The organism is Chryseobacterium sp. 1B4 (assembly GCF_036631475.1).
Lineage (GTDB): Bacteria > Bacteroidota > Bacteroidia > Flavobacteriales > Weeksellaceae > Chryseobacterium.
On record NZ_JAPNUF010000008.1, the window covers coordinates 113,394 to 344,079 of the forward strand.

The window sequence follows — 230,686 nt, forward strand, 5'->3', positions numbered from 1 at the left end:
TAAACCAGTTGTTGTTATGGATAGAAGTGGCATCATAAGGTCCTGCAGATCCTATGAATTCAGGTTTTTGGGTATATATAAACCTCAGGAAAGCCATCGATTCTTTGGGTGTATATGGAAAACTGCTCAATGCAGCTGTAGGGGTTATCACTCCGTTATCATTGGTAGGCATGTGTGCCGTGTATCCTGTACTTCCATCCTCATTTCTTGTGTAACCGGCTGTCAGTCCCCAATAGTTAGGCCCGTAGCCTTTCCACTGTTTAGGATTCTCAACACAGTATTTATAGTCGATAAGGGTTTGATTTTTATTGACCTCAAAGTAATTTTTCACAAGTTTATCAGATAATCCTGTCGGATCAAGCCCGATATATGAATATTGTGCCCAGAAAAGCGGGCCGCCGTATTCTTCGGCATAGTTATGTTTTACATACAGAGGTAATCCGTATTTTGTTTTGTCTGTAAGATAGGTTCCGTTTCTGGTCCAGCCTTTATAGTAAGTTTCGGCATCAATGGAATAGGTAGGTGAAGATGCTGCTAAGATATAGGTGATCAGACATTCATTATATCCTTCAAGAGGAAAGTTCATTTCCCATTGGTATTCCGGTGACCAGTGCCAGTAAAGGACTTTCTCTCCTCCTTTGGTATACCAGTTCCACTGGATTCCTTTCCACAGCTCGTCACATTTTGCTGCAAGGGCTTTTTCTTCTGCATTTCCGTTTTTAAAATATTCACGGACCATCAGTATTCCTGAAGTCAGGAATGCCGTTTCTACAAGATCACCGCCATTATCTTTTTTACCGAAAGGAACTGTTTTCCCGGTTTCCCCGTTAATCCAATGTGACCAGGCTCCTTTATGACGGTCTGCCTTGGCCAGAAAATCCATGATATGGGTAAGCCTTTTCACAGCCTCCTTTCTTGGAACAAATCCCCTTTCCACTCCTACCAGAATAGTTGCCAGGCCGAATCCTGAGCCTCCTGTCGTGATCACGTGCTTATCGTTATCCGGATAAATATTGTCTTCATGGTAACGTTCTCTTCCCAGCATTGAGTTGGGTTCTGCATAGTCCCAGAAGTACTTTAAAGCATCTTTCTGTACTCTGTCCATCAGTTGTTCATCCGTGATATTGCTTTTTACGACTTCAGGTTTTCCAGCTTCCTGCTTAGCGACAGGAGTGTTTTTACAGGAATACACAAAGAATAAAGAGGTAATAGCCATTGATAATACGTTCCTTTTCATGAGATCTCTTTTTATAGGGTTTCTAACTAAAAGAAGAGGAGAACTTTCATTCTCCTCTAAAGTTTTATTGATTAAATTTAATAGCCGGGGTTTTGTGCTGACAATCCACCTGCTTCCATTATAAAGTCTTGTGGTAGTGGGAATAGTTCATGTTTTCCAACGATGAATTTTTTACCACCATCAGCTGCCATAGCCGCTTGTGCTTGTCCGGTTCTTACCAGATCAAACCATCTGTCATGTTCGAAAGCAAGTTCCAGTCTTCTTTGTTTCCAGATATCCAATCTTACGTCTGCCTGAGAAGAAGCAGGAGTATTTCCGATATTAGCTCTGTTTCTTACCTGGTTCAGGAAAGGAATAGCTGCGGATGTTTGTCCTAATTCGTTCAATGCCTCAGCTTTGATTAATAATACTTCAGCATATCTCAGGTAACGAATGTTGACGTCTGTTGAAGCCTGATCTCTATAATTGGACGAATAAGCCTTATAATTATAAAATTTATTTTCTGTATTTGGACCCACATAATATCCATCATATAAAGTCATATCTCTATGGATAATCGTAGCATCTCTTCTGGAATCTGTTGCAGAGTACGCATCATACAAACCTTGGGTTGGCGTAGCAAATCCCCAGCCCCAGCCTGTAGTACCTCTGGCTCCCTGAACCTGACTGTACTGTTGAATTGCTCTTCCCGCCGTTCCTCCAGTACCATTGATTTCAAATATAGACTCAGCATTATTTTCTCCAGAAACCTTATAGATATCCTGGAAATTAGGTGTTAATGAGTAACCTGTAACCAAATTAGTTTCATCTACAGCCAATTGCCATTTCTTCTGATATAAGTACACTTTAGCTAAAAGCGCATGGGCAGCACCAACAGATGCTCTCCCTATATTACCTGCCCCATAGGCTGATTTATTGGGAAGAACAGCTATGGCATCTTTAAGATCCTGTTCAATGAAGGCATAAATTTCTTCCTTACTTTTTCTGGTAAGTGTCATTTGTTTATCAGCCTCAACTCCTGTTACGGGAACATGATCTACTAACGGAACCCCACCAAAAGATCTCACCAGTGTAAAGTACATAAATGCTCTTAAAAACTTTGCCTCTCCTGTTAATCTCTGACGTAATTGTGGGTCTGCTTTATCTAATTGAGGAAGATATTTCAATGCCTGATTACATCTGTTAATACCCTGATAATTGGATGCAAACAACTCTTTGAATGATGGAGTTGCTGCGTTAAAATTCAATGCATCAAGAATATCCTTATCAGAACCTGAATCACTTGGGCTTGAACCTTTGTCGGCATCATCTGAAACAATAGACGTGACACCAATCCAGGCAAAAGTACTCATATTCCAATCTAAGAACTTAGCATATATAGCGGTTACCAAGCTGTTAGCCCCTTCATTATTATTATATATTTCACCCAAAGCAGCTTCGGGAATTTTTTCTGTAGGAGACACATCAATAAAGTCATTGCTGCAACTCTGGTTAACAGCTCCTAAAATTAAAAATGCAGCTGCTATGATATATTTCTTATTCATTTTTTAAAAATTTAGGTTAACACCAAATACAAAAGACCTCAATGTAGGATAAGCATCCAGCTCTATCCCAGCACGTTTATAAGGATCTCCTTCTACTGTAGGATCTGTAGGATTATATCCTGATAATTCTGAAGAATATCCTGAATACTTCTGAAATACAATTGGATTAATCGCACTCACATAAAGTTTAATAGATCTCATATAATCCGTTACATTTTTAAATGTATACCCTACGGAAATATTATTAATTCTGAAATAATCCCCACTTTCCAAATAGAAATTAGAAGCTACAGGAATATTTGAAGGATTTACAGGGTTTGCTGCATTAGTGTTTGTAGGAGTCCAGAAATCATTCGCTACAGATGCTTCAACATTTTCTCCGCCATTTCTTTGCGCTTTCTTACCGTTGTATACTTTAAATCCAAAAGCTCCATAACCGCTCAGTGCAAAATCCCAATTTTTATAAGACATTGAAAAATTAACCCCCAGTGTTGATTTTGGTATATAAGAATCGAAGAAGCGTCTGTCTCCTCCATCCATAATACCATTACCATTCAGGTCTTTAAATTTCAAATCACCTTTCTCATCATAACCATCCGTCTCATACAAATAAAAACTTCCCAAAGCATAACCTATTGCTGAAGCATTAAATAGTTTGGTATCTACTCCGTTGCCTAGGTTTCCTCCCACAATCTGAGAAACCGGTTTTGAGGTATCAATTCTGGCAAGTTTATTTTTATTGTAAGAATAATTAGCGCCTATTGAATAGCTGAAATCTTCACCTATTTTATCTGACCAGTTTAAACTCACCTCAGCCCCCTTATTAACAACGCTTCCCATATGTGAATAATTCACATCAGAAATACCTGTTGCAAGATAAGGTACCACTCCTAGAATAAGGTTATTGGTTTTTCTGTTATAAACATCAAAGCTACCAGATAACCTTTTATCCAAAATTGCAAAATCTAATCCCAAAGAAGTTTCTTCAGTTACTTCCCATCCTAAATCCGGATCATATCCCTGATTTACAGTCACTCCGTTACTTACAGCTGATGTCCCGAATCCGTAATTGTATGTTGCTCCGGATGAAAGTGGTAAATAATTTAACGGTACTTTTTGGTTACCTAATTTACCCCAACCTCCTCTCAATTTTAGAAGATCAAAGAACCCATCCTGCATAAAACTTTCTTCAGAGATGATCCACCCAGCTCCAAATGATGGAAATGTCCCCCATCTGTGTCCCTCAGCAAACTGAGATGATCCATCTCTTCTGATTGTTCCGCTTAATAAATAACGGTTCATAAATTTATACTGAAGTCTTCCGAAATAAGAAATTGTAGTGTTTCTGTTCCCTTTTATAGATTCAATAGCTTTGGTTGTATTATCACTAAATAAATTACCATAGTAATCTACACCATCCAGATTCCAGTAGTCTTGTGAAACAGGCACATTCTTTCTATTGATTACTAAAGTTTCAAGACCGTTTGCTACTGAAGCTTCTGTTCCAGCTACAATTTCAATATCATGGTTTCCTACTTTCTTGGTATATGTTAAATAGTTATTAAGTACCCAATTATAATAGTTTTGATTTTTATTGGTTAATCTTGTCAGAGGAAGAGAAGCATCATAGCCGCTTTCAACCCTTGCAGGATCACTATCTAACCAGAATGCTTTGGAGTTTACAAAGTTGTAGTATTTATAATTGTTGTATTCACCGCTAAACTGAGAGGTAAACTTTAAATCTTTATAAATATCAATGTCTAGTTTTAAGCCACCCTGTAATAAAAAGTTCTTACCTTTTTGATTATCGTAAGCAAGCTGCATAACAGGATTTCCAACATTATTAAAACGTCCTCCCACATAACTGATATTGCCATTGGCATCATAAATAGGTTGCCCATACTTTCCATTCGGATAATATACAGGAACTAACGGCGATTGCTTATATGCATTGGTAAAAGCACCGTATGATTTAGGTGTATCATTCGTAAAGGTAGCACTTAAGGTTTGAGCTAATCTAATACCTTTTGTAATTCTGAACTCATTATTCGTTCTTACTGTAGTCCTGTTATAATTCGTTCCTTTAAGGATAGATTGCTCATCATAATTGCTTAAACTTAAAAAGTATTTTGCAGCTTCCGAAGACCCGGAAATAGATAAGTTATGTTGGTTGTAAATCCCGGTTCTTGTAATTTCTTTAAACCAGTCTGTATTGTATGGTTGATTAGGATTTAAATATTTACTTGTCTTACCTGCATTATTATAGTTTGCAAATTCAGATCCGTTAGCCATTTTGATGGTTTTTAAAGGACTTCTGAAGCCAACCAAACCGTCATAAGAAACACTTAATTTCCCTCTACCTGACTTTGTTGTAATGATGATTACCCCATTAGCTGCTCTGTTACCATAGATGGCTAATGCTGCAGCATCTTTTAACACATCATAGGTTAGAATATCATTAGAGTTGATATTATTGATGTTATCAGTATACATTCCATCAACTACATATAAGGGAGTTCTTCCACCTAACACTGTACCAAGTCCTCTGATCATTACTGTCGGTGTTGACCCCGGCGCATCAGAAGCAATAACCTGTACTCCGGCTGCTTTACCCTGAATCGCTTGAGATGCATTCAATACTTTGGTTCTGGTTACTTCCTCAGCGCTGATGGAACTGATAGCTGTGGTATTATCCACCTTTTTACGGCTACCATATCCAATCATAACGACTTCGTCAATTTTCTGGACTTTAGCCGAATCTGGTGTAACCTGCGCATTCACGTTCATCCCGAAGTACAGAACAGCAATGAGACATGAATACTTTAAATTACTTTGTTTCATATAGTTTCAATTTTATTCAAATAAATTCAATTTCGTACCTGTCTAAGTGGAGTTATTTAAAATCTCAAAAAAAGACATTAGCCAAAAATATAAAAAATATCCAACAATGTTAAATTATCTTAAACATTTAAAAATTGATCTGTTTTATTAAACAAAAAATGACAAATAGTTAAATTTTATAATTTTATATTTAAAATTACTATCTTTTATTCATCATATCTCTAAAGGATAACTCATCTTTTTTTGACACAATATTCACCAAAATAGGTACTCAATTTAATATTTTGTTAAATAGAGAATAGTAATTACCTTTGGTGCGCTTTTTGACAAAAGCATTTAGAAATAGATAATAAAAAAGATAATGAAAAAATATATCATTGCAGCCGCTCTTATTATCGGGACCGGTGTTGTTATTACCACCAGTGTTCAATCATGCACAACATTGGCCACATCCGATATGGGGCTGTCTATAATTAAAAGAATCCTGCTTAATGGTATTGATAAAGGAATGGGAATCTACAGTAATAAAGAAGCATTTCTGCAGAATAATATGGTAGATAAAGCCCTTCCTAAAGAATTGAGAGACATCAATACCACCCTGGAGAAGATTGCCCCTTCCCTGGTGGCAAAAGAAAGAGATTATATTGCTCAGGCAGCGGCTTATACCGTTACTACTTCAAAACCTATTTTGCAGGATGCTGTAAACAGTCTGAATGCTCAGGATGTAACGAGAATTATGCAGGGAACTACGGCTACTCAGATTCTGAAAGAAAAAACATCCCAGCAGCTTATTGCAGCTATTGCCCCTAAAGTAGATGAAAAACTGAATGAGTATGGAGTTGTAAAAACCATCAATACAGCATTATCAGGAAGTAATTTTCTGGGCAGTCTTTTAGGCGGAAATAATAACACGGTGAATTCAGGAGGATTGAGTAAGCTCGCTTCTGAACAACTGGTAAACGGACTATTCAATATCATCGAAGATTATGAGCACCAGAACTCCAAATCCCTGCTTGGGCCATTTGGAAAATAGGTAAATTTTCGTTATATTTATATTATATTAACAATTGCAGATGGATATATTACAAGGAAATCAACACGCAAGCCCTGAAGATTTTTACAAGTCTTTGAGGGAAAAGCTGGAAGATCATCATGATTTTCCGGAGGATTATTTATTTAAATTTATTATTCCTACAGACCAGGCAAAACTTACTGAAATTTACAGAGTTTTTGATGGAATTAAATTTACACTGGGAAACCGCGAAAGCAAAAATGGAAAATACACAGCCTGCAACATTAATGCATTTGTTTTAGATGCCAATCAGGTTGTGAATATTTATAAAGAAGTAGCAAAAATAGAAGGCGTTATTCTATTGTAAAAACAAGCCGTTTCATAGTAATGAAGCGGTTTTTTATTACCCAAAGCATACAAACAAAATATGATGAATATCCAACTGATCCTGTTTACTGTTATTTTAGGGACATCTGCAACAAGCTGCATCCACAAAAATAACAGCGAAAACAACACAACAAATATTACCAACACTGTGCAACAGCAAAAGATTGAGAAGATTCAATTAGTAGAAAGAACAAGAGGGTTCAGCAGAAGCATTACCGTTACTCCTTTATCAAAAGAGGTCAATATCAACGAAGAGATCTCTAATACCAAAATAGCTCCTGCGGAATGGAAAACGGTTTCCCAATTGGCTGGAATTATTGACTTATCCAGGGTATCAGAACTGAAATCTCCTACTACAGGCAGACATTCTGATCAGGCGATGATAGCATCCATGATCATTACTTCAGATGGAAAAGAATATACTTCTTCGGACTTTGATTCCGGACGCCCTCCAAAAGAATTAGAAGCTTTATATAATGCGGTAAACGGGCCCAAGACGGAGCCCAATAAATAAAAAATCCGCTCTTTAAAAGAGCGGATTTTTCTATTTATTAAATTGATTATTTTTCAATAAAGAACTTTACATTTTCAATAGGTCTTCCCAGCATTGCTACTGAACCTTTTACCAGAATAGGCCTCTGTATCAGAGATGGATTTTCAGAAAGAATCTTTATCCATTCTTCTTCCGAATAATTTTTATCGGCATAGTTTTCAATATAGAGCTTATCTGTTTTACGGATGATATGAAAAACACTTTGATTAAGCTTTTTCAGTACTGTTTTAATTTCAAGCACACTTAAAGGATCTTCAAGAATATTGATGATCTCGAAAGGCACGCCGTTTTCATCAAGATACTCTAATACAGCATTTGACTTTGAACAGTTTCCGTTATGTAAAACTTTAACTACCATGATATAATTATTCAAAAAATAAATTTGACCTAAACAAATTTAAAAAGAATTACGCTGAGTCTCTCTTAATGTACTGATAAAAATATGTTAAAACAACCCGTGCAGTTCTGCCTCAATTTTCTCCAGAATGAATCCGAAATCTTCCGGTTTTTCAACGAAATCAAGATCATCCACCTCAACGATAAGAAGCTTCCCTTCTGTGTAATTGGAAATCCATTTTTCATATTTCTGATTCAGTTTTGAAAGGTATTCAATACTGATAGATGCTTCATATTCACGGCCTCTTTTGTAGATTTTTTTAACCAGGTTGGGAACATCTGACTTTAAATAGATCAAAAGGTCCGGAGCTGACACAAAAGACTTCATCAGATCAAAAACCGATGAATAGTTATTGAAGTCCCTGTCTGAAAGAAGATTCATATCATTCAGGTTTTCAGCAAAAATATGGGCATCTTCATAGATCGTACGGTCCTGAATAATATTTTTCCCGCTTTCTCTGATCTCTTTTACCTGACGGAATCTGCTTCCCAGGAAATACACCTGTAGTGCAAAACTCCACTTGCTCATGTCTGAATAAAAATCTTCCAGATAAGGATTGTGATCTACATCTTCAAATTGTGCATCCCATCCGTAATGCTTCGAAAGCATCGTTGTCAAAGTTGTTTTTCCTGCTCCGATGTTTCCTGTAACTGCAATATGCATAATATTCTTTTTCCTTGTATTTACTGATTAATTGATAAGTTTTTCGATAACCTCAGTCTGAACTTCGGAAGTGTCTTCAATCAATTTCTGTAAGGTATTGTCTGAAGGCTTCTCTGCCGTATTTTCATCTGGCTTTTCTACGGGTTTTTCCGTAGGCTGCTGCTGAGATTCCGGCTGAGCTTCCAGCTGTTTTTGCTGTTTGGCTTTCTTTACTTTTTCAAGGCTGTAAAGATAGAGTTTGTTCCCTTTGATTGCAAAATAAGAGAGTATGTTTTTATCCACAATTTGCGCATCCGGATCTTCGAAAATAGTCATCATTCCTTTTTCAGGAACGTATTGTGAGATGAAATTACCGGCGACAACCATGATGAGATCGTTCTCTCTCCGAAATCGTTTTCCGTTTTCCAAAGGAGCTTCGAAAAGTTTTTCAAACTTAAGGCTGTAAATTCGGATATGTTTTCTCGTTAAAATATAGACCTTATTTTCATAGACCAGCATATCCATCAGATCTTCAAAGCTGATGTCAAAAGGATAAGAATTAATGGTTGTATCATTCCTGAAATTGTACTGTATTAAACGCTTTGTACTGTCATCCAGAAGCCACAGCTGCTGAAGATCTTCGGCATAAGCCATTCTGATGAACCCGAATTTCTGTTTAAAATCCAGTCGTTGAATCTCATTCATATTCTGATCCACAAATTTCATTTCCTGGGCATTTTCAGAAAACAGCGGCACATTCAGCGGGTTTTGTACAGTCTGCACTTTGTATGGAACGGTAAGCATCATTTTTCCGATCTGCTTTCCTAAAGAATCATATTTGGTAAAACTGAAATCTTTGTTTTTATAGATATACAGATTTCCGTAGTCGTCGGCAAGCAGATCCTTTGCTTCCTTTAATTTCAAAGTATCCAAAGGAAGAATATTCTGCGCCGAAGCCGTACAGAAAAGGAAAATCAATATCAGATATAGTAATCTCAAAATTCTTTTTTACTAAAGATAGCGTTCCCTTAGGAACGCTACCAATTTACATACTTTATTTTATTCAAATGAAAATTATTACTAAACTTTCTTATTTAATAACAACTTCGTAAATCTTTGTCCAATTCTTACCGGTCACCAGCATATTATCCCCTTTGAAAGCGATTCCGTTCAGGACATCATCACTTCCTTTGGTGTTCTGTTTTGCAATTTCTGTGAAATCAAAAGTTCCCACCACTTCTCCGTTTGCCGGGTTGATTTTTAAAATAATGGGCTTCTGCCAGACATTCGCATAGATAAAGCCGTTGTGATATTCCAGTTCGTTTAATTGATCATATGCCTGCGAACTTCCGGCCACAGCAATATACTTGATTAGCTTGGACGGATCATTAACATCAAGGAAATATAAAAGTTTACTGCCATCAGAAGCAATAAGGTTTTTCCCATCGTATGTCAACCCCCAGCCTTCACCCAGCACATTTGGATAGGCAAATTCCGAAAGCAGCTTTAAAGAGCTTTTATCATAGATATAGCCTTTTTTACTCTGCCATGTCAGCTGATATACTTTATCCCCCACAATGGTGCTTCCTTCAGAAAAGTCTTCCTGAGCCTGTTTTGTGGAAGCAAGCGGAGTTGTTGTTCCTAACGTGTACTTTAAAATCTGGGAAGATCCGTTCTGCCCGTCACTTTCATAGATGGTATTTCCTTCAATCTGGAATCCCTGTACAAAGTTTTTAGGATCATGAGGATATTCCGCTACAATCTGATAAGAGATATTTTTTTCAGGATTTTTTGCAAATACATTAATGGTTGCATCCTGATTCAGGACTTCGCCTCCTTTTGTTTTAATATTGAACGTTACAGCATTATCACCTAATGTAAAAAATTTAGGATCAATGGTAAGGTTTGTTGTTTCTTTATCTCCAAAGCTGATGGTTACGCTTTCTGCATTTTCTGTTACCTCTTTCGGAAGCTCAAGCTTATCTCCGAAATGGTATCCCTTCGCTTCCATTGAAGTATTATAAGTGTTTAATGTATTAAGAATCTCTTTATCCTTATTACAAGACGCCAATAATAAAATCGCTGCGAAACCCGCTATTATATTTTTTTCATTGAATTTCTAAATATTTCTCCAAAAATAGCAAATTTTATTCCGTATTGCCAATATTATCTGCTGCTTCACCAAATTGTAATATATAACCGTTGTTATCATAGATCGCAAATTCTCTCATTCCCCATTCAAACGTTTCAATCTCATAGCAGATTTTGGCTTTTGTTTTAAGGTCTTCCCAAAGATCATTTACATTATTCACATTGAAATAGAATGAGCCTGAAAAACCGATTGCAGCAGCAGCTTCATGCTGATTGGGCTGAGAAAGCATCAGGTATATTTCATCTTTTTGAAGGGAAGCCCACTGCCAGGCATCATCCCTTCCCATAAGCGTAAAACCGAGGACACGCATATAGAATCCTATGGTTTCATCAATATTTTCCGTCCATAAAACAGGCCTTAGTGCGGTAAACTGTGTCATGATTTCTGCGGTTCAAAAGTATTTCTGTGGATTTTCATATTCAAAGAGACCCATGTTTCCTTATCAATCGTTGCTTCACTTTTAACACCCGGGTCAAAAACAAAGCCTACTTTCCGGTAACATTCAATAGCTCCGGTATTCCAGTCGTAGACGTTGAGTTCTGCTGTCTCCCTATCAAAATGGCTGAAGCCATATCTCAGAAGTTCATACATTACTTTTTTGCCATACCCTTTTCCTCTGTTGTTCTCGTCCCAGATCAAAATCCTTCCCAGCAGAAAAGTCTTCTCTTTTAAAAATATCTGGGCATGCCCGATTGTATTTCCGGCCTGGTCTGTAATGTTAAATAAAGTTCTGTTTTCATCAGACAAATCCTTTTCCAGCTGTTGTACTGTAAGAGGAAAACGGTATACAGGTCCGGCAAACTGAAGAAGCATTCTTTCGTCTTTTATCTTTGAAATCAGTAGTGGAGCATCCTCTATCGTAAAAGGGTGTAATGTGACCATTTTTTATTTTTCTAAATATTCTTTTAAACTCTGTCCCAAAATCGTATTCCAGCCTTCTGTAAAGTTTTGCCTTGAAAAATTTTCTCCTAAATCCCTGAAATTGTCAATATTTTCGTGAGTCAGCTTTACAAGGGTTTGCCCGTCTTCAGGCTGCAGCTCCCAGGTTACCACTGTTTTCTGATCTGAAAAATCAGGATAAGCCCAGGAATGTTTTAATTTATGATTGGGAATGACTTCTAAAATCTCACCCTGATGGTGATACTTATTGGCTCCTCCAGGCTCAAAGAAATTGAATTTCTTACCTGTTTCCAAAACAAAATCCCGGATATCAAAATACCAGGATTTCATTTCATTTTTATCGGTCAATGCTTTCCAGACTTTTTCAACCGGAGCATTTATTTTATACTGAACTGTGATGGGTGTGCTCATATTATAAATTTAATATGTTTAAATGTACACATTTTGTAATATCCAACCACAAAAGCCACAAAAGTTTTTAAAATAATCAAGCTGTTTTAAAGTTTAAGATTCTACTCTTGAGAAGCACCCTTAAGCCTTGAAAATCAATAGATTTTCATTTTGTGATCTCTCCACCATTCGGGCTTATTCCAGTCTATATTCTTTTATGACTTTTGTGGCTTATCTTTAATTACCCATGGGAAAAACCGGTGATCTTGGCTTCATCAAAATCCAGCTGCATTTCAATACTTCTCATCACATGATCATCAAATATTTTTTCTCTTTTCATCCGGTGCAATTCGTTTCTCTGCGCCTGGATGATCTGCCGTAAGACATCTTTATTTTCATTGATTGCCGACACATAATCTCCTGTGGAAGCCATACATTGGGCTTTATCTGCCATCAGCATCATTTCATTTTCCAGCTTATGCTTCTGGTGGCGAACCAAGCTGTTGGTAACCGTTAGCTCAGAAAAGTCATTATCCAGTTTGTGTAATGCTGTTTCTTTCAGTTTACGCATAAGAATAACTTCCTGTTTTTCTTCCGGCAATTCACTTCCGGCATCCTGAATGTTCAACAGCTTCAAGATCGGGCTAAGCAATAATCCCTGTCCTACCAGAGTAATCAATATAATAACAAAAGTTACAAATAGAATAATATTTCTGTGCGGGAATGCTTCTCCGTTTGGCAGGAAAGCTGGAATTGACAAAGCCGCAGCCAGTGAAACCACACCTCTCATTGCAGCAAAACTGATAATGAACGGTTCCCGCCAATCCGGCTTAGGAACTTTTAACCTTAATTCTTTGGAGCAGATTCTTGGAAAATACATCAGTGCATAGCTGTACAGGATTCTTGTTCCGATAATAGCACCTCCAATGACTACACTGTAGAAAATACCTTCAGAAATGGTATATTCTTTCATTCCCTCTACTACAATAGGAAGTTCAAGACCAATCAAAATAAAGATGATGGTATTCATCAGGAATATGAGTACACTCCATACATTCCCGGACTGAATCCTTGAAGTATGGCTTAAATAACAGTGTGAGTTATAAGACATCAATAATCCTCCTGCAACAACAGAAAGCACCCCTGAAAAATGGAAATGCTCTGCACCCACATACATAATGTAAGGTACAATCAGGGTAATAATGGTATCTATATTGGAATTGGTCGGGATAACTTTTAACAAAGCACCAAACAGGAAACCTACCGCCACTCCTACTGCAATTCCACCGATTGCCATCGTAAAGAAATCCTGAACGGCATCCCTCCAGATAAACTGTCCGGAAATAACGGCTGCCAGAGCAAACTTAAATACAATTAAACTGGATGCATCATTGATAAGACTCTCCCCTTCCAGAATATTAGTGATTTTCTTTGGAATTTTCATATGCTTAAGAACCGAAGTGGCAGCAACAGCATCCGGCGGAGAATTCACTCCTCCCAGCAAGAAGCCCATTGCCACGGTAAGTCCGGGAATAATGGAAGACGAAAGGTAAGCGACCACTATTGAGGTTAAAAATACCAACCCGAAAGCCATGGAAAAAATCTGTTTTCTCCACTTATGAAAATCCTGCCATGAGGTAAACCAGGCTGCCTCAAACAAAATAGGCGGCAGGAAAATAAGAAAAACAAGGTCAGGCTCTATTTCAATGCGTGGCATTCCCGGCACAAAGCTTATCAATAATCCTGCAATCACAAGAAAAATAGGGTAAGCTACTTTTAATTTCTGGCCGATCATTACCAATATCATCACAGACAGCAGGACTGCAATGGATATTATAACATAGCTGTGAATCATTTTGAGTTAGTTTTTTTAAGTATTATTTTTATTTTTGGTATCAATATTTATTATTACCAAACCTGATAGGTTTAGATATATCCGAAGTCTGTCATTAATCAATATCTAAGATCATAAAAAGGCCAATCTAAAGCACGATATTATTCTTCGGAGTAATAGCAGGCGGAAGATCAATTCATCCAGCATATCTCTCATATCGATTTCAATGGTACGGCTGATCTGGGTGATGGGAACGTCATTGGGACTTCCTTCAAAGGGATTAACCGAAGCTTCCCCACACTGTCCAGGGTATGAAAACACCATGTCACCAATAAAGAAAACGGAATATTAAACCATAAAGTCCATCCTTCCACCATGGTTCCATCACCCAGTTTATCAAATTCCTTCAATAAACCGAAAGGCACAAAAACAATGAATAAAAGCAAAAGATAAGTGGTGATGGAAGAGAAATTTCTGGGATATGGAAAGTTTTTAATTCTTTCAGCTTTCCCCTGATTATCAGTGAATTTTACCAGTTGTTGGTTGATCTGCGTCCATTGAAAATCATTGACTGCCCCTTTTTCATAAGCTTCTGACAAAGCCTTGCTCTGGCTGGCCATTAATTGTGTAGCCCTGTTCTTTTTGCTCAAAATATACTGAAGCTCGGGCCCAGAAAGGTATTTTTTCAGTTCCTCATCCAGTTTGGAGAGTCTTTCCGGAATATCATATTTCTTAGCATATTCATCAAACTGATCTGTGCCCATGTTTTCCCATGCTCTGGGCTCACGAAGCTGAAATCTCAATGCAGTAAGCCATGCATAATGACGAAAAAACATTTCTTTTACCTTATCCGGATCTTTGGAAAGCAGCGCATCTCTCAGCATATACCCAAAGCTACGGCTGTCATTAATAATGGCTCCATAGATCTGTCTTGCTTCCCAGAGTCTGCTGTAGCTGGCATTGTTTTTAAATCCAACGATAAAGGCAACCGCTGTTCCCATAATGGCAATCGGCTGCCATGGAACGGAAAGAAACTTCCAGCCCAGAAAGTACAGGACTGTAGGGATTGCTGACAACACAATCAGAGCGTAAATACTCCTTCTGGTCCAGATAATGAACTCCCGGGCTCCGAATCTTTTTCCTGAATGCATAAGTGTTTATTTTTGTGTTTAATTTTTTATTTCAAATAATAGTTTTCATCAGGGCATTCAGCAGCAGCTTCATTAGTTTTTAGTAAACGGAATATTATTGTAAAAACCAATCTGAATCTGTCCCCGGTTTCGGTTCTCCTGGATCTGATTCATATACCCTGCTTCAATCCTCATATTTTTGTTGATGACATATCCTAACGCTCCATAAACTCTGTTCCTGTCGAAAACGGGATTGTTGAAATGCAGGAATATTTCGTTATATACTGAAGCATACAGCGTTTTTGGCAGCATTTCCTTTTGAGTAATCGGAATATTGACTCCCAGCATATAACGGAATCTCATCCTGAAATCATCTTCCAGAAAACGTTCTTCCAAACGGTAACGGTGCTGAAGATAGAAACGCCCAAATTTCTGTTTGGTAATATACTGCTGGAAAATCCTGTGCTCAATATTCTCCTTTTTCCCGCCGTTTACATAGGGCCGGCTAAGAATGAAGCCATATCCCAATAAAACATTGTTATTATTTTCTGTAGATCATACCCGATTCCTGTACGGATAAGTAATTGTTCAAGGTCTCCAACAGCATCGAAATTACGGTACTGAATTTCATTATGCCAGTTCAGCTTCTCACTGATCTTATTATTTCCGAAATACATGTACCATGCCCCCAGATCACTCTTTTGAGCAAATGTCAATACGGATCCGAAACCTAATACTGTGAATGCCAGCTTCGTAAAAACCTTTCTCATATTTATCAATTACTATTATCTATCGTTTTTAACAAAATTAATATTTTAAATCAATAATAGCAAACAATATTTAATGCCAGGACAGAAAGAGGCTTTCTTTTGTATCTGATTTATATAAGAAGCAGGTGGGATTTTTGCCAGAATATCACTTACGATACAACTTTTTCAACAGCAGATTTCATCCTTTTGCATTTTTCTGACTTTTACAATGCAAGTTTTTAAAATTTTAGAAACGTAAAAACTCAATGAATCAAAAAATATAAAAGGATGCTGGATTTTAGTGGACTCATTCTATAAATGCTTATTCGAAGCGGTCTTTTAAGTAGTTCATATCTGCAATTTTACTTTCTATGGCATATACCACCAATCCTGCAGTATTTTTTGGCTCCGGTTTTCAACAAAAGACTGTTGCGGTGCCCCTCAACGGTTCTGGAGCTTATAAAAAGCAGGTCTGCAATTTCGGCAGTGTTGTATTGTTTACAGATCAGTTCCAATACTTCTTTTTCTCTTTTGGAAATATGATTGGCATCAAAAATACTGGAAACTTTCTTTTTAGGTTCTGTAAGATTCTGATGTAATGCTTCCATTACTTCATTATTATAAAAAAAACCTTTACTATATACTTCCCGGATTGCAGTAAGTAATTCGGCGGGGCTTGAGTTTTTTTAAGAAAGGAACAAGCTCCCGACTGTATCATATTGACGATAAATGCTTTTGTATTATAGCTGGTTAATGCAATGATTTTGATCTGAGGATATTTGATATGAATTTGTTTGGTAGCCTCTACCCCGTTTATTTCCGGCATATTAAGATCCATCAGAATAATATCCGGCAGTTCCTGAAGGGTTATAAGCGCATCAAGCAGCTCTTTCCCGTTACTGAATTCGCCCACCAGTTCTATGTCTTTTTCCCTTTGTATCAGCAATGAAATCCCCTGACGAAACAGTGCTTCATCGTCTACAATTGTTACACGAATGATATCTTTTTCCATCTCATCAATATTTAAAATGTAAATTCTACAGTGGTTCCTTTATTGTTTTCACTTTCAATTTTCAGTGTTCCATTGATCAGCTCTACACGGCTTCTGATATTTCGCAGGCCCAGTCCCCCTTTCAGGGTATTTTCATCAGGATTAAATCCTTTGCCGTCATCTTTATAAATACATGTATTTTTTCCGTTTTTTCCCAAAAATTCTATATCAATATGGGTACTTTCACCATGTTTTATAGAATTATTGATAAGCTCCTGAAGTATTCTAAAGATATGTAAATTTTTTACATCTTCCGCTTTTGCAAAATACAAACTGCTGGAATAGGTAACCTGCAGTTTTTTGGACAGGTTAATTTCTGAACACAATGCATCTATGGCAGCATGCAGTCCAAATTTTTCTAAAATGGGAGGAAGCAGATCGTGAGAAATCTGTCTGGCACTTTCGGCAGTTTTATTGACCAGATGTATAATTTTATTTTTCAGGTCATTATACTCTTCCCTGGGAAGATTATCAAAATCCAAAAGATGGATATTTAAAGAAACCACACTCAGTTTTGAACTGATGTCATCATGCAGATCCTGAGCTATCCTCAGTCTCTCCTTTTCCTGAGCACTGATAATAGCATGGGTAAGGTCTTTCTCATACCTGAGTTCCAGTTCTTTTTTCTGAATAAGATTTCTTGTTATTTTCTTGTTTGAAAAATAATAAAATATGATCAGCGTAACGGCCAGTAAAGTAAATGCCAGAAAGGTATAAACGATAGTGGAAATAATTGTATTTTCATTCATTTTGTAAAATCATAACAGTAATTACACATTTTTTCTACGGGAAGAAAGATATTCTGCCAGAATAAAAATCTGGTACACAATAAACATAACAACATTGAAAACCCATATCTCTTTATGCAGCTTCCTGTTCATCACCGTATACAGGTTTCCGGACAAAAATATAACCGTACTGCTTATGAGATACAGCAAAAGTCCCAGGCTTATATAATTATATTTCTTCGGAGTATCCAATATATTATACAAATGAAATAATGCCAGAATTATAATAGAATAAGAAGTGACAAAAATTTCAAACAGATTAAAAACATAATATTTTTCCGGATCTATCATATACTGTATGATGAGAATAACAGGAATGGTAATTAAAAGAATACGTGTTGCTTTTTTCTGATACTTTTCCGTTAAAATCTCATGAAAGAACAATCCCAGCAGCAAAAACTGACCTATCAGATAATAATGTGAGAAAAACAGATTATTGATCTTCTGGGAATTCAGTACATAGAATACGATTTCACAAATTAATATCCAGGCCAGATAACTGATGAAAAATGTATAGGCTTTTCCGGAACCGGAAAAACCTATACCGTATACTGCCAGATTAATCAGCAGAATGCCTTTTCCAATTAATGACAATATTTCAATCCAATGATCCAAGATCTTCGGTTTTCAGGTTACAGATTCCACCATTTCTCAGCAGAACATACACTCGGGCAGGGTGTGGTCATGTCATATACATAAAATCCGTCCTCATAATTGACAATATCGTTCCCATAAGCATCCACTCCTACCATTAAAAATTTAAACTCTCCCTGATCAGTGATCGCGTTATATCCGCGATATTGTTCAAAGCCTTTATCCTTGTTGAAAATATCATTTACATCTTGTACAGGAATAATATGCGCTTTTATTGACATTCCGTCAATATCATTTCTACTCTGCCAGTTGCTGATCCATGTTTTAGCATCATCCAATGATACTGCATGCTTAGGTAATTCCATAGTTTTCTCGTTTTAAATTATATAATAGGTTTTTAAAAAAGTTCCTGTAATTGCACACTACAAGTTATGAAAAAACCAACCATACCGTGAAATAAATTTATTTTCCATAACATAATCTCTATTTTTCAAAATTATAACAATAGCAATGAACAAAACTGCGTATTTCTACGCGTTTTTAAATCCGGTATTTACTACGCTGTAACGGCTGTATCTTTCATCGTTACTTTGTGGTATCCTTTACAGGAAAATTCAAACAGAATCCAACAGGACAGGAGGTCTTTCACTTTCTTCATCCCTTAAAAATCTATACCATGAAAAAAATTATCTCTTTTGCCATTTTTGTTTTCTTAAGCACGATTGCACTGATCAATGCACAGACAACAACGGTAACTTTTGAAAATTCATCTGGCGGCAGTACCAGTTTTATCAGCAATGGATATACTTTCAATATTATTTCACAGGCCGGAACTTTCAGAATTCAGGGCAATTATCCAAACACCGGCTGGAACGGAACAGCCAATGACAATGTCTACATTGACAATACCGGAACAACGAATATCAGCTCTCCTTCATTCAGTCTTAAGAGCAGTTCTTCATTCACAGTATCAAAATTTTGGGTATTTTTAAGCAATATTGCTTTAAACCAGTCTACCTCATCAGGAACCCTTATCATCACAGGAAAATTAGGAGGGATTCCAAAGTTACCACCACCAAAACATCCGGTTTTAATACAACATTCAATGCCACTACGGGAACGACAGGCATCAGCAATGGGTTTACTCTGATTGACCTTGCCACTCTGAATAATCAGAATAACAGCAATACTGTAATTGATGAGATCCAGCTGCAATCCACCGGAGGATATGTTTATATGTGCCTGGATGCATTTACATGGTCAAAAATTTCCACTTTGGGAACCTCAGAAAACACGATCCAAGACAAAGGGAATATTTATCCTAATCCAACTTCGGGTATCTTCCATATTGATCATGTGAATAAAAATGATAAAATTTCTTTGTATGACCAGTCCGGAAAACTCATAAAGTCTGCAGAAGCGACAAACGATGAAAATATGTTTGATATTACCGAACTGCCTCAGGGAATCTATCTCATCAAAACAGAAACGGCCAGCTATAAAATCATCAAAAAGGACTAAGAAGTTTAAGCCTTTGCCAGTAAATAAAAAAACCGACAGTTAGCTGCCGGTTTTTATTATTTTGAATTCAAATGATTAAGGATGCTGCTGCATTTTCGCAGGATCGTCATAGTTTACCATCCAGTTAATCCCGAATTTATCAGTAAACATTCCGAAATAAGCTCCCCAGAACGTATCTGCCATAGGCATTGTTACCTGTCCTCCTGCAGAAAGGCCACCGAATAATTTGTCTGCCTCTTCTTTAGACTCTGCATTTACAGAAATAGAAAAGTTATTTCCTGCCTTGAAACTGGAAGACCATTCTCCGCCGGTATCACTTCCCATCAAAATCGTTTCCTTAGAGATCGGAAGCGAAACGTGCATGATCTTGTTTTTATCTTCTTCCGGGGTTTCTTTTCCCTCCATTGGAGGCATTTCTCCAAAAGTTCCGATGTAAGGATATTCTCCTCCGAACACAGATTTGTAGAAATCAAATGCTTCTCTGCAATTGCCGTTGAATGTTAAATAAACGTTTACTGTTGCCATGATTGTTTTTTATAAGTTAAGTTTGTTTTAAGTCATCTTTGTATAATGATCCTGATCTACCTGTGCTGATCTATTAAAATCATATTGCCATCCGGATCTTTCAGGTAGATATGTTCAGGTCCTGAGGTTGTTTCGTCTGCTTCTCTGCCGATTTCCACTCCACTTTCTTTTAATCTTTTCTGAATTTCGCGTACATCATCAAAAGAATCAAGATTTTGTGCATTTTCATCCCATCCCGGATTGAAAGTAAGCATATTCCCGTCGAACATGGCCTGGAAAAGCCCTATCAGTGTGGAACCGTTTTTCATGATCAGGTAGTTCTGTTCTTCCGTTCCTGCCATTGTTGTAAAACCCAGCTTCTCATAGAAGTCTTTGGATTTCTGAAGATCCTTTACGCTTAAGCTGATTGAAAATGCGCCTAGTTTCATAGTGTTAGTGAGTTTTTAAGATAAGACCTGAGGTCTGAGGTATTTTTAAGTCCGGTATAAGATGATGAGGGGCTGTTACTGATTTTTCAGATGGGTTTTAAATTCAAGGGTTCCGTCATAACTTTTCCAGTCTCCTGTAAGCTCAATGTACTGCCCTTCAATTTTCTCTGTTTTCTTGTTCCATTTAAAATTATAGGTAAATTTCCCTTTGAAAAGGCCGGAATGCTTTCCTTTATTCTCTTCTGCCAGCTCATATTCGCCATATACTGTTCCCTGCTTCCTGGAATCTTTATATTTTGAAATGGTAATTTTACCTTCAAATTTTGTATAATTGGTATCTACAAGAGAATACCCTGAAACGAAATATTCCTGATCATTTTTTTATTCTGTTCAGAGATATTGATCTTTAGTTTCAGTTCCTGACCCTTGTTTCCGATAGTGCCTAGATAAGGTTTACTATTATTCAGCCATGCATTGGAAATATCCGGCATCTGGCCCATTACAAAATTGGCAGCCAGAACAAAAAGTAATAAAAGTTTTTTCATGTAATGTTGTGTTTATACTCCAAACTGTGCCAGGTGATGGTTCAGATGCTTGGCAAACATATTGTTCCATTCCTGAGCATTTAATTTTCCAAAAGAGAAAGACTCTTTCCCATCGAAAGCCTCTGCTCCCAATTGCTGTGTCTTCTGAATAAAACCTATCAGTCTTGTTTTTTCTTCATGAAAATTTTTTCTGGTGGTAATCAAAAACTGGGGTGCTGTAGGAGAATCTCTTGGATAGGCTTTTTCCCCTACCACTTTAGGTTTTACAAAAGTCTTCAATATAAATTTTGCAATAGCCCCAGGTTTTTTGTGTTTTTCCGGTTCGTATACCATTTCGTAGGTTATACAACAGTGTGCCAGCATCTGATCCACCGTCATTTTCCCCCACAAACCATGGGTATCTTCCACCAACCTGTTGATTCTATCTATATAGTTTTGAGCATCTTTTGCATCAAATACATTTTCCATATAATTTCTATTTTACAACAGACAAATATATCAGTTTTTTTGTTTGATTTTATAGCCGGTTGAAAAAAGGAGAAATTGGCGTATAGGATTCGAGGTATAGGGTTACGGGTTGCTGGCTCTAGTTGATGGGTTGCGAGTTGTTGGTTGCAGGTTAGGGATAAAGGGTGAGGTGTTATACGGTTAAGCTATAAGGTACGTGTTCCGGGTTTCGATGTTGCGGAATTTTGAGGTTTGCGAAGGTGGAGTCTGGATGATGCAGGCTATTCTTTGAATTTATTTTTTGTGTTATTGTTTTGAATAATTTAATCTTAGTATTCTTAACCACTAACCAGCAACCAGCAACTAAAAAACTACTCACTATCCTCCGGAGAACTATTCTCTACCGCAATTTCCTGTGGAGCAGCTTTTTTGAATATAAACCAAAGCTTGATCTTTAAAGCAATCCAGCCAATAACAGCATATATTACTAAAAGAATACTTAAATGTTTCAGGTAAGGAAAAGTAAGTTCTACCGATCCCTTTTGAATCAATAAGATTTTAAAGGCCTGTAAAAAGGGAGTCAGCGGAATAATATTCGCGATAAACTGAACAAAGGCAGGCATCGCATTCAGAGGCCAGGTAAAGCCACTGATAATGAACGCCGGTGAAGCGATAACCATCAGGATCTGTGTTGCTTTCAATGCATCCGGAATCAGAATACTGATAAAGACACCCAGAAATGAAACGGATCCCACAAAAACAGCTGTAAGAAGAATAAAATTGAGTATCCCTTCCGGCATCGGAACCCTGAAGATCATATGCATAAAGTAATAAATACCTACAATAAGAACAGAGAACACCCAGATTGGTATTACCTTAATCAGCATGGTCGGGAAAGCCCATCTTTTCATTTTCAGGTATTCCTTTACAAAAGAGCCTCTTTCAAATTCTGCGGCAAAACTTACGGCCATAGCCAACAGAATTACCTGCTGTAAAACCACTGCAAGCATAGCCGGCCACATGAAAATAAGGTAGTTTCCGGTAGTATTGAATAGCGTAATGTAATTGGCTTTGAAAGGTTCATATTGTGTAGCAGCCTTTGCAGCGGGCATTCCCGCCTTTTGGAGGGCTTTGATGGAAGCTCCGGCTGAGAATGTTCCAATGGTCAGCTGAAGTGCTTTGGATGCAAAATTGGCTGTTAAAACATTCCCGGTATTGATATAAACATTAAGTTCAGGATACTTTTTCTGCAGCATATCTCCTTCAAATCTGGAAGGAATAATTACCACTGCTGCCGCCTCATGTCTGATCACTTCGTCTTTGATACTGAGAGGCTCCTGCAGGTATCTGAAAACCTTAATGCTTTTATTGTCTTCGAGCATTTCCGTCAATTGGTTTGACAAAGGGGTATTATCTCTGTCGACAACCAATACAGGTGTATTTTCAACTTTTCCGCTTTTGTAGACAAACCCCAGCAAGGTTGCATAGAACACCGGTGCCAGAAAAAACACCGTCCTTAAGGTAGAATTGCCGATAAAAAGTTTAAACTCGCGTTTTAAAAGACGGAAAAATTCTTTCATCTGTATATTTTTATAGGTTGGAAACGTAATGGAATTCGCTGAAATTCTATCCGTTCTGTTTCATTTATTTAAGGATTACATTGGCATTAACCAGAATATTTTTAGCTTTATTCATATCCTTAGGTTTTACTTTGATCTCGTAGATCGCATCCTGCAGCTGATAATCCGGATAGGCAGTAGTAATATCCGCATACTTTGTCAGCTGTTTGATATACACGATGGTTCCTGTCAGGTTTTCTTTATTGTACACCACCTGCATTGTTACTTCCTGCCCTTTTTTATATTTTGAAATGGCACTTTCCGGAATGGTAAATCTGAAATATGTACTTTCCGGAATATATCCGTTGAATAATGCAAACCCTGCCGTTGCAAGCTCACCGGTGTTTAAGCTGATGGTTTCTATTTCCATATCGTTGGTCGCAATGATATATCTCTCTGAATATGCGACATTGGCTTCCTGTAAAGCTCCTTTTGCCTGTGAAGCCTGTCCTGCCGCCATCTCCACTTTTTCGAAGCGGGTTCCTCTTTTTACGTCATCCAATTCAGCCACTACAGCATCATACTGAGCTTTCGCCCCCTGTAATTTGGCATAGATTTCGTCATGGGCTTGCGGAGACATTAAGCTGTCACGGAACATATTATTGGCTCTTTTATAAGATTTCTGGGCAAATTCATATTGCTCTTTCAATCCTTTATATTTGGCCTGAAGCTGTTTCAGCTGATCGGCTGTTGCACCGTTTTTAGCCATTTGTTCCTGCGCGGTAGCAGCACTTACTGCTCCTTGTGCCTGCGCTATTTTTGCAGAAACTTCAGGGACATCAAGCTGTGCCAGGGTATCACCTTTTTTCACAGTCTGCCCTTCGGAAACATATATTTTTAAAATCCTTCCGGTGACTTTAGGGGCAAAAGAGATCACATCTTTCTTGGTTTTCCCTTCCGGTTCTTTGATCTTTTCGTTCTTTTTGTCACAGCTCCCCAATAAAATCAGAGCGGCGAAGAGTAGAGATATATTTTTATGCATGATTTAAATGGTTAAGGAATTAAATAAAATTTAGTGATATCCAGCTCCTGAGTAGACCTCATCAGTTCTATTCCCGCTCTTCTCTGGTTAAAAACAGCATTCTGGTATTCCAGTTCGGCAGCTTCAAGATCATTTTCTGCATCAATGAGCTGTGAAGATTTGCTCATTCCGTATCTGAATTCTTTTTCTGCCTGTACGAGTGCATTTTTTGCAAGCTCTTTTTCTTTGGCTTTCAGGGTAATCTGTGCGGAAGCAATATCATAATTGGTTTGGTTATTGGCCAGATTCAGTGTCAGTTTTTTCAGAGCATCTTCTTTCTGGTTTTGTAATACCTCTTTTCCGACTTTGGCTGTTTCTTCGGCATGTTTTCCTTCCTTACCGTCAAAAATTTCCCATTTAAAGCCTACTCCTGCTGTAATCAATGGAAATACATTAATATTATTGGGCCTCCAGTCCAGTTTTTTCCCTTCATATCCAAGCAATGGAACTGCCGGGATTATATTTTCTGAGGATTTTATTCTGTTCCCATACAATCCGATATAATAAGCAGAAGCCATCAGCTGTACTTTAGGAATCATCCAAGTCCTTTCGGCTTTTATCTTATAATCTGCAGCACTGATGCCATGTTCCAAAGCACGGATTTCTGCTCTCTGCTCTATTCCTTTTTCTGCAGCCAGCAGTTCTACCGGAGATAATACCGGATCGATCATTCTAAGCCTTTCCTTATTGATTCCGGTTAAAACATAAAGCTGGGTAAGAAGTAATTCTTTTTACCTTCATATTCTACCATTTTAGCATTTAAAGTAGCTTGTGCCAGCTCAATCTTCTTATGATCATAAGGAGTAATCAGACCGTAACCAAGAGCTTTGTCTGCAGTTTTCCTGTTGATATCCAGTCTTTTTTTACTTTCGTCCAGCACTTTTTTAGACTGATGAATCAGAGCCAGCTGATCATACGCTCTGGAAATAGTGGCAATAACTTCATCTTTTGTTTTCTCCAGAAGTATATCTTCAGACTTTTTCTTTTCTTCAACAGCTTTTTTCATGTATTTTACTTTTCCTCCCGAATACAGAAGCATTTTGGCATCTGCTTTGGCAATTCCTGAAAATCCTGATACATTGAAATTATTGTTGAAAGTCCCTTCCGGAATATTAATAAAGGGAGCGAGATTGAATTCCGGTGACGTAAGTCTTGCTGTTCCGTTGAGATAACCGGCCTGACCACTTAATTCCAGTGTTGGAAGAAAGATATCTTTCAATTTATGTTCATCCAGATCGGTAAGTTTGTTTTGGGTAATCTGCATTTTAAGGTTCGAATCCCGAACCATAGCACTATCCAGAAGTTCTTTAAAATCCGGCGCAGACTGTGCCCAGCCAAAAGCGGGGAAAGCAAAAAAACTAAACGTAAAAATCAATAAATTGTTTTTCATGGTTTATGTTTACAACAAATATAATGCAAAAAAGGTTAAATGCTTAAAGATAATTCTACAATGTAGTGAATTTAAAGTAAGTTTAAAATATGTTTAGGTTCAAAGCCCTACAAAATAAAGTTTTGACAGAAGCGTTTAAATGTTAATTAAATACTAAAAAAACTGAAAAAAAATTTTAACTCTACTTTTTCTGTATTTTTTTTACGGCACTTTTGCAGGAAACAAAGGAAGAAAAGAACGTTCTCCGGAAAATTAATTACTCTGAATATTGGGATCCGGATTCCTGCGGAATGATAAACTTGAAAAGGCTCTGAATTAGAAATCAGTAAAATTTGTTCAATAGGAACGGGCTTTAGCCCGTTTAATAAAAAACAAAATTCCAATTGGCTTCAGCCAAAACCTAAAACCATTGACAACAGAAAACACTATCATTTATGTTGGCCCTGAATATTGGGAGCCGGATTCCTCCGGAATGACAAGTGAATGGATAGGTTTATATAATAAATTACTTCATCTATAAAATCTGTGAAAAATAATATTCAATAGGAACGGCCTTTAGCCCGTTTAATAAAAGCAAATTCCAGTTGGCTTCAGCCAAAATCTAAAATCATTGACAGCAGAAAACACTATCATTTATGTTGGCCCTGAATATTGGGAGCCGGATTCCTGCGGAATGACAAGTTGGATGGATAGGTTTATATAATAAATTACTTCATCTATAAAATCTGTGAAAAACAACACTCAATAGGAACGGGCTTTAGCCCGTTTAATAAAAGCAAATTCCAGTTGGCTTCAGCCAAAACCTAAAATCATTGGCAGCAGAAACACTATCATTTATGTTGGCCCTGAATATTGGAAGCCGGATTCCTGCGGAATGACAAGTGGGATGGATAGGTTTATATAATAAATTACTTCATCTATAAAATCTGTGAAAAACAACACTCAATAGGAACGGGCTTAGCCCGTTTAATAAAAACAAATTCCAGTTGGCTTCAGCCAAAACCTAAAACCATTGGCAACAGAAACACTATCATTTATGTTGGCCCTGAATATTGGAAGCTGGATTCCTGCGGAATGACAAGTGAATGGATAGGTTTATATAATAAATTACTTCATCTATAAAATCTGTGAAAAATAACACTCAATAGGAACGGGCTTAGCCCGTTTAACAAAAACAAATTCCAGTTGGCTTCAGCCAAACCTAAAACCATTGGCAACAGAAAACACTATCATTTATGTTGACTCTGAATATTGGAAGCCGGATTCCTGCGGAATGACAAGTGGGATGGATAGGTTTATATAATAAATTACTTCATCTATAAAATCTGTGAAAAACAACATTCAATAGGAACGGGCTTTAGCCCGTTTAATAAAAGCAAATTCCAGTTAGCTTCAGCCAAAACCTAAAACCATTGGTAACAGAAAACACTATCATTTATGTTGACTCTGAATATTGGAAGCCGGATTCCTGCGGAATGACAGAAACAACGTTGAATTGCCACGAATACATCCTTCAAAGAAAACGAAAAACTCCTCACAGCATGTGGGGAGTTTTCTGTATCATTATAATACGCTGGTTTATTTTTGAACTGCTTTTTTCATCGCAGCATCCGGACGTAAAATTCTGTAACGAACTTCGATATCTTTCGGTACATAGAATACCAACGGCAGTTTACTGTTGTATCTTACAATTTCAGGCTTTAAAGTCACAAACTTTTTAGTCAGTTTTTTATCCGGGCAGGCCATCAGGGTACCTCCTGTTTCGCCATTAGATTCTACTTCATAATAGTTGTATCCCCACCCCTGAAGATCCTGGGTTTTCATTTCTCCCATCAGGAAGTAATTGTTACAGTCTAACATTTTTTCAGCCCCAACAAAAAGTTCAACTTTTAAATCCTTTTCGTTTTTTGCTACGGGAAGCTGAATATATACCTGCTTATATCCTTCTTTTGCCTTTGGGAACATTTCGATCTGTAGTTTTTCAAACTTTTCTGCTTTCTTTTGTGCAAAAGCATTTACCCCAGCCATCAATACCAATCCTGTAATTAAAGTTTTAGAAAATTTCATCTTTATAATTTTTTAATTTGTATTCATCTGATTTCAAAAACCATTCCAAAATTAAACATTTGTTTGATTTTTCGATTTAATTCTATCCTACCTAAAAATCGTTAAACAAAAAACTGCAGTAAAAATTACTACAGTTTTATGCTTATCAGTTACTCTGAAATTGTTACGTTGCTTCCTTTGGTGTGTGCATTCATCTGCGGTGCATAATAATTCTGCATCGTTGTTATTCCGTTGGAAAATTTTCCGGATGCATTGGCCACCACATCGTATTCAAAAACATATTTTCCTTTCGGCATGTATTGGATATAAAAATTGGTAGAAGCATCTTTGGTTGACTGATAATATCCAAGGTTATTCTTCCACTGATAACCGGATAATACATCTGTCGGTTCAAATCCTGCTGCGCGCATATCTTTGATGTGAATAAACTCCATTGCTCTGTCTGTATTCAGAATCATTCTTACCGTCACTTTATCTCCCACTTTCAATGGGGTTTCGGAAGAGATCTTCTGAAGTTCTTCGCCGTTTACCGTTTTTACTTTTTTATAGAGTTCTTTCGTTAAAGAGATATAATTTTCAGAAGATCTGATTTTATCAAGATCTTCGTAATACTGCCAGAACAATCCTCCCTGAACAATTCCGGGACCAGGTTTTGTAACCGTTACAGCTGCTAAATTTTTATCTATCGCTTCAGTTTTCACTGTTGATTTTACATAGCCTGTTGCCTGAGTCTGAGGAACCAACTCTTTTCCTCCCCAAACGATAGTCGCTTTATCGCTTTCTGCTCCGGTCCATGATTTTCCTGAATTCAAAATAGTAAAGATCACCTCTGCTGTTCCTCTTGAACTTCCCCATGAGTTGACTTCTTTCTGGGTTACGAGCCAGATCTTCATATCTTCAATAAAGTTTTGATCATTAGACTTTAACGTATTGAAAGCTTCAAGGGCGCCAGCATGGTTAACCACTTTAGAACCGAACCATCCCCAATCATTAAGGTTTTGTTTCCAGTAAACACCTTGCGTTTTGGTATCTGTGGAAGTTTCTTTAAGATAGGTCATTAACTTATCGGATACCTCTTTCAGACCATAGTCATTCATTAATAATGCAGCCCGGTGAAGCCCGAAGAAGGTAAAATCTGTGATCTTAGCTGTTTTGGCTTTTTGTTTTACCAGCGTTTTCAGGGCAGCACCTTTTCCTTTTAAAGGATATTGTTTTTCCCAATAGTTTCTGGTATCAAGATAGTCTATTGCCCAGTTGTTCCAGACATTTCCTTTTTTCACATCAAAATACCTGTTAACTTCATTATCTACATACTGAATCAGTTTAGCAACAAGAGCTTTTTGATCAGCCCTTTGATAATCTTTCACATTATCTTTAAGCCAGGAATTGATTTTCCCTAAGTTTTTAAGGATGTATAACGACGTTCCGTAAGAACTTGGATAACCAGGGTACCATGAGAATCCGCCATCCGGATTTTGCAGTTTTTTGAAGTCCTCCCAATCCTGATTGATCGAATTTTTCATCGTATTAACATCGAATAATAAAGCCACTTTCTGCATCTGCTCTCCTTCATTTTTGCTCTCCAGTACCCAAGGGGTTTCTTCCAGCAACAGCTGCTTCAGTTCCTGATTCTTCTCAAGGTTTGATTGTAATACTCCTTTGTTCTGATACTCTTCAAAAACCGTTTTCATTTTCGGATTAGCTTTGAATATTTCTGAAGCTAAAACATCAGCAAACCATTTATTAAAGATCACATCCGCAGAATTATTCTGATCATTTTTCAGACTCGGAAGAGCAAACATCATCTCCCAGATCGGATTGGTTGTCAGCTCCAATGTATTGGAAACATTAGACGCTGTTGTGGAGGTATTATTTTTAAGATTGTCCAGTACAAATGTTTTGGTTTCTCCTTCTTTCACAAAAACCGGAACGGCGTCTGTCACCAGCATTCTGTTCGGCAGTACAGCAATAGCCTGCTGCTCGCCGTCAGAATATTGCCCTGCTTTGGCAACCACTTTGAAAATAACGGAGGAAACATTGTCCGGAACTTTTAATTTCCATGTTAAAGCGCTGCTTCCGTTTTCATTTAAGCTGAAGTTTTGCACTCCTGAAGTGATTCCGAATTTCGAAGAAATATTTTCATTGGTAAAGGCATCAAGGATCTGTAATTCAGCCGAGCCATTTAACTTTTTATCCGTAAGGTTTGAAAGTTTCGACTGAAGGTTCAGTTCGTCACTTTCTCTCAGGAATCTAGGATAGTTGGGAGTCACTGAAAATTCTTTCTGTGTTACCACTTCTTTTTCCAGGGTAGCTGCTCTTGCATCTTTTGTATGGGCAAGAAACATGAGTTTCCATTTTGTCAGTGCTTCGGGGAGGTGAACTCGAAGTTGACATTTCCTTCGGCATCGGTTTTCAGATCCGGATAGAAAAATGCGGTTTCGTTCAGATTCTGGCGAACAGCTACTTTATCCAAAGCATCCTCTTTTCCTGCATCCATTTTCGGTGCATTTAAAGCTTCCGGAACTACATTCTGAACAACTTCAATTTTGTCTTCCGCGACAGCGGCTCTGGCAGTTTTAAACTTAGCTCCTGCAATTGGTGATGGCGGTGGTGCATAAGCCGGAGCTTTCACTCCTTCCTGAACTACTACTCCTGAAGCATACCCCTGCAATGAATATAAAAAGTCACCATCAAACCAGTTAAACTGAGGAACAGTTACATATTTATCCTCGAAATATCTCAGCCTTTTCTGATAGTTTTGCTGCTGCAGGTAATTGTTAATGCCATAAGAAGTGATAATCACAAATGGGGTATATAATTTCGTCCAACTAAAACTGTTTGCAGCAAACTGATCCAGAGACATATCATACATATTGGCCAATACCTCTGCGTTGATCTTTTCTTTATCATTTCCGGTTACTTTTACGGTCCATTTTTCTTTAACATTAGGCTCCAGTTTATCTCTGAAGGTTACCGTTTCAATCTTTAAAGGTTTGTCAGTGTCTTTGATCTTTAGGGAAACAGATTCTGTATTCACATCATTAAATGCTACCAGCTGAAACTGAAGGTTCAATGAAGAGACACTTTTATCTTTAGGAATTTCAGCAGTATATTCCAATATTCCTTTTTTCAGCTGATGAACTTCGGAAACGGTTTTTCCGGATCCATCCTGCACAAAAACATTCACCAGCGCATCAGGAACTGCTGAGAATACATACACTTTTGCTTTTTCTCCTCTTGACAATTCTTCTTTCGGAGCAATAACCGTAAGGAATGTTCTCTGGCTTGGCTTTAAAGCTGTTTTATCCCAAACACTAAAGTTCTGAGCACTTTTGATGGTATCTTTTCCTTCAATATTGAAAAGTTCCAGCAGGTAGTCTCCTGCTTCCAGCTTCCCTAAATCAAGCTGAGCATTATCTGCAGATGGCTGCTGTTGTTTTTCAAGTAATACTGTTTCCGTTTTCCAGTTTTTGATCTCATCATTTTTATCGAAAAGATCGTGCGGGAATTTACTGATGAACTCTTCTTTTGAATATTTCGGAAGATTCTGTACCTCAGATTTAAAATTATCCCTGAAAATCCTGTCCGGAGCGGTCAGTTTTGATAGCTTAACCTGATAGGATTTCTTAAGGTTCTGTTCATTATAATTTTTAGTTTCAACCTTTACTTTTACATTTTCATCCGCAAAAGTATTGCTGATATTTTCTGCCTGAATATAATGCGAAACCGATGCTACTTTCAGTTGGGTATCCGCGGTCTGCGTTTCACCATTGATATCTGTTACAGATGCATTGACAGCATAGTTATCAATCTGTATTCTTTCCAGTTTTTCATCTTTTTTAAGTTCCAGACGAATGACAAATTCCCCTTTTCATTGGTTTTTGTTTCTCCCAGAATTGAGTTTTCATTATCATCATTCTGTGGATACCAGCTGAAATATCTCCATCTGATATTCTGTTTTTTGATCTCGTAGTTCACCGTGGTATTGTTCAGCGGAACACCGGAGAACATCACTGCTTTTCCTTTCAGTTCTATGGTCTGGCCATATTGATACTCGTCCTTTACAGGTTCAAAGGTTACTTCAAACTTTGGTCTCTTGTATTCTTCCACCCTGAAATTTTTATATCCCTGGCTTTCTCCTTCAATTCTCAGGTAAAAATTACCGTTCAGTTTTCCTTTCGGAAGAATGAAACTTCCATGATAAGAACCAAACTCACCGGTCGTAAATTCCTGGGAAGAAATTTCCTCATTATTGGTATTCAGTAACGTTATTTTCTGTTTTAATCCGGAAAGAACAGCTTCCACTTCTTTATTCTGCCTGGTATTGATGACCTTGAAATAAACGGTCTGTCCGGGACGGTAAATCCCTCTGTCGATGAAGATCTGAGCCGTTGATCGGGTTTGTTTATTAGGGTTATAATCATCATCGTAGCCCCTTTTTCCGTACACCTGCATGATCTGGAAATCATTGGTCTTAGGCTGCTGAATCAGAAAAGTCCTGTAATAGTCTTTGCTTTCTGTGGAAGGAAACTTAAACACTCCGTTTGCATTGGTTGTTCCATCTATTTTATTTAATGTTTTATTGGAAACAAATTCATAAAACTTAAGTCCTTCATTGGCCACCGGCTTTCCATTTTCACTGTTTACCAGCTTCAGCTCATCAGAAAGAGGATTTCTGTCCGTTTTATTCTGATAAATAATCCTGTTTCCGGAAACCAGGAAATAAAAGTTTTGTCTTGAGTCTGTATCTTTCATATCAGCACCCGCAACCGTAAATTCTGCAACATACACCCCTGACGGAAGCGGCTTAAATTCCAGTGAAGTTGTATGGTTCTGATAATCCTTAGGGTCCGGAAGCTGGAATGTTTCTTTCCTTACGAGATGTTTTTTCAGCTTTCCGAAAGTATCGGAGTAAGAATTCTGAACATACTGAAGCAGTGAGGTGAAATCATCTTTTACTTCATAAATATTCAGGGTAAATTCTGATACATTCTGATATTGCGCCACCATATGAATCGGCAGGTTATTCTGGGTCTGGGATTCATATTTAATCGTCAGGTACGGATTCACAATCTGTGCTTCCTTACTTTTGATATTTTCGATAAAAGGAGATTTCGGATATTCACTTTTTGCCTGGGCAGCTATTGCAAGGGCTTCTTTAGGTTTCTTCTTGTTAACAAGTTCATCCATGATATTATCCATAATCATCACTTTATAATCTCCTTCCACATTAGTTTTTAAGAGATTCTGAAGCTGCTCAAGCCTGTCTTTGCAATGACTGAAATTACAGTTCTCTGTAATCTTTTCTTTCATAAAGTATAACTTTGGATTCCCGGTGTTCTGTGCAATCAGCTCGTCATAGATGGCATTGATCGCTGTACGGTTGGCTGTCAGTTCATTTTTTGTGAAAATATTGTTTTCAGATAAAAATTCTATTTTTTTAAGCGCATACCAATCGGACAGGGTCGGGAAATAAGCAATGTCACTTGTTCCGGAAAAGATATCCTTATATTTTTCCAGTGAAATCTTTTTCATTTCAGGTTTTTCCTGGTCAAGTTCCTGAAAACTTTTGGTAAGATAGTTTTTGTAATCAAGCTTACTCCAGGTTTCTATCTGCGAAACATCCTGAGAATTGATGTTGGTTCTTCCGTTTATTTTCCATACGTTTTGATTGTAATAGTCCATGAAGAAACCGTTCAGCAGGACTTTGTATACCAATTTACCCTCACCGCCCAGTTTTCCTTCGGTATCCTTAAGTTTTTTGAAAAATTGGGAAGCAGCATCATTCTGATCATCATCCACCGTTTGATTTACAATACTGAATTCCGCTTTCAGAGAACGGATCAGCTCAAAGGCATTATTTTCTTTCATGGCTTGTTTTTGTATGTCTAAAATAATGGGAAGATTAGATTTATACGCTCCTTTTGTACTGTTTTCAGCAATTTTTTTCCATTGGATATCGTAATACTTCTGTGCAGATACCATTGAAAAGCTCTGCATTACAAGCAAAAGCAGAAAAATCTTGGAAAATCTTTTCATATATATTAATTTTGATAAATGAACATCTTAAAAGTACTGAAAAAACTGTCATAGACAGCCAGATTTATGTCTCCCTTATGGGAACTCTTTTTGCAGTATTTTTCATGAAAGAGCAAAACACATTCCGTTTCCCTACCTTTGCACTTATTTTCATCACTTATTTCAGCGGTTACCTTTACACCAAATATCAATACACCAGACATTTCCTCAAAATACTGGTTCTGAATGCTGTAGCCGGAATTGTTTGTGCCTTTTTAATCATCCATAATCATAATGAGATAAGGCTTTTGAAATGGTTCATTATTGTTGTGCTGGGATTGCTTTATAACAGCTTTTTCTTGATGTTTATATCCGTAAAATTCCTTTACTGAAGGTTTTTTATGTAGGATTGGTATGGGCTCTGGTCAACTGCTGGCTTACGCTTCCGGAATTCAGCATTCCTATTTTCCTGATCAGTTTTTTCTTTATTACGGCACTTGTCCTTCCCTTTGACATCCGGGATATGAATAGTGATACAGTAAAAACCTTTCCTATGCTGATTGGGGTACAAAATACCAAATATATTGCTTATGCACTTGTCTTCATCAGCAGTATCATTTCAACTTTTTATCTGGAATCAGAATATGCGATTGCTTTTTTTATGGCGAGCATTGCAACTTATATTCTTATTTATTTCTCTGAAAATAAAAGGGATGACGCTTATTTTTCATTCGGGGTGGAAACTTGTTCTGCACTTCCTTTTTTATTTTTACTAATAATGAAGTATTTTTGACGAATGATTATCAAGAAGCTTTCCCTCTACAATTTCAAAAACCATACTGAGAAAAAATTTGAATTCTCCCCGCAGATCAATTGTTTTGTGGGTAATAACGGTGTGGGAAAGACCAATATTTTAGATGCTTTGCATTATTTATCCGTAGGAAAAAGCTTTTTAGGCAATACGGATCTCAACAATATTAAAAAGGAGGAAGATTTTTTCACCATTGATGCTGAAATTCAGAATGAGGACAGTGAAGACCTCATCAGAATTACCCAGCCTAAGGAAGCCAAAAAGGTGATTAAAAAAACGACAAAAGCTATGACAGGCTTGCAGATCATATCGGCTATCTTCCGAGCGTGATGATTTCTCCTTATGACTCCAATCTTATTTCGGATTCCGGGGAAAGCAGACGTAAATTTCTGGATTCTATGATTTCCCAGACAGATTCGGGGTATCTTTTTGACCTCATTCAGTATCAGAAGACCATTCAGCAGCGAAATGCCTTGCTCAAGTATTTTGCCAAGAACAGAACCTGGGACAAAGATTCGCTGGAAATCTATGATGATCCGATTATCAGATTCGGAACGAAAATATTTAATAAAAGAAAAGAGTTTGTAGAGCAGCTTAATCCTATTGTTCAGAATTTCTATAAGATCATTTCCGGTGGAAAAGAAACGGTATCTGTTATTTATGAATCTCATTTGCTGGAAAATCCTTTTGAAAACCTTTTAAAAGAAAGCCTAGAGAGAGACCGTATGCTTACTTATACTTCAAAAGGAATTCATAAAGATGATCTTCTTTTGAAATGGATCATGTATTAATCAAGAAAACAGGTTCCCAGGGGCAGCAGAAATCTTTTCTTATTTCTTTAAAACTTGCTCAGATGAGCCTTGTAAAAGAGCTCACGAAAAAGACTCCTATCCTTTTGCTTGATGATATCTTTGATAAACTTGACGACATCAGAGTTTCACAATTGATTGAACTGGTTAATCGTGAAAGTTTTGGTCAGATTTTCATCACAGATACTCACAGAGAACGTACGGAAAGTGTAGTAAAAAAGATCAATGAAGAAAGTATAATTTTTGAAGTTTAGTAAGAGTTTCGGGATGCGAGCTACGAGGTATTAAATGCAGGTAAATAAGTGTGGATGCAGATATGAAGTAAAAGACTAATATTCTTTATCATCGAATCATTTTTGTCTTAACTTAAGATCCTAAAACACAAATAATATGAGGTATAGAAATCTGGATATTTATGGGTCATAGAAAATGGGAATAAAAATAATCTACAGTAAAAAATAAATCCCCAAGCCAAAACCCCGAATCACGCATCCCGAAAACTCGAATCCCAACTATGAAGAAGAAAAAACGTGAATATCAATCCTCCGAACTGGTAAAATCTTTTGCCAGGATTTATGGTTTTGAACATAAACTTGTAGCTTTTGACATTAAAGACTTCCTTGAGGAGTATCTTGACGAAAGTCTTTTCAAAGAAATAAAAAGCGTCAATATAGAAAATGAATGTATTGTGATTAAGATCGACTCTCCTTTATTGAAACATGATTTTAAAATGCGCAAAAGCTTTTATCTCAAAAAGTTTCAGGATAAGTTTGGGGCGGATAAATTTAAAGATCTTCAAATACTTTAAGCTTACTTACTATATTTAAATAAAAAGTGCTATCCACTGACAGCACTCTGTTTTTATTAATGTTCTTCTGATTTATTGGAAATCGTACTGCTCATCAGATCATCAGCCTTTTTATCCAGTCCGGAACGCAATGGCAGGAAGAATTTTAACGGGTGCTTGATAAAATATCTGAAGATTTCTTTATAGATCTCACTGACCTGCCCGAAATTCATCTTTCTGGATCGGAATGCCAGGAACATGGATAAACTGAAGCTTACCAGGAAGTTGAAGAATCCAATTAAAAATACCGTTAAGAAAGATATCCAAAAGGTGTAGGAATCTACTGAAAAATCTTTTCCATACAACCCTAATGCAAAGTTACCGGCAGCAAAGGTAATATGTCTGATATCAAGATCCAGCCCGAAAAACATCCCTACCGGTGCTGTCGCCCCAAGGAAAACCCCGAACCAGAAATTGGAAATGATTCCCGGCCAGTTTTTAGCATAATATTTTGACAATCCTTTTGCAAATTTCTTCCCGAAAAAGCTTCTGATAGACAGATTTTTAGCAATCCTTTCCGGAATCTGGTAAAACACGGAATTGTTTCCGATATTTCCTGAAATAATCCCGGAAATAAAAAGATAAAATCCGGCAATACTCGCGTGTAAAATCGCTTTGGATTTAAATGGATCAAGATCTTTTAACAATTTATCAGATCTTTCTACTGCAAGATTCTGGGAGAAAAATACATCCAGCCCGTAAATGATGGCAAGTGCTATGGGAAAGGCCAGCAATACATTTCCTACAAAGGCAATAAACTGGCTTCGGAATAATTTGGAAACCAGATGGGCAAATTCGGTATTGTTTCTTTGGGCATTCCCTTCTTCAGACAGTACTTTTGTCATGGTAGCAGCCGTCATCGCAGGCTGTTTTGTTGCGAGCGTAAAGCCCATCAGATAAATCATCACGAATCCCATCGCATAATTCATCGAGTACAGGAAAGCATGGGAGAAATCACTTCCCGGGATATATCCATACAGCATTTTCAGAACGCACAGTGCTCCTACAATAATTCCTCCACCGCTAGCCTTGTAGAACATTGTCATATATTCTTTACGGGTAGAAGTGATATAGTGTGTTCCGGTTTCTGCGGTGTGATTGGTAATAAGATGGGAGATCAGCCTCGTGCTGTCATTGATCAGATCTGAAATATTATTTTTATGAGATTTATAGTTCAGAATATTAAAAACCAGCTGTTTAGATTTTATCAGAATATCCTCATCAGTATCAATTACCAGTAATTGTACGATCTCATAAATTCTTTCGGTCTGCTGGCGGATTTTCAGAAGAGATTGGTTAATCTTACCTGAAATTCCGTATTTGGCAGAATTCTTAAAAGCAATATTAACAAACTCAAGGCACTGTTCTGTATAAATTTTGATCTGCTTATATCTGCTGTCTTTGGAGTGCAGCTGTACATAGGGATCTTTTGCCAGGTCCTCAGCTAATGTCTCCAGTTCATTCTGCAGGGCCAGAAACGGATTATCGAGATTTCTGTACTGCGGAGCCATTCTCACCACCTCTACTTCCATGGCCATTCCTGTAACCCTCCAGGAAAGAATATTCATTGAGAAAATGAGTTCTTTTTTAACATTAGGACGAATAATAAAATCCGAAGCTCCTAAAATGGTTAAAAATTCATTCATCTCATTTTCAGGAAGATTATGCAGGTATTTCAGATCTTTTTTCGGTCGCAGACTGACGTTATCAATCATGTACCACACCGTTTTCTCGTTTTCAACAGGTGGTAAAACCTTATTCAGAATTCTTTTTTAAGTTCCGGAAAAAAGGCATTTTCTGAAAGAATATTAGCTTCTGTTAGAGAAAGATTGAAAGGACGCCCTTTAAAAATATTGTGAATATAATATTTAAAGTTCTCAGCAAAGTTGGGATTGCTTCTGAAAAAATTGAGCACATCAGTAAAGTCCGTCTCTTTTATGGCCTCTAAAAACTCTGCAAAAGGCTCTAAAGAGAGAGTTTCGTTCTTAAAAGAAAAATATTTTTTAAGAACTGACTCAAAATTTGTGCTGGAATTAAAGAATTTCATTAGTACAAAGATACTATTTCAAACTCACATTCCTCATCTGTCTCATGATCCAATTGTGTTTCTTTCTTAAATACGGCGATGGATTTTTAGGGTCATACTTCTTTGGATTAGGCAATACAGCGGCGATCCATGCTGCATCTGAGACACTTAAATCTTTGGAAGATTTTCCGAAATAATATTGAGCTGCTGCTTCCACTCCAAATACGCCCTGCCCCATTTCAATGGAATTCAGGTATCTTTCAAGGATGATGTCTTTAGTCCATACTTTTTCAATGATGAAAGTGTAAACAGCTTCCAGTCCTTTTCTTACCCAGCTTCTGCCCTGCCAGAGAAATACATTTTTTGCCGTTTGCTGGGAAATAGTGCTTCCTCCTCTTATTTTTTTGCCTTTCTCATTATATTTCATGGCTTTTTCGATCGCTGTATAATCGAAACCGTCATGATCAAAAAACTTCTGGTCTTCTGAAGCAATGACCGCTTTTTTCACATTGTTTCCCATTTCGTCATAGGAAATATAGTCCCTGTGCAGTTTTCCGTATTCAAAAAGTCCTCCTATCTGGGTAAGGGTAACCGGTGGATTAAAGAATCTGCCCCAGATGATAAAAACTACATTCAGTACAAGAATGATGAAGATAAGCTGTTTAATTTTTTTCCACATAATTTGATAAAAAGGAAAGGCAAAAATAAGCAAATACTGCGAGTTACTGCAATTCTTTCATATAAGTAAGCTGATAATCCGGTAAAAGTTCAGGATGAAAGATCTTAATATAGTCTTTGAGGATCAAATCTGCTCTTACGACACCGCTTTCAAAGAAATCATTTGCCTTCAGTTTTTCTTTTCCGGCAATGGTATAAATTTTCCCTTTATTGAATACATCCAGTTTCCCATAGAAAGGATTCATGCCCAGCATCTCCTTTTTCGAAGTGTGGCTTCCTGCATTTACCCAATACTGAACGCTTCCGGCTTTTGCATATACTTCTTCAAAACTCATTGTCAATGCTTTTTCGTCTTTATTATCTTTCAGGATATAACTGGCATTAGCATCTGAAATATAATGAGCTACGGAAGTATTTCCCCCGGAAGATACCAAACATCCCCATACATCTCATTGGCAAGTACAACAGGTTTTTCTTTTGTTTTTGACGCAAGCTGTTTCAGATCGTTGTAGTTTTTCTCTACTTCCTGATATTTAGCTTCCGCTTCTTTCTCTTTCCCTAAAAATTCTCCGAAAAGTTTAATATAGGCTGTTTTTTCCAAAGGTTTCTGTTCCATGTATTCATCCAGAAATATCACCTGAATACCGTTATTTTTTAAAAGTTCATAGGTATTGTCAAAACTGGCAATGTGATTGGTGAAAATAGCATCCGGTTTCATAGAGATGATTTTTTCCACATCATATTTCTGTTCACTTCCTACATTCTGGATTTTTCCTTCTTTAATCAGATTCTGAATTTTTTCTGAATAAATATACTCCGGGCTGGAAACACCTATGATTAAATTTTCTGCTCCAAGCTCTGAAATATAGCCAGCCATACTTGCATTCAGCAGGATTATTTTCCTGAAAGGTGTTTGATTTTGTTGAAAATTATAAGTAAAATTACCGGATTTCAGCTCCAGTATACCGTCATGTTCCTTAAATTGGGTACGAGCGGAGATATTTATCCAGTCTGCGGACGAAATTTTTGATTCTCTTTTACAAGCTGTTAGCGCTAAAACCGTAAATAAAAGTAAAATTCTTTGTTTCATCTTTCAAAGAACGGAAAAAAGTGTTATATTTGCAAACCTTTAAACAACAAGGTAACACAAGGCCTCGTGGCGCAACTGAATAGCGCATCTGATTACGGCTCAGAAGGTTACAGGTTTGAATCCTGTCGAGGTCACGAACAGCCAAATGGCGCCCACTGAAGACAGTTGGCGCCATTTTAATTACTTAGAATAATTTTTTTAAGTTATTATATATTTAAATATATCTGATAATGTCATTATGTGTAAAAATACACTTTTGTACAGATAAATAATATTTTTTCGATGGTACACTCAAGTATATTGTTGCCTTAGTTTTAACTTAAAAGCTTAAAGCAATTCTTCTATCTTAATCAAATTTTCCTAGAAAATGTATTTATTAAAAGTCAGACGTACCATTATAATTAAAAATGCAGAACAAAAAGATCTGCACTAAAATTTTAAAATTATCAAAAGAAAAATTTATAATTGAAAGTTTAGCTTTTAAATGTTTCCAGTGCCCAATCCTCAAAAAGTTTCTGACCAGCGGAGTAATGACCAGCGGGAACTAGAAGTGAATTAGTAACAACAAAATGCATATACTTATTTTCATTGTCTATAATCACTTTTTTGTCCTGACCTGTAATTTGAATATACTCAGAGACAAAAGTCCCCATTTTGCCACGTCTTGGTCCTGCAATTTCAATGGTGTTATTTTTAGGTTCTTCCAAAGAGAATTGTACTATGAATTCGGCAACATCATCAAGTGCAATTGGTTGATAGTCTAAGTTCGAAACAAAAACTTTATCCCCTTCTCCCTGAACTTGGATGATGGCTTCCACATGTTCGTGAAATTGTGTTGACCTAATTATAGTGTAAGGTATACCCGAGTTTTTAATAGTATCCTCTTGAAGTTTTTTTGCTCTGAGATAACCGATTTCCAATGCATCATCTGTTCCTACAATTGATAGAACGATATGATGCTTAATACTAGCATTCAATTCTGCTTTGACAAGATTCTTTCCCGCAGTCTCAAAAAATCGAAGTGCATTTTCTCCTTCGGGAGAAGATGAATTTGATAGATCGATTACTATTTCAGTTCCGGTCAATGCTTCCTGAAGCCCTTCACCAGTAATGACATCGACACCTTGTGATGGCGAACCTATTACTACTTTATGACCAAGTTTTTCCAATTTGTTAGTTACAAGCCTCCCTGTTAGACCTGTACCTCCTACTACTAAAATTTTCATATCTGATTTATTTAATATTGTAAAGTTTTTTAAAATAAGCTGCGCACTTGAACACCAAAGGGATTTTCAAACCAATATCTCCAATATCCATCGGTTCCTCTTTTAGCATAATCATTAGATGTTCCTCGCATACATATTTTTTCACCATTATTCGCAATACCTGCTATACTCCATTCCAAGATTAGTGATGCTAGATTACCATCTACATAAACATTCCCTGTTATAATTTTGATTGGCAAACAAAATTTAAAAAAGCAGCCCAATTCTCGCACAATCTCCAATCTTCCTCTCCGGGGCTCACCGTTATAACTAATAAAGATTGCATCCTCCTCATAGAAACGAAGCATAGTCTCCGTATTGAAAGAATTCATATGAGCAAGAAAAGAGTCGATTATTCCCTCGGGAGTTCTTGACAATGAGAATACTGAGCTTTCAACAAAATTCTGTCCAATCATAAAATCTAAATTTTCTTTAGAAGTAATTTTTTTGTCTTACAAAATTGAGCAATTGGCATATGCAACGCCACTCACAAATTAAGGTAAAAGGTGGACAAAATAAGGAACAATCTTAATGATCTAAGGTTTGGTCTGAGTTTTTAGCGTATTGCTTCCGATATTCACTTGGCGAACAACCTGCTTTTTTACTGAACAGTCTAATGAAATATTTTGTGTCTTGATATCCCAGCTGATAGGAAATTTCCTTGATGCTTATTTCCGTATAGTAGAGCAATCTTTGCGCTTCACTCATCACTTCCTTCTGTATATGTTCGGAAGCAGATAAACCAGTTACTTTTTTACTGTATCGCTTAGATGTCCAACAGTTATATTAAGCATTGCTGCAAATTCAGATGGACGCTTTATACTCCGGAAATGTAATTTTACAAGATTCCTGAATTCCTTCGTGAGACTTATACAACGTAGGCTAACACTTTCGGAATTAATGAATGATTGGCGTTTGTAGCATAAAACTGCCTGTTCAATAAAAGCTGAAAGCAATGGTTTTTCAACTTGCCTATAAGTGGTATCGTTCAGATCTTGTAATTTCATGATTGACTCAAAGATTGTTCTAAACCAATCCCGCTCATTATTAGAGAGAGCGATAATCAAGGTTTCCTCTAATAAATTATCTAAACTGGTTTGTGCCATTCTACCGATATGACGGCTTTCAAAAGACAAATAATAACCTGTTGCACTAAGAGTCTCTAGAATCTGATGAACTTGTCCAGGAGGAGAGATAAAAAGTGTCCCCACCGGCATTGTTAAATGCTTAAAATCAAATACAACTTCAAGCTTATCAGCCTCAATTAGCATGCAAGTATAATGGTCGTGCCTATGAGGTGAAAGTGCTTTATAATACCTGGTGTAGATACGTTCCAAATACCAACAGCAATCCCACTGCTGTAATCCATTCTATTTACTATAATTGAATCGTTTTTAGGCATAACAATTTCTTTGCACAACTAATTTAGTTTTTCTTTATTTAATAGTGTGTATTATTCAAGACTAAAAGTAAAGAAGCTAACTAAATGTGCAATTTTTTCAAAAACATCCATTTTTAACAGTTATCTAAAATTCCAACGTTGCAAACAACAGTATTGATAAATAAAAAAGAAATTAAGTATATCCTTGTCTTGATCGGTGGACCTTCAGTTTATGAATCAATGAATTATTTAAATTTCATTTGAATTGTTTAAATAAAAACAGGTAGTATGTAGTAACAAGCAACTTTTACTATTTCAAAAAATAACTGTTACCTTTACATCTTCTTTAAAACTAAAATAGTTATGCAAGGCAATACAGCGTACCGAAAGAAAATAATAAGATCCAGCTATGTCAAATTAATCGGGATATCTATTATCGTTAGTATTATGTGTTGTCTTATATCTTATACTTTAAAACATTTGACAGGTATCAGAAAAAATCACTCTTAAGCAAAGTAAAATAGCAGAAGGCCGTATCAGGACGTTTTTGGGGTTCGATGAAGCAAGGGTTCAGGAGGGCGATTTTGTAGTTACATTAACCGGAGCAGATGGAAAAGAAATTGTAAAACAGGCTGTACAAGATCCTTTACACCCTGTGATGGAAGTATATGACATCAAAGAAATAAAAAGGTTTAAGGCTTCCCTTCAGCGTGCAGAATTCAGCTTACGGTTTCCTTATTCTGAAAATGTCCGGTATGTAAAGATCGAAAAAAGAAAGGCCAGGATAAAAAATTACTGTTTACCCAAAAATTATAATTATGAAAACAATAATAGCATTTCTATTCATAAGCATACATTGCTTTTCGCAGACCTTTGAGGTAGTGCCCCTCTCAGGGGCAGGATCGGATAAGCGGATTAAAATTGCCATTTTAGGAGACGGATTTACCGCTGCAGAGCAAGACGATTTTATGACCTCTGCCCGGTCTTTGCTTGATACGCTTTTTAGCAGGAGTCCTTTTTCCGAATATAAAAATTATTTCAGCGCCTATGGTATCAAGGTCATCTCTGCAGAATCCGGAGTCAAGCATCCCGGCACAGCCAGTGGAGAAACCGTAACAACACCATGGGAACCTATTACAAATCCTGATAATTATCTGGGATCTACTTTTGACACGTATGACATTCACCGCTGTATGTACAGCTATAATTCAAACAAAATTGAACAGGTTTTGCTGGCCAATATCCCGGACTATGACATTCCGCTTATCATTGGTAATTCAACCGTTTACGGAGGATGTGGAGGATGGTTTGCCACAGCCTCCAGAAGCCCTTCTTCGGGAAAAATTGCTACCCATGAACTGGGCCATACTTTTGGAAAGCTGGAGGATGAGTACTGGACGATAACGGGGGAAAGCATCAACAAAACACAGAACTCTGACCCCGCCACCATAAAATGGAAAAACTGGATAGGAATACAGGGGATAGGCATCTACCCTTTTACGGAAGACCCCACCTGGTTCAGACCTCATGAGAATTGCCATATGAGGTCTCTTTACTATCCGTTCTGCTCTGTCTGTAAGGAAGGAATTATTGAAAAAATTCATACGCTGCTATCCCCTGTAGATTCCTATACCCCGTCCAACACCTCATCTCTGGACGCAACATCACCGGTTACCTTTACCGTTAACGAAATTCTTCCTGTTCCCAATACCCTGGTGAATTCCTGGAAACTTAACAATATTACACTGCCTTCCACCGGAAATACCCTTACGCTGAATCCTTCACAACTTAACGCTGCAAATAATACCCTGATATTTTCGGTAACGGATGGTACTTCTCTTGTGAATGTTGACGGTCATAATACGCTGCACGTTACCAATATTATATGGTCTCTGAATACGTCTACCCTGCATAGTATGGAAATCACCGCAGAAGAAAAAAGATACGAGCTCTATCCCAATCCTACGGAAGGAATATTCTACATTAAAGGCAGGCAAAATTTCAAAAAAGACGTAAAAGTTGAGGTTTATGATACATCCGGTAAACTGATGAATGCTCAGTTTATACAAAAAGACCCTTTAACATTAACGGTTAATATCAGGAATCTTCCTGCAGGAATGTATGTGATTAATGTAAAAGAAAATAAAGAATTAATGATCTCTCAAAAAATGATTAAAGAATAAACAAGTTTCTATTTTATTAAAATCAGATAATAAATTAAGACATTTTTACGATGCACTTCTTCCATTTCTTTATTTGATAAAAATGAGCTTTCCAATTCTTGTTAATCTGGCTCAACAGAACCAAATCAAAATCATCGATAAAAGTGCCTGAAGATACGCTCTTTAAAGCCACAAGACGGGGATGAAGATTTTTCAAATTTTGATCCCCTTTTTTTTCAAATTTCTGAAAAATCCTTAATCACATTGTGGTAAAAAGTCCGGATAAATGTTTTAAAAAGGTCAGCGGTTGCTCTTATTCTTTTCGTTTAAATGAGTTGGCGGATGTCCGAACAATTTTTTAAATGCAAAAGAGAAATGGGAAAAATTCTCAAAACCAAGATCGAGATAGATCTCAGAAGGCTTTTTGCCTTTTTTGTCGATAAGATAATACGCTTCTTCCAATCGTTTCTGTACAAGCCATTGCCTTGGAGTGGCATGAAATATTTTTTCAAAGTCACGTTTGAAGGCAGAGAGGCTCCTTCCCGTCAGATAGGCAAACCGCTCTATGCTCACATTGAACGTGTAATTGCGGTTCATAAACTCCTCAAGATCTATTTTTTCGGGACTGGCAAAATCAAAAAAAACGTTGGCAAGTTCAGGATTTACCTTAAGGAGTACCAGCAGCAGTTCGGTCCGCTTGACATCTAAAAACTGTTCTTCCATAATTCCATCTTCATTAAAATAAGGAATTATCGAATCCATAAAATTTTTAACCAGCTTATCTTTAGCCAACGGGATGATGGCACCTGCTGCTTTGGTATCTTCAGCAGTAAACTTGTACAAATCCTTAAAATTCTTTAGAAAATCCTGCCCGAACAAAATGAATATCTTTTTGAAAGGCTGATCTTCCGGCTGTTTGATATATTTAGCCAGGTGATTTCTTCTGCCTATACCGTAATCTCCGGAATGGATTTTATATTCCTTATGTCCATCATAAACAAGCATTGTGCCCGAGACCAGATACATAAAGCAATGGTCAGGGATAAACTGCTCCGTACCGGGTGAAGGACTCATATAACAGGAAGCAATACTTGATTCTTTCATATTATAAATGTAATAATTATTGCTTTGCCAGTTGCTGCATTAAAATAAGATTTTTGACATGCATGCCAGCTGGCATTTATATTTTTTATTTTTTTATTAGACCCAGCTCTAACATAGAATTTGCTGTAGCCATTACCGCTTCTTCACTAGAGCGGGGCGACCACTTTAGTAACTGCTTCGCTTTATCCCCACTCGTCTCTGCATATTTACCCAGCAGTGTAGCCAGCATCCGTAATGATTGATTGAATATCGCTGCTGTTCTGACGATCCAGTCAGGCATCTCCCTGGTAGGAACTTTCGCTGCCACATCGCCTAGATTTCTCTTCAATATGTTAGCAATATCCAGCATTGACAGCGCTTTACCCGTGGTAGCCAGAAACCTCTCACCACCGGCATCCGGATGGGTCATAGCGAGGAGATGCAGATCAGCAACGTCACGTACATCCACGTGGCAGCAATATACTTTTGGACATGCTCTGATCTCTCCTTCCAGCATTTTCTTCACTATCTGATTGGAATGGGAATAATCTGTACCCAGAACCGGCCCCATTACTGCCACAGGATTAACTGTTGAAAGTTCAAGACCACCTCCTTCATTACTGATAAACTCCCACGCCGTTTTTTCTGCAATTGTTTTTGATTTCTGATAAGGATGAAGATTGGCCTTAAGATTCGACCAGTCTTTTTCAGTATAAGGTGTTGTACGATTTATATTTCCCATCCCTACTGCTCCGTAAGCTGATGTCAGCACCACCCTCTTTACACGGGCTGCCCTCGCAGCTCTCAAAACCCTTAACACGCCTTCTTTTGCAGGGACGATCATTTCATCTTCATGTTTATAGTTAACAATAGGGGTTGGAGATGCTATATGAAGAACATAGGTGCACCCCTGCGCAGCCTTATCCCAATTGTTATCTTTTGAAAGGTCTGCCTCAATAAAGGAGAGGTCCTCAAATGAACTTATGCCTCCTTTTCTCAGCATATCCTTCACCTCATCCTGCCTGTTAAGAGAACGCAGCGTTGTTCTGACCTTGTACCCTTGCTCAAGTAATTTTATGATACAATGAACAGCGATGAAACCGGAGCCGCCCGTTACAAGGACTGCTGTTTTACTATTTAAATCTGTCATTTCTTTGGATTTATACTGCAAAGATCGCCTGAAAAAGCAATAGCATGTTTTGTTGGAAAGTCCAAGTTTATTGTGTTAGGAAGTCCAACTTAATATCATCAATTGCTTACACCCTCTTATTGTTTACATAAAATCCTGCAGTGCAGAAGTATTTCTTGCTGTTGCCGCCACTTTATCTCCTCTTTCCAAAAGGGCTTCTGCCCATAATTTTCCGAATCCTTTTGACGCTCCCGTGATAAAAACTATTTTATTCATTGTTTTAATTTTTTAGTGTTATGTAATGAAGCAAAGTTATCATCAAACCAAAGGAACAGATAGTCCATTTTAGCTGAAAAATAGCACAGAAAATACGTTAAAATATTTTCTGATTAATTAAAATGGCAGTTTGGCTTTAAAATCAGACTGTTTATCTTTAATTAATCATCAAAAAAGCTTTCAGAAAAATATTCTAAAAGCTTTTTAAAATATTGAAATAAGAACTATCGGTTTTAATTAATGAACAATTGTTTTCTTGCCTATATTTTTCGGGCTGTCTCCAAATTGCTTTTTAAAAGCAAACGAAAAATGCGAAAGGTCTTCAAAACCAAGTTCAAAATAAATCTCATTGGGTTTTTTATGCTCGTGCTCCAAAAGATAACGAGCTTCCTGAAGTCTGCGATGAGTGAGCCATTTCCCAGGCGGAGTACCAAAAATAGTCTTGAATTCTCTTTTAAAGGTAGATAAACTTCGTCCTGAAAGATATGCAAAACGCTCGAGACTGATATTAAATTTATAATTACTATTCATAAACAATTCCAAATCAGCTTTATGCGGACTGTTAAAATTGAAAAAAATATCTTTTAAGCTTGAATGATTTTTTAGCAAAATCATCAGCAATTCTTCACGTTTAACATCTACAAAAGTCTCTTCAATTTGTTCTTTTCCATTATAATAGGGTTCTAATGAATCGATATAACTTTTAATAAACTTATCTTCTTTTACAAACAAAAAAGAATCATTATTGTCGGTAACTTCGACCTGATAAGAATGTCGCTCCAAAAATTTCTTTAAAAAAGCCTCATCAAAAGCAATAATGACCTTTTCAAACTGCCCGTCTTCTTTATGTTTTGTATATCGTACGAAATGATTTTTTCTGGCAATACAATAATCGCCTTGTTTCATCGAGTAATATTTGTAACCGTCGTAAGCTACCATAGAACCTTTCAGTAAAAACAAAAAGAAATGCTCCGGAATAAATTGCTCTGGAGAAATTTCCGGACCCAAATGACAAGATTGTATATTATTAAATTTCATCTTATTTATTTTATTGGAATTACTCAGCGCTGATTTATTCCTTTCCTTTACATCGGTTTTATCTAAAAAAACTTAAATCAGTCAAAAGTGATTCACCTTTTTTTTCAGAAAAGACAAAGCAATACTTAGATAAATCCCATAACAAGTTTAGGAAATGAGTATCATCCCAAACAAAATTAAAAATTTTCATTCAGACTATCTGCGCTTGCCAAAAGTGCTTCTTCACGGCTTCTTGGATTCCAGTGGAGAATAGTTCTCGCTTTATTATTAGATATCTCCTTGTACAATTCTCTGCCAATGGGTTCAAGGTTTTTGATTGTTGATGTATATTGAGGTCTCTCTTTTTTGAATAACTCGGCAACATCATAAAAGCTCATTACACCTTCCGAAGTGGCAATAAAACGTTCTCCATCAGCCTGAGGATGAAGCATTGCTTTTATATGAATATCAGCAACATCTCTTACATCTACAACACCCATTGTAAAAGTTGGCGTGTACTCTAAATTTCCTTTAAGAATTCCAGAAACAGCAACATCTAGTGAAGCAGAAGTAATGCCTCCAATGACAGGACCAAAAATTCCAACAGGATTGATAACCGATAGTTCCAAACCATTTCCTTGTTTTTCGATAAACTCCCAGGCCGATTGTTCGGCAATCGTTTTAGATTTGATGTAGGCAAGAAGTTCTGCATTCGGATCTGTCCAGTCTTCTTCCGTAAAAATATGGTTTTCATTATTGATACTGTAACCAACAGCTGCAAAAGATGATGTGAGTACCACTCTTTTCACTCCTGCATCACGAGACGCTTTCAGTACACGAAGTGCGCCGTCTCTTGCCGGTATAATAAGTTCGTTTTCATCTTTCGGATCCTGAGCAGGAAAAGGTGATGCTACGTGAAGCACATAATCACAGTTTTTAACCGCTTCATCCCAATTTTTATCTTCGGTAAGATCTGCTTCGTAGAAAGAAAGATTAGAAAAATCTTCGATTCCGCCTTGTTGTAATGCCTTAATGATTACATCCTTTTTAGATAATGATCGAAGCGTAGTTTTCACATTAAAATCCTGATGTAATAACTGTAAAATGATATGAATTCCTAAAAATCCAGTTCCTCCTGTTACCAAAACGGTTTTGTTTGCCTGTATATTTTCCATTATTAAAATTTATTAAGCAAAGTTGAGAATTAATCGCAGTGATTATTTTGTTTAAAAGGTCAATTTTTATTTGTTCAAAAGGTCAGTTTTCTAACTTTAGGATTTTGTAATACTATCAAAAATAAACTTTAGCAAGAACATTGTTGCTTAAAGGAAGCCTCCGGATGTATTTTCGGAGGCTTCCTTTAAAACTAAATATTTATATTAAAACACTTCTTAAACAGCCTGTGCCAAAGGAAAATCAATAGGAATCTGAGTATCGGCAAACACATAATTGGTAAAGCTTCTTAACGCTACCAAAGCAGTCAGTTCAATCAAAGCTTTCTCGTTGTAACAATCTCTTCTTCCTCCGCAGTCATAAACAACGCATCATTGATCTCGTAACTGAAATATTTATACTGATGGATTTTGGCAGCAATCGAATTTTGTTTGATGAGAGCAGGATGGAAAACAAATGCATAACCGTCCCAGAAAGTCAGGCTATGGAAACGACCTGTCCCGATTCGCTAAAAAGCATGAGACCGTTTTCTGTATAATATTTATTGTTTCCGTAATTAATATCTCCGGTGAAATTCTTCTTTAATGATATCTTGAAAAGATTAACCTGAATTTCTTTGCTCGTTTTTGGGAAATTGGGGATTGCCTGTCTGCAGACTCTGCTGTCCATCAATGGATGCAGAGGAGCTGTTAGATTGAGATATTTATTATAGCCGGCTAAATCGCTGAAAGTTTTCATAGAAGCAAAATTGCGAAATTGGTCTTAAATTTTCGTTTGATTGTTTCCATATTTTTTGGTGCCGATGATCAAAGTTTCAAATAAAAAATCCCGGATTAACCGGGATTTTTATTCCTTATATTCAAATTTTATTTTATCTCTACAGGAACTGAGATTTTATCCCAGTCCATTGTAAATCCATTACTGTTTATTTTATAGACTAAAGTTTCCTGTGTTGCCGGTAAAGCTTTCGTTTTTACATCAACACGTAAAGCGTCTTTAGCCTGTTCGTATTTATAAGCTCCCCATTGTTTTGGTTCTTTGTTAAAAATTGCTGTCCAGGTTCCGCTTTGTTTAGGGATTAAGAAAAACTGTATTTACCGGCAGGCAGTTTTTTACCCTGAACGGTAATATCTTTATCTGTTTCGAAAGTAGTTGCTTCATTGGCTCCCGCACGCCAAACTTTATCATAAGCTTCCAGACCTCCCCAGATGGTACGTCCTTTTACAGAAGGGCTGCTATAGGCGATTGTAATAGTTGCATCATTAATTTTTCCCGTAGCTGTAGCCGGAGGGCTGGCAGGCTTTTTAGTGTCCTGTGCAAAGGCATTTACTGAAAGTGTCATGGTAGCAAAAAGTACAGTTGCAGATTTAAGAATCGTTTTCATAATATTTTATTTGTTTGTTTTTGTCATTGTTTGTTTACGAATTTACTGTTTTCTGCTTATAAAACAACAAACCAATTGCAGAAAATATAATGACCGCTGCTGCCCCGATTACGTTAAGCCAAAGAAAAGAAACGATATCGAACTGATACACGGCAATAACCGTAATTTCTGATAAAATGGCAGCAATAAATACATTCGCGCCGTTGACCTTTTTGTAGTAGAATGCGACCAGAAAAATCCCCAGTATCGGACCGTAGAAAAGAGAGCCCAATACATTAACCGCTTCAATAAGGGAACCCATCTGAGTAGCAAACATGGCCACGCCGATTGAGAAAATGCCCCAGGCTAAAGTGTGCAGGCGGCTATATTTTAATTCGGTTTTTTCATCAGGAATTTCATTGCTGAATATTAAATGTACATCTTTTAATGAGCAGGCGGCAAGGGAATTCAGCGCTGCCGAAATAGAACCCCAGCTGGCCAGGAAAATGACGGCAAACAGTAAACCGATCATCCCTGCAGGCAGGGTATTTTTCACGAAATACAGGAAAATGTAATTGGTATCCGTTTTCTCCGCATTATAGCTTGAATTATTGATCGCTTCCTCCACCCTGCCGTGCAATGCTTTTATCTGCGTTTGCGTATCTTTAAAATCCTGAATTGCTTTTTTGAGTTGAGGAGAATTATTTTCTTTCAGCTTTAGAATTTCTTTCGATTCTGCATTAAATTTTATTTGTAAATCACGATGTTCTTTTTCAAAAACAACAGCCTGTTCAGGTTGTTTTTCCTTTAAATACTGATAAGAGCGTTCATTAAAATAAATAGGAGCCGGTTTCAGAGAAAAGAAAGCGAAAAGCAAAGCACCGATCAGAAGAATAGCAAACTGCATAGGAATTTTAACCAGTCCGTTCAGCAGCAGGCCCATTTTTGCGTTGGTATTATCTTTCGCCGTGATATATCTTCCCACCTGGCTCTGGTCCGTACCGAAGTAAGAAAGTGCCAGAAAAAACCGCCAATCAATCCGCTCCAGATATTGTATTTATCTTTCCAGTCGAATTCTGTGGTGATAACATTGAGCTTTCCGGATTTCCCCGCCAGATAAAGCGCATCATTAAAACCAATTCCACCCGGCATATTCTGAATAAGCAGATACCCTGCAAAAGCCATGGTTCCCAGGATAATGAGGAACTGTAATTTCTGGGTGTGCGCAATCGCTTTTGCTCCGCCCACATAGGTATAAATCAACAGGATGCCTCCGGTTAAAACATTGGTTATATAAATATTCCAGTTTAAAACACTTGATAAGATGATACTCGGAGCGTAAATGCTGATTCCTGTTGACAAGCCTCTCGAAAAAAGAAATAGCAGTGAAGTGAGTACCCTGGTTTTCTTATCAAAACGGTTTTCCAGATACTCATAAGCTGTGTAGACATTCAGGCGCTGAAAAATAGGGATGAAAGTAATACAGATCACAATCATCGCCAAAGGCAGACCAAAATAATACTGCACGAAACGCATGCCGTCTGTATAAGCCTGACCCGGTGCCGAAAGAAATGTAATGGCACTTGCCTGCGTAGCCATAATCCCGATCAGTACAATATACCACGGCATTTTGTTGTCTGCTTTCAGATAAGATTCGTTGCTTTTCTGGCCACGGCCGATGAATACGCCGTAAACCACCACTGCAACAAGTGTAAAAATAAGAACGGTCCAATCTATAGTACTCATGCCCAGAATTTAGTAAACCAATAATAAAATGCGATCTGCAATACCAATGCAGCTGCTAATAACAGATACCAGGTATTCCAATTTTTAAGTTTCCTGTTCATCAGTTTTTCTGTGCAGATAAAAAGTTAAAAAATAAACGTGCCGCACCGGCATTTCCTGCAGGCAGCTGCCTGAAAAATGCCAGCGGTGTATAGATAAAATTACCTTTCCCGTATCGGGCATATAAAGTGGATCCCTTCAGCGGCTCTTCATCCGTATCGTGCATTTCAAAAAGCGGTTCATATGCGGCATCCCATTGGGCAGGGAAATAGGCACCACGCTCCTGTACCCAGCCTTTAAAATCCTCGGCCGTAATTTTGTTCGGGAAGTTCAGTAATTTATGATTGGGATTTAAAAACGTAACCGCAGCATTTTCTTCGGTAACACGCTTATTGGCAATACTGAAATTATACATTCCCAATTGGTCAACGGTTGTATCCTGATTGGTATTGTACTGCATCACCAGGTTACCTCCTGCTTTCACATAAGACCATAAAAAAGGCATCCAGCGGCCCAGTTTCTTCTCTGTGTTATTGGCACGAACACCAAGCACGATGGCATCATATTGCGACAGTTTGTTCTGACTGCTGTTTCCACCGGATGCATCTGTATTGCCATAAAAGTCCCCGTCTTTCAATACATCTACCTGAACGCCTGCAATGCGCAGGAATTCAGGAATAAAATCTCCTGCACCTTCTATGTACCCCACTTTCTTAACCTTTGCCTGAATATCCCCCTTCATTACGGTTACCGTTGCTGGGGCGAAATATTGTAAGGAAGGTAAATGCGGATACTGGATTAATACCTGTTTTTTATTATAAGTTACTCCATCTGCAACAAAACCGGCATCCAATTGCAAACGGGATGAGTTTATTGAAGCAAGCTTAGTTTTCGGAATAACGTAATCAACGGTAAAATCTTTTCCGTTGAACGGATTTACATCGGTGCCCCCTAACCTTTCTCCGTTATACATAAGGTTTAGGTTACCTTTACTGAACTGTTTATCAGAATTCACCTTAAGATTTAAGCTCAGATGTAAATCTTCATTTTCTTTAACCAGATAAAGCGGTTGTGTGAATTTCAGTTCCACAGCAGGAACAATACGCAAGGCTTCCACCACATCACCGCGCACCGGATCTAATTTCTTGAAAGATAAAGGAAGCTTAACCTGAAACTTTTCCGGGCCGATTTTTAAACCAACCCAAACATTCAGTGGTGATTCTGCCTCAGGCAAACCGACTAAAGTTTCATCGGGAACAGAGAAAGTTGCCGCATCTGCAGGTGGATTTGCCAGCCAGTAAGGTTCTGTAAGTGCTGCATCCGTGGGAATCTGAATGTCATGCTGAATGGTAATTAAAGAATCTTTTGATAACGCTCTGTTGAAACTTTCTGATTGATTTAACCATTTAACATCTTCTAAAACGACAGGATTTGCAGTTCTGGAAATCAGGTTTAACCTGAAATTGTAATGGTCCCCGGCAACAGCTTCAGCCTGCTGGGTAACCACCTCACCCATAAACCCGGCACAGCTTAAAATAATATGGTCAAGAGATTTAATTTTATCCTTTTTCAGATCTGAGTCATTTAACATCATGATCTTTTTCCGCAAAGCAAGCAACGCAGGTAAGCTCCGGGCCGGCTCATTGAAATTGAAAGCCGAGATAATTGTATCCAATGCCTGGTCAATATCAGCATTTCCCTGTGAAGTCCAGGTTTTAGTCACTCCGTCAAAAAGGGTTGTTTTTGCAGGCTCGCCAATAACATGTGAAAAATATTCAGTTCTGATACCGGCTACAGACTGCGTTCCTGCACCCTGGCTTTTATGTAAGCTTCTGCTTAATCCGGCCAGTTCACCATACCCCATTCCCAGTTGTGCATCATATTGCCCAACGGTAACTTTCAATTGATTTTCAGCGGTTGTATTAACTCCGCCAAAGCGGAAAGTATTCCACAATACGCGTTTTGGCTGCCATACATTCACATATTTCAGCTGATCCGGGAAAGCGTTTTTATCTCCTGCCAGTTTAAAAGCTTTTTCTGCCACCACCGCTGAAGCCGCATGCTGCCCGTGGCCTGCCGCCGCAGTAGGAGGAAAACGGCAGATGATAACATCCGGACGGAATTGACGGATTACCCTAACCACATCCGCCGTAATGCTGTCTGCATTCCACTGTTTAAAAGTATCTGTCGTATTTTTGGAAAATCCGAAATCAATGGCACGGGTAAAAAACTGCCGGGCACCATCTAATTTTCTTGCCTCCAAAAGCTCATGTGTTCTGATTAACCCCAATGCAGCCCCCTGCTCTGTACCCAGTAAATTCTGACCACCATCCCCTCTGGTTAAAGACAGGTAGCCTGTTTCAACATTCTGATCGTTGATTAACCAGGAGAGCAGTCCTGTATTTTCATCATCAGGATGTGCCGCAAGGTATAAGACTTTAGGAAGATGTTTAAGGGTTTTGAGGTCGCGGTAAATTTCAGATGATTTTAAAGGCCGGACCTGCTGGGCAGAACAAAAAACCGTATAAAATCCAAGGATAAATACAGTGCTTACTTTTTTAAACATTTAATTTTACTTTGCGGAACAAATATAAGTAAATCATCTTTCTTTCAAAATTAAAAGAACCAGACTGTGAATTTCACAAAAAATGATTTAAATTTTTCATTAAATCACAAAGGTCACAAAATTTTATTTTTAAAATACTTTAATACACTTTAGAAAGTAGGAGTAACTGCCCCACGAAAGTTCACTTAAGATGAATATCTTTTATTTTCAACGAAACTTAAGGATAGTTCTCATATACAAAGCATATCAAGTCAATAACTTAAATACCTGGAACTTCAGCTAAACAATCAGGTTAAATTACTCTTTAGCTCCCTTACAATAAGAAGATTAAAAAGATAAAATCTTTAGGAAGGAAATACACACAACAATCAAACATAACATGAACAATTAGTTAATTTTTATCAATTACAAAGGCGTTTTTTTATTTTTCATAAAAAAAGTTATATTTGAATTAACCCAATAACACCTTTATATGAAAACAAAATTTACACAGCTGACTGCTATTCTCATTTCAGGGCTTTCATTTGCCCAGGTAGGTATTAATACAACCTCGCCTAAAACAACTTTGGATGTATCTGCTACAAGAGATACTTCAGGAGTGATTACGAATAACACCCAAACATTCGGATTACAGGCCCCAAGGCTTACCAGAGCTGAGCTTACAGCCAATACTGCTACCTATGGCAGCAATCAGACCGGAGCTTTGATTTATATTACGGACGTCACGGGCGGAGATACCGCAGGACAGCGTGTCAATGTTACTGCGATGGGCTATTATTATTTTGACGGAACCGTATGGCAAAGGCTTACACAGGCAACCAATGCTGTAGCTCCGGCAATTTCTGCATTACAATGTAGTACAGCTTACTTAAGTCCTTCTACTTATACTCCCGGTACTCCTTTCACCGGAAACCTGAGGGTTACTTATAACGGAGGAAACGGCGGGGCCTATAATTCAGGAACTCCTTTTACCATCAACGGACTGACCTTCCAGCTAAGACCGGGAACCTTAGAATTTGGTGATGGCGAACTGGTATTCTCAGTAAGCGGCACTCCCACTACTGCCAATGACATGATTATTCCCATGACCAACAGTACGGTTTCTTTCTTAACAGCAGCGCAAAACTGTACCGCTACCGTGGGAAACAGCAGCCGTGCAGACATTACACCTGTCGCTGTAATGGGATATCCTACCCTTACCACCGATGCCAACGGTAAACAAGCGTATACCCTACCTCTTGCAACCCCGGACGGTAAGTATTCCATCAGGGTAATATTTGATACCACCAGTGGTACAACCGCTGCAATTCCTAATGTACAGCTGTACAATAATACAGGATCCACCGTTAATCTGTACTGGAATTATAACACCGAATATGGCGGTTATATTGGTTCAGCGGTAACCACAAACAATATTACTTCAGGAGTATGGGGCGGTATGGCAGATTCATCAACGTCCTGGGTTCCTCAGGGCACAGGAGCAATAGGAAGTGCTTACTGGGGAAATGTAGGGATTATAGACGGAGCCGGAGGCGGACCTGAGCATAGAAGATACACATGGATAGACAGTAACCCTTCTTCAAAAACGGCTTATACCGCAACCATTATGGTAGGAGCGCCTACTTCAGGCAGTGCCCAGCCCAACCTTTCCAAAGTTTACATAAAGATAGAACAGGTAAAAGCTCAATAATATAACAGACTGTCTCAACAGTGAAATCATTTGCGTTTTGTCATTGTCTACATCGGATCTTTGATTTCTGACGAAGGAAGAATCTCATTAATACCCAAATACATGAGATTCTTCACTACATTCCTGAATTGTGTTCGCAGACTTTCGTCTGTGTTCAGAATGACACTATTGAGACAGTCTCTTTTCTTATTTTCTAATTGATTTCAGCCATCTTTTTTCTCTTTTTCTCTGAAGAATAAGGTGTGCCGCATCCAGCATTTTCACCGTATGGATGTAAGGCATCACGATATTTCTTTCCGGCAGATTTTCATAGACGCCCATTGAAAAATAGACGATTCCGGACATAAAGTAATCAAATTCTTTAACGGTGTATGCGCGGAACGCTGTTTTGAAAACCAGCAGAGGATTCCGGTATTCCTTCTCCGAAAGCAGGCCAAGAACCCACGGGGAAATCTTTTCCGGCCGGGTATCAACCGTCCATTTTCTTTCTTTCAGCATCACGAGATAGCCTGCCCGGATCAATGACCTCATCGACTGATAAAACTCAAAGATCACCGCCGGATCTTCGTTGATCCAGCTGTTTCGCTTTACCGCATAATTCATAATGTTGCTGAGCCTTTCTTTGGAAACATCCAGCTCGTTGAACTGAAAGAAGTTTTCCATAAGCCGCAAGCCGGAACTCTTTTTATCTGCCCGAAACCGGGAGTCAAATTTTGTTTTGTCTTTTTTCATTATTTGTATTTTTTTATAAATGTATGAAAAGAAATTTAATTACGGTCGATCGACCGTAATTTTTTATTATTTAATTATTTCATTTGTTCCATGACAGATATAAACGAAAAAATTTGTTTATACATTACAAAGAAATGGTTGATACCTTGGCTTCAGGAAGGCAAGTCACAAAATTCTTTTGCCAAAAATCATGGTGTGGAAGAAAGTACCATTAGAAAAATTAAAAGCGAAGAAAATTACAGAATACCTGTTGAAACACTTTTTAAAATATGTGAAGCAAGAAAAATTAGTTTATCTGATTTCTTTAAACTTATAAATGAATAATCCCGACGAAAGTTGGGATTTTTTTTGACGAAATTTTCGAAGCTTTCGTGAAAACATAATTTAAAATTTTAAGAATGTTATTATTCATTCTTTTTAGTCGTTCAAACTTAAGAATGAAAATTATTATCTATGCACTTCTACAGTGAGGTGTAGAAGTGCATAAATAATAATTCTTTAATAATGACTTCAACTAAATTACATTCTAATATTATCATTTAATAGTTCCACTAATTTATAAACTAATGTTACTGGATTTTGTTTTGAAAACGGCAAATGTTCATAACTTAAAAATAACTTTTTTGCTCTTTTAATTGCTAATTTTTGATTTCCAATTGAGGACAATTGTTTATAAATTGCTTTACAATAGTTCTGTTTTTTTCCTTCAAGTAAATAATTAAAATCTAATTTTTCACTTAAAATATTATAATAGGTTTCCCTTCTATGTTGTTGATCAATAAATTCAAAATGCAAACAGTACCAAAGTTCAAAAGAGTCATTTGAATATGCTACATTAATATTATTTACGTTTGCTTTGTTAATAGCATTGTCAAAAGCACTTAATTCTTTTTTCCTTGATTAATGTCCATATCAAAAACACACCAAACTTCATCATATTCTTCTTGGGATTTTAATTCTATTGTTTTTTTAACAAGAGAATCCTTAGACATTCCAACACCAAAAGCAGAAACGCTGCACGTAACTACAGGAAAAGACTTGAAATATAATTCCTCAGTCTGTCCTTCACATACAATAAGTATAGTTTTTTTCATTTTCTTAGAATTCATACTATACGTCGTATCCCCCGATTTTCTCAACCAAGGTTTAATCGAATCGGTTACCTTTATTGCTTTCGTTTTTTTAGGCATTATCAATCAAATCATAAAGTTTTGTAAAATCACCTAAAAAGGGAATTGCACCATATTTTCCTTTAATGTAATCACTTTCAAAAGTTTTAGAATTTCTTTCACCCTTAAATTCAATCAAACTATACAAATGACTACAACTAAAAGAATCCTTTTCAACAAAATCAATTTGATCCTTTCTGAAAATTTTATTGTCCATTAAATTTGTATCATGTGTGGTAAAAATTAATTGTGGATTTTTAGAACCTCTTGTATTAAAAAGTTTAATAATTTCTCTAGTTAACAATGGGTGAAATCTAGCATCAAATTCATCAATAATCAAGGGGTATTATTTTTAAAAGATTCATAAATAAAGGGGGAAATTTCAAAAAGTTTTTTTGTACCTTCAGATTCTTCGCCGAAATATAATGCTCCATATTCATCTATTTCCTCATTTTTATCATTAAATTTGGGTCTAAGGGAATAGATTACAATATCTTTTTTACTTTTTTTGTTTTTGGTATTATTTTCATCAGAATCGTCATCACCATATGTGAAAAAATCTACATCTTTAATTCCGATATCACCAAATTTTAAAATATTCAAAATATAATCTTTCATATTTGAATCTTCTAATTTGTCACCGGCACTTTGCATTAAATTAAAATCGCCTAAACCATTAATAATATTAATTGAAGACATAGCTTTAATTAATTTAGAAGAAACCTTTGCAAAACCAAAAGTTGATAATGTCGTTAAAATCAAAGCATTAGGCCTAAAAAATGCATTTCCTTTATCTAAACTCATAAAACGCTGAATAACAGAACCTTCTTCAAAATTCTTTTTATTTACTTCAATTAATTTCTGTCCTTCTCTAATAAATAAGGGTTCTTCTCTTTTGTTAGGTTTGTAATATAACCACTCTGCGCTAACTTCATCTTTCAAAATTTCAAACCCATATCTGTAACGTACATTATCATCCCAAAAACAAGTTGAAAAAATGAGGGCGCTTTTTCAAATTTTGAAGAATATTTATATTTATCAACTGTATTTAGAATATTTTTATCTATTACTGAATTTTTAACAATTTTAATGAAGACGGTGATAGCCTTAACAATATTGCTTTTACCACTTGAATTAGCACCATAAATAGCTTTGGTTTTCATTACCTTAATACCTCCAGAATTTGGAATTTCATAAAGATTATTTTCATCTACATTTTTATGATTTGAAACTGATTTCGTAGCCATCAAACTTAGCGTATTGATATCTTTAAATGACTTAAAGTTACCCACACTGAATTCTTGAATATGCATTATTTTAAATTTTGCACTAATTTACGCAAATCTTTAAATAACACAACGATTTTTTATTTATATCAATGCTAAGTATTGATAGATTATTTCCATCATAATTATTCATTTATAAAAGGTTTTACTCTCGCTTTCCGAAGTCTCCCAACTTCGGAGCAAGTTCAAAAAAAACCTTATTTCACCAGCTTAAAAATCAGGAGACTTCCGTTACAGAATTTAAAACAAAAAAATCCCAGCTTTCGTTGGGATTTTTAAGCAAGTCTTGGCTAACCTGAAGTTCCAGGCTATCTCACTTTAAACTAAATGAAAGCTAATAAGCAAATCCAAGTCTATTTTTAACATGCTTACTTTCTTCTTCTCTTAATTTCTGATTGGTCATGATTTCATGTTCTTTATCTTTTTGGATAACCTTAAACCAATGTATTGCAGGAATCAGCCCGTTGGAATGTAGTTCGAGCCTGATGATGAACTCATCTGTCGGCTTTCGGTGATTATTAATATACTGGCTAAGTACAGCTGGCTTCACATCAACCTCAACAGCAAAATCTTTATCTTTTTTGTCTTGTCTGCTAACGTATTCATTTAAAAAAATCCAAAACTAAAAGCTTCCAGATATTGACTGCTATCTATATAGTCTTCCAATTGAAACTTTAGCTGTAACAATCTTGAATACATTTTTTGACGATGAGTACGATTGTCAAATTGTTTCCGGCGAGCTGCCCAGAAGTCCTCCTCCTCTTTTTTCTCTTTCGCATTCAAATTTGATCGGTAGGAAAGACAAAAGCATCTGCAAGTTCTTCACCTGTAAATTTTGAAAAATCTGTTTCCTTAATTTCCTTCCTGTTTGTCTTCATAATATTCCTCAATTAATTAAAGATAAGAAAAAAAGTGTACATATAATGTAAACTTTAACTCTAATTACTTCTTTTTCAGACATCTTAATTAACAGCTCAAAGTCAGAAAATTTCGTACACAGAAATAAAACCCACTTATATTTTTCTAACTGTATTCCCCGTAAGACTAATATAATTAAACATACAAAACGTTGCTGCCGCTCCAAACGTATGCCATAAAAAATGGGTTCCGAAGCTGAACCATTCCCATTTATCGGCGATACGGAAGGTCAGTGCAAAAACAAAGGACAGTAAAGCAAAACCTACCCATTTGCCGGCTTTCCATTGGGTAAACATCAGATACCTTAGTACCGAGAAAAGGACAAACGAGGCCATGATGGCATAATTGACGTTGATAAAAAGAGAAGCGTGATCTGCCAGTATCCAGTTCCTTAAAGCGAACATCAGTACTGCATACCCCAGAACCATTACAGCAGCATAGTACCATCTGGTGCTTTGCGCTACAAAATAAAATCCGGCAGACAGGCAGAGTAGCATAATAGGCAGCCAGTCCATCATTATAAATACCGGCCACTGTCTGAATGAATGGTAAACAGTTCCTCCTATGGCTCCGATATACAATAAAACCAGACAGTAGGTTAAAAAAGGATATTCTTTGAAGTTACCTTTCAGTTTAACGGTCCAGAAAATGGCTATGACTAAAAATAATACAGCCGTGATTGCATTTAAGGGCTCAGGGAAAAACTGAGCCATATCTGTTTCTTTATATAAAAGGCCTCCGTCCGGAGGTATTGGGTTTACCGGCATTGTTTTCTTTTAAATTATATGGACAGGAATATTAGAGTACAAAATACAAAAAGCAAGTCATTTCCAGATATGAGCATACTCATATCTTTCTGAATATAGAAAAAATTATGGCATTACTATATTAATTACAGGCATCTCCGGGGTATTTTACTTAAATTTACAATCTATTCAATTTCAAATACAATCAAATGAATCCAGACTTTGAGACTTTTAAGAAAGATATCAATTGGTTTATCAGACCAAATGACCTTGTTGAATTTTCTGATACAAAACCGCACCCGGATCTTTCTGACGACTTTAAATCAACATTTCCTGCATTATCCCGACTTATTCAAAAAGCCAGAACACTTGATTTTAGCATAAACAGCAAGCCCTACAGATTATTGTCATGGACCAATAAATACAATATAAGTTGTGGGTGGCTAACCCGGATTGAATCAGAAAATACGGATAACTTTCAACTGGTACAAGAACATGAATTATTACTGAAAGAAATTGGCGGTATTGTAGAATCTTATCACCAGCCCGAACCGGCCCTTACTAATAATCAGGACTATTTATTCTTAAAGTCTGCCTGTATGACGGGAATAGGCGAATGGGAAGAATACTATGAAAATCTCTGTGAAGAAGAATCTAAAGAGCCGATAGATTATAATGACTTTATTTGCTTTGCCCTGGAAGCCAATGGCAATATGACAATGTATGAAAAGAATTCAGGGAAGGTCATATTATTTGCCCATGATCATTGGTTTGAGGATGTTGATGTTTTTGAAAATCAGCCTGAATACACCTTTTACACAATACAAGGCGTTGAAAACTTTGTTGATTATGTTGAAAAGATGGCTGATGAATGGTCAGAAGACCTATTGTAATTTAATTGAGACCACGTTAAAATTTGTTAATATCATCTATCATATTATAATTATGTAGAGATTTGTCAGGAACATAAAATATATACATATGAAAAATTTAAAAAAGCTTAGCAAAGCAGAATTAAAAGCAATTGCCGGAGGATCAGAGTGTGTAAGACTGTGTTTTGTCAATGATAAGTTAACATGCGTTCCGTATAGCTCATGTGGCGGCCCAGGGCTTGAACCGTAAGAATTAAAAACCTTTTTGAATAAAAACAATAAGGTTTACTTTAAAAAATAACGACTTTAAGAGACAGCTATTCAATAGTTGTCTTTTTTTATATGCCTGTCATTTTCCTCTTTATGATTTCCTGTGAAATAACCTGTAAATATCAATTTCCGAAACGTTTAATTAACTACATTAGCACAGAATTAAAATGCGCCGAGATTTCTATGAAAAATATATTCTGTGTAGTGCTTCTTTCAATGGTACAACCTGTACTGGCACAAACCAAACTGGAAAAAGCCATCACCAATCTTGAGAATAATTACGAACAGGAAAAAGTATATGTACTCACCGACAAACCCCAATATGCAGCGGGTGACAAAATATGGTTCAAAAGTTTTGTATTCGACGGATATAACCGTTCACCATTATCCACTACCCTGTTTGTCGAGCTTTATAATTCTGATAAAAAATTAATTGACTGGAAAACCGTACTCCTTACCAATGGTGAAGGCAGCGGAGATTTCCAGCTGAAAGAAGACCTTCCGGAGCAGGTTTATTTTGTAAGGGCCTATACGCCTTATATGACCAACTTTAATGAAGATTTTCAGATTGTTAAAACCATTCCGGTTTATAACCCGAACTCTGCGGAATCATTGGTGGTTGCCAAAAGTTCGGACTGGTCTGCCAAAGCCTTTCCGGAAGGAGGAACTTTCATTAGCGGTATGCCGGTAAAATTTGCAGTAAGATTATCATCCCCTTCTTCCCTGCCGGAAAGCTGGACCGGAAAAGTAATTGACAGCCAGAACCCAAACACTCCGGTTACCACTTTTACATCTTTTGATAAAAATGTAGCCTCTTTTACAATAACTCCGGCTGCAGGAAAGAAATACCAGGCTATCATCCGGGATAATACGGGGAAAAGCCAGACAATAGACCTGCCGCCGGTAGCTGACAGCGGTTTGAATATACAGGTTTCAAGCTCCAGAGAAGGGATTAAATATACCTTGAAAGGTGCTAACCTGAAACAACAGCTTCAGGGGTATAAAATTGTCGGGCTTATCAATAATCACCTTGCTTACAGAGCCAATATCAACCATCTGACCAATGATGTGTCAAGCCTTATCCCTACCAAAATCAGTAACGGGGCTAATGGTATTTTACAATTGGTGATCTTTGATGAACAGGACCATATTGCGGCACAGAGGCTTTGCTTTATAAAACCCGGTAATTTAAAAATTGAGAAGGCTGAAATTGTAGGCCAAAGCCTGAAAACAGCACCAAGGGCTTTCAACAGCATTGATCTTTCTCCTGAATCTTATTTTAAAAATTATACGGTTGTCGTAAGTGAAGACAATGGTACCCCAACTCCTGAAGAAGAAAATCTTTTAAGCGGACTTTGGCTGACGGGAGATTTTACAACAAGAATAGACAGCCCGGCACAGTATTTCTCTAAAAATGCCAACACTGAAGCGCTGGATGCCCTGCTTATTTCTGAAAACTGGAAAAGATTCGACTGGAATTCCGTACTGAGCGGAGCTGCACCCACCATTAAAACCCAGTCTCAGCAATATCTTTCTTACCGGCTGAAACCTGTTAAAAATAATGCCCTGATGATCAATACAACAGTCAACTTATTATCAAAGTCAGGTCAGGGCCAGCCTGCATTCAGCCAGTTTAAAACAGATCAGAACGGGTATATTTATTTAAATAACCTCAACATTAGTGAGCCTCTTGAAATTTCAGCATTCGTCAATGCAGAAAATAAAGAATCAGGCAATGACGATCTGTTTGTGACCGCAGAACCATTAGTGACGCCTACAACATTCAAAGGCAATTTCCCGCCCACAAAATATACACTGGTAAAAGCCGATAAAAATAAAACGCTTCCTCCAACAATTTCAAGAGCCATCAATACTCAAAAAAACATTAAAAAGAAAGAAAGTAATGACATACAGATTCAGGAAGTTGCTTTGGTAGGAAAAAGAAAGACCCGAAGGCAGAGCTTGACAAACAGCTGTCCAGCGGTATGTTCACTTCTGCCAATTCTACTGTATTTGACTTTGTGAATGAAGACCAGCATACTTCAGGATCAGTCAACATCCTGGACTGGCTGCAGGGAAGAGCTGCCGGCCTTACATTTCAGAGAAATAACACAGGCGTTAATGTACCTTACATCCGCGGCCAGCAGGCTAAGCTTTATTTAGACGAAATACCTACAGACGCTTCCATGATTGCCAATCTTCCTGTTGACAACATTGCGATGGTAAAAATTATTAAAGGAGCAGGATTAATAGGCGATGCCGTGGCCGTCTATACGATGAGAGGGAATATGAAACCTAAAAGCAACGAAAAAGAAGCGAAAAAGAACAATTCAGCCATCATCAAAGGATATGATAAACCGTCAGAATTCCCTATTGAAATGATTGATGATAACGCCCCGGAAAAAATTGAAAACGACACCCGCGAAACCCTGTACTGGAACCCTAATCTGTTCGACAGCGATTATGTTCCGCCAAGAATCAAATTCTTCAATAATGACAGTGCAAAGCAATTTAAAGTACTGATCATAAGCTTTGATGAAGATGACAATATTCTTTATGACCAGCAGGTTTTAAAATAATAAAGAGAGACTGAGAAAGTCTCTCTTTTAGTTTTGAAGAAGGAGTCCGGAAGTCATAGTAATCATAAAGAGACCGCTACCATTCTCATTTTATACTAATCTACTACAGACTGCCAGCCTTTCACCTGTATAACCGTCATTCTGACGAAGGAAGAATCTCACCTCAGAGTTACCTTCAAAGACTTTCCGAACCTTGATATATATTCTCCGATTTCGAAAGTTCTTTACTGATAGACTCAAAGTCAAGAGACTTCCACAACAGAATTTTCTAAAAAAACATGATCTTTCAAAACAAACTCCCAAATATTCCGTTTAATTCTTAAATTTGGCTCATGCGAAAGAATCTTTATTTCATCATTATATTATGTTCCCTTACCAGCTGCTATACGTATCAGGTAAAAAAACCTGCGGATCCGGCAGCTAACAATAAACCGGCTAATAATAAAAACAATCCTGTTTCCCAGAACCTGAATGTTCAGCAGCCGCCTGCTCCTGTTAATGTTCAGGAGAAACTGGCTGCCGGTAAAAATGTTAAAATTGAAGTGGATAACAAGAGCTACAAAGTCATTGTTGACCGATGGGAAGGCGACAGTCTTGTAGTACATCCGGTTCGTAATGCCAAAAAGAATCTGAAATTCCATAAGAACCAGATCAACAGTGAGAAGATTGCGGAAAGACGTTTTTCACAGCCTATTGCTGATATTCTTACAGTGACGGCCTATGCTGCCATTGGGGTTGGGATCTATCTACTTGTCAAATAGTATTTTAAACCTTCAGATTTTTTAAAGTCTGCTACGTTGGAGATTCCTGTTTGAGACCAGCAAAAAAGACTAAACATACCGATATTAGAAAATCTTGATATAAAAACAGACTGCCTCGTTGAGACAGTCTGTTTTTTTATGGTTTATTTGTTGTTTGGTTAAGGCCATATTACCCCTGATTGTTGAGGGCTGGTCCATGGTTTTCCGGATGGTCTTGTTCCCGGATGGGCTGCCAGACACTCCCTTATCCATTCGCTGCCCACTGCGTGGGATTTTACTTTTTTACCGAGCAATAAGTAGTTCCGGTACTATCTTCATACAGCTGGTAATTAGGATAAGCACCTTTCGCTACTAATTCCTCATCATCAAGAAGTTCCACACCTTCACCTACCTGGGCAGGATAATCCACAATAGCACCAAGTACCCAGGCTATGGAATCTTTATTATTACCGGCTACCAGGCTTGGGGAGGCGTCAGTGTAATCTTGATGGTAGATTTTGAATGGTCTACAGAAAAAGAGGAAGAATAGGTAGATTCCTTAACGCTTGCCAGAGGAATTCCTAAGAAAGAAAGCGTTGCAGAAGTAGACTGCTCAAAGGTTTTCTGAATGCTTTTATAATCTTCACCGGTTACCGTGATCTCTACACTTGGATAATTGGAAATTGCCACTCCGTTCAGCAAACCGAAAGGTCCGTCAGGCCCGAATTTCGTAGCCGGATCCGGAGAGAATTTGTATCCTGAAATATGTTTTTCTTCCTGTTTGTCTCTGCTGTTGATCTGCGCTTTTCGGATAGGATCAAACCATGCCCAGTACAAATTGCTGGCAATATTAAAATCCTTCGGACCAAAGTTCACCAGGGTAACCCCGGTAAAAGACATCGATATTTTGATAGAATTTTTGCTGATGGCAATATTTTCACTGAAATAATTGGCATTACCGCCTATTCCCAGCGTAAAGAAATCAAAGATAGGAATAGAAAAACCCGTTTTCCCCTGTACGGAAACCCGGAACCGGCTTTCGGATTCACGGCTGACCTCCATATCGATCTGGGCTGCCTGGGAAGTATTTTTAAGACCGTTTAAAATCTGGTTGAGTGGAGTTGTCACCTCAAAAGCGGGTAAAATACTGTCGTCATTCAGCTGCAGTCCTCCGTTTTCTTTTTTAGGATTCTGTACATTCTTTAAAACTCTGGACAGATAGCCGTTATTCATCGTCACATTGTTCTGTAAGGATATGGTAGCACCCAAAGCATCCAGATAGCTGGCTAAAACAGGAAGAATAGGCTTTCCGCTTGCCGGTGTTTTGTTCAGTAAAGCATCAAGGTTCTCACTTTTCTGGATCTGGTATAAAGTAGTGGCAGGGTTGGCCCATTCGGTAGCAATTTTATCCATAATGATATCGATTGGCTGCATAGTGTCCGTAGCAGGAGGAAGTGAGCCATAGGCACCCACCCAGGCAGTGAGTAAAGCCATCTGCTGATCTGTAGCCCTTGAATGGGCGTCATTCAGTACTGCTGTATCTTCTTCAGATAAGGAATAATTAACTTTTGAGAAAACATCAATGAAGTAATTGGTAAATACCTGGTCCAGCTGCACCGGCTCTGTATCAGCTTTCAGGTTGCATGCTATCCAGTCATAGGTTTTCTTATTAAATTTCAGATTGGAGGGATCCTGCCAGTAATAAGGGAAATTTCCTTTTCCGTTAATGGTGATGGCAGACAGGTCTGTACTTAAAACACTTGACAGGATTTCGTTAGCTCTGTCTTTCAGTTCTGTGATAATTTGTGATGCTTCTACAAAAGGAGCAACACTTTCAGGATTTTTCATGATTAATAATATTGGTATTGTTCCTACTCTTTTTGATGGCTTTTCGGAGGCTGCCGTTGTTCAGGGTTTGAAGCTTCTTTTGAACATCCCAAAGTAACGGCGAAAAAAGAATGAATGGTAGAGTACAAACCTGTGATTTTAACGCTAAGTATTTGTACTGTAACACCTAAGCATTTTTACGTATAAAATTATTGTCCTGCTTTGTAAGTAAACATCTGTGACATCTGTGACCAAAAACGAACCACAAAAGTCACAAAGCTTTTAAAACACTTAAGTAAGATGAAGATGATATCCTTCCGTAGAATAAGTTCACATAAGTTTTTAAAAATCTTTGATTTTTTCTTAAGTGCCTTAAGTGTTAAAAATAAAATGACAGTATCAGATATAAACACCTGAGAAAATCTGTGACATCTGTAATTAAAATAAATCTGTTTTTAAAGATCGGCTGTTGTATAAAAAGTATAAATAAGTTCTATATTTGAAAATCAACAAATCCACACTCAATATGAAAGACATTCAATATGAAATAAAGCTCAGACCAACGGTAGCGGATGATCTCGAGACTCTTTTTGAGTTCCAGCTTGACCCTGAAGCCAATCATCTTGCAGCATTCACTTCAAAAGATTCTGCAAATAAAGAAGCATATATCAATAAATTCACCAGGCTGCTGGCAGACCCCACCGTCAACAACCAAACCATTATGGCCGGTACAGTGATCGTCGGAAGTATTGCCAAGTTTATCCTGGAAGGTGATGCTGAAATCACCTATTGGATCGATAAACCTTTCTGGGGAAAAGGCGTTGCCACAGCAGCATTAAAGGATTTCCTGGCCATTGAAACAACAAGACCTGTTTTTGGGCGTGTTGCTTTTGATAATCTGGGTTCGCAAAAAGTCCTGGAAAACTGTGGTTTTGTCAGAATCGGTACAGATAAAGGCTTTGCCAATGCCAGACAAACCGAGATTGAGGAATTTATTTACAGGCTTGACCACTGATAAAGGGATAAAACATCTGCTTTTTTAGGTCACCTGACTCATCATCAGGTGATGGTAGAACTGTTATTGGTAAGGACAAAGTTTTTTGACTTTAGCTGGAATGTCAATACCTGTAATACAGCGGATGCCCAATTGTTATATCAATGATTAATCAACAAAACTAATAATGAAAAATACGGTTGCATTACTCCTGTTACTTATTTCAAATTACATTTTTTCACAAACCATTAATCCTGAGAAATTAGATGATTACTTTAATTATATTGAAAAAAATAATCTGGGAGTGGGGAGTGTGTCAATTTTTAAAAACGGTAAAGAAATTTATTCTAAAAATTTCGGGCAAAAAAATATTCCCGGATTAACTTACGATAAGAATACCAGATATCAGGTAGGCTCTGTTACCAAAATGATTACTGCAGTTTTAATTTTCAGGTTAATTGAAGAAAATAAACTGTATTTAAATAGTAAGCTTTCTGAGTTTTATCCTGAAATTGTTAATGCTGATAAAATAACAATTAAAAATTTATTGGAGCATAGCAGCGGGCTGGGAAATTATCTGGTGAGAAATGGAGAAGTATGGGCAACCGAAAAAACAAGTGATAAAGAGATTATGGATCTTATCATCACGCAGGGCAAAAGTTTTGAGCCGGGTGAAAAGGTGGATTACTCCAACTCCGGCTATTATCTTTTAACGGGAATCCTTGAACAAAAATATAAGAAACCGTTTTATAAAATAGTCCGGTCAGAAATTGTAAGACCTCTCCGGTTAAAAAATCTGGCCCCTTTTCAACCCGGGCAAAAAATATATTCCTGCCCTATCATTATCAAAACAATTCCTGGAGTATACTGAAAAAGGAGTTAGACTTTCTCAATGTTATCGGCGTAGGCGATATTTCTGCAACACCTTACGATCTGAATATTTTCATCAACAGCTTATTCCATCATATGATTCTGAAAAAGAAACGCTGAAACTGATGGAACCTGTATTGGGAAAGAAAGCTGGGGAAGAGGAATGGCGATCTGGGATTTTGACGGGATTACATTCTACGGGCATGGCGGCGATACCTTAGGATCACACACTGTTCTCATCTATAATAAGGAGGCCGATCTCTCAATTTCTTATAATACCAATGGAGAGCGCATCCAAAAAGAAAATTTCATAAAAAATATAGTTGATGTAATTTATAACAAAGAAATTAATTTTTCGGAAATCAAAGAAGAGCAATAAGACCTCCACTCAATTATTTTGATTTCAGATGAATATCTTCGAGATCAATTTCTGTGAAGGTTTCATTGAATGCTTTTGTGTCAAATCATTATATTTGAAAAAACATCACAAACCTGTTTTCTTCGGATATGGAAAAGAAGCTGGCATTAGGACAATTGAAACTTGCAACGCTGGATAGTCAGGGATTAACCCGAAATACACCGTTCGGAACCGGAAAAGATGCCGTTCTTAACGCGTTGGAGCATCTCGGATATATACAGATTGATACTTTATCCATGGTGGAACGTGCCCATCATCATACCCTTTGGACAAGAATCCCTGATTTTCAGGCAGGTTATCTGGACGAGCTGGTAGAGGAACGTAAAGTATTTGAATACTGGTTCCATGCAGCATCTTATCTTCCCATGCAGGATTTCCGGTATGTTTTACCTCAGATGCTGACCATCAAACGTGGGGAATCCCGCTATCATAATGCGGATCCTGAAGTGATGAAGTATGTCACCGATACCATCCGTAATGAAGGACCTAAAAGAGCAAGAGATTTTGAAAATGAGAGCCATAAAGCCGGAAGCTGGTGGAACTGGAAACCTGCCAAACTAGCCCTTGAACGGCTTTTCATGCAAGGAGACCTGATGATCAGCGGCCGTTCCGGAATGCAGAAAACCTATGATCTGGCTGAAAGAGTACTGCCTTCTTCTGTGAACACCACAGCACCTACCCCATTTGAATTTGCAGAATATCTGGTCAAAACCAATCTCCGCGCCTATGGATTTACGACATTAAAGCAGATTACCCATCTCCGGAAAGGAAATGAACTGAAGAAGAATGTCAGTGAAGTGCTGCAGCGCATGCTGGAAGAAGGCAGAATATCAAAAATCAAGGCAGACGGAGGAACTTCTGTTTTTATACAGAATGATACACTGAACAAAACATTTGACCTGACAGATTCCAGAGTATGGCTGCTGTCTCCGTTTGATAATTCTATCATTCACCGGGACCGTGTAAAACAGATCTTTGATTTCGACTTCCGGCTGGAATGCTATACTCCGAAAGAAAAAAGACAGTATGGCTATTTCTGCCTTCCTATCCTGTTCGGAGATCAGTTTATCGGAAGAGTCGACTGTAAAGCCCACAGAAAGGAAAAAAAGCTTGAGCTTATTCATTTACATATTGAAAACAATACGGCTGCCCCTGAACTCTGGCTTACTCCTTTTGCAGAAACCTTAAAACGTTTTGCTGTTTTCAATGGCTGTGAATCTTTGGTCCTGACAAAAGTAAGCCCTTCAAAACTGGGTACTGTTATAAAAAAAGAACTGTCCGGATTAAAGCTAAAAAGTAAGCTTTACTGATCTGCTGAAAAGACAAATCGCATCATTGGCTTCAATAATGCGATTTATTTTATCAGGAAAATCTTTTCTGATTAGTTGAATTGCCGGCTGGCTTTCTGTACAAAATCATTCCATTGCTGGTTAAGATAAGCTGTGGCTTTCTTTTTCTCATTATCATTCAAAGAAGAATACTGAAGAGAATTAAAAACCAGTTTTTTCAATGCTTTTAAATCCAGCTCCCAATACACCAATGTTGTCCAGAAATCATAACTCAGTCCGGTATATCCATACACTGAAGGATCATCACTGTTGATTGAACACTGTATTCCGTTGCTTAATAAAACCCGTGCAGGATGGTTTCTCAGATCACTTACATATCCTAAAATCTGATTGCTGATCGGGCTCACCTCAACCAACTTGTTTTGTTTTCTGATCTTCTCCATGGTTTTTGGGAAGTAAATAAGATTCAGTCCATGACCTATTCTGTTGTTGTTCAACAGGGCTACATCGAGGACATTTTCATTCAGGGCAGAATTGCTTTCTCCTGCATGAAGGAAAAGAGGCAGTTCCACACCGTACTTTTTGCTGAGATCATCCATTTTTGTCCAGCTTCTTTCAAAGAAACGGATATCATGTCCTGCTGCTTCATCCGCTACAAGATCAAAACCTGAGATCATATCCGGAAATTCCTTCTTCATTACGAAAGCCGTTTCCAGTTGTTTTTCGATACTTTCATTATCTAAGAATTTAAAGCTTGAATAGATCAGCTTCAGCGTGAACTGCGGATCCGATTGGTGTATCTGCTTAAGAATATCCTGCAGGTCTGTGATGGAAGTTTTCAAAGGATATTTTCCATGCTGAAAATCGTAAAGCTCATCAAAAATATACCTGATTTCTACATGCTGTACTTTATCTTTTATCAGATCCTGAAATCCTTTCAGATAATATTCCTTGAAGAAAGGACGGTACGGAAGCAGCAGGCTGATGCGTTTAAAGCGCTTTTCAAATTCAATCCAATAATCCGTATAAGAACAGAGATTATCACGTTTCAACGTAAGAAGATCCTGCAGCTCTTTTTCAAAACCAGGGTTTGAAGCCAGTTTTTTATCAAGGTTCACAAATCCTGCGGGAACCTTTCCCTTTTCAAAAAAAGCCAGCTGCCCGAAAATAAACTGATCGTTATCTTTCTGATCGTAAACATAGCTTTCCTGATATTTTCTCACCCTCGAAATAATCCATTTCACATCTGTTATCCCTCCGCTGTGGGTATGCAGCAAACCTCCTTTCGGCATTGTCTGGAGAAGCTGAAACAGATTACTGTTTTCTATTAATGGTTTTAATTCATTAAAAGAACTGTTATATAAAGATATTTTCTTCGATTCCGTATCGCTGATGAGTTGTTTACGGATCCCGGATATTTTTTTATCCAAAGCCTGTTCCGCCTCAGATAATCTGATATCAGCATCAAATGCCACCGCTTTGTTTTCCTGCTCAGATAAAGCCAGGTTATGCTGGTATACAGACGTTTCAGTTATTTTACCCTGTCCCCAAAATAAGGGTGCTCCTAAAAGTGATATATAAATAAGGTATTTTTTCATCATAATATTGGAAGATTTTTGTATTGCCGGTTATGTTAACCGTTAAAAGTAGCTTGTTACAGCAAAAATTATGCAGAATAATGCCGTTTCAAAAATAAGATTAATTTTTCTGTTAAAAACACTCAATTATGCATCCATAACCATTTCTCAGACGATCTTTAAATGCAGATTCTTTTTTAATCTATTCCGATGTCTCCTCCGTAAAATGCCAGATAATATTCTTCTCTTTTATTTTTTTCAATAAACAGGACACTTTTTAACACTTTTTTAATCTATAACGGTTGTACTTATTTTGAAGTTTAACTACCTTTGTCTCTGGGATGCGGAAAAGGTTTTATCAATATTTGTACAGTTTGTTATTTGCATTGCTTACCGTTTTAGGTTGGTACTATGGGCAAATCCAGCAGTATATCTCAACAGATACTCCTTCTGATCTTCATTTTACAACTGATCTTCTGGTTCACCAGAAAAAAGCATCAAAAAATCGTTTGCATTTCTTAAAAATCACGAGACCAATGAGGCTTACAATATCAGCCATCCCCGCTACAACAAAATCAGAGCAAATCTTTCTGAAAATGACAACGAAAATGATGATAATGTAGAAACATCTGACTCTACAGAACTTCTTGCCCTTTTCAAAGAAGGTTTCTGGCATCTGATCTCCGGCTTCGTCACTACATTTCATGACAGACAAATCGCTGTTTCACTCGCTCAGTCAGGACATTTAAAGCCTTTACGTGATGATCTGTACATCCAGTACAGGGTCATCAGACTGTGATTTTATAATATTTTTTTCCGATAATTCTTATATGCTTTCATATCCGTTTGAGAGCAGGTAACTCTATTTTTCAATTATAAATTATTATAAAAATATGATCATGGTCAAGAAAAGTCTCATGTATATTAACCTGTGCCTTATTTTCCTGTTGGCAGGCTGTCAATCTGAAAAAGAAGAAAAAACAGAAGCGGCATCATTCAATGTTACAAGCCCGCTTGTAAAAGATACTTTGGTCAACAAAGATTATGTGGCACAAATCCGTTCTATCAATCATATCGAACTCCGTGCTCAGGAAAAGGGATATATTCAGTCTATTTATGTAGATGAAGGGCAATTCGTACAGAAAGGACAGCTGCTGTTCAAAATCATGCCCAATCTTTATGAATCTGATGTAAACCGTGCAAAAGCAGAGTCGAAATATGCGCAAATCGAATATCAGAATACCAAAAACCTTTCCGATAAAAACATTGTAGCCCCGCAGGAAATGGCGATGGCTAAAGCAAAATATGAAAAAGCCCAGGCTGAACTGGCTTCAATGAATACCCATTTGAAATTCACAGAAATCCGTGCGCCTTTCAGTGGAATCGTAGGAAAATTACATGTCAGAAAAGGAAGTCTGGTGGATGAAGGGGAACTGGTAACGGAACTTTCCGACAACAGCAAAATGTGGGTCTATTTCAATGTTCCGGAAGCTGAATATCTTAACCAGATGGATGCTAAAAAGGATAACAACCCGATGCATGTACGCCTGAGAATGGCCAATGGGAAAGAGTTTACACAAGATGGTATCGTACAGACCATAGAGTCTGATTTTGACAATGAAACCGGAAATATCGCCTACAGGGCCACTTTCCCGAATCCAAACGGACTGCTGAGATACGGGGAAACCGGAAATATTGTGATCACGTCACCTTACGCCCATGCGATGATGATTCCACAAAAAGCCACTTTCGAAGAGCTGGAAAAGAAATATGTCTATGTGATCGGTAAAGACGGTAAAGTACATGCCAGAGAAATAAAAGTTGCTGCCGAATTACCGCATATTTATGTAGTTGCTTCCGGGCTTGGAAAGGATGACAGAATCCTTCTGGAGGGTCTTAGAATGGTTCAGGAAAACCAAAAGATCAGCTCAAAATATCAAAAGCCTGAAAAAGTAATGTCTAACCTGGATCTGTACGCCGAATAATCCCAAGCAGCATTATGTTTAAAAAAGTAATACACCGACCGGTCTTCGCCATTGTGATATCGGTTGTGATCCTGTTTATGGGAGGGATTGCTATGAAGCAGCTTCCCACAGAACAGTTTCCAAAAATTGCTCCTACCACAGTAGCGGTTTCCATTGCCTATCCCGGAGCAAGTGCAGATGTATTAGTAAAATCATCCCTGATTACGATTGAAAATGCCATCAACGGAGTTCAGGGAATGCGTTACATCACTACTGATGCTACTAGCGCGGGAGAAGCCACTGTAAATGTAGTCTTTGATCCCGGAACTGATCCCAACGAGGCCGTAGTTCTTGTAAAAACCAGAGTGGATCAGGTAATGCCGTTACTGCCGGAGCTGGTACAGAAAGAGGGTGTTGTGGTAAACCCTATCCAGCCGAGTATGCTGATGTACGTGAATCTTTACAGTACGAATAAAAGTATGGATGAAAAATTCCTGTACAACTACTCTATGGTAAATATCATCCCGGAAATCAACCGTATCCACGGAATTGCAAAATCTCAGATCCTGGGAAGCCGGAGATATGCCATGCGTATCTGGCTGAATCCTGACCGTATGCGGGCTTATGATATCTCGGTAGATGAGGTGATGAAAGCTATTGGTGAACAAAGTATTATCGGGCGTCCGGGAAGAATCGGGCAAAGTTCCGGTATTGCTGCCCAGTCACTGGAGTATGTACTGACGTATAAAGGACAGTATAACAAACCGGAAGAATATGAAAATATCATCGTACGTTCCAATGCCGAAGGAGAGAATGTAAAGCTGAAAGATATTGCCAAAGTAGAACTGGGAAGTGAATTCTTTGATATTTACTCTAATCTTGACGGGCATCCTTCCGCTTCTATTGTGTTAAAACAAAACTACGGAAGTAATGCGAATGATGTGATCCGGGACGTAAAAGCAAAACTTGCAGAAATGAAAGGGAATTTCCCCCGGGTGTTGATTATAAAATCAGTTATGACGTTTCGCAATTCCTGGATGCTTCTATTGAGCAGGTAATACACACTTTGAGAGATGCATTTATCCTCGTTGCTATTGTAGTTTTCATTTTCCTTGGTGACTGGCGCTCTACCCTGATCCCTATTATTGCCGTGCCTGTTTCTCTGATCGGAACTTTCTTTGTGATTCAGTTTTTCGGATTAACCATCAACCTTGTTACCCTTTTCGCATTGGTACTGGCCATCGGTATTGTGGTTGACAACGCCATTGTGGTGATAGAGGCTGTTCACGCCAAGATGGAAGACAGTAATATTTCGCCTTATAAAGCCGTAAAAGAAGTAATGGGAGAAATTGCCGGAGCTATTATTGCCATTACAGCCGTGATGGTAGCCGTATTCATTCCGATCTCGTTCATGACGGGTCCTGTAGGAACTTTCTACCGTCAGTTTTCCATTACCATGGCAAGCTCTATCGTGATTTCAGCGGTAGTAGCCCTTACGCTGACTCCGGTTTTGGCGGCAATGTTACTGAAAAACCATCATGGAAAACCTAAAAAGGTAAATATTTTCACCAAAGCTTTAGACTCCTTTAACAGCGGTTTTGATAAAGTAACCGGAAAATATGCTTCATTCCTTAGAAAAATTGTCAGCAGGAAAGTTGTGACATGGGGAATTCTGATTGCTTTCTGTGCCGGAATTTTTGTGATCAACAAAGTACTTCCCGGCGGATTTATCCCTAATGAAGACCAGGGAACTATTTATGCGATTATCCAGACCCCTCCGGGTTCTACCCTGGAACAGACCAATAAAGTTTCGAGAACCTTACAGAAAATATGTATGGGTGTAGACGGTGTGGAATCTGTATCATCCCTGGCAGGATATGAAATCATGACGGAAGGACGCGGCTCCAATGCAGGAACCTGTCTGATTAACCTTAAAAGCTGGAACGACCGTGAGCACTCTGTAAAAGATATCATGAAGGAGCTTGAAGAAAAGTCAAAAGACCTGGGAGCGACTATTGAATTCTTTGAACCACCGGCTGTCCCGGGATTTGGGTCTTCGGGAGGTTTCTCCATGAGGCTTCTGGATTTGAACAGAACGACAGACTATCAGGAATTTGACAAAGCTAATAAGGATTTCATCGCACAGCTTAAAAAACGCAAGGAACTTTCAGGAGTATTCACCTTTTTTGCAGCCAATTACCCTCAGTATGAACTGGTATTTGACAATAACGCCGCCATGCAGAAAGGGGTTTCTATCGGAAAAGCGATGGATAACCTCAACATTCTGATCGGTAGTACATATGAACAGGGTTTTATCCGTTTCGGGCAATTCTTTAAGGTGTATGTACAGTCGTCTCCTGAGTTCAGAAGGCTTCCTACGGATATTATGAATCTGTATGTGAAAAACGACCGTGATGAAATGGTTCCCTATTCGGCATTCATGACCATGAAAAAGACACAGGGACCTAACGAAATTACCCGTTACAACATGTATAATTCTGCAGCTATCCGCGGACTTCCGGCGGCAGGATATACCACGGCAGATGCGATTCAGGCTATCAATGAAACGGCTGCCAAAACACTTCCTCACGGATATAAAGTGGCTTGGGAAGGACTATCTTACGATGAAGCGCAACGTGGTAATGAAGCCATTTACGTCTTCCTTGTTGTTCTGGTATTTGTATATCTGGTTCTGGCTGCTCAGTATGAAAGTTTCCTTATTCCGTTTGCTGTACTTTGTTCGTTGCCTGTGGGAGTTTTCGGATCTTTCTTATTATTAAAAGCTATGGGACTGGAAAACGATATTTATGCACAGGTAGGATTGATTATGATCATTGGATTATTGGGTAAAAATGCGGTTCTTATTGTTGAATTTGCCGTGAAAAGGCGACAGGCAGGAGATTCCATCCTTGAAGCTGCTGTAGAAGGATCCAAAGCCCGTTTCAGACCTATCCTGATGACCTCATTTGCCTTTATTGCAGGGTTGGTTCCGCTTGTTTTTGCCAGAGGCGCCGGGGCTATCGGGAATCATACCATTGGGGCATCTTCATTGGGAGGAATGCTGATAGGAACACTATTCGGAGTTATTGTGATTCCGGGGCTCTACTACATATTTGCCAAATGGTCTGACGGTAAAAAAATGATCAAAGACGAAGATGAATCTCCATTAAGCGAAGACATGATCCATTATGAATAAAAGAAAAATATATCAATATGCAGGGCTGGCAGTCTTCTTATTAAGCCTTACTGCCTGTAAGCCTGTCGAAATAGAACAGCGTGCTGAAAATAAAACCGTCCCGGAAAAATACGGTTCAGCACAAAATGACACCATCAATACGGGAAAAATGAAGTGGAATGAATATTTCAGTGACCCGTATCTTCAGGAGCTGATTACGCAGGCTCTTCAGAATAACCAGGAGCTGAATATTGTTCTTCAGGAAATTGAAATGTCCAAAAATGAAATCAAAGCCAGAAAAGGTGAATATCTTCCCTCTGTAGGTCTGAAAGCCGGTGCAGGAGTAGATAAAGTAAGCCGGTACACCAATATCGGGGCTATGGAAGCCAACACTGAAATAGAACCCGGCCGGGAAATGCCCGAACCTTTGTTCGATTTTGGAGTAGGTGCCCAGGCACAGTGGGAAACGGATATCTGGGGAAAGCTTCATAATGCTACAAAAGCCCAGGTACAGCGATACCTTGCCAGCATTGAGGGCAAAAATTTCATGACCACCAATCTTATTTCGGAGATTGCAGATTCTTATTACGAGCTGCTGGCACTGGATAATGAACTGGTTATTCTGAATCAGAATATCAAAATTCAGAATGACGCACTGGAGATTATCAGGGATCTAAAGAAGAATGCCCGGTCCAATGAGCTTGCCGTACAGCGATTTGAAGCTCAGGTTCTGAAAACCCAGGGCATGCAGTACGACATCCGGCAAAAGATTGTAGAGACTGAAAATAAGATCAATTATCTGGTAGGAAGATTTCCCCAGCCTGTAGAAAGGAGTCAGAATTCCTTTGATTCTGTTGTTCCCCAGGCGGTGTATAGCGGAATTCCGTCTGAACTTCTGGAAAACCGTCCTGACATCAAACAGGCAGAATATGAACTTGCAGCAGCCAAACTTGACATCAAAGCAGCCAAGGCAAGGTTCTACCCTTCTCTTGATCTTTCTGCCGGAATCGGGTTGCAGGCTTTTAATCCGCTGTATATTATCAAGCCACAGTCATTTCTGTTTTCTCTTGCAGGAGAGCTTACGGCTCCCCTGATTAACAGAAGGGCAATTAAGGCGGCTTATTATAATGCCAATGCAAGACAGATCCAGGCAGTATATCATTATGAGCAGACTGTTTTGGGAGCTTATATTGAGGTCGCGAATCAGTTGTCTAAAATCCATAATCTGGAAAGCAGTGTGAATATCAAATCGAAGGAAGTGAATGCTTTAACCAAGTCCATCGATATTTCCAACGATCTGTTCAAATATGCCCGTGCAGATTATATGGAGGTTTTACTGACTCAACGTGATGCGCTGGAATCTAAGTTTGAGCTGGTAGAAAAGAAGGTCAGTCAGCTTAAAGCGAGTGTTGCTGTCTATAGAGCACTGGGTGGCGGCTGGGACCAGAATCCTTTGGCTGTTCCGGATATCGGCAAACAATAAAATTCTTTTTCAATCTTGTTTTTATAGGAGTCTGCCTTTCGGCAGGCTTCTTTTTTAGGTTTTGGCTGAAGCCAGATGAAATTTTATTTTTTAATAAACGGGCTAAAGCCCGTTTCTATTGAATATAACAATCTAGAGGCTATTTAACCGCATCTCACGGATTGACACAGAAGTTTGGGATAATTTTATATCATGATTGATAATTCATCATTTATCACTTATAATTCAAACCGTCCTAGCCCTGATAGCAGCGGTTACCCCACAGCAGGAAGTGGATTCAGCCAGGTGCGAGGAGTATGAGCGGATAGCAGGATAAAGCTTCTGATGTTTATTCTAATGAGATAATGCTATAAAATAAACAAAAGTCTATAAAACAAGTAGACTTATTAATGTTAATTTTAATTCAACTATCAAAATCTGATTTTTTTATCATTTTTTAACATTTTATGCAACAAGTCAAAATGCTGATTATCAATTAAGTAAACCGACACATTATGGATTTTCATCATTAATCTACTAATTTAGTAGACTAATATGATTTATCTCATATCCTCTTTTGTCAGGTTTCATCAATTATTAAATAATTTTGAACCAGTTAAAAAAATAAACTTTATTCTCATGAATAAGAATAGCTTTAATTCTTACCTATGCGCCATTATGGTGACAGCTTCTGCACAGCTTACCTGTTGCGGAATGCCAGTTCCTTCACAGCACAACCGTATTTCTCAAGACATGTGCTTTGATATGATGTGCATGATGATGTACTAACTCTCCGGCAATACATTCATTACTGTAGGAATTAAAGTCAAATTGATCTAGGCTTTTTTATCCGGGTATATCTCCTGTAATTTTAATCTTCCGTTTTTACAACCTCCCTGAAAAAGGAGGCAGGAAGTTACATTTTTACCGAGGGCCAGCAGTAATACACAGTTAATTTTAAACTTAGATTAATATAATGAAAAAGAAACAATGCAAGCTTGGTGTGTTGACCTTACTGCTGTTCGCGGAATATGGTTTTGCACAAAGTAAAGACAGCCTTTCCGGGAAACCTCCATAAAAGAGGTTGTGGTGGTAGCTTTTGGAAAGCAGAAAAAGGAAGAAATTACCGGATCCGTGCAGTCGCTGAAGGCTAAGGATCTTTCTACTCTTCAAAACGGAAATATTCTCCAGGGAATTGGTGGAAAAGTAGCAGGGGTACAGGTAATCTCTTCAGGACAGCCAGGTTCCCAGCCTACGATCAGAATGAGAGGAATTGGCTCTATCAATGCCTCCAGCGACCCGTTAATTGTACTGGATGGCATTCCGTACAGCGGAAATCTCAACAGTATTGCCGCATCGGATATTGAAAGCATTTCCTTTCTTGAAGACGCTTCTTCAAATGCTTTATATGGTTCCAGAGGGGCCAATGGGGTAATTATTGTGAATACAAAAAGAGGTAAAAGCAAAGGACTGAGCATTGAAGCTGATGTCCGGACCGGGGTTAACTTCAGATCTATCAGGGATTATTCAGTTTATACTTCTCCGCAGGATTATTATACGGCTTATTACAACAGAGCCAGAATCGGTGAAATTGCAAGACTGAAACAACCGGGTTCTGTTCCTTCCGGTGCTTCTCCTCATGATGTAGGGCTTGCAGCATTGACCAAACTGGGATATGATGCTTATAATGTTCCTTTTAACCAACTTATTTCAAAGAATGGTTCTTTTAATCCTGATGCAAAATTATTATATCAGGACGACTGGAAGAAACTGCTTTTCAGGCCTTCTTTGAGAAGGGAAGCAACGGTAGGAATCAATGCCAATAGTGACCAGGTAAAATCATATACCTCCCTAAATTATCTTGATGATAAGGGATATTTAATCTCTTCGGGCTTTGAAAGATTCGGGATCAGATCTAATGTAGACTACTCTATCACTTCAAAACTGAAATTAACCAGTGCCTTATCCTATACTTACAGCAAGCAGGATTTTGGTGAAACCGGCGGTTTCTCCAATCCTTTCCAGTTTGCCAGAAATATTGCTCCTTTCTATCCTGTTTTCCTGAGGGACAACAACTACCAAAGGCTTTATGACAGCTATGGAAATGCGTTATACGATTATGGAGACGGCCAGGGACCAAACGGTGCCACAAGATCTTATGCCGTATTTGAAAATCCGGTAGGTAACCTTCAGAAAGATAAATCACAGATTGTCAGCAACATTACCAACCTTAACCTTGGTTTGAATTATGAAATCATCAAAGGGTTGGATTTCACTTATAATTTCGGAGCCTATCTTGAAAATACCAGGAACCTGCAATTCGGGAATACGGAAGGGGGAACTTCATCTTCTGTAGGGGTACCATTTCGCAAGGTTCTAATTTCAAATATACTTTGAATCACCAGCAATTGCTTACCTATCAGAAAAACTGGGAAATCACAGCTTCAATCTCCTTGCAGGGCATGAGCTGAATAAGATCAAAGATGATGGATTTTCAGGTTCAAAGCAGCAGCTTTTACTACCCGATTCCCAGTCATTTGACAATGCTGTAAAAATCACAGATTTATCAGGAAGCGGTTATGAATATGCTGTAGAAGGATATTTCACAAGGTTGTTGTATAATTATGACGGTAAATACTTCTTTAATGCCAATATACGCAGAGACGGTTCTTCAGTATTTGCTCCGGAAAGCAGATGGGGAAATTTCTATGGACTGGGTCTGGCATGGAATATTGCAAAGGAAAATTTCCTTAAGGATAACAGCGTCATTAATTCTTTAAAACTAAAGGCTTCCTACGGCCAGCAGGGAAATGACAATATCCTTTTAGGCGGTTCCGGCAGAGATTATTATGCTTACCAGGATATCTACGGAATCAATAATTTCGGGGATGATAAACCTGTTCTTTCTCTTAAAAAACAAGGAAATAAGGATTTAAAATGGGAAACTTCCAAAAATCTGAATGCCGGTTTTGAACTTTCACTTCTGAAGAACAGAATAACCTTAAATGCCGATTATTTTGAAAGGAAAGTTTCTGATATGATCTATACTCTTCCCCTTCCTCCATCCAATGCAGGCTCTTATGTGAAATATGGAAACATCGGGGATATGACCAACAGAGGTGTTCAGGCGAATCTAAGTGTGGACATCCTTCGCGGTGACGATTTCCAGTGGAGTGTTTATGCCAATGCCACTCATTATAAAAATAAGATTACCCGGTTGCCCGCTGAGCAGAGAAATACGGGTCTGGTAAGCGGCTTGTTTATCCTTACGGAAGGTGGAGACCGCTACACCTATTTCCTGAAAGAATTTGCAGGAGTAAATCCTGAAAATGGTGATGCCCTGTGGTACCGTACCGTGATAAATCCAGCTACTCAAAAGGAAGAAAGAACAGTTACCAACAATTATAAGGAGGCTACTGATTATAATACGGGAAAATCTGCTATTCCGAAAGTATATGGAGGATTCGGAACTGATTTTTCATATAAGAGATTCAATCTGGCAGTGAATTTCGCTTACCAGTTCGGGGGATATGGCTATGACGATATTTACAGAAGTTTATTCCATTCTGACAGTTATGGGTCCAACTATTCAACGGATCTGGATAAAACATGGACTCCTGAAAATCCAAATGCAGCATTGCCAAGAGTAGACCTTACTGCAACAAACCAGAACGGAAATTCAACACTTTATCTGATCAAGTCAGATTATATCAGCCTTCAGGATGTTACGCTGTCCTATCAGCTTCCTGATGGTTTTGCACAGCAGGCAGGCTTATCAGGACTGAAAATTTATGTGACAGGGAACAATCTTTATCTGTGGTCCAAGAGAAAAGGATATGATCCGAGAGCTTCACTGACCGGAGTTTCTGATCCGTACCGTTATTCCCTGCTGTCCAGTGTCTCATTAGGCTTTAAACTTAATTTTTAAAAAGAACAGGAATGAAAAAATAAAATACTTTCTAGCGGCTGTCACTATTGGTTTTATGACAGTCAGCTGTGCCAATGATCTCAATACTTTACCGGACGGAGATATTTCCGGTGAACAACTCAATAATGATGCTAACAGCCCTGAAAAAATACTGGGTGGAATCTATCTTGATCTTCGCAGCAACGGTGCGGAGGTACTACCGTGCACTCAGATTTCGGAATTATGGGAATCAAAGCAGGTGCCGATCTGATGTCCAACGACGTCATCCAGTCTACCAACCAGCATTTGGGAATGTTTTATAATTACGAAGCGACCAATGCCAGCAATATTGCTTCTGAAATTGTATGGACAACTTTTTATGCCAGAATATTTGTGATCAACAAACTTCTTGATGGTCTGGATAAAAATACAAATGCAAAAAACAGGGCAATTGCAGGGCAGTTACTTGCTTTGAGAGCCTACTCCTACTTTTATCTGGTTCGCTTCTATGCCCATGATTATAACGGGCATCAATCTGAACCGGGGCTTCCATTGGTTCTTACGGCAGGCAATCCGAATCAGGGACTTCCAAGATCAACGGTTGCGGAGGTGTATGCGCAGATCAAGAAAGATATTGTGGAATCCGTTTCACTTTTGGATAGTTATTCACGCCCGTCCAGGGCTCAGATAGATCAAAGAACTGCCAAAGCTATTGCAGCCGAAATATTTCTGGAAACAGGAGATTATATACAAGCCGCCCAATATGCCGGGGAAAGTAAGCAGGGAATTACTCTGATGACGGAAGATGATTATACCACTACCGGATTTTCCAACATCAATAATCCCGAGGTAATATGGGGTTTTCATAATACGATTTCCACGATGAGTATCGGAAATTACTATGCCTCTTTCTTTTCAATGTTTGATAATACCAACGAAGGCTATGCCGGGGCTGCACAGATCCGTAAGCTGATCGACAAACGTCTTTATGAAGCAATTCCGGCAACAGATTACCGTAAAAAAGTGTTCAATGGCAGCCAGAATGCAGCATATACTTTTAACGGAAAAACAAAAAATTATCCGCCTTATGTAAGCTGGAAGTTTAAAGACCCTACCCTTTTTGAAGGAGATTATATTTATATCAGAGCTTCTTCTCTTTATTATATACAGGCAGAAGCCCTGGCCAGACAGGGAAGAGAAGCAGAGGCAAAACAGGTATTATTTGACATTACTTCAAAAAGGGATCAGGCTTATACCCTATCTGCCCAATCGGGCACTGAGCTGATCAATGAAATTATTCTCCAGAAAAGAATAGAACTTTGGGGTGAAGGTTATGCCTGGTTCGATATGAAAAGATTAAATATACCGTTAGAACGAGTATACACAGGAACCAACCATACTTTTGGAAGATTCAATCTGACACCGGATAAATTCAGGTTCCAGATCCCTAATAAAGAAATTAATAATAACCCACAAATCAAGCAGAATGAATAGATAAAGAAAAAACAATTTTACATTCAAATATATTCAGTGACGAGGCATCATTTACCTGTAAATGGTGCCTTTTTTATAGTAAGGCAGGCGAAGAAAGTGACAAAGTCGCAGATGAAGCTAACAAAATACATGCGCTTGGAAGAATCAATGCAATTGATTTCCTCTTTGCTGCCTTAAAATCAGAGAAAGAACAAAAACTTTGCGTTACAAAAAGAAATTTACCATAATTACCATATTAATAGTCCGATTTTCCTTTACTTTCTTTCAAATTCCCTGAGTTTATGCTTCATCAGCCTGATTTCTTCGGATTGTGTTTTAAGAATATTTTTCTGCAGTGTAATGAGTTGCGGATCGGTGAGATGTGCTTTTTCGGACATTAAAACAGCAGCAGCGTGATGAGGAATCATACTTTTTACAAACTGCCTGTCATCCACATTTATTTGTTCCCTGATTCCCAACCATGAAAAAACACCTGTTACCACAGCAATAATCACGATGCCCCGATTCATTGTTTTACCGGTATACATTTTCCGCATGATCCATAATTCAATAAGAAGCATCACTGAGGTCATCAGCAGTGCCATATATAAATTATTAATATTCGAAATAAGATTCTGCAGGCTGTCTATCATTACATACATCATAATATACATGGCAAAGAACATTACCAAAGCCATCAGCACAAAACGCCTGTACATTGAAGAAGAAGGTGTTGAATGCTTTTCAGCTTCTCTGGAAGAAGATATCCCGGGTGTATGCTGTGTATTTTCCATAACAAAGGAGTTTAATTGATTATTCTCGCTTCTGACTATAGTACAGCATTTCTGAACAGTAAAGTTCAAAAATGATCAATAAAAATAAGGATATTTATTCCGGCGGTTTATGCTTCTGCGCATATGCGAAGAACAATGCATTACTACCTGTATAAGCTCATGGGATCACATTTTTTTCAAAACTTTGAATTTAATGATGGAGAAGGGCTTCTCAATAGCAAATCTATAGATCAAGCCACCAAGAATACAGGCTGACAGGCACAGAAGAAGGCTCACATTGCCTGAGCTTTCAAGATTAAAATCATCAAGAGCTGTCTGCACCATATGAATAATGCCTTTATGCGAAAGATAAACAGCGTATGATAAAGATGCCAGCTGAGCAGTAAGATAAGATTTTGAACGATATAGAAAAGAGGATTTTGAAATCGAGGCCAAAAGAATAACTCCATAACTTACGGCGACCCATGTGAAACCAAAGGCAGAAGCTGTTCGAGAAGTCTGCTCACGGCATATCCAGAATGAAATTCCCAATAAAAGTATGCCCAGAAAGAATAATGCATTTCCATTAGCTTCAACCCTTTTTTAAAAACGGATGAATATTGCATCAAATATCCGATCAAAACACCTGTTCCAAGCCCGTCCAGCCTGGTATGGGTAGGGTAATAGACTTTCATATACCATAACTTCCAGAAGTCCGGTGAATTAGGATTAATTTCTGCGATGAAACCATTCCATGCTATAAATCTGAATACAACAGAAAGTCCGATAACAGCCATCATCAGAACCACCAGATATTTGAATAGTTTTGACGGTATCAGAATTAAGAGAAGCAAAGGAAGGATGAGATAAAACTGTTCTTCAATACATAATGACCATGCATGTGAAAATGTTCCCCGGCTGATAACATCCAGTCCATAATTTTGGGTAAAAGTAAGGAACTTCCATAAAGGTGATAAAGCTTCCCGTTCCCTGAAAAAAGGCAATGTAAAATACAGGAAAAGTGTAAAAAAATAAGCCGGAAAAATCCTGAAAAACCGTTTTATATAAAAAGTCTTCAGGCTGATTGCTCCTTTATTTCTTATTTCTTTAAACAACTGTCCGGAGATCAGGTAACCGCTTAAAACAAAAAACAGGTCCACACCTGTCCAGCCAAACTTTCCGATACTGTCAATCCAGCCGGGATGTTTGAATGCACGGTAATGATACATTAATACAAGCAAAATGGCAATTGCCCTCAGATGATCCAATCCATAAAGCCTTTCGGAACGTTCTGTCATATTTTTTATGCAAATATTGATTAATTCCGATGCAGTTTCTGACATATCATCCAGACAGCAGATTTTTCAATACCAATAGCAGAATATTCCATCCACCTAAAAAACGGTGTCATCTGCCACCTTCTGAAGTCTTTAACAACGTTTTTTTCAATCTGTCCCAAGATTTTATATTTTTGAAGGTCATGAAAGTCACGTTTGAAACTCAGATCAGGCATACCGTATACTTCCAGTGGTTCTTCTGGACTGCTCTATTTTTATTTGGAACCGCAAAAAGCTACGGAGAATATGATGGCGGGGCTTTTAAAGTCCTGGTGATCTATAATTTTTGCCATTGGATGTTTCAGATTATCGGAGCCAATTTTATTTATTTTGTCCTGATCCGTCATTTTTTTGACCGGAAAAAGTATATTGAATTTTTGATGTATCTTCTTCTGAATCTCTATATAATTTCCGTTATCAACAGGTTATTTCTTGTTTATATTGCAGAACCTTTATTCACCTATGAAGTAAAGGACAGTGTTTCAAGTATTTTCACAGATATTCCCTATCTTTTGCTTCATTATACCTTCCCGATTATAAGCGGCGCTTTTATTTTATTTCGGTCATGTTTATCATGCGGTATAAAGATGAAAAAGAGCAAACTATCAAACTTCAGAAAGAAAAAATGGAACTGGAACTGCAATCGCTCAAATCCCAGCTTAATCCACATTTTCTCTTTAATACCCTGAACAATATTTATTCTCTGTCCGTCAGCCATTCTGATAAAACGTCCCAAACCATAAGCCAGCTTTCAGATATCCTGGATTATATTTTATACAAAGGACAGAAAAAATGGGTACAGGTTTCTGACGAACTGGCTATTATTGATGAGTATATTGCGCTGGAAAGCCTTCGGTATCATAATGAAAGATTGAAAATACGAAAGCATATTACCGTAAACACCGCGAATACTATTCCCCCGCTTCTGTATCTTACTTTGGTAGAAAATGCTTTTAAACATGGAGCCGGAAAAAATTCAGACCCTACCGAGATTCATATTAAAGCAGAAACGAATAACCAACACTCAGTTTTCACCATTGAAAATACATTTACAGCTTATCAGGAAGAAAATAAAAAAGGAATCGGGCTGCAAAATATAAAAAGGCAGCTGCAATATCATTATCAGGAACATTTTACCTTCCGGATCTCACAGGAAAACAATATTTTTAGAGTTGAAATAACAACACCTCCGCATTATGATTAACTGCATTATTGTAGATGACGAGCCTTTAGCGGCTTCCCTACTGGAAAACCACATCACAAAAATTGATGACCTGAAGCTTACAGGAAAAGCAGAAAATGCCTTACAGGCTTATAAAATACTGCAACATCAACCTGTTGATCTGATGTTTCTGGACATTCAGATGCCCCACCTGAACGGCATTGAGTTTTTAAAGTCACTGCCACAAAGGCCTAAAACTATTTTCACTACAGCCTATCGGGATTTTGCCATTGAAGGATTTGAACTTGAAGCAGTAGATTATCTCCTGAAACCGATTACTTTCGAACGTTTTTTCAAAGCGGCAGAACGGATATTGAGAAATACAGCCGGCAGTAAAAGAGATTTTATCCTTATCAAAACAGGTGGAATGCATCGTAAAATTTTTCTTTCAGAAATTGTATTTTTTGAGAGCCAGGGAAATGATATCAAGGTTGTACTAAACACTCAGGAAAGTTTTATCTCAAAAACTAAAATCACAGATCTGGAGAAAACTTTGTCCGGTAAAGGTTTTGTAAGGATTCACAGATCTTTTATGATCAACGCGGCTTTTGTTACTGCGTTTAATAATAATGAAGTGAAGGCGGGCCAACATCAGATTCCTGTCGGAAGGAGCTATAAACAAGACTTTGATACTTTCATAGCAGCAGTTTCCCAAAATAAGCTTTTATAAAGGATTGAATTCACTTTTGGTTTTATTTTAATTCACTAAACCACATTTTTAACATTTATTTTAAATTATTTTCAGCAAAACCAATATGGAATAATTTTCTATCTGTTTTTCAATACATTGTATTATATTCACAACAACAAACTTTTCTTAATATGAAATCGCTGTTTTTTATAAAAAACTTTCAAATTAATGATTCACAGTTACTTGCATAAACAATGCAATCCATAGCACCGACAGATGATCTCTGACAGATATTAAAAAAAATGTTACTTTTGCTTTAACGAATAAAATTGCTTTTCAGCTTTTTTATGAGTAAGTTTATGTGCACCAATTTATAAAACATTAAAATTCATTCCATGAGAAAAATAATTCTACTTCTTACATGTATGTTCGGTATTTCAGTTTTCTCACAGATCAAAGTGTTGAAAAATGAAAGTTTGGTGGAAATTGGTAAAGATAATTCCGTTGGTCTATATAAAAAGGAAGATAAATTTACAGTTAATTACCAGGATCTGAACACCAGTAACCTGAATACAATCCGGTCTTTTTCATTCCAGAACCTAGATAATGATGTTGCCGGACTATACAAGCTTATTATGGATGGCTTTGCCTCCACTCCGGATGAAAATGTAGTATTGGAGCTGCCTAATGATATCATTGAACTTCATTATGAAAAAAATTACGGGCAGCAAACCATGCAGTTTATCCAGGTGATCAACAAGAACCGTAAATACATTGGAAAATCACAGTTTTTAACCCAGAAACAGGTGGATAAAATCTTCGGAAGAACCAATGGAAAATACACTATGTATGATAAACCAGCCAGTATAAATCCTGCTGCAGCCAAAGGCACCACAAATACAGCCTCTACAGCAGCTCCCGGATCAGGCGGTGCCAAGAAAAAATCAAGAAAATAAGTATATTTTATAAATATTGCGAAACTCATTCCATCGGATGAGTTTTTTATTTTATTTTTGCAGAAAGACATTAAAAATTATGCCGCTTCAGATAATCAATTTAACCAAAAAATTTGGTGAACAGACTGCTCTTGACAACATCAACATTTCTATTGATAAAAATGAAATTATTGGTCTTCTTGGTCCGAATGGAGCCGGAAAATCTACCCTGATGAAATCTATTGTCGGTGCGCTGAAAATTGACCAGGGTGAAATTATTTTCAATGGTCTGAACATCTCAGAAAATGAGATTGAAAGCAAAAAGAAAATAGGCTTTCTTCCTGAGAACAACCCGCTTTATCTGGAAATGTATGTAAAGGAATATCTTCAGTTTGTGGCCAACATTCACAAAATCCCTGAATCCAGAGTAAATGAGGTGATTGAACTGGTAGGAATTACCCCGGAAAAATCGAAGAAGATCGGACAGCTGTCTAAAGGATACAAACAGCGTGTAGGGCTTGCCCAGGCTATTATTCACCAGCCGGACTTACTGATTCTGGATGAACCTACCAATGGTCTGGATCCTAATCAGATTATTGAAATCCGCAATGTGGTAAAAGAAATCGGGCAGCAAAAGACTGTTTTACTATCTACCCACATTATGCAGGAAGTGGAGGCGCTTTGCTCCAGAGTGATTCTTATTCACAAAGGAAATATCCTTCAGGATTGCCCTATTGATGAATTCAAAGGTAAATTTGAAAGCCTGGAAGATGCTTTTGCAAGTTATACACAGAATTTTAAGATTAAGGCTGAAGGTTAAATTGAAAGTTTTATTTTGTAATGATGAAGGATAAAATTTACTTTTAAAACATTTTTGCCACCTTTATTGTTAATTCCTTTTTTATATCTTATTATATTCAAAGAAATATTTAAATAAATTTCCTTAATTATTTTTAATCTGACAAACCATTATTGATATGGCGTCATATTTGATAGAATCTGAGTGTTAACCAATAACCATTAATATGATAAAGCATATTTTATTAGGAGCTTTCTGCTTAGCTCAGTTTTCTTTCGTTAATGCCAAAGAGGTTCCCAATCCGAAAACAGATGGTTTTATAACTTCTTCTGCCCTTCAGCAGGTGCCGAAGACTGTTATTATCAAAACCAAAAAGTTCAAAATCAGAATCGACAAGCAGCCGAACGGCAAGTACCTTTATCAATCATGGAATGCCAATGCCAAGATCACTGCCAAGCCAAGCATGATCATCAGTGATGGAGAACTGATTCCTGACGGTACGGGAGGAAATTATTACATCAACTTCAGCAATGAAGGACACAGTTACCAGGTCTGGAGAAATTACCTCACAGATTCTCCGAAAAAGCCCCTTACACATTGGTTGTAAATGACGCTAATGACCGTGAAATTGTACGTCAAGACGGATATGTGGTTAAAAATTAGGAGACTAAAGGCTGGAAGCTGGAGGACAGAAGCTGGAAGTTATTATAGCCTGTTTACTCAAATTTACCTTTTTATAAAATAAAAATCCTGTATTGATACAGGATTTTTTATGTTCCGGATTGTTTTAATTCTGTAAAAAAGTTGCTTTCTTCGTAACTTTCTTTTGCGGATTTGTAACCGATATTAAAAATCTCCTCAAGCCTGTCTTTCCTGCGTTCAAAAGTTCCGTAAGCCGCTAGTTTCTGAGAAGAAATAAACCAGTCACAATAATCAAACTTTATTTTCTCTATTCTATAGGAAAGAAGATCATAGGAACGGGAAACGATGGCCTTAATGGAGTTCAGGTCTTTAATCTTTGCTTCATTGGGTGGAGATACGAATACGCCAATCAGCTTATCACAATCGTCCCTGATGATATCTGCAGGAAAATTGTTCAGGACACCTCCGTCACAGTACATTTCATCACCAATGATATAAGGTGTGGTGATACCGGGGATGGAACAGGAAGCAATAATAGCGTCAACAATTTCAAAATCCTGATCAAAAATTTTCTGGGTTCCGGCAACGAGCTCTGTTGCTACAATTTTCACTTCTATATCCAGATCCCTCAATTTCATATCATGGAAAATAGGTTTCAGGTAATTTCTGAAGATCACTGAAGAAACCAGTCCCGGCTGGTTGAATGTAAAGTGTTTCCAGTTGAAAAAATAAACGGAATTGAAAAATTCCAGGATTTCCTCCGGAGATTTGCCTATTGCATGAAGGCATCCCACAATAGAGCCTGCACTGCAGCAGGAAAGGATGTCAACTTCTATACCTTTTTCCTGTAAGAATTTTAATACACCTGCATGAGCGATTCCTTTAGTACCGCCGCCTGATAAAACAAGTCCTACTCTTTCAAAATTCATAGAATAAATGTAAGAAAACGACCTGAAATAATCAGGTTAATTTTTATAAATATGCTGATTTTAAAATTATTTTAATAAAATTCATCATTATTCCATTAAAAATTCAGCCGTAAAAAACATAACAGTTCCCGAACGATATTTTTATAATCTGCTCGTGAAGTTAAATACTTTTCTAAAATTAATGTGAAAAGATACTGCTGTTATTAAAACATATATTATAGTTTTTTACTTTTACCAGATCATTTATAATAAGTGATCCTTGTAAAATAAATAGTTTAAAGTGAACAATAATAATGATTTAAAAGACCTTGCTAAATTATTTCTGAAACTGGGAATCATTGGATTTGGAGGGCCGGCAGCCCATATTGCTATGATGCAGAAAGAAGTGGTAACTGAAAAAAATGGCTGACAGATCAGGAATTTCTGGATCTTATAGGAGCTACCAATCTTATTCCTGGTCCTAACAGTACTGAAATGGCAATTCATATAGGACGGGAAAAAGCCGGCTGGAAAGGGCTTATTGTTGCCGGGCTTTGTTTTATACTTCCTGCCGTCATTATTACGGCCGCTTTTGCATGGCTATACAAAGAATATGGCCAGCTTCCCGAAGTACAGCCGTTTATCTATGGAATAAAGCCTGCAATTATTGCCATTATATTAGGTGCCGTCTTCCCATTGGCAAAAAAATCAGTAAAAACATTCCGATTAGCGGTTATTGGTGGAATGGTGCTCACATGTTCTCTTTTAAAAATCAATGAAATAGGACTGATGTTTGGAGCCGGACTTTTAACATTGACAATTGATTATCTGCAAAAAAATAATTTTAAGAAACTGAACAATATAATTTTCATCGGCCCGCTTCAGTTTTTACTATCCGATACTTATTCTTTGCTCAACTTAAAATTATTCTGGATTTTTCTGAAGATCGGGGCCATATTGTATGGCAGTGGGTATGTCTTATTTGCTTTTCTGGATACGGAGCTTGTTTCCAGGGGAATTATTACACGTCAGGAACTTATAGATGCTATCGCTGTTGGCCAGTTTACACCGGGACCTGTATTTTCTTCGGTTACATTTATCGGATATCAGATCAATGGGCTTTCAGGGGCTTTGGTGTCTACTTTAGCCATATTCCTTCCTTCTTTTATATTGGTTGCCGTATCTGGTCCTTTCGTAAATAAAATGAGAAATTCTGCAACATTTTCTTCTTTTCTTAACGGTGTAAATGTAGCCTCTATAGCTATCATTATGTCTGTATGTATAACGATGGGAATTGACAGCATTACCGACTGGAAAACAACTCTTATCACCTGTATAAGTACAGCTGTTGTATTCGGATTTAAAAACTAAACAGTGCTTTTGTTGTTATCGGAGGAGCGTTACTAGGCTTTTTACTAAGCTTTTTATCCTGAAAAATACTAAATAAGGATACTTTTCCATAAAAAACCACAGATAAAATCTGTGGCTGCATGATTAATCAGGAACTAACTGCTTCCTTATCAACCATATGAGCATTAAACCTAACAGGTTTTAAAAACCTGTTAGGTTTAAATGAGCGCACTGAAAAAGTGACTCATTTTTAGAAATTCAGTACTTTTTTGGTTAGTGATTTAAAATTCAATATTTTTTAAAAAAATTGAATTTAAGATAAATAAAAAATCAGAAAATTTGAGCTTTTCCGCTTTTTTCTTTTAAAAGACTTTTTCAGTGACCTTGGTTTAGATAACCGCATTTTTTTCTGAACAGCTTAATATAAGATTATTTATTTGGCCTCAATACATGCGGATAATTTTAATTACTAAAAAACCGGAAAAACTATTGTTTCTCCGGTTCTCTTATTATTTTAATTGATGTCAATCTGATTTATGACAGCCAATAATATATTAAATGTGAATCACCTCACCGTAAGCAGCAGCTGCAGCTTCCATGATAGCTTCAGAAACTGTTGGGTGCGGGTGGATAGATTTGATAATCTCGTGCCCTGTAGTTTCTAATTTTCTCGCTACAACAGCTTCAGCAACCATGTCTGTTACTCCATCTCCGATCATGTGGCATCCTAACCACTCACCGTATTTAGCGTCGAAAATCACTTTAACAAATCCGTCCGTATTTCCGTTTGCAGTAGCTTTACCGCTGGCAGAAAGAGGGAATTTACCTACTTTGATTTCGTATCCTTTTTCTTTAGCCTGCTTTTCAGTAAGACCTACAGAAGCTACTTCAGGGTGGCAGTATGTACATCCGGGGATATTGCCATAGTCTATTTTTTCTACATGCAGTCCTTTGATTTTCTCTACACAAGTAATACCTTCTGCAGAAGCAACGTGAGCCAATGCCTGCGTCGGGATAAGGTCTCCGATCGCATAGTAACCCGGTACTGAAGTTTCATACCATTCGTTTACCAATACTCTTCCTTTATCTGTCTGGATTCCTACTTCTTCCAATCCGATGTTCTCGATGTTCGCCGCAATTCCTACAGCAGATAACAGGATATCAGCTTCAAGAGTGATATTTCCGTTAGCTGTTTTTACATTAGCTTTTACACCTTCACCAGCTGTATCAACACTTTCTACTGAAGCGTTTGTCATGATTTCAATACCTGATTTTTTCAGAGATTTCTCTAAGTGCTTAGAAATTTCTTCATCCTCTACAGGTACAATGTTTGGCATAAACTCAACAATAGTAACTTTAGTTCCCATTGTATTATAGAAATCAGCAAATTCTACCCCGATAGCTCCTGAACCAACAACGATCATAGATTTTGGCTGCTCAGGAAGAGATAATGCCTGTCTGTATCCGATTACTTTTTTACCATCCTGCGGTAAGTTTGGCAATTCTCTTGAACGGGCTCCTGTAGCGATAATGATATGAGTTCCGGTATATTCAGTTACTTTACCTTCTTTATCTGTAACAGAAACTTTTTTACCTTTCTGTACTTTTGCAGTACCAAGAATTACGTCAATCTTATTCTTTTTCATTAAGAATTCGATCCCTTTGCTCATTTTGCTGGCAACACCACGGCTTCTCTGAATTACGTTCGGGAATTCAAAGCTTGCCTCCACTTTATTCAAACCATAATCTTCAGCATGGTTGATATAATGAAAAACCTGAGCAGATTTCAATAAAGCTTTAGTTGGAATACATCCCCAGTTAAGGCAGATTCCTCCTAGGTTTTCTTTCTCGATAATTGCGGTTTTGAAACCTAATTGCGCTGCTCTGATCGCAGTAACATATCCACCAGGACCACTTCCAATGACAATAATATCGTAATTCATTACTTTAAAAATTTTTATGCGAATTTAAGGAAAAATATTGGATGTTTCATGTTTCTGCAGGTTGATCTTAAAATGCATCAACAAAGCTGTTTTCATTCGGTTTTAAACAAAGAAAGAGAACACCTACCGCATTCTCTTTCAATAAATTTCATCTTACATTAAAAACTTATCAAAGTTTAAAATATAAAAAACGTCTTTCCCGATTTAAATAACTGCAAAAATTCTATATTATTTCGCCTGTCTAAGTAATCGTTTTTCAGCCGCATATCTTTCATTTAAAGCTTTCAGCTGATCTCTCTTCATCCGTTTGGTAGCCAGCGGATGGTTCAGGATCAGTTTTTTCTCTGTGTTGTATTTTTTGGTAAGTTCCTGCATTTTAATATTTACCAGCTCACTTTTTGAAGGATGTGGAGGAACTGGCGGATGTTTTTGCGCTGAAACATTCATTGATAAACCTAATAACAATACTGTTGAAATTAATAACTTTTTCATAATGTTCATATTTTTGAATGATTTCAATTAATTCAAAGTATTAATTAAATTCATTCCGGTTTATCATAAATCTTGCATATATCATACCAATATTTTTTAAAAGAAATCAAAAATCTGTATCAAACGGATCATCCATTTGAAATTAAATATGATGATAACCATCTATTTTCCATACATTTATTCATCTTAATTAAGCACTTATGAAAACTGTGAAAAAAGCAATATGTCCAAAGATACTATATGGCTGAAGGAACCGGAGGAACATGATTTTCCGGCGGCACAGGATTATCTTGAACTTCTGTTCAAGCCGGATGATGCACAAAAGATGGTTGAAAAATTAAAAACAGCTCCTACCATTATCAAAAAATCGAAAGATATTTTAAGAGCCAGCAAATTGTCTCTCCTTCCTGAAACTAATATTCACGTGAAAGAAAATCTTAAAAAAGTAGAAAAAAATAAAAAACTTTCACCAATATTACTGGTCAGAGGACAAAATGAACTGATCATTGCAGATGGTTATCACCGCCTGTGCTGCAGCTATTATCTTACGGAAGATCTGGAGGTACCCTGCAGGCTGATTTAATGAATTCCACAAACAACTCCTATCACCAGGAAGGGATTTAACGAGAAATATGTAATTTATTCTGTCTCAGTTGATTTTTCAGCTATTTTTTTATATTTTTGCTATAAACCAAATATCCAAGACATGAAAAAATATATCTCGATTCTTTTATTTGCAGCAATTCCCTTAACTGCACAAGTAGGTATTAATACCACTACTCCCAACAGTACACTGGCCGTAAATGGTTCATTAAGGGCCGGCTATACTCAGATCACTGCCACAACCTATTCTATTCTGGCTACTGATCATTACATTACTTATAACGGAACAGCTGATGCCACTTTTACACTCCCCGTCATCGGAACTGGTACAACGAGTTTTACAGGAAGGATTTATAAGATCAAAAACATTTCGCCTAATAATATTACGCTTCAGGCATCAAACGGTAATACATTAAGGATTGACAACACTCCTGTCGCTTCTTTTGTAATCCCTACCGGAGCTTATGCTGAAGTGGTGAACAACAGTAATACTTCAGGGGGAACATGGGATTTATCTTTTACGGTTCTTCCCAAGCCAAGCAACGTGGAAATTTACGGCACACAGCTCTTTATTCCTCCTCATGCACTCGGAACAGCAGCTCTTGCAGACTGGACCAATCATGCTAATGCAGCCTATGATTCAGGTGCTGCAACAGACAGATGGTGGATCGTGAGTAAAACATCTGTAGACAGAGCTCAAACTGCTTCCTACTCCAATGCCAGCAGAATGACCCTTGTTTATGAATATCAGGGTACTCCTTTCAATGTTACCAATATGTATCCTATTCTTACTGCAGGAAATAACTCAAGTTTCCCGGATGTATTTACAGCATCTTTTGTAAGTCTGGCCAATAATGGTACAGGTGGTAAAACCAGGCTTACCGTATCTGTTGCCCGTGTAGACTTTATCGGTACGAATGGGGCCACTACCAATAACAGTAACTGGGCAGGAACATTCTTACTGAACGTTTTACTGGCCAGAAAATACTAGACAAATTCGGAATATATACAAAAAGAGCAGAAATTCCTGCTCTTTTTTATTGTTATAAAACTTCAATATTTTCTTTTAAAGGAAGGTTCTTTGATGAATTTCCCACCATAATTCTGTAGGTGCCTTTTTCTACTATCCATTCCATCTTTTCATTCAGAAACTGCAGCTGCTTCACAGGAACTTCAATGGTGACGGATTTTGATTCTCCCGGCTGTAATTCTATTTTCTGAAATCCTTTTAGCTCAATAACCGGCCTTGAAACACTTGCCAACAGGTCTTTGACATAAAGCTGAACAACTTCACTTCCGGCTTTTGGTCCTATGTTTCTCACATTTACTTTAGCAATTATTGTTTCATTTTCCAAATACTGGCTTTTGTTCAACTGCAAATCAGAGATTTCAAAAGTGGTATAGCTTAGCCCGAACCCAAAAGGATATAACGGCTCACCACTCAGATCATAATAATCGTTTCCTCTTCCCGTTGGGTGGTGATTGTATGACAAAGGCAGCTGCCCTTCTTCCACCGGGAAGGTAAACGGTAATTTCCGGAAGGATTTTCAGCTCCGAAGAGTGTTTTTGCAACAGCATTTCCACCTTCTTCTCCCGGATACCAGATATCCAGGATGGCTCCAACCTTATCTTTCCATGCTGTTGTTTTTATGGCTGATCCTCCTACCAGAAGTACTGTGGCTGGCTTATTTAATTTTGAAAGTTCATGAATAAATGCTTCCTGATTTCCGGGCAGACTCAGTGATGAACGGTCCTGAAATTCACCTTCATGAATTCCGGCTGTAACAATAATGTAATCTGCTTTCTGAGCAAGATGTAATGCATCTTTAAATTCTTTCTGATCATCATGCTGCCCATAATTCCAGATCAGTTCAAGATTGGCTTCACCACGGTTTTCATGGAACTCAATTGTAATATCGTATTTTTTCCCTTTTACAAAATCTACCCCGACCGTTTTTGTGGAATAGCTCAGTTTTTCCCACTGATCAATAACCAGTTTTCCATCCAGATATAGCCTGAAACCGTCATTTCCACGCAAGCCGAGCTGATATTTCCCGGAATCCGGAGCCTCTAGTTTTCCGGTCCAGCGGATGCTGTAATGATCAGGTTGAAGTTTTTCAGGATCGGGAGAATATAAGGTCCATTTGAAACTGAAGTGTTCGTCCTGTTTTCAAAAGCAGGCTCACCTTTTAAATCCGTATTGGAAAAATATATTCCTTTTAATCCTTTTTTGTTTTCAGATGATAAATATTGATCAGAAACTAGGGCAAAATCTTTTACATCCCAGTCAATTCCTCTGGAGTATATGATTTCAATATCTTTATCTTTTGTATAATTTTTAAGACCGTCAAGAATATTTACTTTTTTATTTCCCGGCCCTGAATATCCGCCTAGTCTACCCTCCACAGCATCAGTTCCCACTACCAGAATCTTTTTAATATTTTCAGGAACAGGAAGTGTATGGTTATTGTTCTGAAGCAATACAAAAGACTCAGTGGCTGCTTTTTCAGCCAAAGGTTTGTGATTAAGCTTCTTTAATTCTTCAATTTCTTCAGATGAAACATAAGGGTTTTCAAACAAGCCAAGCTCAAACTTGGCTCTCAGCACTCTTGAAACGGTATCGTCTATTCTTTCTTTTGAGATTCTGCCATCCAGAAACGGAGGAATAAAAAGCTTGTAATGTTTATATTCTGTCTGAAAGATCACGTCAAGTCCGGCATTAATTGCCTGTGCAGAGGCATCGTCATAATCTTTAGCTGTAAAATGCAGGACGTTTGCTCCTCCCACGGCACTTGCATCACTGATCACAAAGCCTTTGAAATTCCAGTCTTTTTTCAGTTTTTCTGTCAGAAGCCAGTGATTGGCCGTTGAAGGCCTTCCGTCAAGCAGATTATAGGAAGTCATGACAGAGCGGCTTTTCCCTTTTGTAAAAACATTATGAAAAGGGATCAAATGGGTTTCCTCCAGGTATCTTTTGCTCCAATGGACAGGATATGAATCTCTTCCTCCTTCTCCTACATTGGCCAAAAAGTGCTTGGGCGTGGTAATAATTCCCATATTTTCAAAAGAGCTGACGAAGTTTACTCCCATCACCGATGTTAAAAAAGGATCTTCACCATAGGTTTCCTCTGTCCTGCCCCATCGTACATCGTTAGCAAGGTTGATTACCGGTGTCAGAATCTGGCGGATTCCCCTTAATTTTGATTCTTTTGCAATAGCTGCTGAAACTTTACTCATCAATTCCGGGTTGAAAGTGGCGGCCAGACCAATTGCCTGTGGAAAAGCTGTGGCACCTTCCCTTACCAACCCATGTAATGCTTCATCAAAAGGAATAACCGGGATTCCCAGTCTTGATTCTTCCACGAAGTATTTCTGAATCGCATTGATTTTCTTTGCCAGTCTCTCGGCATCTTCATTGGCATTGTATGTCAGCAGCTGACCGGCTGCCCCGCCTCCCTGGTTTCCGGCACTCACCTGTAATCCAAAAATCCCGTGAGCATATTGTTCTTTAGGAACATTATCCAAATCCCCGGGAATCATGAAACACTGCCAGAACTTTTCTTCAGGTGTCATTCTCTTCAGCAAATCCTGCACCCTGGCTTCAATGGGTTGTCTGGAATCTTTATATAAAGGTTTCTGAGCAGAAACAATGACAACATTCAGCAATAAAGCAATTCCCGTAAGTTTAACGCTAAGGACTTTCATTATTGTGCAATTTGAATTACGGTTGCATATTTCAGATTCTTCCTTTCTTCAGGTAATTTGATTTCAATGGTGTCTGCTCCTGCTTTTTTCCACTGAATTTTTGATGAAATTCCCAGGACCTTTAAAGATTGGGGCTTAAAGTTTTCCGGAATAGTAAAAGTAAGTATTGCCGGAGCCTGATATTCGGATTTTTCATCAAGATGAAAGACATTTACCGTGTGATGGTCTTTGCTTTGGGTATAATAGTAATTTCCTTCGTGATAAGGTGCAATGCTTCTGGTCGCAAAAACAGCTGATCCATTCTTATCCATCCAGCCGGATATCTGCTGTAATCTTTCATAAACAATAGCATCATAATCTCCGTTAGGCCCGGGAGCAATGTTCATCAGGTAATTCCCTCCTCTTGAAATGATCTTCACCAGGGTTTCAATGATCTTCTGAGAGGTTTTATAATTATCATTGGGAACGTAGGAAAAGGAATCTCCCATAGTGATACAGCTTTCCCATGGAATGGAAAGTACGTGTTCCGGAACTGCCTGCTCGGGAGTCACATAGTTTTCCCATTTGCCGGGAACGGTACGGTCAACAATGATAATTCCGGGTTGATTTTTTCTCGCCATGGCTCCTATTTTGTCCATATCAATATCCTGTTCTACTTTGATGGTACGCTGCCATTCTACTTTAGGATCTATGGTGTTAAAAGGGCGCACCCAGCCTCCATCAAGCCAAAGAATATCAACTTTTCCATAATGGGAAGTAATTTCATTTAACTGATTGAAAGTAAATTTTTTAAAGCTTTCCCATCTTTCCGGGTATTTCTTCGGGTCATAATTGACATTTCTGTCTTTTGGCGGAAAATAAGACCACCAGTAATCATCAGAATGCCAGTCAGGCTTTGAGAAATAGGCCCCTATTTTAAATCCTTCTTTCCGGAATGTGTTGAAGATTTCTTTCGTCACATCCGATTTTGGATTTTTTGAAAATGGGGTTTTAGGAGAGGTAATTTTATAATCCGACTGCCGGGTATCAAACATGGCAAAACCGTCGTGATGTTTGGTCGTAAAAACTACGTATTTCATTCCTGCTTTTTTACAGCATCAGCCCATTTTTGAGGATTAAACTGAACAGGATTGAAAGTCGTTTGAAGATTTTCATAATTTTTTACATATTCGTAGTAAGATTTCCCGTGTTCAGATTTTCGCTGCGTCCATGATTCGTCTTCCGGACATAGACTCCAGCTTTCAACAATTCCCCACTGGCTGTAGGTTCCCCAATGCATAAACAGCCCGAATTTCATATCCTGCCATTGGTCCAGGTTCTGGATAACCAACGGATCTGTGGGTTTCTGATATCCTTCGGATACATTATGGGCTTGTGAAAATACTATTGAGCTTATTAAAAAGGATGAAAGAAAAAAAGGTTTTATTTTGGGAATAACCAGCATATGGAATAGTTTTCCGCTAATTTAATTATCCTTTGGGACACCCGCAAACATTAGGATTACAGAAGATTAATAATAGCTTCTTCAAATCCGGGATAGGAAAACTGAAATCCGCTTTGTATGAGTCTTTCCGGGTAAACATTTCTGCTTTTCAACAGCAGTTCGGTTTCTGTTTTCAGGAATATGGACGCAATTTCCAGCTGCCAGACAGGAGCGTTGAATCCAAAAGGTATTTTCAGTTCTTTCCTCAGTTTTTTCATCATGACTTCATTCGATAATGGAGCCGGAGCAGTGATATTGACAGCTCCTGAAATATTTTCATGTTGAATAATCCAGTTTACGGCTTTACAGAAATCTTCAATATGAATCCAGCTTACCATTTGATTTCCTCTGCCCTGTTTTCCCCTAATCCGAGCTTTGTAATCATTTTCAGTTTGGGAAAAGCTCCTCCGTTGTTTCCAAGAACAATAGAAGTTCTCAGGGCTACTTTTCGTATTTCGCTATTTTTGACACTGAAAAATTCCTTTTCCCAGCTTTTACAGATATTCATTGAAAAATCATCCCCGATAACGCCGTTTTCTTCCGTGTTCAGATGCTTTTCGGAATGAACATAAATGGTTGCAGAACTTGCATTCAACCATATTTTTGGCTTTTCAGAACATTGATCTACTGCTTTCTGTAATATTCTTGTACTGTCAATTCTTGAGGAGTAGATTTCATGTTTATTTTTTTCGTGATACCGGCAATCCACAGACTTTCCTGTAAGATTGACCAGAACATCTGCTTTTTCAAGGCTGTTTTTCCATTCTCCTATGGTTCGGGCATCCCAATAGATTTCATTGTTACGTTTTGGATTACGGGTCAGAATATATACCTGATAACCTTTTTCTGCAAAGTATTTTTCTAAATTTTCACCGAGAAATCCGCTGCCGCCGGCTATGATTATTTTCATTGTTTTAAAATTTAAGGTTTGGGATAAGGTTTAAGGTTTCATCGTGAATTTCACAGATTTTACGGTTAATGTCACACACTTATAAAATTCGGAGATGTTATTTACTTAAGAGTTTAAAGCTTTTGTGACTTTTGTGGTTAGTTTTTCACACATTTTCGCAGATTTCACAGATGTGTACGGCTAGTGTTGTACAATTATAAAAATCAAAGATTTTTCAAAACTTACGTGAACTTTATTTAACGCAAGAATATCTTCTTAAGCTTACTTAAGTGTTTAAAAACTTTTGCAGTCTTATTTTATACAGATTGGAATTAAAAAACTGCAATTCCGTCGCGGATAGAAGATTCTGCGATAGTTTTGATCATTTCATTTCTCTGAATCAGGAATTTTTTGAGATAACCTCTGAGAAAAATGATATTGAATAATTTCCCAATGATACCTAATGGAGATTCAAATTCAAAAATATCTGTCATCAGCGTTTTCCCGTTTACAGCTTTAAAAATATGCCGGTGCCGCATAGACCTGAAAGCACCTTTCTGCATGACATCAATGAACTGAAACGGTTTTTCCATACTGACAATTTTTGTAGTGAGATTTTGATAAACGCCCAGATGTTTTGCCCTCCAGGTAACGGTTTCATTTTCTTCAATCAATCCTGAGGTACGGCCTGCAATTGCTTTTTCATGGGATTTTGAGGTTGACTGCTGATGCAGGTCTATATTTCTAGCCAGATCAAAAACATAATGAATATCTGCGTTGATTACAGTGTTTAAATAGATGGTTGACATTTCAAATGGTTTTACGATTGTTAGATTTTTACTATCCTTTATAATGATCCTTTTCTTGTGAAATAAATAACCAGGAACAGGTGAATGATTAGATTTTTCATATTCATTTTTTAATTTAAAATTTTCAGTAATTTTTGAAATCAGTATTAATACAACTAGTTTCTTTTGACATGCAGTATTTCCACCAGATCTAAATATCTCTTGTGAGAAACTACTGAAAGCTGGTTGATAACAAATTGATTTTTTAAGTCTTGCAGACTTTCATTTTTATGGATATAATGAAATAATTTTCCAAACTCACTTCCGAAAAACTTTGCAACAATAATTTCGATATACCATTTAACACAAGTGAATCTCCAGGCTGTTTTAGGCTTTACAAATTCTACGATAATGATTTCACCTTTCTCATCAACAATTCTTGATAGCCTGTCTGCAAAAACAAGTTTTTGATCTTCTCCTATTGTTTTTGTTCCGTAAGAGCAAAGAATAATGTCTATCGAATTGTCTGGAATTTCAGTTTCAAAAAAGTCATCCCCAATCTGTCTTATGAATAATTTCTCCTTAAATGTTGAGAATAGCTTAAGATTCATTGCTGTAGAAAAATCCAGGGTTATAATCTCTGTATTCTCATTAGGTTCCCGAAGAAATTTCAGGTTTTCACCCTGGCCACTCATCAGGTCAAGAACTCTTTTGTTTTTATAGCTTTTAACCTTTTGAACGGCCATTTTCCTGAACAGTCTGGTAAAACCCAGGGATGCTATTTCATTAATATAGTATCTGGGCTGTATGCGGTCAAAGTATTGTTGCAGATCATTCATTTTCAGATTGTGTTTTTATAGATTGCAATACATGGCTTTGCATTTTATCAATGATATAGCCGGACCATTTTTTCCAATACCAGATAGGTGCAATTTTGTAACTGTATTTTGTTTTTGCAACTATCTTTGTTTTATTTTCTGACAGTTTATCTAAACTAATCTCGCCATACTTCACGATAAAATAATCATGCAAATGTTTGGCATCAATATCTTCATAAGGTGTTATTTCTTTCATCGGAACAGTCTGACTTTCCAGAGAGAATTTTACTTTTTTATTTTCTATGAATTCATTGATATTAAGTTGTATTTCATCATTATTGGTCTGACAGCTGTAGCCCAATTTTCCGTTTTCTTTAACGAGCTTTATATTCTTTGGGTAACTGACTCCTTTTTCAAACAGTATAAAATCAGGCTTATTGAAATTAATTTGTGTGTTTAAACGTTTCCATACTTTTTCATTGGAAGAATTCACAATCATTTCTGTCGTAATAGTTTCCTCAATAGGTTTTGTATAGGTATCAAAAATATAAGATGCGGGATTGATAAAAAGAATAAATACTATGACACTTGCAGTATGCCGTTTTTCATCAAGAACCCCAATGCTAAAACCAATAATAAAGCCTGCTAACATAGCAAAGCCAATAAATGGAATAGCCATAATAATACAAATAGCTCCTTCTACGCCAGCTCCTATCAAAATCAGAGAGAAAATAACTAATCCTAAGACTATTTTCAAAATGGCCTTCAGAACGTTCATTAATCCGATATTTTTAAAATACTTTACATATCCGATAATAAATCCAATGGAAACCGGAATAGTGAGGAACATTGTCACTCCATATTCACCTTTGGCAATGAGAAAAAACCAGACTGCAACAATTAAAACAACAGTCAGAAAGAGACTTAAATAGAGATAACGTTTAAAAAAATTCTTCATGATATTATAAGTTTTGTATTTTCAGTAATTTTTGAAAACAAATTTGAAATAAAAAAGGATTTTCATCCTCTTTCTATTCTCTATTTCAACAGATTGGTAATCTTTCCTACCAGCCAGTGATCATCACTTTTGATGGCCAGATCCATAATATTGTTGATTTTTCCGGTTACCGAACTGAAGTCATTCATCAGCTTGATAAATTCCTGAGCTTCTTCCGAATCTTTATCTTCAATATTCTTTAATTCTTCAAGAAAAGAAATGACAGGTTCTATTTCCCTTTTTCTGCGCTCTTTGGTAATCTGTTTGAACAGGTACCAGACATCTTTTTCTGCCACGAAATATTCTTTTCTGTCTCCTTTTATCAGCTCCTTTTTCACAATTCCCCAATCGATCAGGCCGCGAAGGTTCATATTGGCATTTCCCCTTGAAATCTCCAGCTGTTCCATTACCTCATCGGTAGAAAGTGGTTTTCCACTGGCCAGAAGCAAGGCATGCACCTGTGCCATTGTACGGTTAATTCCCCAATTGGTAGCAAAGGTCCCCCAGGTTTGAATGTATTTTTCTTTGGCTTCTGAAAGCTGCATTTGTTCTGTTTTTTAAATTCCTGTAACAAATGTAATTATATTTTTGAATTTTCAATAATTTTTGAAAATTAATTTTAAAATAAAACAGACATTCCTGCGGACGCCTGTTTTAGCTTGTTACAAATTAAGGTTCAATGCTGGCAGTAATTCCCTGGTTCCAGTATTTTGCTTCCGGCATATAATACAGATACACATTGCTTGATTTTCCTGTATATGTTCCTGCAAATTCTACTTTCAGATCAAGATTGATGGTTTTTGTTTCCTCTGCTTTAAAATGTTCCCAGTACAGCACCAGGTAATTATCAAAGATCTCATAATAGGAAATCTGTTTTTTATCAATCAGGTCTTTCAGCAAGGCATTTTGTAATGTCAGTCCTGCAGGGATACCGATCTTCGCTATGGTCATTGGCAGCTGGCCGTTTATTTTATTCTTAACGGTGACAGTCAGTCTGTTGGTCTCTCCAACTTTTGATAGTCCTGATTTTAGTTTTGTCTCCATAATAACAGGAATATCTTTGCTTTCCGGAGCCTGAAGGGTATGATACTGATATTCCAGTTTATAAGGAAGTCCTTTTTGCGTTGGATAATGAACACTAATTGTATTTTCTCCGGATTTAAATGCTGAAGAAAGACTCATCACCGTTGAAGCTTGTGCCTGATTAATCTTTATTACCGGCTTTTCTGTTCCGTATAATTTCTCATTTTCAGACAAAAAATCTGACAGCGCCTGCACAGCTAATGTCGTTGCCTGAGTAGAGCCAAACCCGTAATATCCATTGAAATTAATAAGCTGATCTGCAGCCTCTGCAATTTTCAACTGATTAAGGTTTCCCTCTTTCTGAAGTGCCATGATGTATAAGGAAAGCGTTTCCGCTTCGGCAGACCTTCCCCACCATGAGCCTGTAAAGGTGATTCCGCATTTTACATTCTTTGTTTCATACTGCTGGTCCAGAATTTTCATCAGATCATCATATTCTTTCTGTTTTCCGAGATGAGCAGCAGCATTGGCCAGCAAAGCCAGCTGATAGGAATCTTTTGTAGCCAGGGCTTTTTTCATCATCACTTTAAAAGAGTCTTCAATCTCATTTTTAAAGCCCAGTCTGGATAAAGCATATACAACATACATATTCCTGGCCCAGAAATACTCAGAATATTCCTTTTTTGCTCATAGCCTTTTCTCACTTCAAATAATCCGTTTCCAGTTTTTTTAGATAAAATAAATGAGGACAGCCCCTGAATAAGCTTAGCATCCGGATTGACATATTTCTTTAAATCTGTAAATTCCAATAAGGCAAATGCTGAAACTGCCACATCTGATTCTTCACTGCTGAAATATCCGAAACCACCGTCTTTATTTTTATAGCTCAGCATTTTCTGAAATCCTTTTTTCATATTTTTAATCACCAGATTCTCTGTAGCCTTATTTATTTTATTGCCTGATTTTAAATAGTCCAGGATAAAAATATTAGGATACACCGTTGAGGAAAGCTGTTCAAAGCATCCGTAAGGCTCCTTCTTCAGTTGCTCCAGATTATCAAACATCTGTAAAGCAGCATTTTCAAATACATAATATGAGGAAAACAGGCTTCCGTTGATATACTCCGGAATATTGATTTTTATATCTTCCGTTCTATTATTGATAATGGAAAATTGATGTGGAAATCCCTTTTCTTCTACTTTAAACGGCAGAATCATCGTTTCCCTGAAATCTCCTGATCTTATGCTAAACTGGATATGGGAATCCACAATTTCATCAGTCTGTATTTTAACAAATAATCTACCGGACTCTAATGGCTTTAAGGTAATCAAGCTGTCAGAATGCATTAATTTGACATAGTTGGGAACAATAACGTCCATGGTCATTTTTCTGGTTTCTGAAGAATTATTTTTAAGGACAACAGGAATTATCATCTGATCGGTTCTTGTCAGATACTGAGGAATTTTGGCATCTATTGAAATAAGGCTCTGCGCCGCGTAGGCTGTTTCATCCCTTCCTGCAAGCCCTGATGCAGCAATACCTTCTGTCATAATTCTAAACGTGGAATTAGCATCTGAGTTATAAAATTCCACTTTTGCCTTTCCGTTTTTATCGGTTTCCACTACCGGGTTCCAGTAAAGCGTTTCCCTGTAATCATAACGGTACGGGGTATTGGTAGTTTTATATTCAGGATAGGCAAACGCCCTCGATGGAGCGTATGAGATAAGTTTTCCGTACGGGACAGCCTGTATGGCAAAATAAGATTCCGGTGATATCAAAACTGATCTTTGAACTGCTGTTTTTACCGGAGTTTACAATGATGACTCCATTTGCAGCCCTGCTTCCATAAATAGCAGTGGCAGCAGCATCTTTGAGAACGGTTATACTGTTGATATCATTCGGATTGATGGTGGTATTGAAATTTTCTACAGGAACACCATCTACAACGAATAAAGGATTCTTATTGGCAATAGAGGCTGTCCCTCTGATATTGATCTGTTCACCTGCACCCTGCTGTGTAGAAGGTGTTATAACGATTCCTGCAACTTTTCCATTCAATAAAGAAGTTACATTGGGATTCTGAATTTCCATAGAAGAGGCTATAGTTGTGGAAGCAACCGCTGCTTTCTCTTTATTCATATTGTAGCCTACTACAACAACCTCTTCAATTCTTTGATTCTGAATGGTATCAGATCTTGAATGGCCGGATTTATTCAATGTTTGGGTATTATTTCTACCCTCAGTTTTTATTTCCTCTTTTTTCAGCTTCCTTTACAATTTCTTCCACATCTATATGAGACATTTTTGTTTTACTAAAGGATTAATGTCCAGATTATAAGACAAAATCCTGATTTTAACCTGATGCTTAGGCTGAAAAGATTTAGCAATGATTTTATATGAATCATCTGCATTTAAATCTGAAAAATAGAACTTCCCATTTTCTGCAACAGTTTGTCTGAGAATTTTTTTGTTGTCGGTATTCAAAAGAAAAACATCAGCTTTCACCGGGTTTTTATTTTGGTCTTCCACTACGCCATAGATTGTATTTTTTCTCCGGAAGGTATTTGTATTTATTGGTTTTCAGGACTTCCGGGACGAGTTCAAAATAACGGTAGCCGTTTGTCAGCATCACAAGGTCTAAACTTTTATCCGCTTTTTCTTCTTTTATCGAAATAAAACTGTGGCTTTTCAATTTTTCCTTTCAGCTCAGAGTCCATCAGTAGCCAGGAAACAATATGATTCTGTTTGTCATCAGCATAAGTCCATAGCTTATCATCTACTACGCTTATCCCAAGATTAGCCGGAACAGGTTTATTATTGTCATCCGTGGTTTCAATGTCCAGAACTACTTTTTCTCTTGGCAGATAATGCTGTTTTACAGGCTTTACCTTTATATTCAGCTGATTTTCTTTATTGGTAAAAACAATACGTTCTGCAAGAGGAATATTATTTTCAAGAACGGTAAATCTGCAGATTCCTGCCGGAAAGTCTTTCTCAGGAATTTCCAGCGGGTTGTTTCCATTTTTCAACGGAATAACTTTGGAATACACTTCTTTTCCACGGAAACTTCCTTTCAGGGTAATCGTTTTTCCTGTGTTGAAATGAGAGAAAAGATCAGTTTTTTGTTTTCATTTTTAATATTTAAAATCAATCCTTCATTCTTTGCCAACGGAAAATTAAAAGTTTGGGCAATATTTTCAGGCTTTACTACTTTTGCGTAATAATTTCCCCCTTTTCAGGAGTAAAACGGAAACTTCCCATTCCGAAATGATAGGCTGATATTTCCTTTATTTTTTCATGATTCTGATTGTAAACAGCCAGCACAGCATCCACAGGTTTTTCAAATTCATCAAGGATTTTAAAGGCAATGTTTTGTTCTATTCCATTAATAAAAGTACCGCCTTCAGGTAGAAATTTCACATCCAGATTGTTCAAAACAACCGGAATATTTCTGGAAATAGATTCTGTAAATCCATCAAAGCTGACTTTAACATTCAAAAGAGCGTCAGAAGATTTCAACACCTCAGGAAGTTTAAAGATCAATTGTTTTTTCCCCTCTTTATCGGTAATAAATTTTCCCTCGGAAACAGTTTCCCCGTTGTGCATTACTGTGTAACCGGCTTCATAAAAAGGGATAGGAAGGTTACTCAGACTTCTCATTGAAAAATCGGCGGTCACCTCGTCTCCAGGTCCATATCCTTTTTTAGGAAAATCCAGTTTCATCAGAATTCTTGGAGATACGATTTTCTGAAGGGTAATTTCTTTCTCAAAGGCGTTTTTCTCTTCTTCATTCTGCATCCAGTTGGTAAAAGCCCTGATCTTGTAGATTCCGCCTTTCATATCTTCAGAAAAGTAGAAATAGCCCTGTGCATAGCCATTTGTAATTTCATATTTTAATTTTTTCAGAACACTTCCTGCCGGATCAATGATTTCAAAATTAACCACTCTGCTTTCTTCCACCGGAAGATTGCTGGTTCCTTTTACCACGTATATTTTAAAATACATTTCCTCACCGGGTTTATAAAAAACATGGTTGGTCTGAATGTACGTTTTTTCTTTTTCAAAATCCTGGAAAGACTGCTGAGCTTTCAGAGGAAAGGTTGATAATAACAGGCCCAACAGGATGATATAGGTAGATATAAACTTGAGATTCATGAGTTAAAATTTAAATGAAACAATACATCCGAAGGTTTTAAAGGAAGGAAGGTTGAAAAAATCCAGCCCTCTTCCGTTATCCATATCATAAAAATTCTGATTGGGATCTGCTCCTTTACCGGCCTGCCAAAGCATTATATTATTTACATAAAAGGTCAGTTTAAGATTTTGTTTCCCGTAATTAACAGGAAAAGTAGATGACAGCGAAATATTGCTGATTCTTATATAATCTGCTTTTTGAATATAATTTTCCGCTACCCCAAGATAACCATACCTTGACCATCTGTTTTCCTGAACATTCCGGTCCGGGTCATAAAAATCTACAGGTATCTGATTAACACTTCCATTGGAATGCACCCCCTGAAAAACATAATTCTTAATATTTCTTTCTTCTCCCGATTCATAAGAACGTCCGTAATAATCAAGAACAGCCTGTGTTCCGTTCCAGAGCTGTCCCCCTTTTTTCCATTCCCAATTGATATCCAGAGACAGGTTTTTATAAGCCAGACTATGATTGAACTTCATCACAAAATCCGGTGTTGGATCTGCAATAATTTTCATTCCTCCTGCTTTTTCGGGTATCGGACTCATCAATGATCAGCTGTCCGGCTGCATTTCTCTCAAAATAACTTCCCATGACAACTCCCAAAGCCTGTCCTTCCACCAATGTTTTATAAATATCTTTAAAACCGGAAACGGCCATGTTCTGATATCCGGGTGAGATACGATCTACGATGTCCTTATATTTAAAAAATGAAACTTTATGAGTGGTATATATATCATATCCAATGCGTAACCGTTCATAGGCAAAATTGAATTCGTATCCGCTGTAGGTGTGGTCTGCTATATTTTTCAACCTCAACTGATTATTTTCGAAAACAGGAAATATATCGCCACTGCTTTTCCTGTTGAAATATTCGCCGTCCAGACTTATATAATATCCGAGGTTCAGCCTGGCACCCACTTTCCATTCTTTGGTATTGATACTGGATAAACCTTTGAAGCTTTCTACTTCCTGCACAGGAAAGTACTGATTATAATTTTCTGCATTCAGCAATGTAGTTGCATAAGTGGCGTATGATCTGGTCATTTCCGGTTCGGAGCTTAACCGTGTATAACTTCCCAATAATTTGAAATTGTGATTATTCCAATCGAAGATGTCATTAAACTTCAGATAAAAGTTAGCTTTTGGAAGCCAATAATTATTTTTAAGAGAAGTATTGGATATATAAAATGAATTTCAAGATTAAGACCTGCTTCAAAATCATAATCATGGACTTCCATATTATAATTAAAAATATGATCCTGTGAAGTTCTCTGGTAGAAGTATTTGCGATTGACCTGGCTGTTATAAACATCAGATTTTTATCATTTAAGATAAAATTCAGGCTGAAGGTATTTTTAAAATCATAGCCGCCCAAAGTATAAGAGCCCAGTAAATTAGAATAATATGAACTGTTGTTTTGAATCCTTTCATTCAGTATGCCATTGCTGAAACCGTAAGCAGAAGGCTTATACTGATCCAGATTTCTGATATTGTTACTTTCATAGGACTGACTGATATTCAGTTTAAAATTATTCCAGTTTTTTGCTGCATTAAGACTGAACTGCCTTTCACGGTTCTGATAATGGTACTTACTGTCCTGCTGAAAAAGGAAAGATGGATTGTCTGCATATTTGCTGTAACTTCTTTGTGAGCCGTTATTCAGAAAAGTATTTTGTTCATTGGAAAAAGAGACAGGAGTCAGCAATGAATTCTGGTATGCCCTGTTGAAAAGTCCTATTCTATTGGTGTTGGTTGCTTTATCTTCTTCATAGTTAAATGCAAGATTGATGTAGTATCCGCCCAGTTCTGTATTCAGCTTTGCTTTAAAAGTGTTGGCGATATCAAACTGATCTATAAAATACATCTGGTTTTTCTGCTGTCCCAGATTCACTGAAAGCCGGATCTTTTCGTTGTATCCCTCTTTTATAAAAGTATTTACATTCAGCTGATTGTTGTATCCTACCGTTGTTTTAAAAAGGTTGTTATCATATCTTTTTGCACGCTGCAGCCCATCAACCCATGGGATCAGTTTTCCGTTCTGATCGTATTCATAAGGTAATCCGTTAAATCCCAGGGTTGAAATATCAGGTCCAAAACTGAACATCTCATTAGTTTCAGGGCCTTTCAAACAAGGCTTCCGTTTTCTGATCTTCCCTGCACATATCCGGTTTGAGCTGCCGGAACAGCATTCCTGTTTTTTATATCAAAAGAGGTCGTAAAACTTCCATTCAACATTAATGTTCTCTGGTTAAGTTTTTTCAGGATGTAAATGCTGTCATTTTTTTGCTCTAATTTTCTTATCCGGTCAAAATAAGAATGTGAGCTTTTACTTAAATGATTCTTATTTTTTTCAATACTGAAATCATCTTTAGTTTCCTTTGAAATGAGGCTGTCATAATCTTTACTGTAAACATTTTCTACTCTTTTCTTTTCTGTCTGATTTTCTAAAATAGCTTTCAATTCCCTGAGTTCATAGGTAGAAATAACATGGGTACTCTTACCCTGATTCCAGACAAGCGTATCATAAGGTTTGGCTGCAATAATGGCCAGTCCTTTTTCATCAGTCAGTTCATAAATACCACTGTTTTTATTATAAACCTTTAAAAAATTCTGCGCTTTATTTTTAGCTGTCAAAAATTTTCCAGAGTAATAGAGTTGTGAATTTTGTGCCTGTAATAGGGTGATTGTAAACGGCAATAACAGCAAATAATTCTTTTTCATCAGTTATTAGTATGCTTAAAAATATGAAAAAAGAAATTTCCGTGGAAATTTCTTTTTTAAGATGGTTAATTTTTAATGACCTTAAATGTTTCCCACATATCGTTAGTATGAACACGTACAAGATAAATCCCTTGAGGATAAGAAGTTAAATCAATTGTATTTTTACCTTCCCATAATTTTTCTTTTCTCATAATAATTTTTCCGGCAAGATCATACACAAAAAGTTCTTCAATTGATTTCTTTGTTTTTATCTGCAGCAGACCTTTTGTCGGGTTCGGGAATACCACAGTCTTACTATCAAAATTGCTGTCAATTTCTTTTTCCATTTTTATTGATATGATCATTTGAAATTCCTGTCCCGCATTCCGGGAAAACGGCTCTTTGAAGAATTAATCTTAACAATAAATCATTCAGCTTTTCAACCTCGTAAGAATCTATGGTCGGCTTGATATGACTGTTTCCAATCCCACTGTCATCCGTAAGAAATGTATAGGTACCATTGGTGAGTAAAGCAAATGTCCTCATCAGGTATTCCGTCTGCTTATCAGTACCACTGGCCGCCAGTGGAATAATTGTAATCCCTTTTTTGCTGCAGTCTTTATGGTACTATACAAATCCTTTATATTCTGTTCCGAATGGTGTGGTGGTGCATCCAGAATTAAAAACATTATTTTCGCTGAGTTTTCATGACTCCATTCCAGCTCGTCAACAGAAACTTTCAGTGCTTCTACAACAGCTTCCGGTGTATCTCCGCCACCTCCGGCCTTCTGTTTTTTAATAAATCCAACAAGGTCTTCCGCTTTTTCTGAAAAATCGAATTTCCGGGTCACATATTCATCCCCCAGATCTCTGTAAAAAACCGATCCGTATCTTACCGTTGTATTTTTAAGCTGTCCTTCAACTTTTTCAGCACATCCAGAAGTTCAGACTGAAGATAAGAAATCTCATCCCCCATAGAACCGGTAGCATCCACTACGAAAGCAAGATCCAATATCCGTTTTTTCTGACAGGGTTTATCCAGAATAATTAAGTTTTGTCCATTTTTAAAAAATCTGAGATTACTGCTGATGATCTGCCCCGAACCATCAGATAAATAATATCTGCCTGACTCCAGGCTTTCATCAGCCATCGGTGATATCCATAATTCTACATTACCCAGATTGTCTGAAACCGCTTCCCAAATAATATTTTTCTTATCATCCAGCAGTTTTACTTTTTCACCTGTTACAGGTCTTCTGTTTCTATTGACCAACTGAACAGAGATTCTTTTATCCGGAAAGAATTTCCAGGTATTTTTATACTGATCCAGAGTCGGAACGGCAATATCTTTCCAATAGTCCCACTTAGAGAAATCATTGACCTCTCCTGCTGTCAGCTGGCCTGCTTTCGGAAGTATTTTTTCGGGTTCTTCAGGTTCTTTTACTATTTTCTCTGCACTGTCTGAGGAAGCTTTTTGAGTTTTTCCATTTCTGCTTCAGATAGCCCTGTTGTAGTGATCACAACAACTCCGTTATTAGCTTTGCTTCCATACAAAACAGTAGCTTCATGTCCTTTCAGTACTTTTAATTCTTTTATTTTTTGGAGTCCAGGATATTTAACAGCTCAGATTCTCTACCTAATACGATTCCGTCAACAATATATAAAGGATTTGCTGAGCGTCCATCTATACTTTTACTCCTCTGATTACTACTTCATCACGTCTTTTAATTCCCCCTGCTATTTCTATTCCGGCAACCCTTCCAGCCAATGAAGAGACAGCCATTGGAGCATGTACAGGAATTTTATCTGTAGAAGCAATCATAGCCGTTGAAGATGACATGATTTCACTCTTAACTGTTTTTGAATATCCCATCACAACAACTTCATCAATACTTTTTGTCTTTAAAGTATCATTGTATATTGGTGGTAAAGATGCTATTCTGTCAGGAGCATCTACTGTCGGTATATTACAATTCGGATGAATTTTATATGGATCTGATCCCACAACTGATGAAGATTGATATGCTATGGGAACAGGTACAGATGAAGTAAGGTCTTCTTTTTTGATATTATTCTTTATTGTGCGGTCTATTTTTATAATATCTGCTCTGTTAACCGGACCTCTGGAAGCTGTATTTTCTACGATTACTGGTTTTAAAGGTTCTACAGCTTGTTTTTTATTCATAAAATAAAAAGCTCCCATACCCATCACTAAACTTGCCGCAATACCATAAGGCAGCCAAAGAGGCATTACTCTCTTTTTCTCTTGCTTTTTATCCAGCTTCTCTTCAATTTCTTCCCATACTTTTTCAAAACCAGGAAAAACTGTTGGTTCCTCTGAAAGCCTGGAAGCTTCATTGAATTGTTGATCTATATGATTATTTTCCATTGTCGTAAAAGTTTAAATGTTTTGATTTCCTAAAAGTTCCTGCAGTTTTTTCCGTGCAAAATTGAGCTGGGATTTTGAGGTTCCCTCACTAATGGAAAGCATAGCTGCTATTTCCTTATGAGGATATCCCTCAATAGCAAAAAGATTAAAAATTGCTCTGCAGCCTTCGGGGAGAAAGTTGAGTAAACTTAAAATATCTTTTTCCAGAGAAAGGTTTTCTGCAGTACCTACAGAATGGTCCATAAAATTTTCTTCCAGGGAAATCAAAAGTTCCTTATTGGATCTTAATTTCTGCAGACATTCATTCACCGCAATTTTTCTCGCCCAGGCTTCAAAAGTATCGGGATTCTGAAGCTGGGTAATTTTCGTGAAGATTTTGTAGAACGTATCTGCCAATACTTCTTCTATATCTTCATCGTTTTTCAGATAGCGTCTGCAGACTGCGTAAAGTCTGCCTGCCATTTTCTCGTAAACTTTCCGCTGTGCGTTGCGGTCGCTACGCTGACATTCCATTAATAATTCTCGTTCCATAGTCAGGAGTTATATGAGTATAGATGCAGAAACTTTAGTAAGGGTTGGAACCATCATCATTTTTTTAGGCAAAAAGGTAAAAAAGACAATTTACAAATGAGTATTTCTCTTTTACGATTTACCTTATCATATTTTTTTGCATTCCAAATTTAACTTTTCCCCCTGTAACAAATCTCTATTATCAACGACTCTTAATATAAATAATCTTTTTATAGTAATGAAAAATGCCAAAATTGCATCATTACTTTTTGTTTTGTCTGCAGGAAGTATGATGTTTGCCCAAGATGACTTAATCAACAAGTTAAAAAACAACCAATCACAAAATGCTAATTTTCAGTTCACAACGTTAAAAGACGTGGGTGCAACTTCAGTAAAGAACCAGGGTTCATCCGGAACCTGCTGGAGCTACTCAGGAAATTCTTTCCTTGAATCTGAAATGCAGAGGATGGGCAAAAAACCTGTGGATCTTGCTGAAATCTTTACTGCAAGAAATTCTTACCACGATAAAGCAAAATTATATGTTCTGAATAATGGCGCGATCAGCTGGGGTGACGGAGGAGAACTTCACGATGTAATCAATATGTACAAGAAATACGGAGCAGTTCCTCAGGATGTATACACAGGATTAAAGGCCGGACAGACTACCAACAACTTCAAGGAAATGCAAAACTGAAGCCGGTTCTTGACAGCCTTGTTCAGGCATCTTCAAAAGGAAAACTTACTGATAACTGGATGGATTCTGTAGATGCAATTCTTGATGAGTATTTAGGAAAAGTACCTGCCAACTTTACGTATGAAGGAAAAACTATACTCCGAAAACATTTGCTAAAGTAGTAGGAATCAATCCTGAAGATTATGTGGAATTATCTTCTTACAAAGATTATCCATATTTTCAGAAATTTGTAGTTCCGATTCCCGATAACTGGAGTCATGACTCTGACTGGAATGTACCGATGAAAGATCTTACAGCGATTATTGACAATGCCGTAAATAAAGGATATTCTGTTGGTTGGGCAACTGACGTTTCCGAACCTTATTTCTCTTATAAAAACGGTGTAGCTTACGTTCCGGATATGGATCTTGACCAAATTACTGCAGAGAATAAGCAGACTTTGTTTACAGAGCCTAAAAAAGATAAAACAATCACTGAAGACATGCGTCAGAAAGCACTTAACAACCTTTCTACAACGGATGATCACGGTATGCATATCGTAGGACTGGCAAAAGACCAGACTGGTAAAGAGTATTATATGGTGAAGAACTCATGGGGAGTAACCAATGATTTCGCAGGATATATTTATGTGACAAGACCTTATGTTGAATACAAATCAACAGCAATCCTTGTTCACAAAAATGCCATCGAAAAGCATTCTGAAGCAGCTGAAGCCAACTAAGAATATTGGTTTATAAGAAAATCATTTCTGCCATTTTACAGGCAGTTTTAGATATTTAAATCTGTTATGAAACGCGCTCCTTTACAATCGGGAGCGCGTTTGTATTATGCATCTGGCTACCTTAATACTCTGCTAAAGAATTTGCATCATCAACAAATCACAACAACATGAAAAACCTAAAAAATCAGCAAAATCAGCGCTAAAAAAATCAATGGCGGAAATGCCCGCGATTGTCCAGCAGTAACTCAAGCATGCTATTCCCCTGGTAAAGACGGGCCTCAAAGATGGAGATGTATTTCTGAAACTACAGAATGTCCTTAATTTCCTGAAAATAGTTTCCCTGCCTACCGGACTTGTGATCCTGTAGAGTACGCACGTAGATTCTAAAAATGCAAGTCTGTTTTCAATGAAGGCAGGCTTTTAATTTAAATCCGGATATTAAGCTTTGGATATACTTTGTTTCTGTACCTCATAATAGGTTTTTCAATATAGGTATAGGAGACTCCTGCCGTTATAAATGAAATCAGAAAGAAAAGTATAAATTTTATTATGCCCGGAAGAAAACTGAAATAAGATAACTCCAGAAATTTATAAACCAGCCAGTGCTGCAGATATAAAGAATATGAGACTTTGCTGAGATACTGAATGATTCTCAAAAACAAGGTCCCGGAACATTTAATTTCCTTAAAAAATGGAAAAACAGAAGCCAGTGCCAATCCTGAAACAGAATAATATATTGTATTAAAATAATACAGGTCTGAATAATTATTTCTAAAAATAAGGTACTGATTGAAGATCAGTATTGCTATTCCCATCCAAAGCAGACTATATCTGTTGATAGAAATTCTCTTTTGATGAAAATGAAAAGCAATGGCTGTTATAATTCCAAAAGCGATGGCATCCAGGCGGAAAAAAGCAATTTTCCTCACTCCTTCATAAAAGGTAAAATCATAATGAGAGAAAGCTGTTATGCGCATTAAAAGAAAGTAAAACAGAAATATCAAAGCTCCGGTACTTATTATTTTTTCTGTGGAAAAATCCCGCTTTATCTGCTTCACTAACAATAACGTCAGCGGAAACAAAACATAAAAATACTCCTCAATACTTAAACTCCAGGAAATTCCAAAGAAAGTTGGCTGTATTTGAAAGAAGTTCTGAATTAACAAAAAATATTTCCACAATGCCACATCTGCATTCTGAACTGAATCAACGTATTTATTACCTGCCCAATATATGATGAGCATTATAAAATACAATGGCAGAGTACGAAGCCATCTTCTTATTATGAAAACTTTCAAATTCTTCCAGACATTATCATTATCAAAAACCTCTATCAATAATTCACCTATAAGGACGCCGCTTAAAATAAAAAACAGCTCTACTCCAAACAAACCGCTGAAGAAAGCAATAAAAAAGGAATATTCACCGGCATAAATATAGCCAAGAACATGACCTGTCATGACCAGTATAACAGCAAGGGAACGGATGATATCAAAACCAAAAATTTTTTTCCAAAACAGTTCAATAGAAATTGTTTTACCGGTATTTATTATTTTCTCAATTAATAAACACCACATGTGTTTAATCATTTATACGCTGATAAAAGTATAGAAAATGAATTTTAATGAATTTCTCAATATGCCTTATAAACTAACCATAAAATAGAAATCGGGTGAAATTTTTATTGAATTTTGATCAAATAGCCAATTCCGTAGTACGCAAAAAAATAACGGACTTCCAGAAATCTGAAATCCGTTATTTAATAAATAGGTGAAAATTAAATATAAAATAAAGTGAATTATGCTGATTTAATATCAAATTGAATGGTTAATTCTGCTTCGCAAGCCAAAAAATTATGCTGTTAAAAATTGACAGCAAAACGGATCACCCCTCTTTATTGATATTAAAATAAAACGCCCATACTTTCTGCTGAAAAATCAAGAAGCGCTTCTGTATTTCCTTCTTTGATCTTCTGTACCCACTGATAATCCTGAAGAATAGCTCTTCCTACCGCAACAAGATCAAATTCCTCATTATCCAGTCTTCTGATCAGCTCCGTCAGATCTGATTTTTCTGTTCCCTGGCCTGCAAAAGCATTAAGGAAATCTCCGTTCAACCCTAGAACCTACTGTAATGGTTGGCTGCCCGGTAATTTTTTTAGCCCAGCCGGCAAAGTTTAAGTCAGAACCTTCAAACTCAGGCTCCCAGAAACGACGTTGTGAACAGTGGAAAATATCTACTCCAGCTTCTTTCAATGGTAATAACCACTCTTCCATTTCATTAGGAGTGAATGCCAGCCTGGTTTTATAATCCTGCTGCTTCCATTGTGAAAGACGGATAATAATGGTAAAGTCTTCTCCCACTGCTGCTCTGACCGCCTTAACGACATCAACAGCAAATCTGCTTCTTTCTTTTAATGTTTTACCACCATACTCATCTGTTCTTGTATTAGTTACTTCCCAGAAGAACTGGTCGATTAAATACCCGTGAGCCCCATGAATTTCAACACAATCGAAGCCAAGATCTTTCGCTGATTTTGCAGATGCTGCAAACTGTGCAATGGTATCCTGAATATCCTCGATGGTCATTGTAGAAGCTTTTTCCATAGGAACCAACGGATAGTCTTCAGACATTCTTGTATCTCCTACGTGCCAGATCTGAGGTCCCATTTTCCCTCCGTTATGATGTACAGTATCGATTACATTTTTCCAGCCGTTCAAAGCTTCTGTTCCATAGAAATCCGGAATGTTCTGCATATTCTTTGATCCCGGCCTGTTGATCACAGTTCCTTCAGAAAGAATCAATCCAACTTCTGAAGCGGCTCTTCTTCCGTAATAATCTGCAATATTCTGCGTAGGAACTCCATTGTCAGACTGTGCTCTGGTCATAGGAGCCATTACGATTCTATTTTTAAGCTGTAGATTTTTATATTGAAACGGTTTAAATAATGATGATGTGTTCATATTTAAATTTATATTTTATAATTGTTACACAAAGTAACTAATAATAGTTCACTTTTGTATCTTTTATTAAAAAAATAGTGGTAACTTCGCAGTAACTTACATTAGTAACATCAAAGTAACATATAAAACTAGGGTTCTGTATGGTACTTTTAAATCAAATCTCCTTATGAAAAAGAATGAATTAATGCAATACAGCTGTCCTTTGGGCAAGGCAATGGCCGCTTTGGGAAGCAAATGGAAACCTATTATTGTTCTGGTGATTAAAGACAGGAAGTTACGTTTTGGAGAACTGGCAGTACGCATTAATGTTATTTCCAGAAAGGTACTGACGGATCAGCTTAGAGAAATGGAAACCGACGGATTGGTGATCCGTGAAGAGTTTAAGGAACTCCCTCCACGTGTGGAATATTCCCTTACTGAAAAAGGACTGGCTTTGCTGCCGATTTTATATTTGCTGGAAGAGTGGGAAGCAAAATATCAGGTGAAAGGACAGCATGAAGATAAAGATTGTGCTTTTCTGAATGAGGAGGTAAAAAATAAAAAGGCTGTCAATGTTTGATGGCCTTTTATCTTGGATAGCACTTTCAAAAAGGTAAGTATATCACCAAAGTGTAAGTATATAGTTTCTGAAGTCTTTCTGATGCAAATTTGCAAAAAAATTTCATTATGAATTACAAAGACATTGCAAAGGAAACCATTGGAAATCTATACAAATCCCACCACAGCATTAGAAGATCCGGGATTGATGAAAAACTGATTGCTTTGGTGGAGCTTCGGGTATCTCAGATCAATGGATGTGCCTATTGCTGCAGTTATCACGCTAAAGAACTTTCTGATTTCGGCTTTGAACAGGATATTATCAACAGACTTCCGGGCTGGAAACATACCAATGCATTTAATGATCAGCAAAAGCTTGCTTTAGAATGGGCAGAAGCTATTATTCACAACAAAGATGATTGGGAAGATATCAAAGCAAAATTGATAGGGCAATTCACGGAAGGGGAAATTGTAGAACTTACGGCAAGTATAACACTGATGAATACTTTGAATACATTGAGGATTACTTTGGCTGAGAAGGACTAGCAAACAAAAAACCGCTCCCAAAAAGGAAGCGGTTTCATAATTTATCTGAAATCTCACTTAAAATATCGCAGGATATTTCTGAGGATTTGATTCATTAAACATAGCGTAGATCTTTTCTACCATATCGTCTGCAGACGGCTTACTGAAATAGTCACCATCACTTGCATAAGCAGGTCTGTGATCATTGGCAGAGATCGTCAACGGATCTGAATCCAGATATCTGAATGCTTTCTGTTTTTCAAGGATCTGTTGCAGGATGTATCCGGTAGTTCCTCCTTCCACATCTTCGTCAATCACTACTAATCTGTTGGTTTTCTTAACGCTTTCAGCAATTTCATGAGATAAATCGAAAGGAATCAATGACTGGATATCAATTACTTCTGCAGAAATTCCCAGTTTTTCCAATTCATTGGCAGCTTCAGTTACAATTCTCCATGTAGAACCGTAGGTTACCAGAGTAACGTCTTTCCCTTCTTTAGTAACCTCAATTTTACCTACCGGAACAGTGAATTCACCTAAGTTATCCGGCTGCTTTTCTTTCAGTCTGTATCCGTTCAGACATTCTACAATGATTGCAGGTTCGTCAGCCTGAAGCATTGTGTTGTAGAATCCTGCTGCTTTTGTAGGTTCCTAGGCACCAATACCAGAATGCCTTTTGAAAGGTTCAGGATTCCTGCCATTGGAGAACCTGAATGCCAGATTCCTTCTAATCTGTGCCCTCTGGTTCTGATGATCAATGGAGCTTTCTGACCTCCTTTGGTTCTGTAGTGTACTGTTGCCAGATCATCGCTCATTCCCTGCAGACAGTAAAGAACATAATCTAAATACTGGATTTCTGCGATGGGTCTTAAACCTCTCATCGCCATACCAATTCCTGTCCAGAATCGTTGCTTCACGGATTCCGGTATCGGCGATACGTAAAGCGCCATATTTCTCCTGCATTCCTTCCAAGCCCTGGTTGACGTCACCGATGTTTCCGGTATCTTCACCAAAGATCAGTGTTTCAGGATATTTTTCAAAAATTTTATCAAAGTTATTTCTGATGACCACTCTTCCGTCCACTTCTTCAGAACTGTCGGAATATACAGGTTTGATTTCCTGAACATTTTCAGCCTTCCATTGAGACTGAGAATATAAGTGAGAAGAATAGTTGTCTTTTTCAACGGCAGCTACTTCATTGTATTTCTGCATCAGTTGAGCTCTTTCTGCAGAGTTTGTTCCTCTTGTCGCCAGTAATGTTTTTCTTACCAGGTGGAAGATATCTTTTTTAGCTTTTGAAACCAGTTTGTTGAACTGAGCAATATAAGCTTCCACTTCAGCATTCTGTCCTTTAAGATTTTCTACTAAAGGTAAAATAGACTGTGTAAGTTCTGAAATGGCCTTCTGATAATTTTCCCAGGCTGTTTTCTGACCTGCTTTTGCTGCTTTTTTAGCTTCTTCATCAATGACGTCCAGCTCTTCAGCAGTGGCAATTACTTCTTCCTTCCCATCAATTTCGATAGAATAATTCAGGATCCATTCTTTGAATTTCACTAATCCGTCGAACTCAGCTTCCCAGGCAAGACGTGCTTCATTTTTATATCTTTCGTGAGATCCGGAAGTAGAGTGTCCCTGAGGCTGGGTAACATCAACTACGTGCACTACCACCGGTACACTTTCTGTTCTTGCAAAATGTTCTGCCCTTGCATATGCATCCAATAATGCAGGATAATCCCACGCTTTTACCTGGATAATCTCACATCCCTGGTTCTCCCCTTCTTTTCTCTGGAAACCGCTTAACATTTCACTGATATCAGCTTTGGCTCTCTGATTTTTGGTAGGAACTGAAATTCCGTACCCGTCATCCCAGATGGAAACAATCATAGGAACCTGAAGAGCACATGCAGCATTCAGTGTTTCCCAGAAATGTCCTTCTGCGGTAGAAGCATCTCCAATGGTTCCGAAAGCAATTTCATTACCTTCTCTTGAGAATTTTTCTGACCCGTCAAATTTTACACTTTTATAAATTGTTGAAGCCTGTGCCAATCCCAATAATCTTGGCATCTGGCCGGCTGTAGGAGAAATATCGGAAGAAATATTTTTCTGAGCTGTCAAATCTTTCCAGCTCCCGTCTTCATGTAAACTTCTTGTTGCGAAATGCCCGTTCATCTGTCTTCCGGCTGAAGCAGGTTCTCTTTCCACACTTGTATCTGCATACATCTGTGCAAAGAAACTTTCTACTGTCAGAGCACTTATTGCCAATGCAAAAGTCTGGTCCCTGTAATATCCTGAACGGAAGTCTCCATTTCTGAAAACTTTCGCCATTGCAAGCTGAGGAAGTTCTTTTCCATCCCCAAAAATTCCGAATTTAGCTTTTCCTGTGAGTACTTCTCTTCTTCCGAGATAAGACATTTCACGGGAAATCCTTCCTAACCTGTAATCTCCAAGTATCTGATTTTTAAAATCTTGAAAGGATATTTGCTGTGTTTCAATATAGGTTGTTTGCATAGCTAAGTAAAAAAGTTTTTAATCTTCAAGTATTTTGCTAATATACACTTTTTAAATTAATTTTAATTTTTAATAATCTTTTTTAAAAATTTGATAATAAAAAAAATTGTGCTTTATTTTGAAAAAATGTAAAAGATGGAAAAAAATCACCTCACATCTTGAATGCATCCAGCAATCTTTTAGGGTTTTCATTGATTATTATTACCTCATTAAAAATCTCTAAGATCAGTCAGAGTACCTATTTGGACGAATTTGCAGGATTTGCCTGTATCCTTTTTGCCTGCAGCTGCTTCTTTTCGTTTCTAGCTATCAGAACAAAAAACGAAAAGCGGGAATATACGTTTGAGAACATTGCGGATTATTTATTTTTAATCGCTTTATTTTGTATAGTCCTGGCCGTTATTATTGTAACCCTGAAAATAATTTAATTTAAAATTTTCGCTCAATTGCATAATTCTGGAAATAAATAAGGATATCCAGACATCAGATCCGGGAATTTATTAATAAAATTTTTAGCTCTCGCTTCTGAATCAGTATCAGAATTTGAATATAAACAGAAAGTGTTCCGTATACAATTTCAGTTTCCCGAAAACATATACAAAACACTTTATCTGTTTAATTGTAATGTAGAGATAGACTTATATTTTCTGAACAGTTACATTGGTAACATTTCCACTTCCTGTAGATCCTGTTTCTGTTGCAATAATCGTTGAATTTTGATTAGGAGCTGCTGTAAAACGGATCTGATAGCCCGCTGTAGGAGCTACAATTACGGTTGTATAATTCATCAGTTCACCCACTGTTCCTGAAGAAGCAACTGCATTATAATGACTTCCCCTTCCCAGGTAATTAGCATCCGGTACAGGTCTGATGCCGATAAGCAGCTGAGTACCTGCCGGCATATTGGTAAAGCTTGCCTGTAACGTGACCAGATAATTCCCGGCCTGATTAAAGGTCAGTACTCCGGTTCCTGTATTATAAGAATAGAACGGAGAAGTTGCTAACGGTGTAGCGAATAATAAAGTCGTAATTGTAGAAGAACTGATGTTCTGGTTAGCCGCTAATCGTGCATGAAAGAGCGAATAAGCAGTAAAATCTATAGTCTTCAGTACTCCGGTAGCATCAGCTACGACAACCCTGTCAGTTCCTCCAATACCTACATTCGAATTAATGTTACGGATACGGGCATTTCCAGACGCCACATCCAATCTTTCAGTTGGAGAAATAGTTCCTATCCCTACCTTAGCACCTGAAGTGACACTAAAGTCATTATCCTGCTGAGCTGCGGAAGGAGCTCCCGTTACAGGATTGTCTTTAGATCCGTCAATATGAAAAGTTGCCTGGGGATTTTGAGTACCTATTCCTACTTGTGCGCACGTAAGAAAGCTTGAACTGATAGCACATGCTATCATCATTGTTTTGATTTTTTCATTATTTGTTGTTTTTTTGTAATAACAAATAAACAACATTTATATTGAAAATCAATGAATTATTAACAATTATTTCCGTTGAATTATGCAAAATATTAATTTACAGTAATTTACTAGGATAAAAAAACAAACTAATCACAACTCATTGAATTATTGAGAGATAGGACAATTTCCCTTTCGACAATAAAGATCCTTTACACCATGCAGGATTAAAGGAAACAGGAGAACAAAAATGTCAGGATTGATAAAAGTGTTACTGTCAGAATTTTCTTTCAATAACATAATCCAGCATAATATGCAGCGATTTTCTTGCTTCAGAATCGGGAAATTCATTGAGAATATCTTTTGCCTTCTGCTGAAAATCCTTCATAATGGTAATAGCATATTCCAATCCGCCGGAAGTCTTTACAAATTCTATAAGCTCTTTTACCCGTTTTGGATTGTTATTATAACGCTTTATGGTATCAAAATAATATTTTCTGTCCTTTTCGTTAGCTGTCTTAAGGGTATGGATTAGAGGAAGTGTCATTTTCTGTTCTTTAATGTCAATTCCAACCGGTTTTCCGATTACATTTGAACTTAAATAATCAAAAAGGTCATCTTTGATCTGGAACGCCATTCCTGTAAAGGTCCCGAAGTCCATCATTTTTTTGGCTAAAGCTTCATCTGCATTGTTAGAAAGAACCCTATTTCACAACAGGCTGCAATCAGCGTGGCGGTTTTCTGACGGATAATTTCATAGTAAACATCTTCCGTAATATCCAGTTTCTGGCTTTTTCAAGCTGGAGCAGTTCACCTTCAGACATTTCACGGATGGTTCTGGAAATGACTCCAAGCAGATCATAGTCTTTATGGTCCGTAGATAATAAAACAGATTTAGACAGAAGATAGTCTCCAACCAAAACCGCTATTTTATTTTTCCACAATGCATTGATTGAAAAGAAATTGCGACGCTTAAAGCTTTCATCCACTACATCATCATGTACCAGAGTGGCAGTGTGGATCAGCTCAATCATAGAAGCTCCGCGGTACGTCTTCTCCGTTACTTCACCCACCAGTTTCGCGCAAAGAAATACGAACATGGGACGCATCTGCTTTCCTTTCGTGGTAACAATAAAACGGGTTACTTTATCAATAAAGCTACTTTACTCTGCATTGATTCATAAAACTTCTGTTCAAAAGTTTCATTTCATCATTGATCGGTCGTTTAATCTCTTCTACAATGTTTGCCACAATCTGCGATGCTGGGTGAATAATTATTAATTCTCACAAAGATAATTTTTTCGCTCAATTTTAAGATAAAATTAATCTTTGAGTTGGTCTTTCGGGATAAAATAAAATGAAGGTTTTGTACTTCCCAACGGAGATCTGAATTTTCCCCTGAAATATAAATTCCCGATTCATCTGCACTTACCCTCAATCTGCCCCAGTGCAAGTGCTGTTCCAAGGTAATAATGTTTGGGCCTTTCTTTAAAAAATATTCCAGGTTCACTTTCTGTAAGATATCTAAAAAGATTTCCGTTTTCTGGTATACCCAACGAGATAAAGCTTTTTATCAAAGTAGGAAGCATCTGTAACTACAAAATTGGTTTTATAGGATTCTATTTTTACAGCATCCTGCTTCTCTTCTTTTTCAGGATCTATTAAGTAATGTGTGGTAGCTTTTGAGGACCATTCTTTGGTGAAAAGATGAATTTTCCCATTCAGATACATCATAGCTTCTGCGTCAAAATCTGTTTTTAAGTATCCTGATATATAATCATCCTGCTCCGGATACCGGAACTGTATTTTTTTAATCCGGCTGTTCTGAAGGCTGTCATTCTGGAAGGGTACCTTGTAAATTTCAAGATCTTTCCTCTTCCCATCATTGTTCCCGAAATCTCCGATATAAAAATGTGTACCGTCATTTGCAAGTGCCTCCCAGTCCTTATTGCCTGCATTGACTTTTAAAACTTTTACAATTTCCCCGGAAGTTTTATTGATTTCAAATAATTCGGGATCATTTCCACTGTCGTTGAATGTATACAGCTTTCCATTAAACAGATTCAGTCCGGAAGTTTCGCGGATCTTATCATCAAGATGGCTGATTCTGTATTTTTTAATTTTCAGAAAATCGGTTTGCTGTGAAAATGCAATGTGAGCAGTAACAAGGAAAATAATCAGCAGAAATTTTTTCATAAGACAAAAATAGGATTTTATTCTGAGCTGGTGAGTTGGGTAAGAGTGTTTGAGAGCCTGAATGAGATACGGGATTTCGGGATTCGGTTGGAGGTGAAAGTGTAGATTCCTACGGAATGGACAAACTAAGTACATCATCTATCCATACACTTTGCCATTCCGAAGAATCTACCTATTGTAATAGCCTTTGAAAACATGTCAATTCTAAAAATAGAAAAACGGACCAAATAGTCCGTTTTCCCCTTAGATTTCTATTGATTTAAATCAGAAGTTAAGCCGTTTTCTGCTCTTTCTGATTTTGCTGTTGTTCTTTTCTTTTAGCCTGTCTTGCAAAATATTCTTTCTGGTATTGCCTTACTGTTTTTCCGGTTCCGTCATGTCTCCATCCGGGTGAATTGAAAATATAATTGATTCTGTCTGTGAATTTTAATCCGGGCTGCTTAAGGTCTTTCCAGATTTTCTCCATTCGTAAAACAGCACCGTATCCGGTCTGTTATCCGGCATTTTTGGATAAATTCCATATTTTACAGGTACATTGGGGTCTTCTTTCTGAAAGGTTCCGAATATTTTATCCCAGATAATCAGGCACATTCCCATGTTTTTATCGAGGTATTTTACATTACATGCATGATGTACACGATGGTGGGAAGGTGTTACCAGAATATGCTCTAAAATCCCATGCTCTTCACTGTCTGAGTGTGTACCCATGTTCCATATACCTGCCCGATTGCATAAGCAACCATAATATGCCACGGATTGAATCCTAAAAAGGCAAGCGGTGAAAAATATAAATATCTGTAAAGCGGCTGTAATACAGGGCTTCTAAATCCTGTTGTCAGGTTAAAATATTCTGAGCTGTGGTGCGTAATATGAACTGCCCAGAATGCTCTGGAACGGTGATCCACATAATGCAGCACATAATAGGCAAAATCTGTGATGATAAAACAAGCCAGCAGATACCAGATACTAAGATCCCATGAGAAAATCCTGTGATGGTAAAAGAAAACATCACTCCCATGGCAAACGCCTTCATGATAAGGTCAAGGCCAAAATTCATCAATGCAAGATAAATATTGGTCGCAAGATCTTTCCCGCTGTACAACTTAGCTTCTGAAACGTGGCTGTAAATCATTTCAGCTAAAATAACTGTAGCATGCAATGGGATAGCCCATGCATACACATTTTCCAGCCCGTCCTCGCTCATAAGAAAATCCATCATCACAAAATAATTTGTGCAAAGGTAGGGTTTTAACCTATTTTTTAAGAAAGTTTTAGGCTTTTTTAAGGAAATTTTAATCTGTAGTTTTATTGGCCAGTTGTCCGCAGGCTGCATCAATATCACCTCCACGGCTTCTTCTGACCATTACGGTAATCCCTGCATTTTCAAGCTGGCGGATATAGTTTTCTTCTGCCTGTTTGTTGCACTGGTCATATTTTCCGTCCCCGATCGGGTTGTATTGAATCAGGTTAACTTTTGAAGGAACCTGTCTGCAGTATTTGATTAAGGCTTTGATATCTTCATCTCCGTCATTGATCCCTTTCCATACACAGTATTCAAAGGTGATAACAGAACCGGTTTTTTGGTACCAGTACTGAAGAGCCTCCATAATATCCGTCAACGGAAATTTATCGGAGAAAGGCATGATTTCATTACGCTTGGATTCGATAGCAGAGTGAAGGGATAAGGCCAGCTTCACACGCAGCTCATCATCCGCAAGCATTTTAATCATTTTAGGGATACCGGATGTAGAAACGGTAATTCTCCTCGGAGACATTCCCAATCCTTCCGGCTGGGTAATTTTTTTGATCGCTTCCACTACGTTTTTGTAGTTCATCATCGGCTCTCCCATTCCCATAAATACGATATTGGAAAGCGGTCTGTCGAAATACATTCTGCTCTGACTATCGATCAGGGCAACCTGGTCTACAATTTCAGCGACTTCAAGGTTTCTCATCCTTTTCAGTCTTGCTGTAGCGCAGAATTCGCAGTTTAAGGAGCATCCTACCTGTGAAGATACACAGGCTGTAGTTCTTGTTTCTGTAGGAATAAGAACAGATTCCACCATCAGTCCGTCATGAAGTTTCACTCCGTTTTTGATGGTTCCGTCAGAACTTTTTGAAGAAGGTCTACGGAAACAGGATTAATGGTGTATTCTTCCGAAATTTTCTCACGAAGTGATTTTGAAAGATTCGTCATTTCGTCAATTGAATGGAGGTTTTTGCTCCATAGCCAGTCATAGACCTGCTTCGCACGAAACGGCTTTTCTCCTAAAGACACAAAGTAGTCTTTAAGCTGGTCTAATGATAATGTACGGATATCTTTCATTTCAGAAATAGGTTGCAGATTTTAGATGTCAGGTTGCAGATACTATTACCTGCAACCTGTTACCTATTATCTTTTATTATAGAATTAACATTGCGTCACCGTAAGAATAGAATTTATACTTTTCTTTACGGCTTCTTCATAAGCATGCATTACGAAATCTCTTCCGGCAAATGCAGCGATCATCATGATCAAAGTAGACTTCGGTGTGTGGAAGTTGGTGATCATTGAATTGGCAACTCCGAATTCGTGAGGAGGATAAATGAATTTATTCGTCCATCCGTTGAAAGCAGAGATTTTTTTGTTTGAAGAAACAGAAGTTTCCAGTGCTCTCATCGTAGTAGTACCTACTGCGCAAACTCTTCTGTGAGCTTCTACCGCTTTGTTGATAATAGCAGCATTTTTCTCATCGATGATGATCTCTTCAGATTCCATTTTATGCTTGGAAAGATCTTCTACCTCAATCGGGTTGAAAGTTCCCAATCCTACGTGAAGCGTAACTTCAGCAAAATTGATTCCCTTGATCTCCAATCTTTTCATCAAATGCTTAGAGAAGTGAAGACCTGCTGTAGGTGCAGCTACTGCTCCCTCTACTTTTGCGTAGATCGTCTGGTATCTTTCTGCATCTTCAGGCTCTACAGCTCTTTTGATATATTTTGGAAGCGGAGTTTCCCCAGTTCCTTTAATTTAGATCTGAATTCTTCGTAAGAACCGTCGAATAAGAATCTTAATGTTCTTCCTCTTGAAGTTGTATTATCAATAACTTCAGCTACCAAAGATTCATCTTCAGTGAAGAATAATTTGTTACCAATTCTGATTTTTCTTGCAGGATCTACCAAAACATCCCAAACTCTGGTTTCTTTATCAAGTTCTCTCAATAAGAAAACTTCAATTTTAGCTCCGGTTTTTTCTTTGTTTCCGTAAAGACGTGCAGGGAAAACCTTTGTATTGTTGAAGATGAACAAATCCTCTTCATCAAAATAATCCACTACATCTTTGAATAATTTGTGCTCGATAGTCTGTGTTTTTCTATCAAGTACCATTAATCTCGCTTCGTCTCTGTGCTCTGATGGGTGTTCTGCCAATAATTCCGCAGGAAGATCAAAATTAAAATCTGATGTTTTCATTTTTTAAATTACGGTTTAAAAATTACTGAAATTACAAGGTGTAATTTTCGGAGTGCAAATATACGACATTGAACACCCCTTTGTCAAGTATTATTTACAATCCGATATAAAACCGTGATTTTACGGGGAGTTTCAAGGGATAAAAAGAGTATTTTTGGGAAAATTAAAATTCAACATGGAATCTGTAAGCAAAATATACTTCACTGATAATCCGTATCCTGATGGTTATACATTGAAATATTCAATTGAACCAGACGAATTATTTAAAAATTAAAAAAGGCACAAATCTGAATCCCAAAAGTAACAAAAGAGCTTATAAACCCGACAAACTGAAACAATAACACTATAAAATTAAAAATATCATTATGAGCAAATATTCGATTGAAGCATTTATCAATGAAACGAAAGAAAATCCGCAGCAAAGAGATTATTTTGAACTGGAAACAAAACATCTCCTTGAAATCAACCTTAATAATCAGGCGGTATGGACAAAAAGAGGAAGTATGGTAAGCTATGTGGGAAATATCAATTTTGAAAGACAGGGAATGCTGTCCGGGGGAATTGGAAATCTTTTAAAGAAAGCCATCAGCGGTGAAGGAGCCAGGCTGATGAAAGCGGAAGGTACAGGAAAACTGTATGTAGCCGATTCCGGGAAGAAAGTCCGTATTTTATATCTGAATAATGAATCTGTCTGCGTGAACGGAAATGATGTTCTTGCCCACGAACAAAGTGTAAAAAGTGATATCACCATGCTGAAAAGTATTGCCGGAATGATGTCCGGAGGTCTTTTCCAGGTGAAACTTTCAGGAACGGGACACATTGCCATTACCACTCACGGAGATCCTCTTACACTGCTGGTAACTCCAGATACACCGGTATTCACAGATCCTAATGCTACTGTTGCATGGTCCGGAACCCTAAACCCGGAACTGAAAACCAATGTTTCTTTCAAAAGCCTTATCGGAAGGGGAAGCGGCGAAGAGTTTCAGATGAAATTCTCAGGACATGGCTGGGTACTGATTCAGCCTTATGAAGAAGTATATTATATGGAAAAATAAGATATCCAACTTAGAAGTGATTTAAAAATTCGTAATCAATACCATTGAAGCCAATGAATACTCTTATAAAGCTATTTCTCATGATCATTATACTGCCCAATATCAAAACAAATTGCCTTAAGAAAAGCCTGGATCAATCAACAGATTTCTATACGAAAGGATGTAAGGCTTAAATGACAAAAGAGTAAAACCGTAAAGAGGACGAAAAATAAAAAGATGAATGGAAATATTCTTCAGTATTTACACGTAGTGCTCCGAATCTCAAATCCTGTATCTCAAAAACTAAATATAATAGCTGGATTCCTACGGAATGACAATGTGGGCGGATAACGCTTAGTTTGTCCATTCCGTAGGAATCTACACTCTCACCTCAAACCCGAAACCCGATCCCTCATCTCATTCAAGCTCTCCTCTCCACCAATCTCGAAACCGGAAATAAAAACTTCCTCCCGAGACCAAATCCCGCATCTTAAAACTCCCTGACTCTCAAACCCTCCTACTTAATATCCGTCACCTCACCGGGATTTACAAAAGTTTTAATATATTTAGAAAAAAAATAGATGGACAACAGCAATTCCCGCAGGAACTTTCTTAAGACAGCAGCTTTAGCAGGCTTTGGAGCACTGGTTTTACCCAATTCTTTATTTGCTTATTCCAATGATTTTAAAACAGATAAAAAGGTCCGCGTCGGTTTTATCGGTGTAGGTCTACGTGGGCAGGAACATGTAAAATTACTGGCAAAACGTAATGATGTAGAGATTATAGCGTTTGCAGATCCGGAGAAAAGAATGCTTGCCGCTTCTCAAAAAATACTAAAAGACAATAATAAACCGGCTGCCCGGGAGTTTTCCAATGGAGAATATGACTATCGGAATCTTTTAAAATTAAAAACAATAGACGCCGTTGTTATTGCAACACCATGGGAATGGCATCTTACACAAGGTGTGGAAGCTATGCGTGCTAAAAAAATTGTGGGCATGGAGGTTTCAGGAGCCATAAAGCTTCAGGACTGCTGGGAATTTGTAAAGGTTTACGAAGAAACGAAAGTTCCTATCTTCATGATGGAAAATGTTTGCTACCGAAGAGATATCATGGCTATTCTGAATATGGTGCGTAAAGGAATGTTCGGGGAATTGATTCACGGAAGAGGCGGATATCAGCATGATCTGAGAGGCGTTCTTTTCAATGACGGTGTTAATCCATACAATTCCGGTGCTGAATTCGGAGAAAAAGGATTTAGTGAAGCAAAATGGAGAACTGAACATTATGTAAAACGTAACGGAGAGCTTTATCCTACCCATGGATTAGGTCCGGTTGCCATGATGATGGATATCAACAGAGGAAACCGCTTAACAAAACTGTCTTCATTCTCATCAAAATCTGTAGGACTTCATAAATATATTGTTGAACATCCAAAAGGTGGGGAAAATCATCCTAACGCCAAAGTCAAATTCAACCAGGGAGATATTGTAACCACTCAGATTGCCTGTGCCAACGGCGAAACCATCCTTCTTACTCATGATACAAGTTTACAGAGACCTTATGATCTTGGTTTCAGGGTTCAGGGAACTGAAGGCCTGTGGCAGGATTTCGGATGGGGAGATTTTAACCAGGGACATATTTATTTTGAAAAAACAATGAATCATACCCACCGCTGGGACAATACTGAAAAATGGATGAAAGAATATGACCATCCAATATGGAAGAAGTTTGAAAGCACTGCTGCAGGAGCAGGACATGGCGGAATGGATTTCTTTGTGATGAATACTTTTATAGAATGTATCAAACGAAATATAGAATTCCCTATGGATGTGTATGATCTGGCTCTGTGGTATTCAATTACCCCATTGAGTGAAGAGTCTATTGCCAAAGGCGGTCAGGTGGTTGATATCCCTGATTTCACCAACGGAAAATGGAAAACCCGTAAACCTGTATTTGGAATGACGGATGAGTTCTAAGAAGACATTACTTATACTGGCAGGCGGATTAGGAAGCAGGTACAAAGGGCTTAAACAGGTGGATGGAATACTCGGCAACGGTTCCCTGATTCTGGAATATTCTATCTTTGATGCCCTGGAAGCCGGCTTCCAGAAAGTGGTTATTATTGTCAACAAACTGATTCCTGAAAGTTATATTGAAAGGCTCAACACAATTTCAAAAGCTAAAAATTTTGAGCTGCATTGGGTATATCAGGAAATAGACAGCATTCCTATTTCACTGGAAGGTTTTGATTATCCTGACCGTGAAAAACCATGGGGAACTGCTCATGCTGTACTCTGCGCCAAATATTCAATACAGGAGCCTTTTGTAATGATCAATGCGGATGACTTTTACGGAAAAGAAGCCTATCAGCTGGCCGCCCATGAAATCAACCATCACCATATTTCAGATACACAGCTGGGAATGATTGCTTATCCTGTGGGCACAACATTGAGTGGTAACGGAGCCGTAGCAAGAGGAATATGTACGCTGGATTCAGAAAATTACCTGATCAGAATAGAGGAACAAACTTCTATTCAAAGAATAAATAACTCTATTGTTTACATTAAAAACGGCGAAAATATAAAACTGGACCCGGAAGCACTGGTGTCCATGAACTTTTTATTTTCCATCCTCATATCTTCTGTTATCTGGAAGCCTATTTCTATGATTTTATTGAATCTGACCCTCTGCCCAAACAGGAATTTTATATTCCTTCCGCTGTACAGAGAATGATGGATGAAGAAAGGGTAAAAGTGAAGGTAAAAGCTTCTCCTTCCCAATGGATGGGCGTAACGTATGCCGATGATAAAAAGGATATTAAAGATTTTCTGATTTCAGAGATCAGCAACAACAGATACCCGGAAAATTTATGGAGCTAAACGATATTGTTTTTGAATTTATCGGTACAGATCATTATAATCTTACTCCTGTTACTGACGGGCTGATCAATACCACTTACCTTCTGGAAGACAAAGATCACGGAAAAAGTTTATCCTCCAGAAAATTAACCATCATGTATTCAGACAGCCGGAGGTGATCGTCAATAATCATTTAATGATCAATGACATTCTCAGGGCCAATAACTATCAGTTTGAAATTATTGAACCTATTCCCTCACAGACCAATAAAATTCTGATAAAAGACGCGGATGGACATCCATGGCGCATGCTCAATTTTATAGAAAACAGTGTTACCTTTCTTACCGCTCCATCGTTACAAACGGCTTTTGAAGCAGCTAAAACTTTCAGTTATTTCCTTAACACCGTAAATAATACTGAAAAGCTGCCTACCGTTGAAGATCCGATTCCGGCTTTCTCAATTTTGAAAAAAGAATTACAGATTATAAGAGCTCGCTAAAAAATGCAGCACCTCATTTACAAGAAAACGCAAAGGCTGAAATAGAAATCACCAACCGGTTTCTGTCTTTGCCTGATCGATGGATAGAGATGGAGAAAAACGGTCATATTCCTAAACGGATTATCCATGCAGATGTGAAAATCAGCAATCTTCTTTTCGATCGGAAGTATCGTCCGCTAGCAGTAATTGATCTGGATACCACGATGATTTCTACTATTTTGTATGATTTCGGAACGATGATCCAATCCTATACCAATATAACCCATGAAGATGACGGAAGTGCCAGAAACAACTTCAATCCTGAAATGTATAAAGCGGTAAAAGAAGGTTTTCTGTTCCATTTAAAAGATAAACTGACCACGACAGAAACTGAGAGCCTTGACTATGCCGCACAGGTCGCTATTTACATCCAGGAACTTCGTTTTTTGACCGATTATCTGAATGGCAGTATTTATTATGCTACAAAATATCCTGAACATAATTTAGACCGGACGAAAAATCAGCTGGAACTGTTGAAAGGATTAAGGGAATATTTAGAGAGTGAATGATTTTTAGCCCTATCTTTCTCATTAAGATTACATACTATATTTAGATTCCTGCGGAATGACAAAGTGTATGCATAAATAAAGCGCTCTGTTTGTCATTCCCTAGGAATCTATTCGTTTACAATTTCAGCACTCTAACTCATAACCCCTCTACTCTCAAACGCTCAAACTAAAAACTCCAATATTCTCTTCCATTCTTCCAGTTTCTTTTCAAAGGAAACGGTGTGAAGCGGACTTGTGGAGGGCAATAAAAAGGGTAATTTATAATTTTTTCCCAGCAGCTTTTGTAAGTTTTTGTAAGACTTCCCGCCATTGCAGAAAATGGCTTTGATGTTCGGATGTTCTTCCAGCAGTTCCGCAATCTGATTGGCTTCTTCGTTCCTGATTTCAGAATCCAGGCTTCCTTTTCTCTCGCAGGAATCAATCACATCCCAAAGGACAAAGTGTATGCATAAATAAAGCGCTCTGTTTGTCATTCCCTAGGAATCTATTCGTTTACAATTTCAGCACTCTAACTCATAACCCCTCCACTCTCAAACGCTCAAACGCTCAAACTAAAAACTCCAATATTCTCTTCCATTCTTCCAGTTTCTTTTCAAAGGAAACGGTGTGAAGCGGACTTGTGGAGGGCAATAAAAAACGGGTAATTTATAATTTTTTCCCAGCAGCTTTTGTAAGTTTTTGTAAGACTTCCCGCCATTGCAGAAAATGGCTTTGATGTTCGGATGTTCTTCCAGCAGTTCCGCAATCTGATTGGCTTCTTCGTTCCTGATTTCAGAATCCAGGCTTCCTTTTCTCTCGCAGGAATCAATCACATCCCAAAGGACAAAGTGTATGCATAAATAAAGCGCTCTGTTTGTCATTCCCTAGGAATCTATTCGTTTACAATTTCAGCACTCTAACTCATAACCCCTCCACTCTCAAACGCTCAAACGTTCAAACTAAAAACTCCAATATTCTCTTCCATTCTTCCAGTTTCTTTTCAAAGGAAACGGTGTGAAGCGGACTTGTGGAGGGCAATAAAAAGACGGGTAATTTATAATTTTTCCCCAGCTGTTTTTGTAAGTTTTTGTAAGACTTCCCGCCATTGCAGAAAATGGCTTTGATGTTCGGATGTTCTTCCAGCAGTTCCGCAATCTGATTGGCTTCTTCGTTCCTGATTTCAGAATCCAGGCTTCCTTTTCTCTCGCAGGAATCAATCACATCCCAAAGGGCAATATGATGTTTCTTTATGGTCTCGATTCTTTGGATGTAATCATCCGTAAAGTCTTCATTCAGCAATTCAAAAATGATTTTCCAGAATTTGTTTTGAGGATGGGCATAATACTGCTGCTTTTCCAATGATTTCACTCCGGGAATTGATCCTAAAATCAGAATTTCAGACTGGGCGTCAATAATGGGTGGAAATGAAGAAATACGCTTTTGCATATTCAAATATAGAGATTTTATTTATTTTTAATGAGGCTGGAAGCTGGGAGCTTGAAGAAGGAAGCTATTAAGGTTTTGGCGAAAGCCATCGGAATTTTCAACCATAAAAAAACGGGTTGTCCAAATTTTCATCTTTTTAAACAGTGATATCATTAATTTAGGACAACCTCTATAAATATTAAGATTGACAGCAACTTCCAGCCTCATTCTTCCAGCTTCCAATAGCCTGAATTTAATTTCCTAAACCCAACTGAGTTTATCTAAGTTTTGGCGAAAGCCATCGGAATTTCCAACCATAAAAAAACGGGTTGTCCAAATTTTCATCTTTTTAAACAGTGATATCATTAATTTAGGACAACCTCTATAAATATTAAGATTGACAGCAACTTCCAGCCTCCTTCTTCCAGCTTCCAATAGCCTGAATTTAATTTCCTAAACCCAACTCAGTTTATCTAAGTTTTGGCGAAAGCTATCGGAATTAATCATAAAAAAACGGGCTAAAGCCCGTTTAATTGATATTTTATATTGTTTGTCTTATAAAGTTTCCTTCAGCCAGTCGAAGAATTCTCTCTGCCATACCAGTCCGTTTTGTGGATGAAGCACCCAGTGGTTTTCGTTCGGGAAGTATACCAGTTTAGATTTTAATCCTCTTAATTTTGCAGCCTGGAAAGCTTCCTGCCCCTGTTCGTAAGGAACACGGAAATCAATTCCCCCTGAACGATCATGATCGGTTTGTTCCATTTCTCTACGAAGTTGCTTGGATTAAATTCTGTGTACGCTTTTGGAAGCGGCTTTTCCCAAGGTGAACCAAGATCCCAGTTCGCAAACCAAAGTTCCTCTGTCGTCAGGTACCATGATTTCATATCAAATAATCCGTCATGAGCGATAAACGTTTTGAACCTGTTCTCATGGATTCCAGCCAGCATAAACACACTGTATCCTCCGTAGCTGGCTCCTACTGCTGCTACTCTGTCACCATCTACGTACGGTAAAGTTTTCGCAAAGTCTGTAGCTGCCAGATAATCTCTCATTGGCTGTCCGCCCCAGTCCCTTGAGATTTCTTCATTCCATTTTGTTCCCCAGCCAGGCATACCTCTTCTATTTGGAGCTACCACGATATAATCGTTGGCTGTCATTAGGGCAAAGTTCCATCTTACACTGAAAAACTGAGTAAGAGCAGACTGTGGACCACCCTGGCAGTATACCAAAGTTGGGTATTTTTTATTCGGGTCAAAGTTTGGAGGATAATGGAACCAAACTCCCATTTCCTTACCGTCTGAAGTTTTCACCATTTTAAGTTCAGATTTCCCCTGAGCCAATTTAGCGTATGTTTCTTTATTAGCTTCAGTAACCTGCTTCATTTCTCCGTTTTTAACGTTTACAGAGAATAATTCTGTGGCATGGTTGATATCTGTTCTTCCTACTAAAAGTGAAGTTTTGTTGTCTGTAAAGATTTCGTTAACGTCAAAATCTCCTTTGGTAATCTGCTGTACTTTTGCTGTTTTTGAATCCAGTGAGAAAAGCTGTTTTGTTCCTCTGAATGCTGCTGTAAAGTAGATTGTTTTTGAATCTGCTCCCCAAAGTACATCTCCTGAAACACTTTCATCCCAGCCTGAAGTAAGATTTGTGATCTTCCCTGACTTCCAGTCCAGGATTTTCACATCATTTTTATCTGCTTCATATCCGTCTCTGGCCATGCTCTGCCAGATCAGAGATTTTCCGTCCGGGCTGAATTTTGGATTTACATCATATCCTTTGTTGGATTCAGTAAGGTTTTTGGTAGTCCCTGATGCCAAATCGTAAGCAAAGATATCGGTATTGGTACTGGTAGCATATTCCTTACCGCTTTTAGGTTTCGTAACATATAAAAGCTGTGCAGAATCCGGGCTCCAGATAAAGTCTTCAGCTCCTCCGAAAGGTCTTTGCGGGAATCCCATGTTTTCCTTCCAGAAGATCTTTAGCTCCTTCTACTTTATCCGAAGTATTCACTACAAATACATGGTTATATTTTCCTTCATTGAAGTAGTCCCAGTGTCTGTGGTTCAGGTCTGTGTATACCTGTGCTGTGGTTTTAGGAGTATCACTGAATTTGTCTTTACCCATTACTTTTTCCACCAGCACCTGCTTGCTGAAAGCTATTTTCTTTCCGTCCGGAGAAATGACAATATTATCTGCTTCCCCAATGGTATAGAATTCTGCCCATGTTTTTCCGGCATCTTTAGAAAGGTAGATTTTATCACCTTCCTGAGCATAGATTCCGTTTTTGTCCCACTGAATAAGTGCTTTTTTACCGAAATCAATTTTAGAAGACTGATGATTAAGAACATTCAGAAAATAGTTCTCGTTTTTTGTTTTTTCTGTTTTCAGATCTACCTGTCCTACTTTATAGATAAGGGAACCCTGATCCGGTGAAACTGCCTGTACTCCAACTTTTTCAAAGTCCAAAGGATTTCAGGCGTCATTACTTGTTGTGCATTCATTAAAAGCGGAGCTGCCAAAGCCAGCAGACTGTACTTAAGTTTCATATGTTGATATTCATTTTTTAACGGATGTAAAAATCAACTGATTTTTTAGCATCCTTTTATTAAATTCAAAGATTGCCAAAGTTAATATTTAAAATAAAAACGGACGAAAGAATTAACATTAAAATTTAAAGTAAGTGATTTATTAACAGGTAAATTTCATTAATTTTATAAAAAACAAACTCATAACCCTCTTCTATGAAAGTTTCTACTTATTTCGTTATGAAAAAATAAAAAAATCCGCTCAATAAGCGGATTTTTATTTAGATATGCAATGTTTTTAATTAATCTCCATCTGAGAACATTGAGTTTGCCAGAGAAGTTACAATTGACAGTAATATACTGAAGATAAATGCCCACCAGAAGCCATCTACTACCATACTGTCTATAAAATAGTCCGCTATCAGGACAATTGCGGCATTAATTACCAAAGCAAAGAATCCTAAAGTAAGAATGGTCAATGGAAGACCAAAAAGACTTAAAATTGGCTTTACAAATATGTTAAGAACCCCAAGCACAATAGCAAAGATAATGGCTGAAGAGAATCCTTCAAACTGTACTCCAGGTAAGATTTTGGTTAAAAGGTAAGCGACAATCGCAGTAATAAATAGTCGGATAATTAAGTTCATTGTGATATTTTTTAATGTTTATGGGGTTTGTGGAGCAAAAGCCATTCCATTCCGGAAAAAAGAATTCTTTGAAACCCTTTATGTAAGGAATATTCTGTCTTTTTATTTCCCTTGATACCTTATTTTATTTTCATCATGGTCACTAAGGAAGTCGCTACATGACTTTCCGATTCAGAACCTTCAGTCTGTACATAGATTTCCGTTCTCACCACAATGATTTTTCCTCCGCCTTTAATGACATAAGATTTTGAAACCAGAGCATCTCCCATTGCAGGACGAAGATAATTCACTTTCAGCTCAACGGTCACTACATAACAGTCCTCAGGATAATGGCTCACGGCTGCGTATCCTGAAGAAACATCCACTAAGGAAGCAATCATTGCCCCATTGAACATTCCTGCTTTTCTGGTCATCATTTCCATTTTGGGAATCTTCATGGATATAAAATCAGTTTCTACTTCCAGCAGTTCTGCTTTATAGAATTTCAAGGTTTCCGAGCGGCTGAAGCTGTCTGTAATGAGTTTTCTTTTCTCTGGTGTCATAGATTTGAATTTATATGTAAATTTAAACATTCATTTAAACAGTAAGGAATGAAAAGTGTAATTTTTAAAAAGCAGAAAAAAAACAATGTTGAAATGTCACATTTTCAGTCCAGGTATTCTAGATCGTGAAAATGTTAAATATTAAAGGTAAATATAAGGCTGGATTTCTGCGGAATGACAAATACAATGCTTAGTTTATCCGTACAGCTTATCTTCCGTAGGAATCCCGGTATAGTTTGGTTGGAAAACGCAAAGGCGCAGGTTATTTCTAAAGCCATATGCTTTTAAGGCGCAAAGATTTTATCTCCGGTAAAATGGTTATTATTTCAGGAAATTAATTAACTTGTTTCTCTTCAAAACAGAACTCATCAATTATGCTGAATGATTACAAAAAATACGAATTGTTTGGAAAACCCTGATCCAGAAAATTGATTTGAAAGCTCCGTTCAGATATGATTTTCCGGTTTCAGAGCAGGCCTGTTTTCTGTATGTAATCAAAGGTGAGTTTCAATATAGCACAGATGAGCAGAAATTCGACATTACTCCGGATTATTCTCTGCTTCTGAACTGTATCAGCGCAGGAAAGCATATTCAGCATTCAAAATCAGAAGACTGCAAGATCGTCATCGTTACTTTCTATCCGGATATCCTGAAAAAGATCTATGACAGGGAGCTGCCTTTACTACTGCAAAAGCCTGTCAATACGGTTTCTAACAAATCAAGCGGGAAAATAAATAATGATTTCCTGATTCAAAAATATATAGAAGGACTGCTTTTTTACTTTGAAAACCCTTCGCTCATTAATGAGGATATATTAATTCTTAAGGTAAAAGAGATTATGCTGCTGCTGGCCCAGTCACAGAATGCAGATTCAGTTCAATTGATTCTTTCACAGCTTTTCTCTCCCGCCACTTATTCTTTTAAGCAAATTATTGAAGCCAATTTATTTTCACAGCTCACAATCGAACAGCTTGCAGACCAAAGCAACCTGAGCGTATCATCCTTCAAAAGAGAATTTGCAAAGCTATATCATGATACACCTGCCAACTATATCAGAAATAAAAAACTGGAAAAGGCTGCCGAACTATTGTTAATATCAGATAAACGTATCACCGATATCGCTTTTGACTGCGGTTTTAATGATCTGGCCACTTTTACAAAAAACTTCAGCGATAAATATCATATTTCCCCGTCTGCATATCGTCTGGAACATAAAAAATAGCTGACAATATTTTATGCGATTAAGAGCATTTCCTTTACAATAAGAAATGCTTTTTCTGTTGAACCAAACTCTCAAATACTTGAACCAAATCACAAAACCATTCCGATATTTCTGCCGCAAATTTGTACCATCAGTTTCATGAGAAACTGAATGTGTATCAATTTAAAATCATCTCAATATGAATCTATCAGTTTTAGGAATTTTTCATACCGCTATCGGTATTGCTGCTCTTATAGGAGCTATTACAGGATTTATCAAATATGGTAAAATTGACCTGGCCCAGCGGTCGGGAAAAGTATATTTTTATACTACTGCCATTACATCACTTACAGCATTAGGAATCTCAAAACATGGCGGTTTTAATGCCGGGCATGTATTTTCGCTGTTTATCATCGTTTTGATCTCTGCTGCCTACTTTCTTTTTGCCCAAAAAAGAAAAGCAAGAAGGCCAGATATTTTGAAAATTTTTTATTGTCATTCAGCTTTTTCCTGTCATTAGTTCCTACTATCAATGAGACTTTCACAAGGGTTCCGATAGGCCATCCTTTGGCTAAAGACATCAAAGATCCGGTAATCGGACAGACTCTTCTTGTCTTTTTACTGCTTTTTATCATTGGATCAGTTTTTCAGTTTATTAAGCAGAAAAAAGCTAATGTTGAGATTTCTTGATGATTATGTGTTCAGAAAACGTAAAACCACCCCGTCAAAAATTCTTTGAATTTTTGCCACCCCTCCGGAAGAGGGGAATTTTTACGTCTTCAGCTGAAAAATTTGTAAATAGAATAAAGATTGTGATTGAATAGAAAAATGTGAGGCTGGATTCCTGCGGAATGACAAATAGGATGCTTAGTTTATCCGTACAGTTTGCCATTCCGTAGGAATCTCGGTATAGCTTGATTGGAAAACGCAAAGCCGCAATGATTTTATCTCCGATAAATGGTTATTGTTTAATGATAGCTAGAAAAATATGAGGCTGGATGCCTGCGGAATGACAAATACGATGCTTAGTCTATCCGTACAGTTTGCCATTCCGTAGGAATCTCGGTATAGCTTGGCTGGAAAATGCAAAGGCGCAATGATTTTATCTCCGATAAATGGTTATTGTTTAATGATAACTAGAAAAGTATGAGGCTGGATTCCTGCGGAATGACAAATAGGATGCTTAGTTTATCCGTACAGTTTGCCATTCCGTAGGAATCTCGATATAGCTTAACCAAGCTGTACCTGAAAATCATCACCTAAAGTCAGAACACCTTCTGTAATCGCTTCCGGGTGGGTAGAGAAACCTTTTAATTTTGAGGTTTTTCCTTTTAATACCAGGTCTAAAAGCTGTTTATCGGATAATTTCTTGCCAAAAATCTCAAACGTAATTTTAAAGCCGCAGTTTTTGAAATCGGAACATCCGACTGCGGTTTTTCCTTTGATCAGAGTATGTTCTTTACATTTCGGGCATTTTGTTTCTTCCCAGGACTGTAATTCTTTTTTCTGTGCAGGTTCTCTTTTTTCTTTTCCTTCACTTCTTCTTTTTCCTCTTCCTGCAGGGTAATTACTTTTCCTTTTCCATACACTACTTTTTCCGTAAGTTCTGTAACCATCTGGATCAGTTCTTCTTTGAAAAGATTGGCTTCGTACTCGCCTTTTTCAATTTTACGGAGTTTGGATTCCCATTCACCAGTCAGTTCCGGGCTTTTTAAAAGTTCATCTTCGATGGTGTCAATCAGCTGGATTCCGGTTTGGGTAGCGATCAGATTTTTCTTTTCTTTTCAATATATTTTCTTTTGAAAAGGGTTTCAATGATGTTGGCACGGGTGGAAGGTCTTCCAATACCATTGTTTTTCAACATTTCACGCAGCTCTTCATCTTCAACCTGTTTTCCGGCTGTTTCCATGGCTCTCAGCAAGGTTGCTTCAGTGTAAGGTTTGGGAGGAGTCGTTTTTCCCTGGTGGATCATCGGATCGTGGGGTCCGGTTTCTCCTACAGTAAATTCAGGGATGGTTTGTTCTTCCTCTTTTTCTTTTTCCTTATCGGTGGTTTCTTCTTTAGGTTCTTTGGCATAAACGGCTCTCCATCCTGCTTCAAGAACCTGTCTTCCGCTTGTTTTGAAAGGAATGGTTCCTACTTTTCCTTCCACCAATGTGTTTGAAATTTTACATTCCGGGTAAAATACAGCGATAAAACGTTTTGCAATCAGATCATAAATCAGTTTTTCTTCCCTGCTCAGATTCTGGGAAGGCGGAATTTCCGTAGGAATGATGGCATGGTGATCGGTTACTTTCGTATCGTCGAAAACAGCTTTTGATTTTGGAATCGGAGCTTCCAGCAGCGGGGCAATCAGATCCTGATAAGGATACATTTTCTGAAGAATGCCTGCTATTTTCGGATATAAACTGTCTGATAAGTAAGTGGTATCAACACGTGGATAGGTTACGTGTTTCTTTTCATAAAGGCTCTGCACATAATTCAAGGTATTTTCTGCAGAATACCCGTATTTTTTATTGGCTTCCACCTGAAGTCCGGTCAGGTCGAAAAGTCGTGGATTTTTTCTTTTCCTTCTTTAATTTCGAAAGAGACAATCTCAAATGGATTTACTTTAAGGTATTCCAATCCTTTTTCTGCACGTTCCAACGTTTTTAAACGGTCAATCGCTGCACTGAAAAGGACATCACGGTATCTGGTTTTCAGCTCCCAATATTCTTCTGTGGTAAAGGCATCAATTTCTTTCTGACGCTGAACCAGCATCGCCAGTGTGGGAGTCTGTACCCTTCCAATGGATAAAACTGCTTTATTACCTCCGAATTTCTTCGTAAAAAGCCTTGTAGCATTGATTCCCAATAGCCAATCTCCTATCGCTCTGGCGTTTCCGGCCAAATACAGATTTTTATAATCTTCTGCAGGTTTTAAACTTGCAAATCCTTCTTTAATAGCATCTTCCGTCAGGGAAGAAATCCATAAACGCTGAACCGGTTTGTTGCATTTTGCCTTCTGCAATACCCAGCGCTGAATGAGTTCTCCCTCCTGCCCGGCATCCCCGCAGTTAATGACCTCATCACATTCTTCTACCAATTTCTCAATGACTTTAAACTGGGTTTCCACTCCTTTATTCGGGATCAGCTTAATTCCAAAACTGTTGGGAATAATCGGCAGTGAAAAAAGATTCCAGGATTTGTACTGCGGACCGTAGTCATGAGGTTCCTTCAGGGTGCAAAGGTGTCCGAACGTCCATGTTACGCAATAGCCGTTGCCTTCCATATAGCCTTGTTTAGGCGTGGTAGCGCCCAATACTTTGGCGATATCTCTGGCAACACTGGGTTTCTCGGCAATACATAATTTCATGAACTCGGGTTTATTGAAGGAGTGCAAAAATCGGGATTTTTTTTGACTTTTCAAATTTCGTTGAGGATTGAGGTCTTAGAGTTGAAGGAGAGGAAATTAGATTGGGTTTGTTCAAAAGATATAAAGTTTCACAAAATTTATTTAAATAAATTGCTTGTCAGATATGTAATCGTTACCATATTTTTTATAAAAAAGCCCCTTAAAAAAAGGAGGCCGTATCAACAATGTAATGAAACCAGGTTCATTATTTCTTTTATTTTAAAATGGCATTGGCCATTAAAAAGACATTCACTAATCTTAAAGCGTCATGGGCACTTCCATCAGAAGGATTTCCGTACCTTCTTTAAGGGCTTTGATATTGAGACCCTGGATATCCCATACCCCGAAGCCGTCACGTTCTTCCAAAGTCTCACCGCCTATTTCTGCGCTTCCTTTCAAGATGAAAGCATAGACTCCGTTTCCTTTTTTCTGATCTGATAGCCGGTTTCTGTATTCTGATCAAAGGTTCCCAAATGAAACCATGCATCCTGATGGATCCATACCCCTTCATCATCTGCATTGGGAGAAAGGATCTGCTGAAACTGATTGTGACCTTTTGTTTTGTCTAAAGTGATCTGGTCATATCTCGGTGTCACATTCCTTTTTTTAGGGTAAATCCAGATCTGAAGGAATTTTACAAGCTTATCACTGTTTTTATTGAACTCGCTGTGCATAATTCCGGTACCAGCACTCATTACCTGGATATCTCCGCTTCTGATCACAGCTGTATTTCCCATACTGTCTTTGTGCTCAAGATCGCCCTCCAAAGGAATGCTGATGATCTCCATATTATCGTGAGGATGCGTTCCGAAACCTCTTCCTGCTTCCACTTTATCGTCATTCAGGACTCTCAGTACTCCGAAGTGCATTCTTTCAGGATTATAGTAATTGGCAAAACTGAAAGTATGATTGCTTAGCAGCCAGCCGTGATCTGCTTTTCCTCTTGTGTCAGCTCTGTGGATCACAGAGTTTTCTTTTATTTTTGATTCTGTATTGGGAAGATGATTGTATCCGATCGGTTCTAATGGTTCGATCTCATCGATGTCATTTTTCATAGCACTTGCCAGAGAGGCTGACGCTACAAACATTCCTGTTCCCAATAATCCTTTCTTTAAAAAATCTTTTCTGTCCATATCAGATTGTTATTTGTTCTTGTTTGATAGGACAAATTTAGAGATGTTGGAAGTCCTGCACATTTAACTAGTTTAATAAATGACTTTGCAGCAAAAAATTCAGGAAACTTTTTGTATCCGGGAGTGTGGTTATATTGGATTGTTGTTTTTGGAAAAACACAAGTATGTTTTACTCTTAAACCTGTTTAATTTTATAGATATTTTAAAGAATAACTTTATTTAGATTGCTATGGAATGACAAGCTATACGGATAAACTAAAACGTCTTATTTGTCAGTCCGTAGGAATCCAGTCTTGCAATTTCCTATTCAATCACGATCTTTACCCTATTCACAAATTCCACAAATGAAGATGTAAAAATTCCTCTTCTCCAGAGGGGTGGCGAAAATTCAGAGAATTTTTGACGGGGTGGTTTCAAACGTAAAGTCATCAAGAGCAAAAATTTGTTTAGTTATCCGGTAAATCTGCGGATAAAACATTTTCAAAGTTTTATTTCTCTTTTGAAGCAAGACGTTTTCTGATGGTGCTTACAAATTCTTTTGAAACCCCAAGGTAAGAAGCGATATAATACTGTGCAACTCTTTGCGGGACCGAAGGATATAGTTTGATAAATTCAAGGTATCTGTCAGATGCGGTTTTGGAAATAGTGTCTACCAACCTGCCCTGAAGGGTGGCAAGATTTCGCTGCACCAGCATTCTGAAAACTCTTTCGAATTTGGGAACTTCCTGCAGCAGTTTTTCTTTTGTCGCCGGATTCAGCATATAGATTTCCGAGTCTTCCAGTGTTTCGATAAAAACCTTAGAAGGTTTCTGTTCCTGAAATGAGGCAATATCACTGATCCACCAGTCTTCAATGGCAAACAGAAGTGTAACTTCCGTGCCATCATCATCCAGACAATACATTCTCAAACATCCTTTCTGAATATACCCTTCAAACTGGCAGACTTCTCCTTCCCTCAACAAAACTGTTTTCTTGGGGAAAGACTGACATACCAGCAGATCTGTAAAAACTTTCTCTTCTTCCGGAGTGATTGTGATGAACCGGGTAATATTTTTGATGATATTTTCAAACATAGCGCAGGATTTACCCCTGCAAATTAGGAAAAAGACTGTAAACTTCGTTCTTTAAAAGTCCACTTCCTCCTCCATAATGGTCAATTACTTTCACATCTTTGTCTAAACCGTCACAAAAACTTTTATATCTTTCTCAAAATCATCTTCTAAGCCGGAGCTTAAAAGGACAATATCTACGGTATTATTTTTTATATAGTCATAGCAGAAATTTTCATCACTGTGTATTTCTGCCGTCCAGCCTTCATTATTCTCTATAACTCTTTTTAAAGTATCAAGAATTTCCTGATTCTTTCCAATCACTAAAAAATGTAATGTTTTCATTTTGTTTAAGGTTTAAAATTCAAGTTCAAGGTTCAGGGTTTAATGTTTATATTGTTTACGTAAAAGGTAAAATGACGATTCAGATTCCTGCGGAATGACATAGTGTGTGGATAAATAAAGTGCTTAGTTTGTCCATTCAGTAGAGATCTAAACACTTTTACTCCCAAATGCTCCCACTCAGTAACCGAACCTCGAAACCTGCCTCCACCCCTACTAGCTCTCAAACCCTCCGACTCTCCAACTCAAAAACCGCATCCCTCGTCATTCTACAAATGCCTGTTCCCTGTAATTTTCAGCTCATTCAGGTCCAGCTGTGATTCTGCTTTTCGGATTTCATCATCGCTGAAGAGTTTTTCACGTTTCATTTTAAACAATTCGTTTCTCTGCAATGCAAATATATCCAGCATCACTTTGTGGTATTCTGCCATATCATTCTGCCTGTTGGTACACATCTCAAGGGAACTTAAATGATTCTGGTGAATTTTAATATCATTTTCCAGCGTTTTTTTAAGTTGATCAGAAGACTATTGCTGTTCAGGATTTCAGTATACTTCTTATCAAGCTGGTCTACTGCCAGCTTATCCAACCTGATCTGAATTCCTGCCTGTTGTTCATGGGAAGGAAGAATAGGGTCTATTTCCCCGATTTTTGTCAGTTTAATGATTAAAGGTAATGTCAACCCCTGAAATACCAGGGTCACAAAAATCACAACAAATGTGATAAAAATAATAAGGTTTCTCATAGGGAATTCTTCCTGGCTGTTCATCATCACCGGAATTGAGAGTGCTGTTGCCAGGGAAACTACTCCTCTCATGCCTGCCCATCCTATAATCAAAGGGTTTTTCCATCCCGGACTTGGATCCTGACGGACTTTTTCACTGAGCCATCTTGGAAGATGAGCTACAGGATAGATCCACAGCAGACGTACTGCAATAACGATCAGGCTTATGATTAATCCATACTTTATTCCTTCCATTAATGAGGTTTCTCCCAATCCATTGATAATATCCGGAAGTTCAAGGCCTATCAATACAAAAACCAGGGCGTTCATTACAAAAATCAGGGTATTCCAGACTCCTGTCATGTTGATTCTTGTGGTTCCTGTTTTGAAAATTTCATGCGCACGGAAAGACATGAACAGTCCTCCGCTCACCACAGCCATCACCCCGGAAAATGAAAATGCTCCGCAGAAAGGAACAGGATATAGGGAGTAATCACTGTTATAGCAGCGTCAATCGCCGGTGTTGTAGGTAAAAAACGGTGTATGGCGTAGAAGATATGAGCCCCTGCGATTCCTACCACGACTCCCATTCCTGCCACCAGAAAAACTGCCCTGTTGCTTCATGCATTGAGAAAGCACCTGTCATAACGGCAGCCAGCGCAAACCTGAAAACAATCAATGATGAAGCATCATTAATCAGGCTTTCCCCTTCGAGTATAGCGATGGTACGCCTGGGAACCTTCAGTCCTTTTAAAACAGTAGTGGTTGCAATTGCATCCGGCGGCGAAACAATTCCTCCCAACAAAAAGCCCAATGCCAGTGTAAACCCCGGAATCAGCATCTGTGAAGTACAGGCCACCACCAGAGAAGTGAGAAATACGAGACCAAAAGCCAGCAGACTAATAGTGCGTTTCCATTTCCAGAAATCATTCCATGAGGTATACCAGGCCGCTTCATATAAAAGAGGCGGCAGGAAAATTAAAAATATAATATCCGGATCCAGTTTTAAAATGGGTACGCCAGGAATCATACTGATCCCTAATCCGGCCAGCACCAGAAAAATCGGATAAGCAATTTTAATCCGCTGTGCCAGCATCACCAGCATCATCACCAGCAATAAAAGCCCCAGTATTAAAAGTAGTTGTTCATGCATGTTTTTCAGAAGTTAGAAATTAGAGATCAGAAGTTAGTTTTCAGGTTCGGATTATTTAGGTTTTGGCTAAAGCCAGTGATTTATATTTTTTGTTTGGCGGGCTAAAGCCCGCCGCTATTGAATGCTAATTTATACATTTGGTTTGATTCCTACGGAATGACAAAGTATGCGCATTATCTATCCGCTCACATTGTCATTCCGTAGGAATCTTCACTAACCACTTAAAGGATCATTAAAAATTACAAATAATTCAAAGTTAATGTACTTAATTAAAGATAATCGAGTTGGACAATTCAATCTCTTCCCCGTTAATAGAGTGTCCGAAATTGTCATATACCTTTTCTGTTACCTCGGCATTCATGTCTCTTAAAATATTGGCTGTTGCGTATACTCTTTCCACAGGTACATGAAAATCAGGGTTGCTGGTTCCCAGGAAAACCGGAGTTCCGGCAAAATCGCCCTTATAATTTCCACGGTTGATCTTATCTCCTATCACTCCTCCGATAATGGCTGCTGCCCCACCGTATTTCTGAGCATTACGGGCTAAAAATTCAAGGGTAAGACAGGCTCCCTGGGAAAATCCGAAAAAGTAAATATTTTCTGGCTTAATCCCTGCATCCACCGCTGCTTTCACTGTTTCTCCCACCATTTCCAGAGCTGATGAAAGCCAGGGTTCGTTCTGATCTGCCGGTGCCATAAATGAATAAGGATACCAGGTATGATTAAGGGCTTGTGGTGCTAACAGCGCATAATCTTTCACATTCAAATGCTGGGATAAACTTAAGATATCCTGAGCACTTCCCCCACGTCCGTGAACCATAATCAAAGCTTTTTCCGCCTGATTCAATGGTATTCCTGCTGTTTTTATATTTAAAATATGACTCATTATTTCTATCTGAATTTTTCTGTTGGATACTGGATTACAGGAAGGACTTCTGTAAGACGCTCTCTTCTTTTTTCAAACTGCTGCGGTAACATCAGATCCTGTCCTAAAAACTCTGCTTCTTCGTCTACATCGAAACCCGGGCCTGAAGTGGCAATTTCAAACAATACACCTCCCGGCTCTTTAAAGTAGACAGAGGTAAAATATTTTCTGTCTTTTACTTCGGTATGTTCCAGTCCGTATGCATTTAACCTTTTTACCATTTCAAGCTGAGATACCGCATCCGGAGTAGCAAAAGCCACATGGTGAACGGTTCCCCTTCCGGCCAATCCTTTTAAGGCATTAGGCGTAGAAAGCAGATCTACATATTTTCCCGGCAGATTTTCTGTTCCCAGTCTCAGTCTGTCAGGACTTTCTTTGATTACTTTATGATCCATCTGAGTGGTAAGGAGAGCTGCTGTTCTTTCATAGGCATCCTGCCAGATTTCAACATGATGGATTCCCCTGACCGCATAATCTTTAGGAATATAACCATTATAATAGCCTTTTCTTTCATCCTTATCATTAAAAACCAGTTCCAGTCCCAGCCCGTCAAAATCTTCAAGGTAAATAAAAACTTCATCTGAAAACCTTTGCTGAGGCTGTTTAAAAGGAATATTAAACTGTTCCAGACGGCTTATCCAATAATCCAGAGCATCTATGGAAACTGAAAAAGCTGTGGTATTGAGCATTCCTTTACCATGTCTTCCATTGATCAGATCTTTGCCATACGGAAAAGTAGTCATAATTGTTCCCGGTGTTCCGTATTCGTCACCGAAATAAAAATGATAAACATCCGAATAATCGAAATTGACTGTTTTTTTGACCAAACGAAGTCCTAATACTCCGGTATAAAAGTCTATATTTTCCTGTGCATTGCCGGTAATTGCCGTAACGTGATGCAGTCCTGTGATAAGGTTCATAGTGATAAAATTATTAATTGGTTATTATGATGGGTTCGAGATTCGGGGTTTGGGTTAATAAGATCGAGACTCTCAAACCCTCTTACCCTTCCACTCTCATACTTGAATCTAGAAACTCGTATCCTGAGCTTCAAAATCCCGCATCTTAAAAGGCTACATAGAATATTTAGATTCATTCGGAATGACAAAGTGGGCGGATAGATAAGACGCATAGTTTGTCCATTCCGCAGGAATCTACACTCCCACTCCCCCTTACTCTCAAACATATTCAGCCGAATCTCTAAAACTCGTATCCCGAAACCCGACTCTCAAACTCATTAGAGTTCTTCCTTCAGCCAGACATCATTATATTCTTCCGGATGGCGTTTGAACTGAGCATGAACATACGGACACAACGGCAGAATCTTTAAATCATTTTCTCTTGCGTAAGATACCAGCCTCTCCAGTAAAATTTTAGCAAAGCCTTTTCCTTCATATTCCGGATTCACTTCCGTATGGTAAACAGTCAGTTTTTTTCCAATGACTGAAATATCCATTTTACCTGCTTTATGATCATCTGAGAAAAGCTGGATTTCTCCTTTTCTCCCTTCCAACACTATTTCTGTTCTTTCCATTTTGTTTGTTTTTTAATTCTTAATTCAAAATTAACATCTTTATCAGAGCCTGCCGATGATCTATGATAATTTCGGAAGCACTCCTTATATTTTCTCACGCATTCCTTCATATTGTACAGGGAGCTTCAGGTTGGTTCCCAGTTCATTCAGAGGTTCATCCACTGTGAATCCCGGATTATCAGTAGCGATTTCAAATAAAACACCGCCCGGCTCACGGAAATACAGTGAATAGAAATAATCTCTGTTGATTTTCGGAGTGATGCTCAATCCTGCAGATAATGCTTTTTCGCGGTATTCCATCAGAACATTATCATCTTTTACCCTGAATGCAATGTGGTGATTGGTTCCGGCAGCATTTCTACCGGCAGGAATGGTATCGTTTTCAATAATATCTACCAGATTAGCGGTATCAATGGCATCAGTAGCCAATCTGTATCTTTCCCCCTCCTGTTTTTTCAGATCATATCCTAAAATACCAGTCAGAACTTTGATCGTAGGATCTGCTTTTTTTAGGGTTAAAGTAACATTATGAAATCCTTTCAGGGCATATTCGTCTTTGATATCATCAGTTGTCCACACTTTTCTGTTGTCATCACCCGAAGGTTCTATAAACTGTAACTGAAGTCCGTCCGGATCCGTAAAAGAGATCATCTTTTCACCAAATACTTCCCCTTCTTCCACATTGACATTAAAATCCTGCAAACGGCTTTTCCAGAATTCAAGGCTTCCTTTCGGTACTGAATAGCCGATATGGGTAGCCATTCCGCTTCCGTTGGTTCCCTTACCAATTCCTTCCCACGGGAAGAACGTAAGAATGGTTCCCGGTGTTCCGTTTTCATTTCCGAAATAGAAATGGTATGTTCCGGGATCGTCAAAGTTTACGGTTTTCTTTACCAGTCTTACCCCTAAAACTTTTGTATAAAAATCTAAATTTCTTTTCGCGTTGTCTGCTATTGCTGTAATATGGTGCAGACCTAATATTCTATTGTCCATGTCTTTTAATTTTGATGCTAAATTACAGTGAACAGAAATGCTGTGCATTTAACTAGTTTAATAAATGCAGTTCCTCCACTTTTATCAAATTTCACCACCCGGAAGTAAACTTTACACAATTCTCAAAAAATTTAATTTATTTTATGTTTTTCACAACTTCATCTATGATATGATTTCAGCATAAATTCAATTAAAAGTCAAAAAACATCAGTAAATTATTTTTTAACATTAAAAAATAAAAACCACAAAACATTGATTTTAAACAAATTAAATTATTAACAATAAATTAATATTTAAATTGTCTACTTTTTTAGTGGACTAATAAAAATTATATTATATATTTGCAACCGTATTCAGGAAATAAAATAAAATGAAGGCAGAATTAAAAAATAATTCAATGAAGAAACATACCATCAAAAACATGATGAAGCATATCTGTATGCCTGTATATCGGGAATACTGTGGTTGACCTTACTTTTATTTAGACATATTTTGTAAAGGCCCTACCACGTTGTAGGGCCTTTTTTATTGAACACAACAACATTAAAAACATAAAAATGAGCAATTCTAAAAACAAATGGTTGATTCCATTGGCGTTTACAAACATCTATGTGATATGGGGAATTACGTTTTTAGCTATTTCATTTGGCTTGAAAGGTTTTCCGCCATTTATTCTTTCGGGATTAAGATTTCTGGTGGCCGGAATTCTGATGATCGGATATCTTCTTTCTAAAGGAGAAAAAGCAAATTCCCTCATCAACTGGAAAAAAATGCAATTACCGGAATTCTTATCCTTACCGGAGGAACCGGGCTTGTTGCCTGGGGAGAACAATATGTAACAGCTTCCGAGGCCGCAATTTCTATTGCAACCGGACCATTCTGGTTTATTGCGATCGACAGAAAAAACTGGAAGTATTATTTTTCAGATAAATTTATTCCGATAGGATTGATTATTGGTTTCGTAGGACTGGTTCTATTTTTAAAGGGCAGTGTAAATTCAAATGCTCATGCAATTGCCGACGGAAGCCTACGTATAACGGCATTTGTGGTTTTGGGATTAAGCTCTATAGCATGGGTTCTTGGTTCTTTATATTCCAAGAAAAATCCGGCATCCCAATCTACCTTTATGAATATTGCACAACAGCTTATAGTAGCAGGATTAGCATCTTTTTTGATCGCTTTTTCAGAAAAGAATGGACTGGTTTTTCAGTTTCTGCAGTTCCATTATCTGCATGGTCCGGGGTGCTATTTTTGATCTTCTTTGGATCGATAGTCGCTTATTTGTCGTACATTTGGCTCTTGTCCGTAAAACCCGCTGCTTTGGTAAGCACTCACACCTATATCAATCCTATTGTAACAGTGATTGCAGGCTGGATTGTTGCCCATCAAAGCATCAATGGAGGTCAGCTGTATGGTTTGTTCATCATATTGCTGGGAGTACTTCTAACGAATGTGACCAAGTATTTCAAACTTTCAAAACGGTCGAAGGTCAAAATCAGAAGAGTAAGGAGATTTTTAAACAGAACAGGCAGACCCTATCAGCCTATTTAAACAGTATATAAAATCAGAATGATAGAAATCAGAAACATATCAAAAACATTTCACCAGAAAAAACAGTCTTTTAAAGCGCTGGATAAGGTGAGTCTTACCATAGAGAAAGGAGATATCGTAGGAATTATAGGATTTTCAGGGGCAGGAAAAAGTACCCTGATCCGTACAGTGAATCTATTGGAAAGGCCGGATGAGGGACAGATTATTATTAACGGAAAAGATTTTACTGCACTCAGCTCCAAACAACTTGCTGAGGAACGTAAAAAAATCGGAATGATCTTCCAGCATTTCAACCTTCTTTCTTCAAGAACGGTTTTTGATAATGTAGCGCTTCCTTTAGAGTTAGATCACAACAATAAGGATCAGATTAACAAAAAGGTCAATGAATTACTGAAGATTGTAGGACTTGAAGATAAAGCCAACGATTATCCCAAGAGCCTTTCCGGGGGCAAAAACAAAGGGTAGCTATTGCAAGAGCTCTGGCCAATGATCCTCACCTTCTGCTTTGTGACGAAGCCACCAGCGCACTGGATCCGGCAACAACGCAATCTATTCTTCAGCTTTTAAGAGATATCAACCAAAGACTGGGAATTACCATCCTTTTAATTACCCACGAAATGGAAGTGATCAAATCGGTGTGTAACCATGTTGCTGTGATCGACAAAGGAAAATTATTAACAAAAGGTACATTAAGCGAGATTATTTCGGACAGAGAAAACCCGATCATCCGCCAATTTATAAATTCAGACATCATGACCCTGCCACAGGAACTCATCAGCAGACTGCAGAAAGACCCCAAAGAAGGTTTATTTCCGCTGATAGAAATAGAACTTAACGAAAACGTCAGTGTTGAACAAATTCTTTCAACACTATACAACCAATATAAAATTCCTTATAAACTTTTAAAAGCTGACGTGGAATACTTCGGAGATTCCAATTTTGGTAAACTTCTGCTACAGCTTCAGGGTGAAACGGAGGAAAACCAACAGGCGATCTATTATTTCAATCAAAATAAAATTCAAAATACAGTAAAAGGATATGCTTAGTGACGCGGTAATTGCCCTTTTGGCAAAAGGAACCTGGGAAACGGTTTACATGACATTTTTATCCGGCTTTTTCGGTTTTGTGTTGGGGCTTCCGGTAGGAATCCTGTTGTTTTTAACCAGAAAAGGCCAACTGCTGGAAAATGCTTTCTATCATAGAGGACTTTCCATCATCGTTAATATTTTCCGTGCAATTCCTTTTATTATCCTGATCGTGTGGATGATTCCTTTTACCAGAGTTCTGGCGGGGACATCTATCGGAGTGAATGCCGCTTTGGTTCCGCTGAGCGTGGGAGCAGCACCTTTTATTGCGAGACTTGTAGAGAACAGCCTTATTGAAGTACCTCATGGACTTATAGAGACAGCGAGAGCGCTGGGAGCTTCTCCGTTACAGATTATCAGAAAAGTTTTGCTTCCTGAAGCACTTCCTTCATTAATCAACAACGCAACCATCACTCTGATTACCCTTGTAGGTTACTCTGCTATGGGAGGTGCTGTAGGTGCCGGAGGACTTGGACAGGTGGGCTACCAGTATGGATATATCGGATATGATATTGTCATTATGAATACGGTTTTGATTCTACTGGTTCTTTTGGTTTTCATTATCCAGTTCATGGGTGACAGATTGTCAAAAAGATTTGATCACAGGTAGTTGGTTCCGGATATGGGTTTGAGGGTTTGAGAATCGGAGGGTATGAGAGTATGGGTTGGCCAATTTTCAAATTTACCATTCATAATTTAGCTACTCTCATCTTAATTTTAAATAAAAAATAGAATGAAAAGAATAAAGATTTTTGGTTTATTGGCTGCGGGGATATTACTGTTCAGTGCTTGTTCGGGAAGAAAGGACGATCCGAATTTTATCCGTGTCGGGATCACTTATGGCCCTGAGCAGGAAATTGCTGAGGTAGCGAAAAAAGTAGCCAAGGAGAGATACAATCTGGAAGTAGAACTGATTCCTTTCAATGATTATGTAGTTCCCAATGAAGCGTTAACCAATGGAGATATTGACGCCAATGCCTTTCAGCACATTCCTTACTTAACGGAACAGTCCAAGCAGAGAGGCTACAATCTTGTGTCTGTAGGCAATACATTTGTGTATCCTATTGTAGCTTATTCAAAAAAGATTAAAAATATTGGTGAACTGCAGGATGGCAGTACGATTGTTATACCAAATGACCCGACCAACGGAGGGCGTTCATTGCTTCTGCTGCAGAAAAACGGATTATTGAAATTAAAAGCAGGAGTCGGACTTCTTCCAAAAGTAACTGATATTACAGAAAATCCTAAACAGCTGAAAATTATGGAGATTGAAGGCGCACAGATTCCAAGAGTTCTGGACGACAGGGATGTTGTGGTAGGGATAATCAATAACAATTTTGCCGCTCAGGCAGGCTTAGATCAGGAAAAACAGGGAGTTCTTGTTGAAGATAAAGATTCTCCTTATGTGAATGTAGTTGTAGCAAGACCAGACAATAAAAACAGCCAGAAAGTAAAAACTTTGTAAAAGCCTATGAGTCTCCTGAAGTGGAAAAGAAAGCTAAGGAAATTTTCAAAGGAGGTGCTGTGAAAGGATGGGACTGATAAGCTGGAGAGTAAGAGGGTTTGAGGATAAGAGTGTAGATTCCTACGGAATGGACAAGGTAGACGTATAGATAAAGTACTTAATTTGTCCATTCCGTAGGAATCCAGGCACTGTGTTAGGAGTATTGTAGGGTTCAAGGTATTGAGTGAAAGTATAGGAGTAGCTTCATTTGTCTTTTACCATTTGCAATTTCGATTTTTAGTTCTTTCACTTGTATGTCAATTCAGCAACTTTCTTCATTTTTTAATAATTAAAAATACTTTATAATGAGCTGTCTGCAAACAAGCAGGCAGTTTTTTTATTCATTAATTTTTATTTTCTCAATTTGAGATAATAAAAATTTTCTTTACTTTTGTTTTTAATCAAACTGAAAGGCATTATGTTAAAGAAAACCGTCATTATAAGTTTACTCACTTTTATTTCTGCATCTTATATGGCTCAGACCAATATCCAAACTCCCGTTTATTTAGATGAATCCAAACCTGTAGAACAGCGTATTCAGGATGCATTATCAAGAATGACACTGGAAGAAAAAGTGGCTATGCTTCATGCACAGTCGAAATTCAGCTCACCGGGCGTTCCAAGGTTGGGAATTCCTGAATTCTGGACTACGGATGGCCCGCACGGAGTTCGTCCTGAAGTGATGTGGGACGAATGGGATCAGGCCGGCTGGACCAACGACTCTATCATCGCCTACCCTGCCCTGACTGCTTTATCCGCAACATGGAATAAAAAAATGGCATGGAACTATGGGAAAGCGCTGGGTGAAGAAGCCCGATACAGAAAGAAAGATATTCTTCTGGGCCCCGGAGTTAATATTTACAGAACTCCGCTAAACGGAAGAAATTTCGAATATATGGGAGAAGATCCTTATCTGACCTCAAAGATGGTGGTTCCCTATATCAAAGGTGTACAGTCTAATGGTGTAGCAACTTCTGTGAAACATTTTGCCCTGAACAACCAGGAAATGTTCCGTCATACCAGTAATGTGAATGTAGATGACAGAGCGCTCTATGAGATTTACCTTCCTGCATTCAAAGCAGCAGTAACAGAAGGGGATTCATGGACGATCATGGGAGCTTATGATATGTACAAAGGCCAGTATGCCAGCCAGAACCAATATCTTTTAAATGATATTTTAAAGAAAGAATGGAATTACAAGGGTGTTGTGGTATCTGACTGGGGTGCTGTCAACAATACGGAACAGGCTATTCATAATGGTCTTGATCTTGAATTCGGATCATGGACGAACGGCCTTTCTGCAGGAACTAAAAATGCCTATGACAATTATTATCTGGCAAAGCCTTATCTTGATTTAATTAAAGCTGGAAAAGTTGGCACTCAAGAACTTGATGATAAAGTAACAAGGTTACTCCGCCTCGCCTATAAAACTACAATGAACCGCAACAAGCCTTTCGGCAATATTGCTTCTGAAGAGCATAAAGCGGTTGCCAAAGAAATTGGTGAAGAAGGAATCGTTTTATTAAAAAATCAGGGAAATGTTCTTCCGATTGATCTTAATAAAGCTAAAAAGATAGCAGTTATCGGAGAAAACGCCATCAAAATAATGACTGTTGGCGGCGGCTCTTCATCATTAAAAGTGAAATATGAAACGCTGCCTTTGGACGGAATCAAAACCAGATTTGGAAAGCAGGCTGATGTGCAGTATGCCAGAGGATATGTAGGGGATATCGGAGGAGAATATAATGGGGTAAAATCCGGTCAGGATTTAAAAGATACCCGTTCTGAAGCTGAATTACTGAATGAAGCTGTAGAACTGGCCAAAAAATCTGATTATGTAATTTTTGTAGGCGGCCTGAATAAGGCAGATTTCCAGGACAGCGAAGGAAATGACAGGAAGAGCTATGGGTTGCCTTATAATCAGGATCAGATCATCTCTGCTCTGGCAAAAGCCAATAAAAACCTTGCAGTAGTTTTGGTATCAGGAAATGCTGTGGCCATGCCATGGATTAAAGAAGTTCCTACCGTTGTACAGGCCTGGTATCTGGGTTCTGAAGCGGGAAATTCTATTGCAGCAATTCTTGCAGGAGACGCTAACCCTTCAGGAAAACTTCCGTTTACTTTTCCTGTAAAACTTGAAGACAATTCAGCACACCAGCTTGGAGAATATCCGGGGCAGAAAGATGAACTGGCGGCAGGAAAAGGTAAAGATCAGAAAAATCCGATTAATATTACTTACAACGAAAGCATTTTTGTAGGTTACCGCTGGCATGACACTAAAAATATAAAACCTCTGTTCAGCTTCGGGCATGGTTTGAGCTATACCACTTTTGAATTTGGAAAAGCGAAAGCAGACCAGACCACAATATCACAGGATGGTAAGATCACCTTTACAGTAACGGTTAAAAATACGGGTAAAAAAGCAGGTGCTGAAGTTGCCCAGCTTTACATCAGTGATTTAAAATCATCTGTACCACGTCCGGCAAAAGAACTGAAAGGCTTTGAAAAAGTATACCTGAATCCGGGAGAGCAGAAAGAAGTTACTTTCACGATTGATAAAACAGCTTTAAGTTATTTTGATGCTCAAAAACATGACTGGGTCGCTGAGCCGGGAGACTTTGAAGCCATGATTGGAAGTTCTTCAGATGCAATTAAAACGAAAGTAAAATTTACCCTTAAATAAAAAAGCGTTAAGAGTACAAAACTCTATTTTGATAATTATTTGATAGAATGCAAACAGATTCCAGATTGGGATCTGTTTTTTATTTTTCAAGATTTTGAAAGCTGTCAGATCTGTGAAAATTTTTTAACGTTCTATGTTAATTTTTCTCCCACAGATCACAGAGATTTCACAGATTTTTGGAGATAATCAAGGACGTTTCTCACTACTTCTCTCTCCCAGCTTCCTGCTTCCAACCCAAAATAAAAAGCAGATTCCAGTTGGAAACCTGCTTTTATTTTTATCTAACAAAATCCTGAATTATTTCCCGCCGCCATCGTTTTTCTCAACATCTGTTTTGGTATTTTCTTTTACCTTCTGGTTTCCGAAACGTTTTACAAAAGTGAGTGAAACACCGTACCAGTCCCATTTTGAATATTCCCTGAAGGTTCCGTCAGGACTGTAGGTTGTGTTATCCCCATAAGGTCTTTTAAAGATATTCATCAGCTGCATGCTAAGTTCCATCTGTGTTTTCGGAAATATTTTGGTAACTGAAATATTATGGAAAACATTGGTGTTATTCGCATAGGAATTTCCGTTATTCTGATTGGCAAGCTCCATCCATGCACTTACATTAATGTTTTTATTAAACAGATTGGTATAGGAAATATTCGCAGATGCCCCCCAATAGCTGATATAATCTTTAGCTCCCAATTTATTTTTTTCGTTAAAATCTTTATTATTAATATAGTACCAGCCAAATCCGGCATTTACGTTCAGCTTATTTTTCAGGAAATTCTGGTTGGTATTGGCAAAAAGATAATATTTCTCAACCTTTCCGTCAAAGTTTCCGGGTAATGAAACTGTTCTTCCGTTTTCTGTCACATATGTTGTCCAGTAATCCTGATTGGTATGCATATACCTTGCGGAAATAAAATACTTTTTCAAAATTCCGAACTTCAGATAAAGCCGGTCATTAGGATTCGGATTCAGATAAAGATTTCCTCTGGAATAGGTTCCGTTAATTTCAGGCACCAGAAAGGGATTAAATTCGGAATACCACGGTCTCCAGATACTCCGGTTATAGGTAAGGCTCAGGTCAAATTTCTCTGAAAAGCTATATTTCAGCAGCAGATTAGGTAAAAAGGTACCATAAGAATCTTTTCTTTCTGTACCTGCCACATCCTGTCGCACCTTATAATCAATATATTCGTAGCGGATCCCGATCCGGGTTTCCAGTTTTTGAAAAATGTCTTACTGTAGTTAGCATACAAAGAGCTTAGATGATCTTCATAATGGAACCTGTCGTTTTTAGACAAATTAAAAAATTCTGATGCCGGATCATTGATACTGAAACCATAGAGCGTATTGGGAATGACATGGTTGTTCAGTTCGGTTTTACCTCCCACTTCCATTGTTCCTCCTGTTTTACCAAAGGGCTGTGTATAATCAACTTTCAGATAATAATTACGCATCTGATTTGAACTGACAACTCCCAGCTGCTGATCTTTTATCACGCCCTGTTTATCAATTTGCTTATCTATTAAATTATCACTGTTATCACTGGAATAGTTGGTTCCTAAATTAATATCTAAAATTCGGTTCTTTTCTTTGTCATAATATTTATAGAAAGCATTAGTTCCCAGATTACGGCTGAATCCCCAGTTGTTTTGGTTTTGGTGAAAAGACTCTCCGGGATCTCCGTCTTTTGAAGTCATCCCATCCGATTCTGCTGAAACTAAATTCCTGTTCTGTGAATATTCCAGGACAAGACCGAAGTTATTTTTTTCATTGATTTCAAACTCTGAAGTGGAAGAAAGAGACGGACTTTCATTTCGCATAAGATTTTCAAGATTGAACCGGGTAAGTTTATTTCCTTCATACCGGTTATCCCAGGTTTGGGTTTTCTGTACATAATTTCCGCTATTGTAACTTCCTATGAGGGTTTGGGTAAACTTTTTCTTATGGTAGTTCAGGTTGAAATTCGTGTATTGTGAATTTTTGGTACTTTGCCTGTTGTTCAGGGATATACTTCCTTTTAATCCTTCATCTTCTCTTTTTTAAGAACAATATTAATGACAGATCCGGAAGTTTCATAGCGGGAAGAAGGGCTGGTAATCACTTCAATTTTCATAAGATTATCAGCAGGAATTGTTTTAAGATATTCCTTTAATTCTTTTCCTGTAAAAACAGATTTCCTGTCATTAATGTAAACGGTAACCAGTTGTCCCTCCGCTTTTACCTCATCGTTATTATCAATGCTTACCAAGGGCGTCATTCTAAGAACATCCCAGGTTGTATTTCCTGCCAGAATTGCACTATTCGCTACATTAAATACAGTTCTGTCTACTTTAGATTCTACTGTCGGCTTTCTGGCAACCAGGGTAACAGCTTCTATTTCTTTTGCATTTCCTTTTACAGTATCCCTTGCAGCCGGTGTCTGAGCCTGCTGGGCCATTGCTAGTGAGCCTGTTAATACTGCTATTGGAAATAAGATTATTTTCATGTGAAATTATAGTTTTTCCTATAAGACCACTATGAATATAAATTTGTTACATCAAAAAAGAAAAAAATTAAAATAAACACTTAATTTACAGCAAAATACCCGATTAAATATTAAACATAAAACTGAAAATAATATATATTTTTCAATAAAGCAGCACAATACAAACTGCTTCCATAATAAATATTCTTAAAAAAGTATTTTATATATAATTCCAATTTTAATTAAAAAAAATAAAATAATTTTATCAATACATGAATATTTTACATCATACAAAAATAATTCTTCATCAATACATTTCGAAAGACCTGCCCATAAAAAACCCGGATCTCATCCGGGCCGCTAGCAATAGCAAATTTACAAGGAATGATATTAAAAAATATACGCTAGTTTAAATTTTCAAAATAATGGATAACCCCTACTTCAGGCAGCCGAAACGGATCCTTATTAAAATCAGATTCCTGATTCTTACTGTTTTCAAGAAAAGAATTACTGAAAAGCGCATAAGAAGGCTGCTCTGCCACTCCGTTCTTTAAAAGCTGATGGGCTTCAACAATCGTTTTTCCATATAGCTTTCTGAAGCTTCCGATATTGTATTGTGAAAAAGATCCATAATGAACAATAAATTTGAGAGCGAGGTCAATAGTAATGCTTAAACTCTTACTCAGCTCCTCAATTTTCCTGTTGAAGGCCGTTCTCATCTTCCACAGCATTTTTGAAATACTCTGATAGGACGGATTTTTATCATAACGGTAAAATAAAATGGCATCTCCCTCAATCTCGGAAATTTCAAAGTACTGATCATTGACATCAATCAGCGTAGACAATAACTGGCGCACAATATACTCACCTGTATACAATTTTGTATTGAACACAAATTCGGTAAATCCGCTGAAATCCGGAATAAGAATGATCCCCTCTTGTATATTTGTCTTCATAATGATAATGGATTAAAAACCTGCTTCACCAGTACAGACGAAACAGATTTAATTTTACTTTATCATTTTAAGGCAAAAAAGAAAGCAACCTGCGGAAACATTTGTATTTAAACAACAATAATCAATTCCTTATCATAGCCGTTGTATTTCTCATCAATATACCCATGTGGATTGCAAATTACTTCAGTCCCATCAATCTTATACCTGCAGGGGGTATGAATATGTCCATGAATCCAGTACAAAGGCTGATATTCTCTGATTACATTTTCCAGATCTGAAGCATATGCAGAGGTCAGCGGATCATCTTTATATGGCCCCGATACAGATTGTATGCTTGGTGCATGATGGGTAACGACTATATTTTTTAATCCTTTTGAATTTTCAAGACTTTCTATCAGCCATTGCTTTGAAAACTGATGAATTTTAAAGGTATCCAGTGTTCTCATTTTCGAATAGGAAGGATCTCTCCTGATCATTTTATAGTCATTCATTTTAGGCTGACAGATCATTCCGTACTCAACAGGATTCCCAAAGATTGAAAAATCCGTCCATAAGGTTGCCCCATGGAAACGCACTCCTTCAATATCAGCAAATGAATCTTCAAGAACATGAACATTGGAACCCAAAGCTGCTTCCCTGATCCTGTTCAGTGTTTTCGGGTATGAACCTTTATAATATTCGTGATTGCCTAAAACATAAATGACAGGTTTGCCAGGAATTGCATCTTTAATCCATTCAATTCCTTTGGTTCCGAGATTGACATCTCCTGCCAGCACAACAATATCCGAATGATCAAAACATAATTCCGTACTTCCAAATTCCCTGTGAAGATCGCTGATAACCTGTATTTTCATGATGTGCAGTAAGCAGCAAATATAGTGAATTAATGAAGCGACAAAAGAACAAAAGAGTAAAAAAGAACCGACACCTCCTAAGCATCGATTCTTTCTTCATATAGTTTGTGTATTTCTAAGTTTCTTACTATGAAACAACTACTTCTGCCTGCTTTATTTTTAAACTTTTCAATATAAAATAAAATAGCATCCCCAGCGCCAAAAGAGCATAACCGATCAATATGATCAGGTTAAGACTTCCCACTGAAAATTCCGATGGGAAAATCTGCCCCATTAAGGTCATGAATGACAATCCTATTCCGGCTCCCAAAAAGTAACTTGTAGAACTCAGGCTTGATGCCAATCCGTAGTTAGAAGGTTCAACATCCTGAATCCCCATTACAGAAAGCGCGGTAAAACAGAACGTCATTCCAACCCCGAAATACAAGCGGCTCCGAACAAAACAACTGCCAGCGGATGTCCGGTGTAAACAGAGATCAGCAATAACAGGCCTCCCATCAGCATAAACAGCCATCCTAAAACACCCATTTGGGACGAGCCCAGACGTTTTGAGACCTGAGGCAGAATAAACTTTGCCGTTAAAGCGGAAATAATACTGAACGGAACAAGCATTAATCCTGCTGAAGCAGCACTATATCCCATATCTTTCTGAAGCATCAGTGAAATCAGGAATAAAAATCCGATAAAAAATGCTCCCAGGGTAAAGAATGCAGCATTGGAAACAACCAATGATCTGTGTTTAAATAATTTTAAATCAACCAAAGGTTCGGCAACAGACTTCAATCGGTAATATACCGTAACAAGAAGTATTAAGGCTATAACCAAAGAACCCGTTACCAGAAAAGGCTGTTCTTTAATATGAACCAGTTCATGTGTTCCGTAAGTCAGGCCCAAAAGTCCCAATACCATTAATATACCGGATACCACATCTGTTTTCCTGCCGGCTTCCTCTTTCTCATCTGTTGGCAGATAATAATATGACAGCACCAGTGTGACTAACAGAACAGGAACATTGATCAGAAAAACCCAGTGCCAGCTCAGGTAAGTACTGATAATTCCTCCCACCGAAAGACCACTTCCTGAACCGATGGCTGCAAATGAACTGAAGATCCCGATAGCCCGGTTTCTTTCCTGCTCTTCCCTAAAGGTATTGGTTACGATGGATAATGCTGACGGCATTACTAAAGCAGCTCCAAGCCCCTGTAAAGCACGGAATACAGCCAGTACTTCAAAATTTTGCGACAATCCGGCACCTAATGAAGTCAGCATGAAAATCAAAGCCCCGAGTAAAAACATTTTTTTCTTCCGATCTGGTCCGAAAGTTTTCCGCCAATAATCAGGAATCCTCCAAAGAAAAGTACATAAAGCGTTTGAAGCCACTGTACAGTCTCTGCTCCAATTTGAAACTGCTGCTGAATAGAAGGAATAGTTAAATTAATAATGGCAATATCCAAAGCCTCCACAAATGTTCCTACCGATGCTAAAATTAATATGATATTCTTCTTTGTACCCATGTTTCAAATTTCCTGCAAAATTAAAATTAACAGAACATATTTAAAAATTTAACCTTAAATTTGGAACAAAATAAAATATATAAAACAACTACAAGAACAAAACACCTGACACATTTAATAATCACCTGTAAAAACAGAACAAAATGGCAACTGAAAATTATACCCCAGATGAAAAGGACCTGTCTATTCTCCGCCTGCTTCAGAAAGACGCCAAGATGAGTGTCCGTGATATTTCGGCAAGAATCAATTTAAGTCCAACCCCTACGCATGAGCGTATCAAGCGTATGGAAAAACAGGGAATCATTAAAGAATACACTGCTGTAGTAGACCGTAAAAAGGTCAACAAGGGAATGATGGTGATCTGTATGATCGCCCTGAATGTTCACAATAAGAAAACAGCAGGAAAATTTATTGAAGAAGTCGGCAGGCTTAAAGAAGTTGTAGAATTTTATAACATCAGCGGAGATTTTGATTTTATGCTTAAAATCCTTGCTCCCAACATGGATGAGTTCCATGAGTTTTTTGTGAACAAATTATCTGAGATTGAAGGAATCGGCCAGACCAAAAGTATTTTTGTGATGAACAGCATCAAGGAAAGTGCCCAGATTGTTTAAGTCCAAAGAAAAAGCAGCTGTATATTTTCACACAGCTGCTTTTATTATCTTAAATCAGAAATATTTTATTGCTATTTCCAGTAATTCCAGACTGAACCGTCGAATACTGCAAGTGTTTTACTGGCTGTATCATAGCACATCATTCCCGGATAAGGATTTTTCACATTAAGATGCGGAGCTTCTATTTTCGGCAGTATCATTGCTTTATTCCCGGATTCCAATACCAATACGCCGTCAGCAGTGCTTTCAGCCTTTCCTATAATCACTCCTTTCCCTGATTCTGCAGAATTATTAAGAGTTATCTGACTTGAATTTCCGGTATCTGACAAAGATTTCCAGGTATCATTTTCATATACTTTCACTTTGTTATCCGTAAGATCAAAGATCAGGGTTCCGTTAGCCAGATTCCCGGTGGGAAAACCTGATGTAGCCGGAAGAATCAAACCTCTGGTATTTCCCGGTACGTTATCAAAGTCTAATACGGTACTATTGCCGTCTACGGTTTGTTTACCGATGGCAACCTGGGCAAAAAATGAATTAAAGACAACCAGAGCAACCGCTATACTTATATTTTTTATATTCTTCATTTTGTTATCATTTAGATTAATCATTACAGCTTTTCTGGATGCATTTCCATTCTGTCCCATTGTAAAGCTTTACACATTTATCCTGAATGTCATACAGAAGCATTCCTTCTTTCGGATCTGCAATGGCATCTGCCGGTTGCGGTGTCTGGCTTACATGCTGAACTCTGGTGATGACAAAACCTTTATTTTTTGATTCCATTGCTAAAAATCCGTTAGGGATGTTTTCCGGCCAGGAATTGTTTTTCTGCTGTACAGTAATTCCGAATCTGGTATATCCATCCGGTGTACCGGTAATTCCGGGCTTTGTACAAAACCCGTCAATATCATCAATAATAACCGGGGCATTTCCGCAGCTTGTTTTATCTTCTGATAATCCTTCAGGCCAAAGAGCAGGACACATGGCCTTTGTTGCATTCGGTCCGCAGAAACTTGAATTCCCCATCCCTAATCCTGTCACAGATCCCATGGCAATGGTTATGATCTGGCTGTCATCACTGATAATGGAAGCTCCTCCACCCCCACTTACGTCTGCTTTTGCAATACAATAAGCTTTGCCAGCCGGAATACCTACATATTCAACAGAAGGATAAGTAGTAGACTGCTGGGTAAATGTTCCACAAATCTCCACCACACTGTTTGTTCCCATTTCTATCACTGACGTCGTTCCCGGGTAAAAGCCTCCAAAGGTCGGATCTTCCTGAATCACCGATCCTACAAGAGACAGGAAAGATTTGTTTCCTAATTTAATTTTTGAATTTTTCTGAGACCCGAAAGTTCCTACTTTTACCGTTCCTGTAGACTTCACACTGGCTCCGTCACTGATTTCCAGGATTCCATCTACCTGAATACTGTTAGACTGCAGCTGTCCGGATTGTATCATAAGCGTTGCTCCGTTTGGGACGCTGATATTTGTACTTACGGTAAGGTTTCCGTTAAGACAATAGGTATTTCCACCTGTCATTGCCTGCCCTGTATAAGGAATACACTGAGCATAGGCTAAAGCATTGAAAACAAGCATTAATAAAAAAATCAATTTTTTATTAATATTTAAAAAAAATAATTTATCCATGTACATTTATAATATTTTAACGAATTATTACCATTAAACTTAAAAATATTTAAATTTTCAACATCATTGCTGCACTAAGAAACAATTAACATACCAAACAAGTGTTTAATTTTTTCTTGTCATAAAATCATATGCTTGAGTCTACATTTCCAACTTTATCCAAACCACCCCGATATTCTATACCGCAACAGATTACAACCATTAAAAAGCCCCATACTTAACAACATTATTTAATTCTAAAATTTTGTATTTCCCAGCCTGTGAGGATGTAAGTTTAATGCAAAAATCACAGGCAACTTTTCAAATCTCTCTTTTTTAACCTGAATAAAACAATAGATAATCTGAATAACAGACCTCAACGAAAATTCATATTAAAAACCGTAAATTTGCAGCATGAATAACGATACGATATGCGCTTTGGCTACAGCCAATGGAATAGGTGCCTTAGGCATCATCAGAGTTTCAGGAAATGAAGCTTTATCTGTAGTTCAGAAAAGTTTTCCGGCTAAAAACCTGGCAAAACAAAAATCCCATACCCTCCATTACGGTTATTTTATGGATGAGGAGGAAGCTATTGATGAAGTAATGCTCTCTATTTTCCTGGCCCCGAAAAGCTTCACCACTGAAAATTCTGTGGAGATTGCTTTTCACGGCTCACCGCATATCGGAAAACGTATTCTTGAAACCCTGATCAAAAACGGAGCAAGAATGGCTAAAGCCGGTGAATTTACCCTGCGCGCCTTTATCAACGGCAGAATTGACCTTTCGCAGGCGGAAGCGATTGCTGACGTGATTGCATCCGAGAATGAGGCTTCGAGAAAAGTCGCCATCAATCAATTGAAGGGAGGAATTACCAATGAAATCTCTCTATTGAGAACCGATCTTTTGAATTTCGTTTCCTTAATTGAGCTGGAACTTGATTTTGCTGAAGAAGATGTGGAGTTTGCGGATAGAAGCGCCTTAAGCGGATTACTGGATAAAATTGAATTGAAATTAAATTCACTCATTGAGAGCTTCCAATACGGAAATGCCATTAAAAACGGAACAGCCGTTGCCATCATCGGAAAACCCAATGCCGGAAAGTCTACTCTGCTGAATTCGCTTTTAAAGGAAGAAAGAGCCATTGTGAGTAATATTGCAGGAACTACAAGAGATACCATTGAGGAAGTTCTTCATATTAAAGGACATGCTTTCAGATTGATTGATACGGCAGGACTTCGTGAAACAATGGATGAAATAGAAGCAATCGGAGTAAAAAAAGCTAAAGAAAAGGTAGAAAATGCCAATATTCTTGTTTATCTTGCTGATGCTGCCACTGAAGATTTTTCTGAGGATATTGAAATGATTCAATCCTTACTAAGAGAAGATCTGAAACTGATTATCTGCGCTACAAAAATTGATGAAGTGATTCCTACCAAATACGAAACAGTAGAAGATATTTTCAGAAATGCCATTTCTCATGAGTTTGATTTCATTAAAATTTCCGCGGTTGAAAACCAAAACATCCAGGATCTCAAGAATGAACTTTCATCATATGTTGAGCATTTAAAATCTGAAGAAAATAACGTGGTAATCACCAACCAGCGCCACTTTGAAGCTTTAAGAAAGTCTCTGGATGCCGTTTATAAAGTGAAAGAAGCCATTTCATTCCAGATCTCTACAGAACTATTGGCATATGAGCTTAGAAATGCCCTGGAACATCTTGGGGAAATCTCCGGTGAAGTGACCAATGATGAGGTGCTGGGGAATATTTTCTCTAAGTTTTGTATCGGGAAATAGGCGGTGTTTTGGATTGTATATAGATTGCAATTACAATAGTACGAAAATCCCTTTAAATATAGTATTTAAAAGACAAAATCACAAACTTTGCTTCGGCATGAGTATATCCTGTCAAAGAATAAGTTTAACTATATTAACAAACTTACTAAACTTTTGTTGATTGATTATAATGATTTAGATGGCGCAATTCGCAAGGAAAAAATGTATTTTCCAAATATGGAATTGCTGTTAAAGAGATCTATTTAGATATTTTTTGTGATTTCTACTCTAATTTTGTTGATTATTTATCTAAAGATAATTTTAATGCTTTAAAAAGACTTGTTTACCCATCTAAAAAAGAAATTCAATCTTTTCAGATAGAAAATAGACCTAATTTTAAAAGGGATTAACTGATGAAGCAAGGAAAATTGTAATAAATTCTATTAAAAATGGTTTGTTAGAAAATGGGTTCATTTCAAATTTAACAACTTATGAGCAAGTAGATGATTTATTCAATAATCGAAGAAGAGAAAGAGATAAAATTATTTGGCTTAAAATACCTTCACTACTAAAAAGTTTGTATAAAGTTTTGAATGATAAAAATATTATTACTTCAACAAATAATACACATTGGAAGATCTTATCCGATTTTTTCATTTATCAAAATAATGCTGAAGTAAATTCTGATAAACTAAAAGATTTAAAATACTCAACAAATCAATCAGATGTTTTGAACTTAGAAAATTGCTTTAGGATTCTTGATGAAGTAGTAAGCATAAAATAACAAACTCTTACTTTGTATTTTTTATAAAAAAATTACATTTTATTAATAAAATCAGGTATTATAAATGAATTGATATTTTAGTTTAAATTATAAAATACTGATTGTTAATTACTTAAAACTCCTATTGTAAAGTGGGAGTTTTTTCGTTTTTGGCACAATTGCTAAATTCTTTATGCACTCGTGACATGAACAATAATGTCATGACGGCGAAATCCAGCCATAACGAAAATTTCGGTTATATAATCGAAAAATTGGTGCAGACAGAAGTAACTAAATACTTAACTGCTTATGCAACAGAATTAGAAAAATTGAGTGAAATAGCTCTTTCAAAAACTGTTTTAACAGTAAAAGATGTTGCAGAACTTCTCGATATGAACGAGCGAGTAATAGTTCAAAAGATTAATTCAGGTTTAATTCCTGCTTACAAATGCAAGATTACTAATAAGTTTCTTGTTTTGAAGCGTGAACTAATCAAAGAGATTGCGTCAGGAATACAGTACAAATCAATTTCAATGATAAGTGCTGAAGTAAATCGTGGATTTGATAGTAGAAAATATGTTTAATCTTAATTCTTATAGACATGATAGATTATATCAAAGCATATTTTCCCGATAAAAATAGAATTCTTGAAATTATGAAAGAAAACTACAACCTCGAAAAAATCAGCTATTCTCGATTTGATAAGACTAAAAATGAAGCTGTTTTGTATGAAACATACAAAAAAGAATTTGAAAATATGGAATTGAAAATTACCAATCAAGGTGCATATATTCACAATTCTTTACATCATTTTTATAATAAGTTTGTGTATAACATTGATGGAAATTTTAATGATTTTAGTCGCTCGGCAATTGTAAATTCCATTGATTTTTTGGAGGAACAAATTAAATTTTCTCCTGAAAATCTACACCTTTCACAAAGTTTAGAATTTGGTTTGAATTTAAGATTACCTTTTGATTAGACCATTTTATTCTTAATGAATGTGTGCTTTACGATTTTTGCCCTGCATCAAAATTACGTCCACCCAATGAAGAACAAGTGTATAAAGAATTTGAAAAAGGTAATTACAGATTGAAAGTTTACCATAAAGGTAGACAACAATGTAATGGAGAGAATATTTTGAGAGTTGAAGTTAAGTTTTTAGACAAAAGAGAATTTAATAAAAATGGAATCTTTGTGCTAACTGATTTGGAAGATAGAGATAATCTTATTTTCTTGTATGATAAGCTATACAATCTTGTGAAATTTAAGCTAATGTGTGTAGATGATATTGAAAACAGGCAATTCACAAGTTACAAGAAAAATAAGCTTTACAAATATTGCGCCCATAAATTCTGGTCAGAATTAGATGATGATAAATTCAAAATTGAATCAAAAAAGTCTATCGATATTTTGATAAAAATAATTTATTGGAACACAAAAATATATTGTTAGATCTTATGAATACTAAATTTGAAGAGTTATTAGATAGTTAGCTTACGGACATTGTATAAGCAACCGTAAGGATTGTTTAAAACAAAAAAGTAGGAAATTATTTTCCTACTTTTATTGTAAGATTCTAAATTTATATACTTAGAAATTATTTAAATCATTTTCAGTACCTCTTCGCGCATTAATCTTAATTTTTCGTGCGTTAATTAGCTCTTCCATAAGGCGTGGAAGACTTTCGTTGAAATCATTGATTTCCTGATTAATACTTTCTAAATTTTGTTTTACCTCATCTTCAAATCTTTGAATAGTTCCTTTAACTTCATTTTTAGTTTTATCATTTAAAGACTCAGAGCCATAGTGGGTTTGTACATGAATAATAAGTTTTTTTGTTCAATAGTAAAAAAAGTTTTACTCTGATTATAAAATTTTGATGGACGCAGATAAAAATATTCACTGTCTCCTGTAATGTTATAAGAATATGCCACCTTTGCGCAATCAATTGTTTCTCCAGGTGCCATAGAAAAGCTTATCTGGGGAGGTAACTGTTCTCTTTTTAAGGTTACCATTTTTATCTCTGCTTTTCTACTCGTGAAATCAATAGTGATGTTATTTATTTTGTACATCCTAAGATTTGATTCTATTATTTTCTCCTGCTCGATGTTTAAAATCTCACCTTCTGGAAAAGTTTCGAATCTTCTAATAATATCATTCCTTATTTTATCTAATCGTTTTGACAAATAATCTTCACTAAATAGGATTTTCATTCGGTTATTTTTTAAAATTGTAAAATCTGGTAATCTAAATTTTTGACAGCAAAGTCATCTTTCCATTCAAATTCAATTTTCATAGTGTCTGGAGCTTCTATTGTTAAAAATAATGATATTTCATAAGAGTTTTGTGGCTTAATATCAAGGGGGAATGGATTAGTAACAATTTGCACTCCTATTAAATTTGGAAAGTGAATTGTAACGTCTCTTGCTGTAGCTTTACCTTTGTTATAAACCTTAATAACTCTCGCTCCTTTAACTTTTTGTAAAATATTTGCTTCAACTTTTGCTTTTTTTCATCATCTTTTTCCTTCGTAATTTTTTCAAGTTGAAATTTGTTTAATAAAGCACTTTGTTTTTTTAATTTAGCATCATGTTTAAAATAGGTAAAAGCTGCTAAAGCCAATGCACTTATTGATATACAAAGGGCAAAAATTTGCAAAACCATTTTACTTAAACCTTATATTTTTGTTACCACTAAAAGCATTTTTTAACATTTTATTAATGTCTTTCTGCAGGTCTTTAGTTACTTCATTCTTCATTCTCGAAACTTCATCATTAATTTCTGATTTGTTAGCCTCGACCAGTTCATCATATCCACCATTGTACTCACGGTTGCAATTATTGCATTTTACCCATGTTCTATCCTCATTGTATTCGAAATCACTGTTGCCACAAGTTTGACATCTAAGATTGATTGAAAAATTATAATTCTCTTTCATAAAAATTTCATAAAATTAACTGACACAATATCGTCAAAAAAATATATTAAATACATCCGTATTTTTACGGAATTTATCTTTTTGCCTAATTAGCTAAAAATTCATTTTTTTGAATAATTTATTAAAATACAGATATTTAAAGTTAAAAATTATAAAATAGAAATATTATAATCTTATTTGTTTACTTCACCAGAGAATGGCAATGTACATCTACTTAAATGTCACTTATTATCAAATGGATTTTCATTATTTTTCATAAAAACAGAGCCCATTCTTTTATACTTCATAGGCTTTCCTTTTGCACATAAATCATAAATTCCATTTCCTTTTTGCTCTGAAATACGTAACAAAACTACATCACTTTCGTCACAATCATTATCTATCGCACGTGTTTTCTAAGGTCAGAAATAGTTGCATCAACTTTTTCAAAAATGACTGAATTTTCTTATCGGGAATTGGTTCTTGATAGTTGGAAGGTAAATCACATTTCTTGTCTTTTTGAATGTCTTGTGCAAAATAAAGCGTTGGTAAAACGAATGCTAAAGTAAATAGTAATTTTTTCATGTTGTTATTCTTTTATAAATTCTGTAATACTGTTTCCGTTGTCGAAGTTGAGTTTTGTGGCTGTTACTTTCTTGAATTTGAATGTTTGTGAAACTCCACCATTAGCAAAAGTGAAAGTAAATTCCGTATCGCTTGAAGTTTGAGAATATCCTCCGTTATCAGCTATGTATTTATAGCTCTGCGAATATCCCCCCATAGACATAACAATATCTCCGTTTGAGAATGTGTAGGACTGGTAAGCTGTACCTCCTAAATAGCTTGTCCATTTTCCTATTATCCATGCAGGTGGATTGATTTTGTTGTGTTTACGGTTGGTAGGTTGGTTGATTGTTCGTCATTGTCAGACGATGAGCAAGAAAATAATGGGCAACACTGCCAAAGAAAGTGTAAAAATCAGTTTTTTCATGTTAAAATATTTTGAAATTGTTTTAGTCTAAATCTTTGTATGTTTTGTAAACTCTTTTAGTCTTGTCAACAAGTACAAATGTTTTGTAATCGCTATAATAATATGCGAATAGAATTTCGTTATAGAAGAAATAAAATATGTTATTCTTGAATATCACTTGGTTAAATGGTAATTTTATTGAACGATTGCCATAGTAGTAAGTTATCATCCCATCGCCTGTTACATAAAAACAGGATAAGCCACTCGCCCTATGACGAGTGTGCTGAAACTGTTTGCATTTTGTAACATTTTAGAATTTTGCCGATTCACAGAACAAAAGCAAAAGTTTTACACTTTTATTTTTTCGTTGAAATATTTATGCAAATCTACAAATTTTGTGCCTATTTAATTTTTTTTTACTTCAATAAACCACTCTTTATTTATAATACAGTTTTGACTATTTGGATCTGGAATAGGCTTTATAATTTTTAATTGAAGAGGCATAGGTACACAATTTCCAAATATTAGCACCTCACCTGGAATTGCTTGCTTTATTTTAGAGATATAATCATCAGAAAAATACGGTAAAACGGAATATATGTACTTCATATCTATTTCATTTTGAATACGATGTATCAGATAGTTTCCACATTGTGATAATACAGTTTGTGATAGTTCAGATGGTCTTTGAGAAGAAATAATTAGAAAAAATGAAAACTTACGCCCTTCTCTAGCAATTCTTTCAAAAATATTATCCTTAATAATATAGTCAGTATCTTTTTTTATATATCTATGAGCTTCATCCAAAACAAGATGAATTGGAGATTCCCTACGTTTGGTGCCTTCTCTTCCTTTTCTATAATCAAATAATAGTCTACTTATAACACTTGTTGTTAATTCTAAAATATCATTTCCTACTTCACTTGTGTCAATAATTATTAATTGGTTTTCGTCTATATTTCCAATTCCAATAATTTTTTCTAAATAGTCTGTTGCATTTGAGAATTTTAAATCTGATTTCATAAATAAACATTCAGGATTGAATAAGAAATAATCAAGTCTTGTTAGCATTGTTGCTGTAAATTCTCTTATTCTATAATTTCCTCGTCCTTCCTCTTCTAATAAAACTAATTCGGTTGCAACCTTCAGAAATTTGAAATCATAAAATTCCCCACTCATTAATTTGAAGTCATCTACGATTTGAGCCTGTTCATCATCAACTTCCAAATCTTTAAGAAAATCACTTAATTTACCTTTATTATCTCCAAAATGTATATCTGTATACTCTAAAGCATCATCTAAAAAAGTTATTATCTCTTGATAATCAAATGTTTTGTCTAATCCTGAAATTATTTCTCTGGATTTTATAATTACACCACGAGCTGCTGTCATTTTTGTGGTATCAGATTCTACATTACCAATAATATTTGATAATACATTTCTTAATTTCCATTTGAAATAGTTTGCGTAGTCTTCTGTACTAGAAGAATCAAATATTTTATAAAACTTATAACATTCTTGTAGGACTTTGTCCCAAAAAGGTTTTTGTGTTCTATCTGAAGCCAACAAAAATGCTAACCATTCATCCAAATTCATTAAATAATATGGCAAAACAAAATTAGAATTTGCTGCTGTGTTAGGTTTATAGTACTTTAAAGTTTTTCAGAAAATAGATTTGATGAAAATGCACTTTTGTATTCTCCATTCACATCAAAAATAATAACTTTACCTCCGATAGCGGAACGTCTTTGTTTTCTAAAAACTTGCTGAAATATGTGTGATATTGTATTTGATTTTCCACTTCCACTGTTACCTAGTATTGCAGTGTGAATATTAAAAAAGAGTTAATATCAACACTTACAGTATAATTAATTAAATTTTTAGAAACACCTAACTCTATTGAATCATGAATTTTATCTTCTTGTTCATCATAGATTTTAGGTGATAGAATATTTTTTACATCATCAAAAGTGACAATGCTCACGTCAGCATAAATTGATGGGAATATACCAACACCTATACTAAATATTCCTTGCTCATTGAATGTTCCTATTGGTTTAATAATTAGTTCTCTTGAGCTATCTAAATTAAAATTTGAATACGTCTTACTATCAGTGTTGTGATCTAATACAGCAACAACTTCACATAGTATTGATTCTCCGATTGCATTATTAGTTTTTAGATAACTTCCAATGTTTCCAAAATAATAAATCTGTCCTCCTATGTTGACAGTAGAGTTTTTTGTAGTATGAAATAATTTTACTTTAAACTTGTCATACTCTACTGAAATAACTTTTCCGATATTCATTATTTTACCTTTATAGAGTTTATAAATTCATTTAATAAATTATCTTGAGACTTAAAAGCATCAATGTTTGGTAAAAGGTTATTAACAATATAATTAAAGTAATTTATTCTTTCCCCATTGTATTCACCATATATGTTTATAATCCGATTATCGGCAATCTCAATAATTTTATTATTAATCTCTCCAAAAATGACTAAGTTTATTGTTGAGTTTGTGGCTAATGCTTGATAAATTATATTATTGACATGCTCATCACTAAAACTATAACCAATTACGAACAGAATTGTATGTGGTTCAAGAAGTTTTTTTGAAATTCTCTAAATAATTCAACATAAGGACTGCCGAGACTTTTGTTCTGTTTTGTGGGTGTTGGATAAATTAAAATATTTTCAATATCTTTTTCTCTTTAGGAACATAGGTTTCTTTAATATTGAAAAATGAATTAGAATTTGTATCGTCTTCAATCCAGTTTATAGAACCATGAATTTTATATAGATATACCATATTCTCAACTGGCTCAAATTTTTCAATACTAGTATCCATTCTTTTTGAATATGTATAATTAAATAAAGCTGGATTGAAATATCTATTAATACCTCTTGAGAACCCATTAATATAATGGATATTAGTGCTGTCTAATGCATATTCGTTAAATAAATCATTATTCGTGGTGAAGATATTAAGTCTTGATAAATCTTTATTCCTTAATGCCAATTTGAGATAAAAAGTCTGATATAGTTCTAAGTATGATTCATAAGCTGAATCATTAATATCTATATTTATTTCGTTAAAAATCTGATCTTCAATAATATCTATTAATTCACTACATTTTTTCAGCTCATTGTTTTTATCGTTTTCCTTCTCGTCAAAGTTATCTTTTTGATAAATTCTATATGAATAAAGAACTCCTAAAATATCTTCCAGATTTTTTTTCGTTTTTATTCTTTTTTCAATTTTTAGAAATTCATCTAGATGACTTTTATCTGTATGCTTTTTTAGTCTTTCTAATACAGAACTATACAAACCATTCATTGTTGGAATAGCACCAACACTCGTACCTGAACCAAAAAGAAAGTTAATATTTTTCATATTGAACATTTCTTTTATTCTTGATTTTATTGTATCTATTCTCTGGCTGTCGGTGTCTGTATCAGTGAAAATTGATGTGCCTCCTTGTGTAAAAAATATTTTTTCAGACATGCTTGTTTATTATTAGTTTTTACAAATATATAGAAACAGTAGGTATCTAAACAAAAGCGCCCCCACCATAGGGTAAGTTTTTGGCAGTACCCCTACCTTTGACAAGTCGAATAAATGTTTTCGGAAGATCTAAAAACCTCAACACTTTTTTGAATATTTTTAGACTACAATCCAGATTTAGAATAGTTTTCAAAACCTTTCATACGTTCTCAAAATATTTTTGCTATTTCATTGGATATCAACCTGTTTTTATAGCATTTGGCATAGTTTTCGACTACTATAAACCAACAAAAAACCCCGTCAATACTACTAATATTGAACAGGGAAGTGTAAAAAATTCTAACGCTAATTAAAACTTTTATACAATCTCTTTACCAATTATTTCAATTGGATAGTCAGGGTAACCATCTACAAACAGTTGCATATAAATTTTATTATTTTCTTTCTTAATATTAAATTTATAAATGCTTATTGACTCAAAATTCTCCTTTTCATAGAAAGACATCAATTCACTATCTTTAATTGCATTTTTACATTTGAAATTATGTATTTCTGGCTCAAAACTAAGGTTATCAGAAATGAATATATTATAATTACTAATAATCTTTACAAAGACTTTTTGGGAGTCCTCTAAAGATTTATAATAAATAAATTTTTCAGGACTTGAGATTTTAACAAGACATTCGTATAGCTCTTCCATAACATATTATGATTTTTTTGGAGGTGGTTTTAAAAATGTTGGCGCCGATGGAGTTTTTCTGCCATTTTGCGCTTTTCCAATATCTTGTTTAATATCTGTTTTCCCTGTTGGAACTTGAGGTTTATGTGGTAATTTGTCTTTCATGTTAGTTCTTTTTTGGTGCTACTATTTTGGGTGGTGTTGAAATAGTTCTTCCTTTTTCTTCTGTTAGTGGTTTAGGAGGATTCTGCGGTTGTGGTTTTTTATCGCTCATAGTAAAAAAATTTAAAGTGAAAAATAATAAAATACTTATAATACCAGTTATTAGGCTTACTATAGAAATTCTGTTTAAAATATCAATTTTTTTATTTCCATTTTCAAGACTTTCTGTAAACTCATCTTCAAAAATACAATTAGGCTCTTGGTTTATTTTATCTATTATCTTTTCAGATTCAGTTATAGATTTTTTGTGAGATAACAAATTTGAAAACAAAGTTGCTACGAAACAAAAAAGTCCAATCACAAAAAAATATTTGAACGCAATAATATCTATTAACTCTATGATTTTCTCAATAGCCATTAGTGAGACAATTAAACCTCCGCTTCCTAATAAATAGATAGACTTTTCAAAATCGTCTTGACTCTTACCACGGGTCGATTCAACAGATTCTTTATATTGTAGAATAGCTTGTAGCTTTTCCTTTTCTAAATCTTGAATTTTTTTGTTATTTCTACTTTGGTTAGCCATAAATTGTAATTAACCCATATTTAGTTTATTGAAAAATAGCCTTTTGTGTTTTATGTTTTTGTAAAAATAATGATTCTGTTAAAAATAATCAACTTCAATCTGTTGAATGTTAATAACTCCATAGAATATAAAACAAAATTAGGGTGGAACACCTGATAAAAATGTAACTGATATTTTAGATAAGTTTGAATTGTACAAAAAAGGTCTGATTTAGAACTTAGTAACGAATCTTTTGTTTATTATTCTATATATCTAAAATGGTATTTTTATTATGATGAAATTCTTGCGAATACTTTAAGTAAATATTGTAATTAAAATTTGAAAAATAAATTTATTTGATTCTATATTGTTACTATTTATTTCAATTTACTGATAATCAATAATAATTATTTTTGTATCAGGAAATAAGAAAACAAGTCGAAACAATCTAAAATACACCAATATTTTAAAATCAACATATTACACATTTTATGTTTTTGTAAGATTTTTTAAAATTTTGGTTTTTTTTATTCGTTTGTTCCCCCTATTGTCCCCTCATACTCTAAATACCTTAGTTTTTTAAACAAGGGAGAAATTATGTCAATTTCGCCGGTTGCTACTGCCCGAAGCTTTTCTCTGACACAATTCACGTTACAGTCTCATTATTTCAGTGCAAACTCTTTTAAATCATCTAAAAATACTTTATCTACTTTTCCTTCTGCTTCATAATCTTTTGGGGATGGAATTACGCTTGTATTTTTAATAAATAGATGATTTAAGTAGGGATATATTTTAAATGTTGCTTCTCTGTTACTTTTAAGTTGATTTTTCCAAAGATTAAAATCTACTTCGGTTACTTGGTAATCTTTACCACCCTGTGCAAAAAACATAGAAGCTTTAATCAGCTTTACTGTATCAAGAGGTTTGTAATCCAACAAATATTTCCAGTACTTAGCGGATAATCCCATTGGAAGTGCTGAACTTTTAGTGTTTAAATTAAATTGATCTGAATTTAGAAAAGCTACTTCTTTTTTATATTAGTGAAGGCTTCATCTGAAATAATGGAAGAATCAAGCTTATTAATATATCCGAACTGTTCAAGAATTAAATCTTGTAATGGTCTTGAGTTTCCAGCAAGAAAAATATATTTTGAAACTTTTACTTCGTTAGCTATTTGAGGCATTAAATATGCTCCCTGGCTATGTCCTAAAAGAATAACTTGGTAGTCTTTAAACTCTCGATTATTTTTGAAATAATTTGCAACATTTACGGCATCATTAATTGTCTCTTCTTTTACTGTTGATTCTTCATTAAAGGTTTCAGGATTTGAATAAGTTCTTTTATCATACCTATAGGAAGATATCCCATTAATATATAAATATTCAGCAATATCTTTAAAAGGTTTATTTCCTCCAATTGTTCCGTCTCTGTCTTGTGGTCCAGAACCATGAACAAAAATAACCAACCTTTTTTGATTATTTTCTTTTGATTTTAATAAAGTACCTTTTAACTCAATATTATCACTTTTTATATTCAAAGCAATTTCATCATCTGTTTTCTCAAAACTTTTATGTGGTGATAAAAAAATCCGATAATTTTATTTCTCCATTAAAACTTATTTGAATATCCATTTTTGTTTTTTCAAATTCTGAATAAAAATAGTAGATATCTCTTTCACTGTTAATTTGAAGAATATTTTTAAATTTACCAAACTGTCCTTCAACCTGTTCAGGTAAATTCTTTAAAACTTCTACAGGGATTTGCGCCGAAACAGTTTTATCAAAAAACAAGTGAGCATTTCCAGCATTTTTGTCAATCAATAATGTTTTAATGAAATGACTTCCGATTTCCGTTTTATTTTGAGCAAATGAAAATAGTGATATTAAAATCAAACAAAGAGTTATAATCTTACTCATATAATTATTCATTAAAAAATAACATGCAGTAATCATCATAATAGACAATTACTACATGCTAATATTATTAAATATGATTTTTATTTTTTAATAAAAATTTCAAGTCAATATTTGTTGGGCATAAGTATATTATTAATCCTCCAGCCATTGCGAAAAAAATGAAAATATACCAAGCGAAAAAATTATAATAAAGTGAAAAAATAGTGCTATAAAAAGTACAGTTAATTTATAACTCTTTTTTGCAAATAATGCCAGAAATATTGCTAGTTCCAAAATTAGGACTCCATAAGTTAAAAATGTAACAATATATGAATTCGAAAGAAATCCATTGAAAAAGCTCATATAATCAGGCATACCGAAATACGAATGGTTTAGCCAATAATATATAGCCGTTCCATTTGCCCATTCATTGTGTTCAAATTTACCAACAGCTGCATGTAGATAAACAATTGACATTTGTAATTGTATCAAAAAAAGGAAAAATATTGAAATTAAATTTAAAATACTCTCTTTTTATTCTACGGTCCCAATGATTCTTTCTATTATCAAATAAACAAATAGGAATCAACAATAAAGTAAGAATACTACCAATTTGGTCTCCTCCATCTATAATAGCAGATGAATGGAAAAAGCTAAACGTTATCCACCAGTGTAGTATACATGTAATTTTCTGAAAATAGCCACTAATGGTAATTAATAATATAACTATCGCTAGCCATTTTACTATAAATAAATTATTGAAGCCAAATAAGAAGAAAAAATTAAATTTTGTTGAAAAATCGCCTTTTAATAACTCGTTGAGAAGAAATTCACCGGAGGTCCTCTTCATTAACAAATCATCAATAGGATTTGTAATAAGTGTTAACAATGTTCCTAAAGCAATAATACTTCTACCCAAACCTATAACATTTGAATACGGAGCATTGGCAACAGCAAAATTCTTGATTTTATCTTCAATGCTATTGATATTCATTTCTGGCATAATATTTTAAGTTTAATAACTTTCGCAGGCATTTTTATTCTTTCTTTGTTTTTGCTCCATGCCCAAGGAACTGGTTGATGATAGACAATAAGATAATCTCCGCACATTATTGGGTCTTCAATTGGATTTTTAACCGCAATAAATTTATCTGGAATCTTCCCTATTAAGTTTTCATTATAGTTCCAAGTAGTTTTTAATGCAGCTGAGTTAATTAGTATTTTTCCCGTAACATTTTCAAGCTCTATTCCAACTTTAGATACTTTACGGGAAATGCCAAAGAAGTTTTCTATGTTTGAATGCTTCTGATTTATTTTATAAAGTTTACTATTTTCTATTTTGTATATAAATACTTGTTCCTCTCTTGCATCACGAGTAAAAAAAGCCCAACCTTGTGGTGTTAAATTAAAAATATATTTTGTAAATTTTAATTTGTTTTGAACAGGGTTAAAAGGTGTGCTTGAAAATAATAATGAAAGAAATAATGTTATTGATATAATAATTAAAAATAGCATTGTTATGCTATATTTATAAGCCCCCATAGATTATATATTAGCGCCCATTAAGGAGCAGTTGCAATATCATTAACGAATACATCAATTATTAAAGGATCGGATCCTGAAACAGCTACTGATTTTCCTTTATTATATTGTTCTAATTTTGGGCCCCACCATTTAAAGTTCATATAAATTCCTACATTCATTGTTAATCCGATCGTATTGTGAATAGCAAACGCAAAATATCCTACACATACTAATGGACTACAAGGAGATAATTGTTCCATCATAGCCTGAGCTTTTGATGTTAATACACTCATCTCTTCTTCATTTAAATCCCCATCTTTATTAATTATATCTTGTAATTCGGGATCGTTTTCAACACCAGAAACAGCATCAGCCAATTCTGGATACATAATACCCAAATTGTCATATATTAATGGAAAGCCATCCTTTAAAGCATTTTGAATTCTTAAGTGATCTTTACTTTCGATTTCAGTTTTAAAATTTTCAAAATAATTTGGATTTTCTGACTTTACTACAGAAACGAATTTGCTAAATCTCTCTTTAAATAGTTCTTCCTTTACCATTCCCCCGTTTTCATACTTCTGAACATCGTCATTGTAAATAGATAAGTTTTTTGCAAAATCTCCATACGCAAAGAAAATTGAAGCGTACAATTCTTCTCCAGTATAATCTTGTATAGTTTTTGACATGGTACCTACATTCAGACTTTTTTTGTTTGTTGAATTATTTTCAATCTCATTGTCACCATTACTATTAACACAAGAAGTTATAACCAAACTTGTTAATAAAAGTGCAGTTAAAATAGCGGTTTTAGTTTTTCTCATTATTTAATAATTTAAGTTAATTGGCAAATTTCAAACATTAGTTTATAAAAAAAAGTGAACTATTTCACAATTTTCCCTTATTACAATTAAAAATTCATTTTTGGAATATAACTAATCAACATTTTGTTTTATTACATAGAAAACAACTGGAATAAAAAATAGGCAGAAAACAAATAAAAAAACCAACTGCCTAACGAAATAGAATCTCCAACTGCTATTTCTATCGTTCTAAAATCGATGATTATAAATAAAATAAGAATAATTGTTTTTATAATTCTATTTCTTCTTGTAGCTAAAATATATTGTGTTTTAGCATTGTCATCGGTAATTTGAACAGAATAAGTAAACTTTTCAGGATATTTATTAAATATTGTTAAAAGAACAAATGCAAATAAACCTATCACTGGAAGACCAAAGATTGATAGTTTTGATCCATAACCATCTGGTTGCCCAGCTCCATTAAAGTGCGTTGGAACATTATCTGGAAGATTGGAATAACTGTTTATAATGATAAACCAATAAGATATTAATAAAACAAGTCCTACAATTTCTAAAATTTTGTCAAAAAGAGATAGGTTAATTTTAACTTTAGGTTGTTCGTTCTTTTTGTTTGAATTATTTGAAAACATCATGATATTTTTATTTTCCACAATAATAATATTTACAGTAAACCTCTAGAGCTTCGAGCTTAATTTTACTCTGGTTCTTAAAAAAGTCTTTTATTTTTTACAAGATACTCTCTAGAAACTCCTAAGAATGAAGCTAATATATGATCATTAACTCTTTTATTTAAATTAGGAAAATATTTTTTCAAATATTTTATCTTTTGCTGAATATCATTGGATCCTAACATATATAAATGATTAACATGTGTAATATTACATAATTCTAATAGTTGAATGTAAATTTCTTTAAATACATGATTATTTTCTATTAATCTTTCAAAATCATTTTTATAGATTAATAATAGCTCCGTATCTTCTATACACTCAATAATTTCTTGATTTTCCTCTTTACCAACAAAACTTTTCATATTTGTCAGAAAATTATTTTCCCCAACAATCATTCTTGTAACTTCTTTACCTTTATCATTAACATAGTAAATTCGTAATAAGCCATGATTAACAAAAAATAATTTATTACAAGAGGAATATTTATCAATTAAAATTTGTTTTCTTTTAGTTTGTATAGGAATAAAATAATTCTCAATATTTTGTTTTTCTCCTTCTGATATCGTATTATATTTTTTAAGAAAGTTGATAAGTTGTGTATGTCTCATACATAATTTATTGTTCACGCGGTTATTAGATTAAAAAAGCTTATATTTTTAGACTATATTGCTTTCTATTAACTATAAATAGTTATAATTTGTTAGCAAATTAGCATTTTTTTATAAAATAGTTTATTAATTTTCTTAATATTTTTAATATGCTGGTTATGCCATGCAACTACTAATCATCAAACACTAAATTTTGGCTAATATTACGCCGCATCAATCTATATTTAAAAAACCCTAAAAAAGTCAGCAAATATCTATAACATTACAGACGATTTAGCCTTCCGCCAGCTTAGTCTATTTATCGCATATTTGAATTTCATAAGCATTGGATGATCTTGAAGATGTCTGCAGAAGTTTAAACTTATTTTTGAAAAAGGTAGAATTATGATGATCGTAACAGGTTATCAACAGCAGGCTATGTACCTATATCCGGTTTTTTATTTTTCCTTTTCGATGCAACTAGTGCGTTTTAGGAATTATTCTAAAGGGGATGTGTGGAAGGTGATGGGAATCATAAATTAAAAAATCCACTTTTTTAACAAGCAGATATGTTTTGTTTTTTAAATTAATTGTAAATTTTGTTTGGATGATTTAGAGTTGAAAAGTCAATTGCACTTACTTTCCCCTTATACTACACAAGCGCCTCATTATAAAGGCAATTGACTTTCTGCATTGGAAAGTAGTTCATCCAATCGGAACAAATTACAACAAACCAATTTCTTAAAATCAATAACTTACATTTTTATAAAACTGTAAGAAATTTTTCGGAAATTGGTTTGTTTGGGTCAGTTCACTCTATTTATCCCTTTCAGAAGCATAATTATTATTTTTAATATTACCCACAGCAAAACCTAAAAGGGGTATTTTTCAAACAATCCGACTATATAAAGTTAGTAAAAGAAGAGTCATCAGCATCCCAATAACTTCAATTGTCAGGAATTGAAAAATTCTCTTTTATTTGTGATGATACTACGGCTGCCCTTTTCCTCCTGCTGCCCCGTAAATCTGCCCTGTCGCGAAACTGGCATCATCCGCTGCTAGCTGAACGAATATAGATGCCAGCTCTGCTGGCTGTCCAGGCCTTCCAAGAGGGGTATCGCCGCCAAATTTTTGCAGATTTTCCTGTGTCTGCCCGCCACTTACCTGAAGAGGGGTCCAAACAGGCCCGGGTGCAACACCATTAACCCTTATACCTTTCGGGCCAAGCTGCTTAGCAAGAGATTTCACATAATTCGTTGTTGCTGCCTTGGTTTGTGCATAATCATAAAGATCAGCGGAAGGATCATAGGCTTGAATGGACGATAGCCCGATAATAGAAGAACCCGGTTTCAGATGAGGTAAAGCAGCCTTTATGATCCAAAAAGGGGCATAGATATTTGTTTTCATAGTCCAGTCAAAGTCTTCAGAGCTAAGATCAAGTATAGATTCATTGGCTTTCTGATGTCCTGCATTATTGATGAGAATATCCAGTCCTCCGAGTTGCTGTACAGCCTGGCTGACCAATTGTTTACAGAAATCTTCGCTACGAATATCACCAGGAATGGCAATTCCTTTACGACCTTCTTTCCTGATGAGCTCTATTACCTGTTTGGCATCGTCCTCTTCCGCCGGCAGATAATTAATGGCTACATCCGCTCCTTCCCTGGCATAAGCAATGGCTGCAGCCCTGCCGATTCCGGAATCACCGCCCGTAATCAATGCTTTTCTTCCTTCCAATCTTCCTGAACCTACATAGCTTTTTTCTCCATGATCGGGCACCGGTGTCATTTTACCTGCCAGCCCGGGAAAAGGTTGCGACTGTTTATTAAAAGGTGGTTTGGGATATTTGTTTCGGGGATCAGTAAGCGCTTTAACATTCGATTTTCTTGTATTGCTACTCTGTGTCTGTGCCAAAGCACCTGGGGCAACCGCGGCGATGGCAACGGTTGCGGCTATTTTTCCGATAGCGTCTCTTCTTGTTATTTTACTTTCCATATCAATATAAATTATTTGGTGTTTAAGAATTCTGTAATTATAAACAGGCAGCAAAATTCCCAATATTCAGAGCGCATTCCAGCCGGGTACTGATCGTCAGCTGTCAGGGATTAAAGCCACTATCCCGATACCTCACTTACAAATAATGAAAGGTTGTAATGGGTGTAATCTCACTGCATTATAAATGAAGTAAAGTATAAATGTAATGGATTGAATAGCAAAAGTTTTATGAGACAAATCATAATTTAACCAGGTTTTCATTCATCGCTGCTTAAACCCTTTTATGAATTGTCCAGATCGAAAGAATTGTAGTATTATTCAAAATTATTTTTAAGCAATATGAACACCGGTTTTAAATCTTTAAACAGAGTGATAAATATTCCTAAATCAGTACAAAATCTGTCGCCCATCCAGTTTAAGAATACTATCCTCTGCCATCTTTTTAATGGTACGAATGACCGTTTCGACACGTAACCCTGTTAAATTGGCAATCTGCTGTCTGGTAAACGGGACTTTGTAAGAATAAAGCGTTTGGCTGGATGAATTTTCTTTGTAATAATCCAGTAAAGATTTTATCTTCAACACAGGATCTATGGCTGAATTACTGAACAGCATTACATATTTATAGAAAAGGCGGTCTGAAAGATAGCGGAACATGGTAAAAACCAGTTCTATATTTTCACTCAGCATATTTAAAAAACTGGATTTTGGTAATTTAAGAATTCTGCAGTCGGTTCTGGCAATGGCATTCATCGGATAATTCTTATCTCCAAAAAGTAAAGATTCCCCGAAGCTTTGCCCTTCCGAAATGATATTCAGGGTGAACTCTTTTCCATCTTCATGATAATTATTCAATTCTACTGTTCCCGTAACAATCTGGAAAAAATAATGGGGAGTGCTTCCCATTTCATAAATATTTTCCTTTGCGGGATAGTCCTCATAAACTGTTCCATTTTCGAGCAAGAGATCTTCATCGATAATCATACTATTTAATTTTTTTGTTACGCTTACGAATGAATATCTCAGTAAAATCGGCAGTAATTGTAAGTGCAAATTTTAAGCAACCCAGGGTTTTCTCTCAAAAGATAAAAATCATGGGTGCTGAACATTGTTTCGTAAATCTTCAATTCCGAATAGCTGCCAATTTATTTTCCTGACTCATCGGTATAAAGTCAGGTTGGTATTAATAAGGTAAAGATTGAGGTATAGAAAATATAATTACTCTCATGAAGCGTTATAGTATGGCCAGATTGGGAATCATTATCTCCTTTTAAATCTTTGTAACGCTGTGGGAATATTCGACATAATCATTGGTAGATAATGCAATTATGCATTAATTGGCAATACCACAATATTATTAGCTATAGAACCGTGATCATATGAGTTTTAATGGTAATATTTCTGGTTCTGTGGGTACATCTTTCGATAGGTAATAATATGCTCCTTTCTCTGCCATTTATTAAAAATAAGTTTCTTACAACGGTTAGTTTGGGTCTTGTTGTTCTTATTTTTTATTTTTCTTGATCTTATTGTTACAAATATACCAGGATAATAAAATCTGTATTATGACGCTGGTCATACGAAAACAAAAAAGAAACTACAGAGTATCTATTTTTCGATAGGTGAATTGATGCCTTTCCTTGGGGCAATATTAACAAATATATGAATTTCAGAATGATTTCAAATCGTTTTAGCGGTTTCTGTTGACGTCCAAATGGGGATGAATTCAAATTACCGGAACTTAAATCAGCTATTATAAAACAGGAATCTCAACAAAACTATCGTTATACCAATGAATAATCAATGGCTCTTTGGCATCGGCAATGGTTTCGGAAGTTACGGTCTTTCCGCTTCCATAATTCAGTTCTGAGAACGGGTTTTTATTGATATTCAGCACAACAACCAGCCGGCTTCCCTTCTGCAGCTGTTTGCTGACCAGATGAGTATTTTCAAAGGCGATGGTTTCTTTTTTACCGGGGGTCAGTAATTGTCTTTTAGTATGGTCCCTGGCATAGCTTGCTCTGCCGATATAGTAAGAAAGATGAAAATATTTACCTTCAGGAGTAAGCTCGTAGAGTGTTACCCCAATATCTGCATCTTTTTTATTAATGCTGATTTTGATGTTCCCAAGGAATAATCCGTTTACCAGCAAAGCATCCAAAGGCTCACTTATGAAAACGTAACCGTTACCGGATACACTTTCCCGAATAATGGGATCAGGGTAATAATCATTATTGCTGGTTGTACGGTCTGCAAAATCTACTTTCTGAACTAAATATTTTTTGGGTTCGGGTTTATTCAGGCTTAACAAATACTTATCATCCTTCACCTTCGCAGAGCTTAGATACAATCTCAGATATCTGTTGTGCATGGCATCGATTGAAGGGGCGCTTCGCCATTCATCTGTTCCCATTACCTGATAGTTTATTTTATCTTTCAGAAAAGAAGGCTTTTCAGCACCTTTCAGAATATAATCCAGCCATTGATAGGTGTATTCCCTGATGGGAAATAAAGCATTTTTACTCACGGTATATCCGTTGATGACCTCCTGCCCTCCCATTTGTGTTCCGAAATGACCATAAGGGCCAATTACCAGATAAGCAGGTGTTTGAGGACTGTATTTATTAAGCTCACGCAGATAATATATTCCTGAATTCTGAGAATCATTATAATAGCCGTCAAATGCCAGTACGGGAATATTAATTCCGGCAAAGTCTTTCTTATACGGAGCCATATTCTGCCAATAGGAATCAAAGGCAGGATGGCTTATCCAACGCTGAAAAAGGCGGTTCGGGGTGCCATCAATACTATCCATTTTACGATAGGCAGCTCCGGTATCCCACCATCTGAACATCATATCCCGGAATCTTTTCCGGTCGTCACCTGTCTTGTTATCCAGATATTTATTATTGCCTACATAAAAAGACCATTCATAATTAGGATTGATAAAAATATTATTTTCCATAGGTAGTCCCATTCCCGGGCGATTGGCAACATATGGGACAATCGTTTTCAATGCGGGATGCAGTTTTTTAGCTGCGGCCCATTGCGTAAAACCGTTGTAACTTCCTCCGTACATTCCTATTTTACCATTGCACCATGGCTGCCTGCTGATCCAGTCTATCACATCATAGGCATCTTTTCCGTCAGTTTCATAAGGATAAATCCCGGATGGGCTGAAACGCTTGCCTCTTGTATATGCCATAACCCCTACATATCCTTTATCTGCAGCTTCTTTAAGCGATTGCATATCCCGTCCCTGATCCCGAACATAAATTGTAAACTGCAGGACTACCGGCAGAGGAGCATTATCACTTTTTTTGCGTACTACCATTGCAGAAATTGTTGCCCCATCTCTTGTACGGATCATTACGCTGTCCTGAATGCTGTATATACTTTCCTTTTCCTCCCGGCTCCCCCACAATGTCTGCTGGGCCTGTACGGTTGGTGCCAGTAAAAAATTCAATAGGATCAGAATAACTGTATACGCTTTCATGAGATTATTTTTAAAGAATTAATAATGCAGCATAAGGGCTAACTATAGGGTCTTTCACCTTATCATTAAGACAGTTGTTATGGAAGAACTGTTACATTCTGATTTTAAATTGATTGCCTGTGATTATTTCACGTACCCCTGACATCTGATTTCAGAAAAAATGCGTCGTCCATCCAGTTTAAGAATTCCATCGTCTGCCATCTTTTTAATGGTACGTATGACTGTTTCGACACGTAATCCCGTTAAATTGGCAATCTGCTGTCTGGTGAGCGGGACCTGGTAAGAATAAGGTCTTTGGTTTAGTGAGCTTTCCTTGTAATAATCCATTAAAGATTTTATCTTCAGCACCGGGTCTATGGCTGAATTATTAAACAGCATTACATATTTATAGAACAGCCGGTCCGAAAGATAGCGGAACATGGTAAAAACCAAGTCCATATTTTCACCCAGCATACTCAAAAATTGGATTTTGGCAGTTTAAGGATTCTGCAATCGGTTTTTGCAATGGCATTCATCGGATAATTCTTATCTCCGAAAAGTAAAGACTCTCCAAAGCTTTGCCCTTCCGAAATGATATTCAGGGTGAACTCTTTTCCATCTTCATGGTAATTATTCAGCTCAACTGTTCCCTCAACAATCTGGAAATAATAATGGGGAGTACCTCCCAGCTCATAAATAATCTCCTTTGCCTGATAATCCTCATACACTGCTCCATTTTCAAGTAAAAGATTTTCATCGATGATCATATTACTCAGTTATTTGTTATGGTTTCAAAAACAATATCTTAGTAAAACAGGCATTACTTTTAGATGCAAATTTTGGACCACTCTGATTATTTAAAACCTATAAATCAATAAGTTACACAAAAAAACATCACCAGATCTATCAAATAATACTGCGATACTAAAAGAGTATAAAAATAAAAAATGACTGCCTGTAGCAGCCATTTTCTGTTTTATGATATTTCAATCATTCGAGGTGGTTTCTGCTTGGCATCCTCTTTTTTAGGAATGGTCAGCATAAGCAACCCGTTTTCATATTTTGCATTAATGTTATCCTGGTCCACAACATCTCTCGGAAGCTCAAAACTTCTCTGGAAGGACTGATAACTGAATTCTCTTCTTGTAAAATTCTCTTCTTTTGTTTCATTGCTGTCCTGTTTCATGGATGAAATAGTCAGCAGGTTACCATCCAGTTTGATCTGAAAATCATTTTTATCCATTCCCGGAGCAGCAACCTGAACTTCATATGCTTCACCGTTTTCCTTTATATTTACTGATGGTACCGTTGTACTGGTAGAAGAGTAATTGTTATTTCCCCAGTTAAAAAGTTCACGACCAAAAAATCATCAAAGATGTTTGAAAAAGCCAGGTTGCTGTTTCCGTTTCTTCTCACTAGATTATTCATAGCAATTTCTTTTTAAATAAGTTTAACAATCATTTAATTACACGTCAGCCGGCCAGCTGTATATGAAAAATTGATCAAAAAAATACCAGTTGACAAAGTGTGATATTTTTTCCGCATTCCTGTCAAAATTTCAGTTTTCTGACATATAACTGTATATAGAATCTTTCATGCATTTCATTCCTTTACTTTCAGGCAGCCTTATTTCTACGGAACTTAACAGAACAACTGATCCAGATAGTAGACAGCAGAAGTGATAAACAGGTAATTCCCAGGCCGGCTTTATAAAGATCATATCCCACCATTCCTGTTTTATAAGCAATGGAAAGGGCAAGGATTCCAAATTCTCCCGTCTGGGACAGCAATGCACCTCCATAAAAACTGTCTTTCCATCTGAAGTTCAATATCCTGAAGAATATAGATGACATGACACTGTTGCTGATCAGTACGACTAAAGTACCTATGGTAATAAGCGTATAATTGGAAACCAGATAATGGAGGTCCAGCCTCAAACCAATGGATACAAAGAAAAGTGCCACAAAGAAAACCTTGAAGGGCATCAGGGAATGTTCAAGCCAGTGAAATGCCCTGATCTTTCCTACTACGACTCCGGCAATAAAACTTCCCAATGCAGCACTTAAACCAACAACTTCTGCAACAAGACCAAACCCAAGGCAGATAAAAAGACCGGAAAATACCTGCAGATCATGGTCATTTTCAAGAAACGTACTTGAAAATCTGATTTCCCTCAGATGCCTTATTTTTCGAAATATTAAAAAATCCCGATACAGATAGCCAGGGGAATGACAAAGTTCAGCATATTGAACTTTTCACCATTCCAAAACTTCAGCAGGGTCAGAACCGGGGCCAGGAGAAGATCCTGCAGCAACAGAATATTAAGGATAACAATACCAAAAGCTGTATGCAGAGTTCCGTGCTTCTTCAAAAACTCCACAACCACAGCTGTACTGTTAAAGGTAAAGAGGATTGCGATGAGCAAAATACTTTTAAAATCAAGTTTAAGAATCCCTCCAAGCAAAAAAGCGAACATAAAGCTCAGCAATATTTTGATGCCCTGAGCCAATACAGGTTTAATAATAAGGCTCTTTTTATTGGGAACATTGATTTCCATCCCGATAAAAAACATCAGTAATAAAATCCCTGCCTCACCAACCGCCTCTATTTCTTCAGGCTGGTCAAAGAGCTTTACTCCGTAAGGTCCCAATAGTACCCCTGCTATGATATAAGCAATAAGATAAGGCTGATGAAGTCTTTTCAGTAAAAACATCAGTCCTAAAATTGTCATACACAAAACACATACTGTCCAAAGCATATCTCTGTAACTGTTTATATTTACGTATTACCAATCTTACAATTCAAGCTGAAAAACCGTCTTTTAAACGGCAGTGTCCAGTAATGTATACTCACTGATAAAGCTGGCTGGCTTTCAGGGGATAACAAAAAAAATACCAGTTAAAACAGTATGATATTTTTTCCGGATCGCTGTCAAAATTTCCAGATTGGCTGACGGGTTTTAATCTTATCATTACCAATTCTTGCATTTTAAAATGCTTTAATAAGGTATATTTCCTTTCCTTATTCTAAGCATTACCCGCTGAATGCCGGGAAATAATAAGAGTATTATAATAACGCAAGCCAATCCCAAAAGCATCCAGTCATAATAATCCCGGGTTGCCCGGGCTAAAATCTGTTCCCGGACCATAGTGTTAAACTGGCTTGTGGAAGCACCTTTTGCTGTATACATATCATTACCGGCAATCATATACTGATTTTGAATATCCAGCAAAGTAACCGGCAATTGCAGGTTCGTTTCGGCCACTGCTTCCCTTATTTTCTCCTGACAGCTGATTTTGTAAACAATTGAAGCTCATTATTGAAGGCCAGACTGGCTGTGAAACCAATAAATCTGGCCAGTATGCCGACCAGCGAAGCATTGACCGCAATCCCTGGCGGTGCAGCGGATGCCGTAAATGAAACAATAGGAACAAACAAAACGCCTGTTGCCACACCATATATAAACATGGGCAGAAGAAAGTCAGCGGTTTCACCCTGTACAGAAACAAATGCCAGCATATAGGCATAATATAAGGCCATCATACCAAAACCTGCAATAATAATCCTTATCAGATTAAACCCCATCAGTACAAAACGGGAGGTAACAAACATGCTCAGCACAGTTCCTGAAATTACCGCCACCCAAACAGGAATGGTGTTCAAAGGATCATTTCCTAAAATAACCTCAAGATAACCATAAGCAAGCCCGGTACTTCCTTTGAAAATATAAAACATAAAGAGCAGCATCAGACCTGCAATAAAATTCTTCGCCCTGAAAATCTGCAGATTGATCAATGGTCTTTTAAGCTTCAACTCCCTGATCACAAAAACGTGAGTACAGCCAGATTACCGACACTGAGCAAAACAATTAACGGATTGTCATACCAACCCAGCAGCCGTCCATATACAAGGATATAACCCAGAATCAAAATAAAAGATACATACAACAGATAGCCGGCCCAATCCACCTGATAAAGAGGAATCTTTCTGGTAAATCTTGCTTTGCCGTTCATTGTTATCAGCACCGCCGCTGCAAGTAAAATGAGTATAATAATGAATCCCAAAAACAATCGGTTGAAATCATAAAAATACAGCAGTATACCAGAATAGACGGAATAGAGCGGGGCGGCAATTTGTATGCTTCCATATAAAAGACTGTAGGCAATTACTCTTGCACGTGCAGAGTGTAATCTTGGAAAAATAAGCTGTAAGACGATCCCGGACATCAACGCACAGGTAATCCCCTGTATAAACTGACAGATCAGAAACAACGTCCAGTCTTTGAAATAAAAACAGATGACAGAACATAAGGCATTGGCAGCCAATGCGGCCAACAGATATTTTCTCGGGGCAAAATATTTTACAATGCGGAAATCCAGTGCCAGAAAAGCTACGGTAGAGCCATAAAGAATGACCATACCATATTGAACATCAGCAGCCTGTATGCCGTAAAAACCCATTACTGAAACAGGACTTCCGTAATAAGCAAAACCAAACAGGCAGGTCATAAGAATGGCGAATATGACGGATCTTGCCATCCATTCGGAAACCCAGGGTTTAAAAACCGGAATTGTATATGCCTGCATCATTTACTCTTTTAAAACATAGACATTCGCATTCATTCCCGCAGAGAGTTTTGCCCGTTTTTCAGGAGTATCCACCAGCCTGATGCGGACAGGAATACGCTGGGTAATCTTAACAAAATTACCGGTGGCGTTATCCGGAGGCAATAAAGAATAACGGGAACCTGTGGTTGGAGAAAGTGATTCGATAACCCCGTTGAACTGCTCATCCGGAAAAGCATCTACTTCTACTTTTACAGCCTGGCCCGGCCTGAAGCTTCCGATCTGTGTTTCTTTAAAGTTGGCAATTACCCATTTTTCTTCCGTTTTATTCACCAGAAATGCCAGCGTCTGTCCCGGCTGTACCAATTGTCCTTCCTGAATGGTTTTTTTACCGATCTGGCCGTCAAAAGGTGCAGTGATTACAGTATATTTAATATCGAGTTCCTGACGTTTGAGCAGGGCTTTTTTAATCTGTATTTCTGCTTCTGCCGCATTCCGCTGTGCATGAAGGTCCTTGAGTTTGGATTCAGCAACCTGAAGAGAAGCTCTGGCCTGTTCATAATCTGATTGTGTGATAGACAATGTGGTACTGACGTTGTCGAATTTCTGTTGTGTGGCTGACTCATCTGCCAGGAGATTTTTATACCGTTCAAACTCTTTCCTCTGCTGGTTTAATCTCGCCTGTGCCCCCGAAAGCTGTGCTTTTATAACCTCAATACTTTTGATCTGTGTTTCTTCATTAGCTGCCAAAATAGGTAATTTGGCATATGAACCGGCCAGTTCTGCTGATGCGGCATCTCTTTTTAGCCCATATTCATCTACTTCAATCACCACGAGTGTATCTCCTTTACGAACCTGCTGATTATCTTTATAGTAAATCCGGCTGATATATCCGCCTACTTTTGCATTAACAGGAGACAGATAGGCATCTACCTGTGCATCATTGGTTTGTTCATAACGGTATTCCTTTAAGAAATACAGGACTCCCCAAATAATGATACCCGCTAATAATGCGGCTCCCAGCCATTGGGTTAAGCTGACAATAAGTTTATCTGTTTTATTTTTGTTCATAATATTTATATTAAAGAATTCCTGCGATAGCCAGTAACCGGATGCGGCCAAGCTTTACATTTGTTTGTGCAGTGGTTAAATTAAATCTTGCTTCCAGCAAAGCATTTTCTGCCTCCAGGAGATCAGTCAGCAGTGATTCCTGATGGAGGTAACTGTTTCTGATCACCCGAAGTGTTTCTGTTGTTTTTAAGATATTCTCTTCTGCAGTTTTCACACTTTCCAAAGCCTGTTCCTGCTGGAGATAGGCTTCTTTTATCTGAAGGGAAACTTCATCTTCTTTAATCCCGGCTTTTTCTTTAGTTTCGCTGTTTATAATCCGGGCACGGGCAACGGAATGTTTACTTTTGTATAAATTATCGATAGAAAACTGTACTTTGATTCCTGTTTGTCCGAATCCCCATAAATCATTTGAGTAAGGATAAAATGAGATCTGCGGATAGGTATAATTATATGTTGAATACAACGATATTTTGGGTAACCTAGCTGCTTTGGTTTGCCTGATGTTTAGCTCACTCCACTCAATATCACTGTCTGCCATCTTAAATTCAGGGGACTGATTGAGGGCAGTGTGCAGATAGCCTTCATAATCACTGTCCTGAATATATTCAGTTTCGTGACTGTTTTTATAATCTATCAGCAAGGGTTGTTCCTGGCTACGTCCCATCAATACATTCAAGCGTTGTTTTTTAATCTCAATTTTCTTTTCTATGTCAGACAGGTTTAATTTCAGCTGGGATAATTTGACCGAGGTTCGCAACACATCGCTTTTTAGCACCACTCCGTTTTGGTGTAAGCTTTGAATAAGCGATAGCTGTTTGTTTTCTGCAGCAATTTCTGCATTGAGAAAATCACGGAAGTACAGAAACTTATACAGATCAAAATACTCAACTGCAATATTGTATTTCAGATTATTTCTTTGTTGTTGATCTTCATATTGGCGGCGTGTTTCTTCTTCCTGCTTCATTTTAATATGTATTCTTTCCTTTCCGCCATTGAAGAGGTTAAAATTCAGACTGTACCCCGCTCCGTAACCATAGCTTTTTACAGGAACAGCCTGTGGAGAGGAGAATAAGCCGTCATTATACACAAGAAATCTGGAATTAAGTTTTATATCTCCACCCAACGAAAGCTCCGGCAGCTGCCGGTCTCTGGCTTCCAGTACTTCTAATTTACTTTGCTGAAGATATAAACCTGAAAGGTTCAGCCGGCGGTTATTCATTTCGGCAGCTTTCCACATTTCTTCCAGACTTGTTGCCTGAGAAGCTGCTGTATCCTGGGCACGGAGAAAAGATGCCGACAGCAGCAATACAGCCCCTGATACCGCAACGGATTTATATATTTTCATGAATTTTATTTTTTGTGTCTGTTTGTATTTTCTCTTTTTTAAAAAGCCTGTATTTTATTATTCTTCTTAATTCATCAAAAGCCCAGGTCAGATCCATCAGCGGTATAAAAGGATATGAGCAGGTAAAAGGGCAGAAATCAAATACTTCACTATGGTCTTCCGGATAAGATGTTTTACTGTTAAAAATTTTGTCCTCTGCTCTCATTTCAGGAGATTGACCGGAACTTGCTATGCTATGTTTCATTATGCTTATTTTTTATGTACCAAAATTATTCATGAGGATAAATTATCTTTTTATATAATTAGCCTGATATTTGTTATATTTGGCCAAATGAAAATTCTTAAGCAGCTCATAGACAGTGTAGATGAAAATCCTGACTCTATCCTTGTGGTAAGACAGCAGACCGAACAGCAGCTGCCTTCACATCAACATGACAAAGCCCAGCTTCTACTGGTTTTCGGAGGGATTGCCTATCTGCAGACAGCCGAAAAGGATTTTTATATTCCGTCCAGCCATTATATCTGGATACCGGGAAAATATCCCCATAACCTGATGTTTAATACTCAGGATCTGTATATTATCAACATCTATTTTCCTGAAAAAAATTCTGACGGTTTTTATAATGAACTTGGAATTTATCCGGTGAGCAAGCTGTTATCTGAAATGCTTGCCTTCAGCGAGAAATGGCAGGGAAATTATTATAAAGGTTCCTGGGAATTTCAATTTCTGACCACGTTAAAAGATCTGTTACCGAGGGAAAATCTTAAAAAGTTTTCGATTCAGCTTCCTACAACGGATGATCAGCGGCTAAATGCTGTTACAGACCGTCTTAGAAACCAGTTACATGAAAAGCTTACTTTAGAGAATACGGCAAAGGAGTCAGGGATGAGTGTGAGAAGCCTGACAAGATTATTTCAGACCAAACTTCATATCACTTTTATTCAGTATATAAAAATGCTGAGGATCATCCGGGCTATGGAACTTATCAAAGATACTGACCTGAATATGACTGAAATAACGTATGAAATCGGGTATTCCAATATTGCAGCTTTCAGTAATAATTTTTACCAGCTGACCAATATGAGGCCTACCGAATTTAAGGCAATGTCAAGAATATAAATTATAGTAGAAATTTTGCAGCTCCTCCTCATTAAAAAATAGCGAAAACGGGTAATTTCTTAGTATTTGTCTGCTGCGGTAACTTTATCAAAAAAGAAGTACCATGAATACTATCATCAAAAAATTATTCATTATAAGCGGACTGGTTTCACTTATTAGTTTCTGTTCCTTCCTGTCTGCACAGGTTTATCCTATCGGCCAGTTTTTTTGACAACGTACGGTCAGTCCTTTACCATGTACAACACGGGGATGATTGTTCAGGATGGCAATCCGGGAAATGCAGGTCAGGCAGTATATGACCAGACGGGAATTAACTATTTATGTCTGCCGTCAGCTGTTCCTTATCAAAAGGCATTTTTCCTGGATTTTAATAAAAATATTATCGAACTGGATTACAGATATGGATATCGGGTTGTTGGGTATTCCAATATTCCTGTCCCTCCTCCACCGGTTATGCACCTGCCAAAACCAATTTATGATAATCAGACAGGGATTGAAACTGCTGACGGTGTAAGGCCTATACCCAAACAGATTGTTGATGAGCAAAAACCTTTCGGAGATGTTATGGTGACGAGCGAACAAGCTGCCGTAGACTGTTATAAGAATTCTCTGAACTTTGACGGCACATTAAACCAGCTGGAATTCGGTGACTGTATGGTGACGAATATGGCTGGCAGGAAAGAACTTGAAATTTACAAATGTGCCAGAAATTCGTCCACCCCGGAGGAACAAAGCCTTTGTATGCTAAGTATACTAGGTGGTTCTAAAGAGAAGCAGATTACTCAGGATATGATGAAATGCTACAAAGAATATGGCGATCATTACGAAATGTATCCGTTATGTTTTGCTGATAAGGTAAATGACCCTGAATTAAAGCAACTGGTATCCTGTTTTAAAGACCAGGCCAATAGCGGGGAAATATCTTTTATGGGAACTGCTGTCTGCTACGGCGCAGGCAGGCTTAATCTGAACACAGAAGCACAGATAGCCGTAGAGTGTGCTATAAGTACAGGAGGCCAGCCTTATGCATTTGCGGGTTGTGCCGGTGGACAATTGACCTACCGGGAATTAAGTAAATGCTTGACCAACGGAGTCGGCGGTGATAAAGGATGTTTTGGAAAAAACAATACAATTGTTAAAGGACTGAACCAAATCGGAGAGGCGCTAAAAGATCAGTTTGGCCCCACAAACGATATCGTTAAAACATGGAATACTACAGTTCACGATTTACAATATGGCCCCGGGAAAAATCATGAAGCGGTAAAACTGGTCAGAAATATAAGCAATGAACTGGGAAAAGCAGGGAATAACGTAGCGAAGGAGATCAGAAAAGTTGTTCCTAAAATAAAAATTAAATGGTAAAGACCATCCGGCGGAAATAATTTATCAATCACAAAAAGTCCGGCATTTTTCTGATGCCGGATTTTTTAAACTGGTAATTTCTCATTGAAAGGCCGGCATTAGCAGATCAGCAGCAACCGGTATTCACCATCATTTTCTACAGGTGCCCTGTGAACACATGGCAATGCCTGCTGGTCCGGATGATCTACAGCAATCCTCCAAAGATGCCCTGTTCCGAGATTGACAGGTTCTGCATGGGGTTCAGGCTGATAATGAAGGTCAAAAAATAGTCTTTCAGAAAGTCTTCAAATTCTTCTTCCGGACCATCATGTAATTTTTTGAGCTGTTCCCGGATTTCAGGAATTAAAACTTTCTGTTCCACCTGGTCATTAGAAATAATATCACTTGCAGCTCCGTAATAAGTACACAGAAAAGTATCGGTTCCGACAGGTGAACGATCCACATGGTAAGAGTAGACATCTGTTGAAATAAAGCCGAGTTCCTCATCCCGTTCATAATTTTTAAGCAAATTAAGAACCGGAGAAGCTCCAAAATCTGTCAATAAGCGTAAGTCATTTAAAATAATTTCTCTTGCCTTATTTCCTTCTTCTGACAGATCCAGTTCCAGAAGATCACCGGAAGAAACTTCGGTAATACTCTTTTAACTGAAGCTTAGAAACAATTTCTTTAAAATCACCAGCCAGGTTTCTCTGCCAGCAAATTGCATTTCTGACTCCCTGAAAACGGGTATTTATAAGTTCGGAAAAGGAAGAAACCACCTCTATCTGAGGATTTCCAGAAAATGTATCGCTCATATTTTTAGATAAACCTTTTGCGGTTTAATTCTCTGCAAAAATACGGAATAGGTAATTCAAAACCTTCAGCATAAAAATTCCGGCATCTTTTGATATTGGAATTTTCAATTTAATGCTATCATTTTTAATTCATATGATATTTATTCCTAACTTAGAATAAACGATGCATCAATGAATTAACACCCATAACAGCTATGCAAATTTTACCATCTGACCGCTTAGCACCTTACATAAAGAGTTATACCATTGTTACGATTGACGAGGACCTCAGGGATGAAGTGTTTTATCCAAGCGGATATGCAGACCTGATCATCAATATTTCCGGTGGTTTTGCAGCTACCACGATCAATGGCAAGCAAAAAGATACTCCGGATATAGAATTTCTGGGGCACCTCACCCTTCCCACCCGTCTCAGTGCAGCAAAGGGAACTTCAGTTCTCATAGCAAGGATCTATCCGCATGCCGGACACTTATTTTTTTCTGATCCCTTGTCAGTGTTTACGAACTATGCCACTGATATGTACGATATAACAAAAAATGACAGCAGAGACCTGTATGACCGTATCATGCATGCCGCTGATATTTATTCAAAAATCCATGTTCTGGAAATGTATTTTCTTCAGCAGCTGAAAAAGAATGAATCCCGGATAAAGAAAACCGCAGTAGTTCAGGCACTCAGCCAGCAGTTTTTCATGGGCCGGCACGCGTTGGATTTACCAGCGGCAGCAAAAATTTCAGGGCTATCGGAAAGATATATTCAGAAGCTTTGTCTTGCCCATATCGGGATAAGCCCTTCCTCTTTTGCGGCTGTAATCAGATTTAACAAAGGCCTGCGCATGGTTCTCAACACCCAGGAATCACTTACAGGTATCGCTTATGAATGTGGATATTATGATCAGGCTCATTTTACCAAAGAGTTTAAAAAATTTACAGGTATCACTCCCTCTGCATCCAGACATTCCCTGATTAAAAATGATACGGATCTTCAGCAGGCTGTCAATATTGGCTTTTGATTATTTTGAAGGATGATTGCTGCTGAACATATCACGATGCATTTTCCAGCCGTCTTTTGTGTTCTTCCAGATCACAATCACTTTGCCGTCATCCAGCTTTTTACCTTCCAAATCTGTCATTTCATAATAACTTTCTTCTGTGACCGAAGTTTTACCATCTCCATACAGATTTTGAATCGTAAACTTAACATGAACCTTGGGCCCGTTCTTAAAGAAACCGAGTATTGCATCTTTTCCGCATAGCGGGACAGCATTGGGTGGAAGCAGGCATGCATCACTGGTATACCGTGTAAGGATAGATCCGTCGTTTCTATTCGCCAGATCAGCATAGATTTCATTACTGGCTTCTATGGTCTTTCTTACTGTTTTCATAAGATCGGTGTTTTGAGCATTACACCAGAAGGTAAATAGTAATAATCCGCTCAGGGTAAGTAATTTTTTCATTTTAAAAATTTTATACAAAACAAAGCATTCCCGAAGGCAGAAAATTGTAAAATTGCGAACAGCCAATCTTTTTTAATCAAAAAAATATCCATAAAAAAACAGTGTCCTTTGGAAGGCACTGTTCAATATATAAGGTTATTAATTTTCAGTTTTGTTTTTTACTTCTTCAGTATTTTTTCAGTTACTGTTGAAGATTTGGTTTTAAGTTTAATATAATATACTCCTGTCTTAAGAGAAGATAATACTACCTGTTCCTGCGCCATAGTCAAAGTTCCCTGTTTCACCAGCTGTCCTGCAGCACCAAAGATCTCATAAGAAACCAATGGTTCTTTGCTTCTGATGGTAAGTACATCCTGAACCGGGTTAGGGTATAACTGTATTCCTGCCTGAACAGCCGTTTCTTCTACTGACATCTGGCTGCATGCTGATTTTGCAAATTTTGTAAAAAAAGACTGAGATTTCCCACCTGCTACATTAACTGTCATTGTACTGACATTATCATTGGGGTCTGTAAATAATTGATCATGAAAAAGCCGCCTGCTACATAGTTTCCATCCTGATCTGCAGCTACTGTTGTAAATTCATCGATAACATAAAAGTTACTGCGGATCTCTCCCGTTCCCAAAACCTCTCCGGTATCTTTATTAAGCCTTACCAGTAATGGATCTGACCGGTCTCCATCGGGACGTACCATAGCATAGCTGCCCCAGATATCAGACCAGCTTCCTTTGGCAAATGCTATTTCATTTCCATTAAAGGCAAGGGTCCCCTTAGTAAAACGATAACCGAACTGAAGACCAGACATTCCATCCGGAGTCCTTGCCCACTGCACGGTACCCGAAGCATTGATCTTCATTACAAAAGGCACCGCTTCCACATAGCTTCTCAGTGGAAAAGTATAAGTCCCGAAAGTGGCAGGTACTGTTATTCCGTTAAAATAACGTCCTGAAATATAAATATCTGATGTAGCCGGATCTTTTATAATGGAATGAATTTCATCATCCGTACTTGTTGTACCATTGTTAATCTCCCTTCTCCATACCTCGGCTCCGGTGGTACCATCAAAAGCAAGCACATAAGCGGCTTTCGTAAACGGAACATTATTATAGGAAAGATCAATCAGATTACTGAATCCCGGATCCATTCTTTTACCCGCAAGATAATAGCGGTTCAGACTTTCATCATACACCAGATTAACTTTTCCTTCTCTTCCCACAGCATTTATGGCATCTCCTGTAATGGGAAGAAGCAAAGGAGCAGCCGGTGTCATATTACCACCATCATAATTGAACTTAACCGCATAATACTGGTAGGTTGAAGTATAGGTTGAAGGTACTGTAATTAACCCGTTTAAATGCGTTCCCGCTCTGAATCCCATGACAGCATGGATATTTTTGGATGAATCCATATACATTGTCTGAACATCGCACATGCGGGAGAAAAAACTGACATCTCCCTGTAAAGGCTTGCTCCATGCCAATGTTCCGTCTGAAGTATTATATTTTAAAAGAAAAGCTGCTTTGTGGGCAGGATCTATCGTCTGATCATAATACGTGTAAAGAGGCAGTGTATGGGTATCATCAAAATGTACCGGAGTAGCATTCGGATCTCCGGCGTAGGAATTGTTATAGATTGTAGCTACCATGTACAAACCTCCGTTGTTATCCACTTTAATATGCCACGCATTTTCTCCGTTTCCCGTACCTCCTATGGGTCTGGACCATCTTATATTTCCCGTACAGTCTGTAGAGAACAGGAAAAGATCACTGAGCCCGTAGCTGGTTACCGGTGTTCCATTCAGGTTTTGTCCCTGTTCACGCATTGTTGCAAGATAGTAGGTATTATTGTTGTTGTCTACTACAATATCCCTTATGGATTCATCAAAGATATAATGAAATCCCGGATCAGCAGAACCCGTGAGCCCTCCTGCCTGCTTCCCCCATTGCCATTGGTAAGTCTGGCTGAAAGATAACGCCGGCAAAATCAGAAGTAATCCCCACAATTTGTTTTTTAATTGTATCATAAAAATTCATTTAATTATCAAATACTATAAAAAAACAGTGCTCTCCGAAGAGAACACTGCTTTATAAGCTACTAATTTTTAATTAGTTTTCCTTGTAATGATGTGTCTCCCGTTTGTACAATAACGATATAAACACCTTGAAGCCAGCTGGTAACTTCCACGTCTACCTCTCCGGAGGCCGCTTTCAGTTCCTTACGGAATTTGACATTGCCCATGGCATCAAAAACTGTAACCTGTTTTGCAAGTAATTTTTCATCGCCCGTATTATACGAGATTTTCACTTTTTCCTTCGCAGGGTTCGGGATCATTTTCAGAGAAGAAACTGAAGCCGCAACTACATTTCTTCCTGCACTTCTCATACCCATCCAGTCCGGATCTACCGCTTTGGTAGTAAACTTACATGTATCGTTTGAGAATAAGATCTCATCAGCCCCTGGAAGCCTGAGTTGGGATAGAATGCCAGTGGATTTGCATTCATATCATATATTCCTCCTGCAGGAATCGTAATAATGGACGGAATATAAACTCCAAATCCACTAAGACTTGAAACCGTAAGGCTTATCGGCTGGCTTCCGGTATTGTAGATGACCCCATAAACTTTATAGTGATCTCCAACCCACTTCATACCTTTGATATCCGCTTCCAGTTTACAATCTGTTTCGAATCCGCAATCTTTACCAGGATAATAATTCATGGTTCCTGAAGTAAACTGACATCCCAGATGGTCAATCTGAAGCTGATAGGTACCTGCAGAATTGATATACAGCGGGTAGATATAATCATTGTTTCCGCTCTGGATATTGTTTCCGAACAGCTGCCATTCATGATGATCGAAAACGCCTTTTGGTCCTAAGATATATTTACCCTCTCTAAAACATTCGTCATAACATCCTGTAGGGAATACCCACATCAGGCTTTCAAGGCTTAACGGCACCTGTGTATTACCTATAACTTTACAGCCGCTTGGCGCAGTGTAAATCACCTGGTAGGCCCCACCTTCATTTACGGTGATGGACTGGCCTGTCATTCCGTTGCTCCAGTTATAGACTCCGGCGGATGGCCCTGATGCAGTCAGCATAATCTCATAAGGCTGGCAGTTAACCAGATTATAGCTTACCGAAATCGGTGCCGGCGGACTGCTTACAGTAACGGTAAAGCTTTTACTGCTTGTACATCCTGATGTACCAGGAGTTCTTACTTCCAGTGTATAAACATAGGTACCTGCTGTTAACGGCCCCGTACTCAAAGCAATAGGATAAGGAGCTGAAGCCCATGGCGTTACTATCGTATTTCCTTTTTTCCATTGATATTCCAGGGTGTTGTCTGTTACAATACCGGTAAGTACTGTTGAAGATCCGTCACAGATATTAGCGGTTCCTGATATATTGACATATGGTGGATTTTTAAGGGTTACAGGCACTGCTGCTTCACTCATAACACTGGTTCTGCACCCGTCTGATGATACCAGCACCGGCCAGTAGCTGCCGGACTGCGTTGGTGTGAATACAGGAGAATTCGGTGCTCCTGATACAGGCTGAGAGCCATTCATCCAGATATACTGGCTGGGAGTTCCAACCGTACTGGTAAATACGATATTAGGAGCACTTCCCATACAGGCTACAAGAGAAGGAGGCATTATAGTACCATCAAGAGATGCCTCTTTCACATTAACACCGATTACAGCAGAAGTATATTCACATCCCATCGGGGTTCTTATTTTCAGCTGAATTGTTTTTGTTCCTGCCGTATTGTAAGTTATCGTGGCATCCGGACCTGTCGTAATATATGATGTACCATCAAAAATCCATGTGTAGGTATTTCCGGGAACATATGTTATCGGACTGAACGTAATAGGTGAGCGTGCACATAACCACGCAGGAACCAGGAATGTTGTATCAGGAACCGGAGCTAATACAATTGTCTGTGTAGTTGTACACGTTGGTTTTCCTGGCGCAGATACTGTCATTGTAAAGGTATAAGTACCTGGCGTCAGATTATAAGTAGCCGATTGTCCTGTCTGAGTAGGCTGTCCTGATGAAGTGAAGGTATAGGTAACAGACGCCGGATTGATGTCAAAAATAGTAGAGGTATTGAAAAGTGTTACCGTATATCCGCTTCCGTTACAAACTGTACTGATACTGAATTTAGGCTCATAGTGCTTTTTTACTTCCACTCCCTTGCTGTACCAGCATGATCCGTATCTTAAACGTACAAAAACAATATGCGCTCCTGCAAGATTAGTCTGATATACCGGAGAAGCTGTTCCCTGGCCGGAAACTAAAGTGAGTACACTATCGGATAACCATTGAATTTCATCCGGGATTCCGTTGTAAGTTAAACCTGAAACGGTAATGTTATTACAGGCTGACCATGCCGGAATGAAATTAATCTGTGGATCTGTTGTACAGCTTCCGTTGCTCGGGCAAGACTGTGTTACATTAATATTTTGAGAATAAACCACACAGCCATTGATATCTACTGCCCGTACCTTATACGTCCCAAAAGCACCGGCACCAAAGATAACATATGAATTAGTCGTAGCACCTGATATAACTGTATTGTCTTTATACCATTGCCAGGAAACAATATTGGTAAGCCCTGTAGAACTGTTAGCCGTTAGCGTATACGGTGCCATCGTTGTAGGATCACAAACTGCAATATTATATACCGGAGAAATTGTAATAATGGTTTCAGGGTAGATAATAAAGTTAGCACTTGCTGTAGGTTTATAATTACATCCGTTAGTACCTTCGTACGTTACAGTAACCGTTTGGGAAACATTGTTTCCTGAATTGTTCTGGATATACCCGGTATTCGGGAAGCTGTAAACTCCTGCCGGGTTAAAGGCTGTATTAAACATATTTCCGTTAGCAAAAGTGAAAATCACATTCGTTGCAGAAGTAATGGTTCCCTGGTTTACTGTGAAAGTAAGATTTGAACCTAAACAGATTCCGCCAACATTTGTAAAGCTTACTACCGGAAGCGTTATTAATGATACCGGCATCGTAATCGTTTGTGTTACGCCGCATTTTACGACTTTCAAAATCAGATTGGTCGTACTCGTTGAGGAAATTTCGTTGAAGTTTACAGTAATATTAGCTGTACCCTGCCCTCCAACAACACTTCCGAAATTAGAACTCGCAAATGACCATTCCATAGAATCCGGAACAATTCCGTTCAGATTGGCACTGAAGGTCTGAGTGCTGCTGGGGCAGAAAGGACCTGAGTTAGGATTAATTACAATGGTGCTGAGATCCAGTTTCGTCACATTAAAGGATTTCGGAGCTGAAAGACATCCTGCATTACTGATAGATTTGTTCTGAGCAGACACCGTATATGATGTGGCCCCTGCATTAAATATAACCGTTACAGAAGATCCGGCATTACTTCCCTGAACGGTTCCGTTGGTTACACTCCAAACCGGTACCATTCCTGAGTCAACAGAGCTGATGGTATAAACATAAGGTCTTCCCGGGCATACTTTTGTCTCTCCGGATATTGTTCCTAAAGGTGGCTGAGGAATAGGCAGTACCTTGATAATTCTTGCATTGCTTTCACAACCTCCACTCTGTTTGGTAGCTGTCACAGTATAGGTTCCTGCTGTTGCAAAGTTGTAGTTGAATATTCCTGTCATTACCGGAGAAGTATATGTAGAATTCCCGGTTGTTACTTTCCAGATAACAGGCACGTTAGGCGAAGCCGTGAATCCCTGGCTTGTCCCTGCACAGATTTCATCTACCCCACCGCTTACCAGTACCGGTGCTTCTACAACGATATCAATAGAAGCCTGTCCTTCGCAGGTCAGTAATGTATTGAAATAATTAGCTGTAAGATGATAAGTACCCGGCTGATTGGCAGAGAAAACAATTTCATTTCTTTGCTGGGTATTGGTCAGCTGGCCTCCCGCAGGCCCCGTTACATTCCATTCAACTTTGGTTGTAGGCCACTGAGGAATTGAATAGGTATACTGTCTGCCGGAACATATTACTGCCTGTCCTTTAACTTTTGCGTTCTTTAAAACTACAGGAATTTTGATTGTAGTCCATTCAGGGCAGGCACATTCTGACATATACATTACATATCCGAAGCCTTCAAGCGGGTCTACCTGATCCCAAAGCACTTCAATCTCGTTACCGTTAGTGCCCACAATTGTGCCTCCGATAACTTTCCATTGTCCTTTGCCACATCCATCCTGAGCACTGTATGTTTCTTTACTGCCTTCACACACTACGGAAGCACAGTTGATCTGTACAGGATCAGCTTTCAATACCTTGATCTGCTTTTAAATTTACTCTGGCAGCCGCACTTGTTGGTTACGGTCAGCTGAATCGTATAATTTCCTGGATTAGCATATAAGTGAGACGGTTCAAAAGCTGTAGAAGTTGTACCGTCACCAAAGTCCCAGAAATAATTGATAATATCCGATCCTCCGTTCTGGTCAGAAAGGTTATCAAAATAGATCGTCGTATTTCTGCATACCACCTCATCCAGATTTAGCATTTCAAACTTGGCAATCGGCCGGTTGATCTTTTCAATACAGATCGTCTGGGTTTCTACAGTTCCGTCACTGTACGTAATGACAGCCTGCAAAGATCCGTTACCTGCCGTTCCCCAGGCCACAGTACCTATGGTGTTAGCAGGTCCTGAAGTGGTTACGGTTCCGCCTGCAACCGTCCATTGAACGGCAGAAACATTAGGTCCCTGAACTTCATATACCACATTGGATACCTCACAGACACGGAGACATTGCGATGAATTGATGTAGGAATAAGCGATACCGTTGTCGGGGACCGGATTTTCTTTTTCGCCACGGAATTCCTGGCATCCGACCTGAGCGGTCCATGTAATTCGAGCTTGTGCTTGCAGTACCCAGGGTACCAAAAGCCAACATAGCAGGAGCCATCTGAAGATGTGCTGCCTACCAAAATAGGTGTTGTTTTTCATAGTTATTAAAAAGTGTTATTAATTTTTTATCAAATTAATAAAAAATTTAATACAAAAATCATTTAATCGTGAAAAAATAACAATATTTTACATTTGAATTTCAAACATATAGAAGAATTACTGTCTATATGCTATTTCACCGTCATATTAGTTATTCAGAAAAAATGCATTTTTTATCAATTTCCCACATTAAAACCAAATAAAATTCTAATTTTCAATAACTAAAAACAACAAAATCAACAATAAAAATTCATATTTATTTATTTTATACTACATAAATTACATTTAGATTAAAATTAATCACATTTAAAACTGCAAAAAACACTGCTTTTCATTCATTCTGTACGGCCGCAATATTTTCTCATTGACTTCAGAAATACCGGTCTTTTCTGTAATGATTCCTTATTCAAACCAGTTACAGGCAGGTACGGCAAATGAGAATTGCTGACAAGATTAAAATACTTTATCTTTGTTTTTTAAGGCTTATTATAAACCATTTATTTGAAGATCTTCTATATGAAAAACAACCGCTTTTTATTTTCTGCAAAAGGAATCTGTACAGCAGCTCTTATTTCCTTAAGCACAATTGTTTATGCACAGAAAACAGCAGATATTTCAACCATTTCAGAAAAAACACTAAACACCATCCTGGAGAAAAACAGAGCTTATTACACCCAGGGAAAAGTGGCAGATTATATTCCTGAACTGGGAAAAATGGATGCTAAAGCAATCGCTTTTTCAGTGGTAGACAAAAATGGAAAAGTATTCAATACCGGTGATGTCCATAAGAAATTTACCATGCAGAGCATATCCAAAATCATATCATTAATGGTGGCTGTCAATGAAAAAGGAGAACCCCATATCTTTGATAAAATGGGGTATTTCGGTTCTGATAAACCCTTCAACCACTTTTCAAACCTGGAAACCACAGGTAAACCGTTTAATCCTATGATGAATGCGGGAGCAATTCTTACCACTTCCCTCATTTCAGGCGATGGAGAAAAACCATTTCTGAAAATACTTGATATGGTAAGATACATCACCAAAAACCCTTCAATAGATTACAATACATCTGTTTACGAATCCGAAAAATCAACAGGACACCGCAACCGCGGGATGTTTTATATCATGAAAAACAGCGGACTTATTTCAGGGAACGAAGATCAGCTGGATAACTATTTCAAGCAGTGTTCTATTGAACTTACCGCAGAAGACCTTGCGAAAATCGGATACTTCTTTGCCAATCAATGTGTAAGATTTGATGGAGACTCCACCTATAAAAATGCCGATATGGCAAAATTGGTAGAATCACAGATGCTGACGGCCGGCATGTATGAGTTCAGCGGTGAATATTCCAGAACAGTAGGCCTGCCAAGTAAATCCGGTGTAGGCGGCGGAATTACGGTAAGCGTACCCGGCAAAATAGGAATCGGAGTATTCAGTCCTGCTTTGGACCAGCATGGTAATTCACTGGCGGGTTACCATATGATTCTGGATCTGGCAAAACAATACGGATTAAGTATATTTTAAATCTCAAATCTAATCAGCTACAGATCGGCATTAGGGATTGATCCCATATAACTTTCAGCAAGTTGATTTATAAAAAACCTTAACGGTTACACCTTAAAAAACAGTAAGTGAATCAAGCACTTACTGTTTTTTTTATGAATTCCGGAAAGATATATTAATTATTCTTAAAATTCTCTATCTGTTTATTTATCAAAAAGATAGGAAAAATTCATAAATAATTCAAATTAAATCACAATATATTGATTAATTTTATTTAAATTCGCTTTACCGTTTTATCAGATTGATAAAGGGCATTTTTACATTCTGGAACCTGATTCATCCTATATTATCTTTTTGTAATATAAGCAAAAACAAATCTCTTGTTTTTGAAATATTTTATTTTTTATTCCTATATTTGCTTAACATTTCTTTAACTATAAATATTTATAGTTATAGCAAATAAGATTGTACCGGCATGTTTCTAAGAATAAATAAACAATAATTATATTTTAATAACACATGAACAATTGATACATTTCTGTTAAGAAATAATTATCAAATTTCATTTATGTTTAAAAAATATATACAGTTTTATTATTTTTATTCACTCATAACAGATAAACACCATCAATACCAGCAGTATCCGTTTTTTTGTTATGGGATATCATTAACTATTTCTATACCGTGATGCTATGAAAAACTTGACCAAAATCAGGCTAATGCCCGTTGAAAAGCCGGACGCCACCAACACAACTTACAACTCATTCAGAACCGGAAGATTATTAAATAATCAACACCAAACAATACATATTGTTAACTATTTGATAAAAACCAATTTTATTATATCATAATAAAAAGCACAGGCCTTATTACCGAAAGGCGCCGCATTTTTATTATAAAACTCTTGCTATCATTCAATAATTATCACGCCATGAAAAAATTAACCATTATTGGACTAACGCCTTTTGAAAAACCGGACGTTAACCTTATGCTTAAACTGCATCAGGCGGGTGCATTTCCCGTCCTGAGTTTAGGAGATGAGCTTGCAACTGCCCAGGAAGCGTTACATCAACTTGATCAGATAGACGTACCATCGTATGGTATTTATTTTTCTAACGACCCTTTCTCCGACCTACAGATTTCTGAAAAAGTAAGATTTGCCATTCTTCCGGCCGGAATGCCTGCCCCTTCCAATCTGCCTCTTATTCCTCAGGTAACCAGCCTGGAAGAAGCCATACAGGCTGAACAATCGGGAGCAGAAGGAATCATTATCAAAGGAAATGAAGCAGGCGGACTGGTAGGATATGAATCCACATTTGTATTGTTCCAGCGTGTGATCAATGAAATCCGGAATATTCCGGTGTGGGTACAGGGAGGAATAGGTCCCCATACCGCAGCGGCGGCTAAGGCATTGGGAGCTGCAGGAGTTGTACTGGACAGTCAGCTGGCCCTGTTTCCCGAAAGCTCGGTTCCCCGGGAGCTGAAAGATGTATGCTCAAAACTGAATGGTACGGAAACTAAGGTGATCGCCAACCATCGTGTACTGGTAAGACCCAACTCACCCGTTTTACCTGAAAATACTACTGCTGAAGAGCTGAAAAATTCTTTTACGGTCTCGACCTTAATGCATGCTATATCCCAATGGGACAAGACATTTCATTAGCTACAGACCTGTATGAAGACTTTAAAACACTGAAAAAACTGGTTTTCGGATTCAAAGAAGCCATGTACGGACACCTGAAACAGGCAAAAGCGCTTAAGGTAGTTGATAAAGAAAACGCCTTAGCCCGGGATCTTGGTCTGCAATATCCTATAGCTCAAGGCCCGATGACCCGTGTGAGTGATGTTCCTTTATTCGCCAATGCAGTTGCAGAGGCCGGAGCTTTACCTTTCGTTGCTTTATCCTTACTAAAAGGAGAATCAGCAAAATCTCTGGTCATGGACACCAAAAAACTGGCTGGTGAAAAAACATGGGGGGTAGGAATCTTAGGATTTGCCCCACAGGAATTAAGAGATGAACAGACTTCCTATATATTAGAAGCAAAACCTCCTGTGGTTTTAATTGCAGGCGGAAGACCTGCCCAGGCCAAGGTATTTGAAAAAGCAGGTATAAAATCATTTTTACATGTTCCCTCTCCTGCCCTTCTGGATATTTTCCTGAAAGAAGGTGCTAAAAATTTCATTTTTGAAGGACGTGAGTGCGGAGGCCACGTAGGACCACTGGCCAGTACGGTTCTTTGGGAAAAACAGATTGAGCGTATTTTAAAAGAGGATCACCCGGAAGATATCAGTGTCTTTTTTGCCGGAGGAATTCATAACGCATTTTCAACAGCGTTTGTATCCATTATGGCAGCACCATTAGCCGCAAGAGGAGTGAAAATCGGAGTATTGATGGGAACAGCTTATCTGTATACCCATGAAGCTGTACAAACCGGAGCCATTCAGGAAGAATTCCAGCTGCAGGCCATGCAGGCGAAAGATACAGTCTTACTGGAAACGGCCCCGGGACATGAAACCCGTTGCTTAAATACAGCATTTGCCAATTATTTCAACCAAGAAAAATCCAAACTTCTGGCTGCCGGAATGGATAAAAAAGAGGTATGGGAACAGCTTGAAAAATTAAATGTCGGCCGCTTGCGTATTGCAGCTAAAGGTATAGAACGCCAGGGCGATCAACTTGTCAGCATTCCGAAAGATGACCAACTAGACTTAGGAATGTACATGATTGGCCAGGTAGCTACGATGCACAACCGTGTGATCTCATTGGCAGCCCTTCACCAAAGTATCGTGGACAATGATGAGCATGTTCAGAATGCAGCATTGCCTGAAAAACCGGTTTCTACAGAAAAACCTCTGGACATCGCCATTGTAGGAATGGAATGTATCTTCCCGGGCGCTAAAAACCTGGAGGAATACTGGAGAAATATTATTTTAGGAAAAGACAGTGTTACCGAAGTACCGGATGAAAGATGGAATAAAGAACTGTATTACCATCCGGATTCTGACGGACCGGATGTATCGCACTCCAAATGGGGAGGATTTATTCCTAAAATTGATTTTGATCCGCTGGCATTCGGAATTCCGCCACAATCTCTGGCAGCCATTGAACCAACACAATTGCTGACGTTGTTGGTTGCAAAACGTGCAATGGAAGATGCAGGATATGGTGAAAAACAAATCAACAGAGAAAACATTTCTGTCATTATAGGTGCTGAAGGCGGTAACGACCTTGCCAACAGCTATAGTTTCAGAGGATACTATAAGCAGGTTTTCGGAGAACTTCATGAAGAAGTAAAAGAAGCTTTTCCCCATACTACAGAAGACTCATTCCCGGGTATTCTTGCCAATGTAATCGCCGGCAGAATAACAAACCGTCTGGACCTTGGCGGCAGAAACTTTACCGTAGATGCAGCCTGTGCTTCTTCTTTGGCAGCAATTGATCTTGCCTGCCAGGAACTTGTGTTGGGAAAATCAGATATGGTTCTTGCAGGTGGAGCAGATTTACATAACGGAATCAATGATTACCTGATGTTTTCCAGTACACATGCCTTATCCAGAAAAGGAAGATGTGCTACATTTGACGGTGATGCAGACGGTATTGCCCTTGGAGAAGGTATTGCCATCCTTGTTTTAAAAAGATATGAGGATGCTGTACGTGACGGTGACCGTATCTATTCTGTGATCAAAGGAGTCGGAGGCTCCAGCGACGGTAAAGCACTTGGGCTTACTGCTCCAAGAAAAATAGGCCAGGTAAGAGCCCTGGAACGTGCCTATTCCCAGGCAGGGATAAGCCCGGCTTCCGTAGGTCTTGTAGAAGCACACGGCACAGGAACGGTAGTAGGTGACAAAACAGAGCTCAGTGCGTTAACGAATTTGTTCAGCCGTTCAGGAGCTTTACCGGGGCAGACTCATTTAGGTTCGGTAAAAACACAGATCGGACATACCAAGTGTGCTGCAGGATTAGCAGGATTGATCAAAGCCTCCCTTGCTGTATATCACGGGGTAAAACCACCTACCCTTCATCTTCAGCAGCCTAACGCTTACTATAATGCTGAGACCAGTCCGTTTGCATTCCATGCAGAAAGCGGGTTATGGTCAGAGAAAAACCGTTATGCAGGAATCAGTGCTTTCGGATTTGGAGGAACAAATTTCCACACGGTCATTGCCAGCCATCCTAAACAAGATGATTCAATCGTAATGCAGTCATGGCCTTCAGAATTGTTTGTTTTCCGTGGAGATACCTATGAAGAAGCAAAAGGACAGTCCGGCCAGGTAAAAGCTTTGTTAGAAATTAATGATGGTATTCCGTTACAGGATATTGCATACAGCTTAAGCATCAGCTCAGAAAAGCCGATCCAGTTCAGCATTGTGGCAGACACTGTTGAAGACCTGATGATGAAGTTGGAACTGGTACTGCTGGGCATTGAAACCAAAGATACTTTCACTGTTAATAAAAAAGAAGGTAAAGTAGCCTTCACATTTCCGGGACAGGGCAGCCAGAGAATCAATATGGCTCGTGATTTATTCGTAGTCTTCCCGGCTATGCGCAAGATTATTGATGAGTATCCTGAACTTGAAAAAGTGGTTTTCCCATCCAAAACATTCAGTGAAGCTGATTTAAAAAGACAAAAAGAAACCATTAAAGATACCCGTTTAGCTCAACCGCTTTTAGGAATTGTTGATCTTGCATTGGCTAAATTCTTAGAGTCACTGGGCATTATCCCGGATATGCTGGCAGGCCATAGCTACGGTGAAATTCCGGCATTATGTTTTGCAGGAGTATTTGGAGAAGATAAACTGGTAGACTTAAGTATCCAGAGAGCTCAGTCTATTTTAGACTCGGTAGAGGGCGGAGATCCGGGATCAATGCTTGCAGCAAGCGCCACTCCGGAACGTTTACAACCGGTCATTGCCAAAGTAGAAGGATGCTATCCTGTCAACTTTAATGCTCCTACACAATGTGTCATTGCAGGAAATACAGAAGCGATCAATAAATTGCTGGAAGTTCTTAAACAGGAAGGTATTTCGGCCAAAAAGCTTGAGGTTGCCTGTGCATTCCACAGCCCGTTATTAGCAAAATCCAAGGATTTATATGCTGAAGTACTGAAAGATGTTCCTTTCGGGGAAATGCAGATTCCGGTATGGTCCAATACCACAGCAGAAGTATATCCTAAAAATCCATCTGAAATAAAAGAAAGACTTACTGATCATCTGGTACAGCCTGTAAGATTTGTAGAACAGCTGCAGGCAATGTATAACGATGGAGCAAGAATATTCATCGAAGTAGGGCCAGGAAAAGTTCTTACCGGACTGACCAAATCCTGTCTGGAAAAAGACCAGCTTACCTTATATGTTGAAGACAACAGCCATAATAAATTCAGCCATCTGCTTTGCATGCTGGCGCAATATTTAGGAACAGGGCGAAGCTTCAATATCAGTAAACTTTTCGATGGACGCAACGTTAAGGTTATTGATCTTAATCAACCTGAGCTTTACAAGAAAAGCCCTGCCATCTGGCGTGTAAACGGGCAAACTGCCCATCCAACCCATGGTAATCTGCCATCCAATGGTGCATTACCGCTTATAAACCCTATTCCCATGAACAATTTTACTACGAATCACCAGGCACCGGCAGCTGAAGCGCAATCTACCGCCGAACGTATGCTGCAGGAATATTTAAACAGCATGAAATTAATGATACAGGCACAGCGTGATGTGATGCTTTCCTTTATGGGACAGAATCCGCAGGCATTCCCCGCTCCTGTATACCATTCACCGGCACCAGTGGCTGCACAACAGCCCATATCTGCTATCCCGGTTCAGCCTGTTTACCAGGAAAGACCAGTAGATGCAGTTCCTGTAAAGCAAGCTCCTTCAAAAGATATTAAATCCTTACTGCTGCAGGTGGTAAGCGATAAAACAGGATATCCTCAGGAAATGCTGGGTATGGAAATGGATCTTGAGGCGGATCTAAGTATCGATTCTATTAAAAGAGTAGAAATCATCGGAACACTCCGCAACGAACTGGGAACTCTGGGTAACGGAAACACCAGTGAAGATACCGTTATGGAGCAGCTTGCAGGAATAAAAACCCTAAGCGGTCTTGTTTCATGGCTTACGGAATTCTCAGGGGCTGAAACAACTGTTGCTCCTGAAAAAAACGGATCAGCAGCTGAGCCAGCAGCTTCACAAACACAGACCCTGCCGGCTATCTCTCTTGAAGATCTTCAAAATGCTATTCTGAATATCGTAAGTGAAAAAACAGGATATCCGAAAGAAATGTTAGGTCTTGACCTTGATCTTGAAGCAGACTTGAGTATCGATTCCATTAAACGTATGGAAATCATTGGTGATCTTAAAACCAGGATCGGTTTCGGCCAAAACCTTGAACAGGCGGATGATGTGATGGAAAAACTGGCTGCCATTAAAACACTTCGCGGTCTGGCAGGCTGGATCAGCGAAATGAATGGTGAATCGAACGGAACTACTCAGGAAACAAAAGAAACAAACGCCGTGGAACCGACTCAAAATGTACTTTCACGTCTCCGTTTTGATATTACGCCTACTGATACCTCTTTAGTACAAAATACAGAAGTATTGCAGGGAAAACGTTTTGCAATCACCCAGGATAACAGCAAACATTCTTCAGCAATCCGGGAAGCTCTGGAAAAACATGGAGCGATTGTAGAACTGGCAGATGCCGGAAAAGATCTTTCAGACATTGACGGATTAATTATGCTGGATCTTTTCTCAGCGGCTGATAAACCAAGCATCATCGATCATGTAGATCTGATCAAAAAACTGGATTTTGATAAAGCGAAATGGGTATACCTGATTTCAGATATTCCTGCTCATCTTCAGGAAATTACTGATGTAAGCGTATTGCGTCATCATCAGGGATATCCGGGACTTTTCAAGAGCCTGGCAAGAGAATTTGACAATACGGCCTGCAGACTGATCAGTCTGAGCACTCCTCAGGAAGTAAATCAGATTGCTGAGATTACCTTAAAGGAAATCCTTACCAATGACAAACCCGCTGAAATCATTTACAAAAATGGCCAGAGGCACAAAGTAGACATTATCCCTTCTCCATTGTCAACAAGTTTAAGTGAAGCCCACATTCAGCTGGATCAAAAATCTGTGGTACTGGTACTTGGAGGGGCACAGGGAATCACCGCCGAGTTGGTAAAACACATGTCTCAGGCATATCCGTGTACCTACATTCTGGTAGGAAGGTCTGCAGACCCGAGAAATGAAATTTCTGCAAAAGATTTTGAAGGAATGAAAACCAAAGAAGAAATCAGAGGTTTTCTGATCAGATCCGGACAATTCACTTCTCCGGCAGAGATTGAAAAAGAAACGACCAAAATTTTCAAAAACAATCAGATTCTCCGCACCATCCGTGATATGGAAGAACTTGGAAATACCATCATTTACCAATCATTGGATCTTTGTGATGAAGAAGGTTTAAGCAGTTTAATCAGCAGTATTTATGAAAAATATGACCGCCTGGATGGAGTAATTCATGGAGCTGGTCTTTTAGAGGATAAACTGTTTAAACAAAAGACAACAAGCTCTTTCGGACGTGTATTTGATACCAAAGTGAAACCGCTTCGTGTATTGGCAGAACAGCTTCGTGAAGACTGCCAGTTCGTGGTATTATTCTCAAGTATCGCTTCTGTATACGGTAATAAAGGGCAGACAGATTATGCGGCTGCCAACAGTGTACTGGATGATTATGCCAATGCCTTGGACAAAAGATTAAAAGGAAAAGTAATCTCGATCAACTGGGGGCCATGGAAAGGTGCCGGAATGGTTTCTTCCACCCTTGAATCAGAATACGAACGCAGAGGAATTTCCATGATCCCATTGGATGAAGGAAAAGAAATCTTCTTAAATGAGATCAAATACGGTACTGAAAGCCAGGTGCTGATCATGTCTGGAAATAATTGGTAAAACTCTGCATAAACAACGTATGAAAAAAACAGATGTTGCTGTAATTGGCCTGTCCTGTGTCTTTCCCGGGGCACAGGATGCCAACACTTTTTGGCAGAATATTGTCAATAAAGTCGATTCTACCGGGTTGGCCCCGGCTGACCGGATAGATCCGGTTCATTTCAGTGATGCCACCAGCCCCGTTGACCGTTTTTACTGTCAGCGTGGAGGGTTTATCCCTGATTATACTTTTGATCCTACAGCATTCGGTATCCTGCCACTGGCTGTTGAAGGAACGGAACCCGACCATTTGCTTACCCTTGATCTGGTACAGAAAGCACTGGAAGATGCAGGTGTATTTCAGAAGAATATTTCCCTTGAAAAAGCAGGAATCATCATCGGGAAAGGAAACTACACCGGGCCGGGAGCTACCCGTGCTATCGAAATTGTAAGAACCGGTGAACAGATTTCTTCATTGCTGCAGGAACTGCTGCCTCACGTTTCTTCTTCCGATATTGAAAAGGTAAAACATGCGTTTCAGGAACGTAAAGGCCGTTTTGCAGCAGATACCGCCATGGGGTTAATTCCAAATCTGGTTGCCTCTCTTGTAGCCAACCGCTTCAATTTAGGAGGTGCTGCATTTACGGTAGACGCAGCCTGTGCTTCTGCACTTATCGCTGTAGACCATGCGGTGCAGGAACTTCAGAGAGGCCATTCCGATATCATGATTGCAGGAGGAGTACACACAGGACAGAATGCTGCTTTCTGGAGTATTTTTGCCCAGCTGGGCGCCATGTCACGCCAGCAGCGGATTAAGCCTTTCAGCAGTGATGCTGACGGCTTACTGATCGGTGAAGGCTGTGGTTTCGTTGTTTTAAAACGATTGGAAGACGCCGTTCGCGATCAGGATAAAATCTATGCCGTAATCAAAGGTGTGGGAGTCAGCAGTGACGGTACCGGAACCAGCGTGATGAGCCCGTCCGTAAAAGGTCAGCTGAAGGCGTTGGAACAGGCATGGATCAATGCTGATTTAGATAAAAATAAAGTCGGTTACCTTGAAGCCCATGGCACAGGAACACCGCTTGGCGATAAAACAGAACTTCAGACGTTAGCTCAGTTCTTCGGAAAAGAAGAAGCTGCTCCGGCTGCAGGTATCGGATCTGTGAAGTCCAATATCGGGCATGCGATGCCGGCTGCCGGAATTGCAGGATTAATTAAAACCTGCTTAGCATTACACCATGACACTCTGCCGCCAACATTATATTGTGAGAATCCAACTGCAGAGATGCAGAACACAAGGTTTGAACCGGTACAGGAAGCCAAAAACTGGTCAAAAACAGGACTCCCAAAAGTAGCCGCTGTAAATGCCTTCGGATTTGGAGGAATCAATGCACACGTTGTTCTTGAAGGGTATGACATGCCGAAAAAAGATCAGGTGCTGATACTGGCAAGACCTACCCATGAAGAACTGCTTTCAGCCTTACAAAATCATGAAACAGCCATTGGAGAAGGAGATTTCAGAGTAGCCATCTTCGATCCGACACCGGCAAGAATAGAAAAAGCCATTAAAATTGTTTCCAAGAATATCATCTGGAAAAATAAGCAGGACATCTGGTACACTTCTACCCCATTATTAAAGGATGGCGGTAAAGTAGCCTTTGTATTTCCGGGCTTAGACGGTCTGGCGAAAGGTGAAGTAGAAACGGTAAGCCGTTATTTTGGGTTAACAGCACCTATTGAAACGGAAGGAGAAGGCCTTTTGACCGATGCTTTGAATATCTTCAACAACTGCAGTATCCTTGACAATTCATTGAAAAAACTGGGGATTATTCCCGATATGAATGCCGGGCACAGCCTGGGAGAATGGCTGGCAGGATATTCGTCTGAGCTGGCAGAAGCCAATTCTGTAAAAGCTTTAATTGACGTGCTGAATCCTGAAACATTTGAATTAAAAGATTCAAAATTCATTGCCATAGGAGCAGGTATTGAAGCCATAAAACCTTTTATTGATGAAATTTCAAATCTGTATGTTTCCAATGACAACTGCCCCAATCAGGTGATTCTCTGCGGAAGCAATGCTGCTTTGGACGAGTTGGTTCCATTGTTAAAAGCCAGGCAGATTTTCCACCAGGTGCTGCCTTTCCAGTCAGGATTTCACTCTCCTTTTATCGCGGATAAACTGGATGTGATCCTTGCCGGAATGGAAAAAGCACAGTTTCAGCAGACGAAAATTCCATTATGGTCTGCTACCACATTAGAACCTTATCCTGCAGATCAGGCAGCCATCAGAAAACTGAGTGCCGAGCATTTGGTAGAACCTGTCCGTTTTCGTGAACTGACCGATAAATTATACGAAGAAGGCGCCAGAGTATTCATCCAGGTCGGTACCGGCGGTCTGATCGGATTTATTGATGATACCTTAAAAGGAAAAGCTTTCAGCACAATTGCATCCAGCGTTCCTACCCGTTCTGCATTGGCTCAGTTACAGCGTGTGGTAGCTTCATTATTTGTGGAAGGAAAAACCGTTGCCCTTGACTTTCTGGAAATCCGGCATCAGTCAAAAAAATCAACAGGAAAAGGCATTAAGCTGGAATTAGGTTCTCCTATTATCCGTAACTTCAAAGAAATAAAAGCTTTGGCTTCATCCTTTGATGCGCCAAAACAATATACCACCTCAGCTTCAGCCATGACTGCCAAAAGTGGTCATCCGCTGGTACAGGCATTCCAGGATAACGTTGCCGATATGATCCGTATGCAGGAAGAAGTATTGACTTTATTCCAGAACCGTCCGGAAATCACAATCCGGCGTCCTGCTCCGGTGCCTCCTGCAGCACAACAGGCTGCTCCAAAAGCACCGGGAAGTACAACCTTCACAAAAGACCTGTACGTAACGCTGGAAAGCCATCCTTACCTGATCGACCACAGCTTACTGAGACAGCCGAAAGGATGGGCTCATGTCGCAGATATGGAACCGGTCATCCCGATGACGATGATTTTTGAGCAGCTGGCTGAAATTGCAGAAGCGGAAATTCCGGGAACACAGGTTCATAAAATCATGAACGTAAGTGTCTTCCAGTGGATGAACGTTGCCCAACCTTTCGGGAAAACCGTAAGAGGAGAATGGCGTTCACCGAATCATGCTTATCTCGATATTGAAAACTTTGCCAACGCAGAAGTTATTTTAAAATCAGGCCCTGTTCCGGCACCGGCATTCAATCTTTCCATCGGAAATCTTTTACCTATCGAAAGAACACCTGAAGAAATCTATGACATGCACATGTTCCATGGAGAAAAATACCAGGGAATTACAGAAATTTCAGCCGTTGGAGACAAAGGAATCATCGGAAAAATTAAAGGAAACGGCGGTAAAGGTTCATTACTGGACAATGCCGGACAGTTATTCGGGCTCTGGCTGCAGCTTACTTTGGTGAAAGACCGTATTGCATTCCCTGTAAAAATCAGAGATATTGAATTCTTTGGAGATATGCACGATCAGGAAGGTATCTTTGAATGTACCTGTATGCTGACCGAACTGAATGATGAATTTGCCATCGCAGATATCATCCTTAAAAGAGACGGAAAAGTATGGTGTGCCATCACGGGCTGGCAGAACAGAAGACTGGAAATTGATGCCCCTTTATGGAATGTTTCCATGTCGCCGCTGCACAACCGACTTTCTGAAGAGATTGCTCCTGAAGTATTCTTTTTCCACCAGGCCTACACCAGAGTAGCTTCATGGGACTTTATCCTGAAAAGGTATTTCAACCAGACGGAAAAGCAGCACCATCAGCAATTATTACCAAATAAAAAGAAAAACTGGATGGTAAGCCGTGTAGCCGTGAAAGATGCCGTAAGAAATCTTCTCCGCAAAGAAAAAAATCATGCCTGCTTTCCGATCACATTTGAAATCCGTTCTGATGAAGCGGGAAAACCTTACCTCATCAGTGATTTTACAGAGAATATCCATATTTCGCTGGCTCACAAAGGAAAAGATGCTGTGGGAATTGCGAGGTACGGAAAACCTGTAGGAATTGATATGGAAATCATGGAAGAACGCAGCGAAGGATTCTATGACCTGGTATTTACAGACAAAGAATTAACCTTATTAAAAGGAAAAGATCAGGCAGAATGGACCACCCGTTTCTGGGTAGCTAAAGAAGCCTACGGAAAGTTCTCAGGAACCGGACTGAAAGGAAATCCAAAAGCCTTCGAAGTAGAAGAAATAAAAGACGATCACCTGTGGATCAACAATATTGAAATAAAAACTATTAAACATAAAAATTATATTATCGGATGGACACTGTAAACGCAACATTAAAAATGAACCACGAAGAACTTTTTACTTTATTAAAAGGTTTTATTACTGAAGTGATAGGTGCTGAATTTGTAGAGGAGATGGATATTACTCCTGAAAGTTCATTCACCAAAGATCTTGAAATGGACAGCATAGAGATTGTCTCTTTCTCTGAAAAGATCAAAGCGCATTTTGGCGATCAGATCGACTTTACAGGCTGGCTGTCTTCCATGGATCTGGACCAGCTGATCAATCTTGACCTTAGTATGATCATCAATTATATCTACGAATGCCAATAATCACTGTCAATAACAGACAAGTTCATATACAGGAACTCAACAAAGGAGCCGGACAAACCGTGGTACTCATCCACGGTATGTTCAGCAACCTGTCCGTTTATTATTTTAATATTGCCCCCATTCTGGCCAAACATTTCCATGTGGTGATGTACGATCTGAAAAGCCACGGTATGAGTGAGCGCTTTCCGGATGGGTACGATCTTGACAACATGTCGTCCGATTTAATAGGTTTAGCAGATCACCTTCAACTGGAAAAAGTACACCTTGCCGGCTACAGCTTCGGAGGTCTGATTGCGTTAAAAACAGCTTTGGATTATCCTGAACGTATCCATCAACTGGTAGTGATGGAGGCACCGGATCCTCAGGATGAAAAAGCCCGTAACATCATTGATGAATACAGCAAAGAATTCCTTGAGCATTACGTAGCCAACTTTACCGATACCACCAAAGTGCAGATGGGCAAAAGGCAAATGGAAAAGAACCACCGTATGTATGAATTTCTGTTTAACCAGACCAGCATTAAAGCAGATATGATTAAGGAAAAGCATTTCCTTGGTGAAGCCCGTTTCAATGAATTAACGGCTCCTACCTTATTGCTTTATGGCGCTGATTCCAACTGCAGGCCTACCGGTGAGTGGCTTCAGTCTCAAATCAGCCAGTCTGAACTTGAATTAATCCCGGGCGATCACAACATTCCTATCCAGGAACCTCAGCTTATCGCTGAAACGATTGCTCAATTTTTATCTAAAATCCTAACACAAAACCATGGCTAAATTTGCATTTATAGTTCCGCCACTCACAGGACATGTCAATCCTACCCTAAGCATCGGTGCTGCCTTGCTGGAAAGAGGACATGAAGTAGCCTGGATCAGCCTTGACCCTACGTTAGAGGCCAAACTTCCCGGGGAGGAAAATTATTACTGATCCAATACGATCAGACCGACGAAGAAAAAGAGAAAGTGAACAATATCTCGATATCATTTCAAAAAAGTAGTGTATGGTATAGACAGCGTAAAGTTCCTGTACGAAGAAGTTCTTATCCCGCTGAACAGACATTGCTATAACGGAGTTGTTGCTTTACTGAAAACATATCAACCCGATTTAATTATCGGTGACCACCAGCTATTTGCAGCCCCGGTGGCCGCAAAAGCGCTTGGTATTCCTTATGCCACATCCGTTACCGCTCCGGCTGCCATCAAGATCATGAATGAACTGCCAAAGGTACATGAATGGCAGGTCAATCAGATCATCGGATTACAAAAAGAACTTGGTTTCCATGAGGAACGTTCTCTGGCCACTTCAGACCTGCTGACGCTTGTGTTAACCTCCGGTCATTTTTTTGGTGAAATGGAAGATCTGCCGCCTCAATATCAGTTCACGGGCCCTGTTCTTACCGAAAGACGCATCTCTTGTGAATTCGATTGGGACAGGTTGAAAAATGCTGCCAACAAAAAGATTTTAGTAAGCATCGGAACTACTTTCGATCACGATCATAAAAAAGCATTCTTCCAGAAGGTCATTGATGCCTTTAAAGACGAAGATTTAACCGTTGTAGTGGTTTCTGATCCACAGCTTTTTGAGCAGTGGCCGGAAAACTTTATGGTATATCAGCAGATTCCCCAGCTGGATCTGCTCCCTCATCTTGACGGTGTGGTGTGCCACGGCGGCCACAATACGGTTTCTGAAACCTTATCCAACGGGATCCCTTTGGTGGTGATTCCGATTGCGTACGACCAGTCACACGTTGCAGGACGTGTGGTGCGTACAGAAGCGGGTGAACGTCTTAATTTTAACAGGTTTAAAGCCAATCACCTGAGAGAAGCTGTACAGCAGATCTTAAATAACCCGGGCTACCGTGAAGCCGCTCAGAAAGTGGGACAATCTTTTGCCGAGGCAGGAGGCACAGCTACGGCAGCCACTTTACTGGAACAGGCTATAACAAAGGCTTCAAAACCTGAAAAACCCTTTAAGTTTTTATTCGTAGTTCCTCCGTTTTTCGGACATGTGAGCCCTACTTTAAGTGTGGGAGCAAGTCTGATTGCCCGTGGCCACGAAGTAAAATGGTTCGGAATTACGCCTTTAGACAGCAAACATATTCCTGAAGGAGGCTCTTATTTCTATCCGGAAGAAGACCTTATTCCGTATCAGGAGGAAATTGCCCGTATTTTAAAAAGGCAGGATGACGGACCCGCATGTTCAGGGCCTGAAGTGATGAAGCTGGCACTGGAAGAAACCTATGTTCCTTTTGCTAAAATGATGATGCCGGGATTAACGAGACTCACAGAAAGCTGGATGCCTGATGTGATCGTGAATGACTGTATCACTTTCGGAGGCGCTCTTTTCGCCCATAAAAACAATATTCCCTGTGTAACCACTACTCCGGTTCCGCCGGATGTGATGGGAGATACGGAAAAAAGTGCCCCAAAAATCTGGGAATGGCAGCAAAAACTGATCAGAGACCTTCAAAAAGAAGTAGGCATTCATGAGGAAGGCATTTATATCCATTCTCACAAACTGAATATGGTGTTTACTTCACAGGCTTTTGCCGGATTTGAAACCGTTCCGCCTCACATGAAATTCGTAGGGCCGGTAAAAGGACGCCCGAACGATGCCCCATTCGACTGGGATAAACTGAACGCTTCCACAACTCCGAAGATATTCGTATCATTGGGAACGCTGCTGGTAGACATCAGAAAAGCTTTCTTTGAAAAGATCATTGCCGCATTCAAAGACCAGCCGGTTACAGTGGTTGCCGCTACTCCACCGGAAATCTTTGAAGAATGGCCGGATAATTTTATCGTAAACAGCTTTGTTCCCCAATCTGCAGTGATGCAGCAGATGGACATGGTGATCTGCCACGGCGGCTTCAATACGGTAAACGATACTTTCCGTAACGGATTACCGATGCTGATCACACCTATTGCGTACGATCATTTCCATATTGCCAAACTGATCGAGCAGGCAGGCTGCGGAATCAGCATCCGCTACAAGAGACTGCGTGTAGATGCGCTCCGTGAAACCGTTTTTGAACTGCTGGGAAATCCGAAATACCGGGAAGCCGCCAGGGAAGTCCAGAACACATTCACCCTCGCCGGAGGAAATGACAAAGCGGTAGAACTGTTAGAAAATTTTGTACACGAACATTCAACATTAGCTTCTGTGTAGCCTATGAACCCACCTGTAAAAAGAAGATTGCTATTCGGGGAACGTATGTTATTAGGGGACGGAACAGAACCTTTTAACGCGGTCATCCCGTTCAGGCTAAGAGGAACTTTTAGCTTAAAAGAGATCCAGCTGGCTTTAGCCCGGATTCAAAACAAACACCCATGGCTCAGAGCACTGATCAGCCATGATGAAAAAAATATTCCATGGTTTAACGTTCCTGAAAAAACGGTTTCCATTCCTGTAAGGATCGTCCCCAGACAAAGTGAAGATCAGTGGCAGGAAGAATCCAGGAAAGAATGGAACACCACCTTTAATTACGAAAAATTACCCCTGATCCGGTTTATCTGGATCAAAGGGGAAGACGTTTCTGACATGATGTTCGCGTTCCACCATTGTCTTTGCGATGGTGGTTCTGCAATGGCCTTCTTAAAAGAGTTTTTATTGGCTCTGGACAACCCGGCTGCCGATATCGGGACAGAAAACCCGATCTTAGGCATTGAAGATGTGGTTCCTGCCCATATTCTAAACAGCAGAAGACAGAAACTGAAAGCAAAATTTATCGGAAGGCTGGCTGCTGCCGCGATCAAATGGATTCCGGTAGGCAAAAAAGCTGTGGAAAGACAGAGTGATTACCTGATCAACTGGAAACTGGATGAAACGGTAAGCAAAGAATTAATCGCTTACTGTAAATCCCAGGGGGTAACAGTGAATACATTTTTGGGTGCAGCAGTATTGCAGGCATTTAAAAAAGTAAGGGGAGAAAAATCTTTCAATAAGGTTTCCTGCCCGGTAGACATCAGGCGTTTTGCCCAACAGATCAGAGAAGACCACATTTTCGCTTTCGGGCTGATGATTGTGGTGTCTGCTGATGAAAAGCTAAGCTTTACAGAAAATCTCCGGGCCATACAGAAATCTGTGGAACAGAAAACCTCAAAGCTGAACCCTTACCTCACCATGATGGTGATGGAATCCGGACATGATGCGCTTAAGAATTTTACAAAGCTTTTAAAGAACGGGAAATCCTCCAACGACTGTATGTTTTCCAATCTGGGACGTATTCAGATTCCTCATGAGTACAAAGCGTTTACGGTAGAGACTATCTTCAGTCCGTCTGTCATTGGTCCTTTGGGAAATACCACTACCCTTGTGGTTTCTACCTACCGTGGCAAAATGGATTTTTCATTCATGGGAAGCGAAGGCTATTTACCGTATACCGATGCCATGGCAGTACGTGACGAAGTTATGCAGACTATTCATTCACAACTAAAACAAATGGCAGTATCATGATCAAAAGACCTCTAATGATGGTGGAAAGGATCATGTATGTAGATCCTGAAACGCCTTTAAACTGTGTTTACACCGCAAAGATCAACGGGCAGATTGCTGAGGAAACGTTTAAAACAGCCCTACTCAAAATCCAGCAGAAACATCCTATGCTGAGAGCTCATATTGATCACAACCAGGGACGCTATCCTTTTTTTGTAGGACAAAGGGATATTGAACCTATTCCTCTCCGGATTGTAGAAAGAAAAACAGATGACGACTGGTTCAAAGAATCCGAGAAAGGATGGTTCAGATTTTTGGGGAACCTAAAAAACCACTGGCTGAAGTCGTATGGGTAAAAGGAAAGGATACTTCGGAAATCATCTGGATCATGCCCCACTGCATTTCAGACGGAACTACCGGAGTGACTTTAATCCGGGAGCTTCTGAGCCTGCTGGACAATCCTTATCTGCCTTTGATTCCTTATGTTGCTTTTGAATCGGTAGATGATTTTCTGCCTTCGGATTTTAATACAGGCATTAAAAAATATAAAGCCGGCCTTTACCTGCTGTTTGCCAGGATATTCTTTTCCATCCAGCGGAAAAGTAAAAAGAGAAACCTTGGAAAAAACTACGCCATTCACTGGAAAATGACCCCTGAGGACACCAAGCTGATCACAGAAAAATGCAAAGCCAACGGAATTTCTGTACATGCTTTGCTGTGTTCTTCCGTAATGCAGGCTTTCCGTGATGTTCAGGGAGACCGTGCCAAAGGGAAGGTGATCAGTCCGGTAGATGTGCGTCATTTTATTCCCGAAATCAAGGAAGATCATTTATTTGCTTTCGCCCCAACGGTAGAGCTTTCCATCAAAAAAGACAGCAGGGATGTGATGGGCAATGCCAAACAGATCAAAAAAGACCTCACGGAGAAAATCAATAAGCTGGAAGCCCGTGAGCTCCTGTGGATGGGAGAACATATGCACCCCATCGTAGACCGTATGATCAGCATGCTGAAATCCAGCGAAGGCGGCCATGATGTGACCCTATCCAATATGGGAAAGGTGAATATCCCGAATGATTATAAAAACTTCAGTCTGGAAACCGTTTTTAGTCCTACCGTGGCTTTCCCATGGCTGAACTCAAATACCCTAGTCACCAGTACGTACAACCAGCAGATGGACTTCACCTTCATGTCCAATGAAAATTTTCTTCCCAAAGAAGAAGCCCACAAGATAAAAGATAAAGCCATCGAGCTACTGACCACCTCCGTATGAAACTGAAAATAAAGCCTCCAAAGCCAAAACCCATCAAAAAAACCACCCTCAGACGCTTTCTCATAAAGCGTACGATTTACTATGTCCTTCCCAATGTATTTTTTAATTTCATCATCGCCTATGCCAGCTTCAAAGAGTTAGGCTATACCCATTTTTCTCAGGAACCCAGAACCTGGCCCGCCTTACCCTGCCGATGGCCATCTTCCTTCCGGTAGTCCTTACCATTGATATCATCAAAAGGGTAACCGATGCCGCCAGCCAGGAAGCCATTGAGTTTACCGTAGACGAACAGCTGAATATTAAAAAGCTCATGACCAAGCTAAGCATCTTACACGGCCTGATTACAGGAGCATTGGTTTTATCCCTGCTCTTTATAGGACAGTACAATTTCTCAAAGGATTATAAGCTGGATGCTACGGCAATGGCTGTGGTGGTAGGTGTGCTGGCTGGTGTGCTGTCTGTGGTGTTTGTCTATCTGCCGGTGTGGAGATTGAGGAGGTGGATGTGTAGGAGGACGCAGACTGTAACCATGGACCTACAACAATAATTCATTTTCATAAATATCAATTCGCTCTCTAATGAATCTTTAGCCTTTATAGTATCATTTGATATTATTAAGGTTTTTGAAACCTCATTATAACTTTTTTAATGGTGATTCAATAATAATTTATTATATTGATAATACATTCTTATTCAAAATTTCCAGAATAATCTGGTACTTTAGACATAATTATACTTAAGTTTTTATTATTTTTAAAGTTGAATTAACTTCATCTATTAATTAATACCATGGTGGATAAAAGTACAATAGAAAAACTTCTTAAATTTCGGGATGAACGGGATTGGGAACAGTTTCATAATTCAAAAGATCTGGCGCTTGCTTTATCTATTGAAGCATCGGAACTGTTGGAAGTCTTTTTATGGAAAAAAACGAAGATTTTAATAAAGACAGGCTAGAAGAAGAATTGGCAGATGTATTTATGTATGGAATTCTCCTTGCAAATAAAAATGATATAGATATCAATAATATTATTCTAAAAAAGTTACAGAGAAATAACGAGAAATATCCTGTAGAAAAAGCAAAAGGAAAATCAAATAAGTACGATGATTTGTAGGACAAATGAAGAATTTTACAATTACGGAGGAATACGATTTGGATCGTCTCACAGAAACAAAAATATATAATAATCACAAAGATTATTTATCTTGGCCTGTAGTATATTTCCTGAAAAATAAAA

224 protein-coding genes, 1 tRNA gene and 24 pseudogenes (2 of these 249 only partly in view) are annotated in these 230,686 nt (G+C 37.7%); 82 read left to right on the forward strand and 167 right to left on the reverse strand.

Annotation, left to right across the window (positions count from 1 at the left end):
- The 3 genes from OWR28_RS16570 to OWR28_RS16580 form a co-directional block, all read right to left on the reverse strand.
- Nucleotides 1-1,237, reverse strand: partial view of a glucoamylase family protein gene (locus tag OWR28_RS16570; RefSeq protein ID WP_332387604.1) — the 5' portion only. The gene continues 155 nt to the left of window position 1, outside the view; only the first 1,237 of its 1,392 coding nucleotides appear in the window; the start codon lies at nt 1,235-1,237; the stop codon falls past the left edge of the window.
- Nucleotides 1,238-1,314: 77 nt separating this feature from the next.
- Nucleotides 1,315-2,781: a RagB/SusD family nutrient uptake outer membrane protein gene (locus tag OWR28_RS16575; RefSeq protein WP_332387605.1), complete on the reverse strand. Its 1,467-nt coding sequence runs from the start codon at nt 2,779-2,781 to the stop codon at nt 1,315-1,317.
- A 3-nt stretch (nt 2,782-2,784) separates the two neighbouring features.
- Nucleotides 2,785-5,622, reverse strand: a complete 2,838-nt coding sequence (locus tag OWR28_RS16580; RefSeq protein ID WP_332387606.1) for a SusC/RagA family TonB-linked outer membrane protein — start codon at nt 5,620-5,622, stop codon at nt 2,785-2,787.
- 361 nt (nt 5,623-5,983) lie between these two features.
- On the opposite strand from OWR28_RS16580, the gene OWR28_RS16585 reads away from it, so the two are divergent.
- From OWR28_RS16585 to OWR28_RS16595, 3 genes are read left to right on the forward strand one after another with little or no spacing between them, the layout of a single operon-like run.
- The gene (locus OWR28_RS16585; RefSeq protein ID WP_332387607.1) at nt 5,984-6,655 is read left to right on the forward strand and encodes a DUF4197 family protein; all 672 of its coding nucleotides are present in this window, start codon (nt 5,984-5,986) and stop codon (nt 6,653-6,655) included.
- A gap of 40 nt (nt 6,656-6,695) precedes the next feature.
- Nucleotides 6,696-7,001, forward strand: coding sequence for a DUF493 family protein (locus tag OWR28_RS16590; RefSeq protein WP_002977955.1), 306 nt, complete (start codon nt 6,696-6,698; stop codon nt 6,999-7,001).
- A 60-nt stretch (nt 7,002-7,061) separates the two neighbouring features.
- On the forward strand, nt 7,062-7,535 hold the full coding sequence (locus OWR28_RS16595; protein ID WP_332387608.1) for a hypothetical protein: 474 nt from the start codon (nt 7,062-7,064) through the stop codon (nt 7,533-7,535).
- 46 nt (nt 7,536-7,581) lie between these two features.
- On the opposite strand, the gene OWR28_RS16600 is transcribed toward OWR28_RS16595, so the two are convergent.
- The 15 genes and pseudogenes from OWR28_RS16600 to OWR28_RS16670 all read right to left on the reverse strand — a co-directional run bounded on the left by OWR28_RS16600 (nt 7,582) and on the right by OWR28_RS16670 (nt 18,566).
- Nucleotides 7,582-7,932 carry an ArsC/Spx/MgsR family protein gene (locus OWR28_RS16600; RefSeq protein WP_332387609.1) on the reverse strand — a complete coding sequence of 117 codons (351 nt, stop codon included), beginning with the start codon at nt 7,930-7,932 and terminating at the stop codon, nt 7,582-7,584.
- Nucleotides 7,933-8,019: 87 nt separating this feature from the next.
- The gene (locus OWR28_RS16605; protein ID WP_002977952.1) at nt 8,020-8,634 is read right to left on the reverse strand and encodes a deoxynucleoside kinase; all 615 of its coding nucleotides are present in this window, start codon (nt 8,632-8,634) and stop codon (nt 8,020-8,022) included.
- Between the two features lie 27 nt (nt 8,635-8,661).
- A complete protein-coding gene (locus OWR28_RS16610; protein ID WP_332387610.1) occupies nt 8,662-9,612 on the reverse strand; it encodes a hypothetical protein in 951 nt (316 codons plus the stop codon).
- Between the two features lie 91 nt (nt 9,613-9,703).
- On the reverse strand, nt 9,704-10,624 hold the full coding sequence (locus tag OWR28_RS16615; RefSeq protein ID WP_332387611.1) for a glutaminyl-peptide cyclotransferase: 921 nt from the start codon (nt 10,622-10,624) through the stop codon (nt 9,704-9,706).
- Between the two features lie 136 nt (nt 10,625-10,760).
- On the reverse strand, nt 10,761-11,144 hold the full coding sequence (locus OWR28_RS16620) for a VOC family protein (protein ID WP_332387612.1): 384 nt from the start codon (nt 11,142-11,144) through the stop codon (nt 10,761-10,763).
- A complete protein-coding gene (locus OWR28_RS16625) occupies nt 11,141-11,647 on the reverse strand; it encodes a GNAT family N-acetyltransferase (RefSeq protein ID WP_332387613.1) in 507 nt (168 codons plus the stop codon). The genes OWR28_RS16620 and OWR28_RS16625 overlap by 4 nt, the downstream gene beginning before the upstream one ends.
- 3 nt (nt 11,648-11,650) lie before the next feature.
- The gene (locus tag OWR28_RS16630; protein WP_332387614.1) at nt 11,651-12,076 is read right to left on the reverse strand and encodes an SRPBCC family protein; all 426 of its coding nucleotides are present in this window, start codon (nt 12,074-12,076) and stop codon (nt 11,651-11,653) included.
- Between the two features lie 220 nt (nt 12,077-12,296).
- Entirely contained in the window at nt 12,297-13,910 is a 1,614-nt protein-coding gene (locus OWR28_RS16635; RefSeq protein WP_002977946.1) for a Na+/H+ antiporter, read from the reverse strand.
- A 191-nt stretch (nt 13,911-14,101) separates the two neighbouring features.
- On the reverse strand, nt 14,102-15,040 hold the full coding sequence (locus OWR28_RS16640; protein WP_332387615.1) for a bestrophin family ion channel: 939 nt from the start codon (nt 15,038-15,040) through the stop codon (nt 14,102-14,104).
- 72 nt (nt 15,041-15,112) lie between these two features.
- A pseudogene (locus OWR28_RS16645) lies at nt 15,113-15,789 on the reverse strand (DUF2490 domain-containing protein).
- A gap of 341 nt (nt 15,790-16,130) precedes the next feature.
- Complete coding sequence (locus OWR28_RS16650) at nt 16,131-16,376, reverse strand: helix-turn-helix transcriptional regulator (RefSeq protein ID WP_332387616.1); 246 nt, start codon at nt 16,374-16,376, stop codon at nt 16,131-16,133.
- On the reverse strand, nt 16,376-16,780 hold the full coding sequence (locus OWR28_RS16655) for a response regulator transcription factor (protein ID WP_332387617.1): 405 nt from the start codon (nt 16,778-16,780) through the stop codon (nt 16,376-16,378). The genes OWR28_RS16650 and OWR28_RS16655 overlap by 1 nt, the downstream gene beginning before the upstream one ends.
- Before the next feature lie 11 nt (nt 16,781-16,791).
- Nucleotides 16,792-17,568, reverse strand: coding sequence for a sensor histidine kinase (locus OWR28_RS16660; protein ID WP_332387618.1), 777 nt, complete (start codon nt 17,566-17,568; stop codon nt 16,792-16,794).
- Nucleotides 17,569-17,589: 21 nt separating this feature from the next.
- On the reverse strand, nt 17,590-18,222 hold the full coding sequence (locus tag OWR28_RS16665) for a hypothetical protein (protein ID WP_332387619.1): 633 nt from the start codon (nt 18,220-18,222) through the stop codon (nt 17,590-17,592).
- A 17-nt stretch (nt 18,223-18,239) separates the two neighbouring features.
- The gene (locus OWR28_RS16670; RefSeq protein WP_332387620.1) at nt 18,240-18,566 is read right to left on the reverse strand and encodes a hypothetical protein; all 327 of its coding nucleotides are present in this window, start codon (nt 18,564-18,566) and stop codon (nt 18,240-18,242) included.
- Between the two features lie 311 nt (nt 18,567-18,877).
- Between OWR28_RS16670 and OWR28_RS16675 the strand changes: the two genes are divergently transcribed.
- Together OWR28_RS16675 and OWR28_RS16680 are read left to right on the forward strand one after the other, a co-directional pair.
- Nucleotides 18,878-19,351, forward strand: a complete 474-nt coding sequence (locus OWR28_RS16675) for a hypothetical protein (protein ID WP_332387621.1) — start codon at nt 18,878-18,880, stop codon at nt 19,349-19,351.
- Nucleotides 19,352-19,437: 86 nt separating this feature from the next.
- Nucleotides 19,438-19,722, forward strand: a complete 285-nt coding sequence (locus OWR28_RS16680) for a T9SS type A sorting domain-containing protein (protein WP_332387622.1) — start codon at nt 19,438-19,440, stop codon at nt 19,720-19,722.
- Between the two features lie 75 nt (nt 19,723-19,797).
- On the opposite strand, the gene OWR28_RS16685 is transcribed toward OWR28_RS16680, so the two are convergent.
- The 11 genes and pseudogenes from OWR28_RS16685 to OWR28_RS27070 all read right to left on the reverse strand — a co-directional run bounded on the left by OWR28_RS16685 (nt 19,798) and on the right by OWR28_RS27070 (nt 33,803).
- Nucleotides 19,798-20,247, reverse strand: a complete 450-nt coding sequence (locus tag OWR28_RS16685; RefSeq protein WP_332387623.1) for a VOC family protein — start codon at nt 20,245-20,247, stop codon at nt 19,798-19,800.
- Between the two features lie 56 nt (nt 20,248-20,303).
- Complete coding sequence (locus OWR28_RS16690) at nt 20,304-20,675, reverse strand: VOC family protein (protein ID WP_332387624.1); 372 nt, start codon at nt 20,673-20,675, stop codon at nt 20,304-20,306.
- A gap of 86 nt (nt 20,676-20,761) precedes the next feature.
- Nucleotides 20,762-20,995 (reverse strand): hypothetical protein, encoded by a 234-nt coding sequence (locus OWR28_RS16695; RefSeq protein ID WP_332387625.1) that lies wholly within the window; start codon nt 20,993-20,995, stop codon nt 20,762-20,764.
- An 18-nt stretch (nt 20,996-21,013) separates the two neighbouring features.
- Nucleotides 21,014-21,220: a hypothetical protein gene (locus tag OWR28_RS16700; protein WP_332387626.1), complete on the reverse strand. Its 207-nt coding sequence runs from the start codon at nt 21,218-21,220 to the stop codon at nt 21,014-21,016.
- A 12-nt stretch (nt 21,221-21,232) separates the two neighbouring features.
- Nucleotides 21,233-21,688: a DUF1569 domain-containing protein gene (locus OWR28_RS16705; RefSeq protein WP_332387627.1), complete on the reverse strand. Its 456-nt coding sequence runs from the start codon at nt 21,686-21,688 to the stop codon at nt 21,233-21,235.
- A gap of 350 nt (nt 21,689-22,038) precedes the next feature.
- On the reverse strand, nt 22,039-23,247 hold the full coding sequence (locus tag OWR28_RS16710) for an ABC transporter permease (protein ID WP_332387628.1): 1,209 nt from the start codon (nt 23,245-23,247) through the stop codon (nt 22,039-22,041).
- A gap of 64 nt (nt 23,248-23,311) precedes the next feature.
- Entirely contained in the window at nt 23,312-24,268 is a 957-nt protein-coding gene (locus OWR28_RS16715; RefSeq protein ID WP_332387629.1) for a biotin/lipoyl-binding protein, read from the reverse strand.
- Nucleotides 24,269-24,279: 11 nt separating this feature from the next.
- Nucleotides 24,280-24,978 carry a TolC family protein gene (locus tag OWR28_RS16720; protein ID WP_332387630.1) on the reverse strand — a complete coding sequence of 233 codons (699 nt, stop codon included), beginning with the start codon at nt 24,976-24,978 and terminating at the stop codon, nt 24,280-24,282.
- 26 nt (nt 24,979-25,004) lie between these two features.
- A complete protein-coding gene (locus OWR28_RS16725; RefSeq protein WP_332387631.1) occupies nt 25,005-25,697 on the reverse strand; it encodes a TolC family protein in 693 nt (230 codons plus the stop codon).
- Between the two features lie 1,578 nt (nt 25,698-27,275).
- A complete protein-coding gene (gene eco, locus OWR28_RS16730) occupies nt 27,276-27,764 on the reverse strand; it encodes a serine protease inhibitor ecotin (protein ID WP_332387632.1) in 489 nt (162 codons plus the stop codon).
- 149 nt (nt 27,765-27,913) lie between these two features.
- Nucleotides 27,914-33,803, reverse strand: a pseudogene (locus tag OWR28_RS27070) (alpha-2-macroglobulin family protein).
- 11 nt (nt 33,804-33,814) lie between these two features.
- On the opposite strand from OWR28_RS27070, the gene OWR28_RS16750 reads away from it, so the two are divergent.
- The 4 genes and pseudogenes from OWR28_RS16750 to OWR28_RS16765 all read left to right on the forward strand — a co-directional run bounded on the left by OWR28_RS16750 (nt 33,815) and on the right by OWR28_RS16765 (nt 36,210).
- The gene (locus OWR28_RS16750; RefSeq protein WP_332387635.1) at nt 33,815-34,174 is read left to right on the forward strand and encodes a hypothetical protein; all 360 of its coding nucleotides are present in this window, start codon (nt 33,815-33,817) and stop codon (nt 34,172-34,174) included.
- Between the two features lie 17 nt (nt 34,175-34,191).
- Nucleotides 34,192-34,575: a hypothetical protein gene (locus tag OWR28_RS16755; RefSeq protein WP_332387636.1), complete on the forward strand. Its 384-nt coding sequence runs from the start codon at nt 34,192-34,194 to the stop codon at nt 34,573-34,575.
- Between the two features lie 3 nt (nt 34,576-34,578).
- Nucleotides 34,579-35,656 (forward strand): annotated as a pseudogene (recF, locus tag OWR28_RS16760) (DNA replication/repair protein RecF).
- Nucleotides 35,657-35,916: 260 nt separating this feature from the next.
- Nucleotides 35,917-36,210 (forward strand): hypothetical protein, encoded by a 294-nt coding sequence (locus tag OWR28_RS16765; RefSeq protein ID WP_332387637.1) that lies wholly within the window; start codon nt 35,917-35,919, stop codon nt 36,208-36,210.
- Nucleotides 36,211-36,266: 56 nt separating this feature from the next.
- On the opposite strand, the pseudogene OWR28_RS16770 reads toward OWR28_RS16765, so the two are convergent.
- The 4 genes and pseudogenes from OWR28_RS16770 to OWR28_RS16785 all read right to left on the reverse strand — a co-directional run bounded on the left by OWR28_RS16770 (nt 36,267) and on the right by OWR28_RS16785 (nt 39,830).
- Nucleotides 36,267-38,296 (reverse strand): annotated as a pseudogene (locus tag OWR28_RS16770) (transporter-like protein).
- 13 nt (nt 38,297-38,309) lie between these two features.
- Nucleotides 38,310-38,954, reverse strand: coding sequence for a monofunctional biosynthetic peptidoglycan transglycosylase (mtgA, locus tag OWR28_RS16775; protein ID WP_332387638.1), 645 nt, complete (start codon nt 38,952-38,954; stop codon nt 38,310-38,312).
- A gap of 43 nt (nt 38,955-38,997) precedes the next feature.
- Nucleotides 38,998-39,387 (reverse strand): hypothetical protein, encoded by a 390-nt coding sequence (locus OWR28_RS16780; protein ID WP_332387639.1) that lies wholly within the window; start codon nt 39,385-39,387, stop codon nt 38,998-39,000.
- The gene (locus OWR28_RS16785) at nt 39,357-39,830 is read right to left on the reverse strand and encodes an ABC transporter substrate-binding protein (protein ID WP_332387640.1); all 474 of its coding nucleotides are present in this window, start codon (nt 39,828-39,830) and stop codon (nt 39,357-39,359) included. The genes OWR28_RS16780 and OWR28_RS16785 overlap by 31 nt, the downstream gene beginning before the upstream one ends.
- Before the next feature lie 273 nt (nt 39,831-40,103).
- Here OWR28_RS16785 and OWR28_RS16790 point away from each other — a divergent pair.
- A tRNA-Arg gene (locus OWR28_RS16790) sits at nt 40,104-40,177 on the forward strand.
- 339 nt (nt 40,178-40,516) lie between these two features.
- On the opposite strand, the gene OWR28_RS16795 is transcribed toward OWR28_RS16790, so the two are convergent.
- From OWR28_RS16795 to OWR28_RS16805, 4 genes are all read right to left on the reverse strand, one after another.
- The gene (locus OWR28_RS16795; protein WP_332387641.1) at nt 40,517-41,269 is read right to left on the reverse strand and encodes an SDR family oxidoreductase; all 753 of its coding nucleotides are present in this window, start codon (nt 41,267-41,269) and stop codon (nt 40,517-40,519) included.
- Between the two features lie 29 nt (nt 41,270-41,298).
- Nucleotides 41,299-41,724, reverse strand: a complete 426-nt coding sequence (locus OWR28_RS16800; protein WP_332387642.1) for a YybH family protein — start codon at nt 41,722-41,724, stop codon at nt 41,299-41,301.
- 112 nt (nt 41,725-41,836) lie between these two features.
- Entirely contained in the window at nt 41,837-42,031 is a 195-nt protein-coding gene (locus OWR28_RS27075) for a helix-turn-helix domain-containing protein (protein ID WP_494168483.1), read from the reverse strand.
- A 23-nt stretch (nt 42,032-42,054) separates the two neighbouring features.
- Nucleotides 42,055-42,579 carry a hypothetical protein gene (locus OWR28_RS16805; RefSeq protein ID WP_332387643.1) on the reverse strand — a complete coding sequence of 175 codons (525 nt, stop codon included), beginning with the start codon at nt 42,577-42,579 and terminating at the stop codon, nt 42,055-42,057.
- A gap of 657 nt (nt 42,580-43,236) precedes the next feature.
- Here OWR28_RS16805 and OWR28_RS16810 point away from each other — a divergent pair.
- Nucleotides 43,237-43,566, forward strand: coding sequence for a hypothetical protein (locus OWR28_RS16810; RefSeq protein ID WP_332387644.1), 330 nt, complete (start codon nt 43,237-43,239; stop codon nt 43,564-43,566).
- On the forward strand, nt 43,508-44,872 hold the full coding sequence (locus OWR28_RS16815; protein ID WP_332387645.1) for a M64 family metallopeptidase: 1,365 nt from the start codon (nt 43,508-43,510) through the stop codon (nt 44,870-44,872). The genes OWR28_RS16810 and OWR28_RS16815 overlap by 59 nt, the downstream gene beginning before the upstream one ends.
- A 279-nt stretch (nt 44,873-45,151) precedes the next feature.
- Here OWR28_RS16815 and OWR28_RS16820 read toward each other — a convergent pair whose 3' ends face one another.
- The 10 genes and pseudogenes from OWR28_RS16820 to OWR28_RS16870 all read right to left on the reverse strand — a co-directional run bounded on the left by OWR28_RS16820 (nt 45,152) and on the right by OWR28_RS16870 (nt 55,243).
- Nucleotides 45,152-45,955: an AraC family transcriptional regulator gene (locus OWR28_RS16820; protein WP_332387646.1), complete on the reverse strand. Its 804-nt coding sequence runs from the start codon at nt 45,953-45,955 to the stop codon at nt 45,152-45,154.
- Between the two features lie 85 nt (nt 45,956-46,040).
- Nucleotides 46,041-47,084 (reverse strand): aldehyde reductase, encoded by a 1,044-nt coding sequence (locus OWR28_RS16825; RefSeq protein WP_332387647.1) that lies wholly within the window; start codon nt 47,082-47,084, stop codon nt 46,041-46,043.
- A 123-nt stretch (nt 47,085-47,207) separates the two neighbouring features.
- Complete coding sequence (locus OWR28_RS16830; RefSeq protein ID WP_433985836.1) at nt 47,208-47,339, reverse strand: SDR family NAD(P)-dependent oxidoreductase; 132 nt, start codon at nt 47,337-47,339, stop codon at nt 47,208-47,210.
- Between the two features lie 237 nt (nt 47,340-47,576).
- Complete coding sequence (locus OWR28_RS16835; RefSeq protein ID WP_332387648.1) at nt 47,577-48,377, reverse strand: helix-turn-helix domain-containing protein; 801 nt, start codon at nt 48,375-48,377, stop codon at nt 47,577-47,579.
- A 176-nt stretch (nt 48,378-48,553) separates the two neighbouring features.
- The gene (locus tag OWR28_RS16840; protein ID WP_332387649.1) at nt 48,554-49,531 is read right to left on the reverse strand and encodes an aldehyde reductase; all 978 of its coding nucleotides are present in this window, start codon (nt 49,529-49,531) and stop codon (nt 48,554-48,556) included.
- A 475-nt stretch (nt 49,532-50,006) separates the two neighbouring features.
- The gene (locus OWR28_RS16845; RefSeq protein ID WP_332387650.1) at nt 50,007-50,267 is read right to left on the reverse strand and encodes a hypothetical protein; all 261 of its coding nucleotides are present in this window, start codon (nt 50,265-50,267) and stop codon (nt 50,007-50,009) included.
- Between the two features lie 128 nt (nt 50,268-50,395).
- Nucleotides 50,396-50,913 (reverse strand): annotated as a pseudogene (locus tag OWR28_RS27080) (DUF2911 domain-containing protein).
- A gap of 34 nt (nt 50,914-50,947) precedes the next feature.
- The gene (locus tag OWR28_RS16860; protein WP_332387652.1) at nt 50,948-51,877 is read right to left on the reverse strand and encodes a sodium:solute symporter family transporter; all 930 of its coding nucleotides are present in this window, start codon (nt 51,875-51,877) and stop codon (nt 50,948-50,950) included.
- Nucleotides 51,820-52,638: a sodium:solute symporter family transporter gene (locus OWR28_RS16865; protein ID WP_332387653.1), complete on the reverse strand. Its 819-nt coding sequence runs from the start codon at nt 52,636-52,638 to the stop codon at nt 51,820-51,822. Before OWR28_RS16865 ends, OWR28_RS16860 begins: the two co-directional genes overlap by 58 nt.
- Before the next feature lie 100 nt (nt 52,639-52,738).
- A complete protein-coding gene (locus tag OWR28_RS16870) occupies nt 52,739-55,243 on the reverse strand; it encodes a PIG-L family deacetylase (RefSeq protein ID WP_332387654.1) in 2,505 nt (834 codons plus the stop codon).
- A gap of 472 nt (nt 55,244-55,715) precedes the next feature.
- Here OWR28_RS16870 and OWR28_RS16875 point away from each other — a divergent pair, with 472 nt between their 5' ends.
- Nucleotides 55,716-56,933: a phage tail-like protein gene (locus OWR28_RS16875; RefSeq protein WP_332387655.1), complete on the forward strand. Its 1,218-nt coding sequence runs from the start codon at nt 55,716-55,718 to the stop codon at nt 56,931-56,933.
- 186 nt (nt 56,934-57,119) lie between these two features.
- Here OWR28_RS16875 and OWR28_RS16880 read toward each other — a convergent pair whose 3' ends face one another.
- Complete coding sequence (locus OWR28_RS16880) at nt 57,120-57,665, reverse strand: hypothetical protein (RefSeq protein WP_332387656.1); 546 nt, start codon at nt 57,663-57,665, stop codon at nt 57,120-57,122.
- Between the two features lie 90 nt (nt 57,666-57,755).
- Here OWR28_RS16880 and OWR28_RS16885 point away from each other — a divergent pair, with 90 nt between their 5' ends.
- Nucleotides 57,756-57,989: a helix-turn-helix domain-containing protein gene (locus OWR28_RS16885; protein WP_142719754.1), complete on the forward strand. Its 234-nt coding sequence runs from the start codon at nt 57,756-57,758 to the stop codon at nt 57,987-57,989.
- 195 nt (nt 57,990-58,184) lie between these two features.
- Here OWR28_RS16885 and OWR28_RS16890 read toward each other — a convergent pair whose 3' ends face one another.
- The 8 genes from OWR28_RS16890 to OWR28_RS16925 form a co-directional block, all read right to left on the reverse strand.
- Complete coding sequence (locus OWR28_RS16890) at nt 58,185-58,529, reverse strand: RloB family protein (RefSeq protein ID WP_332388053.1); 345 nt, start codon at nt 58,527-58,529, stop codon at nt 58,185-58,187.
- 17 nt (nt 58,530-58,546) lie between these two features.
- Complete coding sequence (locus tag OWR28_RS16895; RefSeq protein WP_332387657.1) at nt 58,547-58,759, reverse strand: RloB family protein; 213 nt, start codon at nt 58,757-58,759, stop codon at nt 58,547-58,549.
- 88 nt (nt 58,760-58,847) lie between these two features.
- Nucleotides 58,848-59,174: an AAA family ATPase gene (locus OWR28_RS16900; RefSeq protein ID WP_332387658.1), complete on the reverse strand. Its 327-nt coding sequence runs from the start codon at nt 59,172-59,174 to the stop codon at nt 58,848-58,850.
- Nucleotides 59,171-59,776 carry a hypothetical protein gene (locus tag OWR28_RS16905; protein WP_332387659.1) on the reverse strand — a complete coding sequence of 202 codons (606 nt, stop codon included), beginning with the start codon at nt 59,774-59,776 and terminating at the stop codon, nt 59,171-59,173. The genes OWR28_RS16900 and OWR28_RS16905 overlap by 4 nt, the downstream gene beginning before the upstream one ends.
- The gene (locus tag OWR28_RS16910; protein ID WP_332387660.1) at nt 59,773-60,147 is read right to left on the reverse strand and encodes a hypothetical protein; all 375 of its coding nucleotides are present in this window, start codon (nt 60,145-60,147) and stop codon (nt 59,773-59,775) included. The genes OWR28_RS16905 and OWR28_RS16910 overlap by 4 nt, the downstream gene beginning before the upstream one ends.
- 307 nt (nt 60,148-60,454) lie before the next feature.
- A complete protein-coding gene (locus OWR28_RS16915) occupies nt 60,455-60,670 on the reverse strand; it encodes a hypothetical protein (RefSeq protein ID WP_332387661.1) in 216 nt (71 codons plus the stop codon).
- 56 nt (nt 60,671-60,726) lie between these two features.
- On the reverse strand, nt 60,727-60,903 hold the full coding sequence (locus OWR28_RS16920; protein WP_332387662.1) for a hypothetical protein: 177 nt from the start codon (nt 60,901-60,903) through the stop codon (nt 60,727-60,729).
- A 230-nt stretch (nt 60,904-61,133) separates the two neighbouring features.
- On the reverse strand, nt 61,134-61,805 hold the full coding sequence (locus OWR28_RS16925; protein WP_332387663.1) for a hypothetical protein: 672 nt from the start codon (nt 61,803-61,805) through the stop codon (nt 61,134-61,136).
- A gap of 188 nt (nt 61,806-61,993) precedes the next feature.
- Between OWR28_RS16925 and OWR28_RS16930 the strand changes: the two genes are divergently transcribed.
- The 5 genes from OWR28_RS16930 to OWR28_RS16945 all read left to right on the forward strand — a co-directional run bounded on the left by OWR28_RS16930 (nt 61,994) and on the right by OWR28_RS16945 (nt 66,266).
- Nucleotides 61,994-62,677: a hypothetical protein gene (locus OWR28_RS16930; RefSeq protein WP_332387664.1), complete on the forward strand. Its 684-nt coding sequence runs from the start codon at nt 61,994-61,996 to the stop codon at nt 62,675-62,677.
- A gap of 88 nt (nt 62,678-62,765) precedes the next feature.
- Nucleotides 62,766-62,906 carry a bacteriocin-like protein gene (locus tag OWR28_RS27085; RefSeq protein WP_433985848.1) on the forward strand — a complete coding sequence of 47 codons (141 nt, stop codon included), beginning with the start codon at nt 62,766-62,768 and terminating at the stop codon, nt 62,904-62,906.
- 203 nt (nt 62,907-63,109) lie between these two features.
- A complete protein-coding gene (locus OWR28_RS16935) occupies nt 63,110-64,951 on the forward strand; it encodes a hypothetical protein (protein WP_332387665.1) in 1,842 nt (613 codons plus the stop codon).
- Nucleotides 64,912-65,505 carry a TonB-dependent receptor plug domain-containing protein gene (locus OWR28_RS16940; protein WP_332387666.1) on the forward strand — a complete coding sequence of 198 codons (594 nt, stop codon included), beginning with the start codon at nt 64,912-64,914 and terminating at the stop codon, nt 65,503-65,505. The genes OWR28_RS16935 and OWR28_RS16940 overlap by 40 nt, the downstream gene beginning before the upstream one ends.
- A 332-nt stretch (nt 65,506-65,837) precedes the next feature.
- Complete coding sequence (locus tag OWR28_RS16945) at nt 65,838-66,266, forward strand: hypothetical protein (protein ID WP_332387667.1); 429 nt, start codon at nt 65,838-65,840, stop codon at nt 66,264-66,266.
- 274 nt (nt 66,267-66,540) lie between these two features.
- Here the strand turns inward: OWR28_RS16945 and OWR28_RS16950 are convergent, their stop codons facing one another.
- The gene (locus OWR28_RS16950) at nt 66,541-66,675 is read right to left on the reverse strand and encodes a hypothetical protein (protein ID WP_332387668.1); all 135 of its coding nucleotides are present in this window, start codon (nt 66,673-66,675) and stop codon (nt 66,541-66,543) included.
- 44 nt (nt 66,676-66,719) lie between these two features.
- Nucleotides 66,720-68,093, reverse strand: coding sequence for a lamin tail domain-containing protein (locus OWR28_RS16955; protein ID WP_332387669.1), 1,374 nt, complete (start codon nt 68,091-68,093; stop codon nt 66,720-66,722).
- 505 nt (nt 68,094-68,598) lie between these two features.
- Here OWR28_RS16955 and OWR28_RS16960 point away from each other — a divergent pair.
- The 4 genes from OWR28_RS16960 to OWR28_RS16975 all read left to right on the forward strand — a co-directional run bounded on the left by OWR28_RS16960 (nt 68,599) and on the right by OWR28_RS16975 (nt 71,664).
- Nucleotides 68,599-69,087 (forward strand): GNAT family N-acetyltransferase, encoded by a 489-nt coding sequence (locus tag OWR28_RS16960; protein WP_332387670.1) that lies wholly within the window; start codon nt 68,599-68,601, stop codon nt 69,085-69,087.
- 166 nt (nt 69,088-69,253) lie between these two features.
- The gene (locus tag OWR28_RS16965; protein ID WP_332387671.1) at nt 69,254-69,937 is read left to right on the forward strand and encodes a serine hydrolase domain-containing protein; all 684 of its coding nucleotides are present in this window, start codon (nt 69,254-69,256) and stop codon (nt 69,935-69,937) included.
- A gap of 162 nt (nt 69,938-70,099) precedes the next feature.
- Nucleotides 70,100-70,315 (forward strand): hypothetical protein, encoded by a 216-nt coding sequence (locus tag OWR28_RS16970; RefSeq protein ID WP_332387672.1) that lies wholly within the window; start codon nt 70,100-70,102, stop codon nt 70,313-70,315.
- A 128-nt stretch (nt 70,316-70,443) separates the two neighbouring features.
- The gene (locus OWR28_RS16975) at nt 70,444-71,664 is read left to right on the forward strand and encodes a DNA glycosylase AlkZ-like family protein (protein WP_332387673.1); all 1,221 of its coding nucleotides are present in this window, start codon (nt 70,444-70,446) and stop codon (nt 71,662-71,664) included.
- Nucleotides 71,665-71,735: 71 nt separating this feature from the next.
- Here OWR28_RS16975 and OWR28_RS16980 read toward each other — a convergent pair whose 3' ends face one another.
- Nucleotides 71,736-73,244 carry an adenosine kinase gene (locus OWR28_RS16980; RefSeq protein WP_332387674.1) on the reverse strand — a complete coding sequence of 503 codons (1,509 nt, stop codon included), beginning with the start codon at nt 73,242-73,244 and terminating at the stop codon, nt 71,736-71,738.
- Nucleotides 73,245-74,119: 875 nt separating this feature from the next.
- On the opposite strand from OWR28_RS16980, the gene OWR28_RS16985 reads away from it, so the two are divergent.
- The 8 genes and pseudogenes from OWR28_RS16985 to OWR28_RS17020 all read left to right on the forward strand — a co-directional run bounded on the left by OWR28_RS16985 (nt 74,120) and on the right by OWR28_RS17020 (nt 85,222).
- Nucleotides 74,120-75,205, forward strand: coding sequence for an efflux RND transporter periplasmic adaptor subunit (locus OWR28_RS16985; protein ID WP_332387675.1), 1,086 nt, complete (start codon nt 74,120-74,122; stop codon nt 75,203-75,205).
- A 14-nt stretch (nt 75,206-75,219) separates the two neighbouring features.
- A pseudogene (locus OWR28_RS16990) lies at nt 75,220-78,380 on the forward strand (efflux RND transporter permease subunit).
- Nucleotides 78,373-79,842, forward strand: a complete 1,470-nt coding sequence (locus OWR28_RS16995; RefSeq protein ID WP_332387676.1) for a TolC family protein — start codon at nt 78,373-78,375, stop codon at nt 79,840-79,842. Before OWR28_RS16990 ends, OWR28_RS16995 begins: the two are co-directional and overlap by 8 nt.
- A gap of 618 nt (nt 79,843-80,460) precedes the next feature.
- Nucleotides 80,461-80,610 (forward strand): hypothetical protein, encoded by a 150-nt coding sequence (locus OWR28_RS17000; RefSeq protein ID WP_332387677.1) that lies wholly within the window; start codon nt 80,461-80,463, stop codon nt 80,608-80,610.
- 300 nt (nt 80,611-80,910) lie between these two features.
- Nucleotides 80,911-82,218: a TonB-dependent receptor plug domain-containing protein gene (locus OWR28_RS17005; RefSeq protein ID WP_332387678.1), complete on the forward strand. Its 1,308-nt coding sequence runs from the start codon at nt 80,911-80,913 to the stop codon at nt 82,216-82,218.
- A gap of 79 nt (nt 82,219-82,297) precedes the next feature.
- Nucleotides 82,298-83,749, forward strand: a complete 1,452-nt coding sequence (locus OWR28_RS17010; RefSeq protein ID WP_332388054.1) for a TonB-dependent receptor domain-containing protein — start codon at nt 82,298-82,300, stop codon at nt 83,747-83,749.
- Nucleotides 83,750-83,804: 55 nt separating this feature from the next.
- Nucleotides 83,805-83,999, forward strand: a complete 195-nt coding sequence (locus OWR28_RS17015; protein ID WP_332387679.1) for a hypothetical protein — start codon at nt 83,805-83,807, stop codon at nt 83,997-83,999.
- A complete protein-coding gene (locus OWR28_RS17020; protein ID WP_332387680.1) occupies nt 83,972-85,222 on the forward strand; it encodes a RagB/SusD family nutrient uptake outer membrane protein in 1,251 nt (416 codons plus the stop codon). Before OWR28_RS17015 ends, OWR28_RS17020 begins: the two co-directional genes overlap by 28 nt.
- 254 nt (nt 85,223-85,476) lie before the next feature.
- Here the strand turns inward: OWR28_RS17020 and OWR28_RS17025 are convergent, their stop codons facing one another.
- On the reverse strand, nt 85,477-85,995 hold the full coding sequence (locus tag OWR28_RS17025; RefSeq protein WP_332387681.1) for a DUF305 domain-containing protein: 519 nt from the start codon (nt 85,993-85,995) through the stop codon (nt 85,477-85,479).
- A 452-nt stretch (nt 85,996-86,447) separates the two neighbouring features.
- On the reverse strand, nt 86,448-87,272 hold the full coding sequence (locus tag OWR28_RS17030) for an acyltransferase (protein ID WP_332387682.1): 825 nt from the start codon (nt 87,270-87,272) through the stop codon (nt 86,448-86,450).
- A gap of 182 nt (nt 87,273-87,454) precedes the next feature.
- On the opposite strand from OWR28_RS17030, the gene OWR28_RS17035 reads away from it, so the two are divergent.
- From OWR28_RS17035 to OWR28_RS17060, 6 genes are all read left to right on the forward strand, one after another.
- Complete coding sequence (locus tag OWR28_RS17035; RefSeq protein ID WP_332387683.1) at nt 87,455-88,000, forward strand: hypothetical protein; 546 nt, start codon at nt 87,455-87,457, stop codon at nt 87,998-88,000.
- A complete protein-coding gene (locus tag OWR28_RS17040) occupies nt 87,937-88,515 on the forward strand; it encodes a histidine kinase (protein ID WP_332387684.1) in 579 nt (192 codons plus the stop codon). The genes OWR28_RS17035 and OWR28_RS17040 overlap by 64 nt, the downstream gene beginning before the upstream one ends.
- Entirely contained in the window at nt 88,508-89,203 is a 696-nt protein-coding gene (locus OWR28_RS17045; RefSeq protein ID WP_332387685.1) for a response regulator, read from the forward strand. Before OWR28_RS17040 ends, OWR28_RS17045 begins: the two co-directional genes overlap by 8 nt.
- A 356-nt stretch (nt 89,204-89,559) precedes the next feature.
- The gene (locus OWR28_RS17050) at nt 89,560-90,120 is read left to right on the forward strand and encodes a hypothetical protein (protein ID WP_332387686.1); all 561 of its coding nucleotides are present in this window, start codon (nt 89,560-89,562) and stop codon (nt 90,118-90,120) included.
- A gap of 79 nt (nt 90,121-90,199) precedes the next feature.
- Nucleotides 90,200-90,919: an ABC transporter ATP-binding protein gene (locus tag OWR28_RS17055; protein ID WP_332387687.1), complete on the forward strand. Its 720-nt coding sequence runs from the start codon at nt 90,200-90,202 to the stop codon at nt 90,917-90,919.
- A 205-nt stretch (nt 90,920-91,124) separates the two neighbouring features.
- The gene (locus OWR28_RS17060; protein ID WP_332387688.1) at nt 91,125-91,505 is read left to right on the forward strand and encodes a hypothetical protein; all 381 of its coding nucleotides are present in this window, start codon (nt 91,125-91,127) and stop codon (nt 91,503-91,505) included.
- Between the two features lie 163 nt (nt 91,506-91,668).
- Here the strand turns inward: OWR28_RS17060 and OWR28_RS17065 are convergent, their stop codons facing one another.
- On the reverse strand, nt 91,669-92,469 hold the full coding sequence (locus OWR28_RS17065; RefSeq protein ID WP_332387689.1) for a patatin-like phospholipase family protein: 801 nt from the start codon (nt 92,467-92,469) through the stop codon (nt 91,669-91,671).
- A 280-nt stretch (nt 92,470-92,749) separates the two neighbouring features.
- On the opposite strand from OWR28_RS17065, the pseudogene chrA reads away from it, so the two are divergent.
- Nucleotides 92,750-93,881 (forward strand): annotated as a pseudogene (chrA, locus tag OWR28_RS17070) (chromate efflux transporter).
- Nucleotides 93,882-94,352: 471 nt separating this feature from the next.
- Here the strand turns inward: chrA and lpdA are convergent.
- Together lpdA and OWR28_RS17080 are read right to left on the reverse strand one after the other, a co-directional pair.
- Complete coding sequence (lpdA, locus tag OWR28_RS17075) at nt 94,353-95,741, reverse strand: dihydrolipoyl dehydrogenase (RefSeq protein ID WP_332387690.1); 1,389 nt, start codon at nt 95,739-95,741, stop codon at nt 94,353-94,355.
- 228 nt (nt 95,742-95,969) lie between these two features.
- Nucleotides 95,970-96,233: a hypothetical protein gene (locus OWR28_RS17080; RefSeq protein ID WP_332387691.1), complete on the reverse strand. Its 264-nt coding sequence runs from the start codon at nt 96,231-96,233 to the stop codon at nt 95,970-95,972.
- A 223-nt stretch (nt 96,234-96,456) separates the two neighbouring features.
- On the opposite strand from OWR28_RS17080, the gene OWR28_RS17085 reads away from it, so the two are divergent.
- Nucleotides 96,457-96,816, forward strand: a complete 360-nt coding sequence (locus OWR28_RS17085) for a hypothetical protein (RefSeq protein ID WP_332387692.1) — start codon at nt 96,457-96,459, stop codon at nt 96,814-96,816.
- Nucleotides 96,817-96,939: 123 nt separating this feature from the next.
- On the forward strand, nt 96,940-97,827 hold the full coding sequence (locus OWR28_RS17090) for a hypothetical protein (protein ID WP_332387693.1): 888 nt from the start codon (nt 96,940-96,942) through the stop codon (nt 97,825-97,827).
- A 52-nt stretch (nt 97,828-97,879) separates the two neighbouring features.
- On the opposite strand, the gene OWR28_RS17095 is transcribed toward OWR28_RS17090, so the two are convergent.
- From OWR28_RS17095 to OWR28_RS17220, 25 genes and pseudogenes are all read right to left on the reverse strand, one after another.
- Nucleotides 97,880-98,329, reverse strand: coding sequence for a fibronectin type III-like domain-contianing protein (locus tag OWR28_RS17095; RefSeq protein WP_332387694.1), 450 nt, complete (start codon nt 98,327-98,329; stop codon nt 97,880-97,882).
- Nucleotides 98,278-98,928 (reverse strand): glycoside hydrolase family 3 C-terminal domain-containing protein, encoded by a 651-nt coding sequence (locus OWR28_RS17100; protein ID WP_332388055.1) that lies wholly within the window; start codon nt 98,926-98,928, stop codon nt 98,278-98,280. Before OWR28_RS17100 ends, OWR28_RS17095 begins: the two co-directional genes overlap by 52 nt.
- Nucleotides 98,907-100,541, reverse strand: coding sequence for a glycoside hydrolase family 3 N-terminal domain-containing protein (locus OWR28_RS17105; protein ID WP_332387695.1), 1,635 nt, complete (start codon nt 100,539-100,541; stop codon nt 98,907-98,909). The genes OWR28_RS17100 and OWR28_RS17105 overlap by 22 nt, the downstream gene beginning before the upstream one ends.
- Nucleotides 100,541-101,985, reverse strand: a pseudogene (locus tag OWR28_RS17110) (alpha-L-fucosidase). Before OWR28_RS17110 ends, OWR28_RS17105 begins: the two are co-directional and overlap by 1 nt.
- 56 nt (nt 101,986-102,041) lie before the next feature.
- Nucleotides 102,042-102,362 (reverse strand): DUF1731 domain-containing protein, encoded by a 321-nt coding sequence (locus OWR28_RS17120; protein WP_332387698.1) that lies wholly within the window; start codon nt 102,360-102,362, stop codon nt 102,042-102,044.
- Entirely contained in the window at nt 102,356-102,934 is a 579-nt protein-coding gene (locus OWR28_RS17125) for an NAD-dependent epimerase/dehydratase family protein (RefSeq protein ID WP_332387699.1), read from the reverse strand. Before OWR28_RS17125 ends, OWR28_RS17120 begins: the two co-directional genes overlap by 7 nt.
- A 311-nt stretch (nt 102,935-103,245) precedes the next feature.
- Nucleotides 103,246-103,722 (reverse strand): SRPBCC family protein, encoded by a 477-nt coding sequence (locus OWR28_RS17130; protein WP_332387700.1) that lies wholly within the window; start codon nt 103,720-103,722, stop codon nt 103,246-103,248.
- Nucleotides 103,723-103,877: 155 nt separating this feature from the next.
- The gene (locus OWR28_RS17135; RefSeq protein ID WP_332387701.1) at nt 103,878-104,540 is read right to left on the reverse strand and encodes a class I SAM-dependent methyltransferase; all 663 of its coding nucleotides are present in this window, start codon (nt 104,538-104,540) and stop codon (nt 103,878-103,880) included.
- Nucleotides 104,533-105,477, reverse strand: a complete 945-nt coding sequence (locus OWR28_RS17140; protein WP_332387702.1) for a hypothetical protein — start codon at nt 105,475-105,477, stop codon at nt 104,533-104,535. The genes OWR28_RS17135 and OWR28_RS17140 overlap by 8 nt, the downstream gene beginning before the upstream one ends.
- Before the next feature lie 80 nt (nt 105,478-105,557).
- Complete coding sequence (locus tag OWR28_RS17145) at nt 105,558-106,061, reverse strand: GbsR/MarR family transcriptional regulator (RefSeq protein WP_332387703.1); 504 nt, start codon at nt 106,059-106,061, stop codon at nt 105,558-105,560.
- Nucleotides 106,062-106,185: 124 nt separating this feature from the next.
- Nucleotides 106,186-107,187, reverse strand: a complete 1,002-nt coding sequence (locus OWR28_RS17150; RefSeq protein ID WP_332387704.1) for a hypothetical protein — start codon at nt 107,185-107,187, stop codon at nt 106,186-106,188.
- Nucleotides 107,121-108,317, reverse strand: coding sequence for an alpha-2-macroglobulin family protein (locus OWR28_RS17155; RefSeq protein WP_332387705.1), 1,197 nt, complete (start codon nt 108,315-108,317; stop codon nt 107,121-107,123). The genes OWR28_RS17150 and OWR28_RS17155 overlap by 67 nt, the downstream gene beginning before the upstream one ends.
- Nucleotides 108,226-108,756: a TonB-dependent receptor plug domain-containing protein gene (locus OWR28_RS17160; protein ID WP_332387706.1), complete on the reverse strand. Its 531-nt coding sequence runs from the start codon at nt 108,754-108,756 to the stop codon at nt 108,226-108,228. Before OWR28_RS17160 ends, OWR28_RS17155 begins: the two co-directional genes overlap by 92 nt.
- A 428-nt stretch (nt 108,757-109,184) precedes the next feature.
- Nucleotides 109,185-109,589, reverse strand: a complete 405-nt coding sequence (locus OWR28_RS17165) for a hypothetical protein (RefSeq protein WP_332387707.1) — start codon at nt 109,587-109,589, stop codon at nt 109,185-109,187.
- Nucleotides 109,590-109,746: 157 nt separating this feature from the next.
- Complete coding sequence (locus OWR28_RS17170; RefSeq protein WP_332387708.1) at nt 109,747-110,694, reverse strand: hypothetical protein; 948 nt, start codon at nt 110,692-110,694, stop codon at nt 109,747-109,749.
- Nucleotides 110,695-110,697: 3 nt separating this feature from the next.
- Entirely contained in the window at nt 110,698-111,255 is a 558-nt protein-coding gene (locus OWR28_RS17175) for a hypothetical protein (protein WP_332387709.1), read from the reverse strand.
- Nucleotides 111,203-111,784 (reverse strand): hypothetical protein, encoded by a 582-nt coding sequence (locus OWR28_RS17180; protein ID WP_332387710.1) that lies wholly within the window; start codon nt 111,782-111,784, stop codon nt 111,203-111,205. Before OWR28_RS17180 ends, OWR28_RS17175 begins: the two co-directional genes overlap by 53 nt.
- A gap of 118 nt (nt 111,785-111,902) precedes the next feature.
- Nucleotides 111,903-112,868 (reverse strand): hypothetical protein, encoded by a 966-nt coding sequence (locus OWR28_RS17185; protein ID WP_332387711.1) that lies wholly within the window; start codon nt 112,866-112,868, stop codon nt 111,903-111,905.
- Nucleotides 112,865-113,461, reverse strand: coding sequence for a hypothetical protein (locus OWR28_RS17190; protein WP_332387712.1), 597 nt, complete (start codon nt 113,459-113,461; stop codon nt 112,865-112,867). Before OWR28_RS17190 ends, OWR28_RS17185 begins: the two co-directional genes overlap by 4 nt.
- A 65-nt stretch (nt 113,462-113,526) precedes the next feature.
- On the reverse strand, nt 113,527-113,787 hold the full coding sequence (locus OWR28_RS17195) for a T9SS type A sorting domain-containing protein (RefSeq protein WP_332387713.1): 261 nt from the start codon (nt 113,785-113,787) through the stop codon (nt 113,527-113,529).
- Nucleotides 113,771-113,986, reverse strand: coding sequence for a hypothetical protein (locus OWR28_RS17200; protein ID WP_332387714.1), 216 nt, complete (start codon nt 113,984-113,986; stop codon nt 113,771-113,773). Before OWR28_RS17200 ends, OWR28_RS17195 begins: the two co-directional genes overlap by 17 nt.
- Nucleotides 113,986-114,291, reverse strand: a complete 306-nt coding sequence (locus OWR28_RS17205; protein ID WP_332387715.1) for a hypothetical protein — start codon at nt 114,289-114,291, stop codon at nt 113,986-113,988. Before OWR28_RS17205 ends, OWR28_RS17200 begins: the two co-directional genes overlap by 1 nt.
- 41 nt (nt 114,292-114,332) lie before the next feature.
- Nucleotides 114,333-114,713: a hypothetical protein gene (locus OWR28_RS17210; RefSeq protein ID WP_332387716.1), complete on the reverse strand. Its 381-nt coding sequence runs from the start codon at nt 114,711-114,713 to the stop codon at nt 114,333-114,335.
- Nucleotides 114,714-115,124: 411 nt separating this feature from the next.
- Nucleotides 115,125-115,829 (reverse strand): hypothetical protein, encoded by a 705-nt coding sequence (locus OWR28_RS17215; RefSeq protein WP_332387717.1) that lies wholly within the window; start codon nt 115,827-115,829, stop codon nt 115,125-115,127.
- Nucleotides 115,830-115,841: 12 nt separating this feature from the next.
- The gene (locus tag OWR28_RS17220; RefSeq protein ID WP_332387718.1) at nt 115,842-116,360 is read right to left on the reverse strand and encodes an RNA polymerase sigma factor; all 519 of its coding nucleotides are present in this window, start codon (nt 116,358-116,360) and stop codon (nt 115,842-115,844) included.
- A gap of 217 nt (nt 116,361-116,577) precedes the next feature.
- Here OWR28_RS17220 and OWR28_RS17225 point away from each other — a divergent pair.
- Nucleotides 116,578-117,770 (forward strand): annotated as a pseudogene (locus OWR28_RS17225) (C1 family peptidase).
- A 409-nt stretch (nt 117,771-118,179) separates the two neighbouring features.
- Here the strand turns inward: OWR28_RS17225 and OWR28_RS17230 are convergent.
- Together OWR28_RS17230 and OWR28_RS17235 are read right to left on the reverse strand one after the other, a co-directional pair.
- Nucleotides 118,180-119,331, reverse strand: a complete 1,152-nt coding sequence (locus OWR28_RS17230) for an acyltransferase (protein WP_332387719.1) — start codon at nt 119,329-119,331, stop codon at nt 118,180-118,182.
- A gap of 326 nt (nt 119,332-119,657) precedes the next feature.
- Nucleotides 119,658-120,717, reverse strand: a pseudogene (locus OWR28_RS17235) (NADH:flavin oxidoreductase).
- Between the two features lie 166 nt (nt 120,718-120,883).
- Here OWR28_RS17235 and OWR28_RS17240 point away from each other — a divergent pair.
- Nucleotides 120,884-121,276 (forward strand): winged helix-turn-helix transcriptional regulator, encoded by a 393-nt coding sequence (locus OWR28_RS17240; RefSeq protein WP_330747086.1) that lies wholly within the window; start codon nt 120,884-120,886, stop codon nt 121,274-121,276.
- A gap of 107 nt (nt 121,277-121,383) precedes the next feature.
- Nucleotides 121,384-121,800: a carboxymuconolactone decarboxylase family protein gene (locus OWR28_RS17245; RefSeq protein ID WP_332387720.1), complete on the forward strand. Its 417-nt coding sequence runs from the start codon at nt 121,384-121,386 to the stop codon at nt 121,798-121,800.
- A gap of 57 nt (nt 121,801-121,857) precedes the next feature.
- Here OWR28_RS17245 and OWR28_RS17250 read toward each other — a convergent pair.
- The 9 genes and pseudogenes from OWR28_RS17250 to queA all read right to left on the reverse strand — a co-directional run bounded on the left by OWR28_RS17250 (nt 121,858) and on the right by queA (nt 131,345).
- A pseudogene (locus tag OWR28_RS17250) lies at nt 121,858-124,287 on the reverse strand (alpha-ketoacid dehydrogenase subunit alpha/beta).
- A 638-nt stretch (nt 124,288-124,925) separates the two neighbouring features.
- Nucleotides 124,926-125,702 (reverse strand): hypothetical protein, encoded by a 777-nt coding sequence (locus OWR28_RS17255; RefSeq protein ID WP_332387721.1) that lies wholly within the window; start codon nt 125,700-125,702, stop codon nt 124,926-124,928.
- Between the two features lie 274 nt (nt 125,703-125,976).
- Nucleotides 125,977-126,950, reverse strand: a pseudogene (locus tag OWR28_RS17260) (polyprenyl synthetase family protein).
- A gap of 273 nt (nt 126,951-127,223) precedes the next feature.
- Nucleotides 127,224-127,895, reverse strand: a complete 672-nt coding sequence (locus OWR28_RS17265; RefSeq protein ID WP_332387722.1) for a hypothetical protein — start codon at nt 127,893-127,895, stop codon at nt 127,224-127,226.
- A gap of 271 nt (nt 127,896-128,166) precedes the next feature.
- Entirely contained in the window at nt 128,167-128,361 is a 195-nt protein-coding gene (locus OWR28_RS17270) for a hypothetical protein (protein ID WP_332387723.1), read from the reverse strand.
- Nucleotides 128,322-128,812: pseudogene (locus OWR28_RS17275) on the reverse strand (sterol desaturase family protein). Before OWR28_RS17275 ends, OWR28_RS17270 begins: the two are co-directional and overlap by 40 nt.
- Nucleotides 128,731-129,114: a hypothetical protein gene (locus tag OWR28_RS17285; RefSeq protein WP_332388070.1), complete on the reverse strand. Its 384-nt coding sequence runs from the start codon at nt 129,112-129,114 to the stop codon at nt 128,731-128,733. The pseudogene OWR28_RS17275 and the gene OWR28_RS17285 overlap by 82 nt, the downstream one beginning before the upstream one ends.
- A gap of 73 nt (nt 129,115-129,187) precedes the next feature.
- Nucleotides 129,188-130,221, reverse strand: a pseudogene (gene rlmN / locus OWR28_RS17290) (dual-specificity RNA methyltransferase RlmN).
- Between the two features lie 76 nt (nt 130,222-130,297).
- Nucleotides 130,298-131,345: pseudogene (queA, locus tag OWR28_RS17295) on the reverse strand (tRNA preQ1(34) S-adenosylmethionine ribosyltransferase-isomerase QueA).
- A gap of 365 nt (nt 131,346-131,710) precedes the next feature.
- Here queA and OWR28_RS17300 point away from each other — a divergent pair.
- From OWR28_RS17300 to OWR28_RS17330, 7 genes are all read left to right on the forward strand, one after another.
- Nucleotides 131,711-132,403: an AIM24 family protein gene (locus tag OWR28_RS17300; RefSeq protein WP_332387726.1), complete on the forward strand. Its 693-nt coding sequence runs from the start codon at nt 131,711-131,713 to the stop codon at nt 132,401-132,403.
- A gap of 560 nt (nt 132,404-132,963) precedes the next feature.
- Complete coding sequence (locus tag OWR28_RS17305; protein WP_332387727.1) at nt 132,964-134,361, forward strand: Gfo/Idh/MocA family protein; 1,398 nt, start codon at nt 132,964-132,966, stop codon at nt 134,359-134,361.
- Nucleotides 134,351-135,118 (forward strand): sugar phosphate nucleotidyltransferase, encoded by a 768-nt coding sequence (locus OWR28_RS17310; RefSeq protein ID WP_332387728.1) that lies wholly within the window; start codon nt 134,351-134,353, stop codon nt 135,116-135,118. Before OWR28_RS17305 ends, OWR28_RS17310 begins: the two co-directional genes overlap by 11 nt.
- Entirely contained in the window at nt 135,115-135,264 is a 150-nt protein-coding gene (locus tag OWR28_RS17315; protein WP_332387729.1) for a hypothetical protein, read from the forward strand. Before OWR28_RS17310 ends, OWR28_RS17315 begins: the two co-directional genes overlap by 4 nt.
- Nucleotides 135,255-135,422, forward strand: coding sequence for a hypothetical protein (locus OWR28_RS17320; RefSeq protein ID WP_332387730.1), 168 nt, complete (start codon nt 135,255-135,257; stop codon nt 135,420-135,422). The genes OWR28_RS17315 and OWR28_RS17320 overlap by 10 nt, the downstream gene beginning before the upstream one ends.
- Before the next feature lie 17 nt (nt 135,423-135,439).
- Nucleotides 135,440-135,742, forward strand: coding sequence for a hypothetical protein (locus OWR28_RS17325; RefSeq protein WP_332387731.1), 303 nt, complete (start codon nt 135,440-135,442; stop codon nt 135,740-135,742).
- Between the two features lie 89 nt (nt 135,743-135,831).
- Nucleotides 135,832-136,290, forward strand: a complete 459-nt coding sequence (locus OWR28_RS17330; RefSeq protein ID WP_332387732.1) for a phosphotransferase — start codon at nt 135,832-135,834, stop codon at nt 136,288-136,290.
- Between the two features lie 161 nt (nt 136,291-136,451).
- On the opposite strand, the gene OWR28_RS17335 is transcribed toward OWR28_RS17330, so the two are convergent.
- The 6 genes and pseudogenes from OWR28_RS17335 to OWR28_RS17360 all read right to left on the reverse strand — a co-directional run bounded on the left by OWR28_RS17335 (nt 136,452) and on the right by OWR28_RS17360 (nt 141,408).
- Nucleotides 136,452-136,763: a hypothetical protein gene (locus OWR28_RS17335; protein ID WP_332387733.1), complete on the reverse strand. Its 312-nt coding sequence runs from the start codon at nt 136,761-136,763 to the stop codon at nt 136,452-136,454.
- A gap of 78 nt (nt 136,764-136,841) precedes the next feature.
- The gene (locus OWR28_RS17340) at nt 136,842-137,150 is read right to left on the reverse strand and encodes a hypothetical protein (protein WP_332387734.1); all 309 of its coding nucleotides are present in this window, start codon (nt 137,148-137,150) and stop codon (nt 136,842-136,844) included.
- A 73-nt stretch (nt 137,151-137,223) separates the two neighbouring features.
- The gene (locus OWR28_RS17345; protein WP_332387736.1) at nt 137,224-137,715 is read right to left on the reverse strand and encodes a DNA-deoxyinosine glycosylase; all 492 of its coding nucleotides are present in this window, start codon (nt 137,713-137,715) and stop codon (nt 137,224-137,226) included.
- Nucleotides 137,716-138,249: 534 nt separating this feature from the next.
- Nucleotides 138,250-140,240: pseudogene (locus tag OWR28_RS17350) on the reverse strand (S9 family peptidase).
- A 281-nt stretch (nt 140,241-140,521) separates the two neighbouring features.
- Nucleotides 140,522-140,866 (reverse strand): phage holin family protein, encoded by a 345-nt coding sequence (locus OWR28_RS17355; protein ID WP_114821738.1) that lies wholly within the window; start codon nt 140,864-140,866, stop codon nt 140,522-140,524.
- Nucleotides 140,867-140,985: 119 nt separating this feature from the next.
- The gene (locus OWR28_RS17360) at nt 140,986-141,408 is read right to left on the reverse strand and encodes a PaaI family thioesterase (protein WP_332387737.1); all 423 of its coding nucleotides are present in this window, start codon (nt 141,406-141,408) and stop codon (nt 140,986-140,988) included.
- Nucleotides 141,409-141,841: 433 nt separating this feature from the next.
- Here OWR28_RS17360 and OWR28_RS17365 point away from each other — a divergent pair, with 433 nt between their 5' ends.
- The 3 genes from OWR28_RS17365 (at nt 141,842) to OWR28_RS17375 (ending at nt 143,299) form a co-directional block, all read left to right on the forward strand.
- Nucleotides 141,842-142,630 carry an AraC family transcriptional regulator gene (locus tag OWR28_RS17365; RefSeq protein WP_332387738.1) on the forward strand — a complete coding sequence of 263 codons (789 nt, stop codon included), beginning with the start codon at nt 141,842-141,844 and terminating at the stop codon, nt 142,628-142,630.
- Between the two features lie 178 nt (nt 142,631-142,808).
- Nucleotides 142,809-143,129, forward strand: a complete 321-nt coding sequence (locus OWR28_RS17370) for a hypothetical protein (protein ID WP_332387739.1) — start codon at nt 142,809-142,811, stop codon at nt 143,127-143,129.
- On the forward strand, nt 143,102-143,299 hold the full coding sequence (locus OWR28_RS17375; RefSeq protein WP_332387740.1) for a hypothetical protein: 198 nt from the start codon (nt 143,102-143,104) through the stop codon (nt 143,297-143,299). Before OWR28_RS17370 ends, OWR28_RS17375 begins: the two co-directional genes overlap by 28 nt.
- 540 nt (nt 143,300-143,839) lie before the next feature.
- On the opposite strand, the pseudogene OWR28_RS17380 reads toward OWR28_RS17375, so the two are convergent.
- The 12 genes and pseudogenes from OWR28_RS17380 to OWR28_RS17435 all read right to left on the reverse strand — a co-directional run bounded on the left by OWR28_RS17380 (nt 143,840) and on the right by OWR28_RS17435 (nt 153,855).
- Nucleotides 143,840-145,963, reverse strand: a pseudogene (locus tag OWR28_RS17380) (type IA DNA topoisomerase).
- A 297-nt stretch (nt 145,964-146,260) separates the two neighbouring features.
- Nucleotides 146,261-147,135, reverse strand: a pseudogene (locus OWR28_RS17385) (pirin family protein).
- Nucleotides 147,136-147,623: 488 nt separating this feature from the next.
- Nucleotides 147,624-148,208 carry a Crp/Fnr family transcriptional regulator gene (locus OWR28_RS17390; protein WP_332387741.1) on the reverse strand — a complete coding sequence of 195 codons (585 nt, stop codon included), beginning with the start codon at nt 148,206-148,208 and terminating at the stop codon, nt 147,624-147,626.
- Between the two features lie 102 nt (nt 148,209-148,310).
- Entirely contained in the window at nt 148,311-148,529 is a 219-nt protein-coding gene (locus tag OWR28_RS17395) for a hypothetical protein (RefSeq protein ID WP_332387742.1), read from the reverse strand.
- Nucleotides 148,530-148,795: 266 nt separating this feature from the next.
- Complete coding sequence (locus OWR28_RS17400) at nt 148,796-148,981, reverse strand: hypothetical protein (RefSeq protein WP_332387743.1); 186 nt, start codon at nt 148,979-148,981, stop codon at nt 148,796-148,798.
- Nucleotides 148,982-148,992: 11 nt separating this feature from the next.
- Nucleotides 148,993-149,682 carry a hypothetical protein gene (locus tag OWR28_RS17405; RefSeq protein WP_332387744.1) on the reverse strand — a complete coding sequence of 230 codons (690 nt, stop codon included), beginning with the start codon at nt 149,680-149,682 and terminating at the stop codon, nt 148,993-148,995.
- Between the two features lie 8 nt (nt 149,683-149,690).
- The gene (locus tag OWR28_RS17410) at nt 149,691-149,849 is read right to left on the reverse strand and encodes a hypothetical protein (RefSeq protein WP_332387745.1); all 159 of its coding nucleotides are present in this window, start codon (nt 149,847-149,849) and stop codon (nt 149,691-149,693) included.
- On the reverse strand, nt 149,825-150,403 hold the full coding sequence (locus OWR28_RS17415) for a cation:proton antiporter domain-containing protein (RefSeq protein ID WP_332387746.1): 579 nt from the start codon (nt 150,401-150,403) through the stop codon (nt 149,825-149,827). The genes OWR28_RS17410 and OWR28_RS17415 overlap by 25 nt, the downstream gene beginning before the upstream one ends.
- Before the next feature lie 265 nt (nt 150,404-150,668).
- Nucleotides 150,669-151,289: a dienelactone hydrolase family protein gene (locus OWR28_RS17420; RefSeq protein ID WP_332387747.1), complete on the reverse strand. Its 621-nt coding sequence runs from the start codon at nt 151,287-151,289 to the stop codon at nt 150,669-150,671.
- A 5-nt stretch (nt 151,290-151,294) separates the two neighbouring features.
- Nucleotides 151,295-152,248 (reverse strand): VOC family protein, encoded by a 954-nt coding sequence (locus OWR28_RS17425; protein ID WP_332387748.1) that lies wholly within the window; start codon nt 152,246-152,248, stop codon nt 151,295-151,297.
- Between the two features lie 317 nt (nt 152,249-152,565).
- Nucleotides 152,566-152,862, reverse strand: coding sequence for a GNAT family N-acetyltransferase (locus OWR28_RS17430; RefSeq protein WP_047433770.1), 297 nt, complete (start codon nt 152,860-152,862; stop codon nt 152,566-152,568).
- An 84-nt stretch (nt 152,863-152,946) separates the two neighbouring features.
- Entirely contained in the window at nt 152,947-153,855 is a 909-nt protein-coding gene (locus tag OWR28_RS17435) for a ring-cleaving dioxygenase (RefSeq protein ID WP_332387749.1), read from the reverse strand.
- 557 nt (nt 153,856-154,412) lie between these two features.
- Between OWR28_RS17435 and OWR28_RS17440 the strand changes: the two genes are divergently transcribed.
- From OWR28_RS17440 to OWR28_RS17475, 7 genes and pseudogenes are all read left to right on the forward strand, one after another.
- On the forward strand, nt 154,413-154,694 hold the full coding sequence (locus tag OWR28_RS17440; RefSeq protein WP_332387750.1) for an EamA family transporter: 282 nt from the start codon (nt 154,413-154,415) through the stop codon (nt 154,692-154,694).
- Between the two features lie 107 nt (nt 154,695-154,801).
- Nucleotides 154,802-155,110, forward strand: a complete 309-nt coding sequence (locus OWR28_RS17445; RefSeq protein WP_332387751.1) for a hypothetical protein — start codon at nt 154,802-154,804, stop codon at nt 155,108-155,110.
- Nucleotides 155,098-155,406, forward strand: coding sequence for an EamA family transporter (locus tag OWR28_RS17450; RefSeq protein WP_332387752.1), 309 nt, complete (start codon nt 155,098-155,100; stop codon nt 155,404-155,406). Before OWR28_RS17445 ends, OWR28_RS17450 begins: the two co-directional genes overlap by 13 nt.
- 18 nt (nt 155,407-155,424) lie before the next feature.
- A pseudogene (locus OWR28_RS27090) lies at nt 155,425-156,452 on the forward strand (methionine ABC transporter ATP-binding protein).
- Nucleotides 156,445-157,101, forward strand: coding sequence for a methionine ABC transporter permease MetI (gene metI, locus OWR28_RS17465; protein ID WP_332387753.1), 657 nt, complete (start codon nt 156,445-156,447; stop codon nt 157,099-157,101). Before OWR28_RS27090 ends, metI begins: the two are co-directional and overlap by 8 nt.
- A 123-nt stretch (nt 157,102-157,224) precedes the next feature.
- Nucleotides 157,225-158,033, forward strand: a pseudogene (gene metQ / locus OWR28_RS17470) (methionine ABC transporter substrate-binding lipoprotein MetQ).
- Between the two features lie 380 nt (nt 158,034-158,413).
- Entirely contained in the window at nt 158,414-160,678 is a 2,265-nt protein-coding gene (locus tag OWR28_RS17475) for a glycoside hydrolase family 3 C-terminal domain-containing protein (protein WP_332387754.1), read from the forward strand.
- A gap of 297 nt (nt 160,679-160,975) precedes the next feature.
- Here the strand turns inward: OWR28_RS17475 and OWR28_RS17480 are convergent, their stop codons facing one another.
- The 7 genes and pseudogenes from OWR28_RS17480 to OWR28_RS17510 all read right to left on the reverse strand — a co-directional run bounded on the left by OWR28_RS17480 (nt 160,976) and on the right by OWR28_RS17510 (nt 166,463).
- Nucleotides 160,976-161,848: an outer membrane beta-barrel protein gene (locus OWR28_RS17480; RefSeq protein ID WP_332387755.1), complete on the reverse strand. Its 873-nt coding sequence runs from the start codon at nt 161,846-161,848 to the stop codon at nt 160,976-160,978.
- The gene (locus OWR28_RS17485) at nt 161,779-162,495 is read right to left on the reverse strand and encodes a hypothetical protein (protein WP_332387756.1); all 717 of its coding nucleotides are present in this window, start codon (nt 162,493-162,495) and stop codon (nt 161,779-161,781) included. Before OWR28_RS17485 ends, OWR28_RS17480 begins: the two co-directional genes overlap by 70 nt.
- A gap of 197 nt (nt 162,496-162,692) precedes the next feature.
- Nucleotides 162,693-163,160: a hypothetical protein gene (locus tag OWR28_RS17490; protein WP_332387758.1), complete on the reverse strand. Its 468-nt coding sequence runs from the start codon at nt 163,158-163,160 to the stop codon at nt 162,693-162,695.
- 383 nt (nt 163,161-163,543) lie between these two features.
- On the reverse strand, nt 163,544-164,095 hold the full coding sequence (locus OWR28_RS17495; protein WP_332387759.1) for a DUF2652 domain-containing protein: 552 nt from the start codon (nt 164,093-164,095) through the stop codon (nt 163,544-163,546).
- 107 nt (nt 164,096-164,202) lie between these two features.
- Complete coding sequence (locus tag OWR28_RS17500; protein ID WP_332387761.1) at nt 164,203-164,949, reverse strand: metallophosphoesterase; 747 nt, start codon at nt 164,947-164,949, stop codon at nt 164,203-164,205.
- Between the two features lie 127 nt (nt 164,950-165,076).
- On the reverse strand, nt 165,077-165,358 hold the full coding sequence (locus OWR28_RS17505; protein WP_332387762.1) for a hypothetical protein: 282 nt from the start codon (nt 165,356-165,358) through the stop codon (nt 165,077-165,079).
- Nucleotides 165,355-166,463, reverse strand: a pseudogene (locus OWR28_RS17510) (MFS transporter). Before OWR28_RS17510 ends, OWR28_RS17505 begins: the two are co-directional and overlap by 4 nt.
- A gap of 143 nt (nt 166,464-166,606) precedes the next feature.
- Here OWR28_RS17510 and OWR28_RS17520 point away from each other — a divergent pair.
- Nucleotides 166,607-167,077 (forward strand): Lrp/AsnC family transcriptional regulator, encoded by a 471-nt coding sequence (locus OWR28_RS17520; protein WP_276162803.1) that lies wholly within the window; start codon nt 166,607-166,609, stop codon nt 167,075-167,077.
- Nucleotides 167,078-167,148: 71 nt separating this feature from the next.
- Here OWR28_RS17520 and OWR28_RS17525 read toward each other — a convergent pair whose 3' ends face one another.
- A complete protein-coding gene (locus OWR28_RS17525) occupies nt 167,149-167,664 on the reverse strand; it encodes a phage tail-like protein (RefSeq protein WP_332387765.1) in 516 nt (171 codons plus the stop codon).
- Nucleotides 167,665-167,680: 16 nt separating this feature from the next.
- Nucleotides 167,681-168,697: a phage tail-like protein gene (locus OWR28_RS17530; protein WP_332387766.1), complete on the reverse strand. Its 1,017-nt coding sequence runs from the start codon at nt 168,695-168,697 to the stop codon at nt 167,681-167,683.
- A gap of 429 nt (nt 168,698-169,126) precedes the next feature.
- Here OWR28_RS17530 and mnmE point away from each other — a divergent pair, with 429 nt between their 5' ends.
- The 5 genes from mnmE (at nt 169,127) to OWR28_RS17555 (ending at nt 172,709) form a co-directional block, all read left to right on the forward strand.
- Nucleotides 169,127-170,512 (forward strand): tRNA uridine-5-carboxymethylaminomethyl(34) synthesis GTPase MnmE, encoded by a 1,386-nt coding sequence (gene mnmE, locus OWR28_RS17535; protein ID WP_332387767.1) that lies wholly within the window; start codon nt 169,127-169,129, stop codon nt 170,510-170,512.
- A 433-nt stretch (nt 170,513-170,945) separates the two neighbouring features.
- A complete protein-coding gene (locus OWR28_RS17540; RefSeq protein ID WP_332387768.1) occupies nt 170,946-171,275 on the forward strand; it encodes a hypothetical protein in 330 nt (109 codons plus the stop codon).
- Nucleotides 171,276-171,475: 200 nt separating this feature from the next.
- Nucleotides 171,476-171,838, forward strand: coding sequence for a helix-turn-helix domain-containing protein (locus OWR28_RS17545; protein WP_332387770.1), 363 nt, complete (start codon nt 171,476-171,478; stop codon nt 171,836-171,838).
- A 17-nt stretch (nt 171,839-171,855) separates the two neighbouring features.
- Complete coding sequence (locus OWR28_RS17550; protein WP_332387771.1) at nt 171,856-172,236, forward strand: hypothetical protein; 381 nt, start codon at nt 171,856-171,858, stop codon at nt 172,234-172,236.
- Nucleotides 172,237-172,259: 23 nt separating this feature from the next.
- Nucleotides 172,260-172,709, forward strand: a complete 450-nt coding sequence (locus OWR28_RS17555; protein ID WP_332387773.1) for a hypothetical protein — start codon at nt 172,260-172,262, stop codon at nt 172,707-172,709.
- A 335-nt stretch (nt 172,710-173,044) separates the two neighbouring features.
- Here the strand turns inward: OWR28_RS17555 and OWR28_RS17560 are convergent, their stop codons facing one another.
- The 33 genes and pseudogenes from OWR28_RS17560 to OWR28_RS17715 form a co-directional block, all read right to left on the reverse strand.
- Nucleotides 173,045-173,470, reverse strand: a complete 426-nt coding sequence (locus OWR28_RS17560; RefSeq protein WP_332387775.1) for a hypothetical protein — start codon at nt 173,468-173,470, stop codon at nt 173,045-173,047.
- A gap of 181 nt (nt 173,471-173,651) precedes the next feature.
- A complete protein-coding gene (locus OWR28_RS17565) occupies nt 173,652-173,921 on the reverse strand; it encodes a hypothetical protein (protein ID WP_332387776.1) in 270 nt (89 codons plus the stop codon).
- Between the two features lies 1 nt (nt 173,922).
- The gene (locus OWR28_RS27095) at nt 173,923-174,195 is read right to left on the reverse strand and encodes an ECs_2282 family putative zinc-binding protein (protein ID WP_494168478.1); all 273 of its coding nucleotides are present in this window, start codon (nt 174,193-174,195) and stop codon (nt 173,923-173,925) included.
- A gap of 375 nt (nt 174,196-174,570) precedes the next feature.
- Complete coding sequence (locus OWR28_RS17570) at nt 174,571-174,759, reverse strand: hypothetical protein (protein ID WP_332387777.1); 189 nt, start codon at nt 174,757-174,759, stop codon at nt 174,571-174,573.
- 4 nt (nt 174,760-174,763) lie between these two features.
- Nucleotides 174,764-174,955 carry a hypothetical protein gene (locus OWR28_RS17575; RefSeq protein WP_332387778.1) on the reverse strand — a complete coding sequence of 64 codons (192 nt, stop codon included), beginning with the start codon at nt 174,953-174,955 and terminating at the stop codon, nt 174,764-174,766.
- A gap of 594 nt (nt 174,956-175,549) precedes the next feature.
- Nucleotides 175,550-176,740, reverse strand: coding sequence for an ATP-binding protein (locus OWR28_RS17580; protein ID WP_332387779.1), 1,191 nt, complete (start codon nt 176,738-176,740; stop codon nt 175,550-175,552).
- A 56-nt stretch (nt 176,741-176,796) separates the two neighbouring features.
- Nucleotides 176,797-176,976 carry a helicase HerA domain-containing protein gene (locus OWR28_RS27100; protein WP_494168484.1) on the reverse strand — a complete coding sequence of 60 codons (180 nt, stop codon included), beginning with the start codon at nt 176,974-176,976 and terminating at the stop codon, nt 176,797-176,799.
- Nucleotides 176,958-177,452 carry a hypothetical protein gene (locus OWR28_RS17585; RefSeq protein ID WP_332387781.1) on the reverse strand — a complete coding sequence of 165 codons (495 nt, stop codon included), beginning with the start codon at nt 177,450-177,452 and terminating at the stop codon, nt 176,958-176,960. The genes OWR28_RS27100 and OWR28_RS17585 overlap by 19 nt, the downstream gene beginning before the upstream one ends.
- Before the next feature lie 378 nt (nt 177,453-177,830).
- A complete protein-coding gene (locus tag OWR28_RS17590) occupies nt 177,831-178,652 on the reverse strand; it encodes a hypothetical protein (protein WP_332387782.1) in 822 nt (273 codons plus the stop codon).
- A 358-nt stretch (nt 178,653-179,010) separates the two neighbouring features.
- Nucleotides 179,011-179,352, reverse strand: coding sequence for a hypothetical protein (locus OWR28_RS17595; RefSeq protein ID WP_332387783.1), 342 nt, complete (start codon nt 179,350-179,352; stop codon nt 179,011-179,013).
- A gap of 6 nt (nt 179,353-179,358) precedes the next feature.
- Nucleotides 179,359-179,496: a hypothetical protein gene (locus OWR28_RS17600; protein WP_332387784.1), complete on the reverse strand. Its 138-nt coding sequence runs from the start codon at nt 179,494-179,496 to the stop codon at nt 179,359-179,361.
- Between the two features lies 1 nt (nt 179,497).
- Nucleotides 179,498-180,079, reverse strand: coding sequence for a hypothetical protein (locus OWR28_RS17605; protein WP_332387785.1), 582 nt, complete (start codon nt 180,077-180,079; stop codon nt 179,498-179,500).
- Between the two features lie 641 nt (nt 180,080-180,720).
- On the reverse strand, nt 180,721-181,026 hold the full coding sequence (locus tag OWR28_RS17610; RefSeq protein WP_332387787.1) for a hypothetical protein: 306 nt from the start codon (nt 181,024-181,026) through the stop codon (nt 180,721-180,723).
- 53 nt (nt 181,027-181,079) lie between these two features.
- On the reverse strand, nt 181,080-181,595 hold the full coding sequence (locus OWR28_RS17615) for an alpha/beta hydrolase (RefSeq protein WP_332387788.1): 516 nt from the start codon (nt 181,593-181,595) through the stop codon (nt 181,080-181,082).
- Nucleotides 181,596-181,626: 31 nt separating this feature from the next.
- A complete protein-coding gene (locus OWR28_RS17620; protein ID WP_332387789.1) occupies nt 181,627-181,974 on the reverse strand; it encodes a DUF3887 domain-containing protein in 348 nt (115 codons plus the stop codon).
- 421 nt (nt 181,975-182,395) lie between these two features.
- A complete protein-coding gene (locus tag OWR28_RS17625) occupies nt 182,396-182,956 on the reverse strand; it encodes a hypothetical protein (RefSeq protein ID WP_332387790.1) in 561 nt (186 codons plus the stop codon).
- Nucleotides 182,944-183,495, reverse strand: coding sequence for an SdpA family antimicrobial peptide system protein (locus tag OWR28_RS17630; RefSeq protein ID WP_332387791.1), 552 nt, complete (start codon nt 183,493-183,495; stop codon nt 182,944-182,946). The genes OWR28_RS17625 and OWR28_RS17630 overlap by 13 nt, the downstream gene beginning before the upstream one ends.
- A 20-nt stretch (nt 183,496-183,515) precedes the next feature.
- Nucleotides 183,516-184,301, reverse strand: a complete 786-nt coding sequence (locus OWR28_RS17635) for a sporulation delaying protein family toxin (RefSeq protein WP_332387792.1) — start codon at nt 184,299-184,301, stop codon at nt 183,516-183,518.
- A gap of 131 nt (nt 184,302-184,432) precedes the next feature.
- Nucleotides 184,433-184,951 (reverse strand): DUF1648 domain-containing protein, encoded by a 519-nt coding sequence (locus OWR28_RS17640; protein WP_332387793.1) that lies wholly within the window; start codon nt 184,949-184,951, stop codon nt 184,433-184,435.
- Between the two features lie 56 nt (nt 184,952-185,007).
- The gene (locus tag OWR28_RS17645; RefSeq protein WP_332387794.1) at nt 185,008-185,580 is read right to left on the reverse strand and encodes a Crp/Fnr family transcriptional regulator; all 573 of its coding nucleotides are present in this window, start codon (nt 185,578-185,580) and stop codon (nt 185,008-185,010) included.
- 969 nt (nt 185,581-186,549) lie between these two features.
- Nucleotides 186,550-187,554 (reverse strand): SDR family oxidoreductase, encoded by a 1,005-nt coding sequence (locus OWR28_RS17650; protein ID WP_332387795.1) that lies wholly within the window; start codon nt 187,552-187,554, stop codon nt 186,550-186,552.
- A 387-nt stretch (nt 187,555-187,941) separates the two neighbouring features.
- Complete coding sequence (locus tag OWR28_RS17655; protein ID WP_332387796.1) at nt 187,942-188,538, reverse strand: Crp/Fnr family transcriptional regulator; 597 nt, start codon at nt 188,536-188,538, stop codon at nt 187,942-187,944.
- 769 nt (nt 188,539-189,307) lie between these two features.
- Nucleotides 189,308-191,050 carry a CocE/NonD family hydrolase gene (locus OWR28_RS17660; protein ID WP_332387797.1) on the reverse strand — a complete coding sequence of 581 codons (1,743 nt, stop codon included), beginning with the start codon at nt 191,048-191,050 and terminating at the stop codon, nt 189,308-189,310.
- Between the two features lie 123 nt (nt 191,051-191,173).
- The gene (locus tag OWR28_RS17665; protein ID WP_332387798.1) at nt 191,174-191,488 is read right to left on the reverse strand and encodes a helix-turn-helix domain-containing protein; all 315 of its coding nucleotides are present in this window, start codon (nt 191,486-191,488) and stop codon (nt 191,174-191,176) included.
- 17 nt (nt 191,489-191,505) lie between these two features.
- A complete protein-coding gene (locus tag OWR28_RS17670) occupies nt 191,506-191,796 on the reverse strand; it encodes a cyclic nucleotide-binding domain-containing protein (protein ID WP_332387799.1) in 291 nt (96 codons plus the stop codon).
- 209 nt (nt 191,797-192,005) lie between these two features.
- Nucleotides 192,006-192,272, reverse strand: coding sequence for an Hsp20/alpha crystallin family protein (locus OWR28_RS17675; RefSeq protein WP_332387800.1), 267 nt, complete (start codon nt 192,270-192,272; stop codon nt 192,006-192,008).
- 373 nt (nt 192,273-192,645) lie between these two features.
- A pseudogene (locus tag OWR28_RS27105) lies at nt 192,646-193,787 on the reverse strand (cation:proton antiporter domain-containing protein).
- A 240-nt stretch (nt 193,788-194,027) separates the two neighbouring features.
- Nucleotides 194,028-194,294 (reverse strand): hypothetical protein, encoded by a 267-nt coding sequence (locus tag OWR28_RS17690; RefSeq protein ID WP_332387802.1) that lies wholly within the window; start codon nt 194,292-194,294, stop codon nt 194,028-194,030.
- An 8-nt stretch (nt 194,295-194,302) separates the two neighbouring features.
- Nucleotides 194,303-194,854 carry a hypothetical protein gene (locus OWR28_RS17695; RefSeq protein ID WP_332387803.1) on the reverse strand — a complete coding sequence of 184 codons (552 nt, stop codon included), beginning with the start codon at nt 194,852-194,854 and terminating at the stop codon, nt 194,303-194,305.
- Complete coding sequence (locus OWR28_RS17700) at nt 194,851-195,618, reverse strand: hypothetical protein (protein ID WP_332387804.1); 768 nt, start codon at nt 195,616-195,618, stop codon at nt 194,851-194,853. Before OWR28_RS17700 ends, OWR28_RS17695 begins: the two co-directional genes overlap by 4 nt.
- A complete protein-coding gene (locus OWR28_RS17705) occupies nt 195,619-196,665 on the reverse strand; it encodes an HlyD family secretion protein (protein WP_332387805.1) in 1,047 nt (348 codons plus the stop codon).
- 10 nt (nt 196,666-196,675) lie between these two features.
- Complete coding sequence (locus tag OWR28_RS17710; RefSeq protein ID WP_332387806.1) at nt 196,676-198,010, reverse strand: TolC family protein; 1,335 nt, start codon at nt 198,008-198,010, stop codon at nt 196,676-196,678.
- Entirely contained in the window at nt 197,997-198,254 is a 258-nt protein-coding gene (locus tag OWR28_RS17715; protein ID WP_332387807.1) for a hypothetical protein, read from the reverse strand. The genes OWR28_RS17710 and OWR28_RS17715 overlap by 14 nt, the downstream gene beginning before the upstream one ends.
- A gap of 87 nt (nt 198,255-198,341) precedes the next feature.
- On the opposite strand from OWR28_RS17715, the gene OWR28_RS17720 reads away from it, so the two are divergent.
- Both OWR28_RS17720 and OWR28_RS17725 read left to right on the forward strand, forming a co-directional pair.
- Entirely contained in the window at nt 198,342-199,130 is a 789-nt protein-coding gene (locus OWR28_RS17720) for an AraC family transcriptional regulator (RefSeq protein WP_332387808.1), read from the forward strand.
- Between the two features lie 207 nt (nt 199,131-199,337).
- A complete protein-coding gene (locus OWR28_RS17725; protein ID WP_332387809.1) occupies nt 199,338-200,492 on the forward strand; it encodes a hypothetical protein in 1,155 nt (384 codons plus the stop codon).
- Between the two features lie 98 nt (nt 200,493-200,590).
- Here the strand turns inward: OWR28_RS17725 and OWR28_RS17730 are convergent.
- Nucleotides 200,591-201,286, reverse strand: a pseudogene (locus OWR28_RS17730) (DUF1826 domain-containing protein).
- A 194-nt stretch (nt 201,287-201,480) separates the two neighbouring features.
- On the opposite strand from OWR28_RS17730, the gene OWR28_RS17735 reads away from it, so the two are divergent.
- Nucleotides 201,481-202,299 carry a helix-turn-helix transcriptional regulator gene (locus tag OWR28_RS17735; protein ID WP_332387810.1) on the forward strand — a complete coding sequence of 273 codons (819 nt, stop codon included), beginning with the start codon at nt 201,481-201,483 and terminating at the stop codon, nt 202,297-202,299.
- Here the strand turns inward: OWR28_RS17735 and OWR28_RS17740 are convergent, their stop codons facing one another.
- The 6 genes from OWR28_RS17740 to OWR28_RS17765 all read right to left on the reverse strand — a co-directional run bounded on the left by OWR28_RS17740 (nt 202,300) and on the right by OWR28_RS17765 (nt 209,710).
- The gene (locus tag OWR28_RS17740; RefSeq protein WP_332387812.1) at nt 202,300-202,743 is read right to left on the reverse strand and encodes a YybH family protein; all 444 of its coding nucleotides are present in this window, start codon (nt 202,741-202,743) and stop codon (nt 202,300-202,302) included. It abuts the gene before it with no gap.
- A gap of 158 nt (nt 202,744-202,901) precedes the next feature.
- On the reverse strand, nt 202,902-203,228 hold the full coding sequence (locus tag OWR28_RS17745; RefSeq protein ID WP_332387813.1) for a T9SS type A sorting domain-containing protein: 327 nt from the start codon (nt 203,226-203,228) through the stop codon (nt 202,902-202,904).
- Nucleotides 203,225-204,766 (reverse strand): hypothetical protein, encoded by a 1,542-nt coding sequence (locus OWR28_RS17750; RefSeq protein ID WP_332387815.1) that lies wholly within the window; start codon nt 204,764-204,766, stop codon nt 203,225-203,227. The genes OWR28_RS17745 and OWR28_RS17750 overlap by 4 nt, the downstream gene beginning before the upstream one ends.
- 71 nt (nt 204,767-204,837) lie before the next feature.
- The gene (locus tag OWR28_RS17755; protein WP_332387816.1) at nt 204,838-205,131 is read right to left on the reverse strand and encodes a T9SS type A sorting domain-containing protein; all 294 of its coding nucleotides are present in this window, start codon (nt 205,129-205,131) and stop codon (nt 204,838-204,840) included.
- Nucleotides 205,132-205,142: 11 nt separating this feature from the next.
- The gene (locus OWR28_RS17760; RefSeq protein WP_332387817.1) at nt 205,143-209,033 is read right to left on the reverse strand and encodes a hypothetical protein; all 3,891 of its coding nucleotides are present in this window, start codon (nt 209,031-209,033) and stop codon (nt 205,143-205,145) included.
- The gene (locus tag OWR28_RS17765; protein WP_332387818.1) at nt 209,030-209,710 is read right to left on the reverse strand and encodes a PKD domain-containing protein; all 681 of its coding nucleotides are present in this window, start codon (nt 209,708-209,710) and stop codon (nt 209,030-209,032) included. Before OWR28_RS17765 ends, OWR28_RS17760 begins: the two co-directional genes overlap by 4 nt.
- Nucleotides 209,711-210,226: 516 nt before the next feature.
- Between OWR28_RS17765 and glsA the strand changes: the two genes are divergently transcribed.
- The 13 genes and pseudogenes from glsA to OWR28_RS17835 all read left to right on the forward strand — a co-directional run.
- Nucleotides 210,227-211,240 (forward strand): glutaminase A, encoded by a 1,014-nt coding sequence (gene glsA / locus OWR28_RS17770; protein ID WP_332387819.1) that lies wholly within the window; start codon nt 210,227-210,229, stop codon nt 211,238-211,240.
- A 910-nt stretch (nt 211,241-212,150) separates the two neighbouring features.
- Nucleotides 212,151-219,175 (forward strand): annotated as a pseudogene (locus OWR28_RS17780) (SDR family NAD(P)-dependent oxidoreductase).
- 19 nt (nt 219,176-219,194) lie between these two features.
- Nucleotides 219,195-223,460, forward strand: a complete 4,266-nt coding sequence (locus OWR28_RS17785; RefSeq protein WP_332387822.1) for a beta-ketoacyl synthase N-terminal-like domain-containing protein — start codon at nt 219,195-219,197, stop codon at nt 223,458-223,460.
- Nucleotides 223,448-223,747: an acyl carrier protein gene (locus tag OWR28_RS17790; RefSeq protein ID WP_002977699.1), complete on the forward strand. Its 300-nt coding sequence runs from the start codon at nt 223,448-223,450 to the stop codon at nt 223,745-223,747. Before OWR28_RS17785 ends, OWR28_RS17790 begins: the two co-directional genes overlap by 13 nt.
- A complete protein-coding gene (locus OWR28_RS17795) occupies nt 223,738-224,520 on the forward strand; it encodes an alpha/beta fold hydrolase (protein WP_332387827.1) in 783 nt (260 codons plus the stop codon). The genes OWR28_RS17790 and OWR28_RS17795 overlap by 10 nt, the downstream gene beginning before the upstream one ends.
- Nucleotides 224,513-224,671 carry a hypothetical protein gene (locus OWR28_RS17800; RefSeq protein WP_332387828.1) on the forward strand — a complete coding sequence of 53 codons (159 nt, stop codon included), beginning with the start codon at nt 224,513-224,515 and terminating at the stop codon, nt 224,669-224,671. The genes OWR28_RS17795 and OWR28_RS17800 overlap by 8 nt, the downstream gene beginning before the upstream one ends.
- Nucleotides 224,672-224,740: 69 nt before the next feature.
- Nucleotides 224,741-226,912, forward strand: a complete 2,172-nt coding sequence (locus OWR28_RS17805; RefSeq protein ID WP_332387829.1) for a nucleotide disphospho-sugar-binding domain-containing protein — start codon at nt 224,741-224,743, stop codon at nt 226,910-226,912.
- A gap of 3 nt (nt 226,913-226,915) precedes the next feature.
- Nucleotides 226,916-228,199: a condensation domain-containing protein gene (locus OWR28_RS17810; protein WP_332387830.1), complete on the forward strand. Its 1,284-nt coding sequence runs from the start codon at nt 226,916-226,918 to the stop codon at nt 228,197-228,199.
- Nucleotides 228,196-228,534 carry a hypothetical protein gene (locus OWR28_RS17815; RefSeq protein WP_332387831.1) on the forward strand — a complete coding sequence of 113 codons (339 nt, stop codon included), beginning with the start codon at nt 228,196-228,198 and terminating at the stop codon, nt 228,532-228,534. The genes OWR28_RS17810 and OWR28_RS17815 overlap by 4 nt, the downstream gene beginning before the upstream one ends.
- Nucleotides 228,480-229,448, forward strand: a complete 969-nt coding sequence (locus OWR28_RS17820; protein ID WP_332387832.1) for a phthiocerol/phthiodiolone dimycocerosyl transferase family protein — start codon at nt 228,480-228,482, stop codon at nt 229,446-229,448. Before OWR28_RS17815 ends, OWR28_RS17820 begins: the two co-directional genes overlap by 55 nt.
- A 193-nt stretch (nt 229,449-229,641) precedes the next feature.
- The gene (locus OWR28_RS17825) at nt 229,642-229,995 is read left to right on the forward strand and encodes a hypothetical protein (RefSeq protein ID WP_332387833.1); all 354 of its coding nucleotides are present in this window, start codon (nt 229,642-229,644) and stop codon (nt 229,993-229,995) included.
- 373 nt (nt 229,996-230,368) lie between these two features.
- The gene (locus tag OWR28_RS17830; protein WP_332387834.1) at nt 230,369-230,563 is read left to right on the forward strand and encodes a MazG-like family protein; all 195 of its coding nucleotides are present in this window, start codon (nt 230,369-230,371) and stop codon (nt 230,561-230,563) included.
- Nucleotides 230,564-230,568: 5 nt separating this feature from the next.
- On the forward strand, nt 230,569-230,686 hold the beginning of the coding sequence (locus tag OWR28_RS17835) for a DNA/RNA helicase domain-containing protein (RefSeq protein ID WP_332387835.1). It continues 2,060 nt past the right edge of the window; only the first 118 of its 2,178 coding nucleotides appear in the window; it begins with the start codon at nt 230,569-230,571; the stop codon falls past the right edge of the window.

What these genes read in the sequence shown, in the direction of transcription:
- OWR28_RS16575 (WP_332387605.1), bottom strand. Translation starts at nt 2,781, where the DNA reads ATGAATAAGAAATATATCATAGCAGCTGCATTTTTAATTTTAGGAGCT.
- OWR28_RS16580 (WP_332387606.1), bottom strand. Translation starts at nt 5,622, where the DNA reads ATGAAACAAAGTAATTTAAAGTATTCATGTCTCATTGCTGTTCTGTAC.
- OWR28_RS16585 (WP_332387607.1), top strand. Translation starts at nt 5,984, where the DNA reads ATGAAAAAATATATCATTGCAGCCGCTCTTATTATCGGGACCGGTGTT.
- OWR28_RS16590 (WP_002977955.1), top strand. Translation starts at nt 6,696, where the DNA reads ATGGATATATTACAAGGAAATCAACACGCAAGCCCTGAAGATTTTTAC.
- OWR28_RS16595 (WP_332387608.1), top strand. Translation starts at nt 7,062, where the DNA reads ATGATGAATATCCAACTGATCCTGTTTACTGTTATTTTAGGGACATCT.
- OWR28_RS16600 (WP_332387609.1), bottom strand. Translation starts at nt 7,932, where the DNA reads ATGGTAGTTAAAGTTTTACATAACGGAAACTGTTCAAAGTCAAATGCT.
- OWR28_RS16605 (WP_002977952.1), bottom strand. Translation starts at nt 8,634, where the DNA reads ATGCATATTGCAGTTACAGGAAACATCGGAGCAGGAAAAACAACTTTG.
- OWR28_RS16615 (WP_332387611.1), bottom strand. Translation starts at nt 10,624, where the DNA reads ATGGAAGCGAAGGGATACCATTTCGGAGATAAGCTTGAGCTTCCGAAA.
- OWR28_RS16620 (WP_332387612.1), bottom strand. Translation starts at nt 11,144, where the DNA reads ATGACACAGTTTACCGCACTAAGGCCTGTTTTATGGACGGAAAATATT.
- OWR28_RS16625 (WP_332387613.1), bottom strand. Translation starts at nt 11,647, where the DNA reads ATGGTCACATTACACCCTTTTACGATAGAGGATGCTCCACTACTGATT.
- OWR28_RS16630 (WP_332387614.1), bottom strand. Translation starts at nt 12,076, where the DNA reads ATGAGCACACCCATCACAGTTCAGTATAAAATAAATGCTCCGGTTGAA.
- OWR28_RS16635 (WP_002977946.1), bottom strand. Translation starts at nt 13,910, where the DNA reads ATGATTCACAGCTATGTTATAATATCCATTGCAGTCCTGCTGTCTGTG.
- OWR28_RS16640 (WP_332387615.1), bottom strand. Translation starts at nt 15,040, where the DNA reads ATGCATTCAGGAAAAAGATTCGGAGCCCGGGAGTTCATTATCTGGACC.
- OWR28_RS16650 (WP_332387616.1), bottom strand. Translation starts at nt 16,376, where the DNA reads ATGGAAGCATTACATCAGAATCTTACAGAACCTAAAAAGAAAGTTTCC.
- OWR28_RS16655 (WP_332387617.1), bottom strand. Translation starts at nt 16,780, where the DNA reads ATGGAAAAAGATATCATTCGTGTAACAATTGTAGACGATGAAGCACTG.
- OWR28_RS16660 (WP_332387618.1), bottom strand. Translation starts at nt 17,568, where the DNA reads ATGAATGAAAATACAATTATTTCCACTATCGTTTATACCTTTCTGGCA.
- OWR28_RS16670 (WP_332387620.1), bottom strand. Translation starts at nt 18,566, where the DNA reads ATGGAATTACCTAAGCATGCAGTATCATTGGATGATGCTAAAACATGG.
- OWR28_RS16675 (WP_332387621.1), top strand. Translation starts at nt 18,878, where the DNA reads ATGAAAAAAATTATCTCTTTTGCCATTTTTGTTTTCTTAAGCACGATT.
- OWR28_RS16680 (WP_332387622.1), top strand. Translation starts at nt 19,438, where the DNA reads ATGTGCCTGGATGCATTTACATGGTCAAAAATTTCCACTTTGGGAACC.
- OWR28_RS16685 (WP_332387623.1), bottom strand. Translation starts at nt 20,247, where the DNA reads ATGGCAACAGTAAACGTTTATTTAACATTCAACGGCAATTGCAGAGAA.
- OWR28_RS16690 (WP_332387624.1), bottom strand. Translation starts at nt 20,675, where the DNA reads ATGAAACTAGGCGCATTTTCAATCAGCTTAAGCGTAAAGGATCTTCAG.
- OWR28_RS16700 (WP_332387626.1), bottom strand. Translation starts at nt 21,220, where the DNA reads ATGAAAAAACTTTTATTACTTTTTGTTCTGGCTGCCAATTTTGTAATG.
- OWR28_RS16705 (WP_332387627.1), bottom strand. Translation starts at nt 21,688, where the DNA reads ATGGAAAATGTATTTGATGCAAAAGATGCTCAAAACTATATAGATAGA.
- OWR28_RS16710 (WP_332387628.1), bottom strand. Translation starts at nt 23,247, where the DNA reads ATGAAAGAATTTTTCCGTCTTTTAAAACGCGAGTTTAAACTTTTTATC.
- OWR28_RS16715 (WP_332387629.1), bottom strand. Translation starts at nt 24,268, where the DNA reads ATGCATAAAAATATATCTCTACTCTTCGCCGCTCTGATTTTATTGGGG.
- OWR28_RS16720 (WP_332387630.1), bottom strand. Translation starts at nt 24,978, where the DNA reads ATGATCGATCCGGTATTATCTCCGGTAGAACTGCTGGCTGCAGAAAAA.
- OWR28_RS16725 (WP_332387631.1), bottom strand. Translation starts at nt 25,697, where the DNA reads ATGAAAAACAATTTATTGATTTTTACGTTTAGTTTTTTTGCTTTCCCC.
- eco (WP_332387632.1), bottom strand. Translation starts at nt 27,764, where the DNA reads ATGAAATTTTCTAAAACTTTAATTACAGGATTGGTATTGATGGCTGGG.
- OWR28_RS16765 (WP_332387637.1), top strand. Translation starts at nt 35,917, where the DNA reads ATGAAGAAGAAAAAACGTGAATATCAATCCTCCGAACTGGTAAAATCT.
- mtgA (WP_332387638.1), bottom strand. Translation starts at nt 38,954, where the DNA reads ATGTGGAAAAAAATTAAACAGCTTATCTTCATCATTCTTGTACTGAAT.
- OWR28_RS16785 (WP_332387640.1), bottom strand. Translation starts at nt 39,830, where the DNA reads ATGGCTGGCTATATTTCAGAGCTTGGAGCAGAAAATTTAATCATAGGT.
- OWR28_RS16795 (WP_332387641.1), bottom strand. Translation starts at nt 41,269, where the DNA reads ATGAAAATTTTAGTAGTAGGAGGTACAGGTCTAACAGGGAGGCTTGTA.
- OWR28_RS16800 (WP_332387642.1), bottom strand. Translation starts at nt 41,724, where the DNA reads ATGATTGGACAGAATTTTGTTGAAAGCTCAGTATTCTCATTGTCAAGA.
- OWR28_RS16805 (WP_332387643.1), bottom strand. Translation starts at nt 42,579, where the DNA reads ATGCTAATTGAGGCTGATAAGCTTGAAGTTGTATTTGATTTTAAGCAT.
- OWR28_RS16815 (WP_332387645.1), top strand. Translation starts at nt 43,508, where the DNA reads ATGAAAACAATAATAGCATTTCTATTCATAAGCATACATTGCTTTTCG.
- OWR28_RS16820 (WP_332387646.1), bottom strand. Translation starts at nt 45,955, where the DNA reads ATGAAAGAATCAAGTATTGCTTCCTGTTATATGAGTCCTTCACCCGGT.
- OWR28_RS16825 (WP_332387647.1), bottom strand. Translation starts at nt 47,084, where the DNA reads ATGACAGATTTAAATAGTAAAACAGCAGTCCTTGTAACGGGCGGCTCC.
- OWR28_RS16830 (WP_433985836.1), bottom strand. Translation starts at nt 47,339, where the DNA reads ATGAATAAAATAGTTTTTATCACGGGAGCGTCAAAAGGATTCGGAAAA.
- OWR28_RS16835 (WP_332387648.1), bottom strand. Translation starts at nt 48,377, where the DNA reads ATGAAATTTAATAATATACAATCTTGTCATTTGGGTCCGGAAATTTCT.
- OWR28_RS16840 (WP_332387649.1), bottom strand. Translation starts at nt 49,531, where the DNA reads ATGGAAAATATACAGGCAAACAAAACCGTTTTGGTAACAGGAGGAACT.
- OWR28_RS16845 (WP_332387650.1), bottom strand. Translation starts at nt 50,267, where the DNA reads ATGAAAACTTTCAGCGATTTAGCCGGCTATAATAAATATCTCAATCTA.
- OWR28_RS16865 (WP_332387653.1), bottom strand. Translation starts at nt 52,638, where the DNA reads ATGAGTACTATAGATTGGACCGTTCTTATTTTTACACTTGTTGCAGTG.
- OWR28_RS16870 (WP_332387654.1), bottom strand. Translation starts at nt 55,243, where the DNA reads ATGTTTAAAAAAGTAAGCACTGTATTTATCCTTGGATTTTATACGGTT.
- OWR28_RS16875 (WP_332387655.1), top strand. Translation starts at nt 55,716, where the DNA reads ATGAAAACAAAATTTACACAGCTGACTGCTATTCTCATTTCAGGGCTT.
- OWR28_RS16880 (WP_332387656.1), bottom strand. Translation starts at nt 57,665, where the DNA reads ATGAAAAAAGACAAAACAAAATTTGACTCCCGGTTTCGGGCAGATAAA.
- OWR28_RS16885 (WP_142719754.1), top strand. Translation starts at nt 57,756, where the DNA reads ATGACAGATATAAACGAAAAAATTTGTTTATACATTACAAAGAAATGG.
- OWR28_RS16895 (WP_332387657.1), bottom strand. Translation starts at nt 58,759, where the DNA reads ATGAAAAAAACTATACTTATTGTATGTGAAGGACAGACTGAGGAATTA.
- OWR28_RS16910 (WP_332387660.1), bottom strand. Translation starts at nt 60,147, where the DNA reads ATGCATATTCAAGAATTCAGTGTGGGTAACTTTAAGTCATTTAAAGAT.
- OWR28_RS16925 (WP_332387663.1), bottom strand. Translation starts at nt 61,805, where the DNA reads ATGCCGGTAAACCCAATACCTCCGGACGGAGGCCTTTTATATAAAGAA.
- OWR28_RS16930 (WP_332387664.1), top strand. Translation starts at nt 61,994, where the DNA reads ATGAATCCAGACTTTGAGACTTTTAAGAAAGATATCAATTGGTTTATC.
- OWR28_RS27085 (WP_433985848.1), top strand. Translation starts at nt 62,766, where the DNA reads ATGAAAAATTTAAAAAAGCTTAGCAAAGCAGAATTAAAAGCAATTGCC.
- OWR28_RS16935 (WP_332387665.1), top strand. Translation starts at nt 63,110, where the DNA reads ATGAAAAATATATTCTGTGTAGTGCTTCTTTCAATGGTACAACCTGTA.
- OWR28_RS16940 (WP_332387666.1), top strand. Translation starts at nt 64,912, where the DNA reads ATGTTCACTTCTGCCAATTCTACTGTATTTGACTTTGTGAATGAAGAC.
- OWR28_RS16945 (WP_332387667.1), top strand. Translation starts at nt 65,838, where the DNA reads ATGCGAAAGAATCTTTATTTCATCATTATATTATGTTCCCTTACCAGC.
- OWR28_RS16955 (WP_332387669.1), bottom strand. Translation starts at nt 68,093, where the DNA reads ATGAAAAATCCTGAAAGTGTTGCTCCTTTTGTAGAAGCATCACAAATT.
- OWR28_RS16960 (WP_332387670.1), top strand. Translation starts at nt 68,599, where the DNA reads ATGAAAGACATTCAATATGAAATAAAGCTCAGACCAACGGTAGCGGAT.
- OWR28_RS16965 (WP_332387671.1), top strand. Translation starts at nt 69,254, where the DNA reads ATGAAAAATACGGTTGCATTACTCCTGTTACTTATTTCAAATTACATT.
- OWR28_RS16970 (WP_332387672.1), top strand. Translation starts at nt 70,100, where the DNA reads ATGGCGATCTGGGATTTTGACGGGATTACATTCTACGGGCATGGCGGC.
- OWR28_RS16975 (WP_332387673.1), top strand. Translation starts at nt 70,444, where the DNA reads ATGGAAAAGAAGCTGGCATTAGGACAATTGAAACTTGCAACGCTGGAT.
- OWR28_RS16980 (WP_332387674.1), bottom strand. Translation starts at nt 73,244, where the DNA reads ATGATGAAAAAATACCTTATTTATATATCACTTTTAGGAGCACCCTTA.
- OWR28_RS16985 (WP_332387675.1), top strand. Translation starts at nt 74,120, where the DNA reads ATGGTCAAGAAAAGTCTCATGTATATTAACCTGTGCCTTATTTTCCTG.
- OWR28_RS16995 (WP_332387676.1), top strand. Translation starts at nt 78,373, where the DNA reads ATGAATAAAAGAAAAATATATCAATATGCAGGGCTGGCAGTCTTCTTA.
- OWR28_RS17000 (WP_332387677.1), top strand. Translation starts at nt 80,461, where the DNA reads ATGAATAAGAATAGCTTTAATTCTTACCTATGCGCCATTATGGTGACA.
- OWR28_RS17015 (WP_332387679.1), top strand. Translation starts at nt 83,805, where the DNA reads ATGACAGTCAGCTGTGCCAATGATCTCAATACTTTACCGGACGGAGAT.
- OWR28_RS17020 (WP_332387680.1), top strand. Translation starts at nt 83,972, where the DNA reads ATGGGAATCAAAGCAGGTGCCGATCTGATGTCCAACGACGTCATCCAG.
- OWR28_RS17025 (WP_332387681.1), bottom strand. Translation starts at nt 85,995, where the DNA reads ATGGAAAATACACAGCATACACCCGGGATATCTTCTTCCAGAGAAGCT.
- OWR28_RS17030 (WP_332387682.1), bottom strand. Translation starts at nt 87,272, where the DNA reads ATGACAGAACGTTCCGAAAGGCTTTATGGATTGGATCATCTGAGGGCA.
- OWR28_RS17035 (WP_332387683.1), top strand. Translation starts at nt 87,455, where the DNA reads ATGAAAGTCACGTTTGAAACTCAGATCAGGCATACCGTATACTTCCAG.
- OWR28_RS17040 (WP_332387684.1), top strand. Translation starts at nt 87,937, where the DNA reads ATGGAACTGGAACTGCAATCGCTCAAATCCCAGCTTAATCCACATTTT.
- OWR28_RS17045 (WP_332387685.1), top strand. Translation starts at nt 88,508, where the DNA reads ATGATTAACTGCATTATTGTAGATGACGAGCCTTTAGCGGCTTCCCTA.
- OWR28_RS17050 (WP_332387686.1), top strand. Translation starts at nt 89,560, where the DNA reads ATGAGAAAAATAATTCTACTTCTTACATGTATGTTCGGTATTTCAGTT.
- OWR28_RS17055 (WP_332387687.1), top strand. Translation starts at nt 90,200, where the DNA reads ATGCCGCTTCAGATAATCAATTTAACCAAAAAATTTGGTGAACAGACT.
- OWR28_RS17060 (WP_332387688.1), top strand. Translation starts at nt 91,125, where the DNA reads ATGATAAAGCATATTTTATTAGGAGCTTTCTGCTTAGCTCAGTTTTCT.
- OWR28_RS17065 (WP_332387689.1), bottom strand. Translation starts at nt 92,469, where the DNA reads ATGAATTTTGAAAGAGTAGGACTTGTTTTATCAGGCGGCGGTACTAAA.
- lpdA (WP_332387690.1), bottom strand. Translation starts at nt 95,741, where the DNA reads ATGAATTACGATATTATTGTCATTGGAAGTGGTCCTGGTGGATATGTT.
- OWR28_RS17080 (WP_332387691.1), bottom strand. Translation starts at nt 96,233, where the DNA reads ATGAAAAAGTTATTAATTTCAACAGTATTGTTATTAGGTTTATCAATG.
- OWR28_RS17085 (WP_332387692.1), top strand. Translation starts at nt 96,457, where the DNA reads ATGTCCAAAGATACTATATGGCTGAAGGAACCGGAGGAACATGATTTT.
- OWR28_RS17090 (WP_332387693.1), top strand. Translation starts at nt 96,940, where the DNA reads ATGAAAAAATATATCTCGATTCTTTTATTTGCAGCAATTCCCTTAACT.
- OWR28_RS17105 (WP_332387695.1), bottom strand. Translation starts at nt 100,541, where the DNA reads ATGAAAGTCCTTAGCGTTAAACTTACGGGAATTGCTTTATTGCTGAAT.
- OWR28_RS17120 (WP_332387698.1), bottom strand. Translation starts at nt 102,362, where the DNA reads ATGGTAAGCTGGATTCATATTGAAGATTTCTGTAAAGCCGTAAACTGG.
- OWR28_RS17125 (WP_332387699.1), bottom strand. Translation starts at nt 102,934, where the DNA reads ATGAAAATAATCATAGCCGGCGGCAGCGGATTTCTCGGTGAAAATTTA.
- OWR28_RS17130 (WP_332387700.1), bottom strand. Translation starts at nt 103,722, where the DNA reads ATGTCAACCATCTATTTAAACACTGTAATCAACGCAGATATTCATTAT.
- OWR28_RS17135 (WP_332387701.1), bottom strand. Translation starts at nt 104,540, where the DNA reads ATGAATGATCTGCAACAATACTTTGACCGCATACAGCCCAGATACTAT.
- OWR28_RS17140 (WP_332387702.1), bottom strand. Translation starts at nt 105,477, where the DNA reads ATGAAGAATTTTTTTAAACGTTATCTCTATTTAAGTCTCTTTCTGACT.
- OWR28_RS17145 (WP_332387703.1), bottom strand. Translation starts at nt 106,061, where the DNA reads ATGCAGCTTTCAGAAGCCAAAGAAAAATACATTCAAACCTGGGGGACC.
- OWR28_RS17150 (WP_332387704.1), bottom strand. Translation starts at nt 107,187, where the DNA reads ATGTATGTTGTATATGCTTTATCCAGACTGGGCTTTAAAAATGAGATT.
- OWR28_RS17170 (WP_332387708.1), bottom strand. Translation starts at nt 110,694, where the DNA reads ATGAATCTCAAGTTTATATCTACCTATATCATCCTGTTGGGCCTGTTA.
- OWR28_RS17175 (WP_332387709.1), bottom strand. Translation starts at nt 111,255, where the DNA reads ATGAAAATTATTGCAGATCCAACACCGGATTTTGTGATGAAGTTCAAT.
- OWR28_RS17180 (WP_332387710.1), bottom strand. Translation starts at nt 111,784, where the DNA reads ATGACCAGATCATACGCCACTTATGCAACTACATTGCTGAATGCAGAA.
- OWR28_RS17190 (WP_332387712.1), bottom strand. Translation starts at nt 113,461, where the DNA reads ATGAAAAAGAATTATTTGCTGTTATTGCCGTTTACAATCACCCTATTA.
- OWR28_RS17195 (WP_332387713.1), bottom strand. Translation starts at nt 113,787, where the DNA reads ATGGAAAAAGAAATTGACAGCAATTTTGATAGTAAGACTGTGGTATTC.
- OWR28_RS17200 (WP_332387714.1), bottom strand. Translation starts at nt 113,986, where the DNA reads ATGAGGACATTTGCTTTACTCACCAATGGTACCTATACATTTCTTACG.
- OWR28_RS17215 (WP_332387717.1), bottom strand. Translation starts at nt 115,829, where the DNA reads ATGGAAAATAATCATATAGATCAACAATTCAATGAAGCTTCCAGGCTT.
- OWR28_RS17220 (WP_332387718.1), bottom strand. Translation starts at nt 116,360, where the DNA reads ATGGAACGAGAATTATTAATGGAATGTCAGCGTAGCGACCGCAACGCA.
- OWR28_RS17230 (WP_332387719.1), bottom strand. Translation starts at nt 119,331, where the DNA reads ATGTGGTGTTTATTAATTGAGAAAATAATAAATACCGGTAAAACAATT.
- OWR28_RS17240 (WP_330747086.1), top strand. Translation starts at nt 120,884, where the DNA reads ATGAAAAAGAATGAATTAATGCAATACAGCTGTCCTTTGGGCAAGGCA.
- OWR28_RS17245 (WP_332387720.1), top strand. Translation starts at nt 121,384, where the DNA reads ATGAATTACAAAGACATTGCAAAGGAAACCATTGGAAATCTATACAAA.
- OWR28_RS17255 (WP_332387721.1), bottom strand. Translation starts at nt 125,702, where the DNA reads ATGATGATAGCATGTGCTATCAGTTCAAGCTTTCTTACGTGCGCACAA.
- OWR28_RS17265 (WP_332387722.1), bottom strand. Translation starts at nt 127,895, where the DNA reads ATGAAAAAATTTCTGCTGATTATTTTCCTTGTTACTGCTCACATTGCA.
- OWR28_RS17270 (WP_332387723.1), bottom strand. Translation starts at nt 128,361, where the DNA reads ATGGAGAAAATCTGGAAAGACCTTAAGCAGCCCGGATTAAAATTCACA.
- OWR28_RS17285 (WP_332388070.1), bottom strand. Translation starts at nt 129,114, where the DNA reads ATGATGGATTTTCTTATGAGCGAGGACGGGCTGGAAAATGTGTATGCA.
- OWR28_RS17300 (WP_332387726.1), top strand. Translation starts at nt 131,711, where the DNA reads ATGAGCAAATATTCGATTGAAGCATTTATCAATGAAACGAAAGAAAAT.
- OWR28_RS17305 (WP_332387727.1), top strand. Translation starts at nt 132,964, where the DNA reads ATGGACAACAGCAATTCCCGCAGGAACTTTCTTAAGACAGCAGCTTTA.
- OWR28_RS17310 (WP_332387728.1), top strand. Translation starts at nt 134,351, where the DNA reads ATGAGTTCTAAGAAGACATTACTTATACTGGCAGGCGGATTAGGAAGC.
- OWR28_RS17315 (WP_332387729.1), top strand. Translation starts at nt 135,115, where the DNA reads ATGATGGATGAAGAAAGGGTAAAAGTGAAGGTAAAAGCTTCTCCTTCC.
- OWR28_RS17320 (WP_332387730.1), top strand. Translation starts at nt 135,255, where the DNA reads ATGGAGCTAAACGATATTGTTTTTGAATTTATCGGTACAGATCATTAT.
- OWR28_RS17325 (WP_332387731.1), top strand. Translation starts at nt 135,440, where the DNA reads ATGATCAATGACATTCTCAGGGCCAATAACTATCAGTTTGAAATTATT.
- OWR28_RS17330 (WP_332387732.1), top strand. Translation starts at nt 135,832, where the DNA reads ATGGAGAAAAACGGTCATATTCCTAAACGGATTATCCATGCAGATGTG.
- OWR28_RS17335 (WP_332387733.1), bottom strand. Translation starts at nt 136,763, where the DNA reads ATGACAAACAGAGCGCTTTATTTATGCATACACTTTGTCCTTTGGGAT.
- OWR28_RS17340 (WP_332387734.1), bottom strand. Translation starts at nt 137,150, where the DNA reads ATGACAAACAGAGCGCTTTATTTATGCATACACTTTGTCCTTTGGGAT.
- OWR28_RS17345 (WP_332387736.1), bottom strand. Translation starts at nt 137,715, where the DNA reads ATGCAAAAGCGTATTTCTTCATTTCCACCCATTATTGACGCCCAGTCT.
- OWR28_RS17355 (WP_114821738.1), bottom strand. Translation starts at nt 140,866, where the DNA reads ATGAACTTAATTATCCGACTATTTATTACTGCGATTGTCGCTTACCTT.
- OWR28_RS17360 (WP_332387737.1), bottom strand. Translation starts at nt 141,408, where the DNA reads ATGACACCAGAGAAAAGAAAACTCATTACAGACAGCTTCAGCCGCTCG.
- OWR28_RS17370 (WP_332387739.1), top strand. Translation starts at nt 142,809, where the DNA reads ATGAATCTATCAGTTTTAGGAATTTTTCATACCGCTATCGGTATTGCT.
- OWR28_RS17390 (WP_332387741.1), bottom strand. Translation starts at nt 148,208, where the DNA reads ATGTTTGAAAATATCATCAAAAATATTACCCGGTTCATCACAATCACT.
- OWR28_RS17395 (WP_332387742.1), bottom strand. Translation starts at nt 148,529, where the DNA reads ATGAAAACATTACATTTTTTAGTGATTGGAAAGAATCAGGAAATTCTT.
- OWR28_RS17400 (WP_332387743.1), bottom strand. Translation starts at nt 148,981, where the DNA reads ATGTGTACCAACAGGCAGAATGATATGGCAGAATACCACAAAGTGATG.
- OWR28_RS17415 (WP_332387746.1), bottom strand. Translation starts at nt 150,403, where the DNA reads ATGCATGAACAACTACTTTTAATACTGGGGCTTTTATTGCTGGTGATG.
- OWR28_RS17420 (WP_332387747.1), bottom strand. Translation starts at nt 151,289, where the DNA reads ATGAGTCATATTTTAAATATAAAAACAGCAGGAATACCATTGAATCAG.
- OWR28_RS17425 (WP_332387748.1), bottom strand. Translation starts at nt 152,248, where the DNA reads ATGAACCTTATCACAGGACTGCATCACGTTACGGCAATTACCGGCAAT.
- OWR28_RS17430 (WP_047433770.1), bottom strand. Translation starts at nt 152,862, where the DNA reads ATGGAAAGAACAGAAATAGTGTTGGAAGGGAGAAAAGGAGAAATCCAG.
- OWR28_RS17435 (WP_332387749.1), bottom strand. Translation starts at nt 153,855, where the DNA reads ATGGACAATAGAATATTAGGTCTGCACCATATTACAGCAATAGCAGAC.
- OWR28_RS17440 (WP_332387750.1), top strand. Translation starts at nt 154,413, where the DNA reads ATGAGCAATTCTAAAAACAAATGGTTGATTCCATTGGCGTTTACAAAC.
- metI (WP_332387753.1), top strand. Translation starts at nt 156,445, where the DNA reads ATGCTTAGTGACGCGGTAATTGCCCTTTTGGCAAAAGGAACCTGGGAA.
- OWR28_RS17475 (WP_332387754.1), top strand. Translation starts at nt 158,414, where the DNA reads ATGTTAAAGAAAACCGTCATTATAAGTTTACTCACTTTTATTTCTGCA.
- OWR28_RS17485 (WP_332387756.1), bottom strand. Translation starts at nt 162,495, where the DNA reads ATGCGAAATGAAAGTCCGTCTCTTTCTTCCACTTCAGAGTTTGAAATC.
- OWR28_RS17490 (WP_332387758.1), bottom strand. Translation starts at nt 163,160, where the DNA reads ATGAAAATAATCTTATTTCCAATAGCAGTATTAACAGGCTCACTAGCA.
- OWR28_RS17495 (WP_332387759.1), bottom strand. Translation starts at nt 164,095, where the DNA reads ATGAAGACAAATATACAAGAGGGGATCATTCTTATTCCGGATTTCAGC.
- OWR28_RS17500 (WP_332387761.1), bottom strand. Translation starts at nt 164,949, where the DNA reads ATGAAAATACAGGTTATCAGCGATCTTCACAGGGAATTTGGAAGTACG.
- OWR28_RS17505 (WP_332387762.1), bottom strand. Translation starts at nt 165,358, where the DNA reads ATGACGTTCTGTTTTACCGCGCTTTCTGTAATGGGGATTCAGGATGTT.
- OWR28_RS17520 (WP_276162803.1), top strand. Translation starts at nt 166,607, where the DNA reads ATGGCAACTGAAAATTATACCCCAGATGAAAAGGACCTGTCTATTCTC.
- OWR28_RS17525 (WP_332387765.1), bottom strand. Translation starts at nt 167,664, where the DNA reads ATGAAGAATATAAAAAATATAAGTATAGCGGTTGCTCTGGTTGTCTTT.
- mnmE (WP_332387767.1), top strand. Translation starts at nt 169,127, where the DNA reads ATGAATAACGATACGATATGCGCTTTGGCTACAGCCAATGGAATAGGT.
- OWR28_RS17545 (WP_332387770.1), top strand. Translation starts at nt 171,476, where the DNA reads ATGACGGCGAAATCCAGCCATAACGAAAATTTCGGTTATATAATCGAA.
- OWR28_RS17550 (WP_332387771.1), top strand. Translation starts at nt 171,856, where the DNA reads ATGATAGATTATATCAAAGCATATTTTCCCGATAAAAATAGAATTCTT.
- OWR28_RS17560 (WP_332387775.1), bottom strand. Translation starts at nt 173,470, where the DNA reads ATGAAAATCCTATTTAGTGAAGATTATTTGTCAAAACGATTAGATAAA.
- OWR28_RS17565 (WP_332387776.1), bottom strand. Translation starts at nt 173,921, where the DNA reads ATGGTTTTGCAAATTTTTGCCCTTTGTATATCAATAAGTGCATTGGCT.
- OWR28_RS27095 (WP_494168478.1), bottom strand. Translation starts at nt 174,195, where the DNA reads ATGAAAGAGAATTATAATTTTTCAATCAATCTTAGATGTCAAACTTGT.
- OWR28_RS17570 (WP_332387777.1), bottom strand. Translation starts at nt 174,759, where the DNA reads ATGAAAAAATTACTATTTACTTTAGCATTCGTTTTACCAACGCTTTAT.
- OWR28_RS17575 (WP_332387778.1), bottom strand. Translation starts at nt 174,955, where the DNA reads ATGGGGGGATATTCGCAGAGCTATAAATACATAGCTGATAACGGAGGA.
- OWR28_RS17580 (WP_332387779.1), bottom strand. Translation starts at nt 176,740, where the DNA reads ATGAATTTGGATGAATGGTTAGCATTTTTGTTGGCTTCAGATAGAACA.
- OWR28_RS17585 (WP_332387781.1), bottom strand. Translation starts at nt 177,452, where the DNA reads ATGAATATCGGAAAAGTTATTTCAGTAGAGTATGACAAGTTTAAAGTA.
- OWR28_RS17590 (WP_332387782.1), bottom strand. Translation starts at nt 178,652, where the DNA reads ATGTCTGAAAAAATATTTTTTACACAAGGAGGCACATCAATTTTCACT.
- OWR28_RS17595 (WP_332387783.1), bottom strand. Translation starts at nt 179,352, where the DNA reads ATGGAAGAGCTATACGAATGTCTTGTTAAAATCTCAAGTCCTGAAAAA.
- OWR28_RS17600 (WP_332387784.1), bottom strand. Translation starts at nt 179,496, where the DNA reads ATGAAAGACAAATTACCACATAAACCTCAAGTTCCAACAGGGAAAACA.
- OWR28_RS17605 (WP_332387785.1), bottom strand. Translation starts at nt 180,079, where the DNA reads ATGGCTAACCAAAGTAGAAATAACAAAAAAATTCAAGATTTAGAAAAG.
- OWR28_RS17610 (WP_332387787.1), bottom strand. Translation starts at nt 181,026, where the DNA reads ATGGGATTATCCGCTAAGTACTGGAAATATTTGTTGGATTACAAACCT.
- OWR28_RS17620 (WP_332387789.1), bottom strand. Translation starts at nt 181,974, where the DNA reads ATGAGTAAGATTATAACTCTTTGTTTGATTTTAATATCACTATTTTCA.
- OWR28_RS17625 (WP_332387790.1), bottom strand. Translation starts at nt 182,956, where the DNA reads ATGCCAGAAATGAATATCAATAGCATTGAAGATAAAATCAAGAATTTT.
- OWR28_RS17630 (WP_332387791.1), bottom strand. Translation starts at nt 183,495, where the DNA reads ATGGGGGCTTATAAATATAGCATAACAATGCTATTTTTAATTATTATA.
- OWR28_RS17635 (WP_332387792.1), bottom strand. Translation starts at nt 184,301, where the DNA reads ATGAGAAAAACTAAAACCGCTATTTTAACTGCACTTTTATTAACAAGT.
- OWR28_RS17645 (WP_332387794.1), bottom strand. Translation starts at nt 185,580, where the DNA reads ATGAGACATACACAACTTATCAACTTTCTTAAAAAATATAATACGATA.
- OWR28_RS17650 (WP_332387795.1), bottom strand. Translation starts at nt 187,554, where the DNA reads ATGGAAAGTAAAATAACAAGAAGAGACGCTATCGGAAAAATAGCCGCA.
- OWR28_RS17655 (WP_332387796.1), bottom strand. Translation starts at nt 188,538, where the DNA reads ATGATTATCGATGAAGATCTCTTGCTCGAAAATGGAACAGTTTATGAG.
- OWR28_RS17660 (WP_332387797.1), bottom strand. Translation starts at nt 191,050, where the DNA reads ATGAAAGCGTATACAGTTATTCTGATCCTATTGAATTTTTTACTGGCA.
- OWR28_RS17665 (WP_332387798.1), bottom strand. Translation starts at nt 191,488, where the DNA reads ATGGACTTGGTTTTTACCATGTTCCGCTATCTTTCGGACCGGCTGTTC.
- OWR28_RS17670 (WP_332387799.1), bottom strand. Translation starts at nt 191,796, where the DNA reads ATGATCATCGATGAAAATCTTTTACTTGAAAATGGAGCAGTGTATGAG.
- OWR28_RS17675 (WP_332387800.1), bottom strand. Translation starts at nt 192,272, where the DNA reads ATGGATAAAAATGATTTTCAGATCAAACTGGATGGTAACCTGCTGACT.
- OWR28_RS17700 (WP_332387804.1), bottom strand. Translation starts at nt 195,618, where the DNA reads ATGATGCAGGCATATACAATTCCGGTTTTTAAACCCTGGGTTTCCGAA.
- OWR28_RS17705 (WP_332387805.1), bottom strand. Translation starts at nt 196,665, where the DNA reads ATGAACAAAAATAAAACAGATAAACTTATTGTCAGCTTAACCCAATGG.
- OWR28_RS17710 (WP_332387806.1), bottom strand. Translation starts at nt 198,010, where the DNA reads ATGAAAATATATAAATCCGTTGCGGTATCAGGGGCTGTATTGCTGCTG.
- OWR28_RS17715 (WP_332387807.1), bottom strand. Translation starts at nt 198,254, where the DNA reads ATGAAACATAGCATAGCAAGTTCCGGTCAATCTCCTGAAATGAGAGCA.
- OWR28_RS17720 (WP_332387808.1), top strand. Translation starts at nt 198,342, where the DNA reads ATGAAAATTCTTAAGCAGCTCATAGACAGTGTAGATGAAAATCCTGAC.
- OWR28_RS17735 (WP_332387810.1), top strand. Translation starts at nt 201,481, where the DNA reads ATGCAAATTTTACCATCTGACCGCTTAGCACCTTACATAAAGAGTTAT.
- OWR28_RS17740 (WP_332387812.1), bottom strand. Translation starts at nt 202,743, where the DNA reads ATGAAAAAATTACTTACCCTGAGCGGATTATTACTATTTACCTTCTGG.
- OWR28_RS17745 (WP_332387813.1), bottom strand. Translation starts at nt 203,228, where the DNA reads ATGACAGTTAATGTAGCAGGTGGGAAATCTCAGTCTTTTTTTACAAAA.
- OWR28_RS17750 (WP_332387815.1), bottom strand. Translation starts at nt 204,766, where the DNA reads ATGATACAATTAAAAAACAAATTGTGGGGATTACTTCTGATTTTGCCG.
- OWR28_RS17755 (WP_332387816.1), bottom strand. Translation starts at nt 205,131, where the DNA reads ATGGGTATGAGAAGTGCAGGAAGAAATGTAGTTGCGGCTTCAGTTTCT.
- OWR28_RS17765 (WP_332387818.1), bottom strand. Translation starts at nt 209,710, where the DNA reads ATGAAAAACAACACCTATTTTGGTAGGCAGCACATCTTCAGATGGCTC.
- glsA (WP_332387819.1), top strand. Translation starts at nt 210,227, where the DNA reads ATGAAAAACAACCGCTTTTTATTTTCTGCAAAAGGAATCTGTACAGCA.
- OWR28_RS17785 (WP_332387822.1), top strand. Translation starts at nt 219,195, where the DNA reads ATGAAAAAAACAGATGTTGCTGTAATTGGCCTGTCCTGTGTCTTTCCC.
- OWR28_RS17790 (WP_002977699.1), top strand. Translation starts at nt 223,448, where the DNA reads ATGGACACTGTAAACGCAACATTAAAAATGAACCACGAAGAACTTTTT.
- OWR28_RS17795 (WP_332387827.1), top strand. Translation starts at nt 223,738, where the DNA reads ATGCCAATAATCACTGTCAATAACAGACAAGTTCATATACAGGAACTC.
- OWR28_RS17800 (WP_332387828.1), top strand. Translation starts at nt 224,513, where the DNA reads ATGGCTAAATTTGCATTTATAGTTCCGCCACTCACAGGACATGTCAAT.
- OWR28_RS17810 (WP_332387830.1), top strand. Translation starts at nt 226,916, where the DNA reads ATGAACCCACCTGTAAAAAGAAGATTGCTATTCGGGGAACGTATGTTA.
- OWR28_RS17815 (WP_332387831.1), top strand. Translation starts at nt 228,196, where the DNA reads ATGATCAAAAGACCTCTAATGATGGTGGAAAGGATCATGTATGTAGAT.
- OWR28_RS17820 (WP_332387832.1), top strand. Translation starts at nt 228,480, where the DNA reads ATGGTTCAGATTTTTGGGGAACCTAAAAAACCACTGGCTGAAGTCGTA.
- OWR28_RS17825 (WP_332387833.1), top strand. Translation starts at nt 229,642, where the DNA reads ATGGCCATCTTCCTTCCGGTAGTCCTTACCATTGATATCATCAAAAGG.
- OWR28_RS17830 (WP_332387834.1), top strand. Translation starts at nt 230,369, where the DNA reads ATGGAAAAAAACGAAGATTTTAATAAAGACAGGCTAGAAGAAGAATTG.